This window comes from Halopseudomonas sp. (genome assembly GCF_047631575.1).
GTDB lineage: Bacteria > Pseudomonadota > Gammaproteobacteria > Pseudomonadales > Pseudomonadaceae > Halopseudomonas.
The window spans coordinates 1-230,686 of the sequence record NZ_JBLIAB010000005.1 but is presented as its reverse complement, the minus strand read 5'-3'; the positions used below and the strand labels follow the sequence as shown (position 1 = coordinate 230,686).

General features: G+C 54.8%; 199 protein-coding genes, 2 tRNA genes and 3 pseudogenes (1 of these 204 cut by a window edge). 123 read left to right on the top strand and 81 right to left on the bottom strand.

The genetic code is table 11. The features are described 5' to 3' along the window. The 6 genes from ACJAXR_RS11490 to ACJAXR_RS11465 all read left to right on the top strand — a co-directional run. Positions 1–1,127 carry the final stretch of a 2-oxoglutarate dehydrogenase E1 component gene (locus tag ACJAXR_RS11490; protein WP_415058412.1) on the top strand. Its footprint begins 1,711 nt before the window's first position, so 1,127 of the gene's 2,838 nt are visible here — the last part of the coding sequence; the start codon falls outside the window, past its left edge; its stop codon occupies positions 1,125–1,127. A gap of 40 nt (positions 1,128–1,167) precedes the next feature. Then, the gene (gene odhB / locus ACJAXR_RS11485) at positions 1,168–2,433 is read left to right on the top strand and encodes a 2-oxoglutarate dehydrogenase complex dihydrolipoyllysine-residue succinyltransferase (protein ID WP_415058411.1); all 1,266 of its coding nucleotides are present in this window, start codon (positions 1,168–1,170) and stop codon (positions 2,431–2,433) included. A 99-nt stretch (positions 2,434–2,532) separates the two neighbouring features. Next, positions 2,533–3,969: a dihydrolipoyl dehydrogenase gene (lpdA, locus tag ACJAXR_RS11480; RefSeq protein WP_415058410.1), complete on the top strand. Its 1,437-nt coding sequence runs from the start codon at positions 2,533–2,535 to the stop codon at positions 3,967–3,969. Positions 3,970–4,152: 183 nt separating this feature from the next. Continuing rightward, positions 4,153–5,319 carry an ADP-forming succinate--CoA ligase subunit beta gene (gene sucC, locus ACJAXR_RS11475; protein ID WP_415058409.1) on the top strand — a complete coding sequence of 389 codons (1,167 nt, stop codon included), beginning with the start codon at positions 4,153–4,155 and terminating at the stop codon, positions 5,317–5,319. Beyond that, positions 5,319–6,200 (top strand): succinate--CoA ligase subunit alpha, encoded by an 882-nt coding sequence (gene sucD / locus ACJAXR_RS11470; protein ID WP_415058408.1) that lies wholly within the window; start codon positions 5,319–5,321, stop codon positions 6,198–6,200. The genes sucC and sucD overlap by 1 nt, the downstream gene beginning before the upstream one ends. 147 nt (positions 6,201–6,347) lie before the next feature. Continuing rightward, positions 6,348–7,097 (top strand): DUF599 domain-containing protein, encoded by a 750-nt coding sequence (locus ACJAXR_RS11465; protein WP_415058407.1) that lies wholly within the window; start codon positions 6,348–6,350, stop codon positions 7,095–7,097. A 66-nt stretch (positions 7,098–7,163) separates the two neighbouring features. Here the strand turns inward: ACJAXR_RS11465 and ACJAXR_RS11460 are convergent, their stop codons facing one another. Continuing rightward, positions 7,164–7,496: a hypothetical protein gene (locus ACJAXR_RS11460; protein WP_415058406.1), complete on the bottom strand. Its 333-nt coding sequence runs from the start codon at positions 7,494–7,496 to the stop codon at positions 7,164–7,166. Positions 7,497–7,795: 299 nt separating this feature from the next. On the opposite strand from ACJAXR_RS11460, the gene ACJAXR_RS11455 reads away from it, so the two are divergent. The 11 genes from ACJAXR_RS11455 (at position 7,796) to ACJAXR_RS11405 (ending at position 22,718) form a co-directional block, all read left to right on the top strand. After that, a complete protein-coding gene (locus ACJAXR_RS11455) occupies positions 7,796–8,263 on the top strand; it encodes a PaaI family thioesterase (RefSeq protein WP_415058405.1) in 468 nt (155 codons plus the stop codon). Then, positions 8,260–8,706, top strand: coding sequence for a PaaI family thioesterase (locus tag ACJAXR_RS11450; RefSeq protein ID WP_415058404.1), 447 nt, complete (start codon positions 8,260–8,262; stop codon positions 8,704–8,706). Before ACJAXR_RS11455 ends, ACJAXR_RS11450 begins: the two co-directional genes overlap by 4 nt. 46 nt (positions 8,707–8,752) lie before the next feature. Beyond that, positions 8,753–9,769, top strand: a complete 1,017-nt coding sequence (locus tag ACJAXR_RS11445; RefSeq protein WP_415058403.1) for a hypothetical protein — start codon at positions 8,753–8,755, stop codon at positions 9,767–9,769. Between the two features lie 98 nt (positions 9,770–9,867). Then, positions 9,868–11,772: a molecular chaperone HtpG gene (htpG, locus tag ACJAXR_RS11440; protein WP_415058402.1), complete on the top strand. Its 1,905-nt coding sequence runs from the start codon at positions 9,868–9,870 to the stop codon at positions 11,770–11,772. Between the two features lie 151 nt (positions 11,773–11,923). Then, positions 11,924–12,715 (top strand): dienelactone hydrolase family protein, encoded by a 792-nt coding sequence (locus ACJAXR_RS11435; protein ID WP_415058401.1) that lies wholly within the window; start codon positions 11,924–11,926, stop codon positions 12,713–12,715. 174 nt (positions 12,716–12,889) lie between these two features. Beyond that, positions 12,890–13,966, top strand: a complete 1,077-nt coding sequence (locus ACJAXR_RS11430) for an efflux RND transporter periplasmic adaptor subunit (protein WP_415058400.1) — start codon at positions 12,890–12,892, stop codon at positions 13,964–13,966. Positions 13,967–13,984: 18 nt separating this feature from the next. Further along, positions 13,985–17,098 (top strand): efflux RND transporter permease subunit, encoded by a 3,114-nt coding sequence (locus ACJAXR_RS11425; RefSeq protein WP_415058399.1) that lies wholly within the window; start codon positions 13,985–13,987, stop codon positions 17,096–17,098. Positions 17,099–17,399: 301 nt separating this feature from the next. Next, positions 17,400–18,749, top strand: coding sequence for a hypothetical protein (locus ACJAXR_RS11420; RefSeq protein WP_415058398.1), 1,350 nt, complete (start codon positions 17,400–17,402; stop codon positions 18,747–18,749). A gap of 97 nt (positions 18,750–18,846) precedes the next feature. Then, the gene (locus tag ACJAXR_RS11415) at positions 18,847–20,655 is read left to right on the top strand and encodes an ABCB family ABC transporter ATP-binding protein/permease (protein ID WP_415058397.1); all 1,809 of its coding nucleotides are present in this window, start codon (positions 18,847–18,849) and stop codon (positions 20,653–20,655) included. 35 nt (positions 20,656–20,690) lie between these two features. Further along, the gene (locus ACJAXR_RS11410; protein WP_415058396.1) at positions 20,691–21,080 is read left to right on the top strand and encodes a nuclear transport factor 2 family protein; all 390 of its coding nucleotides are present in this window, start codon (positions 20,691–20,693) and stop codon (positions 21,078–21,080) included. A gap of 192 nt (positions 21,081–21,272) precedes the next feature. Further along, complete coding sequence (locus ACJAXR_RS11405) at positions 21,273–22,718, top strand: hypothetical protein (RefSeq protein WP_415058395.1); 1,446 nt, start codon at positions 21,273–21,275, stop codon at positions 22,716–22,718. Positions 22,719–22,803: 85 nt separating this feature from the next. Here the strand turns inward: ACJAXR_RS11405 and cobA are convergent, their stop codons facing one another. From cobA to pyrC, 8 genes and pseudogenes are all read right to left on the bottom strand, one after another. Beyond that, positions 22,804–23,592, bottom strand: a complete 789-nt coding sequence (cobA, locus tag ACJAXR_RS11400; RefSeq protein WP_415058394.1) for a uroporphyrinogen-III C-methyltransferase — start codon at positions 23,590–23,592, stop codon at positions 22,804–22,806. 34 nt (positions 23,593–23,626) lie between these two features. Continuing rightward, positions 23,627–26,326, bottom strand: a complete 2,700-nt coding sequence (locus tag ACJAXR_RS11395) for a molybdopterin-dependent oxidoreductase (RefSeq protein WP_415058393.1) — start codon at positions 26,324–26,326, stop codon at positions 23,627–23,629. A gap of 56 nt (positions 26,327–26,382) precedes the next feature. Next, positions 26,383–27,582, bottom strand: a pseudogene (locus ACJAXR_RS11390) (NAD(P)/FAD-dependent oxidoreductase); the annotation flags it as partial. 277 nt (positions 27,583–27,859) lie between these two features. Further along, positions 27,860–28,288: a universal stress protein gene (locus tag ACJAXR_RS11385; protein WP_415058392.1), complete on the bottom strand. Its 429-nt coding sequence runs from the start codon at positions 28,286–28,288 to the stop codon at positions 27,860–27,862. 11 nt (positions 28,289–28,299) lie between these two features. After that, on the bottom strand, positions 28,300–30,891 hold the full coding sequence (locus ACJAXR_RS11380; RefSeq protein ID WP_415058391.1) for a TRAP transporter permease: 2,592 nt from the start codon (positions 30,889–30,891) through the stop codon (positions 28,300–28,302). A 96-nt stretch (positions 30,892–30,987) separates the two neighbouring features. Then, on the bottom strand, positions 30,988–31,962 hold the full coding sequence (locus ACJAXR_RS11375) for a TAXI family TRAP transporter solute-binding subunit (RefSeq protein ID WP_415058390.1): 975 nt from the start codon (positions 31,960–31,962) through the stop codon (positions 30,988–30,990). Between the two features lie 212 nt (positions 31,963–32,174). After that, entirely contained in the window at positions 32,175–32,843 is a 669-nt protein-coding gene (gene rnt / locus ACJAXR_RS11370) for a ribonuclease T (RefSeq protein WP_415058389.1), read from the bottom strand. A 26-nt stretch (positions 32,844–32,869) separates the two neighbouring features. Then, entirely contained in the window at positions 32,870–33,904 is a 1,035-nt protein-coding gene (gene pyrC, locus ACJAXR_RS11365) for a dihydroorotase (RefSeq protein WP_415058450.1), read from the bottom strand. Positions 33,905–34,040: 136 nt separating this feature from the next. On the opposite strand from pyrC, the gene ACJAXR_RS11360 reads away from it, so the two are divergent. From ACJAXR_RS11360 to ACJAXR_RS11345, 4 genes are all read left to right on the top strand, one after another. Further along, the gene (locus ACJAXR_RS11360; protein WP_415058388.1) at positions 34,041–34,892 is read left to right on the top strand and encodes a flagellar protein MotY; all 852 of its coding nucleotides are present in this window, start codon (positions 34,041–34,043) and stop codon (positions 34,890–34,892) included. Positions 34,893–34,988: 96 nt separating this feature from the next. Continuing rightward, entirely contained in the window at positions 34,989–36,206 is a 1,218-nt protein-coding gene (locus ACJAXR_RS11355) for an argininosuccinate synthase (protein WP_415058387.1), read from the top strand. A 91-nt stretch (positions 36,207–36,297) separates the two neighbouring features. Continuing rightward, positions 36,298–36,690 carry a lactoylglutathione lyase gene (gloA, locus tag ACJAXR_RS11350; RefSeq protein WP_415058386.1) on the top strand — a complete coding sequence of 131 codons (393 nt, stop codon included), beginning with the start codon at positions 36,298–36,300 and terminating at the stop codon, positions 36,688–36,690. An 18-nt stretch (positions 36,691–36,708) separates the two neighbouring features. Next, positions 36,709–37,578 carry a hypothetical protein gene (locus ACJAXR_RS11345; RefSeq protein WP_415058385.1) on the top strand — a complete coding sequence of 290 codons (870 nt, stop codon included), beginning with the start codon at positions 36,709–36,711 and terminating at the stop codon, positions 37,576–37,578. On the opposite strand, the gene ACJAXR_RS11340 is transcribed toward ACJAXR_RS11345, so the two are convergent. After that, a complete protein-coding gene (locus ACJAXR_RS11340; RefSeq protein ID WP_415058384.1) occupies positions 37,565–38,893 on the bottom strand; it encodes a deoxyguanosinetriphosphate triphosphohydrolase in 1,329 nt (442 codons plus the stop codon). The two genes, ACJAXR_RS11345 and ACJAXR_RS11340, sit on opposite strands and share 14 nt — an antisense overlap. A 161-nt stretch (positions 38,894–39,054) precedes the next feature. On the opposite strand from ACJAXR_RS11340, the gene ACJAXR_RS11335 reads away from it, so the two are divergent. Together ACJAXR_RS11335 and ACJAXR_RS11330 are read left to right on the top strand one after the other, a co-directional pair. Then, positions 39,055–39,318 carry a glutaredoxin family protein gene (locus ACJAXR_RS11335; RefSeq protein WP_415058383.1) on the top strand — a complete coding sequence of 88 codons (264 nt, stop codon included), beginning with the start codon at positions 39,055–39,057 and terminating at the stop codon, positions 39,316–39,318. Positions 39,319–39,320: 2 nt separating this feature from the next. After that, positions 39,321–39,773 (top strand): YcgN family cysteine cluster protein, encoded by a 453-nt coding sequence (locus ACJAXR_RS11330; RefSeq protein ID WP_415058382.1) that lies wholly within the window; start codon positions 39,321–39,323, stop codon positions 39,771–39,773. A gap of 11 nt (positions 39,774–39,784) precedes the next feature. On the opposite strand, the gene ACJAXR_RS11325 is transcribed toward ACJAXR_RS11330, so the two are convergent. The 13 genes from ACJAXR_RS11325 to ACJAXR_RS11265 form a co-directional block, all read right to left on the bottom strand. Continuing rightward, positions 39,785–40,543 carry a VacJ family lipoprotein gene (locus ACJAXR_RS11325; protein WP_415058381.1) on the bottom strand — a complete coding sequence of 253 codons (759 nt, stop codon included), beginning with the start codon at positions 40,541–40,543 and terminating at the stop codon, positions 39,785–39,787. Next, positions 40,540–41,835: a serine/threonine protein kinase gene (locus tag ACJAXR_RS11320; protein WP_415058380.1), complete on the bottom strand. Its 1,296-nt coding sequence runs from the start codon at positions 41,833–41,835 to the stop codon at positions 40,540–40,542. Before ACJAXR_RS11320 ends, ACJAXR_RS11325 begins: the two co-directional genes overlap by 4 nt. A 91-nt stretch (positions 41,836–41,926) precedes the next feature. Further along, positions 41,927–42,145, bottom strand: coding sequence for a DUF2061 domain-containing protein (locus tag ACJAXR_RS11315; RefSeq protein WP_415058379.1), 219 nt, complete (start codon positions 42,143–42,145; stop codon positions 41,927–41,929). Positions 42,146–42,313: 168 nt separating this feature from the next. Further along, positions 42,314–42,496 carry a PA3496 family putative envelope integrity protein gene (locus tag ACJAXR_RS11310; protein ID WP_415058378.1) on the bottom strand — a complete coding sequence of 61 codons (183 nt, stop codon included), beginning with the start codon at positions 42,494–42,496 and terminating at the stop codon, positions 42,314–42,316. Between the two features lie 108 nt (positions 42,497–42,604). Further along, a complete protein-coding gene (gene nth, locus ACJAXR_RS11305; protein ID WP_415058377.1) occupies positions 42,605–43,240 on the bottom strand; it encodes an endonuclease III in 636 nt (211 codons plus the stop codon). 7 nt (positions 43,241–43,247) lie between these two features. After that, the gene (locus ACJAXR_RS11300; RefSeq protein ID WP_415058376.1) at positions 43,248–43,961 is read right to left on the bottom strand and encodes an electron transport complex subunit E; all 714 of its coding nucleotides are present in this window, start codon (positions 43,959–43,961) and stop codon (positions 43,248–43,250) included. Further along, positions 43,954–44,607, bottom strand: coding sequence for an electron transport complex subunit RsxG (gene rsxG, locus ACJAXR_RS11295; RefSeq protein WP_415058375.1), 654 nt, complete (start codon positions 44,605–44,607; stop codon positions 43,954–43,956). Before rsxG ends, ACJAXR_RS11300 begins: the two co-directional genes overlap by 8 nt. Before the next feature lie 2 nt (positions 44,608–44,609). After that, complete coding sequence (rsxD, locus tag ACJAXR_RS11290) at positions 44,610–45,677, bottom strand: electron transport complex subunit RsxD (protein WP_415058374.1); 1,068 nt, start codon at positions 45,675–45,677, stop codon at positions 44,610–44,612. Next, positions 45,677–47,629, bottom strand: coding sequence for an electron transport complex subunit RsxC (gene rsxC / locus ACJAXR_RS11285; protein WP_415058373.1), 1,953 nt, complete (start codon positions 47,627–47,629; stop codon positions 45,677–45,679). Before rsxC ends, rsxD begins: the two co-directional genes overlap by 1 nt. Continuing rightward, on the bottom strand, positions 47,629–48,207 hold the full coding sequence (rsxB, locus tag ACJAXR_RS11280) for an electron transport complex subunit RsxB (protein WP_415058372.1): 579 nt from the start codon (positions 48,205–48,207) through the stop codon (positions 47,629–47,631). The genes rsxC and rsxB overlap by 1 nt, the downstream gene beginning before the upstream one ends. Positions 48,208–48,209: 2 nt before the next feature. Then, positions 48,210–48,794, bottom strand: a complete 585-nt coding sequence (gene rsxA, locus ACJAXR_RS11275; RefSeq protein ID WP_415058371.1) for an electron transport complex subunit RsxA — start codon at positions 48,792–48,794, stop codon at positions 48,210–48,212. Between the two features lie 16 nt (positions 48,795–48,810). Further along, the gene (gene metG, locus ACJAXR_RS11270) at positions 48,811–50,868 is read right to left on the bottom strand and encodes a methionine--tRNA ligase (RefSeq protein WP_415058449.1); all 2,058 of its coding nucleotides are present in this window, start codon (positions 50,866–50,868) and stop codon (positions 48,811–48,813) included. Between the two features lie 157 nt (positions 50,869–51,025). Then, positions 51,026–51,406 carry a VOC family protein gene (locus ACJAXR_RS11265; RefSeq protein WP_415058370.1) on the bottom strand — a complete coding sequence of 127 codons (381 nt, stop codon included), beginning with the start codon at positions 51,404–51,406 and terminating at the stop codon, positions 51,026–51,028. 198 nt (positions 51,407–51,604) lie between these two features. On the opposite strand from ACJAXR_RS11265, the gene pomA reads away from it, so the two are divergent. From pomA to ACJAXR_RS11240, 5 genes are all read left to right on the top strand, one after another. Beyond that, on the top strand, positions 51,605–52,378 hold the full coding sequence (pomA, locus tag ACJAXR_RS11260) for a flagellar motor protein PomA (RefSeq protein ID WP_415058369.1): 774 nt from the start codon (positions 51,605–51,607) through the stop codon (positions 52,376–52,378). Further along, positions 52,378–53,283, top strand: a complete 906-nt coding sequence (locus ACJAXR_RS11255) for a flagellar motor protein MotB (RefSeq protein WP_415058368.1) — start codon at positions 52,378–52,380, stop codon at positions 53,281–53,283. The genes pomA and ACJAXR_RS11255 overlap by 1 nt, the downstream gene beginning before the upstream one ends. Before the next feature lie 181 nt (positions 53,284–53,464). After that, the gene (locus ACJAXR_RS11250) at positions 53,465–54,139 is read left to right on the top strand and encodes a response regulator transcription factor (RefSeq protein ID WP_415058367.1); all 675 of its coding nucleotides are present in this window, start codon (positions 53,465–53,467) and stop codon (positions 54,137–54,139) included. Then, positions 54,136–55,413, top strand: a complete 1,278-nt coding sequence (locus ACJAXR_RS11245; RefSeq protein ID WP_415058366.1) for a sensor histidine kinase — start codon at positions 54,136–54,138, stop codon at positions 55,411–55,413. Before ACJAXR_RS11250 ends, ACJAXR_RS11245 begins: the two co-directional genes overlap by 4 nt. Positions 55,414–55,530: 117 nt before the next feature. Continuing rightward, a complete protein-coding gene (locus tag ACJAXR_RS11240) occupies positions 55,531–55,668 on the top strand; it encodes a hypothetical protein (protein ID WP_415058365.1) in 138 nt (45 codons plus the stop codon). A 105-nt stretch (positions 55,669–55,773) separates the two neighbouring features. On the opposite strand, the gene ACJAXR_RS11235 is transcribed toward ACJAXR_RS11240, so the two are convergent. From ACJAXR_RS11235 to ACJAXR_RS11220, 4 genes are all read right to left on the bottom strand, one after another. Beyond that, on the bottom strand, positions 55,774–57,153 hold the full coding sequence (locus tag ACJAXR_RS11235) for an NAD-dependent succinate-semialdehyde dehydrogenase (RefSeq protein ID WP_415058364.1): 1,380 nt from the start codon (positions 57,151–57,153) through the stop codon (positions 55,774–55,776). A 139-nt stretch (positions 57,154–57,292) separates the two neighbouring features. Then, the gene (mdoH, locus tag ACJAXR_RS11230) at positions 57,293–59,380 is read right to left on the bottom strand and encodes a glucans biosynthesis glucosyltransferase MdoH (protein ID WP_415058363.1); all 2,088 of its coding nucleotides are present in this window, start codon (positions 59,378–59,380) and stop codon (positions 57,293–57,295) included. Then, positions 59,380–59,637: a hypothetical protein gene (locus ACJAXR_RS11225; RefSeq protein ID WP_415058362.1), complete on the bottom strand. Its 258-nt coding sequence runs from the start codon at positions 59,635–59,637 to the stop codon at positions 59,380–59,382. The genes mdoH and ACJAXR_RS11225 overlap by 1 nt, the downstream gene beginning before the upstream one ends. Further along, positions 59,634–61,175: a glucan biosynthesis protein G gene (locus ACJAXR_RS11220; RefSeq protein WP_415058361.1), complete on the bottom strand. Its 1,542-nt coding sequence runs from the start codon at positions 61,173–61,175 to the stop codon at positions 59,634–59,636. The genes ACJAXR_RS11225 and ACJAXR_RS11220 overlap by 4 nt, the downstream gene beginning before the upstream one ends. 241 nt (positions 61,176–61,416) lie before the next feature. Here ACJAXR_RS11220 and ACJAXR_RS11215 point away from each other — a divergent pair, with 241 nt between their 5' ends. After that, positions 61,417–62,964: an MFS transporter gene (locus ACJAXR_RS11215; protein WP_415058360.1), complete on the top strand. Its 1,548-nt coding sequence runs from the start codon at positions 61,417–61,419 to the stop codon at positions 62,962–62,964. A gap of 86 nt (positions 62,965–63,050) precedes the next feature. Here ACJAXR_RS11215 and fusA read toward each other — a convergent pair whose 3' ends face one another. The 3 genes from fusA to ACJAXR_RS11200 all read right to left on the bottom strand — a co-directional run bounded on the left by fusA (position 63,051) and on the right by ACJAXR_RS11200 (position 67,038). Continuing rightward, the gene (fusA, locus tag ACJAXR_RS11210; RefSeq protein WP_415058359.1) at positions 63,051–65,138 is read right to left on the bottom strand and encodes an elongation factor G; all 2,088 of its coding nucleotides are present in this window, start codon (positions 65,136–65,138) and stop codon (positions 63,051–63,053) included. A gap of 164 nt (positions 65,139–65,302) precedes the next feature. After that, positions 65,303–66,223: a hypothetical protein gene (locus tag ACJAXR_RS11205; protein WP_415058358.1), complete on the bottom strand. Its 921-nt coding sequence runs from the start codon at positions 66,221–66,223 to the stop codon at positions 65,303–65,305. Between the two features lie 56 nt (positions 66,224–66,279). Further along, a complete protein-coding gene (locus ACJAXR_RS11200; protein ID WP_415058357.1) occupies positions 66,280–67,038 on the bottom strand; it encodes a substrate-binding periplasmic protein in 759 nt (252 codons plus the stop codon). Positions 67,039–67,182: 144 nt separating this feature from the next. Between ACJAXR_RS11200 and ACJAXR_RS11195 the strand changes: the two genes are divergently transcribed. Then, positions 67,183–67,947 carry a pseudouridine synthase gene (locus ACJAXR_RS11195; RefSeq protein WP_415058356.1) on the top strand — a complete coding sequence of 255 codons (765 nt, stop codon included), beginning with the start codon at positions 67,183–67,185 and terminating at the stop codon, positions 67,945–67,947. A gap of 161 nt (positions 67,948–68,108) precedes the next feature. On the opposite strand, the gene ACJAXR_RS11190 is transcribed toward ACJAXR_RS11195, so the two are convergent. Next, positions 68,109–69,125: an IS30 family transposase gene (locus tag ACJAXR_RS11190; protein ID WP_415058355.1), complete on the bottom strand. Its 1,017-nt coding sequence runs from the start codon at positions 69,123–69,125 to the stop codon at positions 68,109–68,111. 265 nt (positions 69,126–69,390) lie between these two features. Further along, positions 69,391–72,063, bottom strand: coding sequence for a S8 family peptidase (locus ACJAXR_RS11185; RefSeq protein ID WP_415058354.1), 2,673 nt, complete (start codon positions 72,061–72,063; stop codon positions 69,391–69,393). Between the two features lie 595 nt (positions 72,064–72,658). Here ACJAXR_RS11185 and ACJAXR_RS11180 point away from each other — a divergent pair. Beyond that, complete coding sequence (locus ACJAXR_RS11180) at positions 72,659–72,967, top strand: carboxymuconolactone decarboxylase family protein (RefSeq protein ID WP_415058353.1); 309 nt, start codon at positions 72,659–72,661, stop codon at positions 72,965–72,967. Positions 72,968–73,225: 258 nt separating this feature from the next. On the opposite strand, the gene ACJAXR_RS11175 is transcribed toward ACJAXR_RS11180, so the two are convergent. The 3 genes from ACJAXR_RS11175 to ACJAXR_RS11165 are packed head-to-tail and all read right to left on the bottom strand — an operon-like array spanning position 73,226 to position 75,993. Beyond that, entirely contained in the window at positions 73,226–73,522 is a 297-nt protein-coding gene (locus ACJAXR_RS11175; RefSeq protein ID WP_415058352.1) for a hypothetical protein, read from the bottom strand. Between the two features lie 15 nt (positions 73,523–73,537). Further along, the gene (locus tag ACJAXR_RS11170; protein WP_415058351.1) at positions 73,538–74,623 is read right to left on the bottom strand and encodes a hypothetical protein; all 1,086 of its coding nucleotides are present in this window, start codon (positions 74,621–74,623) and stop codon (positions 73,538–73,540) included. Continuing rightward, positions 74,620–75,993 carry a flavin-containing monooxygenase gene (locus ACJAXR_RS11165; RefSeq protein ID WP_415058350.1) on the bottom strand — a complete coding sequence of 458 codons (1,374 nt, stop codon included), beginning with the start codon at positions 75,991–75,993 and terminating at the stop codon, positions 74,620–74,622. The genes ACJAXR_RS11170 and ACJAXR_RS11165 overlap by 4 nt, the downstream gene beginning before the upstream one ends. 354 nt (positions 75,994–76,347) lie before the next feature. Between ACJAXR_RS11165 and ACJAXR_RS11160 the strand changes: the two genes are divergently transcribed. Both ACJAXR_RS11160 and ACJAXR_RS11155 read left to right on the top strand, forming a co-directional pair. Then, entirely contained in the window at positions 76,348–76,617 is a 270-nt protein-coding gene (locus ACJAXR_RS11160; protein WP_415058349.1) for a cysteine-rich CWC family protein, read from the top strand. 22 nt (positions 76,618–76,639) lie between these two features. After that, positions 76,640–77,302: an SDR family oxidoreductase gene (locus ACJAXR_RS11155; RefSeq protein ID WP_415058348.1), complete on the top strand. Its 663-nt coding sequence runs from the start codon at positions 76,640–76,642 to the stop codon at positions 77,300–77,302. Between the two features lie 382 nt (positions 77,303–77,684). On the opposite strand, the gene ACJAXR_RS11150 is transcribed toward ACJAXR_RS11155, so the two are convergent. After that, the gene (locus tag ACJAXR_RS11150) at positions 77,685–78,947 is read right to left on the bottom strand and encodes a DEAD/DEAH box helicase (RefSeq protein ID WP_415058347.1); all 1,263 of its coding nucleotides are present in this window, start codon (positions 78,945–78,947) and stop codon (positions 77,685–77,687) included. A 198-nt stretch (positions 78,948–79,145) separates the two neighbouring features. On the opposite strand from ACJAXR_RS11150, the gene ACJAXR_RS11145 reads away from it, so the two are divergent. The 7 genes from ACJAXR_RS11145 (at position 79,146) to ACJAXR_RS11115 (ending at position 84,217) form a co-directional block, all read left to right on the top strand. Then, positions 79,146–79,754, top strand: a complete 609-nt coding sequence (locus ACJAXR_RS11145; RefSeq protein ID WP_415058346.1) for a LemA family protein — start codon at positions 79,146–79,148, stop codon at positions 79,752–79,754. Further along, positions 79,751–80,524 (top strand): TPM domain-containing protein, encoded by a 774-nt coding sequence (locus tag ACJAXR_RS11140; RefSeq protein WP_415058345.1) that lies wholly within the window; start codon positions 79,751–79,753, stop codon positions 80,522–80,524. The genes ACJAXR_RS11145 and ACJAXR_RS11140 overlap by 4 nt, the downstream gene beginning before the upstream one ends. 19 nt (positions 80,525–80,543) lie before the next feature. Continuing rightward, positions 80,544–81,161 (top strand): TPM domain-containing protein, encoded by a 618-nt coding sequence (locus ACJAXR_RS11135; RefSeq protein WP_415058344.1) that lies wholly within the window; start codon positions 80,544–80,546, stop codon positions 81,159–81,161. An 11-nt stretch (positions 81,162–81,172) separates the two neighbouring features. Further along, a complete protein-coding gene (locus ACJAXR_RS11130; RefSeq protein ID WP_415058343.1) occupies positions 81,173–81,889 on the top strand; it encodes a competence/damage-inducible protein A in 717 nt (238 codons plus the stop codon). Positions 81,890–81,932: 43 nt separating this feature from the next. After that, positions 81,933–82,664 carry a DsbA family protein gene (locus ACJAXR_RS11125; RefSeq protein WP_415058342.1) on the top strand — a complete coding sequence of 244 codons (732 nt, stop codon included), beginning with the start codon at positions 81,933–81,935 and terminating at the stop codon, positions 82,662–82,664. A gap of 68 nt (positions 82,665–82,732) precedes the next feature. Further along, positions 82,733–83,428 (top strand): VWA domain-containing protein, encoded by a 696-nt coding sequence (locus ACJAXR_RS11120; RefSeq protein ID WP_415058341.1) that lies wholly within the window; start codon positions 82,733–82,735, stop codon positions 83,426–83,428. Between the two features lie 42 nt (positions 83,429–83,470). Beyond that, entirely contained in the window at positions 83,471–84,217 is a 747-nt protein-coding gene (locus ACJAXR_RS11115; RefSeq protein WP_415058340.1) for a DnaJ domain-containing protein, read from the top strand. On the opposite strand, the gene ACJAXR_RS11110 is transcribed toward ACJAXR_RS11115, so the two are convergent. From ACJAXR_RS11110 to ACJAXR_RS11080, 7 genes are all read right to left on the bottom strand, one after another. Further along, complete coding sequence (locus ACJAXR_RS11110) at positions 84,214–84,543, bottom strand: hypothetical protein (protein WP_415058339.1); 330 nt, start codon at positions 84,541–84,543, stop codon at positions 84,214–84,216. The genes ACJAXR_RS11115 and ACJAXR_RS11110 overlap by 4 nt on opposite strands. Positions 84,544–84,588: 45 nt before the next feature. Beyond that, positions 84,589–85,767, bottom strand: coding sequence for a saccharopine dehydrogenase family protein (locus tag ACJAXR_RS11105; RefSeq protein ID WP_415058338.1), 1,179 nt, complete (start codon positions 85,765–85,767; stop codon positions 84,589–84,591). A 236-nt stretch (positions 85,768–86,003) separates the two neighbouring features. Next, complete coding sequence (locus ACJAXR_RS11100; RefSeq protein WP_415058337.1) at positions 86,004–86,420, bottom strand: HPF/RaiA family ribosome-associated protein; 417 nt, start codon at positions 86,418–86,420, stop codon at positions 86,004–86,006. Positions 86,421–86,625: 205 nt separating this feature from the next. Further along, a complete protein-coding gene (locus ACJAXR_RS11095) occupies positions 86,626–87,888 on the bottom strand; it encodes an AMP-binding protein (RefSeq protein WP_415058336.1) in 1,263 nt (420 codons plus the stop codon). A 35-nt stretch (positions 87,889–87,923) separates the two neighbouring features. Beyond that, positions 87,924–88,301: a photoactive yellow protein gene (pyp, locus tag ACJAXR_RS11090; RefSeq protein WP_415058335.1), complete on the bottom strand. Its 378-nt coding sequence runs from the start codon at positions 88,299–88,301 to the stop codon at positions 87,924–87,926. Between the two features lie 272 nt (positions 88,302–88,573). Further along, a complete protein-coding gene (locus ACJAXR_RS11085; RefSeq protein ID WP_415058334.1) occupies positions 88,574–91,720 on the bottom strand; it encodes an efflux RND transporter permease subunit in 3,147 nt (1,048 codons plus the stop codon). Between the two features lie 4 nt (positions 91,721–91,724). Next, a complete protein-coding gene (locus ACJAXR_RS11080; protein WP_415058333.1) occupies positions 91,725–92,849 on the bottom strand; it encodes an efflux RND transporter periplasmic adaptor subunit in 1,125 nt (374 codons plus the stop codon). A 234-nt stretch (positions 92,850–93,083) separates the two neighbouring features. On the opposite strand from ACJAXR_RS11080, the gene ACJAXR_RS11075 reads away from it, so the two are divergent. The 3 genes from ACJAXR_RS11075 to ACJAXR_RS11065 all read left to right on the top strand — a co-directional run bounded on the left by ACJAXR_RS11075 (position 93,084) and on the right by ACJAXR_RS11065 (position 96,866). Then, entirely contained in the window at positions 93,084–93,329 is a 246-nt protein-coding gene (locus ACJAXR_RS11075; RefSeq protein ID WP_415058332.1) for a DUF2789 domain-containing protein, read from the top strand. Positions 93,330–93,487: 158 nt separating this feature from the next. Beyond that, positions 93,488–95,635, top strand: coding sequence for a 5-histidylcysteine sulfoxide synthase (ovoA, locus tag ACJAXR_RS11070; protein ID WP_415058331.1), 2,148 nt, complete (start codon positions 93,488–93,490; stop codon positions 95,633–95,635). Positions 95,636–95,687: 52 nt separating this feature from the next. Continuing rightward, complete coding sequence (locus tag ACJAXR_RS11065) at positions 95,688–96,866, top strand: MalY/PatB family protein (protein ID WP_415058330.1); 1,179 nt, start codon at positions 95,688–95,690, stop codon at positions 96,864–96,866. Positions 96,867–96,884: 18 nt separating this feature from the next. Here the strand turns inward: ACJAXR_RS11065 and ACJAXR_RS11060 are convergent, their stop codons facing one another. After that, positions 96,885–98,654: an ABC transporter transmembrane domain-containing protein gene (locus ACJAXR_RS11060; protein ID WP_415058329.1), complete on the bottom strand. Its 1,770-nt coding sequence runs from the start codon at positions 98,652–98,654 to the stop codon at positions 96,885–96,887. 86 nt (positions 98,655–98,740) lie between these two features. Between ACJAXR_RS11060 and ACJAXR_RS11055 the strand changes: the two genes are divergently transcribed. Together ACJAXR_RS11055 and ACJAXR_RS11050 are read left to right on the top strand one after the other, a co-directional pair. After that, positions 98,741–100,174, top strand: coding sequence for a sodium-dependent transporter (locus tag ACJAXR_RS11055; protein ID WP_415058328.1), 1,434 nt, complete (start codon positions 98,741–98,743; stop codon positions 100,172–100,174). A 163-nt stretch (positions 100,175–100,337) separates the two neighbouring features. After that, positions 100,338–101,516 carry a multidrug effflux MFS transporter gene (locus ACJAXR_RS11050; protein WP_415058327.1) on the top strand — a complete coding sequence of 393 codons (1,179 nt, stop codon included), beginning with the start codon at positions 100,338–100,340 and terminating at the stop codon, positions 101,514–101,516. Here ACJAXR_RS11050 and selB read toward each other — a convergent pair. The 10 genes from selB to ACJAXR_RS11000 form a co-directional block, all read right to left on the bottom strand. Further along, positions 101,513–103,363, bottom strand: coding sequence for a selenocysteine-specific translation elongation factor (gene selB, locus ACJAXR_RS11045; RefSeq protein ID WP_415058326.1), 1,851 nt, complete (start codon positions 103,361–103,363; stop codon positions 101,513–101,515). The two genes, ACJAXR_RS11050 and selB, sit on opposite strands and share 4 nt — an antisense overlap. Then, the gene (selA, locus tag ACJAXR_RS11040) at positions 103,360–104,757 is read right to left on the bottom strand and encodes an L-seryl-tRNA(Sec) selenium transferase (RefSeq protein ID WP_415058325.1); all 1,398 of its coding nucleotides are present in this window, start codon (positions 104,755–104,757) and stop codon (positions 103,360–103,362) included. Before selA ends, selB begins: the two co-directional genes overlap by 4 nt. Before the next feature lie 101 nt (positions 104,758–104,858). After that, positions 104,859–105,389 (bottom strand): UGSC family (seleno)protein, encoded by a 531-nt coding sequence (locus ACJAXR_RS11035; protein WP_415058324.1) that lies wholly within the window; start codon positions 105,387–105,389, stop codon positions 104,859–104,861. Continuing rightward, positions 105,386–106,822, bottom strand: coding sequence for a hypothetical protein (locus ACJAXR_RS11030; RefSeq protein WP_415058323.1), 1,437 nt, complete (start codon positions 106,820–106,822; stop codon positions 105,386–105,388). The genes ACJAXR_RS11035 and ACJAXR_RS11030 overlap by 4 nt, the downstream gene beginning before the upstream one ends. 187 nt (positions 106,823–107,009) lie before the next feature. Beyond that, on the bottom strand, positions 107,010–108,227 hold the full coding sequence (fabB, locus tag ACJAXR_RS11025; RefSeq protein ID WP_415058322.1) for a beta-ketoacyl-ACP synthase I: 1,218 nt from the start codon (positions 108,225–108,227) through the stop codon (positions 107,010–107,012). Positions 108,228–108,238: 11 nt separating this feature from the next. Further along, positions 108,239–108,754 (bottom strand): 3-hydroxyacyl-[acyl-carrier-protein] dehydratase FabA, encoded by a 516-nt coding sequence (fabA, locus tag ACJAXR_RS11020; RefSeq protein ID WP_415058321.1) that lies wholly within the window; start codon positions 108,752–108,754, stop codon positions 108,239–108,241. A 242-nt stretch (positions 108,755–108,996) separates the two neighbouring features. Continuing rightward, positions 108,997–110,550, bottom strand: coding sequence for a class I adenylate-forming enzyme family protein (locus ACJAXR_RS11015; RefSeq protein ID WP_415058320.1), 1,554 nt, complete (start codon positions 110,548–110,550; stop codon positions 108,997–108,999). A 118-nt stretch (positions 110,551–110,668) separates the two neighbouring features. Further along, positions 110,669–112,603 carry an ATP-binding protein gene (locus ACJAXR_RS11010; protein ID WP_415058319.1) on the bottom strand — a complete coding sequence of 645 codons (1,935 nt, stop codon included), beginning with the start codon at positions 112,601–112,603 and terminating at the stop codon, positions 110,669–110,671. Then, positions 112,600–113,487, bottom strand: coding sequence for a hypothetical protein (locus tag ACJAXR_RS11005; protein WP_415058318.1), 888 nt, complete (start codon positions 113,485–113,487; stop codon positions 112,600–112,602). Before ACJAXR_RS11005 ends, ACJAXR_RS11010 begins: the two co-directional genes overlap by 4 nt. Positions 113,488–113,582: 95 nt before the next feature. Then, the gene (locus tag ACJAXR_RS11000; RefSeq protein ID WP_415058317.1) at positions 113,583–115,772 is read right to left on the bottom strand and encodes a TonB-dependent receptor plug domain-containing protein; all 2,190 of its coding nucleotides are present in this window, start codon (positions 115,770–115,772) and stop codon (positions 113,583–113,585) included. 147 nt (positions 115,773–115,919) lie between these two features. On the opposite strand from ACJAXR_RS11000, the gene ACJAXR_RS10995 reads away from it, so the two are divergent. The 7 genes from ACJAXR_RS10995 to ACJAXR_RS10965 all read left to right on the top strand — a co-directional run bounded on the left by ACJAXR_RS10995 (position 115,920) and on the right by ACJAXR_RS10965 (position 122,084). Continuing rightward, the gene (locus ACJAXR_RS10995; protein WP_415058316.1) at positions 115,920–116,963 is read left to right on the top strand and encodes an NAD(P)H-dependent glycerol-3-phosphate dehydrogenase; all 1,044 of its coding nucleotides are present in this window, start codon (positions 115,920–115,922) and stop codon (positions 116,961–116,963) included. A 3-nt stretch (positions 116,964–116,966) separates the two neighbouring features. Next, entirely contained in the window at positions 116,967–117,305 is a 339-nt protein-coding gene (locus ACJAXR_RS10990) for a DUF4389 domain-containing protein (RefSeq protein ID WP_415058315.1), read from the top strand. Beyond that, positions 117,302–117,772 (top strand): phosphohistidine phosphatase SixA, encoded by a 471-nt coding sequence (gene sixA / locus ACJAXR_RS10985; protein ID WP_415058314.1) that lies wholly within the window; start codon positions 117,302–117,304, stop codon positions 117,770–117,772. Before ACJAXR_RS10990 ends, sixA begins: the two co-directional genes overlap by 4 nt. A 150-nt stretch (positions 117,773–117,922) precedes the next feature. Continuing rightward, entirely contained in the window at positions 117,923–119,608 is a 1,686-nt protein-coding gene (locus ACJAXR_RS10980; RefSeq protein ID WP_415058313.1) for an AMP-binding protein, read from the top strand. Positions 119,609–119,669: 61 nt separating this feature from the next. Continuing rightward, positions 119,670–120,089 (top strand): hotdog fold thioesterase, encoded by a 420-nt coding sequence (locus ACJAXR_RS10975; RefSeq protein ID WP_415058312.1) that lies wholly within the window; start codon positions 119,670–119,672, stop codon positions 120,087–120,089. Positions 120,090–120,256: 167 nt separating this feature from the next. Next, a complete protein-coding gene (locus ACJAXR_RS10970) occupies positions 120,257–121,120 on the top strand; it encodes an alpha/beta fold hydrolase (protein ID WP_415058311.1) in 864 nt (287 codons plus the stop codon). A 64-nt stretch (positions 121,121–121,184) separates the two neighbouring features. Further along, positions 121,185–122,084 (top strand): DUF4892 domain-containing protein, encoded by a 900-nt coding sequence (locus ACJAXR_RS10965; protein ID WP_415058310.1) that lies wholly within the window; start codon positions 121,185–121,187, stop codon positions 122,082–122,084. Positions 122,085–122,100: 16 nt separating this feature from the next. On the opposite strand, the gene ACJAXR_RS10960 is transcribed toward ACJAXR_RS10965, so the two are convergent. Next, a complete protein-coding gene (locus tag ACJAXR_RS10960) occupies positions 122,101–124,554 on the bottom strand; it encodes a penicillin acylase family protein (protein ID WP_415058309.1) in 2,454 nt (817 codons plus the stop codon). A gap of 89 nt (positions 124,555–124,643) precedes the next feature. On the opposite strand from ACJAXR_RS10960, the gene ACJAXR_RS10955 reads away from it, so the two are divergent. The 4 genes from ACJAXR_RS10955 to ACJAXR_RS10940 all read left to right on the top strand — a co-directional run bounded on the left by ACJAXR_RS10955 (position 124,644) and on the right by ACJAXR_RS10940 (position 128,693). Further along, entirely contained in the window at positions 124,644–125,669 is a 1,026-nt protein-coding gene (locus tag ACJAXR_RS10955; protein ID WP_415058308.1) for a patatin-like phospholipase family protein, read from the top strand. A 53-nt stretch (positions 125,670–125,722) separates the two neighbouring features. Continuing rightward, positions 125,723–126,760 (top strand): selenide, water dikinase SelD, encoded by a 1,038-nt coding sequence (selD, locus tag ACJAXR_RS10950; protein WP_415058307.1) that lies wholly within the window; start codon positions 125,723–125,725, stop codon positions 126,758–126,760. Further along, positions 126,760–127,863, top strand: coding sequence for a tRNA 2-selenouridine(34) synthase MnmH (gene mnmH / locus ACJAXR_RS10945; RefSeq protein ID WP_415058306.1), 1,104 nt, complete (start codon positions 126,760–126,762; stop codon positions 127,861–127,863). The genes selD and mnmH overlap by 1 nt, the downstream gene beginning before the upstream one ends. A gap of 68 nt (positions 127,864–127,931) precedes the next feature. Then, entirely contained in the window at positions 127,932–128,693 is a 762-nt protein-coding gene (locus tag ACJAXR_RS10940) for an SDR family oxidoreductase (protein ID WP_415058448.1), read from the top strand. An 18-nt stretch (positions 128,694–128,711) separates the two neighbouring features. Here ACJAXR_RS10940 and ACJAXR_RS10935 read toward each other — a convergent pair whose 3' ends face one another. Continuing rightward, a complete protein-coding gene (locus tag ACJAXR_RS10935) occupies positions 128,712–129,284 on the bottom strand; it encodes a Smr/MutS family protein (RefSeq protein ID WP_415058305.1) in 573 nt (190 codons plus the stop codon). Positions 129,285–129,382: 98 nt separating this feature from the next. Between ACJAXR_RS10935 and prmB the strand changes: the two genes are divergently transcribed. Continuing rightward, entirely contained in the window at positions 129,383–130,309 is a 927-nt protein-coding gene (gene prmB, locus ACJAXR_RS10930; protein WP_415058304.1) for a 50S ribosomal protein L3 N(5)-glutamine methyltransferase, read from the top strand. Here the strand turns inward: prmB and ACJAXR_RS10925 are convergent. Both ACJAXR_RS10925 and ACJAXR_RS10920 read right to left on the bottom strand, forming a co-directional pair. Beyond that, on the bottom strand, positions 130,301–131,092 hold the full coding sequence (locus tag ACJAXR_RS10925) for a hypothetical protein (protein ID WP_415058303.1): 792 nt from the start codon (positions 131,090–131,092) through the stop codon (positions 130,301–130,303). The two genes, prmB and ACJAXR_RS10925, sit on opposite strands and share 9 nt — an antisense overlap. Positions 131,093–131,175: 83 nt before the next feature. Beyond that, positions 131,176–131,949 carry a TSUP family transporter gene (locus ACJAXR_RS10920; RefSeq protein WP_415058302.1) on the bottom strand — a complete coding sequence of 258 codons (774 nt, stop codon included), beginning with the start codon at positions 131,947–131,949 and terminating at the stop codon, positions 131,176–131,178. Between the two features lie 115 nt (positions 131,950–132,064). Between ACJAXR_RS10920 and aroC the strand changes: the two genes are divergently transcribed. From aroC to ACJAXR_RS10895, 5 genes are all read left to right on the top strand, one after another. Beyond that, positions 132,065–133,156 (top strand): chorismate synthase, encoded by a 1,092-nt coding sequence (gene aroC / locus ACJAXR_RS10915; protein WP_415058301.1) that lies wholly within the window; start codon positions 132,065–132,067, stop codon positions 133,154–133,156. A 29-nt stretch (positions 133,157–133,185) separates the two neighbouring features. Next, positions 133,186–134,337, top strand: a complete 1,152-nt coding sequence (locus ACJAXR_RS10910; RefSeq protein WP_415058300.1) for an MFS transporter — start codon at positions 133,186–133,188, stop codon at positions 134,335–134,337. A gap of 88 nt (positions 134,338–134,425) precedes the next feature. Beyond that, positions 134,426–134,971, top strand: coding sequence for a hypothetical protein (locus ACJAXR_RS10905; protein WP_415058299.1), 546 nt, complete (start codon positions 134,426–134,428; stop codon positions 134,969–134,971). Between the two features lie 48 nt (positions 134,972–135,019). Continuing rightward, positions 135,020–135,211, top strand: a complete 192-nt coding sequence (locus ACJAXR_RS10900; protein WP_415058298.1) for a PLDc N-terminal domain-containing protein — start codon at positions 135,020–135,022, stop codon at positions 135,209–135,211. Position 135,212: 1 nt separating this feature from the next. Next, positions 135,213–135,986, top strand: coding sequence for an SDR family oxidoreductase (locus tag ACJAXR_RS10895; protein WP_415058297.1), 774 nt, complete (start codon positions 135,213–135,215; stop codon positions 135,984–135,986). 63 nt (positions 135,987–136,049) lie between these two features. Here ACJAXR_RS10895 and ACJAXR_RS10890 read toward each other — a convergent pair whose 3' ends face one another. Next, positions 136,050–136,823, bottom strand: a complete 774-nt coding sequence (locus tag ACJAXR_RS10890) for a ferredoxin--NADP reductase (RefSeq protein ID WP_415058296.1) — start codon at positions 136,821–136,823, stop codon at positions 136,050–136,052. 98 nt (positions 136,824–136,921) lie between these two features. Between ACJAXR_RS10890 and ACJAXR_RS10885 the strand changes: the two genes are divergently transcribed. Continuing rightward, positions 136,922–137,812: a LysR substrate-binding domain-containing protein gene (locus tag ACJAXR_RS10885; RefSeq protein WP_415058295.1), complete on the top strand. Its 891-nt coding sequence runs from the start codon at positions 136,922–136,924 to the stop codon at positions 137,810–137,812. Positions 137,813–137,866: 54 nt separating this feature from the next. On the opposite strand, the gene ACJAXR_RS10880 is transcribed toward ACJAXR_RS10885, so the two are convergent. From ACJAXR_RS10880 to ACJAXR_RS10870, 3 genes are all read right to left on the bottom strand, one after another. Continuing rightward, a complete protein-coding gene (locus ACJAXR_RS10880) occupies positions 137,867–138,403 on the bottom strand; it encodes a glycine zipper 2TM domain-containing protein (RefSeq protein WP_415058294.1) in 537 nt (178 codons plus the stop codon). Positions 138,404–138,514: 111 nt separating this feature from the next. Next, positions 138,515–141,418, bottom strand: coding sequence for an EAL domain-containing protein (locus tag ACJAXR_RS10875; protein WP_415058293.1), 2,904 nt, complete (start codon positions 141,416–141,418; stop codon positions 138,515–138,517). Between the two features lie 54 nt (positions 141,419–141,472). Continuing rightward, positions 141,473–142,384, bottom strand: a complete 912-nt coding sequence (locus ACJAXR_RS10870; protein WP_415058292.1) for a LysR family transcriptional regulator — start codon at positions 142,382–142,384, stop codon at positions 141,473–141,475. A 154-nt stretch (positions 142,385–142,538) separates the two neighbouring features. Between ACJAXR_RS10870 and leuC the strand changes: the two genes are divergently transcribed. From leuC to ACJAXR_RS10775, 19 genes and pseudogenes are all read left to right on the top strand, one after another. Beyond that, positions 142,539–143,969 carry a 3-isopropylmalate dehydratase large subunit gene (leuC, locus tag ACJAXR_RS10865; RefSeq protein ID WP_415058291.1) on the top strand — a complete coding sequence of 477 codons (1,431 nt, stop codon included), beginning with the start codon at positions 142,539–142,541 and terminating at the stop codon, positions 143,967–143,969. Next, positions 143,966–144,613, top strand: coding sequence for a 3-isopropylmalate dehydratase small subunit (gene leuD / locus ACJAXR_RS10860; protein ID WP_415058290.1), 648 nt, complete (start codon positions 143,966–143,968; stop codon positions 144,611–144,613). The genes leuC and leuD overlap by 4 nt, the downstream gene beginning before the upstream one ends. Positions 144,614–144,636: 23 nt before the next feature. After that, on the top strand, positions 144,637–145,719 hold the full coding sequence (gene leuB / locus ACJAXR_RS10855; RefSeq protein ID WP_415058289.1) for a 3-isopropylmalate dehydrogenase: 1,083 nt from the start codon (positions 144,637–144,639) through the stop codon (positions 145,717–145,719). A 76-nt stretch (positions 145,720–145,795) separates the two neighbouring features. Then, a complete protein-coding gene (gene asd / locus ACJAXR_RS10850) occupies positions 145,796–146,908 on the top strand; it encodes an aspartate-semialdehyde dehydrogenase (RefSeq protein ID WP_415058288.1) in 1,113 nt (370 codons plus the stop codon). 77 nt (positions 146,909–146,985) lie between these two features. Further along, complete coding sequence (locus ACJAXR_RS10845) at positions 146,986–148,008, top strand: aspartate-semialdehyde dehydrogenase (RefSeq protein WP_415058287.1); 1,023 nt, start codon at positions 146,986–146,988, stop codon at positions 148,006–148,008. Positions 148,009–148,183: 175 nt separating this feature from the next. Beyond that, positions 148,184–150,958: a FimV/HubP family polar landmark protein gene (locus ACJAXR_RS10840; RefSeq protein ID WP_415058286.1), complete on the top strand. Its 2,775-nt coding sequence runs from the start codon at positions 148,184–148,186 to the stop codon at positions 150,956–150,958. Positions 150,959–150,961: 3 nt separating this feature from the next. Beyond that, complete coding sequence (gene truA, locus ACJAXR_RS10835) at positions 150,962–151,816, top strand: tRNA pseudouridine(38-40) synthase TruA (protein WP_415058285.1); 855 nt, start codon at positions 150,962–150,964, stop codon at positions 151,814–151,816. Between the two features lie 59 nt (positions 151,817–151,875). Next, a complete protein-coding gene (locus tag ACJAXR_RS10830; RefSeq protein WP_415058284.1) occupies positions 151,876–152,490 on the top strand; it encodes a phosphoribosylanthranilate isomerase in 615 nt (204 codons plus the stop codon). Positions 152,491–152,500: 10 nt separating this feature from the next. Further along, positions 152,501–153,699 (top strand): annotated as a pseudogene (gene trpB / locus ACJAXR_RS10825) (tryptophan synthase subunit beta). 14 nt (positions 153,700–153,713) lie between these two features. After that, positions 153,714–154,517, top strand: a complete 804-nt coding sequence (gene trpA, locus ACJAXR_RS10820; RefSeq protein ID WP_415058283.1) for a tryptophan synthase subunit alpha — start codon at positions 153,714–153,716, stop codon at positions 154,515–154,517. 47 nt (positions 154,518–154,564) lie between these two features. Beyond that, on the top strand, positions 154,565–155,470 hold the full coding sequence (gene accD, locus ACJAXR_RS10815; protein ID WP_415058282.1) for an acetyl-CoA carboxylase, carboxyltransferase subunit beta: 906 nt from the start codon (positions 154,565–154,567) through the stop codon (positions 155,468–155,470). Next, positions 155,470–156,759 carry a bifunctional tetrahydrofolate synthase/dihydrofolate synthase gene (gene folC, locus ACJAXR_RS10810; RefSeq protein WP_415058281.1) on the top strand — a complete coding sequence of 430 codons (1,290 nt, stop codon included), beginning with the start codon at positions 155,470–155,472 and terminating at the stop codon, positions 156,757–156,759. Before accD ends, folC begins: the two co-directional genes overlap by 1 nt. Further along, positions 156,752–157,315: an SPOR domain-containing protein gene (locus ACJAXR_RS10805; RefSeq protein WP_415058280.1), complete on the top strand. Its 564-nt coding sequence runs from the start codon at positions 156,752–156,754 to the stop codon at positions 157,313–157,315. Before folC ends, ACJAXR_RS10805 begins: the two co-directional genes overlap by 8 nt. Positions 157,316–157,378: 63 nt before the next feature. Continuing rightward, on the top strand, positions 157,379–157,861 hold the full coding sequence (locus ACJAXR_RS10800) for a CvpA family protein (RefSeq protein WP_415058279.1): 483 nt from the start codon (positions 157,379–157,381) through the stop codon (positions 157,859–157,861). A 51-nt stretch (positions 157,862–157,912) separates the two neighbouring features. Then, on the top strand, positions 157,913–159,418 hold the full coding sequence (gene purF, locus ACJAXR_RS10795; protein WP_415058278.1) for an amidophosphoribosyltransferase: 1,506 nt from the start codon (positions 157,913–157,915) through the stop codon (positions 159,416–159,418). Positions 159,419–159,452: 34 nt separating this feature from the next. Then, a complete protein-coding gene (locus tag ACJAXR_RS10790) occupies positions 159,453–160,664 on the top strand; it encodes an O-succinylhomoserine sulfhydrylase (RefSeq protein ID WP_415058277.1) in 1,212 nt (403 codons plus the stop codon). A 149-nt stretch (positions 160,665–160,813) separates the two neighbouring features. Next, positions 160,814–161,098, top strand: a complete 285-nt coding sequence (locus ACJAXR_RS10785) for a ComEA family DNA-binding protein (RefSeq protein ID WP_415058276.1) — start codon at positions 160,814–160,816, stop codon at positions 161,096–161,098. 307 nt (positions 161,099–161,405) lie between these two features. Next, positions 161,406–162,548 (top strand): ribonuclease D, encoded by a 1,143-nt coding sequence (rnd, locus tag ACJAXR_RS10780; RefSeq protein WP_415058275.1) that lies wholly within the window; start codon positions 161,406–161,408, stop codon positions 162,546–162,548. Next, positions 162,545–162,838: a YcgL domain-containing protein gene (locus tag ACJAXR_RS10775; protein ID WP_415058274.1), complete on the top strand. Its 294-nt coding sequence runs from the start codon at positions 162,545–162,547 to the stop codon at positions 162,836–162,838. Before rnd ends, ACJAXR_RS10775 begins: the two co-directional genes overlap by 4 nt. A gap of 17 nt (positions 162,839–162,855) precedes the next feature. Here ACJAXR_RS10775 and ACJAXR_RS10770 read toward each other — a convergent pair whose 3' ends face one another. Further along, entirely contained in the window at positions 162,856–163,092 is a 237-nt protein-coding gene (locus ACJAXR_RS10770) for a DUF3820 family protein (protein WP_415058273.1), read from the bottom strand. A 107-nt stretch (positions 163,093–163,199) separates the two neighbouring features. Here ACJAXR_RS10770 and ACJAXR_RS10765 point away from each other — a divergent pair, with 107 nt between their 5' ends. Beyond that, positions 163,200–163,571: a glutaredoxin family protein gene (locus ACJAXR_RS10765; RefSeq protein ID WP_415058272.1), complete on the top strand. Its 372-nt coding sequence runs from the start codon at positions 163,200–163,202 to the stop codon at positions 163,569–163,571. 30 nt (positions 163,572–163,601) lie between these two features. Here ACJAXR_RS10765 and queD read toward each other — a convergent pair whose 3' ends face one another. Beyond that, positions 163,602–163,958 carry a 6-carboxytetrahydropterin synthase QueD gene (gene queD, locus ACJAXR_RS10760; RefSeq protein ID WP_415058271.1) on the bottom strand — a complete coding sequence of 119 codons (357 nt, stop codon included), beginning with the start codon at positions 163,956–163,958 and terminating at the stop codon, positions 163,602–163,604. A gap of 75 nt (positions 163,959–164,033) precedes the next feature. After that, on the bottom strand, positions 164,034–164,435 hold the full coding sequence (locus ACJAXR_RS10755; RefSeq protein WP_415058270.1) for an NINE protein: 402 nt from the start codon (positions 164,433–164,435) through the stop codon (positions 164,034–164,036). A 79-nt stretch (positions 164,436–164,514) separates the two neighbouring features. Between ACJAXR_RS10755 and ACJAXR_RS10750 the strand changes: the two genes are divergently transcribed. The 4 genes from ACJAXR_RS10750 to ACJAXR_RS10735 all read left to right on the top strand — a co-directional run bounded on the left by ACJAXR_RS10750 (position 164,515) and on the right by ACJAXR_RS10735 (position 168,506). Further along, positions 164,515–165,873, top strand: a complete 1,359-nt coding sequence (locus tag ACJAXR_RS10750) for a YcjX family protein (protein ID WP_415058269.1) — start codon at positions 164,515–164,517, stop codon at positions 165,871–165,873. Next, complete coding sequence (locus ACJAXR_RS10745; RefSeq protein ID WP_415058268.1) at positions 165,870–166,907, top strand: DUF697 domain-containing protein; 1,038 nt, start codon at positions 165,870–165,872, stop codon at positions 166,905–166,907. The genes ACJAXR_RS10750 and ACJAXR_RS10745 overlap by 4 nt, the downstream gene beginning before the upstream one ends. Next, positions 166,894–167,616 carry a hypothetical protein gene (locus tag ACJAXR_RS10740; RefSeq protein ID WP_415058267.1) on the top strand — a complete coding sequence of 241 codons (723 nt, stop codon included), beginning with the start codon at positions 166,894–166,896 and terminating at the stop codon, positions 167,614–167,616. Before ACJAXR_RS10745 ends, ACJAXR_RS10740 begins: the two co-directional genes overlap by 14 nt. 95 nt (positions 167,617–167,711) lie before the next feature. Next, positions 167,712–168,506 carry an acyl-CoA thioesterase gene (locus ACJAXR_RS10735; RefSeq protein ID WP_415058266.1) on the top strand — a complete coding sequence of 265 codons (795 nt, stop codon included), beginning with the start codon at positions 167,712–167,714 and terminating at the stop codon, positions 168,504–168,506. A 137-nt stretch (positions 168,507–168,643) separates the two neighbouring features. Here ACJAXR_RS10735 and cmoB read toward each other — a convergent pair whose 3' ends face one another. Together cmoB and cmoA are read right to left on the bottom strand one after the other, a co-directional pair. Further along, complete coding sequence (cmoB, locus tag ACJAXR_RS10730; RefSeq protein WP_415058265.1) at positions 168,644–169,612, bottom strand: tRNA 5-methoxyuridine(34)/uridine 5-oxyacetic acid(34) synthase CmoB; 969 nt, start codon at positions 169,610–169,612, stop codon at positions 168,644–168,646. After that, positions 169,609–170,349, bottom strand: coding sequence for a carboxy-S-adenosyl-L-methionine synthase CmoA (gene cmoA, locus ACJAXR_RS10725; RefSeq protein ID WP_415058264.1), 741 nt, complete (start codon positions 170,347–170,349; stop codon positions 169,609–169,611). The genes cmoB and cmoA overlap by 4 nt, the downstream gene beginning before the upstream one ends. A 361-nt stretch (positions 170,350–170,710) precedes the next feature. On the opposite strand from cmoA, the gene ACJAXR_RS10720 reads away from it, so the two are divergent. Continuing rightward, complete coding sequence (locus tag ACJAXR_RS10720) at positions 170,711–172,888, top strand: FimV family protein (RefSeq protein ID WP_415058263.1); 2,178 nt, start codon at positions 170,711–170,713, stop codon at positions 172,886–172,888. A gap of 65 nt (positions 172,889–172,953) precedes the next feature. On the opposite strand, the gene lon is transcribed toward ACJAXR_RS10720, so the two are convergent. Continuing rightward, complete coding sequence (lon, locus tag ACJAXR_RS10715; protein WP_415058262.1) at positions 172,954–175,362, bottom strand: endopeptidase La; 2,409 nt, start codon at positions 175,360–175,362, stop codon at positions 172,954–172,956. Between the two features lie 147 nt (positions 175,363–175,509). Here lon and ACJAXR_RS10710 point away from each other — a divergent pair, with 147 nt between their 5' ends. The 6 genes from ACJAXR_RS10710 to ACJAXR_RS10685 all read left to right on the top strand — a co-directional run bounded on the left by ACJAXR_RS10710 (position 175,510) and on the right by ACJAXR_RS10685 (position 186,452). Then, positions 175,510–176,280, top strand: a complete 771-nt coding sequence (locus tag ACJAXR_RS10710) for a helix-turn-helix domain-containing protein (RefSeq protein WP_415058261.1) — start codon at positions 175,510–175,512, stop codon at positions 176,278–176,280. 270 nt (positions 176,281–176,550) lie between these two features. Beyond that, on the top strand, positions 176,551–179,706 hold the full coding sequence (putA, locus tag ACJAXR_RS10705) for a bifunctional proline dehydrogenase/L-glutamate gamma-semialdehyde dehydrogenase PutA (RefSeq protein WP_415058260.1): 3,156 nt from the start codon (positions 176,551–176,553) through the stop codon (positions 179,704–179,706). A gap of 112 nt (positions 179,707–179,818) precedes the next feature. After that, positions 179,819–181,294 (top strand): sodium/proline symporter PutP, encoded by a 1,476-nt coding sequence (gene putP / locus ACJAXR_RS10700; protein WP_415058259.1) that lies wholly within the window; start codon positions 179,819–179,821, stop codon positions 181,292–181,294. Positions 181,295–181,467: 173 nt separating this feature from the next. After that, positions 181,468–182,103, top strand: coding sequence for a TetR/AcrR family transcriptional regulator (locus tag ACJAXR_RS10695; protein WP_415058258.1), 636 nt, complete (start codon positions 181,468–181,470; stop codon positions 182,101–182,103). A gap of 126 nt (positions 182,104–182,229) precedes the next feature. After that, positions 182,230–183,345 (top strand): efflux RND transporter periplasmic adaptor subunit, encoded by a 1,116-nt coding sequence (locus tag ACJAXR_RS10690; protein ID WP_415058257.1) that lies wholly within the window; start codon positions 182,230–182,232, stop codon positions 183,343–183,345. Between the two features lie 5 nt (positions 183,346–183,350). Next, on the top strand, positions 183,351–186,452 hold the full coding sequence (locus ACJAXR_RS10685) for an efflux RND transporter permease subunit (RefSeq protein ID WP_415058256.1): 3,102 nt from the start codon (positions 183,351–183,353) through the stop codon (positions 186,450–186,452). On the opposite strand, the gene ACJAXR_RS10680 is transcribed toward ACJAXR_RS10685, so the two are convergent. Then, positions 186,436–188,445: a S9 family peptidase gene (locus ACJAXR_RS10680; RefSeq protein WP_415058255.1), complete on the bottom strand. Its 2,010-nt coding sequence runs from the start codon at positions 188,443–188,445 to the stop codon at positions 186,436–186,438. The two genes, ACJAXR_RS10685 and ACJAXR_RS10680, sit on opposite strands and share 17 nt — an antisense overlap. Before the next feature lie 67 nt (positions 188,446–188,512). Between ACJAXR_RS10680 and ACJAXR_RS10675 the strand changes: the two genes are divergently transcribed. Then, positions 188,513–188,887, top strand: a complete 375-nt coding sequence (locus tag ACJAXR_RS10675) for a hypothetical protein (protein ID WP_415058254.1) — start codon at positions 188,513–188,515, stop codon at positions 188,885–188,887. 46 nt (positions 188,888–188,933) lie between these two features. On the opposite strand, the gene ACJAXR_RS10670 is transcribed toward ACJAXR_RS10675, so the two are convergent. The 3 genes from ACJAXR_RS10670 to aceK form a co-directional block, all read right to left on the bottom strand. After that, positions 188,934–189,515 (bottom strand): hypothetical protein, encoded by a 582-nt coding sequence (locus tag ACJAXR_RS10670; protein ID WP_415058253.1) that lies wholly within the window; start codon positions 189,513–189,515, stop codon positions 188,934–188,936. Positions 189,516–189,736: 221 nt separating this feature from the next. Further along, entirely contained in the window at positions 189,737–189,943 is a 207-nt protein-coding gene (locus ACJAXR_RS10665; protein ID WP_028615072.1) for a cold-shock protein, read from the bottom strand. A 295-nt stretch (positions 189,944–190,238) separates the two neighbouring features. Then, entirely contained in the window at positions 190,239–191,942 is a 1,704-nt protein-coding gene (gene aceK / locus ACJAXR_RS10660; protein ID WP_415058252.1) for a bifunctional isocitrate dehydrogenase kinase/phosphatase, read from the bottom strand. A 120-nt stretch (positions 191,943–192,062) separates the two neighbouring features. Between aceK and ACJAXR_RS10655 the strand changes: the two genes are divergently transcribed. The 3 genes from ACJAXR_RS10655 (at position 192,063) to ACJAXR_RS10645 (ending at position 195,347) form a co-directional block, all read left to right on the top strand. Then, entirely contained in the window at positions 192,063–193,136 is a 1,074-nt protein-coding gene (locus ACJAXR_RS10655; protein ID WP_415058251.1) for a DUF748 domain-containing protein, read from the top strand. A gap of 155 nt (positions 193,137–193,291) precedes the next feature. Continuing rightward, positions 193,292–194,137, top strand: coding sequence for an AAA family ATPase (locus tag ACJAXR_RS10650; RefSeq protein WP_415058250.1), 846 nt, complete (start codon positions 193,292–193,294; stop codon positions 194,135–194,137). 31 nt (positions 194,138–194,168) lie between these two features. Then, on the top strand, positions 194,169–195,347 hold the full coding sequence (locus ACJAXR_RS10645) for a vWA domain-containing protein (RefSeq protein ID WP_415058249.1): 1,179 nt from the start codon (positions 194,169–194,171) through the stop codon (positions 195,345–195,347). 65 nt (positions 195,348–195,412) lie between these two features. Here ACJAXR_RS10645 and ACJAXR_RS10640 read toward each other — a convergent pair whose 3' ends face one another. Then, complete coding sequence (locus tag ACJAXR_RS10640) at positions 195,413–195,883, bottom strand: MaoC family dehydratase (protein WP_415058248.1); 471 nt, start codon at positions 195,881–195,883, stop codon at positions 195,413–195,415. Beyond that, a complete protein-coding gene (locus ACJAXR_RS10635) occupies positions 195,870–196,832 on the bottom strand; it encodes a lysophospholipase (protein WP_415058247.1) in 963 nt (320 codons plus the stop codon). The genes ACJAXR_RS10640 and ACJAXR_RS10635 overlap by 14 nt, the downstream gene beginning before the upstream one ends. Positions 196,833–197,026: 194 nt before the next feature. Between ACJAXR_RS10635 and ACJAXR_RS10630 the strand changes: the two genes are divergently transcribed. The 7 genes from ACJAXR_RS10630 to ACJAXR_RS10600 all read left to right on the top strand — a co-directional run bounded on the left by ACJAXR_RS10630 (position 197,027) and on the right by ACJAXR_RS10600 (position 209,489). Further along, complete coding sequence (locus ACJAXR_RS10630) at positions 197,027–198,712, top strand: long-chain-fatty-acid--CoA ligase (protein WP_415058246.1); 1,686 nt, start codon at positions 197,027–197,029, stop codon at positions 198,710–198,712. A gap of 280 nt (positions 198,713–198,992) precedes the next feature. Continuing rightward, positions 198,993–200,681: a long-chain-fatty-acid--CoA ligase FadD1 gene (gene fadD1, locus ACJAXR_RS10625; protein ID WP_415058245.1), complete on the top strand. Its 1,689-nt coding sequence runs from the start codon at positions 198,993–198,995 to the stop codon at positions 200,679–200,681. A gap of 121 nt (positions 200,682–200,802) precedes the next feature. Continuing rightward, the gene (gene hrpA / locus ACJAXR_RS10620) at positions 200,803–204,696 is read left to right on the top strand and encodes an ATP-dependent RNA helicase HrpA (protein ID WP_415058244.1); all 3,894 of its coding nucleotides are present in this window, start codon (positions 200,803–200,805) and stop codon (positions 204,694–204,696) included. Between the two features lie 163 nt (positions 204,697–204,859). Further along, on the top strand, positions 204,860–205,981 hold the full coding sequence (locus ACJAXR_RS10615; protein WP_415058243.1) for a beta-ketoacyl-ACP synthase III: 1,122 nt from the start codon (positions 204,860–204,862) through the stop codon (positions 205,979–205,981). 342 nt (positions 205,982–206,323) lie between these two features. Beyond that, entirely contained in the window at positions 206,324–207,385 is a 1,062-nt protein-coding gene (locus ACJAXR_RS10610; protein ID WP_415058242.1) for a porin, read from the top strand. A 165-nt stretch (positions 207,386–207,550) separates the two neighbouring features. Continuing rightward, positions 207,551–208,255 (top strand): DUF2057 family protein, encoded by a 705-nt coding sequence (locus ACJAXR_RS10605; protein ID WP_415058241.1) that lies wholly within the window; start codon positions 207,551–207,553, stop codon positions 208,253–208,255. Between the two features lie 109 nt (positions 208,256–208,364). Further along, positions 208,365–209,489: a GNAT family N-acetyltransferase gene (locus tag ACJAXR_RS10600; protein WP_415058240.1), complete on the top strand. Its 1,125-nt coding sequence runs from the start codon at positions 208,365–208,367 to the stop codon at positions 209,487–209,489. A gap of 112 nt (positions 209,490–209,601) precedes the next feature. Here ACJAXR_RS10600 and ACJAXR_RS10595 read toward each other — a convergent pair whose 3' ends face one another. Together ACJAXR_RS10595 and ACJAXR_RS10590 are read right to left on the bottom strand one after the other, a co-directional pair. Then, positions 209,602–210,168, bottom strand: a complete 567-nt coding sequence (locus ACJAXR_RS10595; RefSeq protein WP_415058239.1) for a peptidylprolyl isomerase — start codon at positions 210,166–210,168, stop codon at positions 209,602–209,604. A gap of 33 nt (positions 210,169–210,201) precedes the next feature. Further along, positions 210,202–211,014, bottom strand: coding sequence for an alpha/beta fold hydrolase (locus tag ACJAXR_RS10590; RefSeq protein ID WP_415058238.1), 813 nt, complete (start codon positions 211,012–211,014; stop codon positions 210,202–210,204). A 177-nt stretch (positions 211,015–211,191) separates the two neighbouring features. On the opposite strand from ACJAXR_RS10590, the gene ACJAXR_RS10585 reads away from it, so the two are divergent. Then, the gene (locus tag ACJAXR_RS10585) at positions 211,192–211,515 is read left to right on the top strand and encodes a hypothetical protein (RefSeq protein ID WP_415058237.1); all 324 of its coding nucleotides are present in this window, start codon (positions 211,192–211,194) and stop codon (positions 211,513–211,515) included. 10 nt (positions 211,516–211,525) lie between these two features. Here ACJAXR_RS10585 and ACJAXR_RS10580 read toward each other — a convergent pair whose 3' ends face one another. Both ACJAXR_RS10580 and ACJAXR_RS10575 read right to left on the bottom strand, forming a co-directional pair. Continuing rightward, on the bottom strand, positions 211,526–212,413 hold the full coding sequence (locus ACJAXR_RS10580; protein ID WP_415058236.1) for a LysR family transcriptional regulator: 888 nt from the start codon (positions 212,411–212,413) through the stop codon (positions 211,526–211,528). Positions 212,414–212,519: 106 nt separating this feature from the next. Beyond that, positions 212,520–213,509 carry an AraC family transcriptional regulator gene (locus tag ACJAXR_RS10575; protein WP_415058235.1) on the bottom strand — a complete coding sequence of 330 codons (990 nt, stop codon included), beginning with the start codon at positions 213,507–213,509 and terminating at the stop codon, positions 212,520–212,522. Positions 213,510–213,674: 165 nt separating this feature from the next. Here ACJAXR_RS10575 and ACJAXR_RS10570 point away from each other — a divergent pair, with 165 nt between their 5' ends. Further along, positions 213,675–214,814 carry an acyl-CoA dehydrogenase family protein gene (locus ACJAXR_RS10570; protein WP_415058234.1) on the top strand — a complete coding sequence of 380 codons (1,140 nt, stop codon included), beginning with the start codon at positions 213,675–213,677 and terminating at the stop codon, positions 214,812–214,814. 205 nt (positions 214,815–215,019) lie between these two features. Here ACJAXR_RS10570 and pyp (ACJAXR_RS10565) read toward each other — a convergent pair whose 3' ends face one another. Next, entirely contained in the window at positions 215,020–215,409 is a 390-nt protein-coding gene (pyp, locus tag ACJAXR_RS10565; protein ID WP_415058233.1) for a photoactive yellow protein, read from the bottom strand. A gap of 624 nt (positions 215,410–216,033) precedes the next feature. Next, on the bottom strand, positions 216,034–217,242 hold the full coding sequence (locus ACJAXR_RS10560; protein WP_415058232.1) for an amino acid aminotransferase: 1,209 nt from the start codon (positions 217,240–217,242) through the stop codon (positions 216,034–216,036). A 200-nt stretch (positions 217,243–217,442) separates the two neighbouring features. Here ACJAXR_RS10560 and uvrB point away from each other — a divergent pair, with 200 nt between their 5' ends. The 16 genes and pseudogenes from uvrB (at position 217,443) to ACJAXR_RS10480 (ending at position 229,668) form a co-directional block, all read left to right on the top strand. After that, positions 217,443–219,464, top strand: a complete 2,022-nt coding sequence (gene uvrB, locus ACJAXR_RS10555) for an excinuclease ABC subunit UvrB (protein WP_415058231.1) — start codon at positions 217,443–217,445, stop codon at positions 219,462–219,464. A gap of 156 nt (positions 219,465–219,620) precedes the next feature. Continuing rightward, positions 219,621–219,697, top strand: a tRNA-Val gene (locus ACJAXR_RS10550). A gap of 182 nt (positions 219,698–219,879) precedes the next feature. After that, positions 219,880–221,805 carry a threonine--tRNA ligase gene (gene thrS / locus ACJAXR_RS10545; protein ID WP_415058230.1) on the top strand — a complete coding sequence of 642 codons (1,926 nt, stop codon included), beginning with the start codon at positions 219,880–219,882 and terminating at the stop codon, positions 221,803–221,805. After that, positions 221,802–222,353: a translation initiation factor IF-3 gene (infC, locus tag ACJAXR_RS10540; protein ID WP_339842964.1), complete on the top strand. Its 552-nt coding sequence runs from the start codon at positions 221,802–221,804 to the stop codon at positions 222,351–222,353. Before thrS ends, infC begins: the two co-directional genes overlap by 4 nt. A 61-nt stretch (positions 222,354–222,414) precedes the next feature. Next, positions 222,415–222,615, top strand: a complete 201-nt coding sequence (gene rpmI / locus ACJAXR_RS10535; RefSeq protein WP_022964142.1) for a 50S ribosomal protein L35 — start codon at positions 222,415–222,417, stop codon at positions 222,613–222,615. Positions 222,616–222,637: 22 nt separating this feature from the next. Beyond that, the gene (rplT, locus tag ACJAXR_RS10530) at positions 222,638–222,994 is read left to right on the top strand and encodes a 50S ribosomal protein L20 (RefSeq protein WP_415058229.1); all 357 of its coding nucleotides are present in this window, start codon (positions 222,638–222,640) and stop codon (positions 222,992–222,994) included. 104 nt (positions 222,995–223,098) lie between these two features. Then, positions 223,099–224,103 carry a phenylalanine--tRNA ligase subunit alpha gene (gene pheS, locus ACJAXR_RS10525; protein WP_415058228.1) on the top strand — a complete coding sequence of 335 codons (1,005 nt, stop codon included), beginning with the start codon at positions 223,099–223,101 and terminating at the stop codon, positions 224,101–224,103. Positions 224,104–224,143: 40 nt separating this feature from the next. Next, the gene (gene pheT / locus ACJAXR_RS10520; RefSeq protein ID WP_415058227.1) at positions 224,144–226,525 is read left to right on the top strand and encodes a phenylalanine--tRNA ligase subunit beta; all 2,382 of its coding nucleotides are present in this window, start codon (positions 224,144–224,146) and stop codon (positions 226,523–226,525) included. A 3-nt stretch (positions 226,526–226,528) separates the two neighbouring features. Next, positions 226,529–226,831, top strand: a complete 303-nt coding sequence (ihfA, locus tag ACJAXR_RS10515) for an integration host factor subunit alpha (protein ID WP_022964138.1) — start codon at positions 226,529–226,531, stop codon at positions 226,829–226,831. Further along, positions 226,812–227,171, top strand: a complete 360-nt coding sequence (locus ACJAXR_RS10510; RefSeq protein WP_022964137.1) for a MerR family transcriptional regulator — start codon at positions 226,812–226,814, stop codon at positions 227,169–227,171. The genes ihfA and ACJAXR_RS10510 overlap by 20 nt, the downstream gene beginning before the upstream one ends. Before the next feature lie 88 nt (positions 227,172–227,259). Continuing rightward, positions 227,260–227,336 (top strand) — tRNA-Pro (locus ACJAXR_RS10505). Between the two features lie 145 nt (positions 227,337–227,481). Next, positions 227,482–227,826: a YggL family protein gene (locus ACJAXR_RS10500; RefSeq protein WP_415058226.1), complete on the top strand. Its 345-nt coding sequence runs from the start codon at positions 227,482–227,484 to the stop codon at positions 227,824–227,826. Positions 227,827–228,218: 392 nt separating this feature from the next. Beyond that, positions 228,219–228,629, top strand: coding sequence for a PH domain-containing protein (locus tag ACJAXR_RS10495; protein ID WP_415058225.1), 411 nt, complete (start codon positions 228,219–228,221; stop codon positions 228,627–228,629). Between the two features lie 33 nt (positions 228,630–228,662). Next, positions 228,663–228,869, top strand: a pseudogene (locus tag ACJAXR_RS10490) (YgjP-like metallopeptidase domain-containing protein); the annotation flags it as partial. A 65-nt stretch (positions 228,870–228,934) separates the two neighbouring features. Further along, positions 228,935–229,282 carry a cation diffusion facilitator family transporter gene (locus ACJAXR_RS10485; protein ID WP_415058224.1) on the top strand — a complete coding sequence of 116 codons (348 nt, stop codon included), beginning with the start codon at positions 228,935–228,937 and terminating at the stop codon, positions 229,280–229,282. A gap of 62 nt (positions 229,283–229,344) precedes the next feature. Further along, positions 229,345–229,668 (top strand): HNH endonuclease, encoded by a 324-nt coding sequence (locus ACJAXR_RS10480; RefSeq protein WP_415058447.1) that lies wholly within the window; start codon positions 229,345–229,347, stop codon positions 229,666–229,668. A gap of 60 nt (positions 229,669–229,728) precedes the next feature. On the opposite strand, the gene ACJAXR_RS10475 is transcribed toward ACJAXR_RS10480, so the two are convergent. Next, complete coding sequence (locus ACJAXR_RS10475; protein WP_415058223.1) at positions 229,729–230,241, bottom strand: hypothetical protein; 513 nt, start codon at positions 230,239–230,241, stop codon at positions 229,729–229,731. Positions 230,242–230,686: the final 445 nt, after the last annotated feature.

The following is a 230,686-nucleotide window of genomic DNA, read 5'->3' as shown; positions in this document are numbered from 1 at the left end:
ATGATCTGCCCGATGGCCTGGTTATCCAGCGTCAGGTAGGCAAGATCGTTGAGGATCGTCGCAAGATGGCCGCGGGCGCGCTGCCTATTAACTGGGGCTTCGCTGAGACGATGGCGTACGCCACGCTGCTCCACGAAGGACATCCGGTACGCATAACCGGGCAGGATGTTGGTCGGGGTACTTTTTCCCACCGTCATGCCGTATTGCATAACCAGAAGGATGGTTCTACCTACATCCCGCTTGCCAATCTGTCAGAAAATCAGCCGCGTCTGGATATTTACGACACATTGCTTTCGGAAGAGGCCGTACTGGCGTTCGAGTATGGCTATGCGACTACCAGTCCTTGTGGCCTGATTCTGTGGGAAGCGCAATTTGGCGATTTTGCCAACGGTGCTCAGGTTGTGATCGATCAGTTTATTACCAGTGGCGAGCACAAGTGGGGACGTTTGTGCGGTCTGACCATGTTGCTGCCGCACGGTTATGAAGGGCAGGGCCCAGAGCATTCATCCGCGCGTCTTGAGCGTTTTCTGCAGTTGAGCGCCGAGCACAACATTCAGGTGTGTGTGCCCTCTACCCCGGCGCAGGTTTACCACATGCTCCGTCGTCAGGTGATCCGTCCACTACGCAAGCCGTTGATCGCGCTTACGCCGAAGTCACTCCTGCGTCACAAGTTGGCTGTTTCGAGCCTGGAAGACCTGTCTGACGGTTCCTTCCAGACGGTGATGTCTGAGTTCGATACTCTGGATCCGAAGAAGGTCAAGCGTGTCGTCATGTGCAGCGGCAAGGTCTATTACGATCTTCTGGAGAAGCGTCGTAATGATGGCATCGAGGATGCCGCTATCATCCGTATTGAGCAACTTTACCCGTTCCCGGAAGATGATCTAGCCGACGTTCTGGCGCCGTACAAGGCCCTAGAGAAGGTCGTTTGGTGTCAGGAAGAGCCAATGAATCAGGGGGCCTGGTACTGCAGTCAGCATCATATGCGTCGGGTTCTTGCCCAGCACAAGGTCAAGGATTTGTATCTCGACTACGCTGGACGTGATGCCTCTGCATCACCTGCTTGTGGTTATCCGTCCCTGCACGCAGAACAGCAGGAAAAACTATTGCAAGACGCGCTTACCGCTTGAGCATCTGGCAGACAACAGAGAATTAATTTAAGGATTGATAATGGCTATTGAAATCAAGGCCCCCACTTTTCCCGAATCGGTTGCCGATGGCACGGTAGCGACCTGGCACAAGCAACCCGGTGACGCGGTGAAGCGCGATGAGCTGATTGTTGATATTGAAACTGACAAGGTTGTGATGGAAGTGCTGGCCGAAGCTGACGGTGTAATGGGCGACATCGTCAAAGGCGAGGGTGAAACAGTTCTCAGCGGCGAACTGCTTGGAACCTTCGAAAAAGGGGGCGCTGCGGCACCCAAGGAAGCTACCAAGGCGGAAGTAAAGACCGAAAGCCCACCCTCCGCCGAAGCCGACAAGTCAGCGGCGCAGGACACCAAGCCCAGCGGTGAAGAGCCTATGCTGTCCCCTGCTGCGCGCAAGATAGCGGAAGAAAATGGTCTTGCCCCCTCAGGCATCGAAGGCACCGGCAAGGGTGGTCGCGTCACCAAGGAAGACGTGGTCAGCGCAGTCGAAGCGAAGAAATCCGCTTCTGCCAAGGCGCCTGCCGAAGCTTCCAAGCCTGCAGCCAAGACTGGCGCAGTGGATAATGCTGCGCTGGCCGAGGGCGATCGCGTCGAAAAACGTGTGCCAATGACCCGTCTCCGCGCCCGCATTGCCGAGCGTCTGGTTGATGCCCAGTCAAGTATGGCGATGCTGACGACGTTCAACGAAGTTAACATGAAGCCGATCATGGATCTGCGTAGCAAGTACAAGGATCTGTTCGAGAAAAAGCACAATGGCGTGCGTCTGGGCTTCATGTCCTTCTTCATCAAAGCCGCTACCGAAGCGCTCAAGCGCTACCCAGCGGTGAACGCGTCGATCGACGGTAGCGATGTGGTGTACCACGGCTATCAGGATATTGGTGTCGCCGTATCCAGTGAGCGCGGATTGGTTGTACCCATATTGCGCAATACCGAATTCATGAGTTTGGCTACGATCGAGGGCACCATCGCTGCTTTTGGTCGCAAGGCCAAGGACGGAAAGCTGTCGATGGAAGACATGACAGGCGGCACCTTCACCATTTCCAATGGTGGTGTTTTTGGTTCGCTGCTTTCTTCACCCATCGTTAATCCGCCGCAGGCCGCTATTCTGGGCATGCACAAGATCCAAGAGCGCCCAATGGCGGTGAATGGTCAGGTTGTGATTTTGCCGATGATGTATCTGGCGCTGTCCTACGACCACCGTCTGATCGACGGCAAAGAAGCGGTGAGTTTCCTGGTTGCGATCAAGGATTTGCTCGAAGATCCGGCCCGTATGTTGCTGGATATCTGATCTAGCTACAGGCTTCAAGCGGCATGTCGCATGTCGCCGGGCTTGTGAAAATGTGCCCGGCGGCTCCCAGGATAGAGCTGCAGAAAGAGGAATTGGTTTATGAGTGATAAATACGATGTCGTTGTCATCGGTGCCGGCCCCGCCGGATATGTTGCTGCCATTCGTGCCGCTCAGCTGGGCATGAAGGTTGCCTGCGTGGAAAAGTACGTTGGCAAGGACGGTAAGCAGGCCCTTGGCGGTACGTGTCTGAATGTGGGCTGTATTCCATCCAAGGCCCTGCTGGATAGTTCGTGGAAGTTTTACGAAGCAAAGGAAGGTTTCAAGGTCCACGGGATTGAAACCAAGGGTTTGAGCATCGACATAAAAATGATGCTTGAGCGCAAGGACAAGATCGTCAAGCAGTTCACAGGCGGTGTTACTGCCCTGTTCAAGGCTAATGGCGTAACCAATATTGAAGGCCACGGCAAGCTGCTGGCCGGCAAGAAAGTTGAAGTGACTGATGCTGATGGCAAGGTCACTATACTGGAAGCTGAAAATGTCATTCTGGCTTCTGGCTCGCGCCCGATCGAGATCCCTCCGGCGCCATTGACCGACGATATTATCGTCGACTCTACAGGCGCTCTGGAATTTACCAGCGTACCCAAGAAGCTTGGCGTTATTGGCGCCGGTATCATCGGCATGGAGTTGGGTTCTGTCTGGCGCAGACTTGGTGCCGAAGTGGTTGTATTTGAGGCGTTGGATAAGTTCATGGTCGCGGCTGACGACCAGATCGCCAAGGAAGCCTTTAAGACATTTACCAAGCAGGGCTTACAGATACGTTTGGGCGCCCGCGTTACCGGTACTGACATCAAGCGTAAGCAAGTCACGGTGTCGTTTACCGATGCTGAAGGCGAGCAACAACTGACCTTCGATAAGCTGATTGTCGCAGTTGGTCGCCGTGCCTACACTGAAAATCTCGTTGCGAGTGACGCCGGCGTTGATATGGATGAGCGCGGTGTGATCTTTGCCGACGATTACTGCGGTACCAGCGTACCCGGCGTTTATGCTGTTGGCGATGTGGTTCGCGGAACGATGCTTGCCCACAAGGCTTCGGAAGAGGGCGTCATGGTGGCCGAGCGTATCGCTGGGCATAAAACTGCCATGAATTATGACCTGGTTCCCTCTGTGGTTTATACCCACCCGGAAATTGCATGGGTGGGCAAGAACGAGCAGCAGCTCAAGGCGGAAGGCGTTGAAATTAATGTTGGTGTGTTTCCCTTTGCGGCGAACGGTCGTGCGGTGGCTGCCAACGAAGCGGGTGGGATGGTCAAAGTGATCGCCGATGCGAAGACCGATCGTGTACTGGGCGTTCATGTGATCGGGCCAAGTGCGGCCGAACTGGTTCAGCAGGGCGCGATCGGCATGGAGTTTGGTACCAGTGCAGAAGACCTCGGTATGATGGTGTTCTCTCACCCGACCGTTTCCGAGGCGCTGCATGAAGCTGCGCTGGCGGTGAATGGTCACGCAATACATGTCGCCAACCGCAAGAAGCGGTAATATATCGCCCCCGTGACCGTGCGGTCGTTCGCGAACCGGCTGGTGCGGGTGGCTTTATCACAAATCGGCAAATCCGGCCGAGTAATCGGTGCGGTCACCCACAGGGTGATAAAGGGTAACGGCGGCCTTGTGAGTCCGTGGTTATGAAACGCAGTTCCTACACGATCAAAACGGTAGATAAGCATGAATCTTCACGAATATCAGGGGAAGCAGCTGTTCGCTGAGTATGGCCTTCCTGTCTCGACAGGTTTTGCAGTAGATACTCCAGAAGAAGCGGCAGAGGCGTGTGATAAGATCGGCGGTACCATGTGGGTTGTCAAGGCCCAGGTTCACGCGGGTGGTCGCGGCAAGGCCGGCGGCGTCAAGCTGATCAAGAGTAGGGAAGAGGCCAAGGCCTTTGCTGAAAAATGGCTGGGCCAGCGTCTGGTCACGTATCAGACTGATGCCAGCGGTCAGCCGGTCACCAAAATCCTGGTTGAGTCGTGCACCGATATTGCACAGGAACTGTACCTGGGTGCGGTCGTCGACCGCTCCAGCCGTCGCATCGTTTTCATGGCTTCCACCGAAGGTGGCGTGGAAATCGAGAAGGTTGCTGAAGATACGCCCGAGAAGATCATCAAGGCCGTTATCGATCCTTTGGTTGGTCCCCAGCCTTACCAAGGCCGTGACCTAGCGTTCCAGCTGGGTCTGAAGGGTGATCAGATAAAGCAGTTCACACAAATTTTTGTTGGTCTGGGCAAGTTGTTCGCCGACTACGATCTGGCATTGCTTGAAATCAACCCGCTGGTCATCAAGGAAGATGGCAATTTGCATTGCCTGGACGCCAAGATCGGTATCGATAGCAACGCCATGTACCGCCAGCCCAAGCTGCGTGCAATGCATGATCCATCACAGGACGATCCACGCGAAGCCCACGCTGCCAAATTTGAACTGAACTATGTCGCGCTGGAAGGCAACATTGGTTGCATGGTCAACGGTGCCGGTCTGGCCATGGGTACCATGGATATCGTCAACCTGCACGGTGGCAAGCCGGCCAACTTTTTGGATGTGGGCGGCGGTGCAACCAAGGAGCGCGTAACCGAAGCGTTCAAGATCATTCTGTCCGACACCAATGTGAAGGCAGTACTGGTTAACATCTTCGGCGGTATTGTGCGTTGCGACATGATTGCCGAAGGCATCATTGGTGCGGTGAAGGAAGTCGGCGTCAAGGTTCCTGTCGTCGTGCGTCTGGAAGGCAACAATGCCGAGCTCGGCACCAAGGTTCTCGCCGAGAGTGGTCTGAACATCATCGCAGCAACCAGTCTGACCGACGCTGCCCAGCAAGTCGTCAAGGCCGCGGAGGGTAAATAATGAGCATCCTGATCAATAAAGACACCAAGGTAATTTGCCAGGGCTTCACCGGCGCGCAGGGCACATTCCATTCCGAACAGGCCATCGAGTATGGCACCAAGATGGTGGGTGGCGTCACTCCGGGCAAGGGTGGTACTACCCACCTTGGCCTGCCTGTTTTCAATACAGTGCGTGAAGCCGTCGAGCAAACGGGTGCCGAAGCCAGCGTGATCTACGTTCCTGCTCCGTTCTGCAAGGACTCGATCCTGGAAGCGGCCAACAGCGGCATCAAGTTGATCGTCTGTATCACCGAAGGTATTCCGACTCTGGATATGCTGGATGCCAAGGTTGTCTGCGATACTCTGGGTGTGCGGTTGATCGGTCCTAACTGCCCCGGTGTTATCACCCCGGGCGAGTGCAAGATCGGCATTATGCCCGGTCACATTCACCAGCCAGGCAAGGTCGGTATCGTATCGCGCTCTGGCACACTGACTTATGAAGCCGTCAAGCAGACCACCGATGCAGGATTTGGTCAGTCTACTTGCGTCGGTATCGGCGGTGACCCGATTCCGGGCTCCAACTTCATTGATATTCTGCAGATGTTCCAGGATGATCCGAAGACCGAAGCGATCGTTATGATCGGTGAGATCGGCGGCAGCGCTGAAGAAGAAGCAGCGGCATACATCAAGGCCAATGTGACCAAACCGGTCGTGTCCTATATTGCAGGTGTTACTGCGCCAGCAGGTAAGCGTATGGGCCATGCTGGGGCGATCATCTCCGGCGGTAAAGGTACTGCTGACGAGAAATTCGCAGCGCTTGAAGACGCTGGTGTCAAGACCGTGCGTTCACTGGCCGATATCGGTTCGGCATTGGCTGAATTGACTGGTTGGGCGATGAAGTAACATCTCGCAAGCGAGATGAATGGAAACCCTGCTACGGCAGGGTTTTTTTATGGCTGATGCTGGCCGCTCCGATGCTGGCTATACTGGAAGCCTCCGGTGTTCTGTCTAAATCCGGGCGACAATCCTTTTCTGACAAGGTGTGCTTGAATGTTCTCGCAACTTACTCTGCCCGATGCCGGCTCGACCTGGCTTAATCTGCTCGCTTTTGTCTGGTTCCTGCTGTGTTGGGTAGGCTATACGCATTATGCGCGGCACAAGGCGCGGGATACTGCGTGCCTGGCCAGTGTCCTGCACCTGTACCGCCAGGACTGGATGTCGCGTCTGTTGATGCGTGAACAGCGCATTGCCGACGCCAGCGTGATTGGTAATCTAGAACGTAACACGGCGTTCTTTGCATCCAGCACCTTGCTGATCCTCGCGGGCATCATCACTGTGATGGGGGCTACTGATCGGGCGCAGAACTTGTTGCAGGACATACCCTTTGTCGCTGAGGTGAGTAGGCAGATGTCGGAAATGAAGTTGCTGGTAATGCTGGGCATCTTCGTTTATGCGTTCTTCACATTCTCATGGGGCATGCGGCAGTATAATTTCGCTTCTGTACTGTTGGGCTCTGCACCGCTGGTGGGTGAAAAACAGGTGTCGGAGATTCAGCGTAAGGCGTATGCCGCCAGAGCTGCGTCCGTTCTGTCGATGGCTGGAAATGAATTCAATCTTGGGCTGCGGGCATACTATTTTGCGCTGGCTGGACTGACGTGGTTCATTAATCCGTTACTGTTCATGCTGACCAGCGCAGGCGTGGTATGGGTGCTTTACAAGCGAGAATTTCATTCACGCGTACTGGCCGCGATGATGTACAGCCCAACAGGTGGTTTAATGCAGAAGGATGTTGCTGAATAAAAATGCGTTCGGGGCCTTGATTACACCCTGCATGCCTCGGTAGGCATGCAGGGTGTGTCACGAGAATTACTCGTTCATGCTTTCTTCCATGGAATCAGCAGCGTCACGCGTTGCATCTGCTGCGTCACCAGCCTTGTCCTTAATATATTCTGCGCTATCTTTATACGCCTCGCCTACGGCTTCACCAGCGTCATTCAGACCGTCTTCCATCTTCTCGCCGGCTGTACGTTCGCTACCGGTTATTTCTTGCGCCTTCAGTTCCATGGCTTCACCGACCTCTTCAGCCGCCTGTTCCATTGACTCAGCCGCGTCTTCCATCTTGTCTTCGGGTGTCTGCTCGCAGGCAGCCAGTAAACCCAAACTTGCCATTAAAACAGCCATTGCGCCGATTTTTTTCATCGTATTTTCCTTGATTTAAACATCCATTATGATTCACACATTATGCAACCGCTACATAATCTAGACTGAGGCTTCGGTAGTGGCAAGATGTGATCCTCGATAATATTAGTTGTTTTTAGTACTACTGATATTTGCTTGCCCACTGGGTTTTAAGACGTGGTCATTCATTTAGTTCTGTCTTGGGCAAAATAGTTCTGTCATGGGTCACGCAAGCGAACACACACAAGCTCGCCGCTGGAGTATGCCTGGCTATATCGGTACTATGCCGCCCATCCCCTGTGCTCTGATCGAGAATCCGAATGAGTGATATCGAGAAACGCTGTCGTAATTTTCTTTCGGTGCTGCGGCACTGCCAGATGCTGGGCATGAGCGTAGAGCATGCCGACAAAGAGGGTCTGATACTCAAGTTGCCCTATAGCGATGCCATTGTCGGTAATCCATTGACCGGTATAGTCCATGGCGGAGCGATCACTACGTTGATGGATACCTGCTGTGGTATTTCAACTGTCTGTTTTTTACCCGAATTCGAGATTTGTCCGACATTGGATTTACGTGTGGATTACATGCATCCGGCAGAACCGAATAAAGATATTTTCGGTTTTGCCGAATGCTACCGGATTAGCTCTACTGTCATCTTCACTCGCGGTATTGCCTACCAGGACGACCGTAACGCACCTATTGCCCATGTGGTCGGCACTTTTATGCGAATGGGTAAGCCCGCGTCCGATGGCACGCTCGCGCGCGGCGTCAATGGAGTCAAGGAATGATCGAAGAGCCAGTACACATTGAACAGCTGATGCGACAGGGGCATGACACCGGAAATTACGCACCTTTGATCGAGGCTATCCCCTATGCGCGGATGATCGGTTTGGAGCTCAAGCATCTGGGGGAGGAAGTCATATTCCATCTGCCTATCAGTAAGGATAATATCGGTAATCCGGTATTGCCGGCACTTCACGGCGGCGTCATTGCCGGGTTCATGGAGCAATCGGCCATGTTGCACCTGATGATTTCAATGAACAGCTCTGTATTCCCCAAGATCATCGATTTTTCGATTGATTATTTGCGTGCGGGACTGTTTAAGGACACCTACGCCACTTGCCAAGTATGGCGTCAGGGTCGACGAGTGGGTAATGTTGCAATAACTGCCTGGCAGACCCGTTCGAATGAACCCATTGCAACTGCAAGGGCTCACTTCAAACTGGTCTGACCAGGATGTTGTTTTCCGCGTACCTGGTCCGGAGTGTCATCACTACATGCCTGCCTTGTTGATCATCAGCGGTATCTTTCTGGTAGTCCTAGGCTGGATCTGGGTGGCCGTGGCTGCACGTATTTTGTCCATCGGGCGTCTGATGCTCGCGGTTCTGGCCGCTCCTGTTACGCTGATAATGCGTGGTCGGGGTTATGCGCGGTTGCCACGATTGGCTATGGTAGTGGGTCTGCTGTTTTTTCTGGGTGGTATAACTTTACTGCAGAAGGATCAGCCAGAGCGGTTCCGCCAGTTACTCAATGGCGAATGGGCTGAGCCATTGCGTGCCAGTTCCGGTGTGGAGGGAACACTTCTGGGGCAACCCTTTACGGCTGAGCGGGTGTTCTGGCGGGGCAGTGAGCTGGTATTCGAAGAAGGGGCGCCGCAGCGCGTGCGTCGGGCTCTGGCGATTCGTTTGGGTGGGGCGCCTGCCTTGCTCCAGTCCCCTACGGTCGAGCGGTTGCCGGGTGATACTGGCCCTTGGCCTGAGCTCCTGTTGCAGTGGCATACCGGTGCACTAAGCGAGCCGGGTCTGATGCGGGTGACTGATGATTACACCTTGAGTCTCGCTTTTATCCCCCAGCCGGGCGATTCGGTTCTGGTGCGGTTGCGCCTGCATCTGCCAACCCGTCCAGCAACCCTGGTCAGCGGCGAGACTATCCTCGAAGTCACACCTGCCTGGCTGGCTGATCTTGCACAATCAGAGATTGCATCTGCTCTGACTACTGCAGCGCCATCGCTACCGGAGTTGGCAGAAGAGCAACCGATAAAAAGTCGATCGCAGGCTTCGAGCCGGTGGCAGGACGTAAGCGTGCTTGCCTTGCTGGATGAGCCTCAGCTGTTTACCGGACAGCAACTGAGGTTGACGACCCAGGCGGGTCGCCGGTATGAAGGCCGGCTCAAAGGTATCAGTGAAGACCGTCGCATAGTCCTAGCGCAAAGCAGTGGTGCCAACCAAATGGATTTCCATTTTCAGCCAGCCGATGTGGCAGCGTTGCAGGTGCGGTACCGATCATCGCAATAATCTGTTTGCCTTGAAATTTTTCCCGTTGTCCCCATTAAGAGCTCATCAGCGCGACCATGATGCCGCGCCCTTTGTTAACTACAGGGAGACAACCGAAGATGACCGTGGAAGCCCATAAGGAAACGCTCGGATTTCAGACCGAAGTCAAACAGTTACTGCATTTGATGATTCATTCGATGTACTCGAACAAGGAGATTTTTCTTCGCGAGCTGATTTCCAACGCGTCCGACGCATCAGATAAATTGCGTTTCGAAGCCATTGCCAAGCCCGACTTGCTCGAAGATCAGCCCAATACTGTGATTCGTATCAGCTCCGATGAGACAGCCAACACGCTGACGATCGAGGACAATGGTATTGGCATGTCCCGCGAAGAGGTGATCGAGAACCTGGGCACCATCGCCAAATCCGGCACTGCGGCATTCATGCAACAGCTCAGCGGTGATCAGAAAAAAGACGCGAGTCTGATTGGTCAGTTTGGTGTCGGCTTTTACAGCGCCTTTATTGTTGCTGACAAGGTTGAGGTATTTACCCGTCGTGCCGGTGCGGACAAAACGCAGGGTGTGCGCTGGGAGTCGGCAGGTGAGGGTGACTTTACTATCGAGACAGTGGAAAAGGCTGAGCGTGGCTCGCGCATCGTGCTGCACTTGAAAGCGGCCGAGTCAGAGTTCGCCGATGGCTGGCGTCTGCGCAACGTGGTGAAGAAGTACTCCGATCACATATCGCTACCCATTGAACTGCCCAAGCAGAAGCAGGGCGAAGAAGAGGGGCAGGTAGCCGAACTGGAGTGGGAGACGGTCAACCGCGCCAGCGCGCTATGGACCCGCTCACGTACAGAGATCAGCGATGAGGAGTACCAAGAGTTCTTCAAGCATGTTGCCCATGACTTCGAGAACCCGTTGAGCTGGAGCCACAATAAGGTTGAAGGCAAGCTTGAGTATACCAGCCTGTTGTATGTGCCTGCCCGTGCCCCTTTCGATCTGTATCAGCGCGAGGCACCTCGCGGGCTCAAACTCTATGTGCAGCGTGTATTCATCATGGATGAAGCGGAACAGTTCCTGCCGCTGTATCTGCGATTCATCAAGGGTGTAGTTGATTCCAATGATCTGTCTTTAAACGTTTCCCGAGAAATTCTGCAGAAAGATCCGGCCATCGACAGTATGAAGTCGGCCCTGACCAAGCGCGTGCTCGACATGCTCGAGAAGCTGGCCAAGAAAGAGCCTGAGCAATATGCCGCTTTCTGGAAAAATTTCGGCAGCGTCATGAAGGAAGGACCTGCGGAAGATTTTGCTAATCGTGAGAAAATCGCGGGTCTGCTGCGTTTTGCCTCAACCCAGCAGAATGATGATTCCGAAGTGGTCAGCCTGGCTACCTATATCGAGCGTATGCAGGAAGGTCAGGACAGGATCTACTACTTGACCGGCGAACGCTATAATCAGGTCAAGAACAGTCCGCATCTTGAGATCTTCCGTAAGAAAGGCATCGAAGTGTTGCTGCTGACCGACCGTATAGATGAATGGTTGATGAGCCATCTTAACGAGTATCAGGGTAAGGATTTCGTCGATATCGCACGCGGCGACCTTGATCTGGGCAAGTTGGATGCCGAGGAAGACAAGCAGGCGCAGGAAGAGGCGGCTAAGGCCAAGGCTGATCTTGTCCAGCGGATCAAGGAAGTACTCAAGGACAGCGTGGATGACGTCAAGGTGTCACATCGTTTGACCGATTCGCCTGCGGTTCTCGTTGTTACCGAGGACGGTATGGGTCTGCAAATGCGCAAGATCCTCGAAGCGACTGGCCAGAAGGCGCCCGATACCAAGCCTGTTATGGAAATCAATCCGGCGCACCCGCTGTTGGAAAAGCTTGACCAGGAGCAGGACGAAGCCCGCTTTGGTGATCTTAGCCACATCCTGTTCGACCAGGCGGCTCTTGCAGCCGGTGAAAGTCTGCAGGATCCGGGTGCTTATGTGCGTCGTCTGAACGCATTGCTGGTAGAACTAAGCAAATAAGTTCAGCGTTGTGTTCAAGTCCCGTCAGACTCAGTTTGACGGGACTTTTTTGTTTAGGTGCATAAATATTTTTTGACAAGATGTGATATGGCCCTTGTCGAGAGCGGTAAACGCTATGCTCGTTTTAAATTATGGGTTCAAGGAACAGCACATGAAAAAGGCACTGTCCACGATGATGATCGCTTCTGCGATAGGTATGGGCGGTATTGCCCACGCTGAGATGGTCACTAAGCCGATAGCCTATGAAATCGAGGGTCAGGCATACCAGGGTCTGTTGATATATGACGACGCCGTTAAAGTTAAACGCCCGGGCCTGCTGATGGTGCCTAACTGGATGGGTGTGACTGAGAACGCAGCGAAGAAGGCCTATCGTGCCGGGGGCAGCGAGTATGTGGTCTTCGTTGCCGATATGTATGGCACCGACATTCGCCCGCAAAATGCCGACGAGGCAGGCAGAGCAGCGGGTGTTGTGCGAAGTGATCGGCAGATGATGCGTAAACGGATCAATATGGCGCTCGAGGTATTCAAGACGCAGGCCGACACAATCGCTCTTGATGTCGAGAATATTGGCGCGATCGGTTTCTGTTTCGGCGGCGGGGTAGTGCTCGAATTGGCCCGCTCAGGTACACCCGTGCAGGGTGTAGTATCTTTTCACGGTAATCTCGACACGCCCGATTCGGCGGATGCCAAGGCCATACGTACCCCGTTACTTGTGCTGCACGGCGCAGATGATCCCTATGTGCCCCAAGAGCAGGTACAGGCATTTACCGAAGAGATGCGTAACGCCAAGGTCGACTGGCAATTGAATAGCTACGGTGGGGCAGTGCATTCGTTCACTGATCCGACGGCTAAAATGCCTGGTCAGGCTGAGTACAATCCGATTGTTGCCGAGCGTGCTTTTGATGCTATGCACCGATTTCTGTCCTACAGCATGACGGAATAAAAGATCGGTGTAAGCTGGGACATGCGTCGTACGGCTTGTTTCACATATTATGCAGCAGTTCAGAGTGGGCAAGCCTGATCCTTCGGGGCCTGATTGCGCACTTGATTTTTTTTTGCTTGGGTACGTATGTAAGCGATGTCGAGCATGGCAACCCTTAACGACAGGAAGAAGCGGATGGTGAACTTCAGGCAGGCGGTGTTGGCAACCTTGGCCAGCGTCTGGTCCGTGGGCGTGTTTTCTCAGCAGGCTACACAGCCGCCTTTGCCGGTAATCGTGGTGGCCGCTGAAAGCCAGCAGATAGCTAACCCGATTGAGGCACTCGGAACGCTCTACGCGAACGAGACCGCAGTCATCAGCACGAACATTACCGCAACCATTTCGCGTATTCGGTTTGACGACGGCCAGCGCGTCAAGCAAGGGGATGTGCTGGTTGAACTAACCAACAGTGAACAGCTCGCGCAAATGCAGGAAACCGAAGTCAGTCTCGTTGATGCCCAGCGCCAGTTGTCCCGGGCCAGGCAGTTGGTCGAGAGTCGGGTCTTGTCGCGTCAGGAGCTCGACGACCGGACGCGGGCGGTGGATATCGCTCGTGCTCAGCAGCAGGCAGTTCAGGCACGTCTGGCTGACCGGCTCATACGCGCGCCTTTTGACAGTGTGGTAGGTTTGCGTCAGGTCAGCGTAGGCACATTGGTGGCGCCCGGTATGCCGGTAGCTACGCTGCATGATGACTCGGTAATGAAGCTCGATTTCAGTATTCCAGAAACGCTCATGGCGCAAATTGCTCCCGGGCAGCAGCTAGTTGCCACCAGCCGCGCCTACGGAGACGAGCTGTTCAAGGGTGAAGTAGCCAGTCTGGATAACGAGGTAGATCCGATTACCCGCTCCATACGTGTGCGCGCCCTCATTGATAATGCCGATGGTCGCCTCAAACCGGGCATGTTGATGACTGTCGATCTGCGCAGTGACCCGCGTCAGGCAGTGATGATTCCCGAGGAAGCCCTGTTGCCCCTTGGTCGTAATCAGTTTGTGATGGTCGCCGAGTCCGCAGGTGAGGGATTTACCGTCCGCCGGCAGCAAGTGCAAACCGGATTGCGGCAGCCCGGCTTGGTCGAGATTACTAGGGGTCTTGGCGTCGGAGATAAAGTGGTCACCCACGGCAATTTCCGTCTGCAACCCGGACAAGCGATTAGCATCAAAGCTGAGCTGGACGCGGGTGAGTCTCCCCGGGCCGTTATTTCCGCCACCCCCTGACCCCACCGGAGCCTTGCAATGATTCTTTCCGATACTTCGGTCAAGCGGCCGGTATTTGCCAGCGTACTGGCATTACTGCTGGTGATCTTCGGGTTGGTGGCGTTCAGTATGTTGCCCCTGCGTGAATATCCCGATATCGATCCCCCTGTTATTACGGTGGAAACCAACTATCGCGGTGCGGCGGCAAGCGTGGTTGATTCGCAGATTACCCAGATTGTGGAAGAGCGTATCGCCGGAGTGGAAGGGGTTGAGTACATCGAATCCCAGAGTCAGGACGGCCGCTCGCAGATTACTGTACGGTTTGCTATCAGCAAGGATGTCAACGAAGCGGCTAACGATATTCGCGACAGGGTCTCGGGCATCCTCGATGACTTGCCCGCAGAAGCGGATCCGCCTGAGGTACAAAAGCTTGATGCCAACCAGGAAGTCATCATCTGGTGGAACCTGACCAGCGAGCGGCTGACCCTGCCCGAACTGACTGACTATGCTGAGCGTTTTTTGGTGGACCGTTTCTCCACGCTGGAAGGCGTTGCCCGGGTTAGGGTTGGTGGCTCACAGCGCTACGCGATGCGGGTCTGGCTTGACCGGCAAGCGCTAGCCGCTCGTGATTTGACCGCCGCCGATGTGGAAGCGGCGTTGCGTGCAGAAAACGTCGAGCTACCCGCTGGCTCGATCGAATCGCGTAGTCGCCAGTTCACTGCCCGGGTCGCCCGTTCGTTCCAGACAGCAGATGATTTTTCACGGTTGGTCATTGCCCGTGGGCCGGATAACTATCTGGTGCGCCTGGGCGATGTGGCGCGCGTGGAGCGCGGTACCGAAGAAGATCGCAACCTGTTCCGTGGTAATACCGTGCCGATGGTTGGTATCGGTCTGGAGCGGCAATCCACAGCAAACACCCTGGAAGTGTCGAGGGTTTCTTTCGCGCTGGTCGAGGAGCTGAACGGCACCCTGCCAGAAGGCATGGAAATTCTGCCTAGCTTCGACAGCTCGATATTCATTGAAGGGGCAGTAAAGGAGGTATACACCACACTGGGCATTGCGCTCGTGCTGGTGGTGCTGTCGATCTTCCTGTTCCTTGGCAGTCCGCGCGCGATCCTGATTCCTGCCGTAACGGTGCCGGTATCGATGACGGCTACCTTCATCGCTTTGCTGTTGTTTGGCTTTACGGTGAATCTGCTGACCCTGCTCGCGCTGGTATTGGCGATTGGTCTGGTCGTTGACGATGCCATCATCGTCCTGGAAAACGTCCGGCGGCGCATAGACGAAGAGGGTGAGACGCCACTGGTGGCAGCTTACCGAGGCTCACGTCAGGTAGCGTTCGCGGTGGTCTCTACCACACTGGTCCTTATCGCTGTATTCGTCCCCATTGCTTTTCTGCAGGGTGATATTGGCCGGTTATTTTCGGAATTTGCTCTGACCATGGCCGCTGCGGTGGCTTTTTCCAGTTTCGTAGCATTGACGTTGTCTCCGATGTTGGCGTCAAAGCTGCTCAAATCCCGGGGCGATGAGAACCGGTTGAGCCGCTGGGTCGACAGTACGCTGGTGACCAGTAGGCGGCTGTACGCGCGTATGCTGAAAGTCGTACTGCACTGGAAGTGGGTGTCGCTTCTCGCTGTGGTAGCCCTGTTTGGTTTCAGTGGCTGGCTGTTCACCCAGTTGCCATCGGAATACACCCCACGGGAAGATCGGGGTGCCTTTTTCATTATCGTTAACGGCCCAGAAGGCGCGACCTACGAGTACATGACCGACTATATGGACGAGATCGAGTCACGGATGATGAAGTATGTAGAGACGGGCGAGGTGACACGTTTGTTGGTGCGCGCACCGCGCTCCTTTGGCACGGTCACTACGTTCAATACCGGACTTGTGATTGTGGTTCTCGAAGACTGGGCTGGCCGACGAGGTGGCTGGGAGATCATGGGCGATGTGCAGAAGGACCTTGCCGACTTGAGCGGTGTTCGTGCTTTTCCGGTCATGCGTCAGGGTTTTGCTGGTGGCCAGTCGCAGCCTTTTCAATTGGTGATTGGCGGCGCTGGCGACTATCAACAACTGGCGGAATGGCGTGACACGCTGTTGGAAAAGATTGCAGAAGATAACCCTGGGCTGGTGAATATTGATTCCGATTACAAGGAGACCCAGCCGCAATTGGAGATTGTCATCGACTATGACAGCGCAGCTGACATGGGGGTCAACATCAGTAATATCGGTCGTACCCTGGAAACCATGCTGGGTTCGCGGCGGGTGACGACCTACATCGATGACGGCGAAGAGTATGACGTGATACTCGAGGGTGAGCGCTCAGATCAGCGCAGCGTCAGTTCGCTGAAGAATATCTACGTCAGATCCGACACCACCGGTGAGCTGATACCGTTGTCTAACCTGGTGAGCATCAAGGAATACGCGGGGTCGACCACGCTCAATCGTTACAATCGCAATCGAGCCATCACCATCGATGCCTCTTTGGCCGACGGTGTGGCACTGGGTGATGCGCTGGATCATGTTGAACAACTGGCCCGTGAGCACCTGCCGGAAACCTTGGTTATTGACTACAAGGGCCAATCCCTTGATCTGCGCAAGGCTGGCGGCTCGCTGCTGTTCGTTTTCATGTTGGGATTGTTGGTGGTGTTTCTGGTGTTGGCAGCGCAATTCGAAAGTTTTGTGCATCCACTGATCATTATGCTCGGTGTGCCGGTGGCGATAGGCGGCGCGTTGTTTGGATTATGGATTACCGATAACAGTCTCAATCTTTACAGCCAGATAGGTTTGGTGATGCTGATTGGTCTGGCAGCCAAGAACGGTATTCTGATTGTTGAATTTGCTAACCAGTTGCGTGATGCCGGCAAGTCCTTTGACGAAGCGCTGATTGAATCGAGCACTTTGCGTCTGCGGCCGATCCTGATGACTGGGGCGACTACGGTGGCCGGGGCGATCCCGCTGGTAATCGCCTTCGGAGCGGGGGCTGAGACCCGGTCGGTCATCGGCATCGTTGTGGTCTCTGGTGTGAGTGTATCGACGGTATTGACCTTGTTCGTGATACCGCTGCTGTACAGTTTGCTTGCCCGCGGTACCAGCTCGCCGGATGCAGTGAAGCAGCGTCTGGAACAGGAAGAGGCGGCTGCGGATGCGCAATAGGCTTGGCTGTGAGCGGCTCTTGATTGCTATTCACCGCGGTGATGACTGGTAAGTAGTTTGCAGTATCCGCTGTGGCATTTTTTGCTTGTGCTTGTTTTGCGCTGCAGCCGCCGCCTGGTGGGCATCGCAGTGGTTGATGTGATGTATCAGTCTATTTGCGAAGTCTTGTAACGCGGTTGTTTCAAGGTGTCGGAAGCTATGCCCATTTATTCGCTGTGGCTGCATAATGGCTCCAACGCGGGCAGGCGCCCTTCACGTGCGCCTGTCTCACAACAATAAAATCGAGCCCATGGAGTCTGCTATGTCAAAACCCGAACAACCCGGTTGGCGCTGGGGTCTGTTTACCTTCCGGGTGCCGTTTTACCACACCCGTTTATACTGGCAGGAAGCCATGCAGGGCCTTTTTGTGGCTGCGGCGACCGGTTTGGCACTGGTGCCATTGATGATGGAGTTTTTCGGGCTTGGTTTTGAAGAGGCCGTAGCCGTATCGATGATCCATTCGGCGATCATTGCCTCTGCAATCATCATATTCGGTGAACCCTATGCACCGGGTTGGATTACACCGGCGCTGCCGCTGGTGCTGGCTTATGTGCTGGGTGGTTACGATGATCCCGTTTCGCGCTGGCAGGCCATGACGGCGTTATCGCTTAACTTTGCTGCTTTGTTGTTTATTCTGGGCATAACTGGATTAGGCAAGAAGTTTGTGCTCTGGCTGCCGGACACATTGAAAGCTGGCATCATTCTGGGCGCTGCCATTGCCGCACTCAAACGCGTGTTTGTCGATGACGCCGAGCGTTTTTTGCTGCAACAACCGATTGCGATCACGCTGGCTTGCGCCGTGTGCCTGATCTTCGCTTTTTCGCTGCCAATGCAAAAACTCAAGTTAAAGTACAAGGCGTTCGCCATTATTGGCGCGCTGGGTCTGCTGCCTGGGTTTATCATTGCGGCGCTCGTGGGCCCGATGGTCGGCGAGGTAACCTACAATATTCAGTGGGGCATCCTGATTCCGCCCGTGGGTGATGCCTGGGCGCAAATGTCGCCCTTCGCGATTGGCTGGCCAAGTCTGGAAATGTTCCTGCAAGGGATTCCGCTGGCAATCATCACCTATGTGATCCTGTTCGGTGACATGGTGACTGGTAACGAGGTTATTCGAGACGGCTTGACTGCGCGCCACGACGAGCATATTGACATTAATCCCACCCGCACGCACATCTCTGTGGCGATCCGTAATGCGGTGATGGGTGTCACGGCGCCGTTCTTCCCCACTCAAGGCACTATGTGGACGGGCGTGCAGGTGATTATTGTGCAGCGCTGGAAACTGGGCAAAGAAAATATGAACAGTCTGCACAGCGGTCTGGCCTCGTATTACCTGATGGGCCTGCCGATCATGTTCTTCATCTTGCCGCTGCTGACGGGTCTACAGCCCTTGCTGGGTATTGCCCTGTCCTTGACGCTGGTGCTGACCGGTTTCGCCTGTGCCTATGTGGCCATGGCTATTCCGCAAAACAACACCTCGCGCGGTACTGTGTTATTAATTGGTGCCGGTCTGGCGTTTTTCGAGCCCTGGGTCGGGCTGCTGTTTGGCGTGTTGGCAACCATTTTGCTGGTGGGCTGGGACGTCAATCGCGATCCGATCCCCCACGAAGATTGAGTCTTCTGATCAGTCCGCTGGTTTGATCGAAGCCGGAGTTCCCTCACGGGACTCCGGCTTTATTATTCTTCTCTAACGAAAACCTGCGAGGAAACGCGTGCGTCCCAATACAGATAGTCAATATAACGGCGGGCCGGTCAACTGGCGCATTATCACCAGCCTGATTCCTTACCTCACCGAGTTTCGCGGTCGTGTTGCCTTGGCTATGGGTTTCCTGATATTGGCCAAGCTGGCTGGAGTGGCGGTGCCCTGGTCGCTCAAGCTGATTGTTGATCACTTCGAGAATCCCGCCGACGTCCTCGTGTTGGTGCCGGTGGCCTTGCTGGTCGGCTACGGGTTACTGCGCTTTGGTTCAGTGTTCTTTTCCGAGTTGCGCGATGCAGTTTTTGCTCGCGTAGCTGAACGGGCCATGCGGCGCGTATCGCTGCGGGTATTTGAGCATCTGCACAGGCTTGATCTGGGCTTTCATCTTTCGCGGCGCACCGGTGGACTGGCGCGTGATATAGAGCGTGGTACCAGTGGTATCAGTTTTCTGCTGCGATTCATGGTGTTCAATATTCTTCCGACGCTCCTCGAGATCGGTCTGATTTCAGTGATTTTGTTGATCAACTTCAGTCCTATGTATGCGCTAACCGTACTCGGCTCAGTGTTGCTCTACGGCGTTTTTTCAATTTGGTGTACCGAGTGGCGCAATAGGTTCGTGCGTGAAAGCAACAAACTGGATAACAGCTCCAATACGCGAGCAGTGGACAGTCTTCTCAACTACGAAACGGTCAAGTACTTCGGTAACGAGCGGTTCGAGGCAGACGAATATGATCGTCATCTGGAAAGCTGGGAAGCCGCGCGGATGAAGAACCGTTTGTCCTTGGCGGCGTTGAACTCCGGACAGGCACTGATTATTGCAGGCTCTGTGACGCTGATGATGGTGATGGCGGCCAATCAGGTAGCGGCCGGCGACATGACGCTGGGCGAACTGGTGATGATCAATGCGTATATGTTACAGCTGTTTATACCCTTGGGATTTTTGGGATTCATTTACCGTGAAATTCGTGAGGCACTGACTAATATTGAGCGCCTGTTCGGCCTCTTGGAGGCGCCGGTCAAGGTTGCCGATGCGCCGGATGCTGGAGAACTGAGAATCGTGGGCGGTGGCATTGAATTCGATAGCGTCGAGCACGCCTATCACCCTGAGCGGGCCATTTTGCAAGGCGTCAGTCTGTCGGTGCCGGCGGGCCATACGCTGGCAATCGTTGGTCCAAGTGGCGCGGGCAAGTCGACGCTGGCGCGACTGCTGTTTCGGTTTTATGACGTAGGCGCCGGGAGCATCCGGATCGACGGTCAGGATATTCGAAGTGTGACTCAGGACAGCCTGCGCAGGGCTATAGGCGTGGTTCCCCAGGATACCGTGCTGTTCAATGATTCTATCGGCTACAACATCGCTTATGGCAAGCCGGGTGCAAGCGAAGAGCAAATCTGGGCTGCGGTAAAAATGGCGCAACTGGAGGATCTGATCAAACGCTTGCCGGATGGGCTCGCTACTCAGGTTGGCGAGCGGGGCCTGAAACTGTCCGGTGGTGAGAAACAACGCATAGCGATAGCCCGTGTGCTGCTCAAGGATCCACCTATTCTGATTCTTGATGAAGCCACATCCTCACTGGACACCCATGCCGAGCGTCTGATCCTCGATGCGCTTAATGTGGTTGCCAGCAAACGTACCACTCTGGCGATAGCCCACCGTCTCTCTACCATCGTGCATGCTGAGCGTATACTGGTGTTGGATCAAGGTCGTGTTGTGGAGCAGGGCAGTCACAGTGAATTGTTGGCTGCCAAGGGAGCCTACGCTCGGCTTTGGGCCGATCAGCAACGGGAATCGATTGAGCTCGATGACGGTGAAGATGCGCCATAAGCGGTTTTTACAAGAACAAATAAAAGGAATACACCGTGAGTAAGGTAGTAGAACAATGGCACGATGTTGTGCGCAACCAGGATCCTGCAAAACTCGACAGCCTGCTCGCCGACGACGTGGTATTCCATTCGCCCGTTGTGCATACGCCGCAGGTTGGCAAGAAAATAACGCGGTTGTACCTCATGGCCGCAATGAAAGTCCTGAACGAGCCGGGACATTTTTTTTATCTGCGTGAGGTCGTTCAGGGCCAACATGCAGTGCTGGAATTTCAGACAGAAATTGAGGGTGTAACGGTCAACGGTGTGGACATGATCGAGTGGAACGATGCTGGTCAGATCATCGATTTCAAAGTGATGGTCCGTCCTTTGAAGGCCGTGAGTGTTATTCATCAAGCGATGGGCCGCATGCTTGATGCGTTCAAGTAGAATAATAGAGTACTAATCGAAATGAGTGATGGCTGGCCCTGATAGCATTTTGGTACATTGCAGAAATATGGCGTCATGATTTCGGCGCCGCATAATGCGGAGTACAACAATGAGAAGATCGTCCGCCCCGGACCGGCTGCTGCTCATGCGGCGCAACGCTGATCATTCTAGTGTCATCTTCAGGTTACGTCCTTGATCACCCGCGTCATTCTCATCCAGGCCTATGTATTCATGCTTGGCTGCGGGCTGGTTATGCTGGGTATTTTTTCCGGGGTCGACTTCTTCCTGCAAACCGACCCTGGACTAACCAGCGTCCTGTTACTGCCTGACACTGCCCTGTTATCGATCCTTTTCGGTGCGACGTTGCTGGGCTCTTTGAGCCGATCTGCCTGGTGGCGCTTGTTACCCGCTTCAGGTGTTGCCGCCCTGTGTGTCTATACTTTGCTTCATTCGTGGCTAGCGGGCGGTGAGGGTCAAGGCGTGTCCGCTATCAGCGGGTTTCTGCGTATGCGTGATTCTCTTGCGGTGATCATGCTCCTGCCTGCGCTTGCGCTGATGGCGACGAACCGCCCAGGCAAATGGGCTGCAAGGACGGTAGCAGCGGTCATGTTGCTGGTGGCTCTGCTTCAGTTCGCCAGCATGCTGGGCGAAGCTGTGATTCCATTTTCGGCGGGCTTCAGGTTCTCCACCAATCTGCTGGCGATTTTGATGATCGGTATGATCGGTCTCGCGGTGTTGGGTCAGAGTCTACTTCAACCTGGGGCCTTATTCTTTTTATCGCGCCTAAGCCTGGCTGTCGGTATAGCGGCTGCCTTTGCCGCGGGGCTGACCTGGCACCAACTTTCACAAAGCGATGTCCGTCACCTGCAAACCAGCGGCGAACGTTATCTGGACGCTGCCGAGCAATCTTTGATTCGCAGTCTGGATGCGCGAATACGCCTGATGCAGAGAATGGGCGAGCGCTGGGAATTAAACGCTGCGCTACCCTCCGAAGCAGCCTGGGATCAGGAGTCTGGTGGCTATCTACGTGACCATCCCGATCTCCAGTTTATTGCTCTGCTGGATCAACAGAACGAAGCGGTCATGCTCACGCAGGCTCAAGGTGCATCTTCTACTGCCATCAATCAGCTGCTGACCCGCGTCAAGGCAACAGCAGGTGAGGCGCGCAGCGCTATTACAGACGAGAATAAAGCGAGCCTGCAAAGCCTGTCAGGCAGCTATGGGCTTCTGCTTACGCCGCTGGCAATTGGTATTGACTCGTGGATTTTGGCCTCAGGGTTGGACCTGCGAATATTGGTGTCCAATGACCTCGGTTACCAGCTGCGACCCTTTGAGCTTCGAATCGAGCGAAGCGGGCAGACAATTGTCGGTCCCCCCGGCGAGAGTGATTTTCTGCCTGTGCAGTCCCGAAGCCTGGATCTGAAAGACGGCGAGTCCTGGCAGTTGCACATAATGGTCAGCCGCAACGATGTTGCTGGGCCTGGCGGCGCTCTGGCTGCCATTCAATTCGTTTTTCTTCTGCTGGTGGGCATGTTGCTGATCATTACCCAGCGCATGACGAATCTGGCAATGCAGCGCAATCAGCTGTTACGACGTCTTACTGTTACTTCAGGCCCATGCCCCACGCTGATTTACTGAGTTGGCTCGATCAGCTCTGAGCAGTATTTGATTTTAAACTTTTGGGCATTATTGTTCGGCGCTGTTGGTTTGATTGCATGCGCGATCAGGCACTAATGCTCAGGTTCTCTGCGCCATCGATGTGCTGGGCGAGCGATGCGACTGGCGCGGTCCCTGCGAGCATGATTGAGGCGGCCACCACATCCCCGATTACCAGCACGGCCGGACTTTTCAGGCCGAAGCTTGCTGCCTGGCTACATAAGTCGGCGAGAATGCAAGCATGCTGGCGCTGATCGGGCAGGCTGGCTCGTTCGATCATGGCGATCGGCGTCGAGGCAGGCATGCCGCTCTTGAGCAATCCCTGTTGGATCTGTTGCAGGCGGGCGACACCCATGTATACCACCAGCGTCGTGCCACCCTGCGTCAAGCCATGCCAGTTCAGATCGCTGTCATCGCGCGTATGAGCGGTGACCAGCGTCACACCCCGGCTGGTGCCGCGCAGCGTTAGCGGGATGCCGCACTGCGTGGCAGCCGCCAGGCCGGCGGTAATGCCATTGACCGTTTCCGACGCAATACCGCGCTCGGCTAGCCATTGCGCCTCCTCGCCAGCACGTCCGAATATGCAGGGATCGCCGCCCTTGAGACGCACAAGCCGTTTGCCCTGGCGAGCATAGCGTAACATCAGCCGGTTGATGAACACCTGGGGGGTGGAGCGGCAGCCGCCGCGCTTACCCACGCGCACCAATTGCGCTTGGGGGCAGTGTTCAAGGATCGCCGGGTTAACCAGGTCATCGACCATGACCACGTCGGCCTGCCCGAGTATGCGCACGGCTTTGAGGGTCAGCAATTCGGGATCGCCGGGGCCTGCACCTACCAGATGGACTAGGGGGCTCATGGGGTTGTCTCCGCAGGGTAGTGTGATGGGGCTCTCATACCGCCTCTTTGGCGCGGCTCAGTAATCCTTTGATTTCAGGAACGCAGGAGCCGCACTCGGTTCCGCAACCCAGCTCGGCTTTGAGGCCAGCCAGATCCATGCCGTTATCGATGCTGGTTTGGATCCGGTTCTGGCTGACATTCATGCAATTACAGATCACCTTGTCTGCTCTGCCGACAGCCCCGCCAGGCGGCGCGCTCAACGGCGCCAAAAACCAGCGACGCATATTCTCCGGAGCCTCACCGCTGTGCCAGAGATTGCTCAACCAGTGGCGGGCCTGGGTCTCGCCACACAGGCGAAGGGCAGTGATGCGGCCGTCTTCGATTTTGATTCGCTTGCTGATTGCCTTGAGGGAGTCGTCATAGGCAAGCACGGGACCTTCACCCAGCCCTAGCACTGTATCCACATTTGCCAGCCAGTCGGCCGCGCATCCCTGACTATGGGCTGCACGTACCACCAGTGCTGGCCTCTCGCGCCCGGTCAGGCTGAAGCTGGCGAATGGCAGATCCTCGCACAGGGCTCGCAGAGCGCTGAAACGATTTTGAGTGTCACCTTCCACCAGAACGAACATCTCCCAGGGCAGTCTTGCTGGCGTGATGTTGATCGTGGCTTGTTTGAGTTCGGGTTGTCTGGATAGCGGATCACATGCCGGCTGAGTCAGTACATTAACGCCGCCGCCGCGAAGAAAACGGTCGCCCCAATGCATCGGGATATACGCTTGGCCCGGCAACAGTGTGTTATCCGCCTGCACCGGCAGGACCAGTTCGCCACGGCGGCCTGCAACGCGCACCAGCTGGCCGTCGGCTACTTGGTGCAGACGCAAGTCATCGGGATGCAGACTGATCTGGGCCTGATCCACGTGACCGAAAAGCTGCGCGGCAGTGCCGGTGCGGCTCATTCCGTGCCATTGGTCACGCAGGCGGCCGGTATTGAGCGTCAGAGGGAAGTGTGCATCGGGGGTTTCTCTGGGGCCGGTGTAGGCCTCGGTGACAAATCGAGCGCGACCGTCGGCAGTCGGGAATTGCCCGTCAACGTAGAGCCGAGCGGTGCCGTGTTGTGCACCCGACGGGAAGGGCCACTGCTGAGGGCCAAGGCTGTCGATGAGCTGATAGTTCAGACCGCTGTAGTCCAGATCCTGACCACGGGTGAGTCCAATGAACTCATCAAACAATGCCTCGGGTCGGTCGAACTCAAACAAGCTGGATTGGCCCGGCCGTAATCGTTTTTCCAGCCGTTTGGCCAAGTCGCAGACTATGGCCCAGTCCGCACGGGCTTCGCCGGGTGCTTCTATAGCGGGGCGTACCCGGCTGATACGCCGCTCCGAGTTGGTCACGCTGCCGGTTTTCTCGCCCCAGCTGGCGGCTGGCAGAAGTAAATCAGCGTATTGGCAGGTCTCGGTGGTCGCAAAGGCTTCCTGCACAACCACGAAGGGGCAGAGGGTGAGCGCCTCCTGAATCAGATTCTGATCGGGCATGGATTGGGCAGGATTGGTGCAGGCGATCCATAGGGCTTTGACTTTCCCTTGACGCACACTTTCGAACAGCTCTACAGCGCTGAGACCAGGACTGTCGGGCAAGGCGTCGACCCCCCAGTACTCGGCAACTTCAGCGCGGTGATCGGCATTGCCTGCTTCGCGATGGCCTGGCAGAAGATTCGATAGGCTGCCGGTCTCGCGGCCACCCATCGCATTGGGTTGGCCCGTCAGTGAGAACGGTCCGCTCCCGGGCTTGCCGATCTGGGCGGTAGCCAGGTGTAGGTTGATCAGCGCGCTGTTCTTGGCGCTACCGGAACTGGACTGGTTCATACCCATACACCATAGGGATAGGAAGCTGGGAGCCATGCCTATCATTCGTGCAACACGGTGCAAATCTGCCTCGTCGATGCCGCAGGCAGTCGCCACGAACGCCGGGGTGTAGTCGCGCACCAGACTCTGCAGCGCGTCGAAGCCGTTGGTGTGCGCGTCGATAAACGGCCGATCGACCCAGCTTTCATTGATCAGAATGTGCAATATGCCGTGCAGTAACGCGACGTCGGTGCCGGGTTGCACGGCGAGGTGGATGTCGGCTATATCGCACGTGTCAGTGCGCCGCGGATCGACCACGATAATGCGTTTGTCCGGATTTGCCGTCCGCGCCTGCTCCAGCCGGCGAAACAGTACCGGGTGGGCGTAAGCCATATTGCTGCCGATAATCAGCAGGCAGTCGCTCTGCTCTATGTCTTCATAGGAGCAGGGGGGTGAATCAGCGCCAAGACTGCGCTTGTAGCCGACCACGGCGCTGGACATGCACAGCCGCGAGTTACTATCGATGTTGTTGGTGCCGATCAGGGCGCGAGCCAGTTTGTTGAACGCATAATAGTCTTCGGTCAGGAGTTGTCCGGAGATATAGAACGCCACACTGTCTGGACCGTGTTCGGCGATGGTCTGGCCGAACACCTCCGCAGCATGCTGCATGGCGGTATCCCAGTCAGTGCGGGCACGGGCCATACCTTTACCCAGGCGCAGCTCCGGGTAGAGGGCACGTGCTGTGAGGTCACCGGTCTTGTGCAGCGTCGAGCCTTTACTGCAGAGCTTGCCATAGTTGGCAGGATGAGCGGGATCACCGCTAACGCCGTGAATGGTCTTATCATCGTGTTCGATCAGGACGCCGCAACCGACTCCGCAATAGCAGCAGGTGGACGCTGTGGTGCGCAGCATCAGGCGGCTTCCTCCATGCTATCCGTGTCTGCTGGGGTCTCGGCTGGGCAGATGGCCTGGCCGAACATCAGATAATCACGAATGCTGCTCACATTCTTTTTAGTTGAGACCAGCCAGTAATACCAGCTACCGTCACGAGTGTCGCCATAGAGGCAGGCGCCCACCAGAACATCGTCGCGAATGACCAGCTTTTTGTATACACCGGCTAAGGGGTCGGACAGGATGAGGATCTCGCTGTCCTCGTCGCCTTTGAAGTCGCCGGTCGAGAAAAGATCGATACCGGTTACCTTGAGCTTGGTCGAGGTTACTGAGCCCTTATAGCGTCCATAGCCAAGCATGGCCAGATGGTTGGCGCACACGCGGGCTTGCTCGAACAGCGGCGCGACCAAGCCGTAGGCGATACCCCGGTGGCTGGCGCACTCGCCAATGGCGTAGATTTTTGGATCATAAGTCTGCAAGGTATCGCTGACCAGAATGCCCCGGTCACAGGCCAGGCCAGCGCTTTCAGCCAGCTCCGTGCTGGGCCTCACGCCAGCCGCCATCACCACCAGATCAGCCCGAATTTCGCGACCATCCTTAAAGCGCACGGCGGCGACCCTGCCACGGCCGTCGTCGATCAGTTCGCTAGTGAATTGGGATAACAGAAACTTCAGCCCACGCTGCTCAAGGTTGTTCTGTAGAAGTCGTGCAGCAGTCGAGTCCAGCTGACGATCGAGCAGGCCCTCACCGATATGGACTACCGTGACATCCATACCACGCATTTTAAGACCGTTAGCCGCTTCCAGGCCCAGCAGGCCGCCACCGATGATGACCGCGTGCGAGTGGGTGCTGGCTGTGGCTATCATCAGTTCTGTGTCGGCTATATCGCGATAACCGATGACCCCCAGCAGGTCGTTACCTGGAACGGGCAGCTTGAAAGGATTGGAGCCGGTAGCGAGTAACAACCGGTCGTATTCGGCCTTGGTGCCATCGTCGGCAGTCACACAGCAACGGCGGCGATCTATCTTCACCACCCGCCGGCCGGTATGCAAGGTGATACCGTTATTCCGATACCAGTCCAGATCGTTGAGAATAATGTCCTCAAAGGTCTGTTCGCCGGCCAGCACGGGTGAGAGCATGATGCGGTTATAGTTGGGATGAGGCTCGGCGCCAAATACGGTGATGTCGTACATATCCGGGGCCAGCTTGAGTAGCTCTTCAAGGGTACGCACCCCGGCCATGCCGTTACCTACCATTACCAGTTTGAGCTTCTGCATCATCTGCTCCGTTGCGTGAACGCAAAACAAAAAAGGCATCCCACCGCGCTGTGCGGTAGGACGCCTTTGTCCGGTTCCCGATCGGTCGGGTAGCCAGCTATCGTCGTTGACAGCCTGCTATGTGTGTATCGCGCCTATTGGTATATAAGCCTTGTGTAATTCTATGATGCACAGCTTGTGCCATCTTGTTTACTTCGGATATTCAAGGGATCACGGGGTTAAAAGCTGCGCACCTGCACTCAATTGTGGCGATACGCACAATGCTGGGGCAGCAGGTTTAACGCACGACCATGACCGAGCGCTTGGATTGCTGAACCACCCGCATTGCATTGGTGCCGAGAATATAGTCTTCGGCTCGCTTGCGCTTGTGTGAGGCCATCACTATCAGGTCGACCTTCAGCTGTTTGGCTACTCGAAGTATGGCTTCATAGGCTTTTCCGTCAGTCACAATCCGCTGAACCTCGATCTCTTCGGGTATATTTTCTATCACGAACTCCTTCAGCCTCTCGGTAACGGCCTCCTCGGCTTTCTCGGTATATTCACGTGGGAAAAACCCGCCTACCAGCGGAAGACCGAAATCCGGGATCACCGTTACTATGTGCAGCGAAGCGCCATAATCTCTGCAGAGCTGCAAGGCGGTGGGCAGTGCCTTGCTCCACGAAGGTTCGTGATTGAGATCGATCGGTAGCAGGATTTTTTTGTACATTATTCGTCTCCTCAGGCGTTGATCTGTTGATCAGGTTGCCGACGCCGCCACTGCAGGCCTGCGATTAGCAGGAACAGCAGCATGCCCGGTATCCACATCCATTCCTTTGCTACGCGGTCCACTGGCGCCATAATCTCGGTTATTTCCTGGTCGAAATCAAACCCGATATCAGCTGCCAGGCTACCGTAGGTGACCATATCTACCAGCGTGCGATCGCCTTCCTGCATGAGGGTCAGACCCAGCTCATCCAGCCTTTCCTGGCCATTGGCGCCGTCAGGCACAGGCACCAATAGGTAGAACTGGCGTGGGTTGCCGATATCGTCAAGACCCTCGATCTGCATGCGCAGATTGCTTCCTTCGTCCACCCGATCCAGTGCCTGGGCTATCTCGGCTGGTGGTACGGATTCGTAGGGGTCGTGAATCATGTCCATCCAGAAACCGGGCCGGAATAGGGTGAAGGCGACCAGCAACAATAGAATATTTTCGTACCAGCGATTGCGCACGATCATGAATCCCTGGGTGCCCGCAGCAAAGATCAGCATCGCCACGGTCGCTATCACGAAGATCAGCAGCCCTTTCCATAGGCCCACATCAATCAGCAGCAGATCGGTATTGAAGATGAACAGGAAGGGCAGGGCAGCGGTACGCAGGCTGTAATAGAACGCCTGAAAGCCGGTGCGGATAGGGTCGCCGTTGGACACCGCAGCAGCGGCGAAAGACGCAAGGCCAACGGGAGGGGTTACATCAGCCATGATGCCGAAATAGAACACGAAAAGATGGACGGCAATCAGCGGTACGATCAGACCATTTTGCTGACCAAGGGTCACGATCACTGGCGCCAGTAATGCTGAGACAACAATATAGTTGGCGGTTGTCGGCAGACCCATGCCGAGAATCAGACTGAGAACGGCAGTGAGCATCAACATCAGCATCAGATTGCCCATCGACAGTATTTCGACCAGGTCTGCCAGCACCAGACCGACGCCCGTCTGCGCCACAGCGCCAACGATGATGCCCGCTGTGGCAGTGGCGATACCAATACCGATCATATTACGCGCCCCGGCCACCAGGCCCTGCCAGAGGTCATCCAGGCCCTCACGCAGATCATGTGCTAGCTTGCTCTGGCCCCGGAATATGGCAGTGAGTGGACGCTGCGTAAGGATGATCACAATCATCAGGACCGTTGCCCAGAAAGCGGACAGGCCAGGAGACAAGCGCTCGACCATCAGACACCAGACCAGCACGATAACCGGCAGGATGAAGTGCAGCCCAGATAAAACCGTGGGCCTGATTTGCGGCAACGTCACGACAGGCGAGTTAGGGTCGTCCAGTTCCAGTTCCGGGTACTGCGCGCCGAGCTTCAATAGACCGACATAGACTGCCAGCAATGCTGCGCCAATCACCCAGCCGGCACTGTCCCCCAACATTGGCTTAAGCCAACCAAGCCCGAAGTAGACGGCAAAGGACAGCGCCATAAGCAGGATCAGACCGGTGAGAAAACCGATCATCTTGCGTACCAGTGGGCGTGGTGGATTGCTGCTTTCCAGACCCTGCATACCCGCTTTCATGGCTTCAAGGTGGACGATATAAACCAGTGCGATATAGGAGATAAGCGCGGGTAGAAAAGCGTGTTTGATCACCTCAACATAGGATATACCCACATACTCGACCATCAGGAACGCGGCCGCGCCCATGACCGGCGGCATAATCTGGCCATTGACCGACGAGGCGACTTCTACTGCACCTGCTTTTTCTGCGGAAAAGCCTACCCGTTTCATCATCGGGATGGTGAAGGTGCCGGTTGTGACCACGTTGGCAATTGAGGAGCCAGAGATTAATCCGGTCATGGCTGAGGCGACCACAGCCGCCTTGGCCGGGCCGCCCTTGTAGTGTCCGAGCAGGGAAAAGGCGACTTTGATGAAGTAGTTGCCAGCCCCGGCCTTGTCCAGTAGTGCTCCGAACAGAACGAAGAGGAAGACGAAGCTGGTCGAAACCCCCAATGCAATACCAAACACCCCCTGGGAGGTAAGCCACTGGTGATTGGCCAAGGCGTCGATACTGACGCCGCGATGGGCCAGGATGCCGGGCATGTAAGGGCCGGCAACGGAGTAGACGATGAATACTAACGCTACGATCATCAGAGGCGGACCAAGCGCTCGGCGAGTAGCCTCCAGCAGTAATAGCAAGCCGGTAATCGCGATCACGACATCAAGAGTTGTCGGATTGCCCGGTCGAGCTGACAGCTGGGTATAGAAAATATAGATGTAGGTGGCGCAGAATGAGGCTGCGAAGGCCAGAATCCAATCGGGAACAGGTACCCTGTCTCGGGGCGAGCGTTTTAGCGCTGGAAATGACAGGAAGCCGAGAAAAACGGCAAAGGCCAGGTGAATGGATCGGGACTCAGTGCTGTTGAAGACCCCGAAACCGAGTATAAAAGGCAACGGAGAAGCGATCCAGAGTTGAAAAAGCGACCAGGCAGCAGCAACGGTTACGATCAGCTTGCCCGGAAAACCCTTGGGTTTTCGCGCTCCGGTATCGCTGGTAGAAACCAGCTCTTCCAGTTCGCTGCTGAGGCCGTCCCGTTTGGTTGATTGCTCGCTCATGGTCGTCCTTGATTTCTTTTTGTTTGACGTTGGAAAAGCGGTGGAAACCGTCGGAGCAGGCTCCGCCGGTCAATGGTTATTTTATATCCAGCCGCATCACATCCAGCCGCGTTCCTTGTAATAACGAACCGCGCCGTCATGTAATGGAATCGACAGACCTTCCTTGATCATTTCCTCTTCTTTCAATGTGGCAAAAGCAGGGTGCAGGCGCTTGAACCGGTCGAAGTTCTCGAATACAGCCTTGACCGTTTCATACACGACATCGTCAGGCACCTTGCTCGAGGTCACCAGCGTGGCGCGTACACCAAAGGTTTGTACGTTGCTCTCGTTGCCGCGGTAGATGCCTCCAGGAATGGTGGCCTTGGCGTAATAGGGGCGCCCTGCAATCAGCTCGTCGATCTCTTCGCCTGTTACTGACACGATGACCGCATCGACAGTCGTCGTTGCTTCCTGGATGGAGCCGTTGGGGTGGCCGGCGACATAGACCATTGCATCAATGTTGTTGTCACCCAGTGCGGCAGCCTGTTCGGCGGCATCGAGTTCTGAGACGAGAGAGAAATCGTCACGGGTCCAGTCGAGCGACTCCATAACGACTTCCATGGTGTCGCGCTGACCTGATCCTGGGTTACCAAGGTTGACTCGCTTGCCTTTCAAGTCCTTGACGTTCTTGATATTGGCATCGCGGCGGGCGACTACCGTCAGCGGCTCACCGTGCAGGGCAAACATGGCGCGCATTTCTTCGAAAGCGCCGGCGTCCTGGAAATTCTCTGCACCGGCATACGCCTTGTACTGGATATCGGACTGAACCACACCCATGTCCATCTCGTTGTTGCGGATGGCGTTGACATTGGCAACCGAGCCGCCACTGGAGGGCGCATTGCACCGAATGCCATGCTCATTGGCGTTGCGGTTGATCAGCCGGCAGACCGATTGACCGACGACGTAATAAACTCCGGTCTGGCCGCCGGTGCCGATGGTCATGAATTTTTCCTGGGCAACAGCGGGTGTTGCCGCTACTGCAGCGAGACTCAGGGCTGCTGACAATAGCAGCGAGAATGATTGACGCTTCATGAGAGGGTGACTCCTTCTTGTGGTTTTCACGGCAGGCATCTGCGGCACGCAGTGCCGATATCACGGGGTTACCTTGCCTTTGGGACGGTAACCACAGCGGGAACTAAGTCGGTTTTTAAAGTGTAGCCGACTATTAGCTAACTATTTGAAAATAGCGTTAGCCCCCATCTGAGGGCAAGTTATTGATTCAAATAGATGTATTGAGTTTTTAATCAGTCGATCGGCCAACCGCCCATTTCCCGCCAGCGATTGACGATGCTGCAAAACAGTTCGGCGGTCTTTTCGGTGTCGTAGCGTGCGGAATGCGCCTCGCGGCCATCGAAATCGATATCGGCTGCAGCACACGCCTTGGCAAGAACCGTCTGGCCAAAGGCGAGGCCGCCCAGAGTGGCAGTATCGAAGCAGGAGAAGGGGTGGAATGGATTGCGCTTGATCTGCGTACGTTCAACCGCTGCATTGAGAAAGCCAAGGTCAAAGAACGCGTTATGCCCGACCAGCACGGCGCGGTTACAGCCAGCGGACTTCACCGCCTTGCGTACATGCTTGAAAATTTCCAGCAGCGCATGTTCCTCAGTGACTGCCATGCGCAAGGGATGGTCGAGTTTGATGCCGGTAAATTCCAGTGCGGCGGCTTCGACGTTGGCGCCGTCGAAGGGCTCGACGCGGAAGAAATGCGTCTCACCAGGATAGATCATGCCTTCTTCGTCCATCTCGACTGAGGTCGCGGCGATTTCCAATAATGCATCGGTCGCGCTATTGAAGCCGCCGGTTTCAACGTCTACCACCACAGGTAAAAAACCGCGAAAGCGGTAGGCCATGGGTGGCTTGGGCCCTTTACTGACGGGTTGCTGGTCTTCGGTGTCAAACTCAAACTCGCTCACAGGCGGTCCTTAATAGTGACTGACGGTCAGGCGACGCGCCAGTGTAGTGTCTCGCCGGCGCGCAGCGGTACGATCAACTGGTCGCCCAGAGGGAGTGTGGCTGGAGCTGTCCAGGACTCGCGCACCAGGGTGATGTGATCAGTGTTGCGTGGCATGCCGTAGAAGTCCGGTCCGTACATACTGGCAAAGCCCTCAAGTTTGTCGAGAGCCCCGAGGGTGTCAAAGGTCTCTGCATACATTTCTATCGCGGCATAAGCGGTATAACAGCCGGCGCAACCACAGGCTGCTTCTTTGGCATGGCGAGCGTGCGGTGCTGAATCGGTGCCCAGGAAAAACTTGTTCGACCCTGAGGCGACCACATCACACAGTGCCTGCTGGTGGCGCTGGCGCTTGAGAATCGGCAGGCAGAATAGATGTGGCCGAACACCGCCCGCCAGCATGTGGTTGCGATTGTAGTGCAGGTGGTGCGCGGTGATAGTGGCGGCCACTTGATTCGATGCGCTGAGTACAAAGTCGACTGCGTCGGCGGTAGTGATGTGTTCGAACACCACTTTTAATGTGGGATACCGTGCGACTACGCCGACTAGTTGCTGGTCAATGAATGCTTTTTCGCGGTCGAAAATATCGACGTCGGCATGCGTGACTTCGCCATGCACTAGTAGCAGCATGCCGACTTCAGCCATGGCTTCGAGCGCGGGGTAGATTTTTTCCAGGGCAGTCACGCCAGACTCAGAGTTGGTGGTTGCGCCAGCGGGATAGAGCTTAGCCGCCACTGCCTGGCCGGCATTCCAAGCGTCGCGAATGACCTGCGGGCTGGTCTGGTCTGTCAGGTAGAGCACCATGAGTGGCATAAAAGCGGATCCGACAGGGCGAGCGGCCAGGATCCGTGCTTTGTACGCATCGGCCTGATAACCGTCACAGACCGGCGGCACCAGATTGGGCATCACGATGGCCCGGGCGAAGGTGCGGGAGGCGTCGGCAACGGTATCCGGCAACAGATTGTCGTCGCGCAGATGTATGTGCCAGTCGTCCGGCCTGATCAGGGTGATGCGGTCGGTCATCATCGGGTATTCCATAGTATCTGAGTTGGCTAATGCTACCGGAAGGCCCCCCGTTTTTACACACCCAATGGGGTAAAGTTTTCCAGCGTCATGCCGATGTAAATATATGTGAAAGATTCATTCTGCGGAGGAATTTGTGGCTCGAGCCTGTATTGCGTTGCTGCTCATCCTGACCCTGCCGGCTCATGCGTTGACATTTCAGACGCGCATGGAGGAGGTGGAGTGGTCAGTTGAGGGTGACAAGTTTGAGTGTCGCCTGACCCAGCCGGTCAGCGGTTACGGCGATGCGGTGTTCGTGCGCCGGGCTGGTGAGCGACCAGTGTTTGAGCTCAAGGCTTGGAATAATCTGATGCGGCCAGGCCAGGCCCAGCTTTATAACGATGCGCCTATGTGGCAGCCACACGCCAGAGCCAGGTTACTGGGCTTCACCGATGTGTCCGAAGATCGGATAGCCGTGCGCGTGGCTCAGCAGCAGGCAGGACAGATGCTCGCAGGACTAGCAGACGGGCTGCACCCAACTATTCAGCGGACTGCCTGGGCCAATGCGGTAGAGCCTGTGAGGGTGGTGGTATCGAGTATCGGTTACCAGAAAGCCTGGGGAGAATTCCAGAAATGTAACGCAGGTCTATTAGCGATGAACTTCGAGCAGGTATCTCGCAGCGTGGTCAGTTTCGCCGATGGTGGCAGCACCTTGAGCGCCAGTGCCAAGCAATTGCTCGATATCGCGCTGGAATACATCCAGGCCGATAAAGAGATCAGCGGCATCGTGCTGGAAGGACATTCCGATAATGTCGGTAATCGCCTGGATAACCGTGAACTGGCACGTCAGCGTGCCCTGGCTGTTCGTGACTATCTGATGCAAAGTGGCGTTGAAGAAGAAATGTTCACTCTGCGCTTTCATGGTGACCGTTACCCGGTTGCCAGTAATCGCAGCGCCGACGGCCGGGCTAAGAACCGCCGCGTAACACTTAAACTCGATAAGAGCTAAACCATATCCCCTGTGATTCCTCCCGGCTGGACGCTAGAATAGTGTTTTGCCCGTCGCCCCGTGCGTGGCGTTGATCAATTTTCAAGGGAGCGCGTAATGTCTGATGTGAAAAAAGTCGTCCTGGCCTACTCCGGTGGTCTGGATACTTCGGTGATTCTGAAGTGGCTGCAAGATACCTACGACTGTGAAGTCGTGACCTTCACCGCTGATCTGGGGCAGGGTGAAGAGGTCGAGCCAGCACGAGCCAAGGCTGAAGCCATGGGCGTCAAGGAGATTTACATCGACGACTTGCGCGAAGAGTTTGTGCGTGATTTCGTATTCCCGATGTTCCGTGCCAATACCGTCTATGAGGGTGAGTACCTGCTGGGGACCTCCATCGCTCGGCCGCTGATCGCCAAGCGGTTGATCGAGATTGCCAATGAGACGGGCGCTGACGCGATTTCCCACGGCGCCACCGGCAAGGGTAACGACCAGGTGCGTTTTGAGCTGGGTGCCTATGCACTCAAGCCGGGCGTGAAGGTGATCGCCCCCTGGCGTGAATGGGACCTGTTGTCCCGTGAGAAATTGATGGATTACGCCGAGAAGCACAACATTCCGATTGAGCGTCACGGCAAGAAAAAATCGCCGTATTCGATGGACGCCAATTTGCTGCATATTTCCTATGAAGGCGGCGTGCTGGAAGATACCTGGACCGAGCACGAAGAAGAAATGTGGCGCTGGACCAAGTCACCCGAAACCGCGCCGGACACCCCAACCTATATCGAACTGACCTATCGCAATGGTGATATTTCAGCGATTGATGGTAAGGACATGTCCCCTGCCACGGTGCTGGCTGAATTAAACCGCATTGGCGGCGAGAACGGTATTGGCCGTCTGGATATCGTGGAAAACCGTTTCGTGGGTATGAAGTCTCGCGGTTGTTATGAAACACCCGGCGGTACCATCATGCTCAAGGGGCATCGTGCGATCGAGTCCATTACTCTGGACCGCGAAGTCGCGCACCTGAAAGACAGCCTGATGCCCAAATATGCCGAGATGATCTACAACGGTTTCTGGTGGAGCCCGGAGCGGGTGATGATGCAACACATGATCGACGCTTCCCAGGCCAGCGTGAACGGTGTGGTCCGCCTGAAGCTGTACAAGGGTAATGTGATCGTGACCGGTCGCAAATCGGATGACTCACTGTTCGATGCGGCCATCGCCACTTTCGAAGACGATGCGGGCGCCTATGACCAGGCTGATGCTGCGGGCTTCATTAAACTCAATGCTTTGCGCATGCGCATAGCGGCGAGCAAGGGCCGTAAGCTGCTCTAAACTTCGATGTATCAGTTCTTATCGAGTCGCTGTGGTGTGGGTCTGTCTTCGGGCAGTGCCCACTGACAGCATGTCACCAGGGGGACGATATATGCGCTTGCTCCATACGATGCTACGGGTCGGTAATCTCGACAGATCGATCGCTTTCTATACAGAAGTACTGGGCATGACATTGCTGCGTCGCAAGGAAAATGCCGAGGGTCGGTTTACTCTTGCGTTTGTCGGTTACGGTAACGAAGCTGAGAACGCTGTGCTGGAGCTCACCTGTAACTGGGATATCGATCATTATGATCTGGGCGATGGCTATGGCCATATCGCGATCGAGGTGCTGGACGTTTACAAGGCATGCGAGCAGATCAAGGCGGCTGGCGGCAACGTGGTGCGCGCAGCTGGGCCAATGAAACACGGCACGCGGATACTGGCATTCGTTGAAGATCCGGATGGATATCGGATTGAGTTGTTATCGGGCACTACTCAGGGCTGAGGGTGCGCGGGAGGCATGATGATCTGGGGATTGTTCATAGGGATAGTGATACTGATCGGGCTGCTGTTCGCCCGACGGCGGCACAAACGAGATCTCGGCCGCAAGAGTCTTGAGGCGCGGTTGCGAGCGCTCACACAATTGCGATTGCTGCGCCTGTTACTCGAGCAGGTTCAGCGGCATCGAGGTTTGTGCTTCGGGGTCCTTTGCGGCGACCAGACACTGGAAGGAGAGCGCTGGTTAGTTCATGCGGAGGTCAGCCGACTGATAGGGGACGCGAAGAAGCTCCGGGCCAATCTGCTCGGGCACGAGGCCTGGCAGCGAGTTTTCCCGTTGTGGCAGCGTATTGATCAGGAGCGTCAGGACGGCGAAGCGATAGGTCTGCTTAACCTACATAATGAGCTTGCTGAACTCATTCTTGGCACCATCGAGGCTCTGGCAGACCGGCATGATCTGGTCTGTTTGGGGTGGCTTGCGCCACAGCCAGAAGGATTGTGGCTCGCTTTGCTGCAAAACGCTGAAGTATTGGGCCAGGCACGCGCTGCTGGGACTGGTATCGCAGCCCGCCGGCAAGATGATGCAGTCCAGCAGCAGGTGCTGAAGCGATTGGCTGACTTGATTCGTCAGCAATTCTACCTGGCGCCCGCTCAATTGAGCGTTGATCCGGCCCTTCGTGCGTCTCTCGCAAGGCCAGTGCGCGAAGCGGAGGACAGTATCGATGCGTTATTGCAATCGATCGATCTGCTGCTCAAGGACCCATTGCATCCTGCTCTGGGTTCAATGGCTTTTTTCAAACGGGCAACGCAGGCCATTAGCGCCCATTACATGCTTGCCGACCTGCTGTTGGAACGTTTGCGCCTCGCTACCGAGGCAGCCATCAAGCAGGACTGACGCCGCGTATACGCGCTGCCATGTCTGCAGCATACAGATCTGTCATGCCGGCGATAAAATCGATCACTCGCAAGTAGCTGCGGTACAGATCCCAGTCCGGTTTGGGCACGTTGTTACCCATCAGGTCAAGTATGCGTTGATGCTTGAAGCTTAGATTCAGCCCTGCATGTTGTTCATTCACGGCGCCGCAGAATGCGTCCAAAAGGGTCTCCAGCGTGCTGTAGGCGCCAATTTCATGCAGTGTCTTGCGCTTGTCCTGGAAGATCCGCTCCCGAGCCATATTCTTCGCCTCCAATACGCAGCGGCGCGCATTGGGATGCATGTGTTCGACCAAATCTCCCTTCAGTGTGCCGGACAACAAGGCTGACTGCTGGTTGATAAAGGCCTCCGCGGCGGCATTGACCAAGTGTTCGATCGCTTTACCTCGCAGTATGGCCAGACGTCGCCGTGTGGAATCCTGTGGGCCCAGTTGACGATAGGTTTCGGGTAGATCATCGCCCACTAACTGAAGCAGCAGATGTTCTACCTCAGCGTAGTCTAGCAGCTCCATTTCCATACCGTCTTCCAGGTCGATCAGGCCATAGCAGATATCATCTGCAGCCTCGACCAGGTAGACCAAGGGATGGCGCGCCCAGCACTGTTCCGCCTGCAGCGGCAACCCCAGCTTGGTAGCTATTTGCTCCAACAAGGGAAACTCGGCCTGATAGCAGCCGAACTTGTGCTTCTTGTAGCCCTGACTGTCGGCGTGCCGGGCCGTCCAAGGGTATTTCAGATAGGCACCAAGCGTTGCGTAGGTCAGGCGCATGCCCCCCTCGAACTGGTGATACTCGAGCTCGGTCAGTACTCGAAACCCCTGCGAATTACCCTCGAAACTGAGAAAGTCCAGACGCTGGGCCTCAGTCAAGGGGTCCAGCCAGCCCTTGCGATCTGCCTGGTGAAACCAGTGACGGATAGCGTCTTCGCCAGAATGGCCAAAGGGGGGGTTGCCTATATCGTGGGCCAGGCAGGCGGCCTGAACAATGACACCGATATCGGCCGGCTCGCACCAGTCAGGTAGCTCGCCGCGTAGCATCTCGGCAACACGCATGCCCAGCGAGCGACCAACGCAGCCCACTTCAAGGCTATGGGTCAGGCGTGTATGAATGTGATCATTGCTTGATACCGGGTGGACCTGGGTCTTTTTCCCCAGCCGGCGGAAGGCGCCGGAAAAAATCACCCGGTCATGATCCTTGTGGAAGGGGGTGCGCCCCAGTTCTTCGTTGCTGACGACCGGTTTGCCCAGTCGCTCGCGGCACAGCAGTGCTTCCCAATCCATTCTTGTCTCCATTCAGGGCTGTAAGTATGTTGCATGGCGTCATGACTGCCAAGTATCGGACACGTTAGCGCGGGCATGTTTCGCCAGGCGGATCCGAGTTACCATAGACCTTTGGCAAACCCTGCCTTCTCCATCCGCTGATTACTTTGATATTACTGTCCATGAAGACCATTCCCGATCTCATTCTTTACGGCACGACCGCCTGTCATTTATGCGAAGCCGCCAGCATGGAGCTTGCGCCGCTGCAAGGTAACGGTTTGCACGCGCGCGAGCGGGATATAACCGAGAGCGACATTCTGATGGAGCGCTATCAACTGCGTATTCCCGTGTTACGCCGAGAAGACACGGGGGCAGAATTGGATTGGCCATTCGACTTGCGCACGGCCATGCTGTTTTTGTCCGATGTCCTCGGCGAGGAGAACTGAGCATGGCGCAACGAGTTGAGCCATTCTGGCAGCGCAAGACACTGGATGAAATGGATCAGAGCGAGTGGGAATCACTGTGTGATGGCTGTGGCTTGTGCTGCTTGCAAAAGCTGGAAGACGAAGATGACGCCGCGGCTATTTATTACACCCGGGTGGCCTGCAAACTTCTGGATCGGGAAAGCTGCCAGTGCAGTAATTACGCCGAGCGTACAAAACATGTCCCCGACTGTATTCAGCTGACGCCGGGAGCGGCTGGCGAGTTTAGCTGGTTACCGCCCACCTGTGGCTATCGCCGGATATCGGAAGGTAAGGAGTTGCCTCCCTGGCATCACCTGATGTGCGGCGATCGTGGGGCCGTGCACGCAGCAGGCATTTCCCAGGCGGGCAAAATGATTGCTGAAGACGCCGTGCCCGAAGACGATTGGGAAGAGCACATCATCTTCAGGGTTGGCTGACAGGTCCTGACTTACTGGCTGATCTGTAACTCACGTAGTTTGGTATACAAATAGCGTACCTGATCGTACTCAAACGGGCTGCCCAGTGCACCATAACGAAATTCGTTCTGGTAGCGCAGATCTACGGCTTGCAGTGCCCAGAGTGACGGATTGTTGTTCTTGATCTCGCGGTTGTTAAGAAACTCCACGGAATCTTCGAAGGTCCAGTCAACTACCTGGCCGGTGGTGTCGCGCAGGGAAGAGGGCCCGAGGAAAGGCAATACCAGATAGGGTCCCGGCGGCACACGGTAAAATCCGAGCGTCTGCCCAAAGTCTTCGCGCTGTTGCGGCAGGCCCATTTTCTTGGCTACATCAAATAAGCCCGCTACGCCCAGAGTGGTATTGAACAGTAGCCGTGTGGTAGTTCGCATACTCTTGCGCACCTTACCCTGCAGAATGCTATTGCCCAGATTGGGAATGTCACCCAGGTTGTTGAAAACGTTGGATACGCCAGTGCGGACGAAGCTTGGAGTCGCCCACTCATATGTGTTCAGCACAGGCAGGTAGATCAGTTCGTCAAAACGCGCATTGAAACGATAAACGCGACGGTTAAACCCCTCGATCGGATCCTGAACGTTAAGCGCACGAAGGCTTGAACGCTCAAATTGATAGCCTTTGCCGTTTTGGATCACGATACCGTCCAGTGGGTCCACATACTCAGGAATCGATTCCTGAGCCTGCAGGCCGCCGGCCATTAGTAATGTGGCAAGGGTAATCAACAACCGATTCATGGTGTGGCTCCTTGCAGAAAACTCAGCATCCGTGCAGTGACCTGTTGATGTTCCAGGTTGCCACCGTGACCGCCCCGTGGATACAGAAAAGCCCGTTCGCCAAAAGTCTCGGCCAGGTAGTGATAGTCGGCCCGTGTCAGGATGAAGTCATCAGCATTGGTCAGTACGGCTATCCGCGGATTACCGGCGATATGTTCTTCGATGCTTTGCAGGCTGGTTTCATACGCCATATCTTCAATGGTCTTTTCCGCATTGAGGCTATGCCAGTCCGGCCAGAGCTGATTACGGATATAACAGCCAAAATCACAAAACAAAGCCCTGCGCAGATAGGGTGTCAGGGAGGTACTGACCGTGATCGTCTGGCCGGTCGGCGCATAACGGCCGGTGTCATTGATCAAGTCAGCCATGAAATTGAGGTCGGCTGCCGCGAAACGAAAGACGGCGCCAATCAGCATGGCCAGTTCGTCGTCTGAAAGCGCCTCATCGGACGTTTGAATGCCGGAGAAGAGGGTGCTTTCAATGTCGGTATCGCCCGTCTGCGCAAAATAGCGGGAGATCTTGTCGAAGATGTGCTCGTAGAAACTCTCGGTACCGTCTACGCCAGGAACATGGGTAAACGACAGAGCATCCAGACGCCGGACTGAATCGTATAAATTGACCGGCGGATTGAGCATCAACACCTTGGTGAAATTGAACTGCCCCAGGTGTTCGTCCAGCTCACTGACAAAAGCCGCATTCATTGCACCCAAACTGAAGCCGACCATACGAAACTCGGTAGCTTCCAGACCGGTTACGTTACGGGCGCGTTCCACTGCCAATGACATGGCCGTATGCAGGTCTCGCGCATCGCGCTGCCCCAATCCCGGAAGGCCACTGTTAGAGGCGGCTGCAATGAAATCGAAATTGGTCGGTGACGACATGACGATAACGTGCATGCCGGCTTGCCAGTAAAGCGCTTTAAGATGATCCATGCGCGCGCTGTCATAGCCTGAACCGCTGCCAGCTATAAGAAACACCAGGGGGGCGGGCTCATCGTGCCAGGCAACACGAAAACCCAGTTTGCTGTATTGACGAAAGGCCGGGGGTAATTTCCGATTTGGCAGAACGCGGATCTGCAGATCTTCCTGCTGGATGTCGGGCTCTGCGGGTATGGGTGCCCGTAAGGACTCCGGCGTGCCGCCTATGGTAGCCAGAAAAGGGCTGATGTCCGGATAATTGAATTCAGCAGCGTATAACGCTGGAGCCATAAGGGCAAAAGCAGTAAGAAACAGTGACAAGACAAATGTGGGCATCGAGCTATTCCGTAGCGAGTTCACGAATAGAACCAAAAGTACGCCTAAAAGTTCCCTGACGCCGCGAATATCGCAACGTGCGCGTACATTTTCAGGCGCTGACTGATGAGCGGAATCTATTTAACGAGACAGTCCCGCCCCGTTGCTCGATTTGCTTCCAGATTTTCTCATGGAAATGGAAGGCAACTGTATTGACTGCCGGCTCAACGATAGCCACGGCTCCGCCCATCAGCAAACTGCCTGTCATCGCGTAGACGACTGCAAATGCGATCGAGAAATGCATCACTGCAAAAGTAGTTGTCTTGATCATGGTGCACTCCGAAGTACTGTTAATGGGAATCATTCCCGAACGTCTTCAGATTAGAGGGTCCGTGCGTTAAGTCAAAACAGATTTAAATGATAACCGTTATATAAATAACTAATTGGCAGGCGCGGCGCGATAGGGTGCGCCGGGTCTGGTCTGGAGGGCTGGTGAGCCTTACTCTTCGATGTCAAAGTCCAGCAACTGTTTCTGCAGACGTCTTTCTTCCAGATAATTATCGATGAGACGACGCTTGCTCAGGTTGGTTTTGGAGTTGCTCGCCGAATCGGTATCGGGAGTGTCGTCTTCTTCAACAAAGTTATCGTCGTCCAGTTCTATCTCGGTTTTTGCTTTGGCCATGACTCCACTCCACAGTGATGATGCCATTTGCGGATCTTATAACGGCAGATCGCTCCAAGCGGAAATAGATTTTTTCAATCATCAATGCGGTTATTTGTGAAGTTTGCGTTAGTCGGAGGTTTTACGCGGATATTCGCACAGATCCTCTATGCGGCAACTCCCGCACTGCGGGGTTCGCGCCTTGCATACGTAGCGGCCATGGAGGATGAGCCAGTGATGCGCATCGATCAGAAAATCTTTCGGTACATGCTTCATCAGTTTGTCCTCTACCTCGCGCACATTCTTGCCCTTCGCGATACCGGTGCGATTGCTGACACGAAATATGTGAGTATCGACGGCCATGGCTGAGTGGCCAAAGGCGGTATTGAGCACAACGTTCGCTGTCTTGCGTCCGACGCCGGGAAGGGCTTCCAGCGCCTCACGATTAGCCGGTACCTGGCTGCCATGATTTTCAACCAGCAATCGACAGGTTTCGATCACATTACGCGCTTTGCTGTTAAACAGACCGATAGTCTTGATGTACTCCGACAGCCCAGGGACTCCTAGGCTGTATATGGCCTCGGGGGTATTGGCAACCGGATAGAGCTTGGCAGTGGCCTTGTTGACTCCTACATCGGTAGCCTGAGCCGAGAGTATGACTGCGATCAACAGCTCAAAGGGGTTGTTGTAGTTGAGCTCTGTCGTCGGAGTCGGATTGTCCGCGCGCAGGCGTTGGAAGATCTCGAGGCGTTTATGTTTGTTCATGGCGTTGTCAGTTTACCGCTCCGGTCACGCGCACGCGCTTGCCACCGGCCGCGGGTTTGGCTGCCCGAGCTGCGGCGCGTTCCTTGACGATGCCGTCAATCACGTTTTTCAGTGCAATCAACAGGCCCATGAACAGGAAGGCACCGGGCGGTAAAATCACGAATAGAACGTCCTTGTAGTTGGGGAATACAACGATCTTCCAGTCGATGGCAATCGGCCCGAGCAGCAGGTCCATGCCTGCGAACAGCGTGCCATAGCCAATCAACTCGCGCAGCATGCCCAGAACGATCAGGACCAGGGCAAACCCCAGGCCCATCATGAACCCATCCACTACCGAAGGCAGAATAGGGTGTTTGGATGCATAGGCATCGGCTCGACCCAGAATGACGCAATTGGTCACGATTAACGGAATGAATATGCCCAGAATAAGGAACAGTTCATAGGTATAGGCTTGCATCAGCAACTCGATGCAGGTGGTCAGAGCGGCGATGATCATCACGAAAGCGGGCAGGCGTACGGCATCGGTTACCGCACTACGAATGATGGATACCGCCAGGTTCGACCCAACGAGTACCAGCATCGTGGCGATACCCAGTCCCAGGCCGTTCACCGCCGTGCTACTGACGCCCAGCAAGGGGCAGAGCCCCAGCAGTTGGACCAGGCCCGGATTGTTATGCCAGAGCCCCTGGGCGGTGATGTCGGAAAACTTGGTGCTAGCCATTGGCAGGTTCCTCTTGGGGTAGATCCAGCAGCTCGCCGCGGTGTTCTTCGAAGTACTGCAACGCGCGATAGACCGCTTGCACCACGGCCCTAGGTGTAATGGTGGCGCCGACGAACTGATCGAAAGTGCCGCCGTCCTTGCGCACCGCCCAGTCTTCGGGCATGGGCACGCTCAGGCTTTTGCCTTTGAACTCGAGAATCCAGCTGCTTTTGGCCAGTTCAACCTTGTCCCCCAGCCCCGGGGTTTCCCGGTGGCTGGTTATCCGTACACCAGCGACCTCACCATTGGCGCGCACGCCCACCAGAAGGTCTATGCGTCCGTTGTAACCGTCAGGTGCGACAACAGGCAGAATGACCGCAACGACCTGGCCATCTTCACGCCCGCGATAGGCTTCAGCGGATGCAGGCAGCTTGAGAAGCTTAGAGTCATCGACCAGAAAGGTGTCATCTAGCAGGTTGTTGTCGTGCTGCGCCTCGGGCAGGATCTGTGTGAGTGCGCTCATCTGGACGCGGCGCTTTTCTTCGGCAATGCGTCCTGCAGTGCCTTGTTGGGTCACGGCGATCAGTCCAACCGTAAACATGGCGAAGACCCCGAGAATAATACTGTTACGGACAATCGAGCTGCCGGTGGTATCTGGATTCTGCATGCTCAGTCCACCTTGCCCATGCCGCGCTCGGCCTTACGGTGGCCATAGGTGCGCGGAGTTGTGTAGTAGTCTATGGTCGGCGCTGCCAGATTCATCAGCAGCACTGCGAATGCCACCGCATCGGGATAGCCGCCCCAGGCGCGGATGATGTATACCAGCACGCCGACGCCCATGCCAAAGACCAGACGGCCGAGCGTACTGGTCGCGCCGGACACCGGATCGGTGACGATGAAGAACGCGCCCAGCATGGCCGCTCCGCTGAACAGATGAAATACCGGTGAGCCGTTGGAGTCCGAGCCCGATCCGCCCCAGAACAGCAGACTCATCACGAACAGTGCGCCGAGCATGCCGAGCGGTGCATGCCAGGTGAATATCTTCTTGTAAATCAGCAGCAGTCCGCCTGCCAGAAATGCCAGGTTGACCCATTCCCAGACATGGCCGCCGAAGGCACCGAATACCGGCTGGCTGGTGTGCAGTTCAGCCATGGTCAGGCTGTCGTTGTTCTTGAGGATGTCCAGTGGCGTTGCGGCTGCCCAGCCATCAACCGCCTGGGCACCTATCATGAATACCCGTTGCAGTGATTCGATCAGGCCCAGTGTGGCCTGCACTTCGGGCAAGGCATCAGTGACACCTCGCCAGGCGGGCCAGGTAGTCATTTCGACCGGAAAGGATATCAGTACGACCGCATAGCCGAGCATGGCCGGGTTGAACGGATTCTGTCCCAGACCGCCATACAACTGCTTGCCGAACACGATCGCAAAGCTGCTGGCGATGAGCACGAGCCACCAGGGTGACAAGGCTGGAAGCGCTAGAGCAAGCAGCCAGGCAGTAACCAGTGCACTGCCATCGCTCAGGAAGAAGTTGATTGGACGCTTGCGTATCCACAGAATCAGCGCTTCGGCTCCGAGTGCAAAAAGGGTCGCCAGTACTATGTTGATCAGCGTGCCCCAGCCGAAGAACCAGGTCATCGCCAGTACCCCGGGCAGTGTTGCGCCGAGTACCCAGAGCATAATGGTCTGCGTGCGGTTGTTACCCTTGGCGTGGGGTGAAGTCATACGCACCAGAGCCATCAGTCGGTCTCCTTGTTGGCCATGTGATCGGCAAAGGCCTTGGCTGCGCTATCCAGTGCCATCTTTGCTTCGGTCAATTGGTCATTCAGTTGCGGGTTTTCGACATCATCTTCCCGCGCGCGCTCGGCTTTTCTGAATGCAGCCTTGGCCATCGTCATATCGGTCTTTAGCTGGCGCTTGGTATTGTCTCCTGACTCGGCCGGCGACGGTGGAACGGCTTTCATCGAAACGTCCCCGAGTGCCTCGTCGTACGCAAGCTGGGTATCTGCGCAGGCTTGCTCCAGCTCCGGTACCTGTGCCTGAAGCTCGAGGTTGTCGGGGTTGTTGCTCAGTTGCTTGCGCGCCTTTTTCAACGCCATCTGGGCGGTGGCCGCAGCAATCTTCAGTTGTTTTTGCTCGGCGGTCAGAGTGGCTGGTTTATGCGCTTCCACGCGGGCCACATCAGGTTGCTCATCCCCTGACACACTGGCGGCGCTGACAGCCTGCTGTTCCTTGGCGGCTTTCATCCGCGCCGTCTTTTCTGCGCGGGCCTGACGCTCAAGATCTTTCTGTTCGGCTTCGCGTTCCAGCCGCTGCAGGCGATGTTCAAAGCGTTGTTTGGAGTGATCGGCCTTGTGCTGCTGCAGCTCTAGAGCTCGGATTTCCGCTTTGGAGGCGCGATAATACTGCACTAGCGGAATACTACTGGGGCATACATACGAGCAGGCGCCGCACTCGATACAGTCGAATAGATTGAGGCGATTAAGTTGATCGTAGTCCTTGCCCATGGCAAACCAGTGCAGTTGTTGCGGCAGCAGCATCGCCGGGCACACCTCGGAGCAGAGACCGCAGCGGATGCAGGGCTGTGCCGCAGGGGGCGGCGGTAGTTCTGCTAGTGTGCCAGCGAGCAAGCAATTGCTGGTCTTGATTACTGGCGCGTCAAGGTTCTGCAGGGTAAAGCCCATCATGGGGCCACCCATTACCAAGCGATAGAGCTTGTCGGGCTGCAGACCGGCAAATGCAAGCAAGTCGCTGATCGGCGTACCTATCAGCGCCATCACGTTAGTCGGATGGCTCAGGGCATCGCCGGTCAATGTGGTTACCCGGCTGATCAAGGGCTGGCCAAGCGTAACCGCATCATGAATCGCGATCAGGGTGCCGATATTCTGGCAGACCATGCCGATATCTGCCGGTAGGCCACCACTGGGCACCTCCTTACCGGTCAGAATCTGAATCAGTTGTTTCTCACCGCCTGAGGGATATTTGGTCGGGAAAGCCAGTACTTGCATCGGCAAGTCGGCCACCGCCTCGCGCATGGCTGCAATGGCCTCGGGCTTGTTGTCTTCGATGCCGATCAGCACCACGTCGGGCTTGAGGATATGCATCAGAATCTGAATGCCGGCTACCACTTCGGGCGCCCTGTAACGCATCGCAGTATCGTCTGCGGTGATATACGGCTCGCACTCGGTACCATTGACGATCAGCGTGTGGATCTTTTGCTCGGGTCGTGCCTTGAGCTTGAACGCGGTAGGAAAACCCGCTCCGCCCAGACCGCTAATACCCGCCAAGCGAATGATCTCAAGCAGAGACGCAGCTTCCAGTTGGCTGTAGTCATCGATTGGTACGAGGGTAGTCCATGCATCCAGTCCATCGCTTTGCAGCGTAATCGCCCACTCTTCCAGTCCTGATGCGTGGGGAAATGGTGCCGGACCGATAGCGGTTATGGTGCCTGAGGTGGGCGCGTGAAGAGGACAGCTGACCATGCCGCTGGCCTCGGCCAGCACTTGTCCTTTGAGCACTCTATCGCCAACGGCTACGACTGGCTCTGCGCGCGCACCGATATGTTGCAGCAATGGCAGGATCAGGTACGCGGGGAGCGGAGGCGTCTCTAGTCCGTAACTGACAGACTGATGCTTGTTTTCATCAGGGTGTATGCCGCCGTGGATATCCCAGATACGAATCGGTGATTGCATTACAGAGCTCCCCGGTCAGTGGCGATCACACCTTGCGTCTGCAGGGGATAATCCCATTTCCAGTTCTGCGGTGTGGTGGGTAGCGCTATCATATCGATACAGTCAACCGGGCAAGGCTCTAAACATAGATCGCAGCCGGTGCACTCATCGATAATCACCGTATGCATCTGCTTGGCTGCGCCCAGAATGGCGTCCACCGGGCAGGCCTGAATACATTTGGTGCAGCCAATACACTCGGCTTCGCGGATATAGGCCACGGTGCGCGGTTTTTCTTCGCCGTGTTCGGCATCCAGGGCCAGCACTTCGACGTCAAGCAGGTCGGCCAGCGCCTGGATAGTAGATTCGCCCCCAGGCGGGCACTTGTTGATGGGCTCGCCCCCATTGGCGATGCCTTCGGCGTAGGGTTTGCATCCGGGGTGGCCGCATTGACCGCACTGGGTCTGGGGCAGCAGTGCGTTGATCTGGTCGACAATGGGATCACCTTCGACCTGAAAACGGATTGCTGCGTAGCCGAGAATGGCACCGAACGTCAGCGCTAGAGCCAGCAGAACAAGAATGGCAGTGATGACGACAGACATGGCTACAACCTTATCAATCCGGTGAAGCCCATGAACGCCAGAGACATAAGTCCGGCGGTGATCATGCCGATAGCCGCGCCGCGAAACGGAGCAGGCACGTCGGCGATGGCAATGCGCTCACGCATGCCGGCAAACAAAATAAGGATCATCGAGAAGCCCAAAGCGGCCCCTAGGCCGTATACAGCAGATTGCATAAACGTCTGCTCAGCGCGGTTGGTGTTCAGTAACGCCACGCCCAGTACCGCGCAGTTGGTGGTAATCAGCGGCAGGAAGATTCCCAGTACGCGGTACAGCAGGGGGCTGGTTTTGTGTACCACCATTTCGGTGAACTGAACCACTACAGCGATGACCAGGATGAACGATATGGTCCGCAGGAATTCCAGCTCAAAGGGCACCAGAATGTACTGGAAGGTCAGGTAGCTGAGTATCGACGCCAACGTCAGCACAAAGGTAGTCGCCATCGACATGCCGATGGCGGTCTCCAGCTTGCCGGATACACCCATGAAGGGGCACAGCCCGAGAAACTGCACCAGAACGAAATTGTTGACCAGTATGGTACTGACCAGGATAAGGGCAAATTCCGTCATTACCTGAACCCCTCGTTTATTTTACCCGTTGCCCTGGCTTGGCACCGTCGTCCGGGCTCAGCAGGTAAATCTCGTCACCGCCAGGACTCGCAGCCAGCACCATGCCTTCAGACACGCCGAACTTCATCTTGCGCGCGGCCAGGTTGGCCACATAGAGCGTCAGTTTGCCTTCCAGCTTGGACGGGTCAGGATAAGCACTCTTGATGCCGGAGAACACGTTGCGTTTGGCATCGCCGATATCCAGTGTCAAACGCAACAGCTTGTCCGCGCCCTCGACGAACTCGGCCTTCTCGATCAATGCGACGCGCAGGTCGACGGCGGCAAAAGCATTGAAATCGATTTCCGGTGCAATCGGCTCCTTGGTCAGCTCGCCATTGCCTGTAGGTGCCGATATTGACTCGCTGGCAGCGGCTTCCAGATCTTCCCTGGATGCGTCAATCATGGCGTCAATTTTCGTCGGCTCGATACGCGTCAGCAGTGGCTTGAATGCGTTGAGCTGATGGTCGGCTAGCAGGTTTTTGTGACTGTTCCAGGTCAGCTCGGGCACGTTCAGAAATGCCTCGGCATCGGCGGCCAATTTGGGTAACACCGGCTTGAGAAAAATCACCAGATGGCGGAACAGGTTGATGGCCAGCGAACAGATGGCCTGTACCTCGTCCTGCTTGCCGTCTACCTTGTTCAGCGCCCAGGGCGCCTTGTCAGCAATATACGCGTTGGCCTTGTCGGCCAAACCCATGATTTCACGCATGGCTCGGGAAAAGTCACGTTTTTCGTACGCCTCGGCAATACTCGGCGCCGCAGCGATAAAGGCGTCTGTCAGCTCCGGAGCCGGATTGGCTGCAACCATCACGCCGCCGTTGCCCTTATGAATAAAGCCCGCACAGCGGCTGGCAATATTGACTACCTTGCCGACCAAATCCGAGTTCACCTTTTGAACAAAATCATCCAGGCTCAGATCCATGTCCTCAACGCCGCGGCCCAGCTTGGCCGCGTAGTAATAGCGCAGGTACTCTGGCGACAAGTGATCAAGATAGGTGCGCGCCTTGATAAAAGTGCCGCGCGATTTGGACATCTTTTGGCCGTTTACCGTCAGGTAGCCATGTACGTTCACGGCAGTCGGCTTGCGGAATCCCGCGCCCTCAAGCATGGCCGGCCAGAACAACGTATGGAAGTTGATGATGTCCTTGCCGATGAAATGATACAGCTCAGCCTGTGAATCGGCGGCCCAAAACGCGTCAAAACTCAGATCGGGGCGACGCTCACAAAGGTTCTTGAAGCTGGCCATGTAACCGATCGGCGCGTCCAGCCAAACGTAGAAGTATTTGCCCGGCTCGCCTGGGATCTCGAAACCAAAGTAGGGTGCATCACGGCTGATATCCCATTCATGCAAGCCTGAGTCCAGCCATTCGGCAATCTTGTTGGCAACCGCATCCTGCAGGGTGCCGCTTCGCGTCCACGCCTTGAGCATGTCGCTGAAGTCCTGCAGGCGAAAGAAGAAGTGCTTGGAGTCCTTCAGAACCGGCGTCGCTCCGGAAATCGCTGAACGTGGATCCTTCAGTTCGGTCGGCTCATAGGTCGCGCCGCATTTTTCGCAGTTATCACCGTACTGATCTTCTGCGCTGCACTTGGGGCAGGTGCCCTTGATGAAACGATCAGCCAGGAACATCTGTTTCTCGGGATCGAAGTACTGGGTCACCGACCGTGTGCTGATATGTCCGGCTTCTTTCAACCGTTGATAAATCAGCTCGGAAAAATACTTGTTTTCCGCCGAGTGCGTGGAGTGATAGTTGTCGAAGTTGACCATAAAATCGGCAAAATCAGCGGTATGTTCGGCTTTCACGTTGTCGATCAGCTGCTCCGAGGTAATGCCCTCTTTCTCGGCGCGCAACATGATGGCCGAGCCGTGAGCATCGTCCGCACACACATAGATGCATCGATTACCGCGCAGCTTCTGAAATCGTACCCAGATGTCAGTCTGAATGTACTCAAGCATGTGCCCCAGATGGATCGAACCATTGGCATAGGGCAGAGCGCTGGTGACGAGGATCTGGCGGGGCACGGTAGAGCTTGGCATGGACATTAGGCTTCTATTGATAACGGATGAAAAAGGGGTGAATCATACCCGTTTGAGTGGCGGGGGTCATCAGGCAGCACAGACGCAACTGAGTACTGAAGCTTCGGGCAATCATAAAAAAAGGACCCATCAGGGTCCTTTTTTATACAGCGACTTTTTAACCCATGCGCTGCAAGGCACAGATCTTGTTGCCGGATGGATCGCGCAGGTAGGCCAGATACATTTTCATGCCGCCACCCTCGCGCACACCTGGTGGATCCTCGCAGTCGGTGCCGCCATTGGCCAGACCGGCTTTGTGCCAGGCGTCGGCCTGTTCGGAGTTTTCCACGGCGAAGCCGATGGTGCTGCCGTTGCCATGGGAGGCGGGTTCGCCATTGATGGGCTTGGTGAGGGCAAGAATGCCGCTATCAGTGAAGTAGAAGCAGCGTCCCTTGTCGTCGATAACACCGGGCTTGCAGCCGACTGCGCCGAGTACGGCATCGTAAAAAGCTTTGGATGCCTGAATATCGTTGGCACCGAGCATGATGTGACTGAACATGTTGTTTCCTTGTTAGTTATTTTGTGTGGGTAACAATACCTAGAGTCATACCAAGCGGCGAGTGCGTCAATGGTTATCCTGGCCAATCAATAGGCCTGTAATTCGGTAGTAGATAGTTATTGATTGCCTTAGAATTCCGACTCTTCAGTTTTAGTCAGGCTTTGTCAGCCGCGCTAGCTTGCGCGCAAGGGGATTTTCTTGGATTTAGCTACTCTTATAGGCCTGTTAGGTGCTCTGGGTATCATTGGCTCAGCTGTTTTGCTGGGCGCGTCGCCTGGCGTGTTCATGAACGTGCCATCGCTGCTGATCGTGATTGGTGGCAGCTTGCTGGTGGTGTTGGCGAAATTCAGTATTACCCAGTTTCTGGGTGCTATTAAAGTTGCGGGGCGTGCTTTCAAATTTCGTTTGCCCGATACCGAGGAAAGTATCGCAGAACTCGTCGCTTTGTCGACGATAGCGCGTAAGCAGGGCCTATTGGCCCTTGAGGATCAGGAAATCAGCAACCCTTTTCTGCAAAATGGTATTCAACTGCTGATTGATGGCCACCCCCAGGAAACCGTGCGGGCGATTCTGGAAAAGGAGCGAGTACTGACCCTGGACCGAAATCGCTGGGGGGCGAAGGTGTTCACTGCGCTGGGTGACGTGGGGCCTGCCATGGGTATGATTGGCACCTTGATTGGTCTGGTGCAGATGTTGGCGAACATGGAGGACCCCAAGTCCATCGGTCCGGCTATGGCCGTAGCGCTGCTCACTACGCTCTATGGCGCTATGCTGGCCACCATGATCTGCATCCCGATTGCTGACAAGCTGTCACTGCGTATGACCGAGGAAACGCGCATGCAAAGCCTATGGATCGACGCCATTTTGGCCATTCAGGAGGGTACTAATCCGCGAATTGTCGAGCAATTACTGGCGAGTTACCTGCCGCCCAATAAACGTGAGAAAGCTTCCAGCGAGGCGGGCGAAGCCTGATGGATTTGCCCGAGGAAGAAGACAAGCCCGGTATACCCGCCTGGGTAGTGACCTTTGCCGACCTTATGTCGTTGTTGATGTGCTTCTTCGTACTGCTGCTGTCTTTCTCCGAAATAGACGCAATGAAGTTCAAGCAGATTGCTGGTGAACTGAGCAAGGCCTTTGGTGTTCAGCGCGAGGTTCCCGTGTTGGACATACCCATGGGCACCAGTCCGATCTTCGATAAATTCTCACCGGGTAAGCCAGAGCCTACGCCAATCGAGGCAGTGCGCCAGCAGACCTCCGAGGCGTTGCCGCAGATAGACACTCTGCGGGCTGAAAGCGAAGCAGAACTGGAACAAAAAGTGGCTGATACCACCGAGAAACAGCTTCTGATGAACATGGAGGCGATCAAGAACGTCCTTGAACAGGAGCTCACAGAAGGTCGGCTACAGGTGGAACAGGACCGCAAGCGGGTTATTATTCGTATCGAGGAGCGTGGGGCCTTTCCTTCGGGATCGGCCGACATGACAGAGGATTTCGAGCAGATTTTGTGGAAAATATCGGATGTGGTCGGTCAGTTACCTGGGGAAATTATTGTAGAGGGTCATACGGATGACATCCCGATCAACACCGCGCGTTTTCATTCTAACTGGGATCTGTCGGCGGCACGTGCTTCCTCGGTAGCCAACGGCTTGCTCGCAACTGGCGCAGTGGAGGCCGGACGACTCAAGGTTCAGGGCTATGCTGAGACCCGCCCACGCGCCAGTAATGAGTGGCCTGAGACACGGGCGCTGAACCGTCGCGTAGAGATTATTGTCGATCTGGCAGAGGCCGCAGACCAGTATGAGCAACGGTTGAGGCAATTGATGGAAGACGATACGGAAAAGGTCATTGAGAGTTTTGAGGTTCAGGACGCACCTTGATGGGCACAACCGCGGCAGCTGTCCGTTCGGACAGTGCGCAGTGCGCAGTGCGCATCGTTTTAACCGAGTGTTAACCGAGTGATGCCGACACTGCCGCACTTGATCTTCCCTACTCCGAGCTCGATGCGTGCCTGCACCCCAGCAGGCACAGCCGGCTGCACTCTGACGAGACCGTTACAATATGCTGGATATTCTGCTGGTGGAAGACGATAGGGATCTGGCCGCGACGGTGATCCAATATCTCGAACTTGAAGGTATTCGTTGCGACCATGCTGATAATGGCGTCATGGCGCTGCAACTTAGCCGGGGTAATGCCTACGATGCGATGCTACTTGATCTGAACCTCCCGCGACTGGACGGTATCAGTGTCTGTGAGCAGTTGCGCGCTGAAGGCAATGATGTGCCTATTCTGATGCTGACTGCCCGAGATCAGTTGACGGACAAACTCGACGGATTCCGTGCGGGTACAGATGATTTTTTGGTCAAACCTTTTGAACTGCAGGAGTTGATTGTGCGGGTGGTCGCGCTGACACGCCGGCGTAGCGGCCAGTCCAGGATCCTGCAATGTGCAGATCTGCGTATTGATTTGACGGCGCACGAAGCCACTCGCGCTGGCGTCCGACTGAAAGTCTCGCCGACGGGCTGGAAGTTGTTAGAGCATTTATTGCGCGCGTCGCCCGCCGCCGTGTCGCGACAAAAGCTGGAACAAGCCGTTTGGGGTGAGGACGTTCCCGACAGCAACGCGCTCAAGGTACACATGCATCACCTCAGGCGAGCCATAGACAGTGAAGCCGAAATACACCTGCTGCAAACGGTTGCTGGCTATGGATTTGCTATTCGGGAGTCTGCAGCATGATACGGATGCTGGGTTTGAAGTGGTTGGCCCTGTTGACCTTTATTGCATTGGGAATCGGGCTGGTAACGGGCTATACATTGCTTTCAGCGCACTCTTACATGAGCGGTATGGATAACATCGTGGCAGGGCAGCTTGGCCGTGCGGCAATGCAGACCGCTGCTTACGAGCTGGGGGTTCAAGGGCCGAGGGAAGAGTACATCGTCACTCGAACCTGGGATCGGCAGCCGGCGATGATACGGGATGCCTTTGGTCAGGAGCCGGACCAACCGGGCGTATTGTACAAAGTGTATGCGGGTGAAGAAGGTCCCCAGGCTCGCCTTTATTTTGCCGTCCGGCAAAAAACTCCCGCCGGTGATCGGTTCGTGACCCAGCAACTGGCGCCGCTGCCAGGCGGCTCGGGCCAAGTTATATCGCCGGCGCAGAATCGGATGATCAATCTAACATTGATCGGTTTGGGTACGGCATTGATGATAGGTCTCATGATCGCACTGCTGTGGCGCCGGGTATCGCGACCCATCACCGCTTTAGGTGACTGGGCGGCAGGTCTAAGCCAGCGCAATCTCAGTGAGCCAGTTCCTGACTTTGTTTATCCGGAGCTGAACCGTTTTGCTGAACTGGTCAGGACCAGCCTGACATCAGCCCACCAGGGACTGGAGCGTGAGCAGTTGTTCCTCAGCCATACCAGCCACGAACTAAGGACACCCATCAGCGTAGTGAGGGCCAATCTTGAATTGCTCCGCAGAATACAAACCTCGGAAGGGCCCAAACCGGATCCACGCGAGATCGAGATCATCAACCGCATCGATCGCGCCAGCCTGACCATGAAAGATGTGACAGAAACCTTGCTCTGGCTCGGTCGCGACGATACCTCGTCGCATCCCTGCAAGACGCTGCGGATCGATGGGGTGATCACCGAGCTGGTTGATGGCTTGCGGTATCTGCTGCAAGGCCATCCAGTTGAGCTTGAGCTGGACCTGCAGCTTGCAGAGCTCTACTTACCCGAAGCGCCCACACGGATCGTACTAGGCAACCTGATACGTAACGCCTTTCAGCACACGCGCAGTGGCAGCGTGAGTATCGTTCAGCGGGGCGGGCATGTGGATATCGTCAACAGTCTGCGCGATGGGAACGAGGCTGCCAGTGAAACCGGTTTTGGTCTTGGTCTGAAGCTGACCGAGCGCTTCACGGAAAAGCTTGGATGGCGCTACAGCAACCAACCTGTGGCCGCAGGACGAAAAGTTGAGGTGGTATTGCAGGCGTTAACCCCTCGTTAACTTGCACCTAGGCATTGTATCTCTCAAGGGGATCAATCCCCACTAATCCGGAGATTGACACATGCTTAGTTACCCGACTCTCACTAGTGCAAACATCTGCTCCTTTGGCGGTGCTCTATGAACGGCCCTTCCAATAACGATCACCCTTCCAAGTCGCGTATCCGCTGCCGCTGGCTGCGTCGTGGCGCTATCTGCAAGCGTCATGATGGAGCAGACAAGGCCAAAGGTCGTCCGATGGTGTCCAGCGATACCTGAAACACAAAAACCGGTCTACGACAGGACCACGCTATAGTGTTGTAGCGTCACCCCGTCGTAGACCGGTTTTTTTGCAGCCTGATGGCTGCATTGTGTTTCAGAAAATCAACCTTCGTTGATCATGATCGCTTTGATGTTAACAAATTCGTGCATACCAAAGCCGCCATGTTCACGTCCATATCCACTTGCCTTGACGCCGCCGAAGGGTAACTGTGGTTGAGCCAGATTATAGCCATTGATGTTGACCATGCCGGTATCAAACTCATCTCGAGCAAGAGCCAGTGCGCGCTTTTCATCCTTTGAAAAGATGCCGCCGCCCAACCCATAGGGCGAGTCGTTGGCTATGCGCATGGCTTCTACTTCATCTTTAACTTTGATCAGCGCTGCAACCGGTCCGAAAAGTTCGTCATCGTAGGCTGGCTGTCCGGGGGTCACATTCTCCAGTACCGTGGCGGGGTAGTAGTAGCCCTTGCCCTCGGGAATCTCTCCGCCCAACACACAGGTAGCACCTCCTTCGATCGATTTACGTACCTGCTCGTGCAGATTGTCCCGCAGATCCTTACGGGCCATGGGGCCCATCACAGTATCCTTGCTGGTGGGGTCGCCAACTACAATCTTGCCCATAGCTGCAACGAAGGCATCGCGAAAGGCGTCGTATACCGATTCGACGATAATAAAGCGCTTGGCAGCGACACAGGTCTGCCCTGTGTTGTTGATTCGGCCCAGCACGCAAAATTCGACCGCTTTTTCGATATCGGCATCGGCCAGAACCAGATAGGCATCGTTGCTGCCGAGCTCCATAACAGTTTTCTTCAGCACTTTGGCGGCGCGTTGTGCAACGTAACTGCCAGCGCCGGGGCTACCGGTGAGCGTTACCCCACGGACCAGCTTGTGCTCGATGACCTCATCCGAGGTTTCGTGGTCGATCAACAGGGTGCGGAATGCATTGTGGGGTAGACCGCCGTCGCGATAGAGCTTCTCTACTTCAAGCGCCATGCCCCAGACATTGGCAGCGTGTTTGAGCAGGACGGTATTGCCGGCCATCAGGTTGGCAATGCTGTAACGAACCACCTGGTACAAAGGAAAATTCCACGGCTGGATGCCGTATATGACACCTTGTGGGCGGTAGGTTACCAATGCCCGGCCCCCGCTCGATTCACGGGTTTCGTCGGCCAGTACCTTAGGACCCTGCTCGGCAGTGTACTCGCAGATAGCCGCACACAGATCACATTCCTGCTTGCCCTGATCAAGGGTTTTGCCCATTTCTCGCGTCATCAGCGCAGCATATTCATCCTTGCGCTCGCGAATCAGTGTAGCGATCTTGCGCAGAATATCACCGCGCTCCTGATAGGACGTTTTGCGCCAGTCGAGAAAGGCTTCATGGGTTTGTTCGATCACGGTATTGGCTTCGGCTGAAGACATCAGAGTATAAGTTTCCAGAATCTCTTCAGTAGCCGGGTTGATCGTCTGGTGGGAGTTAGACATAGATAGGGCTCCTTTGCAGGTTATGGCGGTATAGCCATGTGATGCCCTTTTGAACCCCTATTTGGGATAAGAGTTCAGTCTGAATATCGGCATAGAACAATTCATGTGTCGCTGGATGTGTGTTGTTGCGCGTTTCAGCCTACAGCTTACTCAGCAGCTGACCCCATACGGAGTCTGGTGGTGCGAGCCATATCTGTTCGTGTAACCACGTGAGCGACACCTGATCACTTGCCAACAGATTACGCTCGCCGCTGCTGAGGCTTTCGGCGCCATGGCGCAGGCATTGTTCACGCAGGTTTTGCAGGCGCGTCTTGCGGATCGCTCCGCCAAGCTGACGGGCCAGTGCGGCATGCACGGCGTTGAGGCGGGGATCCACTAGCGCCCGCTTAAACGCAGATAGGTCCAGATGGGGACGGTGCTGAATCGGATTGCCATTAAGGTCGTCGAGCAGTTGCGATCCGCTCGTTTCCTCGGGAATTCTCAACAGACCCCAGCGCTTGAGTCGTTGGCCAGCCTGGGTGCGGCTGAGCAGAACGAATACCGGCGCCGCGAAGATCAGCGGGACGGCAACCGGAAGGGACCACAGGAAAAACATCGGGTCGATCCAGTAGGCAAATCCTGTCCAGCTCAACGCCAGCACACTACCGAACGCCTGATTCAGGATGGCTTCGCCCCAGCGGCTTTCACCGCTGCGATTTTGTCCGGCCCACTTCAACTTGAGATTGAAAAGCGACTCCAGAACAAAGCGGGTATGCGACAGCATACGAATCGGAGCGAGCAGTGCGGAGACGATCATTTCAAGCAAAACGCTAAGAAACAATCGCAGAGCACCGCCGAAATGGCGAGACCGACCAGCAGATATGGTGTCAAAAACCGCCAGAAACTTGGGAATAAACAGCAGCGAGAAGGTGATCAGTATCAGTACCAATGCGCGTAGCGGTTGCCATTCTGGCCAGACCGGATGCAGCTGATGAGCCTCTGGAAAATAATCGATTGGCCAAATAACCATGCTGGCCGCTGCGATGGTTGCCAGTATCAGAAATGCCAGCCACAAAGGGGAGGCGGCATAGGACATGATGCCATTTAGAAAAGCCATGCGGTGAGCCAGACGTAACCGCCGGCCGCGCACCAGTAGCCACAGGTGTTGAAGATTGCCTTTGGCCCAACGCTTGTCGCGTGTCAGTTCTTCGACCAGGGTAGGCGGGGACTCTTCGTAACTGTGCTGCAGCTCTGGCTCTAGCCAGACTTCGTGGCCGGCACGACCCATATAGGCAGCCTCGACAAAATCATGGCTGAGTATGGGTCCTCGGAACAAGCCCCAACCAGGTAATTTGCGCAGCCCGCAATGGCGCATGAAAGGCTCTGTACGCACTATCGCATTATGGCCCCAGAACGCGGCTTCGCCCATCTGGATTGCAGCCAGACCTGAAGTGAACAACGGTCCGTATAGCTGGTTGGAAAACTGCTGGATTCGGGCAAACACCGACTGGCCATTAAGCAGGCTAGGACTGCTTTGTATTATCCCTACCTGCGGGTGACGCTGCATCAACTGAACCATCTGCACCAGGGTCTTGCCACCCATCAGGCTGTCGGCATCGAGTACTACCATATAGGGGTAATCCCGGCCCCAGCGTCGTAAAAAGTCACCAACATTACCGCTCTTGTAGTTCTGGTTAAGTGGGCGACGCCGATAATATAACCGACCTTGCGCCTGTAACTCGGTTGTCAGCGACGCCCAGGCGGCTTGCTCGTTAAGCCAGATATCCGGGTCGCGGCTGTCAGAGAGAATATAAAAGTCGAAGAACTCGATGTGCCCTGTGCGCTGTACGCTCAGATAGACTGCTTTGAGCCTGCCCAAGCAGTCCTCTACTTGCTCGTTATAGATCGGCATGATGATGGCTGTGCGTGCCATTGCCGTGGCAGCGAGGGCCTCTGGGTTCTGCTGGCGCATAAGTGATTGCCGGTCGCCGCCAGTGCGGCGCAAGACAAAGCCGAAAACACCGATCCAGAATCCGACAGAAATCCAAGAAAAAAGTATGGCGAACACGCTTGCCATGCCTATCTCTACCCAGGTGTTGCCGTTATAAGGCAGTACCGAAAGCATAAAGTAAGTGGCAGCCGCTGTTTGCAGGAGCACTGCGGTCAGCAGCAGTAGCCGGCGTCTGAAGCCGGTTGCACGCCAATTATGCACGGACGCTTGGGGCGTGGCGGGCTGGGGTGTAGACATCAATAATCACCATAACCCAGGCTGCCGCGGTGGATGGACGGTGCCTTGCACAATAGCGGACGCTCAGGCAGCTCGAAAAAAGCCGGCACTCGCGCCATGCAAACGCGAAGCAGGTCGTCAGAATGGGCGTCCAGGGCTTCAGTGATCAACGCCAGGGCCCGCTTTTCAATAAGAGGTGTAATGACAATGCCGGTCATATCAAGGTAGCTAATGATCCGATGTAACGCCTGTTCGCTCTGGGAGGAGGCGACACTCACTTCTTGTTGCTCAACAGACCCGTATCGCGGGGCAGCTGATAGGTCCAGGTTTCGGTCAGAGGGCTGCCTTCATGCTGCAGGTAGCCCCTCAGCGCCAGAGGCTTGTCGTTAGCGGGTCGAGCAAGAATCGATAAGCGCCATTGCTTCAGTGGTTCAATATATTCGACAAAGTGTCCCAGGACTTCGCTGTCTTCCAGACCCGTGACAGAGGCTACGATGGGCGCCTCAGCGCCCAGTTTGTCGAGTGCCTGGCCGGCGAAATCGACAATCACACGCACTGCATCTTCCTGATCTCCGCCACCAACCCTGCTACCGTCGCCAACAAAGGTGGCTAGACTGCGCGCCAACGGTTCAGCAGGGATGTGCTGGTTGCCAAAGGTCGTCGTGTAGGCGAAGTGTTGCGGTTCGCCCGGGCTGAGCGTTTTTGTCGGCTGCCAGAAAGCGACAATGTTGTCGTTGGTTTCATTGGGCGTTGGCAGTTGAACCAGCACGACATTACCTTTGCCCCAATCACCTTCCGGTTCAACCCAAGCACTCGGGCGAGTGTCGTAACGGGCTTCTTTGTCCATGTACTGAGTGAACGTGTCGTCGCGTTGAATAAGACCAAATCCGCGTACATTTTCCGTCGCGAAGTAATCCGTGGTGAGGGAGGTGGGATTGATCAGCGGCCGCCATAACCACTCATCAGATGCGCCGTCATGTATCAGCAGGCCGTCTGAGTCGTGTACTTCTGGACGCCATTCACCGTGAGGCCTGAAGGTGTTTTCGCCGTAGTAAAACATGCTTGTCAGCGGTGCCACACCCAGTAACTCGACATCTGTGCGCAGGAATACAACCGACTTGACCTGCAAGGTAGTCTTGTCACCAGGGGTAACCGTGAATTCATAGGCGCCGGTCATGCTGGGGCTATCAAGCAAGGCATGAAAGGTGAAGCTGGTAGCCTCTGCTTTGGGCGTTTCGAGCCAGTATTCGGTGAATTCAGGGAACTCCTCGCCACCGGGTAACCCGGTATTCACTGCCAATCCGCGGCCCGAGATGCCGAAGTTGGTATCCCGGCTGACCGCGCGGTAGTAGCTTGCACCGGCAAAGACCAGAAACTGGTTCTGGGTATCCTTACCTTCTAGTGGATAAGTCAATTTGAAGCCAGCGTAGCCTAGGTCTGCCGGGATCTCTTGCTCCACTTCGCTGTTGGGAAAGGTAAAACTGGATTTGTTAAAAGCCAATGGCTTGATTTCACCATCAGCGACAATGTTTATTTTAACCGGGTGCGTGTAAAACAGGCCGGGCGGCACGAGCATTACCTTGAAATCGGAAGATGCATCCTGCCAAAGGCTACTCTCCGGCTTGAAACGTATACCCTGATACTGGTCGTAACTAAGGTCTCGCAAAAACCGCGGAATCTCGGTAGGCGCTTGATAGTTTTCCCGCGCCAGGGACTCTGCCTTGGCGACAACAGTATTACGGACGGTGCCTGCGGTAACGGAGACAGAAAACGTCAACAGAGAAACGCCCAGCGCAGGTAAAAAGGCAAGCTTCATTCAACAGTTCCTTGCAGCAAGAGAAATCCGATTCTCTAACGCGCGGGACCCGGGAGGGGTGGGTCCTTACTTGGGTTAGGCGCGTCGAGTGTACTCGTAGTCAACGCCTTAGGCATGGCTAATACCGGTAAAGTTCTCACGGCAGATGGTTATGCGGGTGTCCTGGTTGGTACCTGCTTGACTGTACCTTGCGGTCAGTCGGCTTGCCGTCGTATAAACGCGCTTGCTTCAGGAGACTACAATGAACACAACCGATCCGACCGATCCGCTGAGCTGGCAACCCGCCAGCCGTCGCGAATGGTTGGGGCTTGCCGTGCTGGTCCTGCCGACTTTGCTATTGGCGCTGGATATGACAGTACTGCACCTGGCCGCGCCGCAGTTGAGTGCAGATCTGCAGCCGAGCAGTGCAGAACTTTTGTGGATACTCGATATCTACGGCTTCATGGTGGCAGGCTTTTTGATTCCCATGGGGACCCTTGGTGATCGAATAGGTCGCAGGCGACTGTTGCTGGTGGGTGCACTTGCCTTTGGCCTGGCTTCCATCGGGGCTGCTTTTGCTACCTCTTCCGGTATGCTGATCGCTACCCGAGCGCTGTTAGGCGTGGCCGGTGCCACCCTGATGCCGTCGACCCTTTCACTGATTAGAAATATGTTCCATGTTCCCCACGAGCGGACATTGGCGATCACTATATGGATGACGGGTTTCATTGTTGGTACAGCCATAGGGCCACTGATTGGCGGGATAGTGCTCGAGTTTTTCTGGTGGGGCGCTGTTTTTTTGTTGGCGGTACCGGTAATGGCGCTGCTATTGCTGGCTGGGCCTGTGCTGCTGCCGGAGTTTCGTGACGAACAGGCCGGCCGGCTTGATTTCCCCAGCGCACTTCTGTGCGTGTCGGCGCTGCTATTGGTGATCTTCGGGCTCAAGGACGTCGCCCGCAACGGATTCAGTCTAGTGGCAATCGGAGCGGCTGTGCTTGGCTGCGTTGTCGCTGCGGCTTTTGTGCGCCGTCAGCGTCGTCTTGCTGATCCTATGTTGGATATGGCGCTTTTCCGTCGTCGCACCTTCACCGTCTCTGTGATCGCCATGTTGATGTCGATACTTGCCCTGTCGGGCGCATGGCTGATGATCTTTCAGTATTTGCAGGGCGTCATGGGGCTTAGCGCATTGGCTGCGGGCTTCGTGATGCTGCCCTCTGCCGTACTGCAGACGATCGCTTCATTGCTGGTGCCACGAATGTCCCGCTGGCTCCAGCCATCCTGGTTTGTCAGTGGCGGCCTGAGCATGGCGGTTGCGGGCTTTGCTGTGCTGGTTTTGCTGGAGGGTGGGAGCGGCATTGTAGTCATGGTGCTGGGCACTACCTTGCTTGGCGTTGGCATTATGCCCATGATGATTCTGGGCACCGACCTGGTGATCAGCTCTGTACCGGCGGAGAAGGCGGGAGCCGCGGCGGCGACATCGGAAACGGCTACGGAGCTGGGAATGGCCATGGGGATTGCCTTGATCGGCAGTGTGGGTGCTGCAGTATATAGAGGGCACATGGCTGAGCAGATGCCCGTGGGTCTGGACGCGCAGCAAGTGGACATTGCCACGGATACCTTGGGTGGCGCACTGGCTGTGGTGGCGCAACTGCCACCGGATATTGCCGAACCTCTGCTTGCTGTGGTGCAAAGCGCGTTTGCTGAAGCGCTGCATGTAAACGTTTTGATTGGTGGCGCCATCATGGCGGCCACTGCGATATTAACAGCGGTCTGTTTGCGTGAAGTCCGGGTAAGTCCGGGAGGGCATTAACGCGCGGAGAGCATTGGACGTTTGTACCAATGAAAACGCCCCGCTGATTTTCACCAGCGGAGCGTTTTTGAGAGCAGACTAGGAACTTAGTTCTTGGCTGCTTTCTTTTCTTTCTCTTTGGCAATCACTGTCTCGGCAACGTTAGCCGGGCAGGGTGCATAGTGGGCGAACTCCATGGAGAACTGACCACGACCTGAGGTCATGGTGCGCAGGGTGCTGATGTAGCCGAACATTTCTGCCAGCGGTACATCGGCCTTGACGCGCACGCCAGTGGCACTGATTTCCTGACCCAGAATGATACCGCGGCGACGGTTCAAGTCACCGATGACATCACCGACGTGATCTTCGGGAGCATAAACGTCAACCTTCATCATCGGCTCGAGCAGCTGCGGACCGGCTTTAGGCATGGTCTGACGGAAAGCACCCTTGGCTGCGATCTCGAACGCGATGGCCGATGAGTCAACGGCATGGAAGCCACCATCAGTCAGCTTCACAACAACGTCTAGTACTGGGAAGCCGGCCAGAGGACCAATGCCCATCATCGATTTGAAGCCTTTCTCGATGGCGGGGAAATATTCCTTCGGAACGTTACCGCCCACGACAGAGGACGTAAAGGTGAAGCCAGTATTCGGCTCGCCGGGCTTGATGACGTAGTCAATCTTGCCGTACTGGCCGGAACCACCCGATTGCTTCTTGTGAGTGTAGCTGTCTTCGATCTCTTTGGAGATGGTCTCGCGGTAGGCAACCTGGGGCTGGCCGACCAATAGATCAACGCCGTAGGTACGACGGAGGATGTCTACCTTGATGTCGAGGTGCAGCTCGCCCATACCTCTGAGGATGGTTTCGCCGGAATCGATGTCAGTCTCAACACGGAAGGTCGGATCTTCAGCGACCATCTTGCCGATAGCAACGCTCATCTTTTCGGTCGAGCCCTTGTCTTTCGGCGTGACTGAAATAGAGATTACAGGCTCGGGGAACACCATGGCTTCCAGAGTACAAGGTTGCTTGGGATCACACAGGGTGTGACCGGTCTGCACGTTCTTCATACCGACGATGGCGATAATGTCACCCGCGGTAGCGAAGCTCAGTTCGTTACGCTCGTTGGCCTGCATTTCGACCATACGGCCGACGCGCTCGCTCTTGCCGGTGAACGAGTTAAGGATGGTGTCACCCTTGCTTAACGTGCCGGAGTAGATGCGTACGAAGGTCAGGGCGCCAAAACGGTCGTCCATGATCTTGAACGCCAGAGCGCGGAAGGGCTCTTCGGCGGAAACAATGGCATATTCGCCGTTGGCGTTGCCTTCTTCGTCAGTCAGCGGCTGTGGGTTAACTTCGTGTGGCGCGGGGAGGTAATCAACAACCGCGTCCAGCAACAACTGCATGCCCTTGTTCTTGAATGCAGAGCCACAGTAAGTCGGAAAGAAAACCAGTTCCAGGGTGCCTTTACGAATGCAGCGCATGATGTCTTCATTAGAGGCTTGTTCGCCTTCCATGTAAGCCATCAACAGGTCGTCGTCCATTTCCAGAGCCATCTCGACTAAACGGTCGCGATAGGTCTCAACATCGTCAACCATGTCGGCTGGGATATCGGTGATTTCGTAGTTTTCTGGCTGACCGGTTGCATCCCAGACGTAAGCCTTGCGGGTCAGCAGGTCCACAACACCCGTAAAGGTATCTTCACGGCCGATGGGCAGGGTCATGATCAGCGGCTTGGCGCCCAGTACTTTCTCGACCTGAGCGGTTACGCGCAGGAAGTCAGCACCGATACGGTCCAGCTTGTTGACGAAGATGAGGCGGGATACTTTCGAGTCGTTCGCGTAACGCCAGTTGGTTTCTGACTGGGGCTCAACACCGCCGGAACCACAGAACACACCAATGCCGCCGTCGAGTACCTTTAGCGAGCGATATACTTCTACGGTGAAGTCTACGTGGCCGGGGGTGTCGATGACGTTAAAACGGTGGCCTTTCCAGAAGCAGCTTACGGCCGCTGACTGAATGGTAATGCCGCGCTCGGCTTCCTGTTCCATGAAGTCGGTAGTGGATTCGCCTTCGTGAACTTCGCCAAGCTTGTGAATACGACCGGTCAGTTTGAGGATACGCTCGGTAGTAGTGGTTTTCCCGGCATCAACGTGGGCGAAGATACCGATGTTTCTATAGAGGTTAAGGTCAGTCATAGCGCTCTCTGATAAGCCGGGTGGAAATAAAGGCGCTCATCATACAGGAAAAGTAGTGAATTCGCTCTGCTTTTGCGGCTCCGGTTTTGCGACATACTGGATGCTGTTCACGGAAGCCCGGGATTTACCCTTGATGGGTTAGCCTGTAGGTGAATTAGAGGCTTTCACGCCGAGGCTTCTGCCTCGTAATCGGGGTAGGAATGCTTGAGGGTGGCATGGTTTAGCAGCATCTGCGCTTTCAGCTTTTCACCGCTGGCGTCATAGATGTGCGAAAGCACCCAGTAGGACTCGGTCCGCTTGCTCTCCGACAGCGCGACTATTTCACGGCGGATTAGATAATCCTCACCCACGAAAAGCGGGCCGTCGATCATGCGGATCTCCTGGTCGGCAAACAGACCGATGACGGGTTGTTTGACCGGGAACCCAGCGTCCTTGCTGGTATATTCGACGAGGACGCTGACCATCTCCATCGGGATGATGGCGCGACCCCAGGGCGTGCTGGCCGGGTCGGAATACCACTCGGCGTTTTCGGTAATGCCTTCAAGCTTCTGCGCCAGCGTGAAGGGATACAGATCGCCCATATGCTGATCAGGGTCCATGCGCACAGTCTCATCCCGTACCCCGGTCATGCCCACGTGCAGGTCGGAAAGGATAATCAGCTTTTCTGGCGCGCGCAGTTTGGCCATGCGCTGGTCCAGTAAGCTGTCTCCGTCATCCGGGCCCAGACTTGCACTGGCTTCCAGTACTGGTGTGCCATCAGCTTTCTCCGCCCAGGCGCGAACGGTGGTTGCGCCGGGCGCCGGGCGTTCGACAAAAGCACGCACATGCTCGCCTTCAACCACCATGTTCTGAAAATGGGCAGAAAAGCAGCCGCGCTCAAACCAAGCCTGCCCCCAGATATCTGCCATCAGCGGCGCAAACAGGCTGAAGTGGGTGGGGCCCTCGATTGGGCCTGCCCTGAAGCCCAGCTTCTCAGCCATGCTGTCGTCGTGAATGGAGGTGTGACCACTGTATTGCTGATCTGCCAGCATCTGTTTGGGTTCGCGCAGAGGACCGCAGATATATAAGGGAGTAGTGAAGCTCATCGTATTTCCTTGGTTGGCTGTCTGATGGTGTTTTTGGTTTAGTGCAGGCGGGGCGATTACCTCGCCTGGGCAAATGAAGCAGGTTTTGAGTCAGCCTCAGCTAGCCGACGATAGCTCTCAGTAAGCGCAGTAATCAACTCAGGGGCGTCCGGAATACGGCTGGACACCACATAAACCAGCGGCCAGCTATCCAGCACGTCGCACGTGGCGTTAATGTGCGGCTGTTCCTGCAATGCGAGTTCAATGGGGTGGTTATAACTGATCAGGTAGTCGCCACGCCCTTTCTCCAGCAGGAGTATTGCTGCCCTGTGGTCCGCCGCGACAATGGGTTTGCGCTTGGCATTGGCGAATATGCCGTCTAATTGAGCCCGATAGGTATAGCCGCGTATAAGCACTAGCTGGCTGCTGCTGAGCGCCTGCGGACTTGTCACTGCGGGTGTTCCTTGGAGGGACAACGCACACAGATTAATGTTTATGCCAATTGAGGGGGTTTCCAGCGTGAAATCGCGCAGGGCTGGCACTCTTTGGGAACCGGGCCATATATCAATTTCACCGTTCTCCAAGCCTTTATAGATGCGCCGTATCGGATAGCTCACCCAGGTGATTTCCAGGCCGCTTTCAGCGGCAATACGGTTAGTGAGTTCGATGACTTTGCCAGCAGGCTCGCCGTTCTCGTCGACGTAAGCCATGGGCGGAAAATGCAGGAATGCAGCTCTTAGCGGTCTTGCGTGCACGTCCGCATAGGAATATGAGATAACGAAGCTAAGCACCATGCCTACTACGATACGGCGCCATACAGTGGTAAATGCGTCCATGTATTATTTTCACTTATGCTTAGACCTAGTTAAGCCTAGCCGCGAATCGGTTGCGAGTCGACAGCTAGTCGTCACAACGCAAAGACATACTCTCGTGGTAGCGTCCTACCATTCAGTTCACCCTTTCAAGCAGCCTTTTTTAATATGAGCGTAACCAACCCGCTTACCGTGGTCTTCCGTGATCAGTGGTTGCTCGCGGTGCACAAGCCAGCGGGGCTGCTTGTTCATCGCAGCCCTATTGACCGGCATGAAACCGAATTTGCACTGCAGTACGCCCGCACTCTGAATGATGGGGAGCATGTTTACCCGATACACCGTCTGGACCGTCCGACGTCTGGGCTGCTGCTGTTCGCCCGGGATCCGGACACGGCCAGCGCGCTCGGCAAAATGTTCATGGCAGGGCAGGTGGCAAAGACGTATTTAGCCATGGTGCGAGGTTGGATCCCGGAACAAGGCCTTATCGATCATCCCTTGCGTGAGCATCCAACGGACAAGCGCTGCAAGCAGGAGGAACAACCGCTGCGCGAGGCTATAAGCACATACTGTCGACTGGCTACCGCGCAGATCCCGGTTGAGATTGAGGGCTACCCCAGCAGTCGTTACAGCCTTGTACAGCTCTCGCCGCAAACGGGGCGTAAGCATCAACTGCGCCGCCATATGCAGCACATCAGTCACCCGATTATCGGCGATACTAACTATGGTCGCACCCGGCACAACCACTATTTTGCTAAACGTTTTGGGCACAGTCGGTTGATGCTCGCGGCGACTGCAATGGAGTTTCGGCACCCAGTCACCGGACAACCTCTAACCCTAAGCTCGGCACCCGATTCTACCTTTCTGCAGGTACTCTCAATCTTTGGTAAAGAATTACCCTCGCTTGCTCTGGGGCTACACCGCGTTCCGCCCTGAAAGATCTGCCAGCGTCCCGTATTGCAGACCCATTCGTTTAGATGGAAATCTCCTTGAACAATTTGCGCCACTGTGGATTACTCTCGGGATACGCAAAGGAACGCCAGATACATCCCGCCTTCAGGCACGGACAGGGCGGTCTCAGGGTCCAAGTGCAACACTCAGTTGATGGTCTGAAGGTTATTGCTCTGCGAAAGCTGCAGGTATTCCACAAGCACCTCGACCGGGAACTTCCAGCCTAGCGTCTGACGTGGCCGAGTATTCAGCAAGTGGGCAATCTCATCAAGGCGCTCCTGACTCACATCGGACAGATCCGTTCCTTTTGGTAAGAACTGGCGCAACAAGCCATTGGTATTTTCGTTGCTGCCGCGTTGCCAAGGACTATGAGGATCAGCGAAGTAGATCTTCATCCCCGTTTGCGCTGTGATGTCCCGATGATGGGCCATTTCACTGCCTTGATCATGTGTCATGGTTTTCAGTAGCGAAGGCGCCATGCGCGACATCTCACGGGTAATAGCCTGCGCCGCGCATTCAGCGGTGGGCGCGTCCAGTTTCGCTAGCACTACAAAGCGGCTGGTGCGCTCAACCATGGTGGCCACGGCGGATCGGTTACTTGCGCCCGTGATCAGATCGCTTTCCCAGTGCCCAGGAATCAAGCGATCCTCAACCTCAGGTGGACGCAAGTGGATGCTCAGTTCGACGGGGTAGCGCTCGCGCCGCCCTGCGCTTATGGTACGCAGTCGTCGCTTACCGTGTCTTTGCCGCAGATAGCGAATCAGTTGCCGCTTCAGCTCGCCGCGGGGATGCGCGTAGATTGCTAGGTAGATGCTTTCGTGACTCACATGAAACTCGGGACTATCCGGCCATTGGTATTTCAGTCTGGCCGCGATTTGCTGAGGGGACCAGCGCAATTTAAGCATTTCGGTTACGACCTGAAAGAGTTCGCTGCCGGGCAGCAAGCGTGAGAGCCTTCTCGGCTTGCTTCGCCGTTCACGGGCCAAAGCACACGCGTGAATAACATCGTAGTGATAGTCTGTGCGATTGCGCCTGAGCTCACGACTTAGCGTGCTGGGGTGACGGCCCAGATGGCTACTAATTGAACGAAGGCTTAATCCTTGATGCCGCATCAGCATCAGGGCGATGCGTTCGTCAGTGGACAAATGCGTATAGGTTTTCATGGCAACACTCTATCTCATGTGTTGCACTTCGACCTTGAGACCGCCCCTTATACAAATTGATCAAGGTGTTATGGTCGAGCTTCTAGATAGCGTCAGGCGCTAGGCTTTAATCAGAAAGAAAGTGTTTTTCGTTATTACGGCGTAGAGCAGGCCGAGTATTGCGTCGTTCATCTGGCACAATACCAAGACTCAAAATGTCTGCAACCCCTCATCAGCCCTAACGCCCGAACATAGGAGACGGTGTGTGCAGGAGTAATAGCCGCATTTAAAAGTGCTGTTGCCACTGCGCCATGAATACCTGCATCGGTTCGGCTTGGGCCTGGTGCCCTGGCTCGCGAATACCCAGCCAGGACAGCTTCACTGTGCTGCCTTGCCATACCGGTTTTTGCCAGAAGGCTTCCAGATTGAGCTGGCGGCCGTCAGGCGTGAGGTCTATTGCTAGCGGTTGCGTGTCAAATAGATTCCCAACGTAGCCCGTTGCAACGTTGACACTGGTCTCGGCAGACTCGACTCGCAGTGGCTGCTGCAGAATCAGGCCGAGCGTGGCGCTGTTCAATGAGTAGCGACCGGCGAACATCCAGCTGCTGGTGGTAACCTGGCCCAGGTCGCCGAACAGACCTTCTGCATCAGCCTGGCTTTGCCCGATATAAGCGGAATGACCCAAGGTCATCGGCCCCTGCTGGAGTTCGCCGCGCACACCGGCAAATAGCGTCTGGCTGATATCGTCCAGAGCGAAGGCTCCGCTGCCATGGCTATCGAACAGACCGTCATTGCTGCGGATGTAGCCAAGCTCCAGGTTAGAAGAGTATCCAGCAAGCTTGGGCATGTTCAGCCCCAGAGCTGCGCCTTGACGCACAGCGTTAGCTGTACTGATCATGTCCAGACTGAATTCACCCAGCGGTAGTCGCTGGCGTAGGCCTAGAGTCTGTTCGCCAGGATGCTGCAACCAGAGTGCTGACGCCATGCTTGCATCCAGCTGGCTATAGCCCGCCCAGCTTGGACGGGCGTAGAGCATGTCTAAATCATCTACTTGACCGACACTGAGTGAGCGACCAGCTCCCTGATCTAAATGCATCACCTGGCTGGTCGCGCCAGTACCCGTCGCGGCGGTCCAGCCAAAGGTCGTATCGCCTTCGCGTTGGCTTTTCCATGTGCGCCCAAGCCGCTGCCATGCGGTATGGGTATCGTAGCGGAAGCGACGTTTGCTCACCTGGGCGCCAAGGTCCACGCTAAATCCAGCGTCGAGACTGTCCGTCGCCATGACTTGGAGCGATGCCAGAGGGTTGGCGTAGCCAAAGGCCCCGCCGAGTACCAGCGATGCGTCATTAACCGAGAGTGTCGGGCCGCTATTGCTGACTACTGTCAAGGTGCCCACAGGGCGGGTCGCTCGCTCCAGATCCATCAATCCCTGGCCGTAAAGGCTCTGATTTGCATAAATTCCATCTTTGTTTGCTGTGACGAGAAGTCGTTGTACGACCTGCTCGGCGGCCAAAGTGGGGAAGGCCTGACTGATGACGGCAAGCCCGCCGGTTACCGCAGGCGCCGCCATCGAGGTACCTGAGGCAATGGCATAAACGTTGTTTCCACCGATATAGCTGGAAACTATGTTGGTGCCTGGTGCTGCTATGCACCAGGCAGCGGCATTGCCGCAGGCGTTAGAAAAGCTGCTGAGCGTGCCAGTGTCTGAATCAACGCTTGTCACTGCCACCCAGTTGTATTGTAGCTCTTGAAACTGTTGCGGAATGGCAGCAAACACCAGGGGTTGGTCGCCCCCGCCGTTACCGGTTGCCCACACGTAGATCCGCCCATCCTGGGCACCTGCGCGCCATTCTGCCAGCAGATTCGGAAAGTTAGTCTCCACCGCACCTTTGTTGAATTCAGCGGCGGTAACGTCTACTCCCCAGCTGTTATTGAACCAGGTAGCGCCGTTGGTCCGCGCCCAGGCGAAGCCGTTTGCCAGCTGTTGGTCAGTTGCGGTGATGATGTCGTTAGCATCGGTGAACCGAACGTTGAGCAATTGTGCGCCATAGGCATAACCAACTACGCCAACATTGTTCCTGCGCGCCACCAGCGTGCCGGCGACGTGAGTGCCATGACCGCCGGTATCCTGAGCATCGGCTTCAGCCGTGCTACCGGTCAATACGTTGTAATTCCCCGCTATCTGGCCGCGCAGCTCGTTATGGCTGGTATTAATGCCGCTATCGATGATGGCGATGCGCTCGCCGAGCCCGGTAAAACCGCGATCGTGTGCAACGTGTCCATAGGTCAGGTTGTAACCGTTGGTATTTGCATGCTCTGTCGATAGGGCAAGCGACTTGTCAGAATCATCATCTCCTGGCAGTGGACCTGAATCGGGTGCAGCCCCCGGATCGCCGGTCACGGGCTGATCGGGTGCAGGCTGGTTAGCCGGTGGTTGCAATACCGGTAACGACCCAGCTCCGGGATTTCCATCGACCGGGTCATCGGCCCCATTACCCGAAACCGAGTTGCTTCCACCGCCACCGCCGCCACCGCCGCCCGCTGCGGCGGCAATACCTACAACCAACGCACCTCCGGCAATCCAGCCGAGACGGCTTTTGCCTCCCAGAGCTTCGGCAGAACCTGCGGCGCTCTTGGCCAGTTGCTGCTCAAGCATCGCCTCAATCATTGACGACTGCTGGGCAGTAATCAGCCCCCAGGTTTCAGCGTAAACCGAACGGGCGGCAGCTTCGCTTTGGTTCATCAACTCACCGGCACGCTGACGCAATGCTGCGTCAGACTGATCGGCGGCACTCAACAGGCTCTGGACCTGCTCCTGACTGAGCACGTTTGTGTACGTGGCGGATGTCAAACTGGCTGCACTTTGTGCGTGGCCAACGAGGGGAAGCAGAATCAACAGGGAACTTGCAAGTAGAGCAACGAGACAGACGGGACGGGCGTGATAGCTCAATATCGACATGGCGATCTCTTCTCGGATGTATATGTGAATATGGCAGCATCTCAGCCAACTTGGGTTTAGCACGGGAATTGACAATAACTTATCTAAGTTGTCGGCTGAAAGGAACAAAAGTTGAGTGATTTTTAGCCAATGGGCGCTGACCGATATTCCTTTTGGTTGTTGATTCGCAAACCAGTGCGCAGAACCAGTTAGTAGCTGGTCACAGAAACTCAATATGAATACGGGTGCAGTTGAACACGATGCTGTTACCAAATGATGTCCTGATTCTGTGTCGGAGCAACACTCGACTTCAGCTCAGGTCGCCATAACCAACCTAACTACCAGGAACCAGCGCCATGACCGAACCATTTCCTGTTCACACAATCGATACCGCTCCTGAGCAAGCTTGCCCATTATTAATTCAAGCATAAAAAATTTGGGAATGGTTCCGAACCTTGAGAGATTCATGGCATCCACACCGATGCTCTTGGCTGGTTATGTTTAGCTCTGGGAGCTGTTCGATCAAACCAGCCTGACTCCCATAGAGCGTCAAGTCGTATATCAAACAGCAAACTTCGAGAATGAGTGCAATTACTGCGTACCCTGGCATACCCACTTGTCGCAAATTGCGAAAATGGCACCAGAAGATATCCAGGCACTCCGTGATGGCAGTGCATTGTCCGATTCGAAGCTGGAAGCACTGCGGCACTTCACCCAGGCGCTGGTTCGCACCCAAGGTAAAGTATCCCAGTCGGACATGGACGCTTTTGTCGCACATGGCTGGTCATCACAACACGCTTTGGAGGTGGTGCTGGGGCTTGCGGTTAAAACCATGAGTAATTACACCAACTCTATCGCCGGAACACCACTCGATAAAGCGGTAGAAAAATTCACTTGGAAGAAGTCTACTGTTGCGATGCGCTAAGAGTTGCTCTCGCCTGATATGGAGCAATAAAGCGGCCTAGACTGAAGGGGTGATGACTAATGGTAGCGCAAGCGTACGCTGACAGCCCTTAATGGGCCGCCAGCGTGTTGCATCAGATCTTGGTTACGAAGGTCCGTGCCTGGTACAGGGCAAGGCCACTGAGCACGATAATGACGGCGACGGCGAGCATATCAGCTCCCGGAAAACCCCAGAAATCAGACATAATATCTCCTTATTGAGCGTGTTGGGTGGTACTGGCTATGAAGCCAGTGCGGTGTCGAGCATGCGTTGACGACCGAAGTCATTGAGCCTGAACTTGAACAGCACGCGACCCAGGCCAAAGTACGCCTGGTCGTCGAGCTCTTCCTCAACGCTCTCGATGATGCCGCTGGAAAACAGGTCAGTCAGGGTGACGCGGGTATTGCCGCGCCAGTAGGCGCCGCTGAGGCCGTATTCCGCCATCACCGCATCGGTGACTTGCCAGTCCCAAATGCCTTTATCCTGATGTTCATTGATCAGCTGGAGAATGCGGCCTTTCATATGCAGTTTACTCATGGATAGCTCCTTTTATTAGGTGTTGGCCGCGCTGACGGTGGCAGTGTTGCTGTCGCTTTTCACGGCACGAACGACTTCGAGTACTTCATCGCTTTCCGTGAACATGACAAACCCGCCCGTGACGAACAGGACCAAACCTGCAAGGAAATTCCATGCGGGAAACTCGAGGGTGAATGCGGCAAGAAAGATGACGGCAAAAAGACCGTACAACGCCGCAATCGCTTGTCCACGGCCAACACCTATCAGTGGGAAGGATTTGTACCAGGAGACATAGCAGAAGGCGAAGGTGACACCCGCTAACGACAACCAGCCTATTGCTGCCCAGTTGAATGTTGCCACGACCATTTCCACGACCGGTTGGTCGGTAAACAGATAGATGGCCGGCAGAATCAATACAATCCAGTACAGAACTTCAGCCGAGAAACGCACGGTAATACCCACATCGGGGTCTGCGACATCCAGACCGCGGCCTGCAATGGCGCCCTCTACACCCCAGCCAATCGCTGCCATAGCGCCGCCGAGATAACCCAGCCAGCCGGAGTCGCCGGTACCGGTGAATTCACCGATGATGCCGGGCGCATAAACGGTTATGCCACCTGCCAGAATAATGAAGATACCCACTGCTGCACGACGGGTGATCTTCTCCTGATACCAGAGCCTGGCGAGAGTGGCACCAACAATGGGGTACATCAACGCTGATATGGCCGCGAAAGCCCCGCCAATGTAACCAATCGCCAGATAAGAACCAAAGATGGCCATTGGGCCGCCAAAAATGGCGCCAATGAAGAACCACTTGGATATGTAACGCATCTGCCGGATGGTGCGAACGTATTCACCCCATTTGCCTAATACCCCGTTCCAGACAAACAGGAAGAACAGCACGGCAATCGCATTAAAGGTGGTCAATACCGCGGCTGCCAGCAGGAACTGGGCATTGGTGTCGTAGCTCAGATCGACATAGGGCGCTTCAAACCAGACAGCGGAACCGGGCAAATACCAGGCGCCCCAGAGTACAGCGCACCACATGGCCCACATGAAGCCCCAGCGTATGCTGCTTGAGGTAAAGCGCGATCGAGCCTGGCTCAGACTTTGTTGACTCATGCAGACACCTTTTCTGGTTGGGTGGTTTGCTCTTCATTGAGGAAGGCTTCGAGCGAATCGTCCATCGCATCCATCCACGGCGTGTGGTGTACGGGCGCCAGAGTACCGGTCAGCGTGGAGCGGTAGCTCTTGTTGCGATAGCCAAGAATGTCCGCTTCCTTGTCGTGTTCCCATTCCTTGAATATGGCGGCAACGGCGGTTACATCGAAGGCGGGGTAGTCGGTCGGTTCAAGCAGATCGATTATGTAGGCCGCCTGGAAGTCGATTTCTTCGACGGGGTCGGCGAGTTTTAATTCGCGGGCTACCCATTCGCTGCTGTCAGCCGCCATCGCTTCATCTGATGGGAGTGTAATACGCCCCAGCATCAGATCACGGGCATACCAGGCCTGGGCGTCGAACATGTTGAAGGTGTAGTACTGATCCTGCATGCCCAGAAATATGAGTTTCGGATTGGCCAGGGATACGATCCCTTTGTACAAACCTTCCGGGTACATACGGTTGTGTGTGGTCAGCGTCATCTCGTTGGACAGAAACGGGAAGTGATGCTGGTAGCCAGTGCACAAGATGATTGCGTCAACCTCTTTGCTGGTGCCATCTTTAAAGTGGGCGGTTTTGCCAACTACTTCGGTGAGCAAGGGTACTTCGTTGAAGGACTCTGGCCAGTCGAAGCCCATGGGCTGGGAGCGATAGCTGAAGGTAACCGACTTGGCGCCGTACTTGTGGCACTGTGTGCCGATATCTTCCGCCGAGTAACTGCTGCCAATCAGCAGCAGGTCCTTGCCCTGGAATTCGCAGGCGTCGCGGAAGTCGTGGGCATGTAGTACACGGCCGGGGAACTGCTCCAAACCTTCGAAATAGGGCGCGTTGGGGGTCGAGAAGTGACCGGTCGCCACAATGACATGATCGAACTCTTCTGTGCTGAGCTCATCCTGCTTGAGATCGCGCACGGTGACCGCGAACTTGCTGCTGGCCTCGTCGTAGGCAACCCAATGCACTGCCGTGTTGAACCGAATGTGCTGGCGCATATTGCTCTTGGCCACGCGACCCATGATGTAGTCGCGTAATACCGCACGTGGCGGATAGGAAGGAATAGGGCGACCAAAATGCTCCTCGAAGCTGTAGTCGGCGAATTCCAGACACTCCTTGGGGCCATTCGACCAGAGATAACGGTACATGCTGCCATGGACTGGCTCGCCGTAGGCATCGAGGCCGGTGCGCCAGGTGTAGTTCCACAGCCCGCCCCAATCGCTTTGTTTTTCATAGCAAACGATCTCGGGGATTTCTGCACCGTCGCGACGGGCTGCTTCAAAAGCACGTAATTGGGCTAAGCCGCTTGGGCCAGCGCCTAGAATGGCAACTCTAAAAGTCATATAGACTCCTGATTTCAGGCGATACATCGAGCGTCGAGCTGACAGTAGCCCGGCGACGATCGAACGCGGAGATGAGCGCGGCTCAGACCGTCAAGGGTCAAGCCATCAAACTCTGTAGTGATGCGCACTGAGGTCGGATTTACCGATGGCGCGATGTTATGCAGGCTGCATCTGTCGTTGAAACAGAAGGCCGGGGGCGGGCAGGCCACCGATAAAACGCGAGATTTCGAGAAAACGCCGGAGGGGAGCGCTCGAACTGGTCAAGCAGGAGATAAATACTTGGTAACTCGTATGCCAGGAAATGCATGTTAACACATTTAGAGTTTCAGCGTTTTTCGTGCCATCGCACACTTAATGTGGGTGACTGTTGGTTTATCCCCGTTCATAGGCAAGAAGATACATATGACGTCTACTTCAGTTCTGGTATGCCCCCTCTGCGGCGGCGCAAATCAATGCGCAGTTGCAGACTCCCGAGAGGCCTTCAGTGCATGTTGGTGCTTCAAGGTGTCGGTCAGCAAACAGGCCCTGGCAGAAGTGCCGGCCGAACAGATCGACAAGGCTTGCCTGTGTCCGAGGTGTGCCGCAGGAATAGGCGTTATAGAAAACCCGACTGGTATTTTTTGATCAATTGTAAAGGAGCGCACTTATGAAGCACGTCGTTATAACCGGCGCTAATCGCGGTATCGGTCTTGAGCTGGCGCGTTTATATGCCGCGCGCGGCGATCAGGTGACCGGTGTTTGCCGCGAGTCGTCGCCGGAGCTGGATCAGGTTGCGGCCAGGGTTCTGGACGGCGTCGATGTGACACGTGACGCCGACGTGGAGAAGCTTGCACATGCACTGAGCTATAACCCGATTGATCTTTTGATCAACAACGCAGGCATTCTGCAGGATGAGCGATTGGGTTCGATTGATTTTGATTCCCTGCGGATTCAGATGGAGGTCAATGCCTACGGTCCGTTACGTGTGGCGCAAGCCCTTGTTAGTCTGATGCCCGACGGTGGCAAGATTGCCAATATCACCAGCCGCATGGGTTCGATGGCTGACAACGACTCGGGTGGGCGCTATGGCTATCGGGCCTCGAAGGCAGCCCTGAATGCGTTCGGCAAGTCCTTGGCAATGGATCTGAAGCCCAAAGGGATCGCCGTGGCGCAGTTGCATCCGGGTTATGTACAAACACGGATGGTGGGTTTTTCTGGGCATCTCACGCCAACTGAATCGGCACGGGGTTTGGCTGATCGAATCGACGGGTTGACGCTTGAGAACACAGGTTCCTTCTGGCATAGCAACGGTGAAGCGTTACTCTGGTAGCGGCGCTGAATCCCCGACAATGGGTCCCCGCGTTCGCGAGGATGACGTTTGTACTTACCTGATAATTCGCGCTCCGATACCTCATCACCGTCGTTTAGTGAGCCAGTGAGGGACAAACGCATCAGCGACAACTGGGTTTGGTGCAGACGCAATTCAGGGGCGTGCCGATCGAGGTGGGAGTGGAGCCCTATTTGTTCTTTACTGTTACTGCGCGCGGTGGATTCAGATGCTGAGCTTGAGTCTGATCAGACTCAGAGAACCGAGAAGTACCTGCAGCGCCGGGGTCTGGCTGAGGCGCTACACTGGGCAATCGTTGCTACCGAGTCGTGCGACGCAACAATATCGAGGTCTGGGCTGTTGAGCATTGAACGCTAGCCGGTGATCAACTTTCGTCGAACCAGTTGCCCAGATGAATCTTGGCGTTGCGCTTGCCCGTTGCCGTTTTTGGCTTTTTGGGCTTCTTCGGTTTTTTGACCACGTGACCGCCAGGCGTTGTGACGGGCACTCGATGGGTTGGGGTAAAATTGGGCTCATCCTGGCGTCGCAGGGTCTGGTTAATCAGGGTTTCTATCGCAGCGAGCTGTTCGATTTCGTCGGCGCTGACCAGGGAGACGGCCTCACCTGTGGCTCCTGCACGCCCTGTGCGACCGATACGGTGTACGTAGTCTTCGGCGACGATAGGTAGATCAAAGTTGACCACGTGGGGCAACGCGTCGATATCCAGGCCGCGTGCGGCGACGTCAGTGGCTACCAATACTTGTACCTCGGCGGCCTTGAAGCGTGCCAGAGCGCGCAGTCTTGCTGGCTGAGGACGGTCGCCGTGGATCGCATCAGCAGTGATGCTATTGGCCTGCAACGTCTCTACCAGAAGATCAACTGCATTGCGGGTCTTGGCGAAGACGAGGACTTGCCCCCACTTGCGTTCTGCCAATAGATGCATGAACAGTTCTGTCTTGCGTTTCTTGTCAACGGCAATCAGAGATTGTGTGACGGTATTAGCCGCTGCATTGCGCGGGCTGACCTCGATACTGACGGGGTCCTTTAACAAGTCTTTGCCCAGGTTGCGAATGGCATCTGAGAACGTGGCAGAGAACAGCAGTGTCTGACGTTTGCGGGGCAGGGCGCTGAACAATTGCTGTAACTCGTCGGCAAAACCCAGATCCAACATGCGATCGGCTTCATCGAGAACCAGCACCTGCAGTTGACCGAACGTCACTGCGTTGTGTCGGTAAAGATCCAATAACCGGCCGGGAGTAGCGACCAGCACATCCATGCCTTTGCGCAGCGCCATCATCTGCGGGTTGATCGATACGCCGCCGTACACGGCATAGCTTCGCAGGGGAAGATCCTCACCGTAACGAATGAAGCTTTGCAGTACCTGTTCGGCCAGCTCGCGTGTTGGTACAAGAATCAGCGATCGAGTGCCATTGCTTGCTACACGGGGGCCTTCATGGACTAGTTTGTGCAGCAGCGGCAGGGCAAAACCTGCGGTCTTGCCGGTACCGGTTTGAGCTGCAGCCATCAGATCACGGCCCTTGAGGATGGCCGGTATGGCCTCCGCCTGCACCGCGGTGGGAAAGGTGTATTCAAGGCGATCCAGAGTGCGCAGAAGCGGATCAAACAGGCCGAGTTGGGCGAACGTCATGATGGGTTAAACCGAGCGGGGGAGAGAACTTACAGTTTAACCCCGGCCTCCGGCTGAAAGCGAACCGCTGATAGTGGTTAACCCCAGCGCCGGCTTTCAACCGGGGCTGTTTTGTGCTTTCCTCTATGTGCCGTGTCACAGATTAATCACGGTCAGCCGTCCCCGACGGGTTACAGTCACTGGAATGGAACGCATATAATGCCCCAGCAGCACTTTCGGACTATCTGGCAACTGACACTCCTCTTCATGCTCAGCAGCGTACTTGCTGGATGTGGCGTGAACAACATTCCAACCTATGACGAGCAGGTCAAATCAGCCTGGTCACAGGTTGAAAACCAATATCAGAGACGCGCGGACCTGATCCCCAATCTGGTTGAAACAGTCAAAGGTTTTGCTCGTCAAGAGCGCGAGACGCTGACGGCTGTGGTCGAAGCACGCTCAAAAGCCACATCGATCCAGATCAGCGCTGACGATCTTAACGATCCCGCCAAGATGCGCCAGTTCGAGCAGGCCCAGGCGCAGTTGACTGGCGCGCTCAGTCGCCTGATGGCGGTATCGGAGCGTTACCCCGATCTGAAATCCAATCAGAACTTTTTGACTCTGCAGTCGCAGCTCGAGGGCACGGAAAATCGTATTGCCGTGGCACGGCGCGACTATATTGGGTCAATCCAGGTATACAACACCGAGATACGCACTTTCCCTGGGCGCATCTGGCATAGCCTAATGTATAGCGATATGCCCATTCGCGAAAATTTCGAAGCCACCACTGAGGACGCCGAGCAGGCGCCGGCAGTGCAGTTCGAATGAGTGTGCGCAAGCTGATAGCGACCTGGCCTCTGCTGATTCTGCTGCTGCTCAGTAACGCAGCAGGCGCACAGGTGCCCAAAGCTGGGAATACAGAGCTGCCCGAGCTGACTGGACGCGTTGTCGACCAGGCTGACATGGTAGAACCGCAGACCGAAGCTCGTCTGACACAAATGCTGGCTGCCCACGAGCAGGTGACGGGCGAGCAAGTGGTGGTCGTCACGGTGCCCGACCTGCAGGGTCGTAGTATCGAGGGTTTTGGTGTTGATCTTGGTCGTGCCTGGGGTATTGGTCAGAAAGGCGAGGATAACGGCGCCTTGTTGATCGTATCGCGCGACGACAGAAAGATGCGTATCGAAGTCGGCTACGGGCTGGAAGGGCGTCTGACTGACGCGCAATCGTCAGCCATCATCAACAGCATCATGACGCCGGCATTTCGTGCGGGCAATTTTGACCAGGGTATTGCCGAGGGTGCCGCGGCTATGGTTCAGGTGCTGGGCGGCGACCCCCTGCTTACCTCAAGTGGAAGACCGGTGACGGCAGAGGACGATAAGCCGCCGGGTGGCATCTTCGTTATTCTCCTGTTCGTCGTGTTATCACTGATACGTGGCGCCTTTGGCGGACGTGGTGGGCGAGGCGGTGGCAGAGGCATTGGTAGTGCTCTGCTTGCCGGAGCACTACTGGGCGGCATGGGCCGTGGCGGTGGCGGTGGTGGGGGCTTCGGAGGCGGCGGAGGCGGCTTTGGTGGCGGTGGCGCTTCGGGCGGCTGGTGAACTCAATTATGGACAAGCAATGACTCTTCTTACGCAAAGCGAACAGCAACAGGTAGCCGAAGCAATTGATCGCATCGAGCTCGACACCGACGCCGAGGTCGTGACAGTGCTCGCAGCCCAGGCTGACGACTATCACTACATCCCGTTATTGTGGGCTGGCGTGGCGGCGCTGATTTTTCCGGGGCTTGTTTCGCTCCTAACCAGCTGGTTGGGCGCGGGTGAGTTGCTTCTGGCCCAATGGATTACCTTTATCGTACTTGCACTGGTGTTTCGTTTGCCGCAGGTGACTACGCGGCTAATTCCCCAGTCGGTGCGGCATTGGCGAGCGAGTAATCTGGCCAGACGACAGTTCATCGAACTCAATCTACATCACACCGATGGAGGCACCGGGATGTTGATTTTTGTCTCCGAGGCCGAGCGTTACGTGGAGATTCTGGTGGATCGGGGTATTTCCAGTCGTATCGATAATGCTGCCTGGGAATCGATAGTCGAGACGTTTTCCCACAAAGTCCGCAAAGGTGAAGTATTACAGGGTTTTCTGGGCTGCATTGAATCCTGCGGCATGCATTTGAAGCAGCATGTACCGGGCACCCATGATCGCAACGAGCTGTCCAATCGTCTGGTGGTGCTGCCCTGAACCGCCAGCGCATGGGGCTGGTCCTGATTGGCGACGAGTTGCTCAATGGTCGCAAGCAGGACGCACATCTGCCCGCGATGATTCCACGCTTCGCCCAGCGGGGACTGCAGATCGACTGGGTAAGGGTGGTCGGTGACGACCCCGAATTGATCACACAGACCCTGCGTGATTCATTGACCTGTGGCGATATCGCTTTCTGTTTTGGTGGTATCGGCGCCACGCCGGATGACCTGACCCGGCAGTGCGCTGCGGCCGCGTTGGGCGTCAAAATCCAATTGCACCCGCAAGCAGAAGTTGAAATTCGTGCGCAACTGGGCGAGCGGCTCAACGCTAACCATTTGCGCATGGGTGAGTTTCCGCTGGGGTGCCGGATCATTCCCAATCCGGTCAATCGGATACCGGGGTTCTCGATACGCGATCACCATTTTGTACCCGGCTTCCCGCGCATGGCCTGGCCGATGATAGAGTGGGTTATGGATCACGATTACGCGCATCTGCAGTCACCCGGCCAGCAGGTAAGCCAGACACTGCTGTTGGCGGATACATCCGAAGGGCCATTGATTCCCTTGATGGAGCAGCTCCTTGCTGAATACCCTCAGTTACGGTTGGCTTGCCTGCCAGATGCAGACGGCCGTCATGAAGTGGAGTTGAGTCTCAAGGGGCCACCGGACTCTGTCGTAATGGGCATGAACAGGCTTCGTGAGTTATTGATCGAACTGAAATCGTGAATATTAAGCTGAAACACATACGCTGCTAATTGAGGATTGAAAAATGGGAGAATCAAAACGTCGACAGGCTTCTGGCAAACCTGACCCGGTGCGCAACAAGCGCACACTGCGCAAGAGTATTGCCTGGGGCGCAGGCGCGTTGATTGTGACAGCATTGCTAGCGTTAGCGTTCTATCTGGCGACTCCGGGCACCGGCCCGGCAACGGCATTGCCCTCGGTCCCTGCCGAGACGCCTCAGTTTCCGGCTGAAGTAGACCGCTTTGGTGTTGAGCTGGGTGATCCGGATGCACCTGTGGTTGTGCGTGAATTTGCGGATTATCAGTGCCCCGCCTGCGCTAGATTTGCAGGGTCGGTCAAGCAGCTCAAGAGCGAATACATTGATACTGGCAAGGTCAGGCTGGTGTTCTTCGAGATGCCATTGACCCAACATGCCAACGGGATGCCCGCTGCCATTGCCGCACGCTGTGCGGGCAAGCAGGATGCTTACTGGGGTATGCACGACGCCTTGTTTGGTAATCAGGCCAGATGGAGCGCTACCAGCGATCCGGCTGACCTGTTTGCTGGCTATGCGAAGGAACTGGGACTGCACGAAGGCCGCTTCCAGCGCTGCACGATGAGCGAGCAAACACGCACGGAAGTGGAGAATAGTCTGACAGTTGCCCGTCAGTTGCGAGTGGCTAGCACCCCGACTGTTATTGTGGATAACATCCCGTTGACACGGCCAGGCTGGGAACAACTCTCTGGCGTCATTGAGGAACAGCTCAAGGGCGAGTAGTCGTCGAGGTTAGGCGGGGGCGGCGGAGTAACGGTAGCGTATCAATCGTCAAACGGAGGTAGCTGATCATGTCTGACAAGCCGCTGGAACGACGTTCTGATCGCACGGCTATCGACGCCTTTATAGACAAGGTGAACACCTTGCCAGTCAACGTCGAGAGCCAGGGCAGATTGATTTTTGCCCTGGATGCTACCGCCAGTCGCGAGGCAACCTGGGATCAGGCCAGCGACCTGCAAAGCGGGCTTTTTCTAGCCGCGCAGGATCTAGGTGGTCTGTCGATTCAACTCTGCTACTACCGCGGTTTTCGCGAGTTCAAGGCAACGAATTTTGTCAGTCAAACCACACAATTACTCAAGCTGATGAGCCGGGTAAACTGCCTGGGTGGTATCACGCAGATCGAGCGCGTGCTGCGTCATGCCCTGCAGGAAACCCGAGTCTGGCCAGTCAAGGCAGTCGTATTTATTGGTGACTGCTGCGAGGAGTCCGTTGATGAACTTTGTCATGCGGCCGGGGAGCTGGGTATGTTACGTACCCCCGTGTTCATGTTTCAGGAAGGCGACGACCCGCATGCTCGGGCTGTGTTCAAGCAGGTCAGTTTGTTGACGGGTGGTGCTTATGCCCCCTTTGATCGCAATAGTCCTCAAGCACTAAAGGAGCTGCTCGGTGCGGTGGCCGTTTACGCCTCTGGAGGCGCCAAGGCACTAAAGGACTATTCCAGTCGAAGTTCGGCCGAGGTCAAACGGCTCACTCAGCAGATCAAGTGAGCAACATTAGGTTCGTATTTCGTCTTTTTTGATGGGGCTGCAATGGGTGCATTATTACTTTTAGGCTTGTTCGTCGGCCTTGGCGGCTGGCTTTGGGTGCGCAACCTACCTGCAGGTCAACGTAAACCAGCGATTCTGAAACTACTGATCGTAGGTACTATCGCAGTAGTCGGTATTCTCGCGCTGACGGGCCGTTTTTATCTGGTGCTGGCACTGCTTGCGGGCTTGTTTCCGTTACTGCGCCGGCTGTTGCCGGGGTTGCTTATGGGTAGGTTGTTCCGCGGGTCCGGTATTCCGGGCATGAGCGGTCGGCGTGGTAAGGCCCAAGCGGGTAATCAATCAAAGGTCACCAGCGAGATACTGGAAATGTCGCTGGATCATGACAGTGGGGACATGACCGGTATGGTGCTGAAAGGCCCCTTTGCCGAGATGGCGCTGGTTGATCTGGAGGAGGGTCAGTTCATCGAGTTACTGCAATACTGCAGATCGAATGATAATGACTCTGCACGCTTGCTGGAGAGTTATCTGGACCGGCGATTTGGCGATTCCTGGCGCGAGGATGATCCGACGGAGACCCATGATGCAGGCGATAATACATCTGCTGGACGTGGGGGCGGTGCATTGAGTCGGTCTGAAGCACTGGAAATCTTGGGACTTGAGCCTGGTGCAAGCCAGGACGACATTATTCAGGCCCATCGGCACATGATGCAGAAGATGCACCCCGACAGGGGAGGGAGCACGTACCTTGCATCACTGATTAATGAGGCGAAGGATGTGCTGAGCGACTAGCCGGAGCGATTCGACGAATCTTCCGGACCGGATGCTGGTTGATACTCGTTGTGCCAGACGCCACCAATGGAAATTGCATGCTCTACCCAGCTGGAACCGGGTTTGATGTCGAAGGTCTTTTGTGGTCCGGTCAGGATGGCCTGCCTGGCTGCTTCGCAGGTTTCAAATCTTACCGGCAGATGATAGCCGGCCTGCGCGATCTGCTCGGGCAAGAGCAACTGGGTGCCGGGTCCGTCAGCGATACTCCAGCCACCATCACTCAACTTTACTGCATACAATGCTCGCTCTACCGGTAGAGCTTCGCTGTAGTTGTTCACAATGTGCAAAACAAGATCCTCTGAGGGCCCCCTGCTAGCAGGGGGCCCTGATGATTAACCCTCTACCTTGAAGGTCAGACCGGCGTTCTTTTGCAGTCGATCTATCAGTAACGAGCCCATAGCTGATGCGGGTGTCCAAATACCACCGGAGGCTGCATTCGGATTCTTCACCAGACAGACGGCGCTTTCAGCAATCATCTTCGATGTGGATCCGTAGCCCGGGTCCTTGTCGCCCTGAACGCTGACCTGGATGTTGTCACCCTTGTCGTTGGAGCCAGCAAAGAGTACGTCGTAGTGACCGGTTTCACGCTCTTCCTTTGAAGGGCCTTCGCCGGGCTGACGTGGATCGTTGGCCATGGACTTGTCTGCTGCTACGGCCTTGGCCATTTCCTCACCTTTTACACCAGGTCCGGTAAGCATCATTTCGTCGTAGACGAAATTCTCACCGTATGTGTGACCTAGCAGAAAGTTGGAACGATGAATATTCTTGGTGTTGATCGTGGCCATGACGAAAGGGGCAGACCAGCTACCGAGATCCTCGTCATAGCTGGGCGCGGTGCCTGGGGGCTGTGCGGCGCCGGTGAATCCAGGTGTCAGGGCAAAGGGGTTGCCGAGTACTTTCATCATTTCCGGCTGCTTGGCAGCAGCGGCCATGGTGGCCTTGAAGCTGGCTAGGGTGCCGCCTGAGAAAGTCCCTTTCATGGCCCGTACGCGGCCCTTGATTCTGGGCATTGTGGAGCCGGTCTTTTCCTTGGCTGTTTCCTGGAGAAAGTACGCGCCCAGATCGAAGGGGACCGAGTCGAAACCGCAGGAAAAGACAATACGCGCGCCGCTGGCTTCGGCGTCTGCCTGATGCTTGGCGATCATTTCATGCATCCAGGCGGGCTCTCCACACAGGTCTACGTAGTCGGTGCCTGCTTTTGCGCAAGCGGCCACTACATCTGACCCGTATAGCTGGTAAGGCCCTACAGTGGTCAGCACTACTTTGGTTTTCTCGACCATGGTCTTGATAGAGGCCAGATCTTTTGAGTCTGCTACGACAGTCGGTACGTCAGCGGGTATACCCATTTCTTCCCGTACGCTGTCGATTTTGTCCTGGCTGCGGCCGGCCATGGCCCATTTAACATCACCGTTTACACCGTACTGCTTGTTTAGATACTCACATACCAGACGCCCGGTATAGCCGGTCGCGCCATAAACGATGATATCTAATTCTCTATTGTTCTTGGACATAATGAGTTCCTCTATTGCGAAAGAATGCACGACTGAATCCTAGTACAGGTTCAGTATTCATCAAGAAAAAACCGATGTGAGACTACGGGCTTGGTTATCGGACAATATGCTCAATCCGAAGGACACTACAGCATTATCGCTGAATGCCATTGCTAGACATAAATAATGGAAATTGACTTAAGGAAGGTTGTTAGAGGGGGACGGACTGAGGCCGCCCCCTGAGCGGTGGCTAAGCTTTAAATTTGTTCATCCTGAGCGAGAAAGTCTTCTTCCAGCAGTGCATCGCGATTTTCGCGGTCGACTTCTTCATTTACTGGTGCGTCGGTTACTCTGCTCGCACTACCCCGACCGTCCAATCTTCCCATCAGATGTTCCAGGGCATGACGCGCTTTTTCGGCAGCGCCGTTCACAGCCAACTCCAACGATTCGTTATGGTTGGTCACGGAAAGTGGCTGGTGACCTTTGGGTCGCATCTCGATCTGGCAACGCTTGTCTCGTGAGCCTGATTTGTGGGCGTTTTCATCACTTATATGCACCTCTACCCGGGTCAGGAAATCGTCGAACCGTTCCAGCTCGTTGATCACTGAAGCGGTTACCCACTCTTGAAGTTGAGTGCCGGCCTGAATTTGATTGCTATTGATCAGTACTTGCATATTGAGGTTCCATTTTCCGCTGTTAAAATCTCTGGCTCATATCTTCACCGTAGAGCAGCCAGCCTAAATTGGCAACTGCCTTGCTCAGTCACGTTGACGCCTGTCAACGAAAGCCCGAACGCCTTGCCGTAATGACGATGCATTCACGTATCTAGACGTCATGACGGGCTAAAAGATTCCAGCTATTTCGGATATTCAAGGAGTACTACTGGGATAGACCGGTACTGATCGACCAATCAGTCAGCTTGCCCATGGCGTTTTGTGGCATGGCAGCCCCAAACGTGAACGCTTTGGGCCGTTCAGCTGCCCTCAGGTTTTGTGTGCACCAAGCTTGCAGGCGCAATTCGAGCGCATCGCTATCAGTAAATCCTGGAGCAGGAACAATAAAGGATTTGAGACGTTCGCCTTCCACCGCAGACATCAAGCGTACAGCCGCATCCGCTACTTCCGGTAGGTTCTGCAACTGCTCGGCAATGCGCGCTGGAAAAACATTTAGACCACCTACCTGCACTGCCTCATCGCGCCGACCGGCAGGCCGGAAATGCGTCTGATTCTGCCATTGCAAATGATCGCCCAGGACAAAACTGGTACCGGTCGTAAGCTCGGTCAGGGTATCCACGGTGTTACTGCGCCGCCAGCGTGGTAAAAGATGAAAGGCCTCGTCAGGATCGCTGCGAAACCCTATCCCTGCCGTTTCGCTGGAACCGTAGACCTCGATCATGTGATCAAGACCTTGAATCTGCAGTTCCCGTATTATCGAAGCGTCGCAGGGGCCGGTAGACGAGATGCCGGTAATGCTGGTTGGAAAATCAACACCTTGCCGGGAGAGTTGCCGCCAGATGAATGGAAAGCCAATAACTAGATCTCCTGCCTGAAGTCGTTGTTGCTGGATAATTGCTAGGGCTTTGGGGCCGCGGACAACGGGTACATTCAGCTGCGCAGGCAGCAGGGTACCAAAGATAAAACCATAGATATGATGACAAGGACTGAGAGCGAGGATGCGTTGAGTAGGTTGCTCGGAACCTGGACCAAAGCGCTCGGCAAAAAAGACGGCCTCATTGACCAGCGCATTCCATTGTTGAAGGCACTGCTTGGGTGTTCCGGTACTTCCGGACGTAGCGAAGGTAATATTCTTGGAGCCACGTTCGCGCGCAACCATAACCAGGTCTGCCCACTCTCCAAGTGTCTTAAAGCGCAGGAGATAATCTTCAACACCGCTTTCGTAAACGTTAAAGAAGATGGCTACGCAGGTTGCCAGGCTGACCAGTTCCAGAGAGTCAGCACCTAAGGTTATCTGGTCTGGATGGAGTAGCGAGGTGTCTTGCACTTCGCCGATCAGTGTTGATTCGGACCAGCGCTCACTACCAGTCTGTTGCGCAGACTGGTGGCGCAGAGCTTTGATTTCATCAGCCAGTAGAGACACGATGATTGCCAGCAAGCTGGTTTTATCAAGTTCGAGTTGATTCAAGCTTTACTCTGTTGGCTGGTTGAAAGCAGGGGGGATTAAAGACGTTTAACGAAAACCCAATAGGTATCGCCGGTCAGAGCCTTCTTCATGTGCACCTTAACTTTGGTGGGTTTCATCTGATAGTCGAAAACGTACTCGAACATCGTGTTGAGATCGCCTGACTTCACTCCGGTTGCAAAGCGGCCTTGGAACTCGGGTCGATTGGTACAGGGTGCTACATCGCGGAAGAAGTTTTTGCCAATGACTTCGCTGGGCTTACGGCCGGTGATGTCACCTTCGGCAGCGTTGTACTGCAGGATTTTACCGCCGGCATCGAGTTGGATTGCGCCGAAGGCAATCTTGTCTAGCTGCCCAGCAGACATCTTGGATAGTGAGTTTTCAATATCGTTGGAACCAAAGCTGACAACTTCCATACTAACTCCTCTTGAGGTTGGCTTTTTATCATACAAAAGCTATACAATTATAATTTATTGCATAGTTTTTTGCCAGTATTAAGCTCGTGTTGAAAAAAGTTCTTGTTGGCCTATGTTTTTGAAATTACGCATATTATTTATCTCCATTTCGGGTTCTACGATGGGATCAATACACCCTCATCGTCTGGCCTGCAATACTGTTGAAAGGCTTTTGACTAAAGAGCTCTAACCGGTTACGCCGTCTAACCAGGAGCCTGATGTCTTGCAAGGTGTCAGGCTTTTTGCTTGTGTTGTCTTTGTGTCCATTGCAATACCATCACGGTCAGAGCGGGCAGCATAGTCAGTGTGACCAAGGTCGCTCCGATGATGCCGGCCATGACGATAACGCCAACGCCCCGGTAGAGCTCGCTGCCGGCGCCGGGAAGAAAGACAAGCGGTGCTAGACCGCATATTGTGGTGATGCTTGAAATGGCGATAGGGCGTAGGCGAGATTCCACCGCTTCGCGCACGGCATCCAGTGGGGTCATGCCTTCTTCTTTGACATTGCGGGTAGATCGATCGACGATCAGAATCGGATTGTTGACTACGGTGCCCATCAGGATAAGGAAGCCCAGCATCGAGATCATGTCGAAAGGTTGGCTGAGCGTCCCGAGCCCCAACGTCTGCATGATTTCGCCAATCAGATTGAGCACGGCGAGGCCGGCAATGCCGCCGGCAAATCCTAGGGGAATAGTCAGCATGATCAGCAACGGATAACCCCAATGGCTGAATATCGCCACCATCAGTAGATAAACGATGACCAGCGCCACCAGATAGTTGTCCGTCAGCGAATCGCGGGTGGCGTCTAGTTGGTCTGCGGCTCCGGAGATGGTGAGGGTGATATCGCTGGGTACTTGACCGGTCTTCTGAAGATACCCCACCACTTCCTCACGGACCTTGGCAACGCCGGTTTCCAGTGCGACCGAGCGGGGTGGAATAATGTTGAGCGTGATGGTGCGTCGTCCATCTTTGCGTCTGACCGTGCTGGTATCCACCGTTTCTTCGATAGTGACCAGTTCTGACAGCAACAGCGTTTCGCCCACAGGGGTATGCAGCATAATGTTATTCAACGTTTCCAGCGTCGCGTTGTGGCCCTGCTGGTTGTACAGGTACATGTCGATCTTGTCGTCATCGAGGAAAAACTCGTTAACGAAGGCGCCATCGGTGAGAGCAGCCACAGCAAAGCCGATGTCTTCAGTGGTCATGCCTACCTCTGCGACACGGTCAAAATCAGGCTTTATCTGTAATAGGGGTTGCGCCAGTGAGAGGCTTGATGGCTGTGACTGCACACGGGGATTATCGAACACAATTTCGGCGCGGCTGAACGCGGCCTGGGCTACTGCGTACAGCGCCACCAGATCCGGGCCGGAGATATCCAGATTGACGCTGCGGGTACCGCCATCGTTGCTGCTGATAATCGAGCCTCGCGCTGCAAAGGCTCGCATCCCCGGGTAGGTTTCATACTGCCGCTCTAGCGCGTCCATCAGATCGCGAATCTGGGCAGGGTCCTTTGATTGGGTAATGATGCGTATGCTTTGGGGCGAGACGCTCATATTGATGTATTTCATTGCCGGTACGGCGGTCTCTCCACGGGCGAAGTCTTCGGGATCGTCCTGGAGAAATGGCAGGAAGTAGGCCTGCAATTCATCTGCGTAGCCCTGCATGGTTTCCAGGTTGTAACCCGGAGGCGCGTTCATGGAGGCGAAGGTCTTGGGTTCTTCGCCCTCTGGCAGGTACTCAGCAGGCGGCGTCAGCAGCACAATAATGGCCAGGCTGCCTGCCAGTGTTATGACGATGCACCCCAGACGTCTTGTACGTGTTTCGATCAACCAGCCGAGTCCGTTGACGATGCGCTTGCGCAGACGTTCGCGGGTGCCCTCAGTGCTGACACCGGTGTCGAAGCTCAGTCTTGCACTGAGCGTAGGGATGACCGTCACGGCCACCAGCATCGAAACAAAGATCGAGGAGGCTATGGCGATAGCAACATCGGAATACAGCTGGCCGGCCTCTTCAGTGATAAAAACGACCGGTAAAAAAACCATAATTGTTGTCAGGGATGACGCCAGAACTGCTGGCCAGACTTTCTGCACGCCGGATATTGCAGCGCGCAGGCGGTCCAGGCCACGCTGGCGCTCCAGTTCGATGCTTTCCAGCACCACTATGCTGTTATCCAACGTCATACCGATAGCAAAGGCCACGCCAGCCAGGGAGATAACATTGACTGTGCGCCCAAACAGCATCAGGCCCAGAAAGGCTGCGATCGTGCAGATCGGAATACCCATCACGCCGAGCAACGTGGCGCGGAAGGAGCGTAGGAAAAGATACATGATCAGCGTCGACAGCAGCGCGCCTAGGATAAGGTTCTTCCAGACGTTGAATACCGAGGCTTGAACGTAAACCACGTCGTCGGCGGACAATTGCAGACGCATACCTGCCGGGTTAAGCAGCTCATCATTAATGAGCGCCACCTCCGCCATCATGTCTTGCTTGATCTGAATGACGTTGGAGCCGCTTTGACGGCGGACCGACAGGCTGATGACCGGATCACCGTTGACGAAGGAACGGTCACGGATACGAAAATGATCCAGTTCGATCTGTGCGACATCGCCCAGTCGTACGATACTGTCTCCATTGCGAGCAAGCACCATCGATCGCAGTGCGTCCAGATCCTCGAATCGGCCGACTGTGCGCAGCAGGTAACGCCGCTTGCCACTGTCGATTTCGCCAGCGGACACGTCCACGTTGCGCTCGGCGATGGCGCTGCGCACATCGCTCAAGGTGAGATCACGCGCGGAGAGTTGCTTGGGGTTGATGCGGATTTGTACCTGCCTCTGCGCACCGCCGCGCACCTCAATCTGGGCGACATCCGGGACGCTCGACATGCGTGTTCGGACGTTGTCTTCAATGTAGTCGCGCATCATGTCCATATCGAGATTGCGCGGGTTGTTCGGCAAGGGTGATACGTAGAAGTACATAAAGGCGTTGGCGGAAAAGGATGTGGCCGTGACTCTTGGTTCGTCCACATTTTCGGGGTAGGAAGATACTTGCGTCAGCGCATTGTTGACGCGTATCAGGGTCTCGGTGATATCAACGGCAAAGGGAAAATCCAGTTCGATCTCGGCTGAGCCGGTGTTTGCGGTAGAGGTGATTTCTTCCAGATAGGGGATATTGCGCAGAAACTCTTCCTGCTCAATGAGGATTTCCTTTTCTATATCCTGGGGTGTGGCACCTGACCATGTTGTTTGGACAGTGATGGTGCGAGTTTCCAGATCGGGGATCATCTGTACAGGTATTCGTAGCGCAGCTATTACCCCTAGTACGCAAATGATCATTACGCTTACCGTGACCAAAATGCCATGGCGAATAATCTGCTCAAACATGCGTCTATCGCCCTAACGGATTGATGATAGTTACTCGCTGGTTCTCGCGCAGGGATTCGTTACCGCGGGTGACCACCTGCTGCCCAGCATCAAGGCCGGAAGTGATTTCGATTTGACCGTCGAAGCTTAAGCCTATCTCCACTTGGTGCTCGGTGACTGTGGCTTCGGCTCCATCGTCCGGACTTACAATCCATACTGTGACTCTTCCATCCGGATAGCGCATTAGCGCATCGCGGCTTACCGTCACTCCCTGCGCGCCACTGGCTAGCCGGAGGGTGGCATTGACAGACATACCGGCGATCAACATGGGTGGTGTGTGTTCTTCAATGAGGGCAACCCGGAGCAGAAAGGTGCGACTGCCATCGTTGCTTTGCGGCACCTTGTTCATCACTTGGCCAGGGAAGGTCTGGTTGGGATAGACATCAAAGCGCAGACTGACCTTGTTATCGTCGTCGATTCTCGGATAAAACCCTTGGGATACCTGGAAATCGGCGTATAGAGTCTCTGCCGAGATAATCTCTAGCAGCCCGGTACCCGGGTCTACCCACTCGCCAATCTCAACCAGTTTGCGACTTAAAGTCCCGCTAAAGGGAACAGTTACCCGGTGACGACGCAACTCGGCTTCCCGTTGGCTAACCTCGGCCTGGGTCACTGCAAGTGCAGCCTTGTCTACCTGGGCCTGGGATTGTCGTGAACGGATTTCGCTGGCGGCAATACTGTTGCTGGCGCCAAGTCTTTGCGCTTCAGCAAGACGTCGTTCACTGTTCTGGAGCCGTTCTCGTGCGCTAGATGCCGATGCTCTGGCGCGTTGCAGAGCTATTTCTGCCAGCTCGTCATCGAGTTCAAGCAATGTATCTCCGGCATTAAGCTGATCGCCAATATCGACATTGAGTCCGCTTATCAGGCCTGAGACCTCAGCTGACAATGTTGCAATACGCGCTGCAGTCAAACTGCCGGTAAGAGGGATATCGTTGATCAGTTTGGACTTGAGAGCCTCCTCCGCCTCGATGCGCACAGCATCGATGCTCTGTTGGGCATAAGAGAGTGAAGCCCCGTAACCGATCAATATGTGCACAAAAGCAATGAAGGGAATCAAGCCTCTAGGTCTGGTTCTGGTCAATAAGTGCATGGATGCAGAGCCTGTATTGAACTATGATTTTAGGATACACAGGCTTCTCGAGGGCGCAACCAGAACGGTATCTGCAGACATCTCATGCATTAACTTGGTCGATTAAATAATTGGATTGGATCTGGCCGGCATGGAACTGAATGGTATTGCAGCTTTCCAATGCCGCGAAGACGCTGGCTTACTGGTGTTAGCTAGACGCTTGCTTAAAGGATCAAACTGAACGGGAGTGAGACCATGGATACGCAACCCAATAACATGCAGACGTTGTTTGAACAGTTGGGGCTGGAGGGGGATGACGAGAGTATAGAAGTCTTTATCGCACAACATTACCCGCTCCCTGATAACATGAAATTATCCGAGGCGCCGTTCTGGACCCCTGGGCAGGCTGCGTTTCTGAATGAAGAAATTGTCGAAGATGCTGAATGGGCGCCGTTAGTCGATGAGCTCAATGCACGCCTGCACAAAAATGTTTCTACTTAATAATATTCCTTTGCACCCCGGCGGTTGGCAGCTTTGCTGCAAGTGAAAACCGCTTAGGACATGAATATACACGATTTTTAGAAAGCCTTGATATGGGCAGCTGGCATAATCAGTAGCATGATAAAGACCAGCGGACTTACTGCCCAAGGACCTTGCCGATGACTGTTGCCGAACATTTCCATCCCTCTGGATCTGCATTGCTCCAAAGGACACCCGAAATTCACGGTTCTGACCAAGACATTGATCCGGAAACCAAACGGATCGAAATTCGTGAGTACTACGCGGCTGTGTCTGACCGATACGAGTCGCTTTTTCAAGTGCTGGCTTGTGACCAGGCCTACTACGAAAAGGCAATTCCGCTGCGTCATCCGCTTATTTTCTACTATGGTCATACAGCAACTTTTTTCGTTAACAAACTAGTGCTTGCCAAATTATTGCCAGAACGCATCGATCCACGACTCGAATCTATCTTTGCGGTCGGTGTTGACGAAATGAGTTGGGACGACCTTGATGAAACGCATTACGAGTGGCCCAGTGTCGCAGAAGTAAAAGCGTATCGAGCGAAGGTCAGATCTGCCGTGTTGAATTTGATCGATGAGATGCCGTTACACTTTCCAATTACGTGGAACAGCGATTGGTGGCCTGTGCTCATGGGCATAGAACACGAACTTATTCATTTGGAAACATCCACTGTGCTGATCCGTCAGCACCGATTGGAGTACTTGCAGGCTCAGCCTGCTTGGTCGCCGTTTCGGGAGCATGCCAAGGCACCATCCAATACGTTATTGGCGGTATCCGCTGGACCGGTTCATTTAGGGCGGAATCAAGAAGGCATCCACTATGGATGGGATAATGAATACGGTGCACGGACAGTAGACGTTGAGGAATTCAAGGCTAGTCGCTTTCTGGTTTCCAATGCTGAGTTTCTTGGATTTGTCGATGCTGGCGGTTATGGAAACGATGCCTACTGGGACGAAGAAGGTGCGCAGTGGCGTGAATTTGCTCAGGCGGGCCATCCGGTATTTTGGGTTCCCGGGGCTGATTGGCGCCTGCGATTGATGACCGAAGAAGTAGTTATGCCTTGGAATTGGCCGGCGGAGGTCAATTATCATGAGGCTAAGGCATTCTGTAATTGGAAAGCCGAGCAAAGCGGCGAGCCGATTCGCTTGCCTACCGAAGATGAATGGTATCGCCTGTACGATGTCGCCGAGGTGAACGAAGTCCCTGCGGGGGCGCCAGCCGCAGCTAACGTGCAGCTTGATCATGCTGCATCATGCTGCCCTGTCAATCGCTTCGCCCACGGTGATTTTTTCGATGTTGTTGGCAACGTCTGGCAATGGACCGAAACACCCATGTACCCTTTCGACGGCTTTGAGGTCAACAAACTGTATGACGACTTCACTACGCCGACGTTTGATAATCAGCACAATCTCATGAAAGGCGGATCTTGGGCTTCCTGTGGCAACGAAACGTTGCGCAGTGCTCGTTATGCATTCCGTCGCCACTTTTTCCAGCACGCGGGGTTTCGCTACGTGTCCAGTCATGCCGAAGTAAAAGAACCGAACGCTTACTATGAAAGCGATCGGCAAATGTCCGAGTACGCTGAATTTCACTACGGTGATACCTGGTTCAACGTACCGAACTTTCCTGCTGCCGTTGCGCAATTCAGTATCAATGCACTGGGCGACAGGCCTGCACGGAGTGCACTGGACCTTGGCTGCGCATCGGGGCGGGCAACGTTCGAGCTGGCACAACACTTCGATCACGTAACGGGCATTGATTTCTCCGCTCGTTTTGTTGGCCAAGGTGCTGAAATGGCCGAACAGGGTGTATTGCGTTACACCCTGACCGAGGAAGGGGATTTGGTTTCCTATCGGACTGCTACCTTGGAACAGCACGGCCTGCAGGAGACGACTGGCAAGGTGGCGTTCTATCAAGGCGATGCCTGTAATCTCAAGCCACAGTTCAGCGGCTACGATTTGATTATGGCCGTCAATTTGATCGATCGTCTGTATAGTCCTTCCCAGTTTCTCGCGCAGGTTCATGAACGCTTGAACGTGGGTGGACTTCTGGTTGTAGCGTCGCCCTACACCTGGTTGGAAGAGCACACGCCTAAAGACCAGTGGGTCGGCGGTTTCAAGAAAGACGGTGAAAGCTACACGACTCTGGACGGGTTGAGAGACATACTGGGCAAGCATTTTGTTCAGGTCGGTGAGCCGCATAAACTGGAGTTCGTGATTCGCGAAACGCAGCATAAATTCCAGCACAGCTTCTCCGAGGCGACCGTCTGGGAACGCATCCGCTGAGCTACTGCATACTGCTCGGCGGCTATTTAGGCCAAGGTAGGAGAGCAGAGTAGTGGTTACCGATTTTGATCAGCAGTTCGAGCGTAATAATACTAATTCGGTAAAGTTTGACGTTTTACAGACCGTGTTCGGTAGCGAGGATGTGCTGCCGATGTGGGTCGCAGATACTGATTTTGCTGCGCCCGATGCGGTACTCAAGGCGTTGGTAGAGCGCGCTCAGCATCCCATTTATGGCTACTCGCTGTTCCCCGAGAGCTTGTATCAGGCACTGATTGACTGGTTTGACGCACGTCATCAGTGGAAGATAGAACGCGAGTCAATTCTGCTGACGCCGGGGGTGGTTCCCTCACTCCACGCTGTTCTTATGGCGTTTGCCGCAGAAGGCGAGGGCATCATCGTGCAACCGCCAGTATATCCCCCCTTTTTTTCTGCAGCGGCCAAAACAGGCCGCACGCTGGTGGCCAATCCGCTGGTGCACTGTGATGGCGAGTACCGAATGGACTTCGATCATCTTGAACGTTGTGCACCCCAGGCACGTGTACTTGCTCTGTGCTCTCCGCATAATCCGGTAGGCAGGGTATGGCGGGAAGATGAGCTGAAAACAGTGCTCGAGATTGCAAGGCGACACAACCTGGTCATTTTGTCCGATGATATTCATTGCGATCTGACATTCGCTGGTCATCGACACACCGTGCTGGCCAACCTGGCCACAGCAGATGATCAGATCATTACCGCTGTTGCGCCGAGCAAGACGTTTAATATTGCAGGCATGGGGCTGTCAGCGCTGGTGGTACCTGACCCGATGCATCGTCAGGCATTAAAACGCACTTTTGAAGCCATGCACATGGAGCCTGCAAATCCATTCAGCATCACTGCCTTTGAGGCAGCTTACCGGCATGGCGGTCCTTGGTTGGATGAGCTGCTTGAGTACCTGCAGGGCAATGTGCAACTGGTCAGCCGTTATTTGGCGGAACATGCGCCGGAGATCCGCATGGATCTGCCTGAAGGTACCTATCTGCTTTGGCTCGACTGCAGCAGGTTGGGGCTAAGCGATGCCGAGTTGAAGACCTTCTTCATCCACGAAGCGCGTGTAGGAATGAATCCGGGGATTACATTCGGTGAGCAGGGCAGCGGCTATATGCGGCTTAACATTGGTACGCAGAGAGCTGTGGTACAGCAGGCCTTGGAGCGTATCTGCCAGGCTGTACGCACGCTAAAAAACGCCGGATAACGTTCTGTATCTCACCTGCTAAGTCTGCGAAGTAGCGAACTGAAGCTGCGCCAGTCGGGCATACAGGGCATTGGTTTTTATCAGCTCGTTGTGTGTCCCGAGGGCTACCAATTTGCCGCCGTCCACCACCGCGATGCGATCGGCATGCTGCACGGTAGCCAATCGATGGGCTATTACCAGAGTGGTGCGGCCTTGCATCAATTGCGGCAGGGCCTGTTGGATCAGGTGTTCGCTCTGGGCGTCCAGTGCGCTGGTGGCTTCGTCGAGCAATAATATTGGTGCATCGGTAAGCAGGGCGCGGGCGATGGCCAGCCGCTGTTTCTGGCCACCGGACAATCCCAGCCCGGCATCACCCAGTGGCGTGTCGTACCCTTGGGGCATACGCTGAATGAATTCATCGGCGTGGGCAGCGCGCGCGGCGGCAATGACTTCAGCCATATCAGCCTGCGGCCGTCCGTAGCGAATATTCTCTGCGACGCTGCCATGAAAAAGTGCCGGGTTCTGCGACACCAATGCGAAGCAGCGGCGAAGATCCAGCGGGTCAAGCTGACGAATATCACATCCCTCCAAGGTGATGCGTCCGCTGGAAGGGTCGAAAAAACGCAGCAACAGGTCCAGTAGAGTGGACTTTCCGGCGCCGGATGGGCCTACCAGTGCGAGGGTCTCGCCCGGTTGTACCTGCAAACTGAAGTGATCGATGGCGTTGACTTCCGGCCTGGCGGGATAGGCGAAGGTCAGGTCCTCGAACAGGACGTTGCCTTGAATGTGAGCGGGCAGTTCACAGCGCTCGCTCGGCGCTGGCGCCGATATCATGCTCTCGGTGCGGAGCAATTCGACAATACGCGCTCCCGCTCCTGCGGCCCGTTGCAGCTCTCCTATTACCTCGCTCAATGCGCCCGCCGAGACCCCTACGATCAGGCTGTAAAACACAAACGCGGCCAGCTCGCCGCCGGTGATGCGCCCGGCGATCACATCCATGCCACCAACCCATAGCATGACGCCGATCGCACCCAGTACCAGGAGGATAACCACGAACGTCAGCCATGCACGCTGGCGTATGCGGTGCCGAGCGACTTCAAACGCGTCTTCGACAATGCCTGAAAATAGGTGTTTGTCTTGGTTTTGATGGTTATAGGCTTGCACGGTCTTGATCTGGCCAAGTATTTCGCCAACATAGCTGCCCACCAAGGCTACCCGATCCTGACTCTGCCGCGACAGATTGCGTACCCGTCGACCGAAGAATACGATCGGGGCGATGACGAGGGGAATCGCCAGCATTACGATGCTGGTGAGTTTCGGATTCGTTATGAACAGCAGGACCACACCACCCAGTAACATCAACGCATTGCGCAATGCGATGGACACGGTGGAGCCGATAACCGATTGCAGTACCGTGGTGTCGGCAGTCAGTCGCGACTGGATTTCAAGCCCGCGGTTACTTTCATAGAACCCGGGATGCAATTCGACCAGATGATTGAATACCTGGCTACGGATATCGGCCACTACGCGTTCGCCAATCCACGATACAAGGTAAAAGCGGGCGAATGTACCGATAGCCAATGCAAGAACGAGTACACCGAAGAGTGCGACAGACTGATTGAGCAGCTCCGGTGAGCGAGTAGCAAAGCCCTGATCCACCAGCAGACGAAGGCCTTGGCCCAGCGAGAGGGTGATGCCCGCTGTAAAAGTCAGGGCCAGCATGGCTCCCACTACTTGCAAGCGATAGGGTTTGACGAACCATAGTGCTAGCTCAAGGGCTTTTCGGGTTGGGGCTTTGGTCGGGTTCATTGCGTATCCGGTCGAGCTTGTGGATTGCCTATGGTACGCTTGCTCGCGCTTTTTTCCTGACTATTCAGCCTCTGGAACCCATTCTGATGAGCTCACGAAATATCTGGACCCACAAAGGCACCTTCATGCTTGCAGCGATTGGCTCGGCTGTCGGCCTGGGCAACCTCTGGCGTTTCCCTTATCTGGCCGGGGAGAATGGGGGTGGCGCCTTTATATTGGTCTACGCCGTGACAATCGCGATGGTCGGTATTCCCATTTTGATTGCCGAGACGTTGCTCGGTCGTTCCAGCCGCAGAAGTCCCATTCTGGGTATGCAGCATCTTACCGAGACACATGGCACCAGCCGTGGCTGGCGTGCAATTGGCTGGATGGGCGCTGCAGCGGCTTTTCTGATCCTGAGTTTCTATTCGGTCATCGCTGGCTGGGCGATCCACTATGCGCTGCAGATGTTCTCCGGCGCATTGGCTGGCGCTGATGCGACGCAGATCAATGCCTCCTTCGATACCTTGCTGGCTTCACCCACGCTATTGATTAGCTACCACACCGTGTTCATTGCCGTGTCCGGGCTGATTGTTGGCATGGGTATTCACAAGGGTATTGAAGGCGGCTTACGTTTCTTGATGCCAGCGCTCTTTTTGATACTGCTGGTCGTACTGGCATATGCCGTGGTGGTAGGCGATGCCGCCGCCGCGTTGAGTTTTCTGTTTACATTCAACCTTGCGGACCTCAGCCTGGAAGGATGGCTGGAGGCCATGGGACAGTCGTTCTTTACACTGAGTCTGGGGATGGGCGCAATTATGGCTTATGGCGCCTACATGTCCGGCGAGGCCTCTTTGACCCGCACGGCTATTTATATCGCGCTGGTCGATACGTTGATTGCGCTGATGGCTGGGGTAGCGATCTTTGCATTGGTGTTCGGTAGCGGCATGGAGGCCGCACAGGGTCCCGGTCTGATGTTCGTTACTCTGCCAATCGCGTTCGCTGAATTGCCTGGCGGTTCATTGCTGGGGGGTGTCTTTTTTGTGCTGGTCATAGGCGCAGCGTTGACGTCTGCGATATCGCTGGTCGAGCCTGTCGCCGCCTGGCTGGTCGAGCGGTTTGGGTTCAGTCGCCCGCTTGCGGTGGCCATGATGGTCGGTTGTTGTTGGCTGTTGGGGCTGGTCACGGTATTCAGTTTCAATGTCTGGTCTGAGGGCACCATTACCCATACGCTGTTCGACCGCTCGCCGTTCGATGTGCTGGAATTCATAACCAATATTCTGATGCCACTGGGCGGTCTGCTTATCGCGCTGTTTGCTGGTTGGGCGCTGACCCGCGAACAGGTAATGGAACAGATGGCTACCAACACCGTCTGGTTTGCTATATGGCAATTTCTGGTCCGGTTTGTTGCACCCACGGCGGTTGCCTTTGTATTTCTGCGAACGATTCCGCAAATTGAAGGTAACGTGGCTCCAGCTGTTATCGCATTGCTGCTGGTGGGTGCGTTCACGGCTGGCAGAACCTTTCTGGTTCGCCGCTAATGAGAGGTCCGGGCAAACTCGCGTAGTCTGCCCGGATTCGCCGCGCGACTGCCGCACAGACCTTTGCTGCAACACTGTGTTGCCGGCAGCTTTAGTCGTTTTCTGTCATTATGAGCAGATTATGAAGCGGGGTTTTCCTCGCTGTCGCTAATCGGAACCCGTTATGCCTTTTAATATACTGCTCATTCTGGGTGGCCTTAGTGCTTTCGGGCCCTTGGCTATTGATCTTTATCTGCCTGCGTTTCCGGCCATGGCCGAGTCCTTCGGTACGGATATTGAACATATTCAGTTGAGTATGTCGGTATATTTTCTGGGGCTTGCTTCGGGTCAGATATTTTATGGGCCGCTGGCAGATCGATTCGGTCGACGTAAACCGCTGATGTTTGGTATTGGTCTTTTCGCGCTGGCTTCTCTGGCTTGCGCACTGGCTCCGACCCTGGAATGGCTTTTGGCAGCGCGTTTTGCTCAGGCATTGGGCGGTTGTGCTGGCATGGTAGTGACTCGAGCTGTTGTGCGTGATCTGTGCAAACCGATTGATGCCGCCAAGGCTTTCTCGCAACTGATGTTGGTCATGGGCGTGGCGCCAATATTGGCCCCGTTGGGCGGCGGATTGCTGCTCAATCTGGGTGGCTGGCCACTGATATTCTTTTTTCTCGCGGCTTTTTCTGCCCTGTTTGCTTTTGCGGTTTTTTTCGGGCTGCGCGAGACACTGACAACCCTGCAGGCTCCTGCGCCGTTATCCAGTGCATTCGGCCGTTACGGTCGGCTGTTGCGCGAGCCGGTGTTCATGTATCACGCACTGACGGGCGGTGTTGCTATCGCTGGCATGTTTGCCTACATCGCCGGTTCGCCCTTTGTCATCATGCAGTTGTATGGCGTACCAGCGGAGCACTTTGGTTGGTTCTTTGGCTCCATCGCGGCTGGCTTCATTCTGTCTGCCCAGTTCAACAGCCGTATGCTGCGCCGACGGCCCCCGGTCAAGCTGTTGCAGCGTACGACGCTCATCTATCTGGCTTGCACCCTGTGGTTGTTGGGTACAGCGCTGTGGCAGCCAGCATCACTGTGGCCACTGCTGTTGCCCCTTTTTGGTAGCGTGGCCGTGGTGGCGCTGGTCCTGCCCAATTCGTCCGCGTGTGCCATGGCCGGGCACGGACACCAGGCTGGAGTGGCGTCAGCGCTGATGGGTACCATGCAATTCATCATTGCCGGTATTACTTCAGCTTTGGTTGGCATACTGCATGATGGTACGGCAGTGCCCATGGCGGCAGTGATGGCGGGTTGTGGTGTGCTGGTAGTGCTGATGGCGCGACAGGCACGACGGGCTGGCGGACTGGGATTTTAGCGCAACATGCGCATGCTTCCGGCCTGACGGGTAAGCCCAGCGCGGTCGAAGTATTCCAATACGGCAACGCTATGGTTGCGGCCTATGCCGCTATGATCGCGGAAATCGGCTGTGCTGAAGCGTCCATCCGATTGCCTTGTTGCCAAGTATCGTGCGCTATCGAGTAACTGCTCTGCTGCAGCGGGAAGCAAGTAGCGATTGCGTGAGATGAAGACCAGTAGTCCCAAAGTGCATAGCCTGTCCAGCCAGTGTATCAACTCATTTTTGTCTATTTGCAGTTGTTCAACTAATTCTCCGATCACTGGCGGCCGTGGTGTACAGCTTGCGAATTGGGGCATTACGCGCTCAAGGACAGTTAAGCTTTGCGCGTCGGGTTTTGCCTCATGGGTCGGTAGGTGCAGGCAGGGCCCAGTCTGCCGGAGTGCGTTTGCATCCAGGCAGCTGCGCACGGCTGCTGCTAGCAGACGGCTATCAGGGCTGAGGTCAAGCACGCGCGCCAGCTGAGATCGGGTCGGCCCCATTCGATCGGGGTGCGACTGGTGATGCTGGTTGATGGTGGCGGTGAGTCGTTTACTGAGAGCATCCAGATTTGGACGGTGGCAAAGCCATTGGCCTATCTGTAACGTATCGCCGGTGATCTCCGGAAGCTGATCAATACGCCGGCTGAGCATGAAACGGTGCAGATCAACGCCATTGGGGAGCGCATCAAGCATGCACTCCAGGGCCTGCGCTGTATCAGACTGATCCAGTGCGGTCAGAATGGCAAGTCGCCCGGCTTTCTGTCTGCCGCGCTGGGGGGCGAACGGATCTATCACCAAACCGCTACCGAGCAAACGACGTGCAGCGGGATCCCGAATAATGAACTGATCACCTTGAAAACAACACAAGGGCTTTTCGAGTATCCATTGGCCATAGATTTCGCCGGTGGGCGCTGCAAGCCCTTTCAAGGGTACCATGCGTGCATTTACCACTGCGCTGCCGATGTGCAATTGCACAGCTCCGCGTACCGTGTCATCCAACAGACGCACGCGAGCGTCAAAACGGCTGGTAGGGGCCCAGGTTCCGCTGGCCAGCAACTGACTGCCGCGGCCGACGCTTACCCCGGCCAGGTCGCCACTGATATTCAGCGCGCAACGTTGTCCGCCAAATGCTTGGGATGTTGTTTGGTGATGGACCTGAATGCCACGCACGCGCAGGTTGGCTCCGGTATCCGACAGTTGCAGTGAATCGCCCGGCGCTATATGCCCACTCAGCACAGTGCCCGTAACAATCGAGCCGAGCCCTGGCTGGCTGAAGTGGCGATCGATTATGAGCCTCGCAGGTCCGGTGCCGTCTACTGGCTCGGCTTCAGCGGCCCACTGTTCCAACTGCATACGCAACGCATCAATCCCGGTGCCAGTCAGGCTGTCTACGCTGAAGCTTGCCGGTGCAGGGCAGCCTTCTTTGCGCACGCGGGCCAGGACGTCCTGCTCGATTGCACTCACCTGCTGCGGCGAGGCAAGTGCGCTTTTGGTGATAACAACCACTACCTGGTGGATGTTCAGCAAACCCATTAGCGCTATGTGCTCCATCGTTTGCGGCATCACACCGTCATCGGCGGCAACGATCAGCATCAGTGCATCAACGCTAGCGATACCGGCGAGCAGGGTACGCATAAATTTTTCATGGCCGGGGACGTCCACAAAATCTATGCTCCGGCCTGACGCTTGAGGTAAAAAAGCGTAGCCAAGCTCTATGCTCATCCCGCGACGTTGTTCCTCTGCGGTGCGATCAGTCTGCTGGCCAGTCAAAGCGTTTATCAAGGCGGTTTTGCCATGATCGACATGCCCGGCGGTAGCGATAATCATGTTGTGAGGGGCTGAATGAATTGTTTGATGAGCAGCTCTTCCTCATCCAGGCAGCGCAAATCAAGCAAGAGCTGACCGTCGTGTATACGTCCGACTATGGGGATCGACATATCCAGCAGCGCCCTTTGTAACGCCAGCAACTGTCGATTGGCTGATCGGCCCGGGCCGGGTGGAGAGAGGGCGATGGCTTGGCTGGGTAACCGTTCGACGGGTAACGAGCCGCTGCCGATCTGACCCATGACCTCGATGCTGCTGACCTGTGCAAAGTTGCCAGTCCAGCGTTGTATTATCGGTAGCAGACGCTGCGCCTGAGCGGCAATGTCAGATTGTGGCCGACTCAGCCAGCGCAAAGCGGGCAGGCGTTGGCTCAGGGCTTCCGGGCTGGCATAGAGACGTAACACCGCTTCCAGGGCCGCGAGCGTGAGTTTGTCACATCGCAAAGCCCGCTTGAGCGGGTTCTTTTTCAGTTTATCGATCAGCTCACGTTTACCGACGATAATCCCCGCTTGCGGGCCGCCCAGCAGTTTGTCACCGCTGAAGGTCACCAGGTCAGCGCCGTTGCGTAAACTGTCCATTGGGGTCGGTTCGTAGGGCAGGCCCCATTGGCGCATATCAATAAGACTGCCGCTCCCCAGGTCGACTGCGTAGGGCAGGCCATGGGCATGCGCGCTATCAGCCAACTGATGCTCCGGTACGCTCGCGGTAAAACCCTCAATCACGTAGTTGCTGGTATGGATGGTCATCAGCATTGCGGTACGGGCGCCTATGGCTTCTTCAAAATCGCGTCGATGGGTGCGGTTGGTGGTACCCACCTCATGCAGTTTGGCCTGGGCTCGGCGCATGATATCCGGCACCCGGAATGCGCCGCCTATTTCGACCAGCTCGCCGCGTGAAACCAACACTTCCTTACCCTTGGCCAGGGTATTGAGCGTGAGTAGAACAGCTGCAGCGTTGTTGTTGACGACGGTGGCCGCTTCTGCGCCGGTCAGACGACACAGCCAGGCTTCAACATGGCTGTCGCGGTCGCCACGTTTACCTTTGTCCAGATCAAATTCCAGGTTACTGGCGCCTCGCGCTACGTCGCACATGGCCTGCACTGCTTCTTCGGGTAGTGGTGCTCGGCCCAGGTTGGTATGCAGCACCGTACCGGTGCAATTGAAGACCTTGCGTAGCGAAGGGGATAAGAGCTGGTGCAGCGCGCGCTCGATACTGACTACGAAGAGGTCTGGCTCGCAGGGTCGTCTGGCTGCTCGCAATAAAGCAAGCTGCTGATTGACAACATTTTTTATCAGAATTTGGCCGTATTGATCAGCCAGAGCATCTATAGCGGACCAGCGTAAAATTTGATCCATGGCGGGGAGGGTGCGGCGAGCGTCAAGCTGGGTGTTTAACACGGTGGGGTGAGCCTCATGATCAATGAAAGAGAACTTGACTGGTGTGCCTCGCAGGTCTGCACCAACCAGTCAGCTCTCTAGACGGGCAGGGCCCGTGGTGATCACGTGCCTTGCAGCGTCAATGCCTCCAGAATGCTGTCCAGCGCCTGGTCAGCCAGAGACCGGAGTTCGTCATCGGTACGGTCCTGGATTGGATGCTGAACGAATACCATCTTCGGTTCCATGCCCAATGCCCGGGACTGCATTTTCGCAGCATCAATGAACTCGGTCGAGGCTATGCCAACGCCGGGTATCTGTCTGCCTTCCAAGTCGCCTATATCATGCATACAGCACGAGGTACAGGAACCTCAGTCAGCCAGACCTTCAACCATGACATCACATTCACTGGCGATCTGTTGTTTCAGATCAGTGGGTGCGATACGGGCGAAAGTGGGCTTGCGATAACGCTTTACCTCGATTCCACGCTCACTGAGTAGCTCGTCCAGACGATCCAGCAACACGTTGCCGCGCGCCTTGGAAATGTCCAGCAGGCCTACAGTCAGCCCATCGAGCGAAGCGGGCCGGGTCGTGAGACTTCGGCTGGCCGCAGCGCGCTCGGCGGTCGGGTCGAGCAGTACGACTGGCGATGTCATGCCAATACCTCCTTGCTAACCGGGATGGAGCCAGTGGGGCCGGAAGCGGCCCACCCAGCAATAACAGCGGAGAACAGACCGGCCGGGCCACCGGCACGTACGATCAGTAAACCACCAGGTCGAAATTTTGGCAAATCAGCGCCCGCAAAGTTTTCTGGCATGCCCTCGGTAATACCTTGGGCGCCCATCACCAGATCCTTGCCGGGCAGGGTCAGGAGCGTGTTCAGCTCCTGATGCAGGCGGGCTTTGCTCCAGCCGGCGTCAGTGAAGACTCGGCAGTGCTCGGGAGACACAACCAGCATAGCATCGCCGTGCATCACCAGTTTGTAATGGTCTACTGCGCGTAATGAGAGCGCGAAGCTCAGTGCGAGTGACTCGGGCGTGCGCGATTTCTGATCGACGATTGCCTGCACGCCTTCAGCGGCGAACAGTGTCACCACCGACTGGTCATCGGTGAATCCGCGCTCAACTGCGAGCGAATTCCATTCGCTATCCTCGGCTTCGGCAAAACAGAAAGTGTATTTGCCAGGGGTGCCCATGGTGGCACGGTCGATTTCTCCGGGGCGGCCTCCGCCAACGTTTCGCACAACCAATTGCAGAGCGCGACCGATACTGGCGTTGGCACGGTTGCCCTGGCCCAGACAGTTTACGCCGGAATTCATTCCCACACGTTTGGCTGCCGGGCCGTTTACCAGGATCAGAGGTCCGGCAAACATGGTCGTGCATAACAGCCCGTGCATGCCAAATTCATCGATCAGTGCTGCTTCAACGGCTGCCAAAACGAGGGGCATATATTCGGGTTTGCATCCAGCCATCACCGCATTGACCGCTACTTTTTCTACAGTGCATGGAACAAGGTCTGGTGGCATCAGGCCCAATACTTCGTCGGGCGCTCGGGTAGTGCCCTGAAGCATGCTATAGACGCGCCCAGGGGTCGGCGGCACAACCGGCAATCCGTCGCTCCAACCGCGCTCGTGACAGGCTTCTATGGGATCCTCATTCTCGCCGATCTCGACCTCGCGAGAGCTGAATTTAACCGCGCCGAAGCGTATCGCTAGTCGGTCCGCAACGCCAGGATCCTGGGTTTTGGAGCCGCAGCCGGGTCTGGAGGCTGGCAGATCAACACCCAGTCCAGAAAGACCACTGATATTCTCCCAATCTTCACGGAACCAGCCGTAAGTTCGCTCAACCTCGACACCGTCGTCACGTAGGATCAATGTGGGGACGATTTCGCAGTCCAGTTGCCAGGATAAATTCAGATCTTCATCTGCGATCTGCTGGCCCTTGCCCACGGCGAAGTCAGCGGTATCCTGAACAATAACGGTGAGCGGTCTGGAACCACGAGCCAGCTGCGCGAGCACGGGTTCGATTAACGCGCAGGTAGGGCAGGTACGCTTAAGTATTACAATGAGTCCATCAGGTAGTGTTTGCATATATGAGTTGTAGCAGTTTGTGGCAGCCAAGCAAGCACTATCATCAAGTTTGATGGTGAAGGACTGCTGTCGGAAATTGCGATGTTCGGGCAATGAATTCGGCCGAAGCGAAGAGGCCCATTAGCCAAAACGACTTCGGGCGGCAAAAGCCGCCCGAAGGGGTGAAGCCTGATGCTGTTATCTGGACTCAGGCACCGGCCCAGCGCTTGAGCACCAGCGTGGCATTGGTGCCGCCAAAACCGAAGCTGTTTGACATCATCAGATTGGCGGCATAATCGGCTTTTTCAAGCAGAATCGGAAGGTTGCCGGCGTTCTCGTCCAGTTCCTCGATGTTGGCTGAGGCGGTGAGGAAGTTATCGCGCATCATCAACAGGCAATAAATAGCTTCCTGCACGCCAGCGGCGCCCAATGAGTGGCCCGTAAGGCTCTTGGTTGAGCTGATTTTTGGCGGCTTGTCACCAAATACTTCGCGAATGGCCTTGAGCTCTGCCACGTCGCCTACCGGAGTCGAGGTGCCGTGGGTGTTCAGGTAGTCAATGTCGCCTTCTACCGTGGCCATTGCCTGCTGCATGCAGCGCACTGCGCCCTCACCGCTTGGTGCGACCATGTCGTAGCCATCAGACGTGGCCCCGTAACCCACGATTTCTGCATAGATCTTGGCGCCGCGGGCCAGAGCATGCTCAAGTTCTTCTACCACGACCATGCCGCCACCGCCGGCAATGACGAATCCATCCCGCTTGGAGTCGTAAGCGCGTGAGGCCTTTTCTGGTGTGTCGTTATACTGAGTAGAGAGTGCACCCATGGCATCAAACAGCATGGATTGGGACCAGTGTTCCTCTTCACCACCACCGGCGAAGACGATATCCTGTTTTCCCATCTGAATCTGCTCCATCGCGCTGCCAATGCAGTGTGCACTGGTGGCGCAGGCCGAAGAGATCGAATAATTGATGCCCTTGATCTTGAACGGTGTCGCCAGACAGGCTGAGACGGTGCTACCCATGGTGCGGGGAACACGATAGGGTCCAATTTTCTTCACGCCCTTTTCGCGGAGAATGTCGACCGCTTCCATCTGGTTAAGAGTGGATGCGCCGCCACTGCCAGCGATCAAACCTACCCGCGGATGGCTGATCTGTTCTTCAGTAAGGCCTGCGTCAGCGATCGCCTGCTGCATTGAAATATAGGCAAATGCCGCGGCATCGCCCATGAAGCGCTTGGCCTTGCGATCGATTAGTGCGTCAAGATCGATCTCGACAGTGCCCGATACGTGACTGCGCAGGCCCATCTCTGCATAGGAGGGGTTATGGCGGATGCCCGACTTACCTGTCTTCAGACTGTCGGCAACACTTTCTATATCTTGGCCGAGGCACGAAACAATGCCCATACCCGTAATTACGACGCGACGCATGGTGAGGATCCTCAGAAGCTATCGGTAGAAGTGAACAGACCAACCCGCAGACCTTCAGCGGAGTAGATCTCGCGGCCATCAACGGCCATGGTGCCGTCGGCTATGCCGAGCGTCAGCGAGCGGTTGATGGTGCGTTTGATATGAATGGTATAAGTCACTTTTTTAGCAGTGGGCAGTACTTGGCCGAAGAATTTGACCTCTCCAGAACCCAATGCTCGGCCTTTACCGGCAAAGCCCAGCCAGCCCAGATGAAACCCTACCAGTTGCCACATCGCGTCCAGACCAAGGCAGCCGGGCATCACAGGGTCGCCTTCGAAGTGGCATGCGAAGAACCAGAGTTCTGGATTGATATCCAATTCTGCGACGATTTCGCCCTTGTTATAGCGGCCACCGGTGTCGCTGATATGGGTTATACGATCAATCATCAGCATGTTGGGCGCGGGCAATTGTGCGTTTCCGGGCCCGAACAGTTCGCCACGGCTGCATTGAAGCAACTCTTCCCGGGTATACGCATTCTGTTTCGACATATTGGCTCCTGCTCATCCCCGTTCGGTGGGGCGATATGATTTTTGCGTGGCGAGCGGAAAGAGTGCCCCCGCAAGCTTAAGCTAGACTGCCAGCCAGTCTGAAAAGTCACAAACCATGTTATGCGGGCAGCGCAGGCGTTGAGGATACCCGCGATAGAAGCCGAGGACAAAGTTTCTGTCTCCAGGCTGGCCTTGATGCTGGACTCGATTTACCTGAACCAGGCTGAGCAAGATGATAGTTATCAATCCAATTCGCCAAACTGTGCCTGGAATTGATCGCGCAGTTCGCGCTTGAGAACCTTGCCAATAGCGCTGCGCGGCAGCTCATCGGTGAGAATCAGGCGGTTGAGTCGTTGGGTCTTGCCAACCCGCTGATTGAACCATTCGCGGATGCTGTCAGCATCGGTGGTGACACCGGGCTTCAGTACGGCGTAACCCACCGGCGTCTCGCCCCAGCTGCGTGATTGAACGCCGATGACGGTGACATCAAGTAGGTCGGGATGCTTGCGTAATTCCTGCTCGAGGTCGCTGGGGTAAATATTGAAACCGCCGGTAATGATCATATCCTTGCGGCGGTCCATCAGCGTAAGAAATCCGTCTTCATCGAAGCGGCCGACGTCGCCGGTACGGATGAAACGCTTACCTTGCACATCGTACCATTCGGCTTCGGCAGTCTTTGTTGGTTTGTTCAGGTAGCCGGTCATCATGGCGGGTGAATGTCCAACTACCTCGCCGACTGAACCGGACGACAATTCCTGACCGTCTTCGTCTATCACGCGTATGTCATGATTTTCCAATGGCTTGCCGACGGTGTGCAGCTTGTCTGGGAACTGGTGCGCCGCCAACATGCAGGAGCCGCCGCCTTCGGTCATACCGTAGAACTCGATAAGCCCGCCGGGCCAGCGAGCAAGAATGTCGGCTTTCAGTTCGGCATGGAATGGTGCGCTGGTGCTGAATTTCATCTTGAAATGGGACAAGTCGTAGCTGTCGAAATCATCTCTGGCCATCAGTCGCTGATATTGCACTGGTACAAGCATGGTATGGGTCACCTGATGCGCTTGGGCCAGCTTGAGATAGGCTGCGCCATCGAACTTGGCCATGAGCACGACAGTGCCGCCGAGGCCTAGTGTAGGCAGAAAGGAAACCAGCGTGGTATTGGAATACAAAGGTGTGGATATCAGTGTGACGCAATCAGGACCGTAACCGAACACCAGACCGCGTTGGACGTGTGACCAGCGCATGCCGTGTGATTGAACGATACCCTTGGGCTCGCCAGTGGTGCCCGAGGAATAAATGATATTAAAAGCCATGTCTTCAGTGGTCGTGACAGGCTGCGGCTTGCCATTGGCTAGCCAAGCGCTGAAGCCGTGCTCAATGTGGCTATCATCCATGCTCAACAGGCGCACCTGTTCAGCTGCGTTGATCGTTGCCAGGGCGTCTTCAACGGCTTCATCAACAAACACCAGCTTGGCCGCCGAGTCCTGAATCATGGTCATCAGACTTTGAGCAGTGGAAGAGGGTGCAAGTGGTGCGACAACAAGGCCAGCGCGCAAAGCGCCGATATACAGGATTGCATACGGGATAGAGTTGCTGCCACAGATGGCGATACTGTCGCCGGCGACCAAACCATCGCGCTGCAGCGCAGCTGCTACCCGATCCACTTGCAAGTCCAACTCCTTGAAGCTGAGCTGTCGGTCGCCCTGGATGAGCGCGGTATGCTCGCTGCGCTCTATTGCGTGGCATGCAATCAGCTCGGGAAGTACGCTGAAGGGGGTTTCTAGAGTAACAGGCGTCATTGCTGTGGAGCTCATTGCGGGTAGGCCCTGTGCTGGAGGAGTGGGAATAAGCGTGCTGGCTAGTATCGCTTCTTCACCTGCAGTTGGACAGGGACGGAATAACAGATGATCAGTGCCATCAATGATTCGATAGGTCGACCTGCAGCCAGATGTTGAGACTCTGTTGCAGGGATTGCCGAGAAACCGGCTTGCTAATGAAATCCTGCATCCCTGCGTCCATGCATTGCTGTCGATCAGCCTCGAATGCGCTAGCCGTCAGGGCGAGGCAGGGTAAAGGACGCCGCCCTGTTGACTGACATGCGGCCAGATAGCGGCGGAACACAGTAAGACCGTCGATATCCGGCAAATGCAGATCCATCAAAATGACGGAGAACTGTTGATCGTCACCGTTCAGCAGTTCCAGTGCTTTCTTGCCGTTGTCTACAGTCACTACTGTGTGCCGCAAAGTACGTAACATACCTTCTATGACCATCTGGTTTACCGGATTATCTTCAACCAGTAACAGCGGTCTGGGGCTGTGTAAGCCATGCTGCATTGGAAGATTGATTATCAATGGCGCCTGCTCTGCAGCCGCAGTTGCCAGGGCAATGCTCAGGGTGAAACAGGACCCTTCACCCAGCTCACTGCTGGCGCTCAGCTTGCCGCCCATTTTTTCGGCAAAGGTACGCGCAATGGACAGCCCTAACCCGGTGCCACCAAAGCGTCTGGACGTGCTGCTGTCTGCCTGTCGAAATGCATCAAACATGCCTTCCAGTTCCTGAGGGGCTATGCCTATGCCGGTGTCGAATACTTGGCATTCAAGCGCGAGCGAATTTTGGGTGTGTGCAATCCAGCTGGCACGCACTTCGATGCTGCCCTGCTCGGTAAACTTGAGAGCGTTACCGATGAGATTCACCAGTATCTGGCGAATCCGCGTTGGGTCGCCCATAACGCTTGCAGTAGATGGCTCGCCAGAACACTGAACGATCAACTTGAGACCCTGTTGCGCTGCGGTATGCTCAAAAATGGCAGCAGACTGATGGACCAAAGTAGCCAGATCAAAAGCGATGTTTTCAAGCTCTAGGGCATCATGTTCGATCCGTGAGAAGTCGAGGATATCGTTGATCACGCGTAGCAGGTGATCAGTTGATTCACCAGCAATCTGGACATACTCGGATTGTTCATCGCTCATGCTGGTAGTTTCGAGCAATTGCAGCATGCCAAACACGCCGTTCATGGGTGTGCGCAATTCGTGACTCATCATCGCGAGAAATTCGGACTTGGCGTTGTTGGCGGTTTCTGCCTCTTCGCGCGCTTCGGTCATCTCAGTCATGGCGCGCTGTTGCGCGCGGGTAGATTGCTTGAGTGTGCTGGCCAGCGCATTGATATTGCGCATCAGGCGTCCGATTTCGTGTTGTTCGCTTTCTTCCAGCAGCACGTCATGGCCACCATCCTGCAAGCGTTGTACTGCAGTGCTCATGCGCGCCAGTGGCTCCGATAGGGCCTTGGCCAGGCGCAGGGCCAGAAATATCGCTGCGATCATCACCAGTGCGGCAAGAATCATCGCACGCACAAGGATCTCACGCTGCCGGATGCTGAAAGCCCTTTCGCTTAGACCAACTCGCACCTGGCCTAGATAACGAAATTCATCGCTTAACGCGGGTGCCGTGCTATCCAGCAAAAAAAGGTCATTTTGCAACGGGATCTGCTGACGCATGATCGCCGCGGAAAAATAACGAACCGATTTTTCTTCCGTTGTCTGTGATCTGGAGGGAAGCCCGACGAGGCGATTGCCGTGGTTGTCGAATACATCGACACTGACTACGTGCGGCGCTTCGAGCACGCCACTCATGAGATTCTCCAGAGTGCTCAGGTTGCCACTAATCACGCCATACTCAGCTGTTGGCGCAAGCTGCTCAGCAATCAATTCGCCGGTTTCGACCAGTTGGCGATCGACATCGTCCAGACGCTCGGCGAGGAAATAGACGAATACCACCGTCGCCAGTGTTAATGCGGGAAAGAGGGCAATCCCAATCAGACGATTATGGATACTGCCGTTCTGCCAGAAATTCATCGGATGCCCTCCCTGCGGGCGAGCTCTGCAGCCAGAGCGGAATCATCCGGCGGCGCAAACCCCATCGATCGAGCAACTTGCTGGTTGCTCAGAACGGAAAAGTATCTTGGATAGTCCACTTGTAACATCGAGGCGGGCTGATTGGTCATAAGGCCGACATGCCGAGCTATGTCGTCAGGTGAGCTGAAAGTGGTGCTCAGGCTCCCTGCAGCAATAAACGGAGCGCTTGGGCCGATCAAAATGCGGTTTCGGGTATAGCTGGACAGTAATATGGTCTTCAAGTTATCGGCGTTATAGATAAATGGGTCGTCGACTCCAATCAGTACATCACTGCGGTCGAGCACACTGACCAGAGTCCGCGCGAGATCTTCTGAGTCGACGAGCTCGGCAACCTTAAGTTCGACGTCTGTGGCGACGGCTGCTTCAATCCACTCTGGGATCTGTTGTGCATGAACCTTGCTATGCAGCACGCCGGCTCCGCGCAAGCGAGGAATAAGTAGCTCCGCCAAGCGAAGTTGACGTTCGGGCTTGGGGTTGGCCAGTACTGCGCGGACGTACGGTGGAAGAGCTGCCAGCTCGGCTGAATCCAAGCCGCTACGACTGACATAGGTTGCGATAGTCGGAGTCTGATCAGCTTGATCGAGTCGCCATTCAAGGGCCGCGATGCCCATGGTAATGATCAGGTTCGGGTTGACCTGGGGTAGCTGTCCGTCGGCCAGGCTGTGCAAGAGGATTTTGTCGTCAGCCCGATGACGCTTAAGCTCGCTGGTAAACTCCTTGGTCAGTGGAGTTTCAGCGGGTATTACTACGAGCACTGTATCCGCGACGGTTGGCATGGAGAGCAGGCCCATCCATACGAGCAACAGGCGGCAGTAAAACTTCATTGCCGGTGCTCCGATGCAGGCGGAAGCTCTGTACTCATGGGCGACGTTCCTTGTCTATGGGGTTCATTTCAATTTTATCGATGAACGTGTGAGTTTCAGAAGCTCAGTTCGGCGCTGACGAAGTATTGGCTGCGACTTTCAAACAGATTTTCTTCCCATGTCAGTGGCTCGTCATCTAGACGATATTGCCAGTTGAGTGCCAGATTGAGGCTACTGTTGCCTCCGGTATTGAAATGTTTTGCTACCCGCCCATCGAGGCGTTCAAAGCGATGCTCGTTGAGCATGTCAGCACCGTAATAGATCAGACTGGTTTCGATGCGCGCTGGCCATTGTCGCAACCATGCCGCCGAACCGCTGTTACGCGCCGTCAGGCGCTGATCAAGCCGGTTGGTCGCGGTAAAATCAGTATAGGCATAGGTCAGACGGATCCGGTCTTGGCGGGTCATCTTCCAATCTAGCTGAGTCTCGGCGCCGGTAAACCGGCTAAAGCTCTCGTTATCGGGGACAAAATTAACGATTTGCAGGGGTTGGCTGATCATCTTGTCAATTTCGTCGTAGAAGGCTCGTATATCAACGGATAGAGCTAGGTCTGTAAAATAGCCATTGTAGCCAAGCTCGTGGGAGCGCATCTGTTCCTGCTCGAGGTTTTTTGGACCTTGAGCGAGAGCGTAATACTTATCGCTGCCAGATACCGGGCCGCTGAGATTGTCGGCGGTGTAGGTCCAGTTGGCGTTGTTTTCGTACATGTCGGGCGATCGCACCGCTTCGGAATACACGGCGCGCAAGCTGTGAGTTGGGCGTAGGAAATAATGCGCAGCCAGGCGTGGGGAGAACGAAAAGCCGCTTAGCTTGTCTTCTTCGGCCATAGCTCCGGCATGCAGCAGCCAGCGCTGGTGAGGTCGATACTCGAAGTTGGCAAAGAGCTGACCGATCTGGTTGTCCACGCGGCCATCAAAGAAGGTGTCCGAGCTGACTTCATCGTGGCGCAGGCTGCCACCAAACACGGTGCGTAATGCGTCGTTGAGTTGAACGGTGTTCTGCACTTCGGCTTCATAGCGGCTTTCGCGCATGTTTTCGTTGAGGTCCCAGCAGGCCGGCTGGCCGGTGCGAGCCGCTTTGTGCTCGGCTACAAGGGCGTCGACCAAGGCCAGTTTCTCGGGGGGGAGACCGTCATTGCGGACCAAATAATCGCTGTAGTTAGCCTGGTTTCCCCAGTAATTACTCCGATTGCGCAAGATGTAATTCAGCCGGCGTGGATACACATTACCCAGTTCAGCAAGTTCGCGCAGCAGCGGGGAGAATACGATAGGTGAGTCGCAGGCACGCCAACTGCTCAGGCGCTCCATGTGCTGAGCGTAGGTCTTGACCTCCAGACGATGCGTTGGCGAAAGGTCGTTTTTCCAGTGTATCTGGGCAAAATAGTCACGCGCTGTGGTGTCTGAGTTGGGGTTGTGTGCCTCCATAGCGCTGTCAAAGGCAAAAGATGTATCCCTTGGCCTAGCCATGACGGTGTAGTCGTTGGCCAGCTGATTGCTTCCTTCTTTCGCGCCCAGCTGCCATTGCAGACTCTGGGTGGGACTCAGGGTTGTTTCGCCCAGTAGATTGAAGGCATTCAGGCGTCGACTGTCACGGTAGTCCTCGCCGTCTTCATCAAGTTCAAAGCCGTCATCTTCCTTGGCAAAGAGACTCAGGCGCGCAACGCTGTTGCCTTGCCTGAAGCCATGACTGGCATATAGATCCTTTACCCCACGGTTGCCCCTGGTGACCTTTACTTGTGAGCCCTGTCGCAATTCCGGTGGAGTCGAGATGATGTTGATCACACCCATCAGCGCGTTGGCGCCGTAAGTGGCGGTGTTGGGGCCGCGGAACACTTCGATCCGCTCGATATCTTCTATCGCTAATGGAATATCGGTCCAGTCGACAGTAGCTAGGCCTGGTCGATACACCGATCGCCCGTCGACCAGAACCTGCATGCGCCGCGCTTCAGTAGTATTGGTGCCGTGATAGTTTACGTTGCTGCGGTGGCCAAGCAGGTAGCCGACCATCATCCCCGGCACCAGACGGAGAATCTCCGGAACGTCGCGAGCGCCGCTGGCGCGTATCAGCTCCCGATCAATCACGGTCATGCTTCCCGGAACTTCCGCTGGGGATTGCTTAAGACGCGTTGCGCTCAGTACTGAAGGCAGCTCGACCGGCTGCAAAATGATGTCATCCATGGCAATAGACGGTAGGCTGAAAACCATACCAATCAAGGGGAGAAGCTGTTTTTTAGAGCGAGATGCCATTCTTTTAACACCATGGTTGTCTTGTGCGCCCATATTACCCGGCGGTGAGCCTTTTACCAGTAGCCTCGGTTAGATAATGGTCTTCAATCAACCCTTTGTCTTGATGGACAATTATACTGGCAGCAACTCCAAGCTGAAGGAAATGGAATGACTGACAAAAAAATATCGGTATGCGTACTGGGCGGCGGCAGCTTTGGTACAACACTTGCCGGACTCATGGCTGCTCAGGGTGTGCCGGTCACGCTCTGGCTGCGCGATGAAGAAGTGGCTGCGCAGATCATGGAAGAGCATGAAAACAAGCGTTATATGCCTGGTTTCAGGCTGGATCCGCGATTACAAATCAGTACGGATATAGCGGCATCAGTAGCCGCTGCCGATATGGTATTTCTGGCGATCCCGAGTAGTGCTTTTCGCTCGGTATTGCGCGAAATCGGTCCTGCGTTGGCTGGCAAGGATGTGATCAGCACCACTAAGGGAATCGAACAGCCAGGTTTTCTGATGATGAGCGAAATTGTTGAGCTTGAGGCTCCGCACGCGCGGGTGGCGGTATTGTCGGGGCCCAATCTGGCTAAGGAAATTGCTGCCGGGGCGCTAACTGCCACGGTGGTGGCAAGCGAAGACCAGGGGTTGTGCGCCAGGGCGCAAGATGTTCTTGGTAGCAAGCGTCTGCGCGTCTATGCGAGCCAGGATAAATATGGTGTTGAGCTTGGTGGTGCGCTGAAGAACGTCTACGCGATCATATCCGGTATGGCTGCAGCGATGGGGATGGGTGAAAACACCAAAAGCATGTTGATTACTCGTTCGCTGGCAGAGATGACTCGATTTGCGGTACATATGGGCGCCAGTCCATTGACCTTTCTGGGTCTTTCCGGAGTCGGAGACCTTATAGTTACCTGTATGTCACCGCTTTCACGCAATTACCAGGTAGGCTTCGCTCTCGGGCAGGGCAAGACACTGGACGAGAGCGTTGCGCAGCTCGGGCAGGTAGCTGAAGGCGTCAATACGCTCAAGGTGTTGAAACAGAAATCAGACGAAGAGGGGGTTTATATGCCCCTAGTAGCAGGGCTTCACGCCATACTTTTTGAACAGCAACCGCTTGATGCCGTGATTGGACGGCTGATGAGTGCGGAACAGAAGGACGATGTGGAATTTTCTGCTTTTATGTCCTGCACCCCCCTGGAAAAGGAGTAATTGATGGATGCTTTCAAACGCGCAGTCACCTCTGCCGATTTTTGGCTCAGAGTGATCTATACCCTCTTGCTGGCTCTCGCCTGGCAGGTAACTGAGCTCCTGCTGATAGCCATTACGCTTCTGCAGCTGGGGTTCAGGCTATTTACTGGCGAAGCCAAGCCCCGGCTCATCGGCTTTGGCAACAGCCTGTCCCAGTACGCCTGGCAGATCGGCCGTTATGTCACCTTTGTCAGCGACCAGAAGCCCTGGCCCTTTATGGAATGGCCGGACAGCCTTGCGCAGTGGCAGCCTGTCGCTCCAACGACGCAGGAGCCAGAACCCGTAGCCCCCGAGGTCAAATGAAAATCTGGCTTTTGCGGCACGGTCAGGCTGAGGCGATGGCGATCAGTGATCCTCAGCGTGCACTGACCGAGCAGGGGCGGGTCGAGGTTGCAGCCGTTGCTCGATTGCTTGAGGGAAAGCAATTGGACACCATTCTGGCGAGTCCTTATCTGAGGGCTCAGCAAACCGCTGCGATTGTTTCCCAGCACCTAGCCCGGGAAAAGGGCATTGCCACCGCAGCCTGGCTCACGCCCGAAGACGAGCCACGACATGTACTGGATTTTCTTGCCGAGCGTGCTGAGCAAAATCTACTCCTGGTCAGTCACCAGCCTTTGCTTGGCCAATTGATCAGCTTACTGGTTGATGGATATAAGGGGGCGCATCACCCAATGCCCACCGCCGGCCTTGCGTGTATCCAGATGGACTTTCCTGCAGCGGGTATCGGTCAATTATTGTTGCTCACCTGTCCTGCCGAACTCTCCGACTGATTTCAGGTCTGCATACTGGCAGCATTGGCATCATTTTATGTGCCTTTTTCGCCTTGTTCCGACTTTGCTGGCATGGGATAGTGAATCAAGGGTAGCGAATCGCATGCTGTCCGTTCCAATAAAAAAAAGAAAGCAGATCGAGGTGTTGTCATGGAAGAGCAGGGCAAGTCGACCAATGCTACCGCGCTGGCAGCCTTTTATCGGCGCGAGCAGCTACACCCGGACAAGACGTATCTGGTTCAGCCCTTGGCTGGAGGACAGGTGCGTGAATACAGTTGGCGCGAGGTGGGCGACCAGGCGCGCCGCGTTGCTACCTATCTCCTCAGTCTGGGCTTTCCTCCCCACAGTCATATCGCCCTGATTTCTAAAAATTGCGCGCACTGGATCGTGACGGATCTTGCGATCTGGATGGCAGGACATGTATCGGTGCCGCTATATCCCAATCTGACGGCTGACGCTGTCAAGCAGATACTCGATCATTCCGAGGCGCGAGCCGTTTTTGTTGGCAAGCTCGATGAGTGGAACATCATGCGTCCGGGAATCGCGGCCAATCTGCCGCGATTGGGGCTGCCTTTGGCGCCCGAGGACGCCGAGCTGCAGCCGTGGCAGGATATGCTCGACAATAATCAGCCTTTGCAGGGCTCACCGCTACCCGATCCGGAGCAACTGGCGACGATAATCTATACCTCAGGCACCACCGGTATGCCAAAAGGGGTGATGTTAAGCTTTCGGAACATGTTTTTTTCTGCCAACAACTGCCTGCGCCTGTTCAATATCAGCGATGAAGACAGGCTGCTGTCCTATTTGCCCTTATGCCATGTGGCTGAGCGCCAGTTTGTTGAGATTGCCTCGCTGTTGGCCGGCGAAACAATCTATTTTGCCGATACGCTGGAGACTTTTCAGCAGGACATGCAGCGGGCTCGCCCAACTGTGTTTTTTGGTGTGCCGCGTATATGGGTTAAATTCCATATTGGCGTCACCAACAAGATTCCTGCCCGGGTCCTGGATACGTTGCTCAAGATCCCGCTGGTTGGCCGCGTGATGGGTCGTAAGGTGCTCACTGGTCTGGGCCTTGATCAAATTCGCTATGCGGTATGTGGCGCCGCGCCCGTTGCCGATAGCACCATGGCCTGGTATCAAAGCCTGGGTCTGAATATTGCAGAGGTGTATGGCATGACCGAAAATTGTGGCTATTCACACCTGGGCCGCCCGACGCGGTACAAGAAGGGTTGGATCGGCTTGCCTAATCCGGGCGTCGAGTGTCGGCTGTCGGAAGAGGGCGAGCTGCTCGTGCGCAGTAACGGAACCATGATGGGTTATTACAAAGAGCCTGAGAAGACTACCGAGACGATTACCCCTGAGGGCTTCTTGCGCACCGGGGACATCGGCGAAATAGATAACGAAGGTTTCCTGCGTTTAACTGGACGGATCAAGGACATTTTCAAGACATCCAAAGGCAAGTATGTGGCTCCTGCGCCCATTGAGAATCTATTGTCGGCGCATAATCGAGTAGAGCAAGTCTGCGTCGTAGGCAATAACCTGCCACAGCCTCTGGCACTGCTTCAACTCTCCGACGCTGGCGTACATGAGGCGCAGGACAATCGCCAGCAACTCAAGCAAGGACTGGCGGCGTTGTTAGAAGAGGTCAATTCAAGTCTCGCACGTCATGAGCAATTGAGCTGTCTGGTGGTCGTAAAGGATGTCTGGGCAGTCGAGAATGGTTTTACAACGCCGACGCTCAAGATCAAACGTAATGTCGTCGAGGCAACTTATCAGGATCAATTCGAGGATTGGTCTGTGAGTGGCAAACAGGTTGTCTGGCAGGAGGATCAATAGTAATTGAACGCGCTATCGAAACAGGTATCAGGCAACCTTAGAGTAATAGAGGAGAGCAGTGGTGGCTATCTGGAAACAGAAAATTGATTTCGATGTTCTGCACGGTGGGGAGAATATCAACACCTTGCTGGATATTCGTTTCGAAGACTCAGGCGACGACTGGATCACCGCCAGCATGCCTGTCGATCGGCGTACCCATCAGCCCTACGGGATACTCCACGGCGGCGCTTCGGTGGTACTGGCAGAGACACTCGGCAGCACTGCTTCCTATCTGTGTATCGACAAGGAGCAGTTTTATTGTGTTGGCTTGGAGGTTAATGCTAACCATCTCAAGGCCGTTCGCAATGGCAGGGTTACAGCGACTGCTCGTCCTATTCATCTCGGCCGGACAACCCATGTATGGGATATTCGCCTGCATAACGAGGCTGGCGAGATGACGTGTATTTGCCGCCTTACCATGGCCGTGGTTCCCCTCAAATAGCCCATAAGCAGTTGAGCAGTAGCTCAGAATTATATGTGGCTATTCATGGTGCTCTCGTTGCTTGTCCCGGCCGGTCAGACACCTTAGATTGGCGCTCCCTGCGGCGTAGGTGTTGTTAGTATCATTGCCGTAGTCCTTCACCCGATCGCCAGACAGGACAGTCATTTATGCTTGCAAGCAGCCACGAAGTACGTTTTTCCCTGCCATCGCTAGAAGTAGCCGCCAAGGTATGGGGCGATCCCGATGGTTTGCCGGTAATCGGGTTGCACGGCTGGCTGGATAATGCAGCCACATTTGATCGACTTGCTCCGCATCTGTCGGGTATTTATCTGGTGGCACTGGATCTGCCCGGCCATGGTCTCTCCGGACACATGCCTGCGGCCGGTTATAGTCTTTGGCAACAGGCAGCGACGGTTTTACAGGTGGCAGAGAGCCTTGGCTGGAAGCGTTTTGCCCTGCTCGGCCATTCAATGGGCGCGATAATCAGCGGTATTCTGGCTGGGAGTCTGCCTGACCGGATCATGGGTGCATGCCTGATAGACGGTCTGCTGCCTTTTACTTCCAAGGCCGAAGAGGCGCCTAAACAGATGGCGCGTTTTTTTGATGCCAGTCTCGCGCTCGTCGATAAGCGCAAACCTGTATATGACACTGTTGAAAAGGCTATTCAAGCGCGTGCACAGGGAGGCAGTACGGCACTCAGCCACGCGGCTGCTTCGCTATTGGTAGAGCGCGGGTTGATGCCCGAGCACGGGGGCTGGACCTGGCGTACGGATCCGCAATTGATGTTACCCTCACCCATGCGTCTGACCAGCGAGCATGCCGTTGCCTTTGTCGAGGCCATAACCTCGCCTGTGTGTCTGGTGCTGGCCAACCAGGGTGTAATGCATGAACATCCACAAGTGGTTGAGCGTATTGATCGCTTTAGTCACATTACTCGGCATGACCTGGATGGCGGTCACCATTTGCATTTGGAAGAGCAGGCCGAGGAAGTCGCAACGATTTTTGACAGTTTTTTCGCCAATCTGGCGTGATTTTCGATGCTCCCTATGCGGGCGTCGCGATACGCTGGACCGAATTATATGTTCTGGAGTATCGATGTCATTCAAAGCGTTTTTTCTGCCCGTTAACTTGGGTACAGGGTTGTTGCTGCTGACTCAGCTTGCCGTGGCCGCAACGGTCCCTGAGCAGGTATTGATCGGCCCGTTTCCCGGCTCGGCAACGGTTCCCGAGCCGCTAATGATCGCCCCTTTTCCTGGCGCCCGCATTAGTGATTCCGAGCTGATAGCGAACACCGATCACGGGGTGGTTATTGGTTCTGTGCGCAAGGTAAACAATCGCATGCGGGCTGAGAAAGAAGTGCGTAGGAGAGGCAAGTTGGTAAGAGCTACCTTTGAGATCCCCGGTGGTCATTCGCAGATTGAAGCCTTTAATCACGCCATGGACCAACTGCTGAATAGGCCTCATAGCATGTTGTTTTTCTGCGAAGGCAGAGCGTGCGGACCCAGCAGTTTATGGGCTAACGAAGTGCTTGATAACGCGAGGTTGAATGGGCCAGACGACAATCAGATCTATCTTGCTCTGAGTATCGATGAGGATCCCCGGCAACTGGTAAGTGTCTACGCAATTACCGGTGGTAACCGTAGGGTGTATCTGCATATCGATCAGTTTACGCCAGAGGAACCGATACTGGAGCCGTTGTACCCCACGCCATCGACCTTGCTCAAGTTGCTGCATACGAACGGCAAATTAGTGCTGCCAGGTCTCGAGCTGGAAGCAGCAGAGCTGTCTACAGACGTTCCGTTAAATGAGGGCTCCGAAGTCTGGTTGAACCTCGTCAACAGAATGCTTCGTTCGGATACACGGGTGCGTATCTCTATAAGTGGTCATCAGGCCCCGACAGTCATGCAGCGTCTGGTTGATCTCGGTATTCGTCCAGCCCGGCTGGAAATAGATCAGCCGCTGCCGGATATCGGCGTGAAAATTGAGAAGCTCTGAGCCGAGATTAAGGGGGCTAGGGCCTCGTTGGTTGCATAAGCAGCTGATCGGGTAATGCCTTAATTGCCACCCAGTCAAATAGCTGACTACGGTATCGACCTTCGTTGTACAACATTGCTTGATCAGAGTAATGGGGGTCCAGTGGATAACCTGATTGACCCATGGGGCTTATGCTCAGTGTGCCATTGAGGTCTGCGAGGTCAATCAGGCGCCGGGTAGAAGGACCTGCCTTGATGTGATACATCGGGCCCCCACTTTCGAAAGTCATGCTGTTGAGGCTTTCTCGTCCACCATCAACCGGGGTTGGGTCGCTATCAAGAAAACCTGCGAAGGGGAATCGGTCGCTCAGTGGATGCTTGTGTTGCAGTACAGCGAGCTTATCCCAGGTCCAGTTCTGGGTCTCGATTCCGAGATCGTCGGAGAGGCTTTCTATTGTGGCTATCCAGGCCTGCTCTATTGCAGCTTGCCGACCATCCATAACGGGTTGCTGCCGGTTATCCCACCAGGCTGAGGCGGGCTTCCAGTACAGGCTGAAGAGACTTTTTTCGGCCATGAGGGTGTTCCGAAACACTTCAAAGTTTTCCTCAAGCTCATCAGCAAATAATGCTTCAAGCAAATAATCCTGCCAGCGCTGAAACAAGGCTGCGCCAACTGAGTCACGACCAAAACTGCCGTCCCACTCAGCCAAGATAGTAGCCGCTCTTGCGGCAGGTGCACGCAGATCGACGCTCAGCAACTGATCGTCGAACAGCGGTAGCGCATCGTTCAGCATGGCTAGCGCCTGAGGTCTAACGCTGTCCAGCTGCATGGTTTTGAACTGTGATAAATCAAAGGTGTTGTCGTTATCGAGTAATTCCCCAAGTCGGGCGAATCGCTCAGTGGGAGCATAGTAGCCTGGAAGGCGACGCCTTGGATTACTCTCGGCATAGGGATTGTTGGCGCTGAAAATATGGCCCTGCGCCGGATTGATCACCCGGGGATTAGACGCAAATGGCTGATAACCCCTGAATGCGTCATCAGCGATGCTGCCGTTGAGGAGACTGAATCCATTATTGCTTTTGGGCCAACGCTTGATCAGCCCGATGGCCCACATGGCGATGTTGTCCTGGGTGTCGGCGTAGATCAGGTTAAGACCAGGCGAAGTATGGTTTGAGGCTGCCTGTTCAAACTCCTGCATGTTTTGCGCACGGGAAAGGCCGTATAACGCTTTAGCTGAATCATTGGCCGGATCAAGAAAAGTCCAGAAGAGACTCACCGGTGGCGATGGGTCTGTTGGTGGCTTGCTGACTTGAGGCACTGGATCATTAATAATAGGTCCGTGTTGGGAGCTGCGCAGCCGTAACAGACGATCCTCCCGTCCACGGATCTTGATGACCTCCTCGTGAATCGTCAGGTCCTGCCAGCCCTCACTTGCGACCCATACCTGTTCTGCGTTATCGGGATTGACACGTTCGCGGTAAAAATCGATCTCGTCGTTCATCAGCATGGTCAGACCCCATGCATGAGTGCGCGTCTGGCCCAGCAAGGGGAAGGGAATTCCACCCAAAAAATGACCGTATACCTCATGCTCAGGAGTGCGGATATGGGCTTCGAACCAGACTGCCGGTGCAGCGAACCCGATATGTGGATCGTTGGCCAGCATGGGAGCTTTGCTATGACTGCGGCTGCTGTTGACGACCCAGGCATTGCTGCCTAGAAACCGGCCTGCAGGAAGACTGCTTTCAACTCTGGATATCTGGCTCAATAATGTGCTTGCCCATACGGTACTTGCTTCTTCGACGGAGGCCTTTTGGGGCGTGCTCCGCGGAGGAAGATTATCCGGCCAGCCTGGTACTAGGTCCTGGGCATGGCGCTGGCCCAGTTTACCGCGGACCTGATCGGTCAAGGCATCGGTTTTAAATGCCTCGGCAAAGGAATAAGCCATATAACCCATCACATGTGCAATGTCTTCTTCCGTGAAATAATCCGGGCGGGTAAACAACATGCTGTATTCTAACGGCCGCCCCCCTTGATCGATATAATGATTGATGCCCTCTTGATAGGCATGAATCAGTTTTACATGAGGTTCATCAGCCTGCGTATGCAGGTATTGGGCATAACGGCGGGCAAACTGACTGATACCCAGAGAGCGGAAGAACTGGTCGGTCTCAAGCGATTCTATGCCGAATATCTCTGACAGTCTGCCGGCGCCGATCCGGCGTAACATATCCATCTGGAACAGACGTTCCTGGGCGTGTATGAAACCGAGAGCCCGGTACGCGTCTAGATCGTTCTGAGCGTCGATATGAGGCACCCCCCAGGCGTCATAGTAGACGGATACGGATTTGCTAAGCCCCGGCATGTTGAGTTCGCCGCTTCGCTTGGGCTGCGCACCATAGAGTGCCCAACCTGCAAAAGTGCTGATTGCCACTAAAATAAGCAAAACGAGCAGAACCCATTTTAACCAGAGGATTACGCGGGGAGTAAGCACGGAGTACCTTATGCGCCGGAAGACATCTGGGCATCATGCTCAGACAGGCTTTCGTCGTCAATCGACATCGATATGCAACAGGAAAACCAATGACGCAAAGAGTAGCACTTGTACTGGGTAGCGGTGGGGCGCGCGGCTATGCTCATATTGGCGTGATTGAGGAGATCGAGCGTCGCGGCTATGTCATTGACTGCATCGCCGGCTGTTCGATGGGCGCCGTGGTGGGCGGAATGCATGCGGCGGGTAAGCTGCAGGAGTACCGCGAGTGGGTATCAGGCCTTGATTACCTAGATGTACTGCGATTGCTGGACATCGGTTTTGGCAACATGGGGGCGATTCGCGGTGAACGGGTGTTTGGGCGCATCCGTGAGATCCTGGGTGAACAGCGCATAGAGGATTTGCCCATCGCGTTTACCGCGGTAGCAACGGACCTTACCAATCAGCAGGAAGTATGGTTCCAACAAGGCTGCCTGCATCAAGCTATGCGCGCCTCTGCAGCGATCCCTAGTCTTTTTTCGCCGGTCCGCCACGGCAGTCGGGTATTGGTCGACGGCGGTTTGCTTAACCCGTTACCGATCGTTCCGGTAGTGTCTTCCCACTGTGATCTGATCATTGCGGTCAATCTCAACAGTACGCGAAATAACGGCTACACCCTGCCAGTGATTGAACGTCCCGCGCCGATGCGTCAGCAATGGGATCAATGGATGGAAACGCTGAGCATGCGTAATTGGCGCATGCTCAGCGAAGGGGTGAGCGATACCAGCATGGATGATCTGGATTTTTTCACCGAGCCCGAAGCGGAAGTGGTGGTTGACGAGCGAGAGCAGCGAGGGCCGGCACCAGCATCAGCCCAGCAGACTAGGACGGCTATACCGCTGGTGTCGGAGGTTCCGGCCGGACCCGCTAGTTTGTTGGAGTTGATAAACATGTCTTTTGAGGCAATGCAAGCTTCGTTGACCCAATACAAGATTGCCGGTTATCCACCTGATATCGTGATCGACGTCCCAAAGCGCCTGTGCCGATTCTTTGATTTCCAGCGGGCACCGGAACTTATTGAGCTCGGTCGTATCGTCGCTAGCGACACGCTCGACCGCTATGAGCAAGGTAAACCCTGAGCTTCAGCAACGTGCTAAAATCGGCGGCATTGTGGCCAATGCTGGAGAGCAGAATGAACGAGAATGTGCGCTTGACTGAATACAGTCATGGGGCTGGATGCGGCTGCAAGATTTCGCCCAAGGTACTAGACGAAATCCTCGCTGTTGGAGAAGCCGGCCCCGCTTTCCCTCAGCTGTGGGTGGGTAATGACAGCCGTGACGATGCAGCAGTTTTCGGGCTCGATAATGAGCAGGGGATTGTCAGCACGACCGACTTCTTTATGCCGATTGTCGATGATGCCTTCGACTTCGGGCGTATTGCCGCTACCAATGCGATCAGTGATATTTACGCAATGGGCGGCTCGCCACTCATGGCTATCGCGATTCTGGGTTGGCCCATTAATCTGTTGCCCGCGCATATTGCAGGTCAGGTCATCGCGGGCGCGCGTTCAGTGTGCACTGAGGCTGGCATGCCGCTGGCCGGTGGTCACTCGATCGACGCGCCTGAACCGATTTTCGGGCTAGCCGTTACCGGCCACGTGTTGCGTAGCCGACTTAAGCGCAATGATCAGGCCCGGCCGGGAGCGCGACTGTACCTGACCAAGCCGCTGGGTATCGGTATTCTGACCACGGCCGAAAAACAGAAGAAATTGCGTGCTGAAGATGCCGGGGTTGCTCGGGATATTATGTGCCAGCTCAATAGTGTTGGTGTGCGTTTTGCCGCGTTGCCTGGGGTGCAGGCGATGACTGATGTGACAGGCTTCGGCCTGCTGGGCCATCTGGCTGAGATGGCCGAAGGCTCGGGGGTCAAGGCGCGCATTGAAGAGAGCCGCGTGCCTCGCTTATCGAGTGTCGCTTATTACTTGGAGCAGGGCTGCGTGCCAGGAGGATCGGCTCGCAACTTCGACAGTTACGGACACAAGATCGGCGCCATGCCGGAGGCGTGGCGTGACTTGCTGTGTGATCCGCAAACCAGTGGCGGCTTACTCGTTGCAGTGGACCCGTCGGGAGAGTCAGAGTTTCTGGCCATTGCGCGCGAGTGTGGCTTCGAACTGGAGCCAATCGGTGAATGCGTCGAGGTCGACGGCGGTCCTTGGGTTGAGGTCCTCTGATGCGCGCCAATACTGACGACTTTCGTCGTCTCTTTCTGCAGTCCGTTCCCATGATGGACGTGCGCGCTCCAGTGGAGTTCAGCAAAGGCGCCTTTCCTGGGGTAGTCAATCAACCCCTTATGATCGATACCGAGCGACAGCAGGTCGGCACCTGCTACAAGCATTCAGGTCAGGATGCAGCGATCGCCCTGGGTCATAAATTGGTTCATGGGGAGATCAAGGAGCAACGCATTGCCGCCTGGAGCGCGTTCGCCGCGGCCAATCCCGAGGGGTACCTGTATTGCTTTAGAGGTGGCCTGCGCTCACAACTGGTGCAGCAGTGGCTGGCTGAAGCAGGTATCGAGTATCCGCGTGTGGTGGGCGGTTACAAGGCCATGCGACGCTTTCTGATCGACAGTCTTGAGAAAGCTGTACACGATCTACCTCTCAATATAGTTGCTGGGCTGACTGGTACTGGCAAGACTGAAGTAATAGCGGCGCTGGGTAATAGCCTTGATCTGGAAGGCCACGCGCATCACAGGGGATCCAGTTTCGGACGTCATGCCACACCTCAGCCCAATCAGGTTGATTTCGAAAATGCCTTGGCAATCGAAGCCCTGGACGCCACCGAAAAGGGCTTTGCGGATCTGGTGCTTGAGGATGAAGGGCGCATGGTCGGAAGCTGCACGGTACCCCTGGAACTTTTTCGGCTCATGCAACAAGCACCGTTGATCTGGCTGGAAGACAGCTTTGTAAATCGCGTCACTCGAATATTGGGCGATTATGTGGTGGACATGCATGCTGAATTTAGTGCTCTGCACCCCGAGAACCCAGAGACTGCTTTTGACCTGTTTGCCGAGCATCTGACCGGTGGTTTGCTGCGCATCCGCAAGCGCCTTGGGGGCGAAAAGCAGCAAGCGTTGTTGGCTTGTATGGAGTATGCATTGGCTGAGCAGCGGCGTTCTGGTGATGTTGATGCTCACCGGGACTGGATTGCCGGCTTGCTGACCGACTATTACGATCCCATGTATGCCTACCAGCGCAGTGGCAAGGACGAGCGTGTGGTATTCAGTGGAGAACAGCAGGCTGTAGTGGAATACCTTGAGGAGCGCAGTCGTCGTTGATTCTGACCTTTCAACTGATACTATCACTGGCAAGTTAAATGGATAAAACGGTCTGGAGTGAAGGCGATATGAGTATGACGTTCAGCGGCAAGGTCGCATTGGTTACCGGTGGTTCAGCAGGCATTGGTCAGGCGACCGCCGAAGCGTTCGCTGCTCAAGGCGCTCGCGTGGTAGTCTCGGATATCGATGAGAAAGGCGGTCGCGCGGTTGTAGAAGGCATCAAGGCAGCTGGTGGAGATGCTGTATTCGTCCCGTGTAATGTGGTCGTTGCTGACGAGGTGAAGGCGCTGATGGAGGCTGTCATCAGTCACTACGGGCGTTTGGATTGCGCCTTCAATAATGCGGGTATCGAGATCGAGCAGGACAAGTTGGCTGATGGCAGCGAAGACGTCTTCGACAACATCATGAACGTGAACGTCAAAGGTGTCTGGCAGTGCATGAAACACGAGATTCCGTTGATGCTGGCCAATGGCGGCGGGGCGATCGTCAACACTGCCTCGGTTGCGGGCTTGGGTGCAGCGCCGAAAATGAGTATTTATAGCGCGAGCAAGCATGCGGTATTGGGCCTGACGCGCTCTGCAGCCGTGGAATATGGCAAGAAGGGCATTCGGGTCAATGCGGTGTGCCCTGCCGTCATTGATACCGAGATGTTCCGCCGCGCCGCCGCGCTCGATCCACGCAAAGCCGAGTTTGCCGCTGCTATGCATCCCGTGGGTCGGATTGGTAAGGCGGAAGAAATAGCCGCAGCAGTCCTTTATCTTTGCTCGGAAGGTGCTGGTTTTACTACCGGGATTGCGCTTCCGGTAGACGGCGGATCTACCTGCATCTGAAGTAGCAGGCTCGAGGGTCTACTCGTCCCGGCCCTCGAGCATTGTGCGCTTGAGCAACACGTATACCGACCCAGTGCCGCCGTGACGCGGGATGCAGGAGGTGAATCCGAGCACCTTGGTATGCTGCCGCAACCAGGTGTTTACATGGCTTTTCAAGATTGGATTGCGACCGTCTTTGCGTTGTGCCTTGCCATGGGTTACCCGCACACAGCGTATTTCTATTGTGTTGGCCTCGGCAAGAAATTCCCACAATAGCTCACGCGCCTTGTCCACTGTCATGCCGTGGAGGTCGATCGAGCCCTCGAATGGTATCTGTCCGCTCTTTAGTTTGCGTAACTGGCTTTCCTGTACGCCGTTGGCTGTCCAGGCGAGTTCTTCCTCGGGCATTACATCAATAACAAACTGGTCTGACAATCCGTCGACGCGCAACCGATTGTCGGGCCGAACGGCGAGCTGTCGGGCGGCCTTTATGCGCGCGCTATCGGCCCGGGGCTTACCCGTATCAGCCTGGTCTACGGTGATCTGTCGGGCACCTTTAATTGCTTGGCGGAACAGGTCGAAGTCGTCTGGATTTGTTGGTTCGTTGCTCATCGGGGATCGATCACATCATAAAAATAGAAGTGTATCAGTAGTTTCGGGCTGCTTGGAGGGTAGAATGACGGTCTTATAGCTTACCGAGAACAGCAGCCATGCATGAACTTATCGCGTTGACGACAATAAGGGATTTTATACGTTGGGGCGTCAGCCGCTTTCATCAGGAGGGTCTGTTCTTCGGTCACGGTACGGATAATGCCTGGGATGAGTCGCGGTTGCTGGTAATGCACGGACTTTATCTGCCATGGGAAACCCCTGACGCATATCTTGATTGCCGCGTCACTGAAAGCGAACGCAGCCTGATCGTTGTATTGCTTCAGCGACGTATCGAACAGCGCATACCCGCTGCCTACCTCACGGGTCACGCACGGTTTGCCGGCTACGATTTCCTGATTGACGAGCGTGTACTGGTGCCGCGCTCGCCGATAGCGCAGTTAATTGCCAATAAGTTTGAACCCTGGCTGGAGAGTGATCCGTCGCGAATTCTGGATTTGTGTACCGGCAGTGGTTGTATCGGTATCGCCTGTGCGCATACTTTTGGCGAGGCTGAAGTCGTGTTGGCCGATTTGTCTGCTGATGCTCTGGCAGTTGCCGAGAGCAATATAGAGGCCCACGGCCTTCAGGACCGCGTTGAAGCACGCTGGTCAGACGGGTTTGAAGGTATGCCAGGTGAGCGCTTCGATCTTATCGTCAGTAATCCGCCTTATGTGGATGCCGAAGATATGGCCGATTTGCCGGAGGAGTACCTGCATGAACCTGAGATGGGATTAACCGCCGGCTTTGACGGGCTGGACCTGGTTCGTCGGATGCTGGCTGAGGCGGCCGACCATCTGACTGAAAATGGCGTACTGGTCGTTGAGGTGGGTAACAGCATGGTTCACGTCATGGCACAGTGGCCCGAAGTGGATTTTGAGTGGGTGAGATTAAGCGAGGGAGGACAGGGTGTGTTTGTCCTCAGTGCAGCGCAGTGCCGGCAGTATCAGCCACTGTTCTGCGCCAGCCTGGGCGGGCGCTCAGCTTAAGACTATCCATAGCAACATCAACGCCTGAAATACGGCGAACACAATCAGACAGCCGATGGCAAAACGCTGACCCGTATCGTTACTCCGATATTGGTCGATTGTTCTTTGCAGCTGAGCCATTTGCGCGGATTGTTTGTTGTTCAGCAACTCCTGTTCGCGCAATTGCTTGAGCAGGGAGCTTACGTGCAGCACCCCGACACGCTCGGTATTCCATTGGCTGATCAGGTCGTCCACGCGTCCTGCCCTGGCATGTCCGGCTGCGGCGGCGTCTTCGGGCAGGCTTAACTCAAATCCGGCACGGCTGAGCATTTTGTCGCGGATGTGTCGGCCTTCGTCGTTCACCGCTTCGTCCGCTTGTAGCACAATGGGGGTGACCGCATAGTCGCTATAGTGGCGCTGACACCACTCGATCAGTTGAGCCAGCAAAAAACCACCGATGCCCCGTTGTGCCGGTTGTATTCGAAGTGTATTCACGGGTGCAAAGCGCACACGCCTGTTTCGGTGGTCGATCAGCACATCAAGGTGATTAGAACCTTCTGCAAGCGTTTCTTCTTCCAACTGCACGTGCAAGCGATAGATTTCCAGGTGGCCAGCCCTGTCCTGATAAACCGTGACCTTGGCGAGGCGCTCGGGCTGCGCGATCAGCCTGCCCTTATAGATTGCTTTCAGCTGAATCCAGTACAGATCGGTGGCACGTATTCGTGCAAGTGGGTCGCGCGCTGGTTTTGTCGGCAAGCCAGAAGCAACGGGTTCAATTTTTTGCGTGGGTTGAAATTCACTCATCGGGGTTGGTGGCCGCCTGTGCTGACTGGGTCATATGAGTTTATCGACCGCATGGGTACTTTCTGCAGCGGCGTTTACTTTCTTTAGCCTAACCAGCCTGAGAATGCCTGCCAGATGAGTCGAAGGGCAAGCAATGTCAGCAGTAGATTGAACACTCGAGTAAAACGCAGATCCGAGCGACGCTCAAGCAAGCGCAAACCTACCCATGTACCCAGCGTTCCAGCTGTTATCATCAATAAAATGAGTCCGATCCACTCGCTGAATATGAAGCCGGCAGCGCCATATACCAGTGCTTTTGGTGCGTGCTGCAGGGTCATCGCTGCCGCAAAGGTGGCCACTGTAGGGAGTCGCTGTCCATGCTGTTGCTGTTTCACGAATGCGGCAACGAGTGGGCCTGTAGCACCCACAAAAAGGCTGATGAAGCTGGTAAGTATTGCAGCGAGCAGGGTTCCTGCTCGACCCGTCGCGACGGCAGGGATCGCTGGCCCCCAGCACAACAGCAGGATGAATCCCGCGATGCAAAGCTGTATTAGCGGCAGGGGCAACTCGATCAGAAACAGGCTTGCCAGCCAGGCACCTAGAATGACTCCGGGCGCGAACCAGGCAATGGTCTCAAGGTTGACGTGGCGCAGAGTCATGAGTGTCCGGTTTGCATTGGAGCCCAGTTGAACCATGCCGTGAACTGGAATGATGGCTGCCGGTGGTAACATCACGGCCAGCAGACCAAGTAACATCACGCCGCCGCCAATTCCCAGTGCCGCAGTGATGGCTGAGGTGCAGGCGGCTGCAACGACTAACGTAATGACTATCAGAGTGGACATGTCCGTAGGCAGCAGGGCGGCGTTCAATAGCTGCATAGGGGCGCTCAACAATAAAGAAAAACATAGCCTAGCCGGCTGAGCCCGGACTGTCACCTGCAATGCCTGGGCGGTATACTGCAGGCCTTCGATCATTTTACTTCAGGTTGCGCGTATGTCCGGGAATACCATTGGTACTTTATTTACCGTCACCACGGCCGGCGAAAGCCATGGCCCGGCGCTGGTCGCCATTGTTGACGGCTGCCCACCCGGGCTGGAACTCGACGTTGCTGACCTGCAGCGTGATCTTGATCGGCGTAAACCGGGTACCAGCAGGCATACCACCCAACGCCAGGAACCCGACGAGGTGGAGATACTCACCGGCGTGTTCGAAGGGCGTACGACCGGTTGTCCGATCGGTTTGCTGATTCGTAATACCGACCAGAAGTCCAAGGATTACTCGGCGATCAAGGATGTGTTTCGACCTGCCCATGCCGACTATACTTATCATCATAAATACGGCGAACGTGATTATCGGGGCGGCGGCCGTTCTTCGGCCCGTGAAACTGCCATGCGCGTTGCGGCAGGTGCGATCGCTCGTAAGTATCTGGCCAGTCAGGGCATTACCGTACGTGGCTATATGAGCCAGCTCGGACCGATCGAGATACCCTTTAAAAGTTGGGACTCGGTACATGACAATGCCTTCTTCAGCGCAGATCCGGACAAGGTGCCTGAACTCGAGGCTTATATGGACCAGCTGCGCCGGGACCAGAACTCGGTTGGTGCGCGAGTTACCGTGGTGGCCGAAGGTGTCCCCCCTGGTCTGGGCGAACCGGTATTCGACCGTCTGGACGCTGAGCTGGCTTACGCAATGATGAGCATAAACGCGGTGAAGGGTGTGGAAATAGGCGCTGGTTTTGCTTCCGTGTCGCAGCTGGGTACGGAACACCGCGATGAGATGACCCCCGAAGGTTTTCTCACTAATAACGCTGGGGGCGTGCTTGGCGGAATCTCATCCGGCCAGCCGATAGTCGTCCATCTGGCATTGAAACCCACCTCCAGTATTACCACCCCCGGCCGATCGATCGATATTGCAGGCAATGCTGTCGATGTTATCACCAAAGGTCGCCATGACCCCTGTGTGGGTATTCGGGCGACCCCCATCGCTGAGGCGATGATGGCTATTGTGCTGTTGGACCATCTGTTACGCCATCGCGGTCAGAATGCGGATGTGCGGGTGAGCACGCCGGTGCTTGGCCAGCTCTGAGCCGTGTACTGCCGTCTGCAGCGTTTCACGTGACGCCGGTACTGCCGTACTGGCGGCTGTCAGGGTTTTATTTCGCCTATTTTGCCTTGCTGGGTGGTGTGGCGCCGTTTCTTGCGCTGTATTTTGATCACCTGGGTTTCAGCGCGGCGCGCATCGGCGAACTGATCGCGATACCCATGTTGATGCGCTGTGTAGCGCCGAACCTGTGGGGCTGGCTGGGCGATGTCAGCGGTCGGAGGCTTGCTATCGTTCGTGTTGGTGCGCTATTTACCGCAATCGCCTTCACGGGCATTTTCTATCGTCAAGACTACCTCTGGCTGGCGTTGATAATGGCCTCGCACAGTTTTTTCTGGCATGCCGTATTACCCCAGTTCGAGGCTATTACGCTCAGTCACCTGGGGCCCCAATCGGCCCGTTACAGTATGGTCAGGCTCTGGGGCTCGGTCGGTTTTATTGCCACAGTGGTGGGACTGGGCCTGTTACTTGAGGTGTTCAGTCTGGACATCTATCCGGCGGTGATGCTGGCGATCATGCTGGCGATTTTCTGCAGTAGTCTGATTGTACCGCGCCCCCCTATTGCTGCAGCTCGGCCGAAGGGTGAGCCAGTCGAGCGTTTTTTCATGCTGTTGCGCAAACCGGGCGTGCTGGCTTTTTTCATTTGCGTGGGACTGATGCAATTCTCCCACGGTCCTTATTACACCTTCCTGACATTGCATTTGGAAGCGCTGGGTTACAGTCGAGGACTGATTGGTCTGCTCTGGGCACTGGGCGTTGTCGCCGAGATACTTCTTTTTCTGGTCATGACGCGGGTCCTTGGACGCTTCACCCTTAAGCAGGTGCTGATGGCCAGCCTGCTTCTTGCGTCCCTGCGTTGGGTGTTGCTTGGCACTCTGGCGGAACATCTATGGGTCCTATTGCTTGTTCAGGCATTGCACGCGGCTACTTTTGGTAGCTTCCATGTGGCCGCGATTCACTTTATTCAGCGCCATTTCAGTGAGCGCCTGCAGGGCCAGGGTCAAGCGCTTTACGCCTCATTATCCGGCGTTGGTGGTGCACTCGGTGCCCTGTATTCAGGCTATAGCTGGACCACGCTGGGCGCACACTGGACCTTTGCGATAGCGGCTTTGGCGGCGTTGATCGCCGCAATGGGTTTATATCGGGCTTTGCCTTCAGATCGCTGAAGAGGTGTGTCATTTAGCCATAGGCTGTATGGCTTCCATGCGGCACTCTATACTGGCAAAGCATCCATTTGACTGCGGACAGTATGCAATGACAATTCTTGCGGTTTACCAGGACGATCAACTACAGGTGCCCGGCAAGGTGCTGACTCATATGGAAGATATTGTGCCTAATCTGGATGCTGCCGGGGTATCGCTACACATAACCGAGCCGAGCTGGTTCAAGGGGGCTACGGTTTCTACTACACAAGCCTTGGACATCTCTGGCGAACTGCTGACGACAATCGGTGTCGAACAATCGATGGAGTTTGCCGAAGTTCTTGAGCTGGAGGGTCCCCCCGGCTATGAGGCGGGTCCTGAAGGGGGAGGGCAGAGTGAACAGACACTGGCTGGCGACAGTTTATGGCTGTTCATTGAGGGCGTTGCGACGATGTGTATTCATCATGGCGCCACACTCCTGGTACTGGGCTGTCGATGTGGAGACCTGCTGAGGCTGCCGGAAGGCGTCGCTCATTGGGTAGTGCCGGTGACAGGGCGGAAGTGCCTCATTGTGCGGAGTGCGCGCGACGCAGGCGCCTTGATTAGCCGTCCTACAGGTAATGATATTGCACGTAGATACCCAGTACTTGAGCTTTGATCCATTAGTGGGTTTGTAGCATCACATTATTCCAACAAGGAGTTGTATATGGACGTAAATTTTGGCGGTGGTATTCTTGGCCTGATTATTCTCATTCTGGATATCTGGGCGATTATCAATATTGTGCAAAGCGGCGCTGGTAATGGTGCAAAGGTTCTATGGGTATTGCTGGTTCTTCTGTTGCCGGTAGTCGGTTTGATCATATGGTTCTTTGCCGGTCCCCGGGGCAGGGCTGCCTGACGTGGCTGAGCAGCACACTCCTGTAGCGCTGGTTACTGGCGCTGCACGGGGTATTGGCAAGGGAGTTGCCGCTAGTCTGCTTGGTGCCGGCTGGTCGGTAGCGATCACCGATATAGATGAATCAGCGGGCCAGGCTGCTGCCGAAGAGCTGGCCTGGCTGTGTGCTGCAGGGGGGCGGGTAGAGTTCATTCCGATGGATGTGGCTGACGAGCTCAGTGTCGCGGCATGTCTGGAGCGGGTGGAGGAGGACTTCGGTCGCCTCGACGGGTTGGTCAATAATGCAGGTATTGCCGATCCGGATAGTGGTCCAGTAGAGCAGCTCAGCCTTGAGGCCTGGAACCATTGGCTGAGCACTAATCTTACTGGCCCTTTTCTGGTTTCCAAGCATTTCATCGGACTGCTTCGCGAATCTGGAGGTGCCATTGTCAACATGGCCTCTACGCGCGCGCTGCAATCTGAAGCCAACACCGAAGCCTACGCTTCCAGCAAGGGTGGTCTATTGGCGTTGACCCATGCGCTGGCGATGAGTCTTGGGTCTTCGGTACGGGTAAACGCGGTCAGCCCCGGTTGGATAGATACCCGCAGCCGTCAGCAACAGGCCAGTGATCCTCTTCGCCCTGTCGATCATCTGCAACATCCGGTCGGTCGTATCGGGCAACCCGAAGATATTGGCTCGCTGGTGGCGTTCCTGCTCAGTCCAGCAGCCGCCTTCATTACCGGACAAAATGTCGTAGCTGATGGCGGGATGACGCGCAAGATGACTTACGTCGAATAGTCAGATGGCACTGCTGCTGCTCTGGCGGCGCTATACGCGCCAGAGCAGGTTTGCTGAAAACGTTTATTTTTCTACGAATGCGCGTTCGATTACATAGTGTCCAAGGTCGCCATGACGCGCTTCCTTGAACCCGCGGCTATCAAGAACATGGCAGAAATCCTTGAGCATACTCGGGCTGCCGCAAAGCATGAAGCGATCCTGCTCGACATCGAATGCCGGCAGGCCGATGTCTTCGAATAATTTACCGCTTTCCATCAGGTCGGTCAGTCTGCCTTGGTTGCGAAAAGGCTCTCGAGTGACTGTGGGATAATAGATAAGCTTCTCGCGGATGGCTTCACCAAGATACTCATGGTTGGGCAGTTCGTCGGTGATCAGATCCTGATAGGCGAGTTCACGCACGTGACGGCAACCGTGCGTGAGAATGACCTTGTCATACTGTTCGTAGGTTTCTGGATCCTGGATGATGCTCATAAAAGGCGCAAGGCCAGTACCGGTGCTCAGCAAGTAAAGATTGCGGCCTGGCAGCAGGTGATCGAGCACCAGTGTTCCTGTCGGTTTGCGACTGATGATGATCTGATCGCCTTCATTGATGTTCTGCAGACGTGAGGTCAGTGGGCCATCGGCAACCTTGATGCTGAAAAATTCCAGGGTGTCTTCGTAATTGGGGCTGGCGATACTGTAGGCGCGCATCAAGGGACGGCCTTCGACTTCCAGGCCTATCATGATGAAGTGACCGTTCTTGAAGCGAAATCCTGGATCTCGGGTTGTTCGGAAGCTGAACAGATTATCTGTCCAGTGATGAACACTTAGTACGCGTTCGGTATTGAAGCCTGCCATTGCAATTCCTCGGTCAGCTGATTTGCAACTAGTGTAACGGCGCACTAATCTATCGGTTAAACGGTTTATTTAGTTATACGTAATCGGAAAAATCGATAATGAAATACAGTCTTAGACAATTGGAGGTTTTCCTGGCCACCGCCTTCCACGAGAACCTGACGCGCGCAGCGGAAAGCCTGACGATGTCTCAATCAGCGGCCAGTAGCGCGCTGCGTGATCTGGAGAGCCAGTTCGGTATCCAGTTGTTCGACCGAATAGGCAAGCGTTTGCAGCTTAACGAGTTGGGTCAGACCATCCGCCCGCGCGCCCAAGCCTTGATGGAGCAAGCAGAAAACCTCGAGCTGGCGTTGGGAAGCCGTCTCAGCAGTGGCAACCTGAAAGTGGGCGCTACCCTGAGTATCGGCAACTACCTTGCGGTGGAAACCATGGCGCGTTACATGCAGGAACAGCCAGGAGCAAGAGTCAAACTTGAGGTTGCCAATACAGCAACCATCGTCCAGAAGGTATTGAGCTTTGAGTTGGACATTGGACTGATAGAAGGCGAAGCCCATCATCCTGAACTGGATATGCTGCGGTGGCGAGAAGATGAGCTGGTCGTTTTCTGCGCGCCGGATCATCCTTGGGCGGGGCGTCCCTGGTTAACCGATGAAGAGCTGCTTGCCGCCCAGTGGATCATTCGCGAACCCGGTTCGGGGACTCGCCAACACTTTGAGTGGGCGATGCACGGCTTGCTTCCACAGTTGCAAATAATGCTGGAGTTGCAGCATACGGAAGCAATCAAGCGTGCGGTAGAGGCGGGTCTTGGGGTTGGATGCCTGTCGGCAATCACCTTAGTTGAAGCCTTCGAGCGCGGTAGTCTGGTGCCTTTGCCTGTGCCACAGCGAGATTTTAGACGACAATTTTACTTTGCCTTACACCGTAACAAGCTGCGCAGTGCAGGAATAGAGAAGTGGTTGCGTCTATGTCGCGAGCAGGCCGGGAGTTATTGATGTGAATTACAACGTCGAGGCACGCCCCATCTAAGGCGTGCCTGGGCATTGGTCTTACTGTTGGGACAAATCCAGCTCGCCATCTTTCAACGCAATTTTGTTGCCCGGATCGGAAGACATCCGAACGCGACCGGGTTTCTCGCCGATACGGTAGTCAACGTTGTAGCCTACGATCTTGTTGCTGCTATCATAAACGGTCTCACAACGGGTTTCGGTAGTGGTATAGGTGTCGTTGGCTTGCATCCGCTCCTGGGTTTTGTTGCCGGCGTAACCGCCTGCAGCTGCCCCTGCAACAGTGGCAATTTTCTTGCCGCTGCCACCGCCTACCTGATTGCCCAATACGCCACCTACCAACGCACCCGCTACAGTGCCAAGTATCTTGTTTTGATCTTGTACGGGTCGTTGCCGTGTTACCGCTACATCCTGACAGACCTCTCTGGGCGTTTTGATAGTTTCCGTAATCGCGTCCACGTTGGTAACATCTGCGTGGGTTGGGGTTTTATTGGCTAGCGCGCTGTAACCGGCAAAAGCGCCGCCCGCTGTTGCTACGATTGCGCCGAGGACGACGCCGGTCAGCATTGACTTGTTCATTTCTAAACTCCAGTACGTTGAGAACGGGCTAGCCCGAGCTAGCTGCCATTCTGACATCATATGCAAGGTTTAGTTCACTTAGTATTTAGCTGCCACCATAGGAAAAGTGGGCTATACGCTTGCTGAGTGTTTGCGAAGGATGCCGACGAACTGTTCCGCTGGAACGGGGGCACTAAACAGGTAGCCCTGATAAGTATTGCAGGACAGTTGCTGCAAAAACGCGAGTTGCTCGGAAGTCTCGACGCCCTCGGCAATCAGGTCCAGCCCCAGATTGCCGGCCATTGCAATAATTGCCTTGACGATTGCTCCGTCGTTGATGTCCTGAGTGCAGTCGCGAATAAAAGACTGATCTATCTTGAGTACGTCTAGCGGGAGTTGTTTCAGATAGCTCAGGGATGAGTGACCGGTGCCAAAATCGTCAATAGCGAAGCATACACCCAGCTGCCTTAGCTCCTGCATTTTAGCTACGGTGTCATTGATATTCTGAATGACAATATTTTCAGTGATTTCCAGCTTCAAGCAGTTTGCTGGCACGGCCTGATCAGCAATAACCTGGCGTACCTGACTGACAAAGTTGGGTTGGCGAAATTGTCGGGGACTGATATTGACGCTTATACAGAACTGCTCAGGGTCTGCCAGCTTTTCCCGGATCAGCGTCGCGGCAAAGGCACAGGCTTCGTTAAGTACCCATTGCCCTACCGCCAGAATCATTCCGCTTTCTTCGAGCACATGGATAAAGTTGGCAGGGCTGATCATACCTCGTTCAGGCTGCTCCCAGCGGATGAGCGCTTCGGCACCAATGATGCGATTCTGACCCGAGTCGATCTGTGGTTGGTAGAAGAGTCTGAACTGGCCAAGATCAAGCGCTTTGCGAAGTTCGGTCTCGATTGAAAGGCGCTCGCTAGCGGCTTTTTGCATGGCCTGCTCAAAAAAAGCAATGCCGTTACGTCCGCTCGCCTTGACTTTGTAGAGAGCTATGTCGGCTCTTTTAAGCAGGTCTTCAGGGTTGTCGCCGTGTTCCGGCAACATGGCAATGCCAATGCTGCAGCTGAGCTGCAGGCTATGGCCCTCGACATTCATGGGAGCTGCAATGTTCATTAAAAGCGTTTCAGCGAGCCGCTGAACGGAGCTGAGTGTATCCTCGTAGCTGCCTTCTAGGCCACTGAGCAGAACCACAAATTCATCGCCACCCAATCGGGCAACAGTATCCTCTTTGCGCACTAGGGCAAGTATACGGCGGGTGACTTCCTGCAGGACCGAGTCACCACAAGAGTGTCCGAGGGAGTCATTAATGTGTTTGAAATGATCCAGGTCGAAAAACAGCAGAGCGCCCTTTAAGTTGTGTCGCGATAAGAGCGCAAGCGTCTGGTTAAGCTTGTCCCTGAGTAATGCGCGGTTGGGCAGGTCGGTCAACGCGTCATGGTAGGCAAGGTGCTTGACTTGAGCTTCCATCACTTTCTGGTTGGTCATGTCGCGTGCAGTGAGCACCATGCACTCAATACCGTTTATCAGCAGTGGTTCTATTGAGACAGACACCATCAATGTGCGTCCATCTTTAGCAATAACGCACATTTCTTGTTGTTGCACTCTACCTTTACGCTCAAGTTCCTCGATCAGCTTCGCTCGTTCGTGGTAATGGGCCCAAATATTGAGCTCGCGGGCGGTCATGCCGATGGCTTCGGCGGGTGTATAACCCGTTAGTCGAGTGAAGCTCTCATTCACCTCAAGGTGTTGGCCGGTTGCTTTCTCGGTGATGCTTATCGAGTCCGGACTGGCTCGGAACGCCCCTGAGAATTTTTCTTCTGATGCACGCAGCGCTGCTTCCGCCTTTTTTTGGGCTGTTATGTCCTTGAAAGTAGAGAACACGCATTCCTGTCGATCGATAATGACAAAACTGCTGGACACTTCGTAGGTGGCAAGCTCTTTGTCGCGAGTGAGAAAATCAATTTCCGATCCTGAGAGACGACGGTCACGCTTTAGCTGCGCAAGGAGGAGGTCTCGTAATGATGGATCGCTCCAAAAGCCTTTTTCCAGAGTGGTTTTGCCAATAATCTCTTCAGATTTGAAGCCGAAAAAGCGGGTAAAGCTGTAATTGATTTCGATAATGATGTGGGACTCTGCATTGACCAGAATGTAGGGGTCAGGTGCGTATTGAAAAATCGCAGCGAATTTGGCTTCACTCTTGATCAGGGCCTGTTCGCTCCGGCGACGATCCGTGACATCTATCAGGGTACCTGCCAGCCTGGTAATTTTTCCATTGGGTCCGCGATATAGCTTTGCTGTGACTTCCAGCCAGCGCTCAGGGTGCCCATCTGATTTTAGACGATAGGTAAACCGATAACGGGGGAGCTGCTTGCGGCACATGGACAAAAAGCTTTTGCGCAACTGCCGTTGATCTTTGGGTTGTATGTCGCGCAAAAAGAAATCAATTGGGCCGCTCCAAGCTTGGGGCTGATGCGAGTGGAGAAACGCCGCACGGGGGCAGCAATGTAATACCTTGGTGTCGACATTCCAGTCCCAGGTACCCATCTGCGCAGCATCTAGCGCCAGGTTTAGACGCTCCCTGTTCTCCCGTAGATCGCTGTAGATTTTGCCAGGCCTGGCCAGCTGATCCAGGTCTGCATCCTGCGCGGTGGATAGCCGGCAGGGGACGCCGTCAACAAGGATGCTTCGCATCGACACTCGACAAATTTTCAAACGCCCATCGCTGCATAATAATATGGCTTCGAATTGCACGATATCCCCATGCAGTTCAAATGACTCGAGCAGTTGTTGGCGTTGTTCAGAACTGACCCACAAGGGTATTTCAGACGATAGTTGGTTTTTAATGGCGGATAATGGCCACCCGAACATATCACTGAAGGCGACGTTGGCATCCAGTACGCGGCCAGTGCTGGCTTCGGTCAACATGCCGGCCAAGGGCATGCCGTGGAACAACGTGTTAAACGCACTAGCGGTGCCAGAGCCAGCATCAAGCGCGTCATTGCTCGCAGGAGAGCTGGGTGGTTGTAACATCGACCTTGTCCCGACTGAGCGCGGCGGACAATGCCGCAGTATTGAAACATGTCTTTACACGATAGTCTGTGCCGGGGAAAGCAGCAAGCCACTACCCTTGGCATTGTCTTTCAACAGTCTAATAAAGGCATGACCGGCGTTGGAGAGCGTTCTTCCGCTGTGCCAGATGACTCCCAGTTGACGCTCTAGGCTGGCGTCATGCAGTGTCAGTGCTTTCACCTGCCAGTCGACCATAGTTCTCGGCAGCACACTCCAGGCCAGTCCAATGGATACCATCATCTTGATCGTCTCCATGTAGTTGGTACTCATGCTGATATGAGGCTGCAATCCTGCCTGGCTGAAAAGCTGGCTGACTATTCCTCGAGTGAAGGTGTTGGCCCCTGGAAACACTGCCGGATACTCGCACAAGCGTGACAGCGTCAGAGGGCTGGAATGGGCCAGGGGATGATCGGGGGCGACGACAAAATCAAGGGGATCATTCCATATACGCTCGGCAATGATGGGTGCCTCGAATGCGGGAGCCAATGTAATGACCGCCAGTTCGATATCCCCATGCAGGACTTTTTCGTAGGCTATTTCAGAATCCAGAAATTGAATATCCAGTGCGACGTCTGGATAAGTTTGGGTAAATTCGCGCAGTATCGGCGGCAGGCGATGCAGTCCGATATGGTGACTTGTGGCCATACTCACTCGCCCTTGTACTTCTTGTGACAGGTTGCTGAGTGCCCGCCGTGTGTCCGCAAGTGCGTGCGTGATCTGCAGCGCACGAGGTTGCAATGCCAGTCCTGCTTCAGTGAGACCGACATGTCGACCTATGCGGTCAAACAGGCGACAGTTCAACTGTTGTTCCAGACTGGCGATGCGCTTGCTGATTGCCGGCTGAGTGAGATGAAGCAATTCTGCGGCACGGGAGAACGAGGCAGTTTCGGCAACTGCAAGAAAAGCAGTAAGGTTGGCAGTATCCATTCGTATTCCATGTGGTAATGCATTGCATGAATATTATGAATTTGTTTTATCGGATGCCAGCTTTTATTATCTACTACAAGTTAACAAGGCGCCCGTGCCTGAGGTCCCTAGAGAGATCAGTCGCCGGTGTTCAGCCTGTATCAGGGAGTTCAGCATGTCTGCTCAAACGCTTTACGACAAGCTTTGGAATAACCATTTGGTCAAGCAGCGTGATGATGGCTCTGCGCTGCTATACATTGATCGTCACCTGCTCCACGAAGTCACCTCTCCGCAGGCCTTTGAAGGGCTTCGCCTGGCGGGGCGCAAACCCTGGCGTATCGATGCCAACCTGGCGACGCCGGATCATAATGTACCGACCACCAATCGGGCAGCTGGCGTCTCGGGTATCGATGACCTGGTCTCCAAGCTGCAGGTCACGACGCTGGATGACAACTGCGATAGCTTCGGGATTATGGAATTTCGTATGACCGATCGTCGCCAGGGCATCGTCCATGTCGTGGGCCCGGAACAGGGCGCAACCCTGCCAGGCATGACTATTGTGTGTGGTGATTCGCATACGGCAACCCATGGCGCTTTTGCTTCACTTGCCCATGGTATTGGCACTTCGGAAGTTGAGCATGTTCTCGCAACCCAGTGCCTGGTTGCTCAGAAAATGAAAAACATGCTGATCAGCGTCGAGGGACAACTGGGCTTTGGTGTGACTGCCAAGGATATTGTACTGGCGGTGATCGGCAAGATTGGTACGGCCGGCGGTAATGGGCACGCAATCGAGTTTGCCGGGTCCGCGATCCGCGATCTTTCAATGGAAGGGCGCATGACCATCTGTAATATGGCTATCGAGGCGGGTGCCCGTGTTGGCTTGGTAGGCTGTGACGAGAAGACTATTGCCTATGTGAAGGATCGTCCCTATTCACCCCGTGGCGAAGATTGGGGCAATGCAGTGACGGTGTGGCAGGATCTGGTGTCCGATGCCGCTGCCCATTTCGATACGATGGTTGAGCTCGACGCCACCAGCATCAAGCCTCAGGTGTCCTGGGGCACATCACCGGAAATGGTTGTAGCGGTGGATGCGTGTGTACCTGATCCGTCTCTGGAAGAAGATGCAGTCAAGCGCAGTGGCTATCAGCGGGCGCTGGTTTACATGGGGCTGGAAGCAAATCAGCCGATCACGTCGATCAAATTGGATCGTATTTTCATAGGCTCATGCACCAACTCGCGAATTGAAGATTTGCGCGCGGCCGCAGCGGTGGCCAAGGGCCGCAAAGTAGCCCCTTCGATTAAGCAGGCCATGGTCGTGCCCGGATCGGGGCTGGTCAAGGAGCAGGCGGAGCTGGAAGGTCTGGATACTATTTTCAAGGCCGCGGGCTTTGAGTGGCGTGATCCGGGATGCTCCATGTGTCTGGCGATGAATCCAGATAGGTTGCAGGCTGGCGAGCATTGCGCGTCCACCTCCAACCGCAACTTCGAAGGGCGCCAGGGTAATGGAGGGCGTACGCATCTGGTTAGTCCGGCCATGGCGGCTGCCGCTGCCATTGCAGGCCATTTTGTTGATGTGCGCGACATGCTTCAGGAGGCGACAGCATGAAACCCTTTATTCAGTACACCGGTTTGGTTGCACCACTTGATCGGGCCAATGTGGATACCGATCTGATCATCCCCAAGCAGTTTCTCAAGTCGATCAAGCGAACCGGTTTCGGCCAGAATTTATTTGATGAGCTGCGCTATCTCGATGAGGGTCTTCCCGGGCAGGATGCTTCGCAGCGTCCGCTGAATCCAGATTTTGTACTCAATCAACCTCGTTACCAGGGCGCCAGTGTGCTGCTGGCGCGCAAGAACTTTGGCTGTGGTTCAAGCCGCGAGCATGCTCCCTGGGCACTCGAGGAGTACGGCTTTCGTACCATTCTTGCTTCCAGTTACGCTGATATTTTTTATAACAACAGTTTTAAGAATGGACTGTTACCCATTGTTTTAGATGAAAAAGATATTGATGAATTGTTTGTGCAGGCAGAAGCTACCCAGGGCTATGAGTTGACTGTCGATCTTGCTGCTCAAAAAGTCATTCGGCCTGACGGCAAGCACTACGCATTCGAAGTAGACGAGTTCCGTAAACATTGCTTGCTTAACGGTCTGGATGATATTGGCTTGACGCTCGAAAATGCCGAGGCGATTCGTGAGTTCGAGACCGGTCACAAGCAGAGAAACCCGTGGCTTTTTGGCGCGATCAAATAATACCCAGATACCAGGGAATTACCATGAGCATGAACATCCTTATACTTCCCGGCGACGGCATTGGTCCGGAGATCATGGCCGAAGCGGTCAAGGTCCTTGAGTTGGCTAGTGATAAGTACGGACTGGACGCCCAGCTGAGTTTCGACGATCTCGGCGGTGCCGCCTACGAGCGTTACGGTTCACCCTTGGCTGACGAAACGCTGGCGCGGGCGCGTGAAGTCGATGCTATTTTACTTGGAGCGGTGGGCGGCCCTCAGTGGGACGCCATAGATCCTGCGTTGCGTCCCGAGCGCGGATTACTGAAAATCCGCTCGGCGTTGGGATTGTTCGGTAATTTGCGGCCCGCCATTCTGTATCCCCAATTGGCAGAGGCCTCGACACTCAAGCCTGAAGTGGTATCCGGCCTGGATATTCTGATTGTGCGAGAACTGACTGGGGGTATCTATTTCGGTCAGCCCCGAGAACGACAGGTGCTCGACAATGGTGAGCGCTTTGCTTTTGATACCTTGCCTTATACTGAGACTGAAGTGCGGCGTATCGCCCGGGTCGGTTTCGATATGGCACGTATTCGTGGCAAAAAGCTGTGTTCAGTGGATAAGGCAAACGTGCTCGCTTCCAGCCAACTTTGGCGTGAGGTGGTCAACGAGGTTGGGGTTGATTACCCCGATGTTGAACTGACGCACATGTATGTCGATAACTGTGCGATGCAACTGGTGCGGGCACCCAAGCAGTTCGACGTGATTGTGACCGATAATCTTTTTGGTGACATTCTTTCGGATCAGGCCTCCATGCTGACCGGCTCCATTGGCATGTTGCCTTCGGCTTCACTGGACGCCAATAACAAGGGTATGTACGAGCCCTGTCATGGCAGCGCTCCGGATATTGCCGGGCGCGGTATTGCCAATCCGTTGGCAACCATACTCTCGGTTTCGATGATGTTGCGCTACAGCTTTAACCGAACCGAGGCGGCTGACGCCATCGAGCAGGCGGTCAGTCAGGTACTCGACCAGGGTCTGCGTACCGGAGATATAATGTCTCCGGGCTGCAATTTGGTGGGTACATCAGGAATGGGTGACGCCGTGGCCGCGGCCCTGAAAAACCTGTAAACTGTTCGGCTTTGTGTTGCGCGCGGCCTAGCCGGCGCAGCTGTCTTCGAATTTTTACCCCCTGGGGGTTGATGCCATGAAACAGGTAGGTCTGGTTGGCTGGCGCGGTATGGTTGGTTCCGTACTGATGCAGCGCATGCTTGAAGAGAAGGATTTTGCCAATATTGATCCGGTGTTCTTTACCACCTCCAATGTAGGTGGCAAGGGGCCGGATATTGGCAAGGACATTCCACCGTTAAAAGATGCCTTTGACCTCGAGTCTTTGAAGCCGCTGGACGTGATCATTACCTGTCAAGGCGGCGATTACACCCAGGCGGTCTATTCAAAGCTGCGGGCTGAGGGTTGGAACGGCTATTGGATTGATGCTGCCTCCACACTGCGCATGGAAGATGAAGCGTTGATTGTGCTTGACCCGGTTAACCGCCGTGGCATCGACCAGGCTGTGCGCGATGGCGTGAAGACTTATGTAGGTGGCAATTGCACAGTCAGTCTGATGTTGATGGGCTTGGGTGGGCTGTTCGAAAGCGGTCTAGTCGAATGGATGAGTGCAATGACCTATCAGGCGGCCAGCGGCGCCGGGGCGCAGAGTATGCGCGAGTTAATTGGTCAGATGGGTGCGATCAATCAATCGGTAGCAGCGCAGATGGCCGATCCGGCCAGTGCGATTCTCGAGCTTGACCGCATGGTAGCCGAAAACCTGCGCAGCGATACCTTTCCAGTAGAGCATTTCGGTGTGCCCTTGGCAGGCAGCTTGATACCCTGGATCGACAAGCAACTGCCTAATGGTCAGAGTCGAGAAGAATGGAAAGCGCAGGCTGAGACCAACAAGATTATTGGTCGAAGCGGGCGTCCGATTCCAGTCGATGGCATCTGTGTGCGTATCGGTGCGATGCGTTGTCACAGTCAGGCACTGACCATCAAACTGAACAAGGATGTGCCCCTGGCGGATATCGAGGCGATCCTGGATGCGCACAATCCCTGGTCCAAGGTGGTGCCCAATACCAAGGAAGATACGCTGCGTGATTTGACGCCCACCTCCGTCACTGGCACCTTGTCGGTTCCGGTAGGTCGTCTGCGCAAGCTGAATATGGGCTCGCAGTATTTATCCGCATTCACGGTGGGTGATCAGTTGTTGTGGGGTGCTGCGGAGCCGTTGCGCCGCATGTTGCGGATATTGCAGGAAGACTGATTGTTGGTCCGGTAAAAGAGAAGGGCATCCTGCTACAGGCAGGGTGCCCTTTGTTTTTTTCAAGTCGAGGAATAGTGATGAGCAGCTCCTGTGATGTAGCAATAATAGGTGTAACGGGCATGATCGGCGATATTCTTGTCGATGTGTTGGACGAGCATGATTTTTCTATTGCGAAGCTATTTCTGGTAGACGAAGAAACCGTAGCTGGCGGCCGGTTGATGTACAAAGGGCAGAGCCAGCGTGTAGAACCCCTCGAACGTTTTGATTTTTCTCTGGTAAAAGTGGCCGTTTTTCTAGGTGCTGAAAGCATGGCTGAAGCCTGGATTCCACCCGCCTTGGCTGCAGGCTGCACGATCATCGACGCTAGCGGTTCTTCGCGCAGCAACGCTCAGGCACCGATGGTTGTAGCCGATGCAAATCCGCACGTGTTGAGCGGGTTTGCCACACCGGGCGTTATCGCGTGTCCCGACAGTCAGGTTGTACAGGCGGTGCTTGCTCTTCAACCGATAGTACGCGAATCCGGTGTGCAATCGGTCGCTGTCGCTACCTACCAGTCGATGTCGACTCTTGACCAGGATGCGGTAGAAGGACTTGCGTTGCAGACCGGACGCTTGCTCAATGGTCAGCCTGCTGAAGCGGGCGCTTTGGCCAAACAGGCTGCGTTCAATCTGATACCGCGCACTGGCGAGCTCGATGAACAGGGCTTTACCCGCGATGAAGCCCGTTTTGGCGAGGACGTGCGACGCATACTCGAGTTGCCAGGTGTATCCATTGCGGCTACCTGTGTGGTGGTACCGGTTTTTTACGGTACCGCCGCGGTTATCCAGTTGCGGACCCGCGAAGCACTTCCGGTCAAACGATTGGCTACGCTCTTGCGCAAGGCGCCTGGTGTTAAGTTACTGGACAAGGCCGCCGCCGACGGATTTCCGACGCCAATAACTGAAGCCACCGGAAGCGATGCGGTTTGGATAGGTCGTTTACGTCAGGATCCGATCGATCCTCTTGTGCTTAATATGTGGATTGTGTCGGATAATCTGCGAAAAGGTGTGGTACTTAACAGTCTTGAGACCCTCAGGTTGTTGATAAAAGACTATTTGTAATCGATACTTGCTGTGCAATTCGTATTAAGCGGTTTGGGTTCCCCTGTCAAAAGGGTTTAGTGCTGACGAGTTATCAGATTGCTGCGTGCCGAGTTAGGGGAGCAGGGCAGGGCGGAACGCCAGTAAGGTATCTGTTGACGCGAGAGAAAAACGATAAAAGCAAAGGAACTTCGCTATGGTTCGCAAACTGGTTTTGGCTGTTGCCGCAGCAAGCGCTCTGATGTCATCAAACGTAGTCTTCGCACTAGGAATGGGTGACATCAATTTACGCTCGTCGCTCAATCAGCCACTCGATGCAGAAATCGAGTTGCTCCAGATCCGTGATCTTTCCAGTCAGGAAATTCTTCCGGCGCTGGCTACCCCGGATGAGTTTGGCCGTGCAGGAATAGAACGCGTGTTCTTCCTGAACGACCTTACCTTTACACCGGTTGTCAGGTCCGACGGCAAATCCGTTATACGGGTTACATCGAGCCGGCCTGTGCGTGAACCCTTTCTGAACTTCCTCGTTGAAGTACGCTGGCCTTCAGGTCGGGTGCTTCGCGAGTTTACTTTGCTGCTCGATCCGCCTCTCTATGAGCCAGGCCCAGTGGTAGCTGCAGCGCCAGTTAGTCAGCCCGCTCGTCAACAACCCGTTCAGTCAGTACAGCCAACCAGGCCCACTCAGGTTCAACCAGCCCGGCAGCCATCTGCTCAGTCTGCCCGGAGTGCTGCGCCTGCCGATCCTCTATATCAAGAGCCGGTTGCACAGGCCACTGGTACTATTCGGATCAGCCAGTCTGATACGTTGTGGGAAATAGCACTGCGCCATCGCCCGCAGGGCGCGTCGGTTCATCAAACGATGTTGGCAATCCAGGATCTCAACCCGAATGCATTTATAGATAACAATATCAATCGCCTGCGCGCCGGCGAGAATCTTACTTTACCCGATGCCTCACAGTCTTCCGCTCGCAGCCAGAGTGATGCAGTCAGTCAGGTCGCAGAGCAGAATGCTCGATGGCAACAGCGTCGTCAGCCAGCAGAACCCGCTGAGCGGCAACTGGATGCCAGGCAGCGAGACACCGCTGCTGCGGCCCCACAAAAGGCAAGTAATGACGATGAATTACGCCTTGTGGGCAGTGGAGAAGATCAGGTAGATGGTGGTGCGGACGCTGGGAATCGCAGCGGCGAAGGCAAGCTGCGCGATGCTCTGGATACCACCAAGGAAGAACTTGACTCGGTTAAACGGGAAAAAGCTGAAGCGGAACGCCGCCTGACCGATATGCAATCGCAGATGGATACTCTACAACGTCTATTAGCATTGAAAGATGAACAGCTTGCTGCCATGCAGCAGTCTATGAGTGATATTGAAGCGTTGCCGACTGACCAGCTAGCTGATGCTGCGGTAGCCACCCTGGAACAATCAGCGTCTGCGGCAGACGTCACGCAAGACCCACTGGCATCGACCGAAAACCAGACCGAATTGTCTGAGAGCGATCCGAACACTACACTAGATGCGGCCCAGTCTCAGGAGATTGAAGTGGTGGCCGACGAGCTGCCAGTTGTGACCGAAGAGCTGGCAGTGACAGAGTCCGAGCAGGTTGCTGACGAATCTTCTCCTGCGGTAGTTGCTGTTGAACCGCCTGCAGCCGAGCAGGACACGCTCGGTATGTTGCAGCGCATGATGCAGAATCAGAGCTTCCTTATTGCCGGTGGCGGTGTGGTTCTGTTGCTGCTATTGCTTCTACTGATGGCTGTTGCTCGACGTAATGCGCGTCGTGAGTCGGACATGGCGGATAATTTCATAGCACGGGCAGCTGAAAGCAATGAGACGAGTACGCAGGACACTGACGAGTTCAATGTTGCAATCGCCGATCATCAGGAAGACCGCAAGCAGGATCTTGATATTGCCCAGGATCCGATTTTAGAGGCAGATGCCTTAATCGCATACGGCAAGCTTGGGCAGGCAGCAGAAGTATTGAGTTCTGCTATCGATAATGAGCCTGAACGCACGGACCTTCGACTGAAACTGATGGAAGTCCATGGCATGCTTGATGACGTTGAGGGTTACACCGAGCAGGAAGTAGCGTTGCGCTCGAATGGCACTGTTGATCATCAAATTGATTTGTTGAATGTCCGTTTTCCGGTGATGGCCGCTGCATTCGCTAGTGCTGCGGTAACAGCAGACGACTACCCGGAGCTGGATGACGATTTCTTAAAGGAGCGTCGGTACGAGCCGGCTGAAGAAGCTGGGCAGGCCGAAAAGCCTATTGAGGAATATGATTTTAGTGGCTTTGATGTCGATTCTGAGCCAGTCGCTCGGCAGGAGCCGGTGGCCGAGGAAAGCTTGGAAGACTTCGATCTCGATTTTGATCTGGATGAAAGTTTAGCCGACAGCCTTGCACAGTCGGGCATCGAAACTGCTGCGCCAGCAGCAAAAGATGATGATTTTGAGTTCGATTTTGATCTTGAGGAACCACCGGCCAAGCCTACGGTGCCGGCACAGCCGGTCGAGAATGAATTCAGTCTGGACGAAGATTTTGATCTTTCCCTGACCGGTGATTTCGATAGCCTAAAAGGGGATCAACCCGCACCCAAAGAAACGGCCGAAACGGAATTGGAGCCAATCGAAGTCGAGCAAACGGTCGAGTTGTCGGACAATGATCTTAAAGGATTCGAGGCTGAGCTGGATGCCGCTTCTGCGGAGACTGAAGCGCACGCCGAGGCTGATGAGATCGAACAAGTGGAATCCGAGCCCGCGACAGTCCAGAAATCTGAGCTCGACAGTGAAGATGATGACGAGTTTGATTTCCTCTCAGGTACAGATGAGTCTGCTACAAAACTTGATCTTGCCCGCGCTTACATTGATATGGGAGATCAGGAAGGAGCACGAGACATTCTGAGTGAAGTTATCGAGGAAGGTAACGAACAACAGCAGCAGGAAGCTCGCGAGATGATGGGGCAACTTGACTAAACAATGAGTCGTTCAACCAGTATAGCGGCCGCCCTAGGGGCGGCCGCTGTTGTTTCCAGGGTGGCGGCCTGCGTGGAATATCGCGGTACGGCTTATCGCGGTTGGCAACGTCAGCAAGCTGGCGTGCGCAGTGTTCAGGAAGAGGTGGAAAAGGCGCTGAGTCGTGTCGCCAACCACCCGGTCAGTCTGTTTTGTGCCGGTCGTACCGATGCAGGTGTTCATGCCTCGTGCCAGATCATTCATTGGGATACCGACGCCGTTCGTGAACCACTGAACTGGTTTCATGGCGCCAATGCGAACCTGCCTGCGGATATCAGTTTGTGCTGGGCTCAAAGCGTGCCCGCCGATTTTCATGCGCGTTTTTCCGCGATGGCTCGGCGATATCGGTATGTTATCTACAATGATCCGGTTCGCCCTGCGCATCTTGCTCATGAGGTGACGTGGAATTATCGTCCGCTGGATATTGAACGCATGCAGCTGGCAGCAGAGGCCTTGGTTGGTGAGCATGATTTCACGTCCTACCGTGCCCTGGCCTGTCAGGCCAAGTCGGCAATAAAAAAAGTCCATCACCTGCGATTACAACGTTTTGGTCGGTTCATCGTGCTGGACATCCGAGCCAATGCTTTTCTGCACCACATGGTACGCAATATTGCCGGGGTGCTTATGCAGATCGGTTGTGGCGAAAGGCCGATCGAATGGGCAGGAGAGGTGTTGGCTTCAAAAGATCGGGCCCGTGGTGGGCTGACTGCACCGTCTTACGGTTTGTATCTGGTCGATGTAACCTATCCCGAGCGCTTTATTTTACCAAAGCGTTATATGGGGCCGCACTTTCTGTCGGCGCTTAACGACCCCGACTGACGCTCCAGACCTGATCTGCTACTATCGTTTTTTACCCCATTAAAGGTGCAGGCCGATTTATGGTGCGAGTCAAGATTTGTGGGATAACCCGACCGGAGGACGCTATTGCAGCTGCTTACGCAGGAGCGGATGCCATTGGTTTGGTGTTTTATTCGCCCAGTCCTAGGGCTGTTGATATCGATACTGCGTTGAGCATTGTCGGGGCTTTACCTCCTTTCGTGACTACCGTTGGCCTGTTTGTCGATGCGGCGCCGGAGGCCGTATGGGCGGTATTAGCGGCTGTGCCGCTTGATCTGCTGCAGTTTCATGGAGACGAGCCGGATGAGTATTGCCAGCAGTTTCTACGTCCCTATGTGAAAGCACTACGCGTGCAGAGTGGAGACGATCTGAACGCGCTGGCGGCTAAATGGCCTGGGGCCTGCGGCATTTTGCTGGACAGTTTCAAGCAGGGCGTGCCCGGAGGGACCGGCGAGGTTTTCGACTGGTCGCTGATCCCGACTGACAGGCATTGGAATCTGATCCTGGCCGGCGGGCTGGATGCTGGCAATGTCGCGGAGGCCGTTCGCCGCTGCCAGCCTTGGGCGGTCGATGTCAGCGGGGGCGTTGAACAGACCAAAGGCATCAAGGATGTCTCCAGAATTACTCGTTTTATGCGTGAGGTGCAGCGTGACTGAATCAACTAAACTGGACTACGCAGCAGTGCCGGATCTACGAGGTCATTTTGGTCCATATGGGGGGCGGTTTGTATCCGAAACCCTGATTGATGCCTTGGAAGAACTTGAAAGTCTGTATGAACGTCTCTCCGGCGATCCGGACTTTCAGGCTGAGTTTGACTATGACCTTGCTCACTATGTCGGTCGTCCATCGCCGCTTTATCTAGCTGAAAGGCTGGCAGCGCGCGCCGGCGGGGCACAGATCTATCTCAAGCGCGAGGATTTGAACCACACCGGCGCGCATAAGGTGAATAATACGATCGGTCAGGCTTTGTTGGCCAAGCATATGGGCAAGCCGCGGGTTATTGCGGAAACAGGTGCTGGTCAACATGGTGTGGCGACTGCAACGGTAGCAGCCGGCTGGGATTGAAATGCCTGGTCTATATGGGTGCCGATGACGTCAAGCGTCAGTCACTGAATGTTTATCGCATGAAACTGCTTGGCGCCGAGGTGATTCCTGTGACATCGGGATCCAGAACGCTGAAGGATGCAATGAACGAAGCGATGCGTGACTGGGTCACCAATATTGACGATACATTTTACATTATAGGCACCGTTGCGGGTCCGCATCCCTATCCAAAGCTGGTGCGTGATTTTCAGTGTGTGATTGGTCGTGAGGCCAAAGCTCAATGCCTGGCGCAATTCGGCAGACTGCCGGACGCACTGGTTGCTTGTGTCGGTGGAGGCTCCAATGCCATTGGTCTGTTCCATCCGTTCCTCGAAGACGAAGGTGTAGCGATGTACGGCATGGAAGCGGCGGGTCTGGGACTTGATAGCGGCCAACACGCAGCGCCTTTGGCGGCCGGTCGGCCTGGTGTGTTACACGGTAACAGAACCTATCTGATGGAAGACGAGGGTGGGCAGATTATCGAGACCCATTCAGTCTCTGCCGGCCTGGACTATCCCGGCGTTGGTCCTGAGCATAGCTGGCTCAAGGATATCGGTCGTGTTAACTACGTCAGCGCTACCGATGAAGAGGCGTTGAAAGCCTTTCGTGACCTGACTCGCATCGAGGGCATCATGCCTGCGCTGGAGTCAGCGCATGCTGTCGCCTATGCTATGAAGTTAGCTGTAACCATGCGTACAGATCAGACAATCGTAATCAATCTTTCTGGTCGTGGCGACAAGGATATTCATACGGTAGCCGACATAGACGGCATCAGTATCTAGTAAAAGAGCATGTAATGAGTCGAATACAGCAATGTTTTGAACAGCTGGACAGCGCCGGCCGAAAAGCGCTCATTCCCTACGTTACCGCCGGGGATCCAGAGCCGGGTATGACCGTCCCATTGATGCATGATCTGGTCGAGGCGGGTGCCGACATAATTGAATTAGGTGTGCCGTTCTCTGACCCTATGGCCGATGGGCCCATTATTCAGCTGGCGATGGAGCGCGCGCTTGTCCATCATCTGCGGCTGGCTGATGTACTGGACATGGTGAGCGTATTCCGCCAGACCAATAAAGTGACACCTGTCGTTCTCATGGGATACCTCAATCCGGTAGAGCGCATGGGCTATAACGTTTTTGCTGACGCGGCAAAAACTGCAGGAGTTGATGGTGTGCTCACAGTGGACCTGCCCCCGGAGGAGGCTGATGATATAGTCGACCTGTTTCAGGCCCGGGGTTTGGATACAATTTATTTGTTGTCGCCGACTACGACGCTGGCTCGTGCTGCGAAAATCTGCAAGCGCGCCAGCGGTTATGTCTATTACGTTTCACTCAAGGGTGTGACTGGATCCGGTGCGCTGGACGTCAATGCAGTGGCAAACAAGCTTGAAGGCCTGCGTACCATTACCACGCTACCAATTGGCGTCGGTTTCGGTATCCGCGATGGTGCTACTGCTGCAGCTGTTGCTTCGATTGCCGATGGCGTCGTGGTAGGCTCGGTGCTGGTTAGTCAGATTGCTGCTCATGCCCAGCAACCCGAACAGGCGCGTCAGGCGGTCTGTAACGTGATTCGCGAGATGCGCTCAGCGATGGATGTATGAGCAGGCACAAATTGATTGGTTAAGTAGACAACGAAAAAGGATTGGTAATGAGTAACTGGCTGGTGGACAAACTGATTCCCTCTATTGTGCGTTCCGAAGCACAAAAAAGCAGTGTGCCTGAGGGGCTCTGGCGCAAATGCCCATCCTGTGACGCAGTGCTTTATCGTCCGGAATTGGAAAAGAATCTGGATGTGTGTCCGAAGTGCTCGCATCATTTGCGGATCAATGCGCGCCGGCGCCTGGATATTTTCCTCGATAGCGACGGGCGTAGTGAAATTGCTACCGAACTGGAGCCAGTTGATCGCTTGAAGTTCCGTGATAGCAAGAAGTACAAGGACAGACTGACTGCTGCCCAGAAAGATACCGGTGAGAAAGACGCCTTGGTGGTGATGCAGGGGATGCTCAAGGGCAATCCGGTAGTCGCCAGTGCATTCGAGTTCAATTTTATGGGTGGCTCGATGGGCAGCGTTGTCGGTGCGCGATTTGTCCGCGGTGCTGAAATCGCCCTTCGAGACCGAATCCCCTATATTTGTTTTTCCGCTTCGGGCGGTGCCCGGATGCAGGAAGCGTTGTTTTCGTTGATGCAGATGGCCAAGACCAGCGCTGCGCTGGCTAAGATGAAGGAGGAGGGCATTCCATTCATCTCCGTCATGACGGATCCGGTTTATGGCGGTGTTTCCGCTAGCTTGGCCATGCTTGGCGACCTCAATGTCGCGGAGCCCAATGCGCTGATCGGCTTTGCTGGTCCTCGCGTTATCGAACAGACGGTTCGCGAGAAGCTTCCGCCTGGCTTTCAGCGCAGCGAGTTTCTGCTGTCCCACGGCGCCTTGGATATGATTGTGCCCCGCGGAGAATTGCGTGATCGGCTGGCCAGTATTCTCACGATTCTCACCAATCAGCCGCCGCCGGTTTCTCAGGTCGAATTGGATGAGACCGAAGTCGGTCAGGCGTGATGCCAGCTGCTGACCTGGCTGGCTGGCTGGCTCGTCTGGAAAAGCTACATCCCACTGATATAGAGATGGGGCTGGATCGGGTCGCCGAAGTGGCGCGTCGTCTAGGTATCTGCCAGCCCACGGCCAAGGTGTTCACCGTCACTGGTACTAATGGTAAAGGCTCGACCTGTGCAGCTCTGGACAGCCTGCTCCGTCAGGCCGGGCTGAAAACCGGTTTGTATACCTCGCCTCACCTGATGGCGTACAACGAGCGTGTGAGTATCGACGGCCAGTTAGCAACTGATCGTCAGTTGTGTGAAGCTTTTGTCGAGATCGATCTCGCACGCGCGGAAATTTCGCTTACCTACTTTGAGTTTGGCACGCTTGCAGCAATGTTGTTGTTCAAGCGGGCAGGGATGGATGCCTGGGTGTTGGAGGTAGGCCTAGGCGGGCGTCTAGATGCTGTCAATATCATTGATCCTGACGTGGCGGTGGTGACCAGCATCGACCTGGATCATCAGGAGTACCTGGGCGATACACGCGATGCGGTGGGCTTTGAAAAAGCAGGTATATTGCGCCAGGGTAAGTCGCTGATCTGTAGCGAGACCGATTTGCCGCCGAGCTTTACTGCAGCTATTACTCGTCTGAAAGTACCCATGCACCAGCGCGGAAGTAGCTATGGATGGGAGGCGACGCCAGTAGGGTGGGTGCTCTGGGGTATTGATAGTAAAGACCTTTCACGTCGAATAGAGGGTCTGGCTCCGGCCCAGCTCCCGCGGGATAATCTGGCCAGTGCGGTGCAGGCATTCTGGGCGGCAGGGCTGGATCTTACAGACGCGTTAATTGCCAAGGCGCTGAGTGATGCCCACGTGGTGGGCCGGCTGGAAAAGCGGACTATCAGTTGGCATGGCCAGCCTCGCCGGTTATTGCTTGACGTTGGCCATAACCCCCATGCTGCAGCTTTTCTTCGGGACCAGTTGCGCACTAGAAAGCTGAACCGCCATGCCGTGTTTGGACTGCTTGCGGACAAGGATCTTGCCGGCGTTGTAAAGCCGCTTTTAGGTATGTTTGACAGTTGGGCTATAGCGCCGCTACCCAGCTCTCGAGCCCGCCCTAATATCGAATTGGTAACTCATTTAACGGCATCCGGCGAGCGAGTAGAGGCGTACGGCTCAATAGCCGCAGCGCTGGAACAGACATTGGAAAATACCCCGACCAGTACGGAAATCGTTATTTTCGGATCGTTTTTTTGTGTTTCAGCCGCCATACTTTGGCTCGATCAAAAAACATGGGAAGTGAGCAATGGATGACAAGTTGAAGCAGCGCATAATTGGTGCGCTTGTGCTGGTTGTAGCAGCAGTCGTGTTTCTGCCTATGCTCCTTTCCGGTCAGGACGAAACGGTGAAAGTTGAGATCGAAGTGCCGGAAGCTCCGGTTTTGGATCAGACCGAGATCGAAGCTGCAGCACCGATAGAGCTGCCAGCACCCGAACCCGTAGCCGAGATCCCTGCCCCCGAGACGCTGCCTGAGGCCCCCGCAGTGTCCAAGCCCGCTGAAACTCCAATGGTTCCCGCTCCTCCCGCGGTCGAAAAAAAGCCAGTGCAGATGCAGAATGGAAATTGGGTCGTCCAGTTGGGTAGTTTTTCTAGCGCTGCCAATGCTGAGGCGTTGCGCGACACGCTGGTTGGACAGGGTTATAACGCCTATTCGCTGTTCGCCAAGGTCGATGGCAGCGACATTACCCGGGTATTTGTCGGTCCTCTGCTTGATCGTGCTGAAACTAACAAGTTGCGCGACGAGCTGGCCAGCCGACATGGCATGAAGGGTCTGGTTACCGCCTATGATGCAGGTACGCAAAGGAGATAGCTGTTCCGGACCGGACCGGTGCTCTGATAGAATACTGTCCTGTTCATTTTCGGGTGCTGCACAGTGACGCTAGGCTGGATCGATTGGGCCATTATTGCCATTATTGCCGTATCGGCACTGATCAGTCTGGCCAGAGGTTTCGTCAAGGAAGCATTGTCTTTACTGACATGGGTTGTTGCTGGGCTGGTTGCCTGGTTGTTTGGGGGTGCGTTGGCGGGTCATCTCTCTTCCTTCATAGAGACCCCTTCGATAAGGGTCATCGTTGCTTGCAGTATTCTTTTCATTCTGACCCTGTTACTGGGCGGTCTTATCAATTATCTGATCGGTCAGCTGGTTCGGGTAACAGGGCTGAGCGGTACGGATCGTTTTCTCGGCATGATCTTTGGCGCTGCACGAGGTGCATTGTTGATTGTCGTCGCGGTGGGTCTGCTCAGTCTTGCCCCCGTCGAGGGCGATGTGTGGTGGCGGCAGTCTGAGCTGATCCCTCATTTTCTCCTGGTGGCTGACTGGTCCAAGAATATGATTCTTGGGTTTTTTGGCCGCTGATTTATTGCGCTTATCCGTGGTGAGCGTCGTACGCATACGAGGTATTTAGGCATGTGTGGCATTGTTGGCATTGTGGGCAAGTCGAACGTCAATCAGGCGCTCTATGACGCTCTGACTGTCCTGCAGCATCGTGGCCAGGACGCCGCCGGCATCGTAACCTGTGATCGGGGCCGGCTTCATTTGCGCAAGGACAATGGTCTGGTTCGTGATGTTTTCCATCAGCGGCACATGCAGCGGCTGCTAGGGAACATGGGAATCGGACATGTGCGCTACCCAACGGCGGGCTCTTCCAGCTCAGCAGAAGCTCAGCCGTTTTACGTGAACTCACCCTACGGCATCACGCTGACGCACAACGGCAATCTGACCAACGTCGAGCAGTTGTCCCATGAGATATATGAGTCCGATCTTCGCCATGTGAATACCAATTCCGATTCGGAAGTCCTGCTCAATGTGTTCGCGCACGAGTTGGCCCGTGGAGGAAAATTACAGCCTGGTAAGGAGGACATATTTAACGCGGTCAGTGCGGTTCATGCGCGATGCACCGGAGGATACGCAGCGATCGCAATGATCACCGGCTACGGTGTAGTGGGCTTCCGCGACCCTCATGCCATTCGCCCAATCGTATTTGGCAAACGTGAAACCGAGCTTGGCGTCGAGTACATGATTGCCTCTGAGAGCGTATCGCTGGACGTGTTGGGCTTCGATCTGATCAGGGATCTGGAACCTGGCGAGGCGGTGTACATCACAGAAAAGGGTGAACTGCATACCTCTCAATGTGCCGAGAATCCGAGCTATTCCCCTTGCATTTTCGAGCATGTCTATCTTGCACGGCCTGACTCGATGATCGATAACGTGCTGGTTTACAAGGCACGATTGCGCATGGGGGAAAAGCTGGCAGAGAAAATTCTCCGAGAAAAGCCGGATCATGGTATCGACGTTGTGATTCCCATTCCTGATACCAGCCGAACGTCTGCACTTGAGCTTGCCAATCACCTGGGCGTCAAGTTTCGTGAAGGGTTCGTCAAGAACCGTTACATCGGGCGGACGTTCATCATGCCCGGTCAGGCTGCACGCAAGAAATCAGTGCGCCAGAAACTGAATGCAATCGAATTGGAATTCCGTGGTAAGAACGTATTGCTGGTCGACGATTCTATTGTTCGCGGTACGACCTGCAAGCAGATTATCCAGATGGCACGCGAAGCTGGTGCTGCCAAGGTGTACTTCTGCTCGGCTGCGCCTGCAGTGCGTTATCCAAACGTTTATGGTATCGATATGCCTACTGCGCATGAACTTATCGCGCACGGCCGTACCACCGATGAAGTCGCCGAACTGATTGGAGCCGATTGGCTGATATACCAGGACCTGGCGGATCTGATTGATGCGGTGAGCGAAGGTAATCCTAAGCTGACTCGGTTCGACTGCTCGGTATTTGACGGGGACTATGTCACAGGCGATGTCAACGAAGCTTACCTGGGTAAGATCGAACAGGCGCGAAACGATGCGGCGATGAGCACGGGTGATATGGGTAGTGCCGGTATCGAATTACACAATAATTGATCTTACAAGAACTGAACGAACAAGTGAGCCCGAAATGACTGAAGAATGGGAACCCGGTCGTCTTGACAGTGATCTGGAAGGTGCCGGTTTCGATACGCTCGCCGTCCGTGCGGGTCAGCGTCGAAGCCCCGAGGCCGAGCATGGCGAAGCCCTGTTTTTGACCTCCAGCTATGTCTTTCGCAGCGCAGCCGACGCTGCCGCCTGCTTTGCCGGAGAGGCAAAGGGGAATGTGTATTCGCGCTATATGAATCCGACTGTACGCACCTTCGAAGAGCGCATGGCCGCCCTTGAAGGCGCTGAACAAGCAGTAGCGACTGCGTCTGGCATGGCAGCGATCATGGCAATGGTGATGAGTCTCTGCTCGGCTGGCGATCATGTGCTGATATCGCGCAGTGTCTTCGGCGCGACGATCAGTCTGTTCGATAAGTACTTCAAACGCTTTGGTCTCGAATATGACTATGTTGAGCTGACAGACCTCAACGCCTGGAGCGCGGCTTGCAAGCCCAATACCCGTCTGTTTTTTGTTGAATCCCCCTCCAATCCACTTGCGCAAGTAGTGGATATTGGCGGGCTTTCCATGGTCGCAAAGAAGCATGGCGCTTTGCTTGCCGTGGATAACTGCTTCTGTACGCCGGCGCTGCAGAAGCCTATTGAGCTGGGCGCGGACCTTATTATTCATTCGGCAACCAAATACATAGATGGTCAGGGCCGCTGTTTGGGCGGCCTGGTCGCCGGCCGACGGGAACATATGCAGGAGGTGGTAGGTTTTCTGCGCACAGCCGGTCCTACCTTGAGCCCGTTTAACGCCTGGGTTTTCCTCAAGGGGCTGGAGACGCTGCGTCTGCGTATGCAGGCCCACTGCATAAGCGCCCAAGCCCTTGCAGAGTGGCTAGAATCGCAGCCGGAAGTCGAGCACGTGTACTACGCGGGACTGCCAAGCCATCCCCAGCATGAGCTCGCCAAGGCGCAGCAGAAGGCGTTTGGCGCAGTTGTGAGTTTCGAGGTGCGGGGGGGTCGCGCTGCGGCCTGGCGTTTTATTGATGCGACCCGGCTGATGTCTATTACCGCAAACCTGGGTGATAGCAAAACGACAATTACGCACCCGGCGACAACGACGCATGGACGTCTGAGCGCCGAAACTCGAGCCGTCGCTGGTATCAAGGATAATCTCATCCGTTTGGCTATTGGGCTGGAGGAGATCGATGATCTGCGAGCAGATCTCCAGCGTGGTTTATCAGCGCTCTGAAATTTTTTTGCGAAACACTCCACACTAATAAACAAAACGTATATGCATTGAGTTGATCTTGTCTTAAGTTGATTGGGCCGCAGGGAAGCGGGCCAGGCCTGCCAAGTAGTACCCGGCAGTGCGGCGCCACAATCACAAGGAGAGTATCAATGAAAAAAATCATTCTGGCGTTATGCCTTTCTTTCTCGACTTTGCTAGCCCTGCCCGTCATGGCGCAATCAGCAGGCACACCCATGGTGAGTGTAAACGTCAACGAGGCAAGCGCGGCTGAGATGGCTGAAGTGCTACAGGGTGTGGGTGAAGCAAAGGCCCAGGCTATCGTCGATTATCGCGACGAGAATGGCGCCTTCAGTTCTGCAGATGACCTGGCACAGGTCAAGGGCATTGGGCCCGCTACAGTCCAGAATAATCAGGCCCGTATTGCTCTGGAGTAATCCGTACCGACCGGGTTCGCCGCAGATGACGGCGGACTCAGGTCTTCAAAAGACTCAGAAAGTCGCTGAGTTTTTTCGCTGAGCAACATCTGCTCGGCTGCTTTCTTTGTTTCGTCCCGAATCTGCACGATGCTTTGTATGATGACTTCTGCGGCCTGCCTCCTCTCTTTGTTCGACTGACGCCTGAATTATAATGGCTACTGTTTGACGCCGGTGAATTTTACTGTTTTGTACCGCTTCAGATGCGCTGCGCCCGATCGATCGATTGATCGGTTATACTGCGCGCCTGAAAAAGGAATATGTGTAAATGACTCTTTCTCCCGAACCCTTGATGATCGACCAGGATACTGAGCTGGCCCTCTGGTGCATGCAATGGCTGGAACGACCCTATGTCGCGGTGGATACTGAGTTCGAACGAACGGAGACCTTTTTTCCGATCGCCGGCTTGATCCAGATATGTGATGGGGAGCGGGCGTTTCTGATTGATCCACTGGCGATCACCGACTGGTCACCGCTGGTTGAGGTGTTGCGCAGCTCTAATGTCGTCAAGGTTCTGCACTCCTGTAGTGAGGATATTGAAGTTTTCTTCAAGTTGTGTGGCGCCGCACCAGCGCCATTGTTTGACACCCAGTTGGCTGCTGCGTATCTGGATATGGGTTTCTCCATGGGATACTCACGTTTGGTAAAGGTTTTGCTGGATATTGATCTGTCAAAGGAAGAGACGCGCTCTAATTGGTTGCAGCGACCGCTAAGCGCAGCGCAGGTATCCTATGCGGCTGCTGACGCTGTTTATCTTGCCGAGATTTATCAGGTCATCGTCCCACGAATCGAAGCAGCAGGGCTGAGCTCGTGGTTGTTTGAAGATACCGCCGATCAGGTAGCCGCAGCCCAGCGTGTTCAGGAGCCGGACACTGCGTACATCAACATTAAACAAGCGTGGCGTCTCAAACCTGGCGAGTTGGCGGTTCTCAAGATATTGACAAGTTGGCGCGAGCGGGAAGCCCGTGAGCGCGATCAGGCGCGTAACCGGATGTTGCGTGAGCGCACGCTGTGTCCCTTGGCTCAGCGTCAGCCGGATAATCTCCAGGCGTTGTCACGGATTGAAGACATGCACCCGCGCACTGTGCGGCATCATGGCAACGAGATACTGGAGTTGATTCGTCAAGGCCAGCAGGTTCCTTCCAGTGAATGGCCTGAGCGGTTGCCTGAACCTCTCCCGGTAGATGCCAATCATTTGCTCAAGGCATTACGCAAGGTAGGTCAGCGACAGGCCGAGCGACTTGGCATCGCCCCAGAGATTGTGCTGCGCAAGAAGAGTATCGAAGCATTGGTGCGCACAGGTTATCCGGGCGGTCCTTACTCATTGCCCGCCGAATTGACTGGCTGGCGACGGGAGTTGATGGGTGAAGAGTTGTTAGTCATTGCAAATGCCAAGGGCGCCAATATATGAAAGTGATGTGTTCTATCTATCGCAGCAAACGTAAGCAGGGCATGTACCTGTATGTGCCGCGCAAACAAGATCTGGCCGAACTACCCGAATCGCTGATGCAACTGTTCGGTAAACCGGAGCTGGCCATGGATTTGGTATTGAGCGCTGACCGCAAGCTGGCACGCGAAGACATTCATACTGTCCTGGCAAATCTGGCGTCCCAGTCATACCACCTGCAGATGCCCCCGAAAGAGGAAGACTATCTGGTACATCTACCTGATGAGTTGATGTATCGCAACGACCCTCTCTGAGGCAGGCGTGATAGAAGCTATTTGTCAGGGTACGATTTGCGGGGGCTGGTACGTAATGGATTGAGCAAATAACTCAAGCCATTATGATCGATCTCTTGCATAAGCTGCAGTAGTCGACCAACTTCACCTGCTGGAAAGCCCTCGCGTGCAAACCAGTTCAGGTAGTGGCCTGGTATGTCAGCCAATATCCTTCCCTTGTATTTGCCGAATGGCATTTCCCGGGTAACCAGCAATTGTAAGTCTTGTGGTGTCATTATTTCTGCCCCGTTACAAGATCAAAGTTTCTTCGTGCTCGCCCGGCAAGCCAGCGGTTCCAAACTCGGGTAAGCTGAGCTTCCAAACATAGCAAAGAGGAGCCAGCATGATAGTAAAAGCGTTGCGAACAGGTCTGGGCAATCTGATTATTTTTCTCGACTTCATCACCCGCCCACGAAAAATGAAACGTCCGGCAGAGCGGCAGGCAGCCGTTGAGGAAGCTGCGGCGGGCCTGGCTCTTTACCAGTTCCGAGCATGCCCATTTTGCGTCAGGACTCGTCGTACTCTGCACAAATTGAACGTTCCGGTAGAGTTGAAAGACGCCAAAAACAACGTGCAAGATCGTCAGGCCTTGCTTGAACAGGGCGGCAAGATAAAAGTACCTTGTCTGCGGATCGAGGATGCCGGAAAAGTGACTTGGCTGTATGAGTCAAAGGTTATCGGCGCTTACTTGGAAGACCGCTTTTCAGCAGCCTGAATGGGGCTGTAATGTTTCTACGAGCTAACGTCAAACGCCCCTATAAATACAGCCGCTGGTGCAGGTTTCCCGAATAGTTATTTGGCAGAGCTCTGGTAAAAGAGGCTCGAGTTCCTGCCAGATCCATTTCGCCAGGACTTCACTGGTCGGATTTTCCAGCCCGGGGATGTCATTGAGATAATGGTGATCGAGACGATCGTAAATGGGCTTGAAAATCGCCTTGAGTTCACTGAAGTCCCTGATCCAGCCAGTGCGCGCGTCAGGCTCACCCTTGATGTGGATAGCCACTTGAAAGGAATGTCCATGCAGGCGTCCGCATTTGTGCCCATCCGGTACATGGGGTAAGCGATGTGCAGACTCGAACGTGAACTCCTTGAATATTTCCACTCTTGCTACCTTCCTGCGCTTGGCGAAAGGTGCCGATTCTACCCTATTAACGACGCTGGTGTTGGTGCATTGGCATCACCATTCACGCTGCATGTTGCGGGTAGATATCTGCTCGTTCAATGTCCAGTAGTCGTATAAAACGCCCAGCAGGAAAAGCCCTCCGGTGAAGAAGTAGAGGATGGCGGTGATCCATTTACCCATGTAAAGGCGGTGTAGGCCAAATATTCCTAGAAATGTCAGCAACACCCATGTCAGATTGAAATTGACCGGACCGCTGCGAAATCGACGGTCGGCACTTCGATCCATCGACGGTATCAAAAATAGATCGACGATCCAGCCAATCAGGAAGAATCCGAGGGTAAAGAACCAGAGGGTGCCGGTAATCGGTTTGCCATAATAAAAGCGGTGGGCGCCCATGAATCCAAAAATCCATAAAAGATAACCGATTGCCTTGCTATGCGTGTCTGAATAGGCCATTGGGCCAACCTCTGATCAAGTTGTGGACTGTGCGATACTGTAAAGAAGATAGACCTTAAATGTTTTGCGGGGCATCTGCATGGCGACTGTGGAAAATGTGAACTGGACCAAGAAAGCCCAGAGTCGGGTAGCGCGTCTGGGAAGTCAAACCGTACGTGTGGGTGTGACGGGTCTGAGCGGTGCGGGCAAGACAACGTTCATTACCAGTGTGATCAACCAGCTTGAGAATCATCATCGGGGCTTGCTGGCCAGGCGCATCCCATTTAATCGGCTCATATCGGTGCGCTGGCAACGGGTAAGCGTCGCCCAGCCATTTTCCTATCTCGAAGCGCTTGATGCGCTCTCGTCGGTTCCCGCGCGGTGGCCTTCATCTACAACCGATCTCGCTCGAGTAGTGATTGATCTGCAATTTCGTCCCGAGGGCCTGCTGAGAAAGATACAAGGGGTTCGGGAGGTTCGCATTGAGCTGCTTGATTATCCGGGGGAGTGGTTACTTGACCTGCCTTTGTTGGGACTTGATTACGGCCAATGGTGTGCGCAGATGGCAGCTCTGGTCGATAGTGAACCCCGCCGTTCCATTGCCGCAGATCTGCGTTTAAGGCTGGCTGCCATTGATCCGGCCGCACCTTGTGATCCGGTCGAGTTGCGCCAGCTGACGGCCGAATGGACCGCTTTTATACTGCGGTGCCGGACCGATGCAGAGCTTTCGCGCAATCAGCCAGGACGCTTCATGTTGCCCGGTAGTGGGATTGCCGCTGATATGCTGTTGTTCGTGCCGTTATTATCCGCCAACCAGCACAGCGATGGACCTGCAGGAAGCTGGTGGTCGCAATGCGAGCAGCGCTTCAACTATTACCGCGACTTCGTGGTTAAAGGCTTTTATGACGAGCATTTCAGTCGGCTTGACCGACAGATTCTGCTTGTTGATATGCTCGCTCCGATGCAGGCGGGTCAGGCAGCCTTGAAGGATCTCAAGCAGGCTCTGGAGGATGTGATGGGCAGCTTCCGCTATGGACGCAATTCACTGCTGCAGCGCCTCTTCAGTCCTCGTATCAGTCGCATGGCTATTTGCGCCACCAAGGTCGATCAGGTCGCGCCTGGCGAGCAACGGTCACTGCAGCAGTGTCTTGAGGATCTGGTCACTGACAGCCTGTCCGAAGTGCGCCATGGTGGCGTGCAGGTGCAGGGCTTTCCAGTGTCTGCAGTCCGGGCTGCCGATCAACAGGGGGAGACCATGGTCGGGGGGCTGGTGGGACAGACTGCTTTTGTCCGCTATCAACCGGTCTCTGTCCCTCGGCACCTGCCGTTGGATCTCAAGCTTGTGGGTCCGAAGCTGCTGCATCTTCGGCCTCCGGCAAATCTGCATCGCAATGAGCCATTCCCGCATTTTCGGATGGATGATCTGGTGGGCTGGATTTTGGAAGGCAAGCTGCTATGAGTACTGATCGCACATCCCTGAAGGACGGTCCGCGTATTCTCGAGAGCTGGGAGCCAGAGTCCCAGAGCGGTTATGCGGACGCCATAGTGGTCGAAGAAGTTGAGCAACCTATCCGTAAATCAGAGGTTGTAACACCCATGCCAGCCGGCTTGGCCAATGCGCCGGCATTGAGTCTCTGGCCTCGTCGCATGGGTTATTTGTTGTTAACGGTGGCATTGGGTGGCGCAGCACTGGAGTGGGGGCAATGGTCCATTGCTGCCTGGGCATGGAGCCCGCTCGCGGGCGTCATGACCGGTGGATTGGGCTTGTTGATGGCAGGGACTGGTCTACTCAGTTGGCGCGCATTGCGCAATCAGCGTCTGCGGCTCACGGCGTTGGAGCAGCTACGCCGGGAAATGCGCGCCGCCTTGCGTAACCCGGGCGAGCGTCTGGCTCTGGATTGGCTGAAAAGGTTGCAGCAACTTCATGCGGATACACCGCTAGCTGAACGGATGGACAGTGCCTGTGCCGGTCTGGATCAGTCCTACACCGCAGAGGAAGTCAGCCGCCGACTCAATGTCCAATTCTATCAGCCTTTGGACGTGCTTGCCCGCCGGCTGATCCGCAATGAAGCCGTGGGTACGGGCATGCTGGTAGCGACGAGTCCCTGGGTATCCGTCGATCTGATGCTGGTAATCTGGCGCAATATTCGAATGATGCAGCGAGTCGCCACCTGCTATGGTTTGCCCATCGGTCAGCTTGGACGTTGGCGTTTGGCGCGTCATGTATTGCGTAACATCGCTTTGGCGGGTGGTAGTGAGATGGCCATTGGCGCTCTGAGCGACAGCTTTCTGTCCGGTTTGATGGAAAAGCTCGCTGCGCGGGTAGGGCAGGGGATAGGTATTAGTCTCTATAGTTCGCGCCTGGGTCATTTTACTCTGGACCTTTGCCGTGCTGTGCCGCTGCCTGACAAGAGCGGGCTGGCGGAAGACAACCGCGGTATTATTCAAAGGATCAAGGATCGGTTGGGACGCGCATCGGATGACAGTTTATAAATCACGCCGGCGGTGGTTGTTCGAGCGCTGGCTGAAACAACGCAGTGCTGATCTTGCTAGTCGTTGGCAGGCAGTGAAAGTGCAGCTATTGCCTGCAGATTGGCAGGCTCGCTGCGTACGCTTACAGAATGTGCCTGAGGGTAATGTTGGCAAATGGCAGCCACGAGCGGGCTCCAGCAGTGCCGAGCTCTCTTTGTTGATTGCTTCAGTGCCTTTCCCTCAGCGTCAGTGGCTGGCTAGCTTGCTGGATTCACCCGCCGCTGGTGCGTTTGCTCTGGTCGAGTCCGTCGAGCGATTGCAGCTTGATTGGCTCAGTCATCTCGATCCGGTGCATAGCCACCGTGAGTATGCCCGGCAACTTGCCGTTCTTGCGGTTCAGCTGGATTTGTCTGTCGCCGCGGAGGCCGCTTATCTGGAAAACGAGCAACGCATTTTTGCGGCTGTTGACGAACTGTTGTTCGCTTCTCTGCCCTTGCGTCTGCGTGCCGGACTGCTCAATCGATATGCCACGGGCGCGGGTCATTACATAGCCTGGTGGCAACAACGCTTGATGGCGCGAGCAGGCGTGCAAGGTTATGAACTTGAGGGGCTTGGCCCTGATGATTGGCCAGAAATGCCGGCAGGCTGGCTGGCACTTGGTTGGTTGTGCGGTTTACGCATGTTTGCGGCAGACGATATCGAGGAAGCGTTGTCAACGGTTTCGCCATAGCTGTGTATTCGTTCCAGCTATGTGCCGCTGGCATGCTTTTCCGGATGCTCGGCATGTCCTAAGATGGCGCCTTCGCTGAACACAGGATCGAATAAATGACATTTGCAGAACTCCTCTCCGCGCTGGCTGAGTCGTCCAAACAAGAGGTCACCATTCCTTCTGGTTGGGCACAGGGACGCGCTTCGTACGGCGGGCTGGTTGCGGCTTTGGTCTATCAGGGTATGCGCGCCAAAGTAATGGAGGATCGCCCCGTACGCTCACTTGCCATCACTTTTGTTGGGCCGGTTGCACCTGGTGAACCCATGCAGGTCGAAGCGCAGGTTTTGCGTGAAGGCAAAGCGGTAACGCAAATGCTCGGGATGGCGCGACAAAATGGACAGGTCATGTGCATTGTGCAAGGCAGTTTTGGGGCGTCCCGCGAATCGGTAGTCTCGCTTGCTAGCGAGCCCGCACCCCAGGTCAAAGCCGCTGAAGACTGCATGGAGATGCCTTATGTAGAAGGACTAAATCCTGTTTTTTTGCAGCATTTTGCAGTGCGTTGGGCGTTGGGAGATCTCCCTTTCAGCAACAGCAAAAAACGTGAGATGGGTGGATGGATGCGCTTTCGTGAAGATGAGGGCAGTATTCACGAGGGACATATACTTGGCTTGGTAGATGTTTGGCCTCCGGCTGTGTTGCCGCATCTGAAGCACCGCGCGCCTGCTAGCTCGCTAACCTGGACAATTGAGTTTGTGCAGCCGCAGCCGGCATTAGGTAATACTGATTGGCTGCTCTACCGTGCCAATATCGATCATGCGCGTGACGGTTATGGCCACGCGTCAGCTATGGTCTGGCGAGAGGACGGCACTCTGGTTGCGATAAGCAGACAGACAGTCACCGTATTTGGCTAGATAAAGCGTCCTTGCCAAGTCTTAGACAGGGCTGGCGGTCAACATGCAGTTAAAAACGCTTGCTTAGAGACTCGAACGCGAGATGCAATGGCGTTTTCTTCAGACTCCAGGCCGTGATCAATAACCCATTGTTATACTCAGGGACGCACGGCGATTAACGTAGCGCGCATTGGCGCCGGGTATCCCTCTATGGTTAATTGTGAGTTCGATGGGTCGAGAAAATCCGTCAACGACTGAAATTGCATCCATTCGGTGCTGCGTTGCTCTTCTATTGACGTTCTGTTGATGTCCACGCACCGGATATCCCTGAAACCGCTGCGACGCAGCAGGCGCTCCAGCATGGCCACTGAAGGCAAGAACCAAACATTACGCATCTGCGCATAACGATCTTCTGGGAGCAGACAGGCGTTTACGTCACCCTCTACGACCAGTGTCTCCAGGACCAGTTCGCCGCCTGGGCGCAAGCAGGCCTTGAGCTGCAGCAAATGATCGACTGGAGATCGCCGGTGATAAAGCACGCCCATGGAGAAAACGGTATCGAAGCCGCCAGTGGGCTCAGGTAATTCTTCCAGTGTGAACGGCAGCTGCCACACCGGAGAGTCGGGGATATACTTTTTGATCGCTGCGAACTGATTATAAAACAATAGATTAGGATCAATGCCTACCACCGTTTGCGCACCTTCGCCCCACATACGCCACATGTGGTAGCCATTACCGCAACCCACGTCGAGCACCGTTCGACCTGTCAGATCAATATGTGAGCAGATCCTTTGCCATTTCCAGTCAGAGCGCCACTCGCAATCGATCGTTATTCCGAATACCTCGAACGGACCTTTGCGCCAGGGCTGCAGGTCTAGCAGAGCCTGCTCGAACAGCGCGTGTTTACTGGGGTCAATGTCTGCCGATAGACCTACACGTACAGCCGTTGCTGTATCGATTGACGAAGGCTGAGCTTTTGGCAGGCGTTCAACGGCCTTTTGCCAGCGTTGTAAATCGCCATGATTGACTCCGTCAAGGCGCTTGGTCAACGCTGAAGGCAGATCATCAAGCCAGTGTGCCAGGGGTGTCGCGGCCAGGTGTTGGTAAAGCGGTGAGTAATCGATCACTTGTACGCCATCATTGAGCAGAAATTGAGTGACTGGAACCAGATATGACTGTGATCAAAGCCTGCGCTGGTGAGACGGTCGCGATGGGTCTCGAGGGTGTCGGGCAACATGACTTTTTCAATGGCGCTGCGCTTTTGCGCAATTTCAAGTTCACTGTACCCATTTGCCCGTTTGAATACGTGATGCATGGCTTCCATCGTTAACTGGGTATGCGTGTCGGCAAAAGCGAGTTTCTCCGAGAGGATAAGCAAGCCGCCGGGTAATAGTGCATCATAGATTCTTTTCAGCAGTGCTAGCCGAAGCGCTGGAGCAACGAATTGCAAGGTAAAATTCAGCACTACGACAGAGCAAGACTGCAGAGCTAGTTGGGTTATATCTGCCTGTATAACGTCGGCGGGAGTCAGTTCCTCAACCATCGAATTCTGTGCCTGCAGATATTCCTCGCAGCGCTCGATCATGGGCGCAGAGTTGTCGATCGCGAGAATTTGACACCCCGATGCCCGAACATGCCGGCGCATAGACTGGGTCGCGGCGCCAAGTGAGCAGCCGAGATCGTATATAACACTGTCGGGCTTTGCATATTGGCCCGCAATCAGCCCGATCGTTTCGATTATGGTTGGATAACCCGGCACTGAACGCTTTATCATGTCAGGAAACACCCGAACCACTTCATGGTCGAACGCAAAGTCACTGATTCGCGCCAGGGGCGCTGCAAAAAGGGTGTCTGAATCGGTCATTGCCTGTTTCCAACCTATCTTAAATAAAGGCATATTACCGTAACTTGCAGTGCTTGACAGGATGTCACCCCTGCTGCTTCACTGGTTTAGATGCTGGCATCTGGCCATTTCGCATTGGCTGATGTGTATCCTCACAGCGTGGGTCGTGTCATAGGAATGTCATTCAATATTTTATGCGTTCAAAGTGTATTATTCTTTGACTGTTTACGCGGATTTTTTGTTCGTTTAGCTTTCGATGGATGGCATACTGCCGATTATTGGGTGGCAACACACAAGTTATTGACGCTCTCCCCATATGGAATGCGATGGATAGCGCAAGTGGATGAGTCGGCGCTACTTACACAGGACAAGAGGAAAGGGTATGGCAGTCAGACGCGAAGTGATTGTGGGAGTAGCCTCTCTGGCCGCTCTCTACGTAGGTGTAAGTAACGCGTTAGGACTTGGGGAAGTGCGGCTTGACTCTTCGCTTAATCAGCCTCTGAGTGCCATGATTCAACTTCAGGATGCGTCAGGGCTTGCTACTTCAGACATCATAGTTTCCTTGGCCCAGCCGGACGCATTTGAGAAGGCCGGTATCGACCGCCCGTTTTTTCTCACTGATTTGCGTTTTATTCCGATGTTTGAAAATGATCGCCTGTTCATTCGCGTCGAGTCCACCCTTCCTGTTCGCGAGCCCTATTTGAACTTTCTTGTAGAGCTACGCCGCCCGGGCGGTCGCATTTTGCGTGAATACACGGTGCTGCTGGATCCGCCGCTGTATGAACCGCAGCGCGCCATTTTCGCCGCTCCGGCGGTAGCGCTGATTCAGCCACTCGCAAGTAGGACCGATGCTGCACCTTCAATACCCCGACAAGCAGACCAGAGAGCAGGAGTCGCATCAAACTCAAGCAGGACACAACTTCAGTCTTTACCTGATTTGCAGCCCCAGGAAGGTGCCGAAAAATACACTACCCAAGCTGGCGATAACCTTTGGGATATCGCGGTCAAACAGCGTCCTGATCGCTCTGTGAACATTCGCATGAGCATGTCTGCTATTCATGCCCTAAACCCGGATGCCTTTATTGACGGTGATATTGACCGTCTGCGCCTTGGCCACACCCTGACACTGCCGACTCGCGCGCAACTTGTATCGGCCGGCGCGCCTCCGGAACTTCTCGCTGGCGCTTCTGAGCAGCAGGAGCCGATGGCTGATGTGGCAACCAGTCCTGTAGTGACAGAAAAGCGCGCGGAGGACCTGACTCAGCAGTCACCTGTTGTTGGAACAGGCACTGACACTGTTAGTGAGCCCCTGCCTGACGGTATAGAGGTCGAAGGCACTGGAGCCTCGCTTGGCCAGACTGAGGCGGGTGAAGCCAGTCCTGATAGCGTGGAATCGCGGCTGCGTATTGAAGAGACAACCCTGGACGCAGCCGATGCAGATTCTGCTGCCTTACTTGGGCGACTGAACGCACTCGAGGGTCAATTCAATGTCCTGCTCAGCGAGCTCGATGCACGCGATGCACAGATTGCAAGTCTGCAGGCCGAACTGGAATTAATGCACCAGGCCAAAGAGGCTGGCTCGGCCCTGGATGTCGATCTCGCTGGTACTATTGGCGCCGGTTCGATAGGTGGCGGCGATGCGGATGCAGATTTGTCCTCAGCCGCAGGCAGCGACGATCCCGCGGACGGTTTCATCGCTGCGAATGTGCTTCCCGGGGAGCTGCCTGAGTCAGCGAAAAGTTCTTTTTCCTGGTTGAGCTGGCTGACGATCCCGCTGGTTTTGATTGCCTTCCTATTGGGTCTCCTTATTTCGCGTCGTCGCACTCGAAATAATGATGATGAGGATCAGCAATTCGAAGCCGAACTTGAGCAGGAGTCTCACGTTGAGGGGGGCTCCTCCAATACCACTACTGTCCCAGTTATGGTCGCCAGACCGGTCGCTCAAACTGCATCCAAACCCGCAGTCGATTTGCTCGATGGTGTAGAACTTTATATTACCTATGGTCGTTTCGCCGAGGCGCGCACCATGCTCGATAAGGCGATTGATGAGAAGCCGGAGCGTCTGGACCTTCGTTACAAACAGCTGCACGTACTAGCCGAACTGGGTGAAGGTTTTGATTTTTCGGAGCAAGCAGAAGAGCTTCGTGAACTGGGCGGTGATATGGATCGTGTGGACCAGATCAAGGCCCGATACCCATTGATATTCAATGACAATGGCGACATGGCTGCCCAAACGCATCGCTCCGAGCCGCTGCTTGGTGGGGACGAAGACACTATAGAATTCACCTCTGGCTTCGAAGATGATCATGACGAATCCAACACCAGTCAGTTGAATCTGAATGATTTTACGTTGGACCCTGATTGGGATCTGATCGATGGTTTGAGCCCTGAGCCCATCCGCAAGACGGGTGGCAAGGATTCAGTGGCCAATGTCGAGAAAAAGATTACGGAAGCTGAGTTCGCAAGTGGATTGCACCAGTTTCCGCACGTAGAAGAGCTAGACGAGGATCATGACGAGCATTTTTCATCGTCTGACTCCCGTGATCAGAAAAAAAAGTAATCAGTGGTAGGGTGAGTTGAAAGAAAAGCCCCGATGGGAAACCATCGGGGCTTTTGCTTTATACCTCAGTCAAAAAGCACCCGAGCGACGTCGCGAAAATGGCTGGCAAAATAGATGTGCATGCCTTCCTTCAGGTAGTCGGGTAGCTCTTCATATTCCCCCTCGTTCTCCTTAGGCAATATCAACTCATGAATGGACTGCCGCCGGGCTGCTATAACTTTTTCGCGGATCCCGCCGACAGGGAGTACCTGGCCAGTCAGGGTCATTTTTCCGGTCATGGCCAACCCCTTTCGCGGTGCCGTGTTGCGCGCTAGAGAGAGTAACGCACTGGCCAGAGTGATTCCCGCACTTGGCCCGTCTTTGGGGGTTGCACCTTCAGGCACATGTAGGTGGATGAAGGATGTGTCGAAGAACTCCGGATCTGCCCGGTAGCTTTTGAGGTTGGCGCAAATGTAGCTGTAAGCAATTTCAGCTGACTCGCGCATCACTTCACCAAGTTTGCCGGTTAACTTGTAACCCCGACTGAGGCTATGCACGCGGGTTACCTCAACAGGCAAGGTCACACCACCCAATGATGTCCAGGCCAGACCAGTCATGATGCCGACACCTTGCAGGGTTTTTTCCTTGCGAAAAGGCGCCGACCCCAACAGGTCGGTGAGGTCCGTTGGTTTGATGCTGATTTTCTGACTTCGATCGTCAAGCAATCGCATGACGGATTTGCGTATAACTTTCGCCAGTTGCTTGTCCAGGTTTCGTACCCCGGCTTCACGTGCATAACCGTCTATCAAAGTACGCAAGGCCTTGTCAGTAATACGCAACTGGCCTTTAAGCACGCCAGCGCGTTCGAGCTGCCGAGGCCATAGGTGATGTTTGGCAATAGCCAGCTTCTCCTCGCTGATGTAACCGGACAGGCGGATAACATCCATTCGATCCAATAGTGGGCCGGGTATGCTGTCCAATACGTTTGCGGTACACACGAAAAGTGTCTTGGATAAATCCAGACGCAGGTCGAGATAATGATCGAGAAACTGATTATTCTGTTCTGGATCGAGCGTTTCGAGCAGCGCTGAGGCCGGGTCACCCTGGTGGCTACTGCCAAGCTTGTCAATTTCATCCAGCATGATGACCGGGTTCATCACTCCGACTTCCTTGAGCGCCTGGACGAGCTTACCTGGCATAGCGCCGATATAGGTCCGGCGATGCCCCTTTATCTCTGCTTCATCGCGCATACCGCCCAAACTGAATCGGTAGAAAGGCCGTCCCAGACTTTCCGCTATCGAGTGACCTATACTGGTCTTGCCAACGCCGGGGGGGCCCACGAGTAATACGATGGATCCCGACACCGAACCCTTGAACGCACCCAGACCGATGAATTCCAGGATGCGTTCCTTTACGTCTTGTAGGCCGTCGTGGTCGCGGTCGAGAATTTTCCGTGCATGGGCTATATCCAGATTGTCATTATGGGTTATACCCCACGGGATTGAAGTTACCCAGTCCAGGTAGTTGCGGGTTACCGCGTATTCTGGGGAGCCTGTTTCCAGTACCGACAATTTATTCAGTTCTTCTTCGATTTTTGTGCTGGTGGCTTCTCGCAGGATCTTGTTTTTCAGCCGTTCACGAAAATACTCGATATCAGCTGTTCGGTCGTCCTTGGACAGACCTAGCTCCTTTTGAATGACTTTGAGCTGCTCCTTAAGGAAAAACCTGCGCTGACTACCACTGATGGTGCGATTGACCTCGGCGCTGATTTCACCTTGTAATCGCGCGACGTCAATTTCTTTTTTCAGCAATACCAGCACCTTTTCCATGCGGCGCAGCACGGGCACCGTATCGAGAATGTCTTGGAGCTCACTTCCCTTGACCGATGTCAGGGTCGCGGCGAAGTCTGATAGCGGTGACGGTTGATTGGGACTGAAGCGATTCAGATAGTTTTTCAATTCTTCGCTGTAGAGCGGATTGAGCGGTAACAGCTCCTTGATTGCATTGATCAAAGCCATCGCGTAGGCGCGAACTTCGTCCCGCTCATCATGTGGGGACTTGGGATATTCAACTTCCACTCGATAGGGCGGCTTGCGGCTCAGCCATTGGGTGATGCGCACCCGCGTAAGCCCTTGGGCGATGAACTGTATCTTGCCGTTTTCCTTGATTGCATGCTGGATTTTTACTGCGCAGCCGATTTCGGGGAAACGCTCGAAATCGATTTCGCCGTTGGCTGCAAGTGGCCCATCAACAAAAAATAGAGAAAGTGCATGGTGAGGAGTACTGGACACGAGGTCTATGGTTTCACCCCAAGGCGCCTCGTCCATAACCACTGGCATGACTTGCGCCGGGAAAAAGGGCCGGTTGCTGATTGGCAGCAAATACAACTTATCGGGTAGGCCCTGCTCGGGTAAAGCCAGACCTGTGCCGGAATTCGAGCTTTCAGGTTCTTCGCGCTCGATATAGTCGAGTTGCCCGCTGTCGTTATCGGTCATGAGCTCTCTCTGTTCGCTTTTCGCGCGGCAAGCCGCTGGTAGATAGCAGATGGAGTCGATAACTATATATTTCAAGAGCCTCCACGTGGGTTGTGGCTGTATCGGTCAGAGCCTACTATGGGTGTCCATGCGTAATGGCTAATTTGCATGATTCACACGCGTATTCTCGATCTTCCACTGCACTGTGCGACCCACTCTCACTCCCAGCATCAGCTGATTGTAGGGCTCGATGGCTGTGCGGATTTTGAAGTCATGGGGCAGGGCGGCGCCGTCAGCCGTCTGCATGCCTGCCTGGTACCCGGCCACGAATCTCACGCCTTCTCCGGGCGGGGCACCAATCATATGTTGATTCTCGATCTTGCCGTAGACACAGCGACCAATATTGAGGAGACGCCTAATGATGACTTGTCCCGGCTGTTTGACAAGCCACGCTTTGTGCGTCTGGACCAGGGTTTGCAGGGTCTGCTGGATTTTGCTGCTCACCAACTTGCCGTGCCTGGGGGCAGTCAGGGTCCGATAAGCAGGCATCTCGGGGGCGTCTTGTTACATACCCTGCACGATCGTCTTTTCTCACGACCGCCAGCGATTCAGACTACCCACGCGCTTGATTTGTCGCGGATCGATAACTTTATTCGCGATCGACTCGATCAGCCAGTGAGTGTCGCTGAAATGGCCGCACAAGTTCACATCAGTCCCAGCCACTTTTACGCACTGTTCAAACAGCGGGCAGGACAGTCTCCTCATCAGTATCTGCTTGCAGCGCGCGTAGGCGAGGCGGTCAGACTGATCTGCAATAGCGCCATGCCTTTATCAGAGGTGGCCAGCCGCTGCGGATTCTCTAGTCAGAGTGCCTTGAGCCATGCGGTCCGCCAGCGTTGCGGTGAAACACCGCGTAGGCTCCGCATGGACGCGAGGTAGCGTCGTCAGGTAGCCTCCGGGCCGGATTATCTCGTTCATTTCGGAGTTTTACGCAAAAAAACCGCAGGTTTTTGCAAGATTTGCCATCTACTGCCTTCTACAGTTGTTCGATGACGTGCGTCTTTGTCTTGCCTACAGGACATATCCACGAAAAAAACAATCAAACTCGTCCGAATGCCAACCATGGTCTAGGGTTAGAGTTGAAAGGATTTCTTATCCGTACCCGATACTCACACTGTGAGACGTCAGGCGAAGAAGGAGCAGAAGTAGATGTTCAAAGCCAGTGAGGCCCCGCGGGGCGGTTTTCGCGATAGCAGTCTCCAAGATTTTTTTAACGTCGTCAGCGAATATTATTCGGTAGACGAAGCTGCTTATCTGTCTGAGCTCGAAGTACTCGCCGAGCCGGAAGATATGGCAGCCCTCTCGCAGCAGGCAACCAAGCTGATCCAGGATGTGCGCAAGCGCGATAATGCGAGCGACAGTATCGACGCCCTCCTTCAGCAATACAGTCTCGACACTCAGGAAGGCATCATGTTGATGTGCCTGGCCGAGGCGTTACTGCGGGTGCCGGATGCTGATACCGCCGATGCGCTGATCCGTGACAAGCTCAATGCCGCCCAGTGGGACAAGCATGTGGGTCAGAGCGAAAGCGCACTGGTGAATGCGGCTGCCTGGGGTTTGGTAATGACCGGCAAGGTAGTCAACCTTGACAAGCGCCAAGATGGAACTCCAGGCACGGTGCTTGGTCGACTAGTTAAGCGCAGCGGTGAGCCAGTCATCCGCAGCGCTATGCTGCAAGCCATGCGTATCATGGGCAAGCAGTTTGTGCTCGGGCGTAATATCAAGGAAGCCTTGAAGAACGCTAAAGAGCAGCGTGACAACGGGTATACCTATTCTTTCGACATGCTTGGCGAGGCCGCACTAACCCGTGCAGATGCGGCTAAATACCTGGAGGACTATAGCGAGGCAATCGCGGCTCTGGCCAGCGACAAGTATCAGGGAAAAAGCCCGAAACCGACCATCTCGATCAAGCTCTCTGCTCTTCATCCGCATTATGAAAGCGCTCGTGAACAGCAGGTGCTGGAAGAGTTAAGCGAAACCGTCCTTGGACTTATCCGTCAGGCCCGCGCCGGTGGTGTCGGTATCACCATCGATGCCGAAGAAGCCGATCGGCTGGAGCTGTCTCTGAAGCTGTTCCAGCGTATTTACAATCACTCGGATAGTCGTGGCTGGGGCGACTTTGGCATTGTTGTTCAGGCCTACAGTAAGCGTGCTTTGCCAGTACTATGCTGGTTGACATTGCTGGCTAAAGAGCAAGGCGACCTGATTCCGGTGCGACTGGTCAAAGGCGCATATTGGGACACCGAGATTAAGCTTTCTCAGCAGGCTGGTCTCGAGGGCTACCCGGTCTTTACCCGAAAAGAGGGCACAGACGTCTCCTATCTGGCATGCGCGCGTTATCTGCTCAGTACCCAGACCGAAGGTCTGATCTATTCCCAGTTCGCCACGCACAACGCGCACACCGTTACCTGTATTCTTTCCATGGCAGGTGACCGCTCGTTTGAATTCCAGCGCCTGCATGGCATGGGTGACGCCCTCTATGACACAGTGCTGGAGCAGAACAGGTGTGCTGTCCGTATCTACGCACCTGTCGGTGCGCACAAGGATTTGCTGCCGTATCTGGTACGGCGCCTGTTGGAAAACGGTGCAAACTCCTCTTTTGTGCATAAGCTGGTGGACAAAAAAGTACCGATCGAATCACTCATCGAGCACCCGCTAACCAGTCTGCGTCGTCACGCGTCCAAGGCCAACGACCTGATTCCGATGCCTGTTGATATTTACGGCAGCGGTCGCCGAAATTCGCGGGGCATCAACCTGAATATTATGTCGCACTGGTTACCGCTCAAGGCTGAGTTGGACAAGCACATGAGCGCACGCTGGAGCGGTGCACCGCTGGTCAACGGCAAGAGGTTGACCGGTGAGGTCAGGTCTGTGATGTGCCCCTACGAGCTATCCCATCAGGTCGGTGAAATAGTCTGGGCAACCGCGGAGCAGACGCATGAAGCGATAGACAGCCTGGCAAACGCCTTCCCAGCGTGGAATGCAACGCCGGTCGAGGAGCGGGCGGCGATACTGGAACGCACTGCAGACCTGCTTGAAAAGCATATGCCCGAATTGATGGCAATCTGTACCCGCGAAGCTGGCAAGAGTCTTCAGGATGGTATTGATGAGGTGCGCGAAGCGGTCGACTTCTGCCGTTATTATGCAGTGCAGGCGCGTCAGCGCTTTGCGTTGATCACCTTGCCGGGGCCGACCGGAGAAAGTAATGAGCTTTACCTGCAGGGGCGTGGTGTATTCGCCTGCATCAGTCCCTGGAACTTCCCTTTGGCCATCTTTCTTGGACAGGTATCAGCCGCTTTGGTTACAGGTAACACCGTAGTGGCCAAGCCAGCGGAACAGACGAGTCTCCTTGCAGTACGTTGTGTCGAGTTGATGCATGAAGCCGGCTTGCCAGGTAACGTATTGGCGCTGTTGCCGGGTGACGGCAAGCAGGTAGGCAGTGTGGTGACCTCTGACACCCGTATTACCGGTGTGGCTTTCACCGGTTCGACCCAGACTGCTCACGTGATCAATCGTGCACTGGCGGCCCGCGATTGCGCTATTGCGCCCATGGTTGCAGAAACCGGCGGCCAGAACGCCATGCTGGTTGATTCCACAGCGTTGCCTGAACAGGTGATCAATGATGTGGTGCATTCAGCCTTTACCAGTGCCGGGCAGCGTTGCTCTGCGCTGCGCGTGCTGTTTATCCAGGAAGACATCGCACCGCGGGTGATGGAGTTGCTCAAGGGCGCCATGGCTGAATTGCACGTCGGGAATCCGTTTGAACGGTCTACCGATGTCGGACCAGTGATCGATGAAGATGCGCGTAATAACTTGAACAAGCATATTGAAACCATGAAGTCCCAAGACCGGTTGATTGGTGAAACGCCATTGCCGTCGGGCCTCAATGGACATTTTGTCACGCCGACCGCGTTCCGTCTGGATAGCATTAGCCAGCTCGACAAGGAACATTTCGGGCCGATTCTACACGTGATCACTTGGCGCAATAATACGCTCGATAAAATGATTGATGACATAAATGCGACCGGTTTCGGTTTGACACTAGGCATACACAGCCGCAATGAAGATACCGCACTGCACATTGATCGTCGTGTGCGCATCGGTAATGTGTATATCAACCGCAATCAGATCGGCGCCGTGGTTGGCGTGCAACCCTTTGGTGGAATGGGTCTGTCCGGTACTGGCCCAAAGGCTGGAGGACCGCACTATCTACTGCGATTTGTCACTGAACGTACGCGCACCATCAACACCACTGCGGTAGGCGGAAATGCCAGTCTGCTGTCGTTGGGCAATGGTGAGCCATGAGCAGGAAGGTGCCAGTATAAAACTGGCGTCGTCGAGCAGAGGGAATTGATCAGTACTTCCCCATACCAATAACAGGACAAGGACTGTCCAACTATAAAGAGAGAAGACGAACATGACTGGTAACATTGGCATTGTGAGTGCGACCTTTGCGGTCTATATCGCGGTGATGCTAGCCCTCGGCTATGTCGCCTACAAACGAACCACTAATCTGTCCGACTACATTCTTGGCGGACGCTCAATCGGGCCGGGTACCGCTGCGCTGTCAGCAGGTGCCTCCGACATGAGTGGCTGGTTGCTTCTGGGGCTTCCCGGTTACGCGCTGGCTGCAGGCTATGAAGCGACCTGGATTGCAGGGGGGCTTCTTGCGGGTACCTATCTGAACTGGTTGATCGTCGCCAGGCGGTTACGGGTCTACTCCCACGCGGTTAACGATTCGTTGACTCTGCCTGCTTACTTCGAGTTTCGCTTCGAGGACAAGAGCCGTGCTTTACGGGTGATATCGGCTATCTTTATTTTGTTGTTCTTCCTGTTTTACACCAGCTCAGGTCTGGTGGCGGCGGGCAAATTGTTTGAAAGCACCTTCGGACTCGACTATCAGACAGCCGTTGTTGTTGGCACGGTGATAATCGTCTCGTACACCTTTTTTGGTGGTTTCCTGGCAGTATCATGGACCGACGTGATTCAGGGGCTGCTGATGGCCGCCGCACTGGTGATCGTGCCGATCATTGCTTTGAACTCTATAGGGGGTTGGGGCAACGCTCATGCGGCAATGGAAGCAAGTAATCCCGAGCTGCTGACATTCTTCAACGATGTCGAGGGTAATCCGCTTGGCTTTGTGGCGATCATATCGCTGGTTGGCTGGGGTCTTGGCTATTTTGGTCAGCCGCACATTCTTGCCCGTTTCAAAGCGATCGGTGACGATGCTGCTCTGCCTACTGCCAGGCGCATCGCTGTGCTTTGGACATCGATATGTCTGGTCGCTGCACTGATGGTCGGCTGGGTTGGTATTGGCTACCTTGGCGAAGGCGGTATTGCCGATGCCGAGACCGTATTTCTGGTATTGATCCAGGCAATGATGCATCCGATTGTGGCGGGTATTCTCCTCGCGGCGGTGCTGGCGGCGATTATGTCCACAGCCGATTCGCAGTTGCTGGTATCGTCGTCTGCCTTGGCAGAAGATTTCTACAAGGCGCTGTTCCGTCGTGATGCTACTCAGTCAGAGCTGGTTTGGGTCGGTCGGTTTGCCGTGGTTGGCATAGCGATTTTAGCATTGGTCTTTGCGTTCAATCCTGAAAGCACTGTACTGAGTCTGGTTTCCTACGCTTGGGCAGGTTTCGGTGCGGCCTTTGGTCCAGCAGTGATTCTGTCGTTGTTCTGGAAGCGAATGAACCGAAACGGCGCACTAGCTGGCATCATTGTTGGTGGCGTGACGGTTGTGGTCTACAAACAGATCGATACTATTGGTTTGTACGAGATTATTCCCGGCTTCATTCTCGCGACTATCGCGATCGTGGTTGCCACGCTTCTCAGCCCTCCACCGTCAGCTACTATCGAAGCGACTTTTGACGAAGTAGCCAACAGCTACTGAGGATGATTAATCGGGCGGCACTGACTGCCCGGCACCTTCATTTATAGATGGGAAAGTTCGGCTGCCAGTCCTGGCAGTCGGACACTCTGCAATAGAGTTTCCCATTACCGACCTTGCAATCATTTTATGCCTGTTTTCTAATATGGACTGACGCGTCAGTCCAGAAGTGAAGCATGTCACATGATCCTATAGATATAGAAGCCAAACGGGTACGCATGCCCGCAGCGCATCGCTGTGAGCAAATTCTGTCTGCAGCGGTCCAGATATTCGCCGAGCAAGGATTTCGTTGCACGGAAGTTCAGCAGATTGCCGATCTTGCAGGCGTAGGCAAAGGTACCGTGTATCGTTTTTACCCTACCAAGGACGCCCTTTTTCAAGCCGCAGTTGAAGACGTTATGCAGCGACTGACTGCTCAGGTAGATCACGCGGTGTTTGCTGTCGATGATCCGCTTGAGTATCTACGAGTGGGCTTCAAGGCTTATATGGCTTTTTTTCAAGCTCACCCCGAAGCTATTGAACTGTTTGTGCACGAGTCCGCGGAATTCAGGCGTATAAGCAAGCCGCGTTATTTCGCCTATTCGGACATGCGACGCCAAGCTTGGATTGATGTGTACCAGCAGCTGATAGATAGCGGCCGTAGTCGTGTTAGCGATCCACAAGCGATTCTCGATGCTATAGGCAATCTTGCCTACGGCAGTGTGCTGGTCAATCGGATTTCCGGCCGCAACGAGTCTCTTGACGAGGTGGCCGATCAACTTCTGGATATTATTTTGCATGGATTGCTAAGCACTCCGGACACAGCAGGCTAATCAGTCACACAATGGACGCTATGCGGCCTACCACTTTTCACTTTATTCGAGCGATATCGATCTATGCTAAGTTCCACCTCGGTACCTGTGCCGTCCTCATCTGGATCTCTGGTTCGTCTCCTTGCCATGTTCGGGATCGTTGGTCTGCTTTCCGCCTGTGGGAGCGAGTCTGCCGATCAGCCGCAACAGCGGCCTGCCGCATTGGTCACCGTAGAGGAAATCAAGCGCTCCGACGTAGAGCTGGTGCGCGAATATCCTGCTCGGGTACGTGGTGCCCGCGAGGTGGAGGTGCGCGCGCGGGTTCCAGGTGTTTTGCAGAAGCGCGTCTACCGCGAGGGCGCTCAGGTAGCGGAGAGTGATTTGCTGTTCATCATTCACCCTGAGCCACTTCGGATCGTCGAAGAGCAGACGAAGGCTTTTCGTGCCAACGCGCTGGCCGAGCTGCGTCAGGCTGAACGGGAGTGGGATCGAGCCCAGCAGTTATTTGATCGCGGTGCGATCAGCGCTAGCGAGAGAGATCGTCTCAATTCCCAACTGGATTTCGCACGTGCGGGTCTTGCCGAAGCTGATGCCCGACTGGATGAAGCAAGACTGAACTTGTCCTATACCCAGGTGCGCGCGCCTATGGCCGGAAGCACCAGTCTGGAAGTCTTGCCTGAAGGTAGTGTCCTGACAGTTGGTGCGCTGTTGACCACTATTACTCGACAGGACATCGTTCATGTCTTGTTTGCGCTACCGGAAAAGGATGCTGCCATACAGCGGGCCTCGCAGCTGGAAGATGATGGTCTCAGCGCCACCGTGCACTTGGAGCTCGCAGATGACTCTGAATACGCCCTGCCGGGTAACATTGATTTCACTTCTAGCAATATCGATAGTGCCACCGGCACCATTACGCTGCGCGCCGTATTTGATAATCCGGACAGGCAACTCATTCCTGGTCAGTTCGTACGGGTACGCATTGTTCTGCGCCGCATAGAAGACGAGATTTTGGTGCCCGCCCAGGGAGTCGGCGCTGATGCTCAGGGGCCGCAAATTTATGTGGTCAAGGACGACCTTACGGTAGAAAAACGATCGATCGTTCTGGGCGCGATCATCAATGACCGTCAAATAATCATCGAGGGTCTGCAGCCCGGAGAGCGCGTGGTCGTGAATGGCCAGGTAGGCTTGAGGCCGGGAATGGAGGTCAAGGTGACTAATGATGATGCAAACCCGTCCGATGCCTTGACGTCTGAAGGGGAGTAGGTCGTATGTTGCAGTTCTTCATTGATCGACCTATTTTCTCAACTGTACTTTCTATCCTGATCCTGATTGCCGGGGGCGCATCCCTTGCCCAGTTACCGGTGGAGCAGTATCCCGAGGTAGTGCCACCGCAGATCGTTGTTCAGGCCAATTATCCCGGAGCCAGTGCTAGTGTGATCGCCGAAACGGTATCCGCGCCACTCGAGCAGGCGATCAACGGCGTCGATAACATGCTCTATATGGAGTCCTACAGTGCGGATTCCGGTGCAATGCAGTTGACGGTACACTTCCAGATTGGAACCGATCCGGACCAGGCCACGATCGATATCAATAACCGCGTCCAGCGGGCAACGGCACGTCTTCCCCAGGAAGTTCGTAACCTCGGCGTGCAGGTTCAGGCGCGCTCCACATCAATCCTCCAGGTGATCACCTTGTCCTCCGAACAGGAGCAGCTAGGTACCCTGGAAATTAGCAATTACGCGTTGTTGAATGTGCTTGATGAACTGGTACGCCTGCCCGGGGTGGGTAACGCTGCGCTGTTTGGTGCTCAGGATTATTCCATGCGTATCTGGTTGCGCCCTGACAAGCTGGCTGAGTTCAACCTCACGCCCAGTGATGTAGCGGCTGCGTTACGCGAGCAGAACGCCCAGTTTGCAGCGGGACGCATAGGCGCCGAACCCTCGCCGCCGGGTCAAACCTTCACTTACAGCGTCAGTACACCGGGCCGGTTGGTTACCACCGATGATTTCGAACAGATCATATTGCGCAGTGATGTCGAAGGGCGCACCTTGCGCCTGGGAGATGTTGCCCGGGCGGAACTGGGGGCGCAGAGCTATGATTTCAGCGCTACGTTTAATGCCAAGAATGCAGTGCCGATCGGTATCTATCTGCAACCAGGAGCGAATGCGCTGGAAACCGCAGAAAATGTGCGTCAGGCCATGGACAGGATCTCCGCTGATTTCCCCGGAGACCTACGCTTTGATATTCCCTATGACACGACCATCTTTATCGAGGTATCGATCCGCGAAGTGATCATCACCCTGATTCAGGCGCTGGGTCTGGTTCTGTTGGTCACGTTTCTATTTCTGCAGCATTTAAAGGCTACCCTCATTCCGTTGGTGGCCATTCCGGTGTCTTTGATCGGCACTTTCGCCGGCATGCAGGTGTTTGGCTTTTCGGTCAATCTGCTTACGCTTTTTGGTTTGATTCTGGCGATCGGCGTGGTGGTTGATAATGCGATCATCGTTATGGAGAACGCTGAACGGCTGATCAAGGAGGAGGGGCTTTCGAGCTACGAGGCTGCTAGTAAAACGATGAAGCAGGTGTCTGGTGCAGTCGTTGGTTCTACGCTCGTACTGGTCGCGGTATTCGCCCCGGTAGCTTTTCTTGGTGGCCTTAGCGGTGAGCTTTACCGTCAGTTTGCGGTAACCATCGCAGTATCCGTTGCGCTATCTGGCGTGGTTGCCCTGACGTTGACGCCAGCGATGTGCGCAATATTGCTCGATCGAGCGCAGACGGAGCCATCGACTGCTTTTGCATGGTTCAATAACGGTTTTGATCGACTAACCGATGGTTTCGCGGCAGTGGTGGGCTGGATGCTGGTGCATGCAAAGATCACCTTGGTGTTGTTTGCTTTGCTAATCGGTTCTATCGTATTTTTGATTGACCGAATGTCCACCGGGTTGGTGCCACAGGAGGACCAGGGGTTTTTATTGGCGGTCTATCAATTGCCACCCGTGTCTGCGTTGGGCCGCACCGAAGCCGTGCGTGAAGTGGTCAGCAAAAAAATAGTCGCGATGGATGAGACCAAGGGGGTAACCAGTTTTGCCGGGTTCGATATTCTGAATCGAGGGTTGCGCACTAATACCGGGGTTGCTTTTGTTACGCTGATTGACTGGGATGAGCGTCCTGGCGAGGAGCACAGTGCCCAGGCGGTAGCCAATCGGATTGCCGGGTTGGGCGCTCAGTTGCAGGAGGCCAACGTATTTGCCTTTGTACCCCCGCCGATCATGGGGCTGTCACTGACCGGCGGGGTAGAAGGTTATCTCCAGGTTCTGGGTGAGAGCGATCCGCTGAAGCTCAAGGCTGAAGCTGACCGGTTTGTTGCGGCCGCAAGTCAGCGGCCTGAACTAACTAACGTCCGTGCAGCCGTCGACGTCGGTGTGCCACGCTATGACGCCACGGTCGACTGGGACAAGGCTAAATCCATGGGTATAGCCATTGATGATATTTTTGTCACGATGCGTAGTACCTTCGGGGCCCTTTACGTCAATGACTTCACGCTCGAGGGGCGTAACTGGCAGGTCAATATTCAGGCTGAAGCACCCTTTCGCAGCGATCCAGAGGATCTGGGTAAGATCTTTGTACGCGCTGGGAGTGGCGAGCTGGTACCACTGGATTCGGTTGTGAATCTGGAGCGGATCCAGGGTATCGACAGCGTGAGTCGGTTTAATTTGTATGCGGCTACCAAGGTAAGCGCTGATCCTGCGCCTGGATACAATACGGCTGACGCCTTGGCCGCCATGCAGGAAGTTGCCGCCGAGGCGTTGGGTCCCCAGGCACAGTTGGGTTGGGTAGGCGAGGCGTACCAACTGTTGGATTCGGCGTCCTCTGGTGCGATTGCCTTCGCGTTGGGCATCCTTATGGTCTTCCTGATCCTGGCAGCTCAGTATGAGCGTTGGAGTTTGCCCCTGGCTGTGGCGACAGCCATTCCATTTGGCGTCTTTGGCGCGGTAGTTACCTCAATGTTGCGCGGCTTTCCCAATGACATCTATTTCCAGGTCGGGCTGCTGGTATTGATCGGTCTGGCCGCAAAGAACGCTATCCTGATTGTTGAGTTTGCCGCGCAGAATCGCAAGCAGGGTATGTCACCCTTTGATTCGGCGCTGACCGCTGCACGCCAGCGTTTCCGCGCCATTATGATGACTGCACTTACGTTCATTATTGGCAGCATGCCGTTAGCTTTTAGTACCGGTGCCGGTGCGGTGAGCCGGCAGGAGATCGGTACGGTCGTAGTGGGTGGCATGCTGGCAGCCAGCACTCTGGCGTTGATCTTCGTGCCGGTATTTTACATGCTGCTGGAACAGCGGGGCTTCAAGCGTCGGGAATGACAGCCAGCAAGAAGCTATATTCCTCGGCCAGTTCGCGCATGGCCTGGTAGCGCCCGCTGGCGCCGCCGTGGCCTGCTCTCATCTGGGTGCGCAGTAGTAGTGGGTGGCTGTCAGTTTTGCTGTGACGTAGTTTTGCAACCCATTTGGCTGCCTCCCAGTACTGGACGCGCATGTCATGGTATCCGGCGGTGACGAACAGCGCTGGGTAGTCCTGTCTTTTAACCTGTTCGTAAGGCGCATAGCTTCTGACCCGTTCGGCAACGAGCGGGTCACGCATATCCCCCCATTCTTCGTATTCCCCCACGGTCAAAGGCAGCTCGGGATTACTCATAGTGTTGAATACATCGACAAATGGCACATCGGCTACTGCAGCGGCAAACAGGCCGGGGCGTTGATTGATCACATTGCCGATCAGCAGCCCCCCGGCGCTTCCGCCGGCGATTACCAGCTGGCGGTTGCTGGTGAACCCTTCGTTGACAAGGTGGTCGGCGCAACCGATAAAATCGCTGAAGGTATTCTCCTTATGCTCCAGTTTTCCCATCTGATACCAGGCTTCGCCGAGGTCAGCACCACCGCGCACATGGGCTATTGCGAACTGCCAGCCCCGTTGCAACAGTGAGAGGCGAGCATGGGAGAACCAGGGGTCCATGCTGGCGCCGTAGGAGCCGTAGCCATAGAGATAGAGTGGGGCAGGTCTAGAGGGACGATCGCGCAACCGAACGATACTGAGCGGAACACGAGTACCATCTGCGCTGAGCGCCCATTCCCGAAGCACCTCGTAATCGTTTGCATCAAAGGGTCCTTCAACAGGGACTTGTTTTAGGATGCGTTGCTCGCCGCTGGCAAGATGCAGTGCAATGATTTGTGCGGGCCGGTTCAATGATTCGTAGCGCAATCTGACATATTCACTTTCGTATCTTTCGCCGCTTTGTACGTGCAGGCTGTAAACCGCTTCAGGCATGCTCACGACATAGTTCGGCGCTCTGATTGGTTTGACTTCCAGCGTAATCAGGCCTTGATCACGGTAATGCAGCAGCAAAGCGTCTGCTTGTACGCTGAAATCTTCCAGAGTACGAACCGGATCTGTGGCTACCATCCTGTGCCAGTTACTTTGATAAGGGTGCTCTGGGTCTGCCTTATACAGACAGAAATTTTCACCCTCTGCATTACTGCGAATCAGTAGCCCCTCGGCACCGTGATCTACGTGATATTCATGTCCGTCGGCACGCGGTGCCATCATCTGCCACTGCGCGAAGGGTTTATCGGCTGGCAGTAACTGTATTTCACTGGTGTTCTTGCTTGTGCTGGCGAGCATTAGCCACTGTTCAGAGCTGCTACGATAGGCGTGAAGATAAAATCGCTGATCTGCTTCGTGAAACAGGTGCACTGGTGAGTTCTGCGGATGCAGGCGCCACAAGTCTGCTGGACGTGAGGTCTCGTCCATGGTGATGGCAAACAGGTGGGTGCTATCTGCTGCCCAGATCAGGCTCCCATCTGCCTGATTCAGGTTCAGCTCGGTGGTCTCTCCGGTACTGATATTTTTCAGATACAGCAGATAAACTTCGTCTCCCTGCCGATCCAGGCTGTAAGCCAGCCATAGGTGATCAGGGCTGACTGCGTAATCACCCAGCTGCAGGAAACCCTCTCCTGCCAGAGCGTTCAGGTCCAGCAGTTGTTGCTCGCTCTGGCTGTCGATCTCAAGTCCACCATCTGCCGGGCGAGCACAGCGATAAAAACGTGGATATTCTGCACCGGCTTCTGTTCGCTGGTAATACAGCCAACTATCCCATACCGCGGGAAGGGATAAATCGGTTTCGCGAATTCGGCTACGTATTTCATTGAAGAGTATATCGCGCTGGTCGTTGTGATCACGCAGCCAGGTTTCGGTGATTTGATTTTCACCGTTCAGATAATCGAGTACATCAGGGCTGTCACGCTGCTCAAGCCAGGCATACGGATCAACGGTAATGTCGCGGCGAGCGGTAATTGGCATCTGGATGGGACTCCTGAAAGAAAAAAGTTATTATAGCGTCACATTTTCAGTGACGGTGCCTAGCCCGATGTTCAACGAATCCGAATACGAGATGGTATGGATGGTTTATCTGGCGGCTGCGGCCTGCGGCTGGCTGGTGTGGTGGAAGATTACCAGCTTCATTCCTTGGTGGTTTATTCGTGAGCCGCTTTGGCTAATGATGGCGGTTTTGTTGTTTACACCCGTGCGTGTGGCTCCTATGGAAGCTGCGCAGGCGCCGGCAACCATTATCCTGTTGTTTGATGCGGTCCTCGGCTCAGGCGATGATCAGGTTCGTATGTTGGGCGATATTAGTCTGGTAATGGGGTTGGTATTGGTTGCCTATATTGTTTTTGCGTTGCTCCGAGCAGCGTGGAAACATTGGCGACCGATAGAAACCAAATACGCCCGGGGGCAGCATTGAGTTTAGGCTGCTGAGTGGTTGGCCGGGCGATGAGGTCAAGTAGGCTTCAGTCTTCGCTTTTCTGCTCGTATAGGGTTCTAGCCAATTGCATGATCTGTTCTTGGAACTCGCTGCGCTGAATATCGGTCATGGGACATATACCTATTTGTTCGAATAACCGATATCCGCGTACCGAGAAGAACAGAATGCTGGCTTGGGCCAAACCCAGTGGAGACTCAGCTAGGATGTTAAATAAGCCCTGGACGTCGTCTGAGGTTGTCTGCAGTAATTCCGGATTACTTGATGCTGCCGCTAGAATGGCCGAGTCCAGGTTTTTTTCTTCGTTGGATTCACTCAGATTGCTCAGCAGTAGGGACTTGAGTTCTCTCATAGGCTCGTCGGGCAGCACGCTTTCGTATGCTCTCCAGCGTACTCTGAAGCGTTCCAGGCGGTGCTCGACCATCGCCGCAAGCAGCGCCTCTCGATCCGGGAACATGATTTCCAGGGTTTTCTGATCAATGTTTGTCCGCACGCTCAGACTGGAAAAGGTCAACTGTGACGCGCCCAATTCGCTGACGATGGCTTCTGCTGCTCGGAAGATTGTCAGCCTAAGGCTGTCGTCGATTTTTGCTGACTCGGTGCTTTCCACTGTGGGAACCCCCTCTTAGACGTCCTGGTGGCGGGTTGCGAAAAGGCAACACGGGTAAAAGCCACGCCGGGTGGTCCCCGAACGGCCTTACTGTTAGGGCCATAGGGTACGACTTAAGGCCTTTTCAGGCGAGTTTTTTTTGCTTTACCGCGATGTGAAAAGACTTTGTTGCAGGCAATAAAAAACCCGGCCTAGGCCGGGTTTTCAGTCAGACTTCGGAATTAACCGATAACCTGAATGTTTGCAGCTTGCTTGCCTTTAGGACCAGTAGTGATGTCGAAAGACACCTTCTGGTTCTCGGCGAGGGATTTGAAGCCCTGAACCTTAATTTCTGAGAAGTGGGCGAACAAATCATCACCACCGCCGTCTGGAGTAATGAAGCCAAAGCCTTTAGTGTCATTAAACCACTTAACTGTACCAGTTGCCATTTCGGATAATTCCTATCAAATTGAAAAACTTGAGCATTGCTCAATTAAAGCGCGGGGAATCAAAGATTACGAGAATGACAAACTTACGTACTGAAAAGTGCGCTTGCAGCCTACTACTCTATCTTGAAAACCTACGCGCTCACTCTGCGCTTTATTGCTTACCTTGTCAAGCTGTGCTTGGCAGGTGCCTTACGACGCAAAACGAACGAACCTCAGTATACGACAGATTGAAAAAATAACACCCCCGCAGGTAAATTAATTTGTATCTATGCGGCCGCTGGTCTGAATTGGCAGTTCAGGTTCTGCGGTACGGGAAGACATCTATGACCTGGCCATCCTTGATGCGTGCTTGTAAGCCTTTCCAGTAGTCCGCGTCGAAGATGTCGCCATGCATGCTGGAAAATTGCTTACGGTGTTTGATGTCGGCGAATAGAAATACGGGAAACTCTTCGGGAAAGACGTCGTTGGGTCCGACCGAGTACCAAGGTTCTGACGCCATCTCCTGCTCCGGGTATATGGCTTCGGGGATGTGCCTGAAGTTGACCTCGGTCAGATAACTTATCTCGTCGTAGTCGTAGAACACCACTCTGCCATGACGCGTGACGCCGAAGTTCTTCAGTAACATGTCTCCGGGGAATATGTTGGCGGCCGCCAGCTCCTTGATTGCTTTGCCGTAGTCCAATAGGGCTTCATGCGTCTGCGTTTCGCTGGCGTGTTCAAGATAGATATTCAGTGGTGTCATGCGTCGCTCAGTCCAGCAATGTCGCACCAGAATGATCTCGCCTTCATCTATGATAGTTGAGGCAGCTACTTCGAGTAGCTCGGCCAGGCAGTCGGGTTCGAACCGGTCGCGGCGAAAGCGGAAGTCCGCAAACTCCTGAGTGTCTGCCAGGCGCCCGACCCGATCATGTCGTTTGACCAGGCGATAGCGGTCGATAACAGTCGCCCGATCTATATTCTTGGAAGGCGCAAACTTGTCCTTCATTATCTTGAATACCGTATTGAAGCCGGGCAGGGTGAACACGCTCATCACCATACCGCGCACCCCCGGCGCCATCATGAAACGATCATCGCTCGTGGCCAAGTGAGAAATCAGAGAGCGATAGAATTCTGACTTGCCCTGTTTATAAAAACCGAGCGCCGTATACAGTTCAGCGATATGTTTGCCTGGCAGCAGTTTTTTGAGAAAGCTCACCAGTTCTGCGGGTACGACCGCCTTGACCATGAAGTACGAACGGGTAAAAGAAAATATGATCGATACCTGAGACTCGTCGGTGATGAGGGTGTCGACACAGATACCTTCGGTTTCCCGATGAATGAGGGGTAGCACAAAAGGCCATTGTTCGTTCTGGCTCAGTACGCGACCTACCAGATAGGCACCTTTGTTACGGTAGAACACTGATTGGACCAACTCGATAGTCAAACCTCGATCGATTTGTGCCCATTCAGGCAATCCCTTTTGCAGGTGCTCAACGATCATTTTGCAATCGCCGTCGAAATTCACCCAGGGTGTATTGAATCGATGCTCGTCAAGAACCTGTCTTATCAGCGCGTCCAGGGATCCGTCGGAGATGAATCCGCGTGTCAGTGGGGTGCGCGAAGGGGGCCGGGTCGGCGGACGCGTCGTATGCACGAACATGGTTTCATCACTGATCTGATCGTGGTGATGCAGGCTGGTGAATACCGAATTGAACCAGGTCTCGGCCAGCTCGTCGTCAAAGCGCTGTGAGATGAGTTCTATATAGGCCATGCGAATGTCCGGCCAACGTGTAACATCCAATATGTTACTGGCCGTCTGGTTGTGTTCCAGCGCAGCTGAGGTGGCGGTAACACATTCCTCGTATAAATTGATGCGTGCGGTGGATGCCTCCTGAATCTCGGTCCAGCGCGCGTCTTCAAAACGGCGACGTGCGCCATCTGTTATCTCCCGGAAACCGTGCCGGTAGCTGTCGAATCCGTCAAGAATATGTTGAGCGAGAGTAGTGGGATTTAAAGGCATGGTGTGATCAAACCTGAATAAGGAGTTGTAGGCAGGATAGCCAGTCTGCGACCTCAGTGAAAGAGTCAGCTGTGAGCTAACCTGACTGCCAAAATAGTAGTCAACGATAAGGGCCTGTGGATGAAAAAGAAACTTGGGTTTACCTACGGTGTTATGGCGAGCGTTATCATTGCGCTGGTGATCCTTCATCTATCACTCGCTTCCCTGGTGCGGCATCTGTTGAACGAAAATATGGCGCAGATGGGCAATTACACTGGGCATGTCGAGCGTGTTGAGCTTTCCTGGTGGCGAGGCGCCTACGTGCTGCACAATCTTAATATCGAGAAAGCCGAAGGCAATATTCAAGCCCCCTTGCTCAAGGCGCCACTGATCGATATCGCCGTTAGCTGGAAGGCGTTATGGGAGCAACGGGCTTTAGTTGCGGTCGTCAGCTTCACGGAGCCAGAGGTGACTTTCGTGGATGCGCCAAGCGAACAAGGAAAACAAATCGGTAATGGCGTCGATTGGCGGGAAACGCTGCAGGAGCAGGTACCAATCACCCTGAACGAATTACGGATGATCGATGGCGTAGTGGCGTTTCGTAATTTCACCACCGAGCCACAAGTCAACCTGTATGCCAATGACGTCAATCTGAGCTTTCATAACCTCGGTACCGCAGAAGACCTCGAGGGTAATCGCGACGCCAACATGAGGGGCACAGCTCAATTTCTAGGGCATGCTCCGATGGAAGTAGAAGCTGCTTTTGACCCACTGGTGCGCATGCAGAATATTGATTTCAGACTGCGTGTATCCAATGCTGAACTAACCCGGCTCAACGATTTTACCTCGGCCTATGGCAACTTTGATTTTCAGGCGGGCACCGGTGAGCTAGTGATCGAGGCCTCAGTAACGGACGGCAAAATCGAGGGATACGTAAAGCCGCTGTTGCGTAATGTTGAAATATTCAACTTCAAGCAAGATATACAGAGTCAAGACAAGGGGATATTGCGTGGTATGTGGGAGGCTCTGGTAGGGGGAGGCGGCGCTATTCTGAAAAATCAGCGCAAGGACCAGTTGGCGACGCGTGTAACTCTAAGCGGTACTTTGAACGAGACCGAAATAAGCCCTTTGCAGGCTTTGTTCGGTATTTTGCGCAATGGATTTATCGAAGCCTTCAGCTCCGACTTCGATAGCGGGCCAGTTAAAGAGCGCTGATTATGATAAGTATTACTAGGTGGATCATTCAGTGACTGAATACTACGCCCCGGTTCACAGTGCGCCCGCGCTCACGTTATAGTCGTAGGTTAACTTTATTGGTGTTGCACGCCCCAGGCGGCACCATACCCTGAATTACCTTGAGGACAGCCGGAATGAAATTCGAAGGTACCCCTTCCTACGTAGCCACAGATGATCTGAAACTGGCAGTCAACGCCGCCATCACGCTGGAACGGCCCCTGCTGGTCAAGGGTGAACCGGGCACAGGCAAGACCATGCTCGCCGAACAATTGGCCGAGTCGATGGGAATAAAGCTGATTACCTGGCACATAAAATCGACCACTAAGGCCCATCAGGGATTGTACGAATACGACGCGGTAAGCCGTCTGCGTGATTCGCAGCTAGGTGTTGAAAAGGTGCACGACGTCGCCAACTACATCAAAAAGGGTAAGCTCTGGGAAGCGTTCGAGTCCGAAGAGCGTTCAATTCTGCTGATCGACGAAATCGACAAGGCAGATATCGAGTTTCCCAACGACCTGTTGCAGGAACTCGACAAGATGGAGTTCTACGTTTACGAGACCAATCAGACGATCAAGGCCAAGCAACGGCCCATCATCATCATTACCTCGAACAACGAAAAGGAACTGCCGGACGCTTTCCTGCGCCGCTGCTTCTTCCACTACATCGCCTTCCCTGACCGCACGACCATGCAGCGGATTGTCGATGTGCATTTTCCCGAGATCCGCAAGGCACTCCTGTCTGAGGCAATGGACATCTTTTTTGACGTGCGCAAGGTGCCAGGACTGAAGAAAAAGCCATCTACTTCCGAGTTGGTTGACTGGCTCAAACTGTTACTTGCCGATCAGATCCCGGAAGCAGTTTTACGTGACCGTGATCCGACCAAAGCCATTCCACCGCTCTATGGCGCTTTGGTCAAGAACGAGCAGGATGTGCATTTGCTCGAACGGTTGGCATTCATGACCCGTCGCCAGAACCGCTGAGACGTCAGATTCGCTAACAAGGGGGAAGCCCATGCTTCTGGGTCTGTTCAATGAAATGCGAGCGGCGAAGGTGCCGGTATCGGTGCGTGAGCTGCTCGATCTGATACGAGCGCTCAAGCACCATGTTGTGTTCGCCAATATGGACGAATTCTACTACCTTGCGCGCACGATAATGGTCAAGGATGAACGCCATTTCGACAAGTTTGATCGTGCATTCGGGGCCTATTTCAATGGCTTGCAAAATCTCGATCAACTGCTTGAAACCTTGATTCCGGAGGATTGGCTGCGCAAGGAATTCGAGCGCATGCTGACTGATGAAGAGCGCGAAAAAATCAAGTCGTTGGGCGGCCTGGATAAGCTGATAGAGGAGTTCAAGAAGCGCCTTGAAGAGCAGAAGGAGCGCCATGAAGGTGGTAATAAATGGATAGGTACAGGCGGTACCAGCCCATTTGGTTCGGGTGGCTTTAATCCAGAAGGTATTCGAGTTGGCGATGCCGGGAAACGGCAGGGCAAGGCGGCCAAGGTGTGGGATCAGCGCGAATACAAAAACCTGGACGATCAGGTTGAGCTGGGTACCCGCAATATAAAGGTAGCTTTGCGTCGACTGCGTAAATTTGCCCGCCAAGGGTCGCCTGACGAGCTGGATATTGATGGCACCATCGACCACACGGCGCGCGATGCAGGTCTGCTGAATATTCAGATGCGTCCGGAAAAACGTAACGCGGTCAAACTGTTGTTGTTGTTTGATATCGGCGGCTCGATGGATGCGCACATCAAGGTGTGCGAAGAGCTCTTCTCGGCATGCCGTACCGAGTTCAAGCATCTTGAGTACTACTACTTCCATAACTGTCCGTATGAGTCAGTCTGGAAAAACAACCTACGCCGCACGGGTGAGCGCACTTCTACGATGGATCTATTGCACAAGTACGGACCGGACTACAAGATTATCTTTGTTGGTGACGCCGCTATGGCCCCCTACGAGATAACTCAGCCGGGAGGCAGTGTGGAGCATTGGAATGAGGAGGCCGGACACGTCTGGATCCAGCGCTTCATGGAGAAGTACAAGAAGACAATCTGGATAAACCCCTACCCCAAGGATGCCTGGGATTACACTACCTCGACACGTATCGTGCGTGATTTGATCGAGGACCGGATGTATCCGTTGACACTGGAAGGCTTGGAAGAGGGAATGCGCTTTCTCAGCAAATAATCAGATCGCCCCGGGATGACAAATAGGCCAAAGCAGAGCCTCATCCCGGTTGGATCTGACGCATTCTAGCCGATAGTCACATTTGGCAGTGTGGGACGCGCCATCGTTGTTTTTTCGGTTGGCGCCATCACCGTTGCGACACCCTCTACTACCTGTTTGTTGTCCTGATTGAAGACCCGAGTAGTAATCTTCACCCGGTTTTTCGGTAGCTTTTCGATCACCTCCAGCTCTACCCGAATCTCATCGCCCAGTCTCACTGGACGAAGAAAGCTTATTTCCTGACCGATATAGATGGTCCCAGGACCGGGTAGTTCGCAAGCGATAGCGGCTGAAATCAGGGCTCCGGTAAACATGCCATGGGCAATCCGGCCCTTGAACGGCGTAGCAGCGGCAAAGTCCTCGTCCAGATGCACCGGATTAACGTCGCCCGATACTTCTGCAAATAAAATCAGGTCCCGTTCGCTGACCAGGTGACTGACTGACGCGATGTCGCCGAGGTTGAGTTCTTCATAGGTGCGATTTTCAAGCTGTAACATCAGAAGGCTCCGAGTGTGCACAGGTGGTGTCAGGGGCCAGGCCGTTGAGCCAGGCGAGTAAATCGCCAACCACCTGCTCGCGGTTGGTTTCGTTGAAGAGTTCGTGCCGGGCGCCATCATATAATTGCACATTCACCGCTGTCAGTCCTGCGTCGTTGAGCCGCTGCTTCAGTTTGGGCAGGCCATTTCCAGCACTCACCGGATCGGCACTGCCGCCGATTATACGAATCGGCAAAGGACCTGGTATGCGTGCCAGTTGTTCGGGATCTGCGATCTGTACCAGCCCGCTGAACAGATCAAGCCAGAGGCGGGCTGTACACTCAAAGCCACACAGCGGATCATCCACATAAGCATCGACATGCGCAGGATCCCTGCTGAGCCAGTCGAATTCGGTGCGGTTGGGCTGAAATGATCGATTGAACTGACCGAAGCTCAGTTTACCCAGGGTGAGAGCGGGACTAGCCCATCCGCGCAAACGGCCTTCAATATGCGCAGCGGTAATGCCGATACGGCTCAACAGGGCAGGGTGGGCGTTACTGCCACTGAGGACGACTCCTGTCAGCCCCTCTGAACTGGCAAGCAAGTGGCTCTGCACAATATAGGAGCCCATGCTGTGCCCCAGCAAAAACACTGGCGCATGGTCCGTCAGTTCGCATAGGTGCGCACGCAACGCACCAATATCCGATGTGACTTTCCGCCATCCGTCGAGGTCAGCAAAGTGCCCCGCCTGGTCAGTGATACTCTTACCATGACCGCGCTGGTCAAGGGCGGCGACCGCATAACCTTCACGGTTAAGCTGATCGGCAAGCCAGGCGTAACGGCCCGCATGTTCAGCCATTCCGTGACTAATTAGAATCCAGCCACGAATGTGCGCGGCGTCCGGCAACCACTGGTAGAAGAAGAGTTTTTGTTGATCTGCGGCAACCAGCCAGCCGGTTTGAAAGGGCATTCTTGTTGTTCTCCCTATGCCTATACCAAATGAAACGCGGTAGCGTTTTGTGTTTTCGTTCAATGCTGGTAATTTTGAGAGTTACGCACAGACGTGAGCCAGCTGACAAGTCTGTTTGTCGGTCGGAATAATGACACAGGGATGAACGTGATTTTCATCCCATAAGACCAACACGGGGAAAGAGGACAACAATAATGGAAGCATCGTTCTGGAATGACAAACGCCCGCCCGGCGTGCCCAACGATATCGATCCTGCGCAATACAGTTCTATCATTGATGTGTTTGAACGCTCATGCAAACAATTTGCCGATCGTCCTGCCTTCACCAATATGAATACCACTATTACCTACGGTGACCTGGACAGGCTGTCTGGAGACTTTGCCGCTTACCTGCAAACCCAGACCGATTTGCAGCCAGGTGACCGTATCGCTATCCAGATGCCCAACGTGCTGCAATTTCCGGTCGCTGTCTTCGGTGCGATGCGCGCCGGGCTGGTCGTGGTCAATACCAATCCACTGTATACCGCTCGGGAAATGCGCCATCAGTTCAAGGATTCTGGCGCCAAAGCCCTAGTGTTCTTGAACATGTTCGGTCATCTGGTTGAAGAGGTAGCACCGGATACCGAGATCAAGTATCTATTTGAAGCCCGCATGGGTGACATGTTGCCGGCAGCCAAGGGCTGGCTGGTAAATACCGTAATCAAGAACGTGAAAAAGATGGTGCCCTCGTTTAATCTGCCGCAGGCAGTGTCATTCAAGGCAGCATTAAAGGCTGGCAAGGGTAAGAAGCCGACGCCCGTTCAGAAGACCCATGACGATGTGGCCGTACTGCAGTACACCGGCGGGACTACCGGTCCTTCAAAGGGTGCGATGCTGACTCATGGGAATATCGTAAGCAACATGCTGCAGGTTTACGCCAACTTGCAACAGCTTGATGATGCGGGTAACAAAATCATGGGTGAGGGTAGCGAGATCATCATCTGCCCGTTGCCGCTTTATCATATCTTCGCATTTACAGCCAATTGCATGTGCATGATGCTGGCCGGATATCACAACGTGCTGATCACCAATCCGCGTGATATCGGTGGTTTCGTCAAGGAGCTGAAGCAGTGGAAGTTCTCCTCAATGATGGGCTTGAACACCTTGTTTGTCGCACTGATGGAGCACCCGGAATTCGAAGAAATCGACTTCTCCCATCTAAAGGGCACGACCTCAGGTGGTACCGCTTTGGTCAAGGCCACAGCTGAGCGCTGGGAAAAGAAAACAAATAGCCGTATCGGCGAAGGCTATGGTCTCACTGAATGTTCGCCGGTGGTGTGCTCCAGCCCCGGTGGCGGGTTGGCACGGCTGGGTACTGTCGGTCTGCCTGTGGCGAGTACTGCCTTGAAGGTGGTGGATGAGGACGGTAATGAACTGCCGATTGGTGAGCGCGGTGAGCTCTGCGTCAAGGGTCCCCAAGTCATGAAGGGCTACTGGCAGCGCGACGACGCCACCAAGGAAAGTTTCGATGCCGAAGGTTGGTTGAAAACCGGTGACGTTGCGGTAATAGATGCCGATGGCTATGTGGCCATTGTCGATCGAATCAAGGATCTGATCATCGTTTCAGGCTTCAACGTCTACCCGAACGAAATTGAAGATGTGGTTGCGGCCCATCCCAAAGTAGCCAACGCGGCTGCCATCGGTGTGCCGGACGAAAAATCCGGTGAAGCGGTCAAGCTGTTTGTAGTTCCCAGCTCCCCGGACCTGACTATTGATGAACTGAAAGCCTATTGCCGCGCTAACTTTACGGGTTACAAGGTGCCCAGACACTACGAAATCCGTGAGTCGCTACCGATGACCCCGGTTGGCAAGATCCTGCGGCGGGAGCTGCGCGACGTCTGATTTGCTCGCGGCAATACCGCAACAAAGGTGTATTTGCAGCAGGATCCAGGCCGCCGGAATTTTCTGGTGGCCTGTTCGTTGCGGGCCCCTTCTTTTTATCTCCCGTTTGCTACTCTTCCCGCCGCGGACGGCCCGCCTGAGCTGGTCTGTACCGGTAAAAACTGCTAGTCTTTGACGACTTTTCGACCAGAAAAGCTTTTGTAGTCACCAATACAATAACGGCGACCATAGCCCCTCCGGGCCGGTACGCACTTACGAATACGCTCAGGAGCAGGCATCCATGCTTGAGAATTTCTGGAAAGACAAATATCCCGTGGGCATTCCCTCAGAGATAAATCCGGATCAGTACAGCAATATTCTAGAAGTTCTCAAACACGCCTGTGAACGCTTTACCGACAAGCCCGCGTTCAGCAACCTGGGCAAGACCATTACCTACGGTGAGTTGTATAGCCTATCGGGTCAGTTCGCTGCCTATCTGCAAAAGAACAGCGGACTGGAAGCGGGCGATCGTATCGCCATTCAGATGCCTAACGTACTGCAATACCCCATCGCGGTATTTGGTGCAATGCGTGCTGGGTATGTCGTTGTTAATACCAATCCGCTGTACACGCCCCGTGAAATGGAACACCAATTCAATGATTCCGGTGCCAAGCTGCTGATCTGCCTGGCCAATATGGCGCATCTGGCAGAGCAGGTCATACCGCGCACCGGCGTCAAGCAGGTCATCATTACGGAAGTGGCGGATATGTTGCCTCCGCTCAAGCGCCTGCTGGTCAACAGCGTGGTCAAGTATGTCAAGAAGATGGTGCCTTCCTACAACATCCCCGGCGCAGTGACGTTCAACGACGCACTTGCCAAGGGTAAAGGTCAGACATTCAAGGAAGCGTCCCCCGCGGCGCAGGATATCGCTGTACTGCAATACACAGGTGGTACCACAGGTGTAGCCAAGGGCGCGATGCTCACACATCAAAACATCGTCGCCAACATGCTCCAGGCCAAGGCCATGATGGGCTCCACGATTAAGGACGGTCAGGAGACGATCATATGTCCTTTGCCTCTATACCATATCTATGCGTTCACTTTTCACTGCATGGCAATGATGATCAGTGGTAACCACAACATTCTGATTACCAATCCGCGTGACATTCCAGCATTCGTCAAAGAACTGTCCAAGGTTCCTTTTTCGGGCTTCGTCGGACTCAACACGCTGTTCGTCGCCCTGTGCAACGATGAGGCTTTTCGCAATCTGGATTTCAGTCATTTCAAGCTGACCCTCTCTGGAGGTATGGCATTGCAGCAGGCCACAGCCGAACGCTGGAAGAAAATTACGGGTTGTGAAGTGTGTGAAGGCTTCGGTATGACGGAAACCAGCCCGCTGGCGACGGTCAACCCAATCGACAATATTCAGCTGGGTACTATTGGTATTCCGGTGCCATCAACGCTATGCAAGATAATCGATGATAATGGTCAAGAAATGGCTCTGGGTGAGCGCGGTGAGCTTTGCGTAAAAGGGCCTCAGGTGATGAAGGGCTATTGGCAGCGCCAGGAAGCTACCGACGAAGTGCTGGACGCCGACGGCTGGTTGAAAACCGGTGATATCGCCGTTATTCAGGAAGACGGCTACCTGCGTATCGTCGATCGCAAGAAGGATATGATTCTCGTATCCGGTTTCAACGTGTACCCCAATGAATTGGAAGATGTAATGGCTGCTATTCCGGGTGTAGCGCAATGCGCCGCCATTGGAGTCCCGGATGAAAAGTCCGGTGAAGCGATCAAGGTTTTCCTGGTCAAAGCGCCGGGTGCAGAGCTTAGCGAAGATCAGGTAAAAGCGCAGATGCGTGACAGCCTGACGGGCTACAAGGTGCCCAAATACGTTGAGTTCCGTGAGTCGTTGCCGACGACCAACGTAGGCAAGATTCTGCGTCGTGAACTGCGCGATGAGGAGCTCAAGAAGGCTGCCAATCAGTAAATTGCATCATCGCTGCGGTCATGACTGCAGCAAAAGGGCCCCGCCAGAGCCATGCCCTGGCGGGGTTTTTTTTCAGCACTAGTTAACCCCTCACATTATCCGGCAGGTACAGGCTCACACGATGACCGAACTTTCCGCGCTGGCAGCCGACATGGATCAGGCCATGGCTGCCGATAGCCATCGACTACAGAGGCAGTTGCAGCAATTAGGCAAACAGCCTGACCCGCAGCGTCAAGCCCGCTGGGTTGAGCAGTTCAAACGCTCTTGTGTACGTGTTCAGGCGCGTCGAGAGAGTATTCCCGCAATGCGTTTTGATGACCAACTGCCGATCGCCGAACGTCGGGAGCAGATACGCGAGGCCATCGAGGCGCATCAAGTGGTCATCGTGGCAGGCGAAACCGGCTCGGGTAAGACAACCCAGATCCCCAAGATTTGCCTCGAACTGGGTCGTGGTACCCGTGGGCTGATTGGTCATACTCAGCCACGACGACTGGCGGCGCGCAGTGTCGCCAGCCGGGTAGCGGATGAAATTGGTACGCCCTTGGGCGAGCTGGTCGGGTTTCAGGTGCGCTTTACTGATCAGAGTTCCGATACCACGCTGGTCAAGCTAATGACCGATGGCATCCTGCTGGCCGAAACCCAGAATGATCGTTTTCTGCAGCGTTATGACACGCTGATTATCGACGAGGCCCATGAGCGCAGCCTGAATATCGATTTTCTGCTCGGTTATCTCAAAACCATTCTGCCTCGGCGTCCGGACCTGAAGGTGATCATCACCTCGGCTACCATCGATCTGGAGCGGTTTTCCGCGCATTTTGATAATGCTCCGGTGATCGAGGTGTCCGGTCGGGCCTACCCAGTGGAGGTCTGGTACCGCCCGCTGAGCGCGGAGATGGATGAAGAGGGCAACCAAGTTGAGGAGGACTTAAGCATTGATCAGGGAGTCGTCGCGGCGCTGCATGAACTGGAGCGACACGAGCGTGCCAATGGTCAGTCCCCCGGCGATGCACTGGTGTTTCTCCCAGGTGAGCGCGAGATTCGTGATATGGCTGACTTCCTGCGCAAAGCCAACTTGCGGCATACCGAAATTTTGCCCTTATATGCCCGGTTGTCCGTTGCCGAACAGCAGAAAATATTTGCAACTCATGCTGGGCGGCGGGTGATTCTGGCGACCAACGTTGCCGAAACGTCGCTTACTGTACCGGGTATCGTTTATGTGATCGACCCGGGTGAGGCGCGTATCAGCCGCTACAGTCCGCGCTCGAAAGTGCAGCGACTGCCGGTGGAAGCGGTATCCCAGGCTAGCGCCAACCAGCGCAAGGGCCGGTGTGGTCGAGTTGCACCCGGTATCTGCGTACGGTTGTATGCCGAAGACGATTTCAACGCCCGTCCTGCCTTTACCGATCCGGAAATCTTGCGTACCAATCTGGCCGCAGTCATCCTGCAGATGCTGCATTTGCAACTTGGACGCATAGAGGACTTTCCGTTTATTGAGCCGCCTGAAGGTCGCGCGATAAGCGACGGCTTTACCTTGTTGCAAGAACTTGGCGCGGTAGATCGTGATGGCACCATTACCGATAACGGCCGGCAACTGGCTCGCTTGCCGGTGGATCCGCGCATTGGCCGGATGCTGCTGGAAGCAAGCCGCACCGGCAGCCTGGAAGAAATGTTGATTATTGCCAGCGGGCTGACTGTACAGGATCCTCGTGAGCGGCCGCTTGAGCGTCAGCAAGCAGCCGATCAGGCGCATCTGCAATGGCGTGAAGAAAGCTCGGACTTTGCATCGTTTATCAATCTTTGGCGTGGTTTCGAAGACCAGCGTCAGGCTTTGACGCAGGGCCAGTTGCGCAGTTGGTGTCGTCGAAACTTTCTCAATTTTTTGCGTCTGCGTGAGTGGAGGGAGACTCACCGACAGCTGGTGCTGACCTGTCGTGATCTGAAGTTCGAGCGCAACAACCAGCCGGCCTCCGATGAGGCTGTCCACAAGGCGTTGCTATCCGGGCTGCTAAGCCAGTTGGGCAACAAAACCGAGGAGGGCGATTATCTGGGTGCGCGGCAGCGTCGATTCATGTTGCACCCCTCGTCAGCGTTGGCAAAGAAAAGGCCGCCTTGGGTCATGGTGGCTGAACTCACTGAAACTCGACGTCTATATGGACGCCTGGTAGCGAAGATCGATCCGTTGTGGGTTGAACCGCTGGCGGGTCACCTAGTCAAGACTAGTTACAGTGAACCGCATTGGGAAAAGAAACGTGGGCAGGTCGTCGCCTATGAACAGATCACTTTGTACGGGCTGATCATCGTGCCGCGCCGCAAGGTGCACTACGGGCCGATTGATCCGGTAGCCTCGCGGGAAATATTCCTTCGCCAGGCGTTGGTACTCGGTGAGTGGCACGGTCGGGCCGCCTTCAATAAAGCTAACCAGCAATTGCTTGCCGAACTTGATGAGTTGGAAGCCAAGGCCCGACGGCGCGACATTCTGGTCGACGATGAAACCCTGTATGCCTATTTTGACCGCCACGTGCCGGCGCAAATCTATCAGCTAGCCAGCTTCGAGCGTTGGGTGAAAACCCAGCAGCGTGAACAGCCCCAGTTGCTGCACATGACTCGCGAGGAGTTACTCCAGCGTGAGGCGGGCGAGGTCACTGCAGAACAGTACCCCGATGCATGGCGCTGGCAGCAGGTAGCTTTGCCGTTGACCTATCATTTTGAGCCCGGACACGTTCGAGATGGTGTCACCATGCGCATACCAGCGCCGCTATTGCGGCAGATTCCGGCCGAGCGGCTGGATTGGCTGGTCCCCGGCCTCTTGTTCGATAAGTGTGTAGCCCTGGTCCGTGGGCTACCAAAATCCCTGCGGCGCAACTTCGTACCGGTTCCGGATTTTGTCCGTGCTGCACTCGAGCGCATGCCATTCGCCCAGGGCAATCTGACCCAGACTCTGGGTCGTGAATTGACCCAAATGACGGGTACTCGTATCGATGATATGGCCTGGGCTGATGTTGAACTTGAGCCCCATCTTCTGACTAATATCGAAGTGGTTGATGCCGAGGGTATAGTCATTGCCGAAGGTCGCGATCATAGTTCACTGTGCAGTCGTCTTGCCGGCCGGGCGCAGGACGAGCAGATGCCTACGCCACAATCCCTGCCGACAGAGCAGATGAGTCCTGCTGGTACTTATGCGCTCCCCGAGTCCCACGTACGCAATCAGGCAGGAATAGAGGTCACCTTCTGGCCCGCCTGGGTCGAGGAGGGAGATCAGGTGCACGAACAGCTTTTCGATACGGATAATCAGGCGCAGCAGGCTCATCGACGGGGCGTGCAACGATTGTTGCTCCGCGAATTGAACGAACAGGCCCGATTTCTACGACAGAAATGTTCGGCCATAAAGGATGCGGCGATCTATTATCGCGAACTGGGGAATCAGCAACAGCTGACCGACGATGTGCTATTGGCGTCGATTGATCGGGTATTCCTGCCGGATGACCAACCTCTCCCGCGCACACCGCAGGCTTTGGCCGCACTCATGGACCAAGGAAAGGGCGAGTGGGTCGCCGCGACCGAGAAGCTAGCGGTCGAAACCCTGGCGGTGCTTAAGGGCTGGCATGCGTTGCAAAAACGCTTCAAGGGTAAGATCGATCTGGCTCAGGCGTTGGCGTTCAACGATATAAGAGCGCAACTGGCCAAGCTTTTTTTCAAAGGGTTTATCAGGGAAGTGCCAGCTGAATGGTTGGCCCAGTATCCGCGTTATCTGCAAGCGGTCGAGCAACGACTCGACAAGCTGCCAGGGCAAGTGCAGCGCGACCGGGTGTGGACTGAAGAGTTACAGGAGCTCGTGGCTCGCTACCAGGCGCGTGAACTCAAGCATCGGCAGGAAGGGCGCCGAGACGAGACACTGCTTACCTGGCGTTGGCTCTTGGAGGAGTATCGCGTGTCGCTATTTGCCCAGCAGCTAGGCACACGCATGCCGGTATCCGCCAAGCGCCTGTCCAAAATGTGGCAAGAGATTTCTGCCTGATTGTCCTGCAGGCGGCTGCAAAGGTGACCAATGAAGTGAACTGAGCGTCAGTTTCCATTATGCTGCGTCTTTGATCCATTTTCAGCGAGCGGCCTGAATATCAGGTCGGGGTATTACCCGTCGCGCGGTAATGCGTTACCCAAAACATTAGAGAGGACCGATCGTGCAGAAAGTCGTGATCAGTGGAACAGGTTTGTACACACCCGCTCACAGCATCAGCAATGAAGAGCTGGTCGAGAGTTTCAACGCCTATGTTGGTAAATTCAACCAGGACAATGCCGAGGCTATCGGCGCGGGCCAGATGGTGGCGCTGACACCATCAAGTACCGAGTTCATCGAGAAGGCGTCTGGCATCAAAAGCCGTTATGTCATGAACAAAAGCGGCATTGTCGACATCAATCGAATGAAGCCCGATATTCCTGAGCGCAGCAATGAGGAGTGGTCGATTCTTTGTGAAATGGCCATCAAAGCCGGGACTCAGGCGCTCGAAAGGGCAGGCCGGACAGCCGCTGATATCGACGGTGTGATCGTCGCCTGTTCCAACCTGCAACGCGCCTATCCCGCCGTGGCGGTTGAAGTTCAGGAAGCGCTGGGTATCGAAGGTTTTGGCTACGATATGAACGTGGCCTGTTCCTCGGCGACTTTTGGTATTCAGGCCGCCGCCAATTCGGTGCAACTGGGCCAGGCCCGCGCTGTATTGATGGTCAATCCGGAAATCTGTACCGGACATATGAATTTCTGTGATCGCGACAGCCATTTCATCTTCGGTGATGCCTGTACCGCCGTTGTTATCGAGCGCGCTGAGGATGCCGTATCCGAGCATCAGTACGACATCATTGGTACCAAGTTGCTGACCAAGTATTCTAATAATATCCGTAACAACTTCGGTTTTCTCAACCGCGCGGATGATAGCGGCGTGGGCGCCCCCGACAAGCTATTTGTTCAGCAGGGCCGCAAGGTCTTCAAGGATGTGTGTCCGATGGTGGCACAGCTGATTGGCGAGCATCTGGAAGAGTTTTCGCTGCCAGTGGGGGACATCAAGCGTTTCTGGTTGCATCAGGCCAATCTGAATATGAACATGCTGATCGCTCGCAAGCTTCTGGGCCGTGATCCCGAGGCGCACGAGGCGCCTGTTGTGCTCGACGAGTACGCCAACACCAGTTCAGCCGGATCGATCATCGCGTTTCACAAATACCAGGACGATCTGCCCAGCGGCAGCCTGGGTGTTATCTGTTCCTTCGGCGCTGGCTACTCAATCGGCAGTGTGATTGTGCGTAAACACTGAACGTCGCTGTGCCTGGCAATGTCATCAGAGTGTCATCGCGATGCCATGTTTTTGCCATGAGAAAGGTGCATGATCAGATTGTGATGTAGGACAGACGTTGGCTACGTGGCCTGTCAGATCTGAGTACTGCTCCTTCAACCCCGTCAGTCCTGGCGGGGTTTTTTTTGTTAAGACCTTTTCGCCGTCATCTGCAGTACAGCTCACTTTCGCAAAAGTTCCCGCGTACTCAAACCTTCATCTGCTTGTAACCGTTTTGTCATCTGGGGTTTCCATAATCTCCTCAGTCGAAACAACGACGGCACGTCACTTTGAGCTGGCGTTAAAAATACTAGGAGAGTACTGATGATGAAGAAGAAGCTGCTTGCGATTGTTGTTGGGGCCGCTGCTGCCATGCCGGTCATGGCCATGGCTGAAGTGACCGTCTATGGCCGGGCCCATGTGTCCGTCGATCAACTGGACGATGGTGCTGATTATTCCGAGACCAATCTGTCCAGCAATTCTTCCCGCCTGGGCTTTAAGGGCGATCATGAAATCAACTCGAACTTAAAAGCGTTCTTTCAGATTGAGCAGGAAGTTCTCTTTGGTACCGACAACGATAGCAATCTTAACACTCGTGACACTTTTGTTGGTTTGGGAGGCAACTTCGGTGCAGTACAAATCGGCCGTTTCGACAGCCCGTTCAAAGTTGCCCGCGGTCCGGCTAACCTGTTCGGTGACCAGGTCGGCGATATGCGCAACTTGACCCGTGTCAGCAATAGCCGCTTTGACGAGCGCTATGACAACACCATTCAGTACACCACCCCGATCTTCAGCGGCTTCACCGGTAATTTGGGTTACTCAGTACATGCTGGCAGTGACGCTAGTGATGAACATGAAAGTGATTCCGTCAGCGTGTCATTGACTTACCTCGGCGGCCCGTTTGAAGCAGCCATCGCCTTTGAGAAGGCCGATGAAGAGACGCGCACATCGGCCTCCGTACCAGTTGGCGCACGGGATGGTGTACGTATTGCTGCCTCTTATAAAGTGATCGATCCTCTTAAGTTGGTAGGTTTTTACCAGTCTGTCACGCATGACAGCGACAACCTGACCCAAGCGCAGAACGATGCACTCACTGCGGATGTTTATGGTCTTGGCGCTGAATTGAAAGTGGCTTCAAACACTGCTCTCAAAGGCATGTGGCTGACTCGCGACGTTGATGTTGACAACCGCGATAGCGACATGCTGGTTGTTGGGGTAGAGCACAAGCTGGACAAGGCCGTCCGCGTCTATGCTAACTACGCAATTGTCGATAACGATGACAATATCGCTCTTACTCCTTGGGCCCAAGGTCGCTCAGCAGCTCCTAGCGGCGCCGCTGGTGAAGAGGCTTCAGGCTTGTCAGTAGGTTTGCGCTACGATTTCTGATCAGGAGTCCAGCGTTGTAAAATAAAAAGGTTGTGCCGCAAGGCACAACCTTTTTTGTCATCTTGCTGACATATTTCCATCTTATTATCGTTTCCACGTGCTTCGTCGTTGAACGGCAGAAAGCCGCGCAATTTATGCAATCTATAAGTTAATCAAGGAGTTGTAATGCGAATTCTGTTTGTATTCGTTGTTTCCTGCCTGCTGGCCGCTTGTGCACAGCAAGGGCCAGTCAAACTGTATTCGGGTGCCGAGCAGCCATCGGGGCAGGTCGTCCTGGTAGAGATTCCATACACTCTAGAAGTGCTGAATATCAATGGGCAGCCAGTACCGGAAGCCAACCGTATGACCGGTAATCAGGATCGCAAACTTGAACTGCAACCGGGCAAGTATCGAATCAATGCCTATTACGAAAACGTCTACGACATTAATGGCGGACTAAGCAGCGAAATAGTGCGCACACGCAGTGCCACTTACACTATCGATGGCAAAGCCGGTGAAGTATGGCGGCTGGAGTTCGACGCGCCAAAGAACCTGATAGAGGCAGAAGCCATGCAAGAAGACTTCGCCGGTTGGTCGTTGAACAAGCTGACAGGTGAGCGCTATGCCACTGAGCCAGGCCCGGCGTATGTATCATTGGTTGGTCAGTTGATGGGTGGCGGCAGCGCACCCACCTACGATAATGAAGTCAAACCCCTGGGCGCCACTGCGCCAGCTCCTGTATCCGCGCCCGTTGTAATGACAGCTCCCGCGCATGCCAGTGCAGCAAAAACACTGCCACACAGCGACGCTACCCTGACTACCTTGCAGCAACTGTGGATGCTTCTCGGTCCCGAGAGCCGTGAAGCGTTTCTGGAGTGGGCGCAGCAGTAAGCTCTTGAGTAAAGCAGTGTTCCAGCCCGGCTTCTAGCCGGGCTTTTTTGTTACGCATCGGATAAGCGCCACGCTGCGGTTTGATAGCGCTCTGTGGCATGCTGTTGCGATGAAAATATGCCAACTATCACGTATCCGCGATGTAAACGCCGAGCAATGGGATGCACTGCTGGGGTCCGACTATCCTTTTATGCGGCACGGCTTTCTCGACGCGCTCGAACACAGTGGGTCAGTCTGCGTGGAGCGCGGCTGGGAGCCCGCTCATCTGGTCGTGCTGGATGCTGACGATCATCTTCAGGCTGCGTTACCTTTGTACCGCAAGATGCATTCCTATGGTGAATATGTCTTTGATTTTCAGTGGGCCGAAGCCTGGGAGCGCAGCGGTCGCCACTATTATCCCAAATACCTTGCTGCAGTCCCTTTCTCCCCTGTTCAGGGTCCACGTCTGCTTGCCCGTTGCGAGCAGGGTCGAAAACTGATTCTTGAGTATCTTGATCAAGAGCTGGAACGCACAGGCATATCCGGGATGCATCTGCTGTTCAATACAGGATTGGAAGATGCCAGTTTACAAACGGCTGGCTGGGTAAAGCGATTGGGATGTCAGTTTCACTGGTTCAATCGGAGCTATCAGCACTTTGACGACTTCCTGGCGGCCTGCAACTCACGTAAACGCAAGAACTTCCGCAAGGAACGACTGTCTGTTGCGGATCAGGGCATCAGCTTTCACTGGCTGGCTGGTGAGGAGTTGAATGCAACTGTATGGGACGCCTTTTATCCGTTTTACGCTGCTACCTACCTCAAGCGTGGCCAGCATCCCTACCTTACGCCCGCCTTTTTCCATATGTTGGGCGAAGTAATGCCGGAAGCAATCAGGTTGGTGTTCGCGCGGCACGACGGCCACGATGTGGCGGGTGCATTTTTTCTTGCTGATGGGACGTCGCTCTACGGACGTTATTGGGGATGCCTGGAGGAGTACGATCGGCTGCATTTCGAGACCTGTTTCTATCAGGGTATGGAGCGATGCATTGCCGAGGGACTTGAGCGATTCGACGCTGGGGCTCAGGGCGAGCACAAGCTGATCCGTGGTTTTGAACCGGTGATAACACAGTCCTGGCATAAGCTCCAAGAGCCGTTACATGATGCCGTAGCCGATTTTCTGGTCCGCGAGCAGGAAGGGGTGAGGGCTTATCAACTGGAAGCAAAAGATAATTTGCCGTATCGCCAGACTGAGTGAGTTAACATGAAGCCGTTCATCGGGCAGGAGCTCGATGTTTCCAGAAGCTTGACGCTCCCCAAGAACGTATAGCAATGAATGAGCGCCGAGGTGATCCCGGCGCTTCGCGGCGTTACTCTTGCGCTGCTTGCACCCGCTCAACGCTTTGGATGACAACCGGATTGGTCGGTACGTTCTGATGTCCGCCAGTATTGCCTGTTGGAATCTTTGCAATGGTTTCGACTACATGCTGGCCTTCGATAACCTCAGCAAATACCGCATAGCCAAAGTCCCGGCCGCCATTATTGAGAAACTCGTTATTACCCAGGTTGATGAAGAACTGGCTAGTAGCGCTGTCAACTACCTGCGTGCGAGCCATTGCCACGGTGTAACGGTCGTTGCGCAAGCCATTATCAGCTTCGTTCTTGATCGGCTTACCGACGGCACGCTGGTCCATGTCCGGAGTGAAACCGCCGCCCTGGATCATGAAACCAGGAATCACACGGTGAAAGATCAATCCGTCGTAATGCCCGGCATCAGCGTAGCGAAGGAAGTTTTCCACACTGATGGGCGCTGCTTGTGCGTTGAGCTCCAGGGTAATGTCACCAAGGCTGGTTTTAACCAGGACCTGGGTGTTCTCTGCCAGAGCGGGTGCAGCCGCGAGCAGCATCGCGCAAGTAACGATAAAACGTTTGAGCATATTCAGTCTCCGTGAAAAAAGAGTGTGGATGATTCAGCCGGCATTTCCGGCAAGTGCAGCAGAACCCGACTGTGCCAGAAAGTCCAGCAACAGGGCATTGAATTTATCAGCCTGGTCAATGGGTGTGCCATGGCGTGAGTCTTCGATAACTTCCAATCGGGCATCACCTAGCCGACTGACGTATTCGCGCTTTTTTTCGACTGGCGTATAGTCCTTGTCTGCACTGATTACCAATACCGGGCAGATGATGCGATCCAGTTTATCGGTAACGCCCCAGCCGACCAGTGCTCGCAGAGACGCCAGATAAGCGCGCCGATCATTCTCCAACCAGCGGCTCTCAAACGTCTCGCGTATATCCTGTTGTTCGGACTTGGGGAACAAGGTTTTGGCTAAACCCTTGGCGATTGCGCTCAATGGCAAGACGTGAGCAAAGAACAGGCGCTGGGCGACCAGCAAGTATTCCCGGGGGTGGCGAGGTATCAGTTCCGGGCCACTGTTGACAATGGTCAGGCTGGCGGGCACGTCAGGTCGGTCGGTTGCTAGCTGAAAAGCAATCATGCCGCCCATGGATATACCGACAATGTGCGGCTTGCCTAGCTGCATGAAGGCGATGAATGCCAGGCAATCTTCGGCAAACGTCTTGACGCTGTATCCACCCTTCGGCTTTTCGCTTTTACCGTGACCTCGCATATCCAGACAGAGTACCCGGTAGCCGGGCAGAAGCGCTGGTAGTTGGTACTCCCAGTCACGCTCACTCGATCCCAGTCCATGAATCAGCAGAACGGGCTCGCCTTCACCCTGGTCGGTATAGTGCAGGTTGCAGCCGTTCAGTTGCAGATAGGCCATGAGTCCTTTCCTTGATGATAAATCGGATTATTGTGAAGGTAGTGAGAATGCCCTGCCAGCGTTGCTTTGTCATCGTCCGTATTAATTGTGGTGTTGTGCAAGCGTCAAGTCGAACTTTAAGTTCAGGTGGAGTCCAAAAGATAACCGGTTCCCGGGTATTCCGTTAGGAGATCTACTATGAAACAGTTACTTATCGTTGGTTTATTGGCAACGTCGATGCCACTGCTGGCGCAGCTCAGCTTCCCTGTGTATGTCGAGCTGGAGGCCCAGGGCTTGGATCTGATCAGCACCAGTACCGGCAATGTAGGTAATGTCGCCACGGTCACATTGACTAATCAGGAGTCCCGCGAGATTGGTTGTGTGGCGACTTTCGTCAACGGTCCTGAAAAGCCTGCCCCCCTTAGAGTGAGGCTGGCTGCAGGAGAAAAAACCGTACTCACCCAAGCCTTTCAGCGGGATATCATTCAGGTTCGGGCCTCTATTGAATGTAACGCCAACTGATCCTTCAATATCAGTCAGCCATCGAATGCTTTATTAGAAGATCGGCAAGTATCTGGGTAGCGGGACCCAAGGGTTTTTCCTTGTTGGCGTAAAGGTAGAGATAGTGTGACCGTCGGGCACCTTGTTGCAGTAATAGGGGTGCCAATCTTCCTTGATCCAACTCGGTAATGATCTCGTGCTCGGGCAGCCAGGCAAAGCCCAAACCATTCGCCACCAGAGTTGTAGCAGTGCCCAGGCTGGCAACTGTCCAGCGCTGTTCGGCGCCCAACCAGCCGGAGTCGATGGGATGGTGGCCTGAATCTCGGATAACGACCTGTAATTGGGTTTGCAGGTCTTCATGGTTCACCTCGCGGCTCATCTGGTGCAAGGGATGGTCTGGATGTGCGACCGCTACGAAGTCGACTGCATTGATCTGGTGGGGTAGATACCCAGCAATGCTCATACCTGAAATGGCTAGATCGGCTGAACCGCTCAACAAGCAGTCCTCAACCCCGGAGAGGACCTCCTCGCGCAACTGAACTCGGCTGCCTTGGCTCAGGGGCATAAAGGCCTTTAATGCGCTTGCCAGTCTATATGTTGGATAAGCCGCATCTACCACGAGACGAACTTCCGGTTCCCAGCCCTGATCCATGTTGAAAGCCAATCGTTCAAGCTGACCGGCCTGGTCGAGCAGATTGCGGGAGCGGCGCAGCAATACCTCCCCGGCCTTAGTCAATATTGCCTTGCGGCCGATGATTTCCAGTAGAGGCACGCCCAGTTGTTCCTGCATGCGGGCGATGGTGTAACTCACCGATGACTGGGAACGGTGCAACACATCTGCAGCCTGTGCAAAACCGCCGTGGTCGACTACAGCCTGCAGCGTTCGCCATTGTTCGAGAGTAACGCGTGGAGCTTTCATGCCTTGACTCTGATCTTCTCTTGGGAGCGGTTATTATCTGCTGCGCCAGTGCTGATTGCGAGCAGCTCTGGTCAAGGTGTCGTTGGAGATGCCGGCCACCATAAAGTCACCGATATTCACCCGGGGTAAGTCCTGTCCATTTCTTGAATGCGCGATGAAACGCCGAAGGCTCGGAAAAGCCCAACAGCGCAGCCAGATCCTGAATCGGCATGTTGTGCCGGGAGAGGTGGTATATAGCGATGTCTCGCCGTAGATGATCTTTCAGCTCCTGATAAGAGGTGCCTTCCTCGCGTAAATGACGGCGCAAGGTCGGCGGGCTCATGTTCAGTTGTTTGGCTACTGACTCCATATCAGGTATCTCGACACCCACATTGGGCCCGATCAATTGCCTGATCCGGCCTGATAGGCTATTGCCGAAATCCCGTCGTGAGAGCAGATCCGATGGCGACTGTTCGAGGAAGCGTTTGAGTGTGCGAGCGTCCTGAATCAGGGGCATCTGAAGATACTGTTGCGGAATTGCCACTGCTGTTTTGGTCTGGTCGAACTGAAGTCTGCAACCAAAAATCAACTGGTATTCCTGATGATGAGCCGGCGCTGTATAGGCGAATACTGCGCATTCGAGAGGAATACGCCTGCCAATGAGCCAGCTCGCCAACCGATGCCAGATGACTACTAGGGATTCAGTCAGGAAATGGTCAGGGTCATCAATCATGCTGGTATCAATTTCCAGCCAGACAAGGTCACCTTCCTCGCTCATGCTGATACCGGGCGTATCGGCGAACAGTCCGTAGAACAGCATGCCACGCTGCAATGCGCGCTCCAGCGTTGAACAGTGAATCGCCGTGTGGCACATCATGGCGAAGGTGCCGGGCCGGCTGCGCACAGATCCGAAACCCATCAGCTCATCTTCCAGGGTTTCCCAGAGTTGCTTGATCAGGTTGGTGTATTGCGCGGCATCCACGCGCATGCGAGGCTGGCTAAGCAGCTCGGCATTGATGCCAGCCGCACAGAGCAACGCGTTACTGTCGTACCCATGACGCTCCGCGCCACGCAATGCAGCACGTACGAAATGAATGGCAACTGAGCGGTTACTCATGTGTGGCGACAATCTCCAGGAAGCAGCGGTCGAGTTAGCCACAGCACCGAGTAACCCGCAATGGGTCCCGTGCGGGCAAAATGGTCAATTGCGGTGAGCGCTGGTGTCATTGAGCGCAAATCGGTCGGGGGCTAGTCTGATAGAACAACAATCAGGAGTCTCGCCATGCAGCGCATACACTTCGAAACCGAACATCGCATGTTCCGCGAATCATTTCGTACCTTCCTGCAGAAAGAAGTCGTCCCGCATCAGGAGGACTGGGAAGAAGCTGGCATAGTGGATCGAGCAGTGTGGGAAAAAGCCGGAGCAATGGGCTTCCTGCTGCCCTGGGCCGATGAAAAGTACGGCGGCTCGGGGCTCACCGATTTTCGTTACGAGCAGATCATGAGTGAGGAGCTGGCCTACATCAACGAGCCTGGCTTCATGTTGTCACTGCACTCGGCTCTATGTGGGCCTTATATTACCGAATACGGCAATGACGAACAGAAGCAGCGTTTCCTGCCAGCCATCATCCGGGGCGAATGCATTCTGGCCGTCGCCATGACCGAGCCCGGCGCCGGATCCGATCTGGCGGGCATGCGCACCACAGCGGTGGAGCGGGGCGACCACTACGTCCTCAATGGCTCCAAGACCTATATCTCCAATGGCTTGCTCAGCGATCTGGTGATTGTCGCTGCCAAGACCGATCCAGCCAACAAGCATGCGATGGGTCTTTTTCTGGTCGAACGCGGTATGCCGGGGTTTGAGCGTGGTCGTAAACTGAAGAAAATGGGTATGCATAGTCAGGATACGGCAGAGCTGTTCTTCAACGACGTCAAGGTGCCCAAAGCCAATCTGCTGGGCGACGGCAAGGCAGGTTTTATCTACCTGATGCAGATGCTTGCTCAAGAGCGCCTGACAAACGCCTGTGGGGCCGTTGCTGGCGCTGAAGCCGCCTTCCGCGCCACGTTGGAGTACGTGACCGAGCGTAAAGCTTTCGGCAAACCCATTGCGGAATTTCAGAATACCCGCTTCAAACTCGCCGAGTTACGTACCCAGATCGATGTCGCTCAATGCTTTGTTGATCGCTGCGTGATGGATCATAACGAGAAGGAGCTCACTGCTGAAATCGCCGCAGAAGCCAAGCTGTTTACCACCGAATTGCTGGGTCGCGCAGTGGATGAAGGCGTGCAGCTGCACGGCGGGGCGGGTTATATGTGGGAATACCCCATTTGCCGCATGTATGCCAACGCAAGAATCCAGCGTATTTTTGCTGGCACCTCGGAAATCATGAAAGAAATTATCAGTCGCGGGCTGAAGCTTTGAGTTGATGGTCTAAAGCGCAGACCATAATGGTTTCCCGCCTCCACGAGAATGGCAAGGGGTGGCTGCGAAAGTGGCAGACGACGAAGAACTTTCAATGCGTTTGCTCTTTTAAGGGGGGTAACCACACCCCCGGGATGCTGCTTTCCATCAGTATATCCAAGGCGATGGACAGTTTTGGCACCAACAGCTCATCCAATCCGCTTTATCAATCTTTTAAGAGTATTCGCTTTATCAAGAGCCAATAAGTGTCGCTGGCAACAGACTTGATCATAATGATTCTCACCTTCGTTGGCGCCATTTGATGATCAAACACATAGGTAAACGCCGCATTCAATTCGCCAGTCTTCACGCCCTCAAAAAAACGTCCAGAAAATTCCTCACTGCGCGTGCAAGGAGCAACATCATCAAAAAAATTTCGACCAACTACTTCTTCAGCCTTCCGTCCGGTTAATTCAGATTCGGCCTGGTTGTACCTTAGGATCGTACCTTGCGAGTCCAGCTCTACAGCCCCGTAGACAAGCTCATTCACTTCTTCATCGCTGATATTAGCCATCGTATTGCGCAAGTCATCAGGTTCAAATCGTACTCTTTTCATTTTCTAAACCCCTGTAAATTGTATGTTATTCTGAAATTAAAATAGCTGAGGACACAAAAGTCAGAAACACTTCAGTTCACCCAAGAGGGCCTAACGACAATTGTTCCGGGGCGCTACACGGCTTTGGCAATCCGTTTAATACTCTTGTTTGGGGCTCGGTCTTTGGTCAGCTGAGGTCATCAGCCTGAACCCAGTCCAGCATTCAGTCAGTGCCGTACCGACCTACCAGGCGCTCAGGTATTCAGCCAGCCAGAAGTCAACTGCCTTCGATAAGACGCGCTAAAAGTGGGTGTTTATAATGAACTTGTCGAGGTCAATAAGAATTAAGTCGCTATATTGGCATTCGCCACGCTTGCTTACGACTGTCTTTTAGCGAGTATTTATTTCGTGGTGTTGTGGGGTGTCAAAATCCTAAACCAAAGGACTATCGGCAAAAAAAAGACCTACCATTTCGGGTAAGTCTTTTTTAATGGTGCCGGCATCAAGGGTCTCGCTCGGAACCCAAAAATCACAAATATGCGCTCTATCGGCTGAGAAAGCGCGTTCAGATGCCGAGCTATTTAAAAAAAATTTATCAAAATCAGTATCTTGAACGCGATATTTGCAAAGTCATCAGCGCCTGACTCAGTTGTCGCTCATCAATACCGCGGCCATGGAGTTTGCTACATGATCAATATTGCCGGTGTTTAACGCAGCCACGCAGATGCGACCACTGCCTACGGCATAAATCGCAAACTCCTCAGCCAGTCTCGAAACTTGAGCCTGAGTCAGGCCGGAGTAGGAAAACATGCCGCGCTGGCGCTCAATAAACGTCATGTCACGGGTTACACCGGCCGCAGCCAGTTTTTCGACCAGGCTGTGCCGCATGATTCGAATGCGATCACGCATTTCAGCCAGCTCTTCCTCCCACATCGCATATAATTCAACAGTGTTCAGTACCGCAGATACTACTTTGGCGCCGTGGGTAGGTGGGTTTGAGTAGTTGGTGCGGATAACACGCTTGAGCTGGGACATTGTGCTGAGCATTTCATCGTGACTTTCGGTCACCAGGGTCAAGGCTCCAACTCGCTCGCCATAAAGCGAGAATGATTTGGAAAACGAACTGGAGATGAGTAACGGCAGCCCAGATTCAGCAAACAAACGCAAAGCGACAGCATCATCCTGCAAATTGTCACCAAAGCCCTGGTAAGCGATATCGATAAAAGGCACATGATTGCAGCGCTGAATGACGTCGATTACTCGCGTCCAGTCAGCAAGACTGAGATCAGCACCGGTCGGGTTGTGGCAGCAGGCGTGTAAAAGTACGACACTGCCATCGGGTAAGCTTTCAATGCCTTGCAGCATGCCTTCCAGATTGACGCCATGTGTTTTGGGATCGTAGTAGGGATAGGTCACTACCTCGAAACCGGCAGCTTCAAACAATGAGCGGTGGTTTTCCCAGCTTGGATCGCTGATGGCAATCAGTCGCTTGTTGAGCAAGCGATACAGAAAGTCTGCGCCCAGTTTCAGGGCGCCGGTACCGCCGATGGACTGGGCTGTGACCAAGCGTCCGGAGTCCAGCAAACTAGACTCTGGGCCGAATAGTAATGTCTGAACAGCTTCATCGTAAGAGGCAAGGCCTTCCATCGGCAGGTAGGGACGCGGGCTTCGCTCGGCGACGCGAGCTTCTTCGGCTGAACGTACGGCGCGCAACAACGGTACCTTGCCGTTTTCGTCGTAATAGACCCCGACACCCAGGTTGACCTTGTTAGCCCGGTTATCGGCATTGAAAGCTTCGTTCAGGCCGAGGATCGGATCGCGTGGAGCCATTTCAACAGGTGAAAACAAAGTCATGGTATAGACAAACCCGAGGCAGGTGAGTGGGGAGTTCAAGTAATCATTATAAACAGACACGTGCCAAGGTGCGAGTGCAGCAACGAGCGCAGCAACGAGCGCAGCATGGTGAAACGCTTTGCCCGACCAGCGACCACTGAAGGCTGGGCACTGCGGTGCTATGATAGATGTCGTTTTTTTATAGTCGGAACCCAGAATAGATGACCCAGTTCAAGCTCCAGACCCGTTTTCAGCCCGCCGGTGACCAGCCGACCGCCATTGCGCAACTGGTAGAAGGGCTGGAAGCGGGACTCTCGCATCAAACCCTGCTCGGGGTGACTGGTTCAGGAAAGACCTTCACCATCGCCAATGTCATTCAGCAGGTGCAGCGCCCTGCCATCATCATGGCGCCGAACAAGACCTTGGCGGCTCAGTTATACGGCGAGTTTCGCGATTTCTTTCCGAACAACTCGGTGGAGTATTTCGTTTCCTATTACGACTATTACCAGCCAGAAGCCTATGTGCCGTCCTCTGACACCTTCATTGAAAAAGATGCATCAGTAAACGACCACATCGAACAGATGCGGTTGTCAGCAACTAAGGCCCTACTGGAGCGCCCCGACGCCATAATTGTTGCGACCGTGTCGGCTATTTACGGACTGGGGGATCCTGCCTCCTATTTGCGTATGGTTCTCCATGTGGATCGCGGTGACCACCTGGAGCAACGTGCGCTCCTGCGGCGTCTGGCCGAGTTGCAGTACACCCGCAATGACATGGAGTTGGCACGGGCAAACTACCGCGTTCGTGGTGATGTCATCGACATCTTCCCAGCCGAGTCGGACCTTGAAGCGATTCGTATTGAACTCTTTGACGACATTGTCGAGACGATCAGCTATTTCGATCCACTAACAGGTGAGGTTTTACGCAAGGTTCCGCGCGTAACTATATATCCTAAATCACATTATGTGACACCAAGAGAGAAGTTGCTCGAGGCGGTAGAGCATATCAAGATCGAGCTGGCGGAGCGTCTGGAAGTGTTGAAAAGCCAGAACAAACTGGTTGAAGCCCAGCGACTGGAGCAGCGTACTCGCTTTGATATGGAAATGATCATGGAGCTGGGCTACTGCAATGGAATCGAGAACTATTCCCGCTATTTGTCCGGGCGAAATCATGGCGAAGCTCCGCCGACCCTATTCGATTACTTGCCCAAGGACGCCTTGCTGATTATCGACGAATCCCATGTTTCGGTGCCCCAGGTGGGTGCCATGTATAAGGGTGACCGTTCGCGCAAGGAAACCTTGGTTGAGTATGGATTCCGCCTACCTTCGGCGTTGGATAACCGGCCAATGCGTTTTGACGAGTGGGAGGCTATTTCTCCCCAGGCCATCTTTGTTTCAGCCACGCCCGGCCCATACGAAGCCGAACACGCCGGTAGAACAGTAGAGCAGGTGGTGCGTCCGACAGGTCTGGTCGACCCCGAGATCGAGGTCAGACCCGCTACCAGTCAGGTCGATGATCTGATGTCCGAAATTGCTCTGCGTACCGCCAAGGAAGAGCGGGTGCTTGTGACCACACTGACCAAGCGCATGGCCGAAGATCTGAGTGATTACCTGTCAGACCATGGCATTCGCGTGCGTTACCTGCACTCCGATATAGATACAGTTGAGCGAGTGGAGATCATCAGGGACCTGCGTATCGGTGTGTTTGATGTTCTTGTTGGCATTAACTTGCTGCGAGAAGGTCTTGATATGCCTGAGGTTTCCCTTGTTGCTATTCTGGATGCGGACAAGGAGGGTTTCCTGCGCTCTGAGCGCTCCCTCATTCAGACTATCGGCCGTGCAGCGCGTAATCTCAACGGTAAGGCCATTCTCTATGCCGATCGCATGACGGGTTCGATGGAGCGAGCAATCGGGGAAACCGAGCGCCGCCGAGAGAGGCAGGTCGCCTTTAATCTGGAGCACAACATCACACCTGTCGGTATTACCAAAAGCGTGCAGGATATTCTTGAAGGCGCTGTGGTGCCTGGCAGTAACAGCCGAAACAATAAGCGCAAACGCCTCAAAGCCGCCGAGGAAGCTGCAGAATACAGCGCTAACCAACTGCGCTCACCCTCAGAAATCAGCAAGCGAATCCGTCAAATGGAAGAAAAGATGTACCACCATTCCAGAGATCTGGAATTCGAAGCTGCTGCTGGCGTACGCGACGAAATTCAGCAGCTCAGAGCGATGTTGTTGAAAGTATAAGGCGGCAGGGTGATGACTGCGCGCACTAACCAGCAAGTTCAAAATGGGCTTTTGAATTCGTGAGAATGGCGTGAATGGTTTTAGGTTACTTGCAGATATTCAGTCACTTACCGCTTGACAAGATTTAAATTGCTGCGTAGAGTTCGCGGCCATTGCAGGCACATAGCTCAGTTGGTTAGAGCACCACCTTGACATGGTGGGGGTCGTTGGTTCGAATCCAATTGTGCCTACCAAATACAAGACCCGGCCCCTGTGGCCGGGTTTTTTATTACAGCGTCCATCGGGACGCCTGTGCAGTAGCCCATCAGGGCCGCCGGCGTTTGATGGCTGGTTTAATCTGCAGCATCAGGTATTTCGGAAGGACTTATTCATCATGTGGCCTTACGTAGGGGTCACCACTGAGAAAGAGCGGCACATGCCCACAATTACTCTCCCCGACGGCAGTCAAAAATCATTCGATAATCCAGTCAGCGTGCTCGATGTTGCGCTATCCATCGGTGCTGGCCTGGCCAAAGCTACGTTAGCTGGCAAGGTCAACGGCAAGCAGGTAGACGCCTGCGATATCATCGATACCGACGCGACCCTGCAGATCATCACGCCGAAGGACGAAGAGGGGCTGGAGATCATCCGCCACTCCTGTGCTCATTTGATCGGCCACGCCGTCAAGCAGCTCTATCCCAGTGCCAAAATGGTTATTGGTCCAGTCATCGACGATGGCTTTTATTACGATATAGCCTATGAACGCTCCTTCACACCGGAAGATATGGTCGCGATTGAAGCGCGTATGCGCGAGCTGATTGCCACCGATTACGATGTGATCAAGAAGGTTACCCCTCGCGCGGACGTCGTTGACGTGTTCAGTGCGCGTGAGGAGGATTACAAGCTACGTCTGGTTGAAGATATGCCAGACGAACAGACCATGGGTTTGTATTATCACGAAGAATACGTCGACATGTGCCGCGGTCCGCACGTGCCCAACACGCGGTTTCTCAAGGCTTTCCAGCTGACTCGGATCTCTGGCGCCTACTGGCGGGGCGATGCGAAGAATGAGCAGTTGCAGCGCATCTACGGCACCGCATGGGCCGACAAGAAGCAGCTGGCTGCGTATATTTTGCGCATGGAAGAAGCCGAGAAGCGAGATCACCGCAAAATCGGCAAGCGTCTGGGCCTGTTCCATACCCAGGAAGAAGCGCCGGGCATGGTGTTCTGGCACCCGGATGGCTGGACTATCTATCAGGTGCTTGAGCAGTATATGCGCCAGATTCAGCGCACCAGTGGCTACAAAGAGATCAAGACGCCGCAGGTCGTAGATCGCGTGCTGTGGGAGCGTTCCGGGCACTGGGAGCATTACTCTCACGCCATGTTCACCACCGAATCAGAAAGCCGCGACTACGCTATCAAGCCGATGAATTGCCCGTGTCATGTGCAGGTGTTCAACCAGGGCTTGAAAAGCTACCGCGAGCTCCCGTTACGCCTGGCTGAGTTCGGTTCCTGCCACCGCAACGAGCCATCAGGTTCGCTGCACGGGCTGATGCGCGTGCGTGGCTTTACCCAGGACGATGCGCACATTTTCTGTACCGACGAGCAAGTTGAGGCGGAAGCCTCCGACTTTATCGCGCTGACGTTGCAGGTATACAAGGACTTTGGCTTCGATGATGTAGAGCTCAAGCTGTCTACCCGTCCTGAAAGCCGTGTCGGCGACGACGCGCTCTGGGATCAGGCCGAGAAGGGCCTGGAGTCAGCCTTGAACAAAGCCGGTCTGGAGTGGGATCTGCAGCCAGGCGAGGGCGCCTTCTACGGGCCGAAGATCGAGTTCTCCCTGCGCGACTGTATTGGTCGAGTATGGCAGTGTGGTACCCTACAGTTGGATTTCATGCTACCAGGCCGTTTGGGCGCCCAATATGTAGCCGAAGACGGTTCGCGCAAGACACCTGTCATGCTGCACCGTGCCATTCTCGGTTCGTTTGAACGGTTCATTGGCATATTAATCGAACATTATGCTGGCGATTTTCCTGCTTGGCTGGCGCCAACTCAGGCCGCTATTCTCAATATCACCGATAATCAGGCTGTTTTTTGCTCAGAAGTGGAGAAAAGCCTCAATGAAATGGGCTATCGGGCATATGCGGACTTGAGAAACGAGAAAATTGGCTTTAAGATTCGCGAGCATACTTTGCACAAGACACCCTACCTCCTCGTAATTGGAGACAGGGAAGTCGAATCGCACACTGTGGCCGTGCGCACACGGGAGGGTAAAGATCTGGGTTCCATGACTGTTACCGAGTTCTCCGAATACCTCGCCCGTGACGTTGCACAACGAGGCCGCCAGAATTCGGAGCTATAAAGATTAAACGCGAGATGAGACAAGACAAAAGAGCCGCACAACGCCCGCCGATCAATGAAAACATCACGGCGAGCGAAGTCCGCCTGATCGGTGCCGAAGGTGAACAAATCGGTATCGTGTCCATTCAGGAAGCCATGGCCGCCGCAGAGGAGGCCAAGATGGACCTGGTTGAAATCTCCCCTGATGCAGAGCCGCCGGTTTGCCGAGTCATGGACTACGGCAAGCATATCTTCGAGAAGAAGAAACAGCAGGCCGTCGCGCGCAAGAATCAGAAACAGATTCAGATTAAAGAAATAAAGTTTCGACCAGGGACGGAAGACGGGGACTATAAGGTGAAGTTACGCAACCTTATACGCTTCTTGAGTGATGGGGATAAAGCCAAGGTTTCATTACGATTCCGCGGCCGCGAAATGGCCCACCAGGAGCTGGGGATGGAGTTGTTGAAGCGGGTCGAACAAGACCTGTTGGAATACGGCACCGTCGAACAGCACCCGAAAATGGAAGGTCGTCAGCTGATGATGGTCATCGCACCCAAGAAGAAAAAGTAACCTCCAGGGCATCGCCAGGCCTTGCGGTTATCTATTAACGCAATTTGCGGAGTAATTGAACATGGCTAAAGTAAAGATGAAGACCAAAAGAGGTGCTGCAAAGCGCTTCAAGGCGACCGGTAACGGTCTTAAGCACAAGCATGCTTTCAAGAGCCACATCCTGACCAAGATGAGCACTAAGCGTAAGCGTCAACTTCGGGGTACTTCCGAGTTGCACCCTGCTGATGTGCAAAAAGTCGAGCGCATGTTGCGTCTCCGTTAAGTCTAGGTTGAGGAAATAAATAATGGCTCGTGTTAAGCGTGGTGTAATGGCGCGTAAGCGTCACAAGAAGATCCTGAAACTCGCCAAAGGCTACTATGGTGCGCGTTCGCGTGTATTCCGTGTTGCCAAGCAGGCAGTCATCAAGGCAGGTCAGTATGCCTATCGTGACCGCAAGCAGCGTAAGCGTCAGTTCCGTGCTCTGTGGATCGCTCGTATCAATGCTGGTGCTCGCATGAACGGCATGTCCTATAGCCGTTTGATCGCTGGTTTGAAAAAGGCGTCCATCGAAATCGACCGCAAGATTCTGGCCGATCTGGCTGTGAATGAAAAAGCGGCGTTTACCTCGATTGTCGAGAAAGCAAAGGCTAGTCTGGCTTAAGCCCTCGTTACGACAATCACTGGAGCTCAGCTCCGGTTGGCAACGTCATTAATAGGGGAAGAGCCTCATCGCTCTTCCCCTATTTTTGTTTCTGGAGTTTGTAAATGGAAAATCTTGACGCCCTGGTCGGCCAAGCCCTGAAGGCTATCGAGCAGGCCGATGATGTCAGTACGCTGGAACAGATCCGCGTGCAATACCTTGGCAAGAAGGGCGAATTGACCCAGGTAATGAAGACCCTGGGCAATATCCCGAATGAAGAGCGCCCCAAAGTGGGTGCCATGGTCAACGAAGCTAAAGAACAGGTCTCGAGCGAGCTTAATACCCGCAAGAGCACCATGGAAGCAGCTGCACTTGATCAAAAAATCGCTGCCGAGCGGGTCGACGTTACCCTGCCGGGCCGCGGCCAGGTCAGCGGTGGATTACATCCAGTCACCCGCACGCTGGAACGCATCGAACAGATTTTTGCCCACGTCGGTTACACCGTCGAGGAAGGTCCCGAGGTCGAGGACGATTACCACAACTTCGAAGCACTCAACATCCCTGGCCACCACCCGGCCCGGGCAATGCATGACACCTTCTATTTCAATGCCAATACCTTGCTGCGTACCCATACCTCTCCGGTTCAGGTACGTACCATGGAAACCACGCAGCCACCGATCCGGATCATCTGTCCGGGCCGTGTCTATCGCTGCGACTCCGATCAGACCCACTCGCCGATGTTCCATCAGGTCGAAGGCCTGCTGATAGACGAGGGCATAAGCTTTGCTGATCTGAAAGGCACCATCGAGCAGTTTTTGCGAGAATTTTTCGAGGCGGATCTGGAAGTGCGCTTCCGTCCCTCGTTCTTCCCGTTCACCGAACCGTCGGCCGAGGTGGATATCCGCCGCACCGTAATCAAAAACGGTGAAGAAAAGGCCGACTGGCTTGAAGTGCTGGGCTGCGGCATGGTGCATCCGGATGTGCTACGCATGTCCGGCATCGACCCGGAAAAATATCAAGGGTTTGCATTTGGCATGGGCGTAGAGCGCCTGACAATGCTGCGTTACGGAGTGGGCGATCTGCGCATCTTCTTTGATAACGATCTGCGTTTCCTCGAGCAGTTTCGCTAAGCGACGCACCCGCCAACCCCTTTGAAAGCAGGTATCAACAATGAAATTCAGTGAACAGTGGCTGCGCACTTGGGTTAATCCGCCGGTCTCTCGCGACGAGCTGGTTGTTCGCTTGTCCATGACCGGGCTTGAAGTCGATAGCGTGACGCCAGCTGCGGGCGCCTTCAGTGGTGTTGTGGTTGGTGAGATCATCAGCGCCGAACAGCACCCCGATGCGGACAAGTTGCGGGTATGTCAGGTCAGCAGCGGTGGTGAGCTGCACCAGGTCGTTTGCGGCGCGCCCAATGCGCGTGCCGGTATCAAGGTGCCTTTTGCTACCGTTGGCGCGGTACTCGGTGAAGATTTCAAGATCAAGCAAGCCAAGCTGCGTGGTGTCGATTCCCAGGGCATGTTGTGCTCAGCCGCCGAGCTCAAACTTTCCGATGACCATGACGGATTGTACGAACTGCCCGCAGACGCACCCGTCGGCCAGAGCCTACGTGAATATCTGGGTCTGGATGACGCTATTATTGAGGTCGACCTGACGCCCAATCGTGGCGATTGCTTGTCAATTGCGGGTCTCGCCCGCGAAGTGGCAGCCAACTATGCTGAACAGGTCTGCCGCCCAGCTGTTCCTGCTGTACCTGCAGTCAATGACGACCAGCGACCGATCGAACTGCTCGCTACCCAGGCGTGTTCGCGCTACCTGGGCCGTGTCATTCGTAATGTCGACCTGTCCCGCCCGACGCCCCTTTGGATGGTGGAGCGGTTGCGTCGCAGCGATATCCGCAGCATCGACGCGGTAGTCGATATTACCAACTACGTCATGCTCGAGCTGGGGCAGCCGCTGCACGCGTTCGATCTTGCCGAGATACGCGGCGGCATTCGCGTACGCATGGCCGAGGAGGGCGAAAAAATCGTTCTGCTCGACGGCCAGGAAATCACCTTGCGCGGCGATACCCTGGTCATTGCTGATCACGAACGTCCTCTGGCCATGGCTGGCATCATGGGTGGCGAGCATAGTAGCGTCAGCGAGAAAACGACCGACCTGTTTCTGGAAAGCGCCTTCTTCGACACCATCGCGATCGCGGGTAAAGCCCGAGGTTATGGTTTGCACACCGACTCTTCGCACCGCTATGAACGCGGCGTAGATTGGCAGCTTCAGCGTGAGGCAGCCGAGCGCGCTACGGCGTTGATTGTAGAGATCGTGGGTGGCGAGCCGGGGCCAATCGTTGAAGCTGTCGCGCAGGATCAATTACCGACTCTCAAGCAGATCATCCTGCGTGACAGTCGTATCAGCCAGATGCTGGGTATGCAGATGAGCGCATCCGACGTTACGGGCTACCTCACGGGTCTAGGGCTGGAGGTCAATGCAGACAGCGCTGGACAATGGCATGTGAATGTACCCAGTCATCGCTTCGATATCAGTATTGAAGTCGATCTGATTGAAGAACTGGCCCGCTTGTATGGTTACAACCGTCTTCCTGTCAGCGCGCCCACGGTGGCGCTCAATCTCGCGGCCAAGCCTGAAACACTCGGAGAGCTTCCGGTATTGCGGCGCTTGCTGGTTGCGCGGGGTTACTACGAAGCGATTACTTACAGCTTTGTCGAGCCTGGTCTGAATAAATTATTTGATCCACAGATTGAGCCTCTGGCCCTCGCTAACCCGATTTCAAGTGACATGGCCGTTATGCGCACGTCACTTTGGCCTGGGCTGAGTAAAGCCGTGCAGTACAACCAGAACCGCCAGCAGGGCCGGGTGCGTTTGTTTGAAAGCGGTCAGCGCTTTGTGCCGCAGGCTGATGGCCAGCTGCTTCAGGAGCCGATGCTGTCAGGTATTGTAAGTGGCAGTCGCCTACCGGAAGGCTGGGCCAACAGCAACGACAAGCTCGACTTCCATGACGTCAAGGGTGATGTCGAAGCATTGTTGGGGCAGGGCGGGGCTGGCGATCAATACCGCTTTGAACCGGCCGAGCATCCCGCATTGCATCCGGGCCAGACTGCCCGTATCACCCGCGATGGCGAGACAGTCGGTTGGCTGGGTGCGCTGCATCCAAAGCTGGCCGGCGAGCTGGACCTGCAAGGGGCGGTATTTGTGTTCGAACTGGCATTAGCCAAGATTACCAATGGCCGGCTACCGCGCTTCAGCGAACTCTCTCGCTTCCCCGAGGTGCGCCGTGATATCGCCCTGGTCGTCGACAAGCCAATCGTTGCTGCCGATCTCTTGAGCGATATTCGTGACAATGCCGGCGCCGCACTCAAGAACCTAAGGTTGTTTGACGTCTATGAGGGTAAAGGTGTTGATCCGCATAGAAAAAGTCTTGCAATCGGCTTGACGTTACAGCATTCGTCACGCACTCTTACCGATGATGAGGTGAACGCTGTCATGGACAAGGTGTTATCGTCTTTGGAGCTAAGGTTTAATGCCACACTAAGGAAGTAACCCATGGGGGCTCTGACAAAAGCAGAAATGGCAGAACATCTCTACGAGGAGCTTGGCTTCAACAAGCGTGAAGCCAAGGAACTGGTAGAACTGTTTTTCGAAGAGATTCGGAACGCCCTGGAAAGCAACGAGCAGGTCAAACTGTCCGGATTCGGCAACTTTGACCTGCGCGATAAGCGCCAGCGGCCCGGTCGTAACCCCAAGACCGGCGAAGAAATCCCTATTACCGCCCGGCGTGTGGTCACCTTTCGCCCCGGACAGAAACTCAAGGCACGAGTAGAAGCATATGCTGGAACCCAGCCATAACGACGAATTACCAGTTATTCCAGGCAAGCGTTACTTCACCATTGGCGAAGTGAGCGAGCTGTGTGCGGTCAAGCCACACGTATTGCGTTATTGGGAGCAGGAATTCCCCCAGTTGTCGCCAGTCAAGCGTCGTGGCAATCGCCGGTATTACCAGCGCCAGGACGTGCTGATGATCCGTCAGATCCGTGCACTGCTCTACGACCAGGGCTTCACCATCGGCGGCGCCCGTCAGCGTCTGTCAGGTGACGAAGCCAAGGAAGATGTTACCCATTACAAGCAATTGATCCGCCAGACCATCACTGAACTGGAAGAAGTGCTACAGGTTCTGCGCACCCATTGATTCACTCGCATAATGAAAAAAAACTTTCTCGTATCAGATAGTTAATGTATTATGCGACCCGCTTCGACAGACAAAGTCGATGCACAGTCGGGGCGTAGCGCAGCCTGGTAGCGCACTTGCATGGGGTGCAAGGGGTCGAGTGTTCGAATCACTCCGTCCCGACCAATATTCAGTGATTCAGCCCAATGTTTACGCATTGGGCTTTTTCATTTCTGAGAGTCGTCGTGCGTTCCCCTACAAATTGACTTAGTCGCATTTTGTCATTTGACCGACCATTCTCCCTGTTAAAATCATCCAAAGAGGAATTTTCATGGCTACCAACCGTTCGCGTCGTTTGCGCAAAAAACTCTGTGTGGATGAGTTTCAGGAACTGGGATTCGAGCTGAATCTGGATTTGAAGGATGACCTCAGTGTTGAAGAGATTGATAGCTTCCTCGATCAGTTCATCCTGCAGGCTCTGGAAGCCAATGGCCTTGCCTATGTTGGCGGTGACGATTTCGGCTTGGTCTGTCTGGCCGAACGTGGCTCAGTGAGTGAAAAGCAGCGTGTAGCGGTTGAGAGCTGGCTGAAAACCCGTAGTGAGCTGAGCAAAGTAGAAGTCAGCCCGTTAGTGGATGCCTGGTATTCAGATAAGCCGATTACTGCCACGGCTTGAGGTGGTAATCGCCGATATTCAGCAGAAAGGCCGATCAGATGATCGGCCTTTTTTGTGTGCGTACCACATCGAAAGATCTGGTCATCGGTCACTCAATGCAGGATCGTCGGGTTCTGTGCTCTCAGCTCTTCCATCAGTGCTGCCACTTGCGCAGGTGCCTGATGAGCTCCTAGGTAGCTGACCAATGCCAAGCGTACCTGGCGATTTGCGGGATCAGCCTTCAAATGTCTTTTAAGCAGTCGTAGCGCTCTATCCTTCTCCCCGCTGTCATGTAGAGCGACCGCCAGAACGTGGGTGACAAGCTCGGAATGGAAGTGGCAAGACAGATGGGAAAGGGATTTGATGTAAACTCTCCTGCCTGAACTTTTCCGAATGAGCCCACGGAGCCCTGCATGACCTACATCGAAGAATCCCTGTCATCCGGTGAGAAAATCGAAGCGCTTTTCCCGCTGCACTGGTTTGCCCGCATGCCTATGTTCATCTGGCTTGTGCTGGCGATCCCCACCATCGGTATTACGCTGATTCTGGCCCTGTATGAGTACCTCAAGCTCAAGCACCTGGAGCAGGGCGTCACCAACAAACGCGTGATTCTCAAGCGTGGCATCATCAGCCGCAGAACCGAAGAGATGAAGCTGCAGTCGATCGAAACGGTGGAGATCGACCAGGGCATCGGCGGGCGCATGTTTGGTTATGGTACCGTTAAGATTACGGGCCGCGGTATCAGCGATGTGATCTTCAAGGGGATTGACGACCCCATGTCGGTCAAGCGCCAGATTGAGAGTGTGAGTAATCCGGTCGGCTGACAGCACTCAAGTACATGAGTGGATGCAGTGCTGATGTCAGGAAGCAAGCTCAAGCGCAAGAACGCAATCAAGGTGTCCGCGCTCTTCAAGACCCTGCCTGAACTCCTGCTGCGCATGGTCGTCGTGCATGAGCTCAGGTACCTGCGTGAGAAGGACCACAACAAGGCCTTCTACCCGCTATGCCGGCATATGGAGCCGGATTACCATCAGTTGGAACTGGATCTGCGGTTGTTCTTGACCCTCTACCTACTAGAGGGTTTTTACTGTGCGACACTGTCCATCAGAGCCATAAAGGAAATCTGCGCGTGTCGAATCACAGCCACAGCCACTCCCACTCCCATGGCAGCTGTAAAACACTATTGTTTGCGCTGCTGTTTACTACCGGCTTTGCGGTGGTGGAGGTATTCGGCGGCATCATGGCCAATTCGCTGGCACTGCTGTCCGATGCGGGGCACATGTTCACCGACTCGCTTTCGCTGGCTGTCGGCGCGTTTTCCGCCTGGCTCGCCACCAAACCCGCCTCACGCCGTCACTCCTTTGGTCTTAAGCGTGCTGAAGTCCTGGGCGCGCTGTTAAACGTCATCTTCATGTTTCTGGTGATCGTTTACATCGGGTATGAAGCGATGGAGCGTATGCGTGACACGCAGGTTTGACGACCTTACAAGGCCTTGCTGAGCAGAAGACCAAAGAGGCTAGTTCTCTCAGTGATGAGGATGTGGCAGCTAGGGCTAGACGCACAGGGCGTATTAAGGTGGGGTTGAGGTCTGCTACGGTCCAGCAGCACCAGCGCTCCCCCTACGTGGTAGAGCATGCCAAACGACGTGCAAAAGGTCTTTGCGAGCTTTGCAAACTGCCGGCCCCCTTTGCCGATAAATCAGATCGCCCCTACCTAGAAACGCATCATATTGTTTGGCTTGCCTGGGGAGGGGCAGACACAGTCGAAAACACAGTAGCTTTGTGCCCCAACTGTCACAAACGTATGCATGTTTTAGAGAGCATTGATGATGTGCTAGCTCTGCAGAAAGTCGTAGCTAAATGACATGATTCGATCAGAAGCGGACATTCACTAGTGCACTGAAGCGTAATAGTTTGTTTTAAATTAGTGATCCGATATTGCATCTGACTTCTTATAAATATCCAGTGTTTCGATAGCATCTCGATCCAATAGGTCATCGACGTATTTTGCGAATTCTGCATGGAAGAAACCTCTTCTTTGTTTCCAATAGCGCTTCATACCGGGAAGATCTTTTACCGCCACTATTGCTGTAGTTACAGCTTCACGAAATTCCGGATCTAAAGTCCCTTCCTTCGAAAGAAGATAACTATTTTGCATACCCAATATGGCTGTGTGCATAGACATCAGGAACTGAAATTCGTCGTGTGCAGGTAGTGGTTCCAAACTTGTCATTGCGTTAAACCAAACATCGCTAGCCTGCCTGTTACTTCCCATTTCGAGATACCACAATTGCATGGTCGTAGTTGCATCACTTGCAGCTGCGGATTTTACAGCTGACACACTATTATTAATTTGGACGCCGACGAAAATTAGAGAAGTAACAATCGCAATTGCACTTATAATCTCGGCGATGAGTGAATAGTCTTTTAATTTCATAGTAATCTCACGCTACAGCCAAATATTGGCATGATTTTAATAATATAACACTTCAAACACAGGCTCCATAGCGTCTTATGCATTGACTTGTTATAAACCTACAAAACTTCTGCAGTCAGTCTTCGTTGCCCACGACCATTTGGCCATGCTTCGCAACAAGTTGAACAATTCGTGCACGGCCTGGGTTTTCCCATGAGTCTTCTCGATCGAAATCTTTATACATGTGTGAGGCTATCTCGCACATGGTCATGGAAAGGATCCCATCACTGCCTTCGCCAAATATTCACCAGTTTTTAGTATTTACAGGAATATGAACCAGGGCGGTCTCAAGGTCCAAGTGCAACACATGAGATAGAGTGTTGCCATGAAAACCTATACGCATTTGTCCACTGACGAACGCATCGCCCTGATGCTGATGCGGCATCAAGGATTAAGCCTTCGTTCA

Bases quoted from the DNA above. Each gene is read 5' to 3' on its own strand.
- odhB (WP_415058411.1), top strand. From the start codon at position 1,168: ATGGCTATTGAAATCAAGGCCCCCACTTTTCCCGAATCGGTTGCCGAT.
- lpdA (WP_415058410.1), top strand. From the start codon at position 2,533: ATGAGTGATAAATACGATGTCGTTGTCATCGGTGCCGGCCCCGCCGGA.
- sucC (WP_415058409.1), top strand. From the start codon at position 4,153: ATGAATCTTCACGAATATCAGGGGAAGCAGCTGTTCGCTGAGTATGGC.
- sucD (WP_415058408.1), top strand. From the start codon at position 5,319: ATGAGCATCCTGATCAATAAAGACACCAAGGTAATTTGCCAGGGCTTC.
- ACJAXR_RS11465 (WP_415058407.1), top strand. From the start codon at position 6,348: ATGTTCTCGCAACTTACTCTGCCCGATGCCGGCTCGACCTGGCTTAAT.
- ACJAXR_RS11460 (WP_415058406.1), bottom strand. From the start codon at position 7,496: ATGAAAAAAATCGGCGCAATGGCTGTTTTAATGGCAAGTTTGGGTTTA.
- ACJAXR_RS11455 (WP_415058405.1), top strand. From the start codon at position 7,796: ATGAGTGATATCGAGAAACGCTGTCGTAATTTTCTTTCGGTGCTGCGG.
- ACJAXR_RS11450 (WP_415058404.1), top strand. From the start codon at position 8,260: ATGATCGAAGAGCCAGTACACATTGAACAGCTGATGCGACAGGGGCAT.
- ACJAXR_RS11445 (WP_415058403.1), top strand. From the start codon at position 8,753: ATGCCTGCCTTGTTGATCATCAGCGGTATCTTTCTGGTAGTCCTAGGC.
- htpG (WP_415058402.1), top strand. From the start codon at position 9,868: ATGACCGTGGAAGCCCATAAGGAAACGCTCGGATTTCAGACCGAAGTC.
- ACJAXR_RS11435 (WP_415058401.1), top strand. From the start codon at position 11,924: ATGAAAAAGGCACTGTCCACGATGATGATCGCTTCTGCGATAGGTATG.
- ACJAXR_RS11430 (WP_415058400.1), top strand. From the start codon at position 12,890: ATGGTGAACTTCAGGCAGGCGGTGTTGGCAACCTTGGCCAGCGTCTGG.
- ACJAXR_RS11425 (WP_415058399.1), top strand. From the start codon at position 13,985: ATGATTCTTTCCGATACTTCGGTCAAGCGGCCGGTATTTGCCAGCGTA.
- ACJAXR_RS11420 (WP_415058398.1), top strand. From the start codon at position 17,400: ATGTCAAAACCCGAACAACCCGGTTGGCGCTGGGGTCTGTTTACCTTC.
- cobA (WP_415058394.1), bottom strand. From the start codon at position 23,592: ATGAGCCCCCTAGTCCATCTGGTAGGTGCAGGCCCCGGCGATCCCGAA.
- ACJAXR_RS11395 (WP_415058393.1), bottom strand. From the start codon at position 26,326: ATGCTGCGCACCACAGCGTCCACCTGCTGCTATTGCGGAGTCGGTTGC.
- ACJAXR_RS11385 (WP_415058392.1), bottom strand. From the start codon at position 28,288: ATGTACAAAAAAATCCTGCTACCGATCGATCTCAATCACGAACCTTCG.
- ACJAXR_RS11380 (WP_415058391.1), bottom strand. From the start codon at position 30,891: ATGAGCGAGCAATCAACCAAACGGGACGGCCTCAGCAGCGAACTGGAA.
- ACJAXR_RS11375 (WP_415058390.1), bottom strand. From the start codon at position 31,962: ATGAAGCGTCAATCATTCTCGCTGCTATTGTCAGCAGCCCTGAGTCTC.
- pyrC (WP_415058450.1), bottom strand. From the start codon at position 33,904: ATGACCGACCGCATCACCCTGATCAGGCCGGACGACTGGCACATACAT.
- ACJAXR_RS11355 (WP_415058387.1), top strand. From the start codon at position 34,989: ATGTCTGATGTGAAAAAAGTCGTCCTGGCCTACTCCGGTGGTCTGGAT.
- gloA (WP_415058386.1), top strand. From the start codon at position 36,298: ATGCGCTTGCTCCATACGATGCTACGGGTCGGTAATCTCGACAGATCG.
- ACJAXR_RS11345 (WP_415058385.1), top strand. From the start codon at position 36,709: ATGATCTGGGGATTGTTCATAGGGATAGTGATACTGATCGGGCTGCTG.
- ACJAXR_RS11340 (WP_415058384.1), bottom strand. From the start codon at position 38,893: ATGGATTGGGAAGCACTGCTGTGCCGCGAGCGACTGGGCAAACCGGTC.
- ACJAXR_RS11335 (WP_415058383.1), top strand. From the start codon at position 39,055: ATGAAGACCATTCCCGATCTCATTCTTTACGGCACGACCGCCTGTCAT.
- ACJAXR_RS11330 (WP_415058382.1), top strand. From the start codon at position 39,321: ATGGCGCAACGAGTTGAGCCATTCTGGCAGCGCAAGACACTGGATGAA.
- ACJAXR_RS11325 (WP_415058381.1), bottom strand. From the start codon at position 40,543: ATGAATCGGTTGTTGATTACCCTTGCCACATTACTAATGGCCGGCGGC.
- ACJAXR_RS11320 (WP_415058380.1), bottom strand. From the start codon at position 41,835: ATGCCCACATTTGTCTTGTCACTGTTTCTTACTGCTTTTGCCCTTATG.
- ACJAXR_RS11315 (WP_415058379.1), bottom strand. From the start codon at position 42,145: ATGATCAAGACAACTACTTTTGCAGTGATGCATTTCTCGATCGCATTT.
- ACJAXR_RS11310 (WP_415058378.1), bottom strand. From the start codon at position 42,496: ATGGCCAAAGCAAAAACCGAGATAGAACTGGACGACGATAACTTTGTT.
- nth (WP_415058377.1), bottom strand. From the start codon at position 43,240: ATGAACAAACATAAACGCCTCGAGATCTTCCAACGCCTGCGCGCGGAC.
- ACJAXR_RS11300 (WP_415058376.1), bottom strand. From the start codon at position 43,961: ATGGCTAGCACCAAGTTTTCCGACATCACCGCCCAGGGGCTCTGGCAT.
- rsxG (WP_415058375.1), bottom strand. From the start codon at position 44,607: ATGCAGAATCCAGATACCACCGGCAGCTCGATTGTCCGTAACAGTATT.
- rsxD (WP_415058374.1), bottom strand. From the start codon at position 45,677: ATGGCTCTGGTGCGTATGACTTCACCCCACGCCAAGGGTAACAACCGC.
- rsxC (WP_415058373.1), bottom strand. From the start codon at position 47,629: ATGCAATCACCGATTCGTATCTGGGATATCCACGGCGGCATACACCCT.
- rsxB (WP_415058372.1), bottom strand. From the start codon at position 48,207: ATGTCTGTCGTCATCACTGCCATTCTTGTTCTGCTGGCTCTAGCGCTG.
- rsxA (WP_415058371.1), bottom strand. From the start codon at position 48,794: ATGACGGAATTTGCCCTTATCCTGGTCAGTACCATACTGGTCAACAAT.
- metG (WP_415058449.1), bottom strand. From the start codon at position 50,868: ATGCCAAGCTCTACCGTGCCCCGCCAGATCCTCGTCACCAGCGCTCTG.
- ACJAXR_RS11265 (WP_415058370.1), bottom strand. From the start codon at position 51,406: ATGTTCAGTCACATCATGCTCGGTGCCAACGATATTCAGGCATCCAAA.
- ACJAXR_RS11255 (WP_415058368.1), top strand. From the start codon at position 52,378: ATGGATTTGCCCGAGGAAGAAGACAAGCCCGGTATACCCGCCTGGGTA.
- ACJAXR_RS11250 (WP_415058367.1), top strand. From the start codon at position 53,465: ATGCTGGATATTCTGCTGGTGGAAGACGATAGGGATCTGGCCGCGACG.
- ACJAXR_RS11245 (WP_415058366.1), top strand. From the start codon at position 54,136: ATGATACGGATGCTGGGTTTGAAGTGGTTGGCCCTGTTGACCTTTATT.
- ACJAXR_RS11240 (WP_415058365.1), top strand. From the start codon at position 55,531: ATGAACGGCCCTTCCAATAACGATCACCCTTCCAAGTCGCGTATCCGC.
- ACJAXR_RS11235 (WP_415058364.1), bottom strand. From the start codon at position 57,153: ATGTCTAACTCCCACCAGACGATCAACCCGGCTACTGAAGAGATTCTG.
- mdoH (WP_415058363.1), bottom strand. From the start codon at position 59,380: ATGTCTACACCCCAGCCCGCCACGCCCCAAGCGTCCGTGCATAATTGG.
- ACJAXR_RS11220 (WP_415058361.1), bottom strand. From the start codon at position 61,175: ATGAAGCTTGCCTTTTTACCTGCGCTGGGCGTTTCTCTGTTGACGTTT.
- ACJAXR_RS11215 (WP_415058360.1), top strand. From the start codon at position 61,417: ATGAACACAACCGATCCGACCGATCCGCTGAGCTGGCAACCCGCCAGC.
- fusA (WP_415058359.1), bottom strand. From the start codon at position 65,138: ATGACTGACCTTAACCTCTATAGAAACATCGGTATCTTCGCCCACGTT.
- ACJAXR_RS11205 (WP_415058358.1), bottom strand. From the start codon at position 66,223: ATGAGCTTCACTACTCCCTTATATATCTGCGGTCCTCTGCGCGAACCC.
- ACJAXR_RS11200 (WP_415058357.1), bottom strand. From the start codon at position 67,038: ATGGACGCATTTACCACTGTATGGCGCCGTATCGTAGTAGGCATGGTG.
- ACJAXR_RS11195 (WP_415058356.1), top strand. From the start codon at position 67,183: ATGAGCGTAACCAACCCGCTTACCGTGGTCTTCCGTGATCAGTGGTTG.
- ACJAXR_RS11190 (WP_415058355.1), bottom strand. From the start codon at position 69,125: ATGAAAACCTATACGCATTTGTCCACTGACGAACGCATCGCCCTGATG.
- ACJAXR_RS11185 (WP_415058354.1), bottom strand. From the start codon at position 72,063: ATGTCGATATTGAGCTATCACGCCCGTCCCGTCTGTCTCGTTGCTCTA.
- ACJAXR_RS11175 (WP_415058352.1), bottom strand. From the start codon at position 73,522: ATGAGTAAACTGCATATGAAAGGCCGCATTCTCCAGCTGATCAATGAA.
- ACJAXR_RS11170 (WP_415058351.1), bottom strand. From the start codon at position 74,623: ATGAGTCAACAAAGTCTGAGCCAGGCTCGATCGCGCTTTACCTCAAGC.
- ACJAXR_RS11165 (WP_415058350.1), bottom strand. From the start codon at position 75,993: ATGACTTTTAGAGTTGCCATTCTAGGCGCTGGCCCAAGCGGCTTAGCC.
- ACJAXR_RS11160 (WP_415058349.1), top strand. From the start codon at position 76,348: ATGTGGGTGACTGTTGGTTTATCCCCGTTCATAGGCAAGAAGATACAT.
- ACJAXR_RS11155 (WP_415058348.1), top strand. From the start codon at position 76,640: ATGAAGCACGTCGTTATAACCGGCGCTAATCGCGGTATCGGTCTTGAG.
- ACJAXR_RS11150 (WP_415058347.1), bottom strand. From the start codon at position 78,947: ATGACGTTCGCCCAACTCGGCCTGTTTGATCCGCTTCTGCGCACTCTG.
- ACJAXR_RS11145 (WP_415058346.1), top strand. From the start codon at position 79,146: ATGCCCCAGCAGCACTTTCGGACTATCTGGCAACTGACACTCCTCTTC.
- ACJAXR_RS11140 (WP_415058345.1), top strand. From the start codon at position 79,751: ATGAGTGTGCGCAAGCTGATAGCGACCTGGCCTCTGCTGATTCTGCTG.
- ACJAXR_RS11135 (WP_415058344.1), top strand. From the start codon at position 80,544: ATGACTCTTCTTACGCAAAGCGAACAGCAACAGGTAGCCGAAGCAATT.
- ACJAXR_RS11130 (WP_415058343.1), top strand. From the start codon at position 81,173: ATGGGGCTGGTCCTGATTGGCGACGAGTTGCTCAATGGTCGCAAGCAG.
- ACJAXR_RS11125 (WP_415058342.1), top strand. From the start codon at position 81,933: ATGGGAGAATCAAAACGTCGACAGGCTTCTGGCAAACCTGACCCGGTG.
- ACJAXR_RS11120 (WP_415058341.1), top strand. From the start codon at position 82,733: ATGTCTGACAAGCCGCTGGAACGACGTTCTGATCGCACGGCTATCGAC.
- ACJAXR_RS11115 (WP_415058340.1), top strand. From the start codon at position 83,471: ATGGGTGCATTATTACTTTTAGGCTTGTTCGTCGGCCTTGGCGGCTGG.
- ACJAXR_RS11105 (WP_415058338.1), bottom strand. From the start codon at position 85,767: ATGTCCAAGAACAATAGAGAATTAGATATCATCGTTTATGGCGCGACC.
- ACJAXR_RS11100 (WP_415058337.1), bottom strand. From the start codon at position 86,420: ATGCAAGTACTGATCAATAGCAATCAAATTCAGGCCGGCACTCAACTT.
- pyp (WP_415058335.1), bottom strand. From the start codon at position 88,301: ATGGAAGTTGTCAGCTTTGGTTCCAACGATATTGAAAACTCACTATCC.
- ACJAXR_RS11085 (WP_415058334.1), bottom strand. From the start codon at position 91,720: ATGTTTGAGCAGATTATTCGCCATGGCATTTTGGTCACGGTAAGCGTA.
- ACJAXR_RS11080 (WP_415058333.1), bottom strand. From the start codon at position 92,849: ATGCACTTATTGACCAGAACCAGACCTAGAGGCTTGATTCCCTTCATT.
- ACJAXR_RS11075 (WP_415058332.1), top strand. From the start codon at position 93,084: ATGGATACGCAACCCAATAACATGCAGACGTTGTTTGAACAGTTGGGG.
- ovoA (WP_415058331.1), top strand. From the start codon at position 93,488: ATGACTGTTGCCGAACATTTCCATCCCTCTGGATCTGCATTGCTCCAA.
- ACJAXR_RS11060 (WP_415058329.1), bottom strand. From the start codon at position 98,654: ATGAACCCGACCAAAGCCCCAACCCGAAAAGCCCTTGAGCTAGCACTA.
- ACJAXR_RS11055 (WP_415058328.1), top strand. From the start codon at position 98,741: ATGAGCTCACGAAATATCTGGACCCACAAAGGCACCTTCATGCTTGCA.
- ACJAXR_RS11050 (WP_415058327.1), top strand. From the start codon at position 100,338: ATGCCTTTTAATATACTGCTCATTCTGGGTGGCCTTAGTGCTTTCGGG.
- selB (WP_415058326.1), bottom strand. From the start codon at position 103,363: ATGATTATCGCTACCGCCGGGCATGTCGATCATGGCAAAACCGCCTTG.
- ACJAXR_RS11030 (WP_415058323.1), bottom strand. From the start codon at position 106,822: ATGCAAACACTACCTGATGGACTCATTGTAATACTTAAGCGTACCTGC.
- fabB (WP_415058322.1), bottom strand. From the start codon at position 108,227: ATGCGTCGCGTCGTAATTACGGGTATGGGCATTGTTTCGTGCCTCGGC.
- fabA (WP_415058321.1), bottom strand. From the start codon at position 108,754: ATGTCGAAACAGAATGCGTATACCCGGGAAGAGTTGCTTCAATGCAGC.
- ACJAXR_RS11015 (WP_415058320.1), bottom strand. From the start codon at position 110,550: ATGACGCCTGTTACTCTAGAAACCCCCTTCAGCGTACTTCCCGAGCTG.
- ACJAXR_RS11010 (WP_415058319.1), bottom strand. From the start codon at position 112,603: ATGAATTTCTGGCAGAACGGCAGTATCCATAATCGTCTGATTGGGATT.
- ACJAXR_RS11005 (WP_415058318.1), bottom strand. From the start codon at position 113,487: ATGAAGTTTTACTGCCGCCTGTTGCTCGTATGGATGGGCCTGCTCTCC.
- ACJAXR_RS11000 (WP_415058317.1), bottom strand. From the start codon at position 115,772: ATGGCATCTCGCTCTAAAAAACAGCTTCTCCCCTTGATTGGTATGGTT.
- ACJAXR_RS10995 (WP_415058316.1), top strand. From the start codon at position 115,920: ATGACTGACAAAAAAATATCGGTATGCGTACTGGGCGGCGGCAGCTTT.
- ACJAXR_RS10990 (WP_415058315.1), top strand. From the start codon at position 116,967: ATGGATGCTTTCAAACGCGCAGTCACCTCTGCCGATTTTTGGCTCAGA.
- sixA (WP_415058314.1), top strand. From the start codon at position 117,302: ATGAAAATCTGGCTTTTGCGGCACGGTCAGGCTGAGGCGATGGCGATC.
- ACJAXR_RS10980 (WP_415058313.1), top strand. From the start codon at position 117,923: ATGGAAGAGCAGGGCAAGTCGACCAATGCTACCGCGCTGGCAGCCTTT.
- ACJAXR_RS10970 (WP_415058311.1), top strand. From the start codon at position 120,257: ATGCTTGCAAGCAGCCACGAAGTACGTTTTTCCCTGCCATCGCTAGAA.
- ACJAXR_RS10965 (WP_415058310.1), top strand. From the start codon at position 121,185: ATGTCATTCAAAGCGTTTTTTCTGCCCGTTAACTTGGGTACAGGGTTG.
- ACJAXR_RS10955 (WP_415058308.1), top strand. From the start codon at position 124,644: ATGACGCAAAGAGTAGCACTTGTACTGGGTAGCGGTGGGGCGCGCGGC.
- selD (WP_415058307.1), top strand. From the start codon at position 125,723: ATGAACGAGAATGTGCGCTTGACTGAATACAGTCATGGGGCTGGATGC.
- mnmH (WP_415058306.1), top strand. From the start codon at position 126,760: ATGCGCGCCAATACTGACGACTTTCGTCGTCTCTTTCTGCAGTCCGTT.
- ACJAXR_RS10940 (WP_415058448.1), top strand. From the start codon at position 127,932: ATGAGTATGACGTTCAGCGGCAAGGTCGCATTGGTTACCGGTGGTTCA.
- ACJAXR_RS10935 (WP_415058305.1), bottom strand. From the start codon at position 129,284: ATGAGCAACGAACCAACAAATCCAGACGACTTCGACCTGTTCCGCCAA.
- prmB (WP_415058304.1), top strand. From the start codon at position 129,383: ATGCATGAACTTATCGCGTTGACGACAATAAGGGATTTTATACGTTGG.
- ACJAXR_RS10925 (WP_415058303.1), bottom strand. From the start codon at position 131,092: ATGAGTGAATTTCAACCCACGCAAAAAATTGAACCCGTTGCTTCTGGC.
- ACJAXR_RS10920 (WP_415058302.1), bottom strand. From the start codon at position 131,949: ATGCAGCTATTGAACGCCGCCCTGCTGCCTACGGACATGTCCACTCTG.
- aroC (WP_415058301.1), top strand. From the start codon at position 132,065: ATGTCCGGGAATACCATTGGTACTTTATTTACCGTCACCACGGCCGGC.
- ACJAXR_RS10905 (WP_415058299.1), top strand. From the start codon at position 134,426: ATGACAATTCTTGCGGTTTACCAGGACGATCAACTACAGGTGCCCGGC.
- ACJAXR_RS10900 (WP_415058298.1), top strand. From the start codon at position 135,020: ATGGACGTAAATTTTGGCGGTGGTATTCTTGGCCTGATTATTCTCATT.
- ACJAXR_RS10890 (WP_415058296.1), bottom strand. From the start codon at position 136,823: ATGGCAGGCTTCAATACCGAACGCGTACTAAGTGTTCATCACTGGACA.
- ACJAXR_RS10885 (WP_415058295.1), top strand. From the start codon at position 136,922: ATGAAATACAGTCTTAGACAATTGGAGGTTTTCCTGGCCACCGCCTTC.
- ACJAXR_RS10880 (WP_415058294.1), bottom strand. From the start codon at position 138,403: ATGAACAAGTCAATGCTGACCGGCGTCGTCCTCGGCGCAATCGTAGCA.
- ACJAXR_RS10875 (WP_415058293.1), bottom strand. From the start codon at position 141,418: ATGTTACAACCACCCAGCTCTCCTGCGAGCAATGACGCGCTTGATGCT.
- ACJAXR_RS10870 (WP_415058292.1), bottom strand. From the start codon at position 142,384: ATGGATACTGCCAACCTTACTGCTTTTCTTGCAGTTGCCGAAACTGCC.
- leuC (WP_415058291.1), top strand. From the start codon at position 142,539: ATGTCTGCTCAAACGCTTTACGACAAGCTTTGGAATAACCATTTGGTC.
- leuD (WP_415058290.1), top strand. From the start codon at position 143,966: ATGAAACCCTTTATTCAGTACACCGGTTTGGTTGCACCACTTGATCGG.
- leuB (WP_415058289.1), top strand. From the start codon at position 144,637: ATGAGCATGAACATCCTTATACTTCCCGGCGACGGCATTGGTCCGGAG.
- asd (WP_415058288.1), top strand. From the start codon at position 145,796: ATGAAACAGGTAGGTCTGGTTGGCTGGCGCGGTATGGTTGGTTCCGTA.
- ACJAXR_RS10845 (WP_415058287.1), top strand. From the start codon at position 146,986: ATGAGCAGCTCCTGTGATGTAGCAATAATAGGTGTAACGGGCATGATC.
- ACJAXR_RS10840 (WP_415058286.1), top strand. From the start codon at position 148,184: ATGGTTCGCAAACTGGTTTTGGCTGTTGCCGCAGCAAGCGCTCTGATG.
- truA (WP_415058285.1), top strand. From the start codon at position 150,962: ATGAGTCGTTCAACCAGTATAGCGGCCGCCCTAGGGGCGGCCGCTGTT.
- ACJAXR_RS10830 (WP_415058284.1), top strand. From the start codon at position 151,876: ATGGTGCGAGTCAAGATTTGTGGGATAACCCGACCGGAGGACGCTATT.
- trpA (WP_415058283.1), top strand. From the start codon at position 153,714: ATGAGTCGAATACAGCAATGTTTTGAACAGCTGGACAGCGCCGGCCGA.
- accD (WP_415058282.1), top strand. From the start codon at position 154,565: ATGAGTAACTGGCTGGTGGACAAACTGATTCCCTCTATTGTGCGTTCC.
- folC (WP_415058281.1), top strand. From the start codon at position 155,470: ATGCCAGCTGCTGACCTGGCTGGCTGGCTGGCTCGTCTGGAAAAGCTA.
- ACJAXR_RS10805 (WP_415058280.1), top strand. From the start codon at position 156,752: ATGGATGACAAGTTGAAGCAGCGCATAATTGGTGCGCTTGTGCTGGTT.
- purF (WP_415058278.1), top strand. From the start codon at position 157,913: ATGTGTGGCATTGTTGGCATTGTGGGCAAGTCGAACGTCAATCAGGCG.
- ACJAXR_RS10790 (WP_415058277.1), top strand. From the start codon at position 159,453: ATGACTGAAGAATGGGAACCCGGTCGTCTTGACAGTGATCTGGAAGGT.
- ACJAXR_RS10785 (WP_415058276.1), top strand. From the start codon at position 160,814: ATGAAAAAAATCATTCTGGCGTTATGCCTTTCTTTCTCGACTTTGCTA.
- rnd (WP_415058275.1), top strand. From the start codon at position 161,406: ATGACTCTTTCTCCCGAACCCTTGATGATCGACCAGGATACTGAGCTG.
- ACJAXR_RS10775 (WP_415058274.1), top strand. From the start codon at position 162,545: ATGAAAGTGATGTGTTCTATCTATCGCAGCAAACGTAAGCAGGGCATG.
- ACJAXR_RS10770 (WP_415058273.1), bottom strand. From the start codon at position 163,092: ATGACACCACAAGACTTACAATTGCTGGTTACCCGGGAAATGCCATTC.
- ACJAXR_RS10765 (WP_415058272.1), top strand. From the start codon at position 163,200: ATGATAGTAAAAGCGTTGCGAACAGGTCTGGGCAATCTGATTATTTTT.
- ACJAXR_RS10755 (WP_415058270.1), bottom strand. From the start codon at position 164,435: ATGGCCTATTCAGACACGCATAGCAAGGCAATCGGTTATCTTTTATGG.
- ACJAXR_RS10750 (WP_415058269.1), top strand. From the start codon at position 164,515: ATGGCGACTGTGGAAAATGTGAACTGGACCAAGAAAGCCCAGAGTCGG.
- ACJAXR_RS10745 (WP_415058268.1), top strand. From the start codon at position 165,870: ATGAGTACTGATCGCACATCCCTGAAGGACGGTCCGCGTATTCTCGAG.
- ACJAXR_RS10740 (WP_415058267.1), top strand. From the start codon at position 166,894: ATGACAGTTTATAAATCACGCCGGCGGTGGTTGTTCGAGCGCTGGCTG.
- ACJAXR_RS10735 (WP_415058266.1), top strand. From the start codon at position 167,712: ATGACATTTGCAGAACTCCTCTCCGCGCTGGCTGAGTCGTCCAAACAA.
- cmoA (WP_415058264.1), bottom strand. From the start codon at position 170,349: ATGACCGATTCAGACACCCTTTTTGCAGCGCCCCTGGCGCGAATCAGT.
- ACJAXR_RS10720 (WP_415058263.1), top strand. From the start codon at position 170,711: ATGGCAGTCAGACGCGAAGTGATTGTGGGAGTAGCCTCTCTGGCCGCT.
- lon (WP_415058262.1), bottom strand. From the start codon at position 175,362: ATGACCGATAACGACAGCGGGCAACTCGACTATATCGAGCGCGAAGAA.
- ACJAXR_RS10710 (WP_415058261.1), top strand. From the start codon at position 175,510: ATGATTCACACGCGTATTCTCGATCTTCCACTGCACTGTGCGACCCAC.
- putA (WP_415058260.1), top strand. From the start codon at position 176,551: ATGTTCAAAGCCAGTGAGGCCCCGCGGGGCGGTTTTCGCGATAGCAGT.
- putP (WP_415058259.1), top strand. From the start codon at position 179,819: ATGACTGGTAACATTGGCATTGTGAGTGCGACCTTTGCGGTCTATATC.
- ACJAXR_RS10695 (WP_415058258.1), top strand. From the start codon at position 181,468: ATGTCACATGATCCTATAGATATAGAAGCCAAACGGGTACGCATGCCC.
- ACJAXR_RS10690 (WP_415058257.1), top strand. From the start codon at position 182,230: ATGTTCGGGATCGTTGGTCTGCTTTCCGCCTGTGGGAGCGAGTCTGCC.
- ACJAXR_RS10685 (WP_415058256.1), top strand. From the start codon at position 183,351: ATGTTGCAGTTCTTCATTGATCGACCTATTTTCTCAACTGTACTTTCT.
- ACJAXR_RS10680 (WP_415058255.1), bottom strand. From the start codon at position 188,445: ATGCCAATTACCGCTCGCCGCGACATTACCGTTGATCCGTATGCCTGG.
- ACJAXR_RS10675 (WP_415058254.1), top strand. From the start codon at position 188,513: ATGTTCAACGAATCCGAATACGAGATGGTATGGATGGTTTATCTGGCG.
- ACJAXR_RS10665 (WP_028615072.1), bottom strand. From the start codon at position 189,943: ATGGCAACTGGTACAGTTAAGTGGTTTAATGACACTAAAGGCTTTGGC.
- aceK (WP_415058252.1), bottom strand. From the start codon at position 191,942: ATGCCTTTAAATCCCACTACTCTCGCTCAACATATTCTTGACGGATTC.
- ACJAXR_RS10655 (WP_415058251.1), top strand. From the start codon at position 192,063: ATGAAAAAGAAACTTGGGTTTACCTACGGTGTTATGGCGAGCGTTATC.
- ACJAXR_RS10650 (WP_415058250.1), top strand. From the start codon at position 193,292: ATGAAATTCGAAGGTACCCCTTCCTACGTAGCCACAGATGATCTGAAA.
- ACJAXR_RS10645 (WP_415058249.1), top strand. From the start codon at position 194,169: ATGCTTCTGGGTCTGTTCAATGAAATGCGAGCGGCGAAGGTGCCGGTA.
- ACJAXR_RS10640 (WP_415058248.1), bottom strand. From the start codon at position 195,883: ATGTTACAGCTTGAAAATCGCACCTATGAAGAACTCAACCTCGGCGAC.
- ACJAXR_RS10635 (WP_415058247.1), bottom strand. From the start codon at position 196,832: ATGCCCTTTCAAACCGGCTGGCTGGTTGCCGCAGATCAACAAAAACTC.
- ACJAXR_RS10630 (WP_415058246.1), top strand. From the start codon at position 197,027: ATGGAAGCATCGTTCTGGAATGACAAACGCCCGCCCGGCGTGCCCAAC.
- fadD1 (WP_415058245.1), top strand. From the start codon at position 198,993: ATGCTTGAGAATTTCTGGAAAGACAAATATCCCGTGGGCATTCCCTCA.
- hrpA (WP_415058244.1), top strand. From the start codon at position 200,803: ATGACCGAACTTTCCGCGCTGGCAGCCGACATGGATCAGGCCATGGCT.
- ACJAXR_RS10610 (WP_415058242.1), top strand. From the start codon at position 206,324: ATGATGAAGAAGAAGCTGCTTGCGATTGTTGTTGGGGCCGCTGCTGCC.
- ACJAXR_RS10605 (WP_415058241.1), top strand. From the start codon at position 207,551: ATGCGAATTCTGTTTGTATTCGTTGTTTCCTGCCTGCTGGCCGCTTGT.
- ACJAXR_RS10600 (WP_415058240.1), top strand. From the start codon at position 208,365: ATGAAAATATGCCAACTATCACGTATCCGCGATGTAAACGCCGAGCAA.
- ACJAXR_RS10595 (WP_415058239.1), bottom strand. From the start codon at position 210,168: ATGCTCAAACGTTTTATCGTTACTTGCGCGATGCTGCTCGCGGCTGCA.
- ACJAXR_RS10590 (WP_415058238.1), bottom strand. From the start codon at position 211,014: ATGGCCTATCTGCAACTGAACGGCTGCAACCTGCACTATACCGACCAG.
- ACJAXR_RS10585 (WP_415058237.1), top strand. From the start codon at position 211,192: ATGAAACAGTTACTTATCGTTGGTTTATTGGCAACGTCGATGCCACTG.
- ACJAXR_RS10580 (WP_415058236.1), bottom strand. From the start codon at position 212,413: ATGAAAGCTCCACGCGTTACTCTCGAACAATGGCGAACGCTGCAGGCT.
- ACJAXR_RS10575 (WP_415058235.1), bottom strand. From the start codon at position 213,509: ATGAGTAACCGCTCAGTTGCCATTCATTTCGTACGTGCTGCATTGCGT.
- ACJAXR_RS10570 (WP_415058234.1), top strand. From the start codon at position 213,675: ATGCAGCGCATACACTTCGAAACCGAACATCGCATGTTCCGCGAATCA.
- pyp (WP_415058233.1), bottom strand. From the start codon at position 215,409: ATGAAAAGAGTACGATTTGAACCTGATGACTTGCGCAATACGATGGCT.
- ACJAXR_RS10560 (WP_415058232.1), bottom strand. From the start codon at position 217,242: ATGACTTTGTTTTCACCTGTTGAAATGGCTCCACGCGATCCGATCCTC.
- uvrB (WP_415058231.1), top strand. From the start codon at position 217,443: ATGACCCAGTTCAAGCTCCAGACCCGTTTTCAGCCCGCCGGTGACCAG.
- thrS (WP_415058230.1), top strand. From the start codon at position 219,880: ATGCCCACAATTACTCTCCCCGACGGCAGTCAAAAATCATTCGATAAT.
- rpmI (WP_022964142.1), top strand. From the start codon at position 222,415: ATGGCTAAAGTAAAGATGAAGACCAAAAGAGGTGCTGCAAAGCGCTTC.
- rplT (WP_415058229.1), top strand. From the start codon at position 222,638: ATGGCTCGTGTTAAGCGTGGTGTAATGGCGCGTAAGCGTCACAAGAAG.
- pheS (WP_415058228.1), top strand. From the start codon at position 223,099: ATGGAAAATCTTGACGCCCTGGTCGGCCAAGCCCTGAAGGCTATCGAG.
- pheT (WP_415058227.1), top strand. From the start codon at position 224,144: ATGAAATTCAGTGAACAGTGGCTGCGCACTTGGGTTAATCCGCCGGTC.
- ihfA (WP_022964138.1), top strand. From the start codon at position 226,529: ATGGGGGCTCTGACAAAAGCAGAAATGGCAGAACATCTCTACGAGGAG.
- ACJAXR_RS10510 (WP_022964137.1), top strand. From the start codon at position 226,812: ATGCTGGAACCCAGCCATAACGACGAATTACCAGTTATTCCAGGCAAG.
- ACJAXR_RS10500 (WP_415058226.1), top strand. From the start codon at position 227,482: ATGGCTACCAACCGTTCGCGTCGTTTGCGCAAAAAACTCTGTGTGGAT.
- ACJAXR_RS10495 (WP_415058225.1), top strand. From the start codon at position 228,219: ATGACCTACATCGAAGAATCCCTGTCATCCGGTGAGAAAATCGAAGCG.
- ACJAXR_RS10475 (WP_415058223.1), bottom strand. From the start codon at position 230,241: ATGAAATTAAAAGACTATTCACTCATCGCCGAGATTATAAGTGCAATT.